General features: G+C 70.8%; 179 protein-coding genes, 2 pseudogenes and 1 riboswitch. Of the genes and pseudogenes, 103 read left to right on the top strand and 78 right to left on the bottom strand.

Going from position 1 to position 196,443, the window contains the following annotated elements; genetic code table 11:
• Nucleotides 1–154: 154 nt before the first annotated feature.
• The 4 genes from fdhA to ACP4J3_RS17285 form a co-directional block, all read right to left on the bottom strand.
• Nucleotides 155–1,381, bottom strand: a complete 1,227-nt coding sequence (gene fdhA / locus ACP4J3_RS17270) for a formaldehyde dehydrogenase, glutathione-independent (protein WP_426535226.1) — start codon at nucleotides 1,379–1,381, stop codon at nucleotides 155–157.
• A 163-nt stretch (nucleotides 1,382–1,544) separates the two neighbouring features.
• A complete protein-coding gene (locus ACP4J3_RS17275; protein WP_426535228.1) occupies nucleotides 1,545–2,831 on the bottom strand; it encodes an MFS transporter in 1,287 nt (428 codons plus the stop codon).
• A gap of 151 nt (nucleotides 2,832–2,982) precedes the next feature.
• The gene (locus ACP4J3_RS17280) at nucleotides 2,983–3,537 is read right to left on the bottom strand and encodes a methylated-DNA--[protein]-cysteine S-methyltransferase (protein ID WP_426535230.1); all 555 of its coding nucleotides are present in this window, start codon (nucleotides 3,535–3,537) and stop codon (nucleotides 2,983–2,985) included.
• Between the two features lie 57 nt (nucleotides 3,538–3,594).
• Entirely contained in the window at nucleotides 3,595–4,464 is an 870-nt protein-coding gene (locus ACP4J3_RS17285) for a glycerophosphodiester phosphodiesterase (RefSeq protein ID WP_426535232.1), read from the bottom strand.
• A gap of 279 nt (nucleotides 4,465–4,743) precedes the next feature.
• On the opposite strand from ACP4J3_RS17285, the gene ACP4J3_RS17290 reads away from it, so the two are divergent.
• From ACP4J3_RS17290 to ACP4J3_RS17310, 5 genes are all read left to right on the top strand, one after another.
• Nucleotides 4,744–5,610 (top strand): MHYT domain-containing protein, encoded by an 867-nt coding sequence (locus ACP4J3_RS17290; protein ID WP_426535234.1) that lies wholly within the window; start codon nucleotides 4,744–4,746, stop codon nucleotides 5,608–5,610.
• A gap of 40 nt (nucleotides 5,611–5,650) precedes the next feature.
• Entirely contained in the window at nucleotides 5,651–7,798 is a 2,148-nt protein-coding gene (uvrB, locus tag ACP4J3_RS17295; RefSeq protein WP_426535236.1) for an excinuclease ABC subunit UvrB, read from the top strand.
• 134 nt (nucleotides 7,799–7,932) lie between these two features.
• Nucleotides 7,933–8,511, top strand: coding sequence for a TerD family protein (locus tag ACP4J3_RS17300; protein WP_426535238.1), 579 nt, complete (start codon nucleotides 7,933–7,935; stop codon nucleotides 8,509–8,511).
• A 62-nt stretch (nucleotides 8,512–8,573) separates the two neighbouring features.
• The gene (locus ACP4J3_RS17305) at nucleotides 8,574–10,646 is read left to right on the top strand and encodes a TerD family protein (RefSeq protein ID WP_426535240.1); all 2,073 of its coding nucleotides are present in this window, start codon (nucleotides 8,574–8,576) and stop codon (nucleotides 10,644–10,646) included.
• Between the two features lie 222 nt (nucleotides 10,647–10,868).
• Nucleotides 10,869–11,870, top strand: a complete 1,002-nt coding sequence (locus ACP4J3_RS17310) for a TerC family protein (protein WP_426535242.1) — start codon at nucleotides 10,869–10,871, stop codon at nucleotides 11,868–11,870.
• A 453-nt stretch (nucleotides 11,871–12,323) separates the two neighbouring features.
• On the opposite strand, the gene ACP4J3_RS17315 is transcribed toward ACP4J3_RS17310, so the two are convergent.
• A complete protein-coding gene (locus tag ACP4J3_RS17315) occupies nucleotides 12,324–13,595 on the bottom strand; it encodes an MFS transporter (RefSeq protein ID WP_426535244.1) in 1,272 nt (423 codons plus the stop codon).
• A 98-nt stretch (nucleotides 13,596–13,693) separates the two neighbouring features.
• Nucleotides 13,694–14,740, bottom strand: coding sequence for a S66 family peptidase (locus ACP4J3_RS17320; protein WP_426535246.1), 1,047 nt, complete (start codon nucleotides 14,738–14,740; stop codon nucleotides 13,694–13,696).
• Between the two features lie 103 nt (nucleotides 14,741–14,843).
• On the opposite strand from ACP4J3_RS17320, the gene aroQ reads away from it, so the two are divergent.
• Entirely contained in the window at nucleotides 14,844–15,317 is a 474-nt protein-coding gene (gene aroQ, locus ACP4J3_RS17325) for a type II 3-dehydroquinate dehydratase (RefSeq protein ID WP_426535248.1), read from the top strand.
• Between the two features lie 65 nt (nucleotides 15,318–15,382).
• On the opposite strand, the gene ACP4J3_RS17330 is transcribed toward aroQ, so the two are convergent.
• From ACP4J3_RS17330 to ACP4J3_RS17350, 5 genes are all read right to left on the bottom strand, one after another.
• On the bottom strand, nucleotides 15,383–16,114 hold the full coding sequence (locus ACP4J3_RS17330) for an amino acid ABC transporter ATP-binding protein (RefSeq protein ID WP_426535559.1): 732 nt from the start codon (nucleotides 16,112–16,114) through the stop codon (nucleotides 15,383–15,385).
• Between the two features lie 38 nt (nucleotides 16,115–16,152).
• Nucleotides 16,153–17,073: an amino acid ABC transporter permease gene (locus ACP4J3_RS17335; protein ID WP_426535250.1), complete on the bottom strand. Its 921-nt coding sequence runs from the start codon at nucleotides 17,071–17,073 to the stop codon at nucleotides 16,153–16,155.
• Nucleotides 17,070–17,954 carry an ABC transporter substrate-binding protein gene (locus ACP4J3_RS17340; protein WP_426535252.1) on the bottom strand — a complete coding sequence of 295 codons (885 nt, stop codon included), beginning with the start codon at nucleotides 17,952–17,954 and terminating at the stop codon, nucleotides 17,070–17,072. Before ACP4J3_RS17340 ends, ACP4J3_RS17335 begins: the two co-directional genes overlap by 4 nt.
• A gap of 326 nt (nucleotides 17,955–18,280) precedes the next feature.
• Entirely contained in the window at nucleotides 18,281–18,937 is a 657-nt protein-coding gene (locus ACP4J3_RS17345) for an MBL fold metallo-hydrolase (RefSeq protein ID WP_426535254.1), read from the bottom strand.
• Nucleotides 18,938–19,093: 156 nt separating this feature from the next.
• Nucleotides 19,094–19,780, bottom strand: coding sequence for a maleylpyruvate isomerase family mycothiol-dependent enzyme (locus ACP4J3_RS17350; protein ID WP_426535256.1), 687 nt, complete (start codon nucleotides 19,778–19,780; stop codon nucleotides 19,094–19,096).
• A gap of 250 nt (nucleotides 19,781–20,030) precedes the next feature.
• Between ACP4J3_RS17350 and uvrA the strand changes: the two genes are divergently transcribed.
• Nucleotides 20,031–23,087, top strand: coding sequence for an excinuclease ABC subunit UvrA (gene uvrA / locus ACP4J3_RS17355; protein WP_426535258.1), 3,057 nt, complete (start codon nucleotides 20,031–20,033; stop codon nucleotides 23,085–23,087).
• 171 nt (nucleotides 23,088–23,258) lie between these two features.
• Here the strand turns inward: uvrA and ACP4J3_RS17360 are convergent, their stop codons facing one another.
• The 3 genes from ACP4J3_RS17360 to ACP4J3_RS17370 all read right to left on the bottom strand — a co-directional run bounded on the left by ACP4J3_RS17360 (nucleotide 23,259) and on the right by ACP4J3_RS17370 (nucleotide 26,485).
• Nucleotides 23,259–24,170 carry a carbohydrate kinase family protein gene (locus ACP4J3_RS17360; protein WP_426535260.1) on the bottom strand — a complete coding sequence of 304 codons (912 nt, stop codon included), beginning with the start codon at nucleotides 24,168–24,170 and terminating at the stop codon, nucleotides 23,259–23,261.
• Nucleotides 24,167–25,315, bottom strand: coding sequence for a LacI family DNA-binding transcriptional regulator (locus ACP4J3_RS17365; protein ID WP_426535262.1), 1,149 nt, complete (start codon nucleotides 25,313–25,315; stop codon nucleotides 24,167–24,169). Before ACP4J3_RS17365 ends, ACP4J3_RS17360 begins: the two co-directional genes overlap by 4 nt.
• Before the next feature lie 213 nt (nucleotides 25,316–25,528).
• On the bottom strand, nucleotides 25,529–26,485 hold the full coding sequence (locus tag ACP4J3_RS17370; RefSeq protein WP_426535264.1) for a hypothetical protein: 957 nt from the start codon (nucleotides 26,483–26,485) through the stop codon (nucleotides 25,529–25,531).
• A gap of 557 nt (nucleotides 26,486–27,042) precedes the next feature.
• On the opposite strand from ACP4J3_RS17370, the gene uvrC reads away from it, so the two are divergent.
• The 12 genes and pseudogenes from uvrC (at nucleotide 27,043) to pgi (ending at nucleotide 42,018) form a co-directional block, all read left to right on the top strand.
• Complete coding sequence (gene uvrC / locus ACP4J3_RS17375) at nucleotides 27,043–29,184, top strand: excinuclease ABC subunit UvrC (RefSeq protein ID WP_426535266.1); 2,142 nt, start codon at nucleotides 27,043–27,045, stop codon at nucleotides 29,182–29,184.
• Nucleotides 29,181–30,140, top strand: coding sequence for an RNase adapter RapZ (gene rapZ / locus ACP4J3_RS17380; RefSeq protein ID WP_426535268.1), 960 nt, complete (start codon nucleotides 29,181–29,183; stop codon nucleotides 30,138–30,140). Before uvrC ends, rapZ begins: the two co-directional genes overlap by 4 nt.
• A complete protein-coding gene (locus tag ACP4J3_RS17385) occupies nucleotides 30,137–31,204 on the top strand; it encodes a gluconeogenesis factor YvcK family protein (RefSeq protein WP_426535270.1) in 1,068 nt (355 codons plus the stop codon). Before rapZ ends, ACP4J3_RS17385 begins: the two co-directional genes overlap by 4 nt.
• Nucleotides 31,195–32,184, top strand: a complete 990-nt coding sequence (gene whiA / locus ACP4J3_RS17390; protein ID WP_194047518.1) for a DNA-binding protein WhiA — start codon at nucleotides 31,195–31,197, stop codon at nucleotides 32,182–32,184. The genes ACP4J3_RS17385 and whiA overlap by 10 nt, the downstream gene beginning before the upstream one ends.
• Nucleotides 32,185–32,345: 161 nt before the next feature.
• Nucleotides 32,346–35,300 carry a M14 family zinc carboxypeptidase gene (locus tag ACP4J3_RS17395; protein WP_426535273.1) on the top strand — a complete coding sequence of 985 codons (2,955 nt, stop codon included), beginning with the start codon at nucleotides 32,346–32,348 and terminating at the stop codon, nucleotides 35,298–35,300.
• A 228-nt stretch (nucleotides 35,301–35,528) separates the two neighbouring features.
• Nucleotides 35,529–36,536, top strand: coding sequence for a type I glyceraldehyde-3-phosphate dehydrogenase (gene gap, locus ACP4J3_RS17400; RefSeq protein ID WP_426535275.1), 1,008 nt, complete (start codon nucleotides 35,529–35,531; stop codon nucleotides 36,534–36,536).
• 146 nt (nucleotides 36,537–36,682) lie between these two features.
• Nucleotides 36,683–37,894, top strand: a complete 1,212-nt coding sequence (locus ACP4J3_RS17405; RefSeq protein ID WP_426535277.1) for a phosphoglycerate kinase — start codon at nucleotides 36,683–36,685, stop codon at nucleotides 37,892–37,894.
• A 42-nt stretch (nucleotides 37,895–37,936) separates the two neighbouring features.
• Nucleotides 37,937–38,692: a triose-phosphate isomerase gene (tpiA, locus tag ACP4J3_RS17410; protein WP_426535561.1), complete on the top strand. Its 756-nt coding sequence runs from the start codon at nucleotides 37,937–37,939 to the stop codon at nucleotides 38,690–38,692.
• A 102-nt stretch (nucleotides 38,693–38,794) separates the two neighbouring features.
• Nucleotides 38,795–39,025: a preprotein translocase subunit SecG gene (gene secG / locus ACP4J3_RS17415; protein ID WP_004002137.1), complete on the top strand. Its 231-nt coding sequence runs from the start codon at nucleotides 38,795–38,797 to the stop codon at nucleotides 39,023–39,025.
• A gap of 201 nt (nucleotides 39,026–39,226) precedes the next feature.
• Nucleotides 39,227–39,562 carry an RNA polymerase-binding protein RbpA gene (locus tag ACP4J3_RS17420; protein WP_003976875.1) on the top strand — a complete coding sequence of 112 codons (336 nt, stop codon included), beginning with the start codon at nucleotides 39,227–39,229 and terminating at the stop codon, nucleotides 39,560–39,562.
• A 226-nt stretch (nucleotides 39,563–39,788) separates the two neighbouring features.
• A pseudogene (locus ACP4J3_RS17425) lies at nucleotides 39,789–40,310 on the top strand (MFS transporter); the annotation flags it as partial.
• Between the two features lie 52 nt (nucleotides 40,311–40,362).
• Nucleotides 40,363–42,018 carry a glucose-6-phosphate isomerase gene (pgi, locus tag ACP4J3_RS17430; protein WP_426535279.1) on the top strand — a complete coding sequence of 552 codons (1,656 nt, stop codon included), beginning with the start codon at nucleotides 40,363–40,365 and terminating at the stop codon, nucleotides 42,016–42,018.
• A gap of 6 nt (nucleotides 42,019–42,024) precedes the next feature.
• On the opposite strand, the gene ACP4J3_RS17435 is transcribed toward pgi, so the two are convergent.
• The 3 genes from ACP4J3_RS17435 to ACP4J3_RS17445 are packed head-to-tail and all read right to left on the bottom strand — an operon-like array spanning nucleotide 42,025 to nucleotide 45,662.
• Nucleotides 42,025–44,304, bottom strand: a complete 2,280-nt coding sequence (locus ACP4J3_RS17435) for an ABC transporter permease (RefSeq protein ID WP_426535281.1) — start codon at nucleotides 44,302–44,304, stop codon at nucleotides 42,025–42,027.
• Nucleotides 44,305–44,355: 51 nt separating this feature from the next.
• Nucleotides 44,356–45,150, bottom strand: a complete 795-nt coding sequence (locus tag ACP4J3_RS17440) for an ABC transporter ATP-binding protein (protein WP_426535283.1) — start codon at nucleotides 45,148–45,150, stop codon at nucleotides 44,356–44,358.
• Entirely contained in the window at nucleotides 45,147–45,662 is a 516-nt protein-coding gene (locus ACP4J3_RS17445; protein ID WP_426535285.1) for a PadR family transcriptional regulator, read from the bottom strand. Before ACP4J3_RS17445 ends, ACP4J3_RS17440 begins: the two co-directional genes overlap by 4 nt.
• A gap of 125 nt (nucleotides 45,663–45,787) precedes the next feature.
• Here ACP4J3_RS17445 and ACP4J3_RS17450 point away from each other — a divergent pair, with 125 nt between their 5' ends.
• The 5 genes from ACP4J3_RS17450 to ACP4J3_RS17470 all read left to right on the top strand — a co-directional run bounded on the left by ACP4J3_RS17450 (nucleotide 45,788) and on the right by ACP4J3_RS17470 (nucleotide 52,433).
• A complete protein-coding gene (locus tag ACP4J3_RS17450; protein WP_426535287.1) occupies nucleotides 45,788–47,056 on the top strand; it encodes an ABC transporter substrate-binding protein in 1,269 nt (422 codons plus the stop codon).
• Between the two features lie 156 nt (nucleotides 47,057–47,212).
• On the top strand, nucleotides 47,213–48,838 hold the full coding sequence (locus ACP4J3_RS17455; protein ID WP_426535289.1) for a glycoside hydrolase family 13 protein: 1,626 nt from the start codon (nucleotides 47,213–47,215) through the stop codon (nucleotides 48,836–48,838).
• A gap of 50 nt (nucleotides 48,839–48,888) precedes the next feature.
• Nucleotides 48,889–50,226, top strand: a complete 1,338-nt coding sequence (locus ACP4J3_RS17460) for an ABC transporter substrate-binding protein (RefSeq protein ID WP_426535291.1) — start codon at nucleotides 48,889–48,891, stop codon at nucleotides 50,224–50,226.
• A gap of 6 nt (nucleotides 50,227–50,232) precedes the next feature.
• Nucleotides 50,233–51,597 (top strand): carbohydrate ABC transporter permease, encoded by a 1,365-nt coding sequence (locus tag ACP4J3_RS17465; RefSeq protein WP_426535293.1) that lies wholly within the window; start codon nucleotides 50,233–50,235, stop codon nucleotides 51,595–51,597.
• On the top strand, nucleotides 51,594–52,433 hold the full coding sequence (locus ACP4J3_RS17470) for a carbohydrate ABC transporter permease (RefSeq protein WP_426535295.1): 840 nt from the start codon (nucleotides 51,594–51,596) through the stop codon (nucleotides 52,431–52,433). The genes ACP4J3_RS17465 and ACP4J3_RS17470 overlap by 4 nt, the downstream gene beginning before the upstream one ends.
• Nucleotides 52,434–52,498: 65 nt before the next feature.
• Here ACP4J3_RS17470 and pgl read toward each other — a convergent pair whose 3' ends face one another.
• The 5 genes from pgl to tkt are packed head-to-tail and all read right to left on the bottom strand — an operon-like array spanning nucleotide 52,499 to nucleotide 59,209.
• Nucleotides 52,499–53,281, bottom strand: coding sequence for a 6-phosphogluconolactonase (pgl, locus tag ACP4J3_RS17475; RefSeq protein ID WP_426535297.1), 783 nt, complete (start codon nucleotides 53,279–53,281; stop codon nucleotides 52,499–52,501).
• Nucleotides 53,278–54,429: a glucose-6-phosphate dehydrogenase assembly protein OpcA gene (opcA, locus tag ACP4J3_RS17480; RefSeq protein WP_426535299.1), complete on the bottom strand. Its 1,152-nt coding sequence runs from the start codon at nucleotides 54,427–54,429 to the stop codon at nucleotides 53,278–53,280. Before opcA ends, pgl begins: the two co-directional genes overlap by 4 nt.
• On the bottom strand, nucleotides 54,426–55,964 hold the full coding sequence (gene zwf / locus ACP4J3_RS17485; protein ID WP_426535301.1) for a glucose-6-phosphate dehydrogenase: 1,539 nt from the start codon (nucleotides 55,962–55,964) through the stop codon (nucleotides 54,426–54,428). The genes opcA and zwf overlap by 4 nt, the downstream gene beginning before the upstream one ends.
• A 4-nt stretch (nucleotides 55,965–55,968) precedes the next feature.
• Nucleotides 55,969–57,087 (bottom strand): transaldolase, encoded by a 1,119-nt coding sequence (tal, locus tag ACP4J3_RS17490; RefSeq protein ID WP_426535303.1) that lies wholly within the window; start codon nucleotides 57,085–57,087, stop codon nucleotides 55,969–55,971.
• A gap of 34 nt (nucleotides 57,088–57,121) precedes the next feature.
• Nucleotides 57,122–59,209 (bottom strand): transketolase, encoded by a 2,088-nt coding sequence (gene tkt / locus ACP4J3_RS17495; protein WP_426535305.1) that lies wholly within the window; start codon nucleotides 59,207–59,209, stop codon nucleotides 57,122–57,124.
• Nucleotides 59,210–59,598: 389 nt separating this feature from the next.
• Between tkt and ACP4J3_RS17500 the strand changes: the two genes are divergently transcribed.
• The 4 genes from ACP4J3_RS17500 to ACP4J3_RS17515 all read left to right on the top strand — a co-directional run bounded on the left by ACP4J3_RS17500 (nucleotide 59,599) and on the right by ACP4J3_RS17515 (nucleotide 62,848).
• Entirely contained in the window at nucleotides 59,599–60,516 is a 918-nt protein-coding gene (locus ACP4J3_RS17500; RefSeq protein WP_426535307.1) for a heme o synthase, read from the top strand.
• A gap of 58 nt (nucleotides 60,517–60,574) precedes the next feature.
• Complete coding sequence (locus tag ACP4J3_RS17505) at nucleotides 60,575–60,865, top strand: hypothetical protein (protein ID WP_426535309.1); 291 nt, start codon at nucleotides 60,575–60,577, stop codon at nucleotides 60,863–60,865.
• Nucleotides 60,866–60,982: 117 nt separating this feature from the next.
• Nucleotides 60,983–62,089: an amidohydrolase family protein gene (locus ACP4J3_RS17510; protein ID WP_426535311.1), complete on the top strand. Its 1,107-nt coding sequence runs from the start codon at nucleotides 60,983–60,985 to the stop codon at nucleotides 62,087–62,089.
• An 18-nt stretch (nucleotides 62,090–62,107) separates the two neighbouring features.
• Nucleotides 62,108–62,848 (top strand): nucleotidyltransferase, encoded by a 741-nt coding sequence (locus ACP4J3_RS17515; protein ID WP_426535313.1) that lies wholly within the window; start codon nucleotides 62,108–62,110, stop codon nucleotides 62,846–62,848.
• On the opposite strand, the gene ACP4J3_RS17520 is transcribed toward ACP4J3_RS17515, so the two are convergent.
• From ACP4J3_RS17520 to ACP4J3_RS17535, 4 genes and pseudogenes are all read right to left on the bottom strand, one after another.
• On the bottom strand, nucleotides 62,803–63,816 hold the full coding sequence (locus ACP4J3_RS17520; protein WP_426535315.1) for a COX15/CtaA family protein: 1,014 nt from the start codon (nucleotides 63,814–63,816) through the stop codon (nucleotides 62,803–62,805). The genes ACP4J3_RS17515 and ACP4J3_RS17520 overlap by 46 nt on opposite strands.
• A 64-nt stretch (nucleotides 63,817–63,880) precedes the next feature.
• Nucleotides 63,881–64,597, bottom strand: coding sequence for an ABC transporter permease (locus ACP4J3_RS17525; protein ID WP_426535317.1), 717 nt, complete (start codon nucleotides 64,595–64,597; stop codon nucleotides 63,881–63,883).
• Nucleotides 64,598–64,665: 68 nt separating this feature from the next.
• A complete protein-coding gene (locus tag ACP4J3_RS17530; RefSeq protein ID WP_426535319.1) occupies nucleotides 64,666–65,589 on the bottom strand; it encodes an ABC transporter ATP-binding protein in 924 nt (307 codons plus the stop codon).
• A 45-nt stretch (nucleotides 65,590–65,634) separates the two neighbouring features.
• A pseudogene (locus ACP4J3_RS17535) lies at nucleotides 65,635–66,367 on the bottom strand (AAC(3) family N-acetyltransferase).
• A 161-nt stretch (nucleotides 66,368–66,528) separates the two neighbouring features.
• On the opposite strand from ACP4J3_RS17535, the gene ACP4J3_RS17540 reads away from it, so the two are divergent.
• The 8 genes from ACP4J3_RS17540 to ACP4J3_RS17575 all read left to right on the top strand — a co-directional run bounded on the left by ACP4J3_RS17540 (nucleotide 66,529) and on the right by ACP4J3_RS17575 (nucleotide 73,108).
• The gene (locus ACP4J3_RS17540; protein WP_426535321.1) at nucleotides 66,529–67,281 is read left to right on the top strand and encodes a helix-turn-helix transcriptional regulator; all 753 of its coding nucleotides are present in this window, start codon (nucleotides 66,529–66,531) and stop codon (nucleotides 67,279–67,281) included.
• Nucleotides 67,278–68,702, top strand: a complete 1,425-nt coding sequence (gene sufB / locus ACP4J3_RS17545; protein WP_399105973.1) for a Fe-S cluster assembly protein SufB — start codon at nucleotides 67,278–67,280, stop codon at nucleotides 68,700–68,702. Before ACP4J3_RS17540 ends, sufB begins: the two co-directional genes overlap by 4 nt.
• Before the next feature lie 65 nt (nucleotides 68,703–68,767).
• Nucleotides 68,768–69,952 (top strand): Fe-S cluster assembly protein SufD, encoded by a 1,185-nt coding sequence (gene sufD / locus ACP4J3_RS17550; RefSeq protein WP_426535324.1) that lies wholly within the window; start codon nucleotides 68,768–68,770, stop codon nucleotides 69,950–69,952.
• Nucleotides 69,949–70,266: a non-heme iron oxygenase ferredoxin subunit gene (locus ACP4J3_RS17555; protein WP_194047575.1), complete on the top strand. Its 318-nt coding sequence runs from the start codon at nucleotides 69,949–69,951 to the stop codon at nucleotides 70,264–70,266. Before sufD ends, ACP4J3_RS17555 begins: the two co-directional genes overlap by 4 nt.
• A 7-nt stretch (nucleotides 70,267–70,273) precedes the next feature.
• Nucleotides 70,274–71,038 (top strand): Fe-S cluster assembly ATPase SufC, encoded by a 765-nt coding sequence (gene sufC / locus ACP4J3_RS17560; RefSeq protein WP_426535326.1) that lies wholly within the window; start codon nucleotides 70,274–70,276, stop codon nucleotides 71,036–71,038.
• Entirely contained in the window at nucleotides 71,035–72,291 is a 1,257-nt protein-coding gene (locus ACP4J3_RS17565; protein WP_426535328.1) for a cysteine desulfurase, read from the top strand. Before sufC ends, ACP4J3_RS17565 begins: the two co-directional genes overlap by 4 nt.
• 20 nt (nucleotides 72,292–72,311) lie before the next feature.
• Nucleotides 72,312–72,779 carry a Fe-S cluster assembly sulfur transfer protein SufU gene (sufU, locus tag ACP4J3_RS17570; RefSeq protein ID WP_062719207.1) on the top strand — a complete coding sequence of 156 codons (468 nt, stop codon included), beginning with the start codon at nucleotides 72,312–72,314 and terminating at the stop codon, nucleotides 72,777–72,779.
• Nucleotides 72,776–73,108 carry a metal-sulfur cluster assembly factor gene (locus ACP4J3_RS17575; RefSeq protein ID WP_053655099.1) on the top strand — a complete coding sequence of 111 codons (333 nt, stop codon included), beginning with the start codon at nucleotides 72,776–72,778 and terminating at the stop codon, nucleotides 73,106–73,108. Before sufU ends, ACP4J3_RS17575 begins: the two co-directional genes overlap by 4 nt.
• A gap of 66 nt (nucleotides 73,109–73,174) precedes the next feature.
• Here ACP4J3_RS17575 and ACP4J3_RS17580 read toward each other — a convergent pair whose 3' ends face one another.
• Nucleotides 73,175–74,008 (bottom strand): AbfB domain-containing protein, encoded by an 834-nt coding sequence (locus ACP4J3_RS17580; protein WP_426535331.1) that lies wholly within the window; start codon nucleotides 74,006–74,008, stop codon nucleotides 73,175–73,177.
• Nucleotides 74,009–74,224: 216 nt separating this feature from the next.
• On the opposite strand from ACP4J3_RS17580, the gene ACP4J3_RS17585 reads away from it, so the two are divergent.
• Nucleotides 74,225–75,139 carry an endo alpha-1,4 polygalactosaminidase gene (locus tag ACP4J3_RS17585; protein WP_426535333.1) on the top strand — a complete coding sequence of 305 codons (915 nt, stop codon included), beginning with the start codon at nucleotides 74,225–74,227 and terminating at the stop codon, nucleotides 75,137–75,139.
• 4 nt (nucleotides 75,140–75,143) lie between these two features.
• Here the strand turns inward: ACP4J3_RS17585 and ACP4J3_RS17590 are convergent, their stop codons facing one another.
• Nucleotides 75,144–75,551 carry a RidA family protein gene (locus ACP4J3_RS17590; protein ID WP_426535335.1) on the bottom strand — a complete coding sequence of 136 codons (408 nt, stop codon included), beginning with the start codon at nucleotides 75,549–75,551 and terminating at the stop codon, nucleotides 75,144–75,146.
• Nucleotides 75,552–75,651: 100 nt separating this feature from the next.
• Here ACP4J3_RS17590 and ACP4J3_RS17595 point away from each other — a divergent pair, with 100 nt between their 5' ends.
• The 5 genes from ACP4J3_RS17595 (at nucleotide 75,652) to ACP4J3_RS17615 (ending at nucleotide 78,801) form a co-directional block, all read left to right on the top strand.
• Entirely contained in the window at nucleotides 75,652–76,041 is a 390-nt protein-coding gene (locus ACP4J3_RS17595; RefSeq protein ID WP_426535337.1) for a winged helix-turn-helix transcriptional regulator, read from the top strand.
• Between the two features lie 67 nt (nucleotides 76,042–76,108).
• On the top strand, nucleotides 76,109–76,429 hold the full coding sequence (locus ACP4J3_RS17600) for a DMT family transporter (RefSeq protein WP_426535339.1): 321 nt from the start codon (nucleotides 76,109–76,111) through the stop codon (nucleotides 76,427–76,429).
• Nucleotides 76,429–76,965 carry a TetR/AcrR family transcriptional regulator gene (locus ACP4J3_RS17605; RefSeq protein ID WP_426535341.1) on the top strand — a complete coding sequence of 179 codons (537 nt, stop codon included), beginning with the start codon at nucleotides 76,429–76,431 and terminating at the stop codon, nucleotides 76,963–76,965. Before ACP4J3_RS17600 ends, ACP4J3_RS17605 begins: the two co-directional genes overlap by 1 nt.
• A 382-nt stretch (nucleotides 76,966–77,347) precedes the next feature.
• Nucleotides 77,348–78,337, top strand: a complete 990-nt coding sequence (dapD, locus tag ACP4J3_RS17610; protein WP_426535343.1) for a 2,3,4,5-tetrahydropyridine-2,6-dicarboxylate N-succinyltransferase — start codon at nucleotides 77,348–77,350, stop codon at nucleotides 78,335–78,337.
• Nucleotides 78,338–78,561: 224 nt separating this feature from the next.
• Complete coding sequence (locus ACP4J3_RS17615) at nucleotides 78,562–78,801, top strand: hypothetical protein (protein WP_426535345.1); 240 nt, start codon at nucleotides 78,562–78,564, stop codon at nucleotides 78,799–78,801.
• Nucleotides 78,802–78,827: 26 nt separating this feature from the next.
• Here ACP4J3_RS17615 and dapA read toward each other — a convergent pair whose 3' ends face one another.
• The gene (dapA, locus tag ACP4J3_RS17620) at nucleotides 78,828–79,730 is read right to left on the bottom strand and encodes a 4-hydroxy-tetrahydrodipicolinate synthase (RefSeq protein ID WP_426535347.1); all 903 of its coding nucleotides are present in this window, start codon (nucleotides 79,728–79,730) and stop codon (nucleotides 78,828–78,830) included.
• A 174-nt stretch (nucleotides 79,731–79,904) separates the two neighbouring features.
• Between dapA and ACP4J3_RS17625 the strand changes: the two genes are divergently transcribed.
• The 7 genes from ACP4J3_RS17625 (at nucleotide 79,905) to ACP4J3_RS17655 (ending at nucleotide 84,212) form a co-directional block, all read left to right on the top strand.
• Nucleotides 79,905–80,039 (top strand): hypothetical protein, encoded by a 135-nt coding sequence (locus tag ACP4J3_RS17625; protein ID WP_426535349.1) that lies wholly within the window; start codon nucleotides 79,905–79,907, stop codon nucleotides 80,037–80,039.
• Entirely contained in the window at nucleotides 80,036–80,731 is a 696-nt protein-coding gene (locus ACP4J3_RS17630) for a hypothetical protein (protein WP_426535351.1), read from the top strand. The genes ACP4J3_RS17625 and ACP4J3_RS17630 overlap by 4 nt, the downstream gene beginning before the upstream one ends.
• Nucleotides 80,732–80,785: 54 nt before the next feature.
• Nucleotides 80,786–81,223, top strand: a complete 438-nt coding sequence (locus tag ACP4J3_RS17635; protein ID WP_426535353.1) for a phage holin family protein — start codon at nucleotides 80,786–80,788, stop codon at nucleotides 81,221–81,223.
• Complete coding sequence (locus ACP4J3_RS17640) at nucleotides 81,220–81,774, top strand: DUF3618 domain-containing protein (RefSeq protein ID WP_426535355.1); 555 nt, start codon at nucleotides 81,220–81,222, stop codon at nucleotides 81,772–81,774. The genes ACP4J3_RS17635 and ACP4J3_RS17640 overlap by 4 nt, the downstream gene beginning before the upstream one ends.
• Nucleotides 81,775–82,044: 270 nt before the next feature.
• Nucleotides 82,045–82,746, top strand: coding sequence for an antibiotic biosynthesis monooxygenase (locus tag ACP4J3_RS17645; protein WP_426535564.1), 702 nt, complete (start codon nucleotides 82,045–82,047; stop codon nucleotides 82,744–82,746).
• An 85-nt stretch (nucleotides 82,747–82,831) separates the two neighbouring features.
• Complete coding sequence (locus ACP4J3_RS17650) at nucleotides 82,832–83,464, top strand: ArsR/SmtB family transcription factor (protein WP_426535357.1); 633 nt, start codon at nucleotides 82,832–82,834, stop codon at nucleotides 83,462–83,464.
• Between the two features lie 13 nt (nucleotides 83,465–83,477).
• Nucleotides 83,478–84,212: an SRPBCC family protein gene (locus tag ACP4J3_RS17655; RefSeq protein ID WP_426535359.1), complete on the top strand. Its 735-nt coding sequence runs from the start codon at nucleotides 83,478–83,480 to the stop codon at nucleotides 84,210–84,212.
• Between the two features lie 12 nt (nucleotides 84,213–84,224).
• Here the strand turns inward: ACP4J3_RS17655 and ACP4J3_RS17660 are convergent, their stop codons facing one another.
• Nucleotides 84,225–86,054, bottom strand: coding sequence for an endonuclease/exonuclease/phosphatase family protein (locus ACP4J3_RS17660; RefSeq protein WP_426535361.1), 1,830 nt, complete (start codon nucleotides 86,052–86,054; stop codon nucleotides 84,225–84,227).
• Between the two features lie 306 nt (nucleotides 86,055–86,360).
• Between ACP4J3_RS17660 and ACP4J3_RS17665 the strand changes: the two genes are divergently transcribed.
• From ACP4J3_RS17665 to ACP4J3_RS17690, 6 genes are all read left to right on the top strand, one after another.
• Nucleotides 86,361–87,794 (top strand): hypothetical protein, encoded by a 1,434-nt coding sequence (locus tag ACP4J3_RS17665; protein WP_426535363.1) that lies wholly within the window; start codon nucleotides 86,361–86,363, stop codon nucleotides 87,792–87,794.
• A gap of 152 nt (nucleotides 87,795–87,946) precedes the next feature.
• The gene (locus ACP4J3_RS17670; RefSeq protein ID WP_426535365.1) at nucleotides 87,947–89,386 is read left to right on the top strand and encodes an alkaline phosphatase PhoX; all 1,440 of its coding nucleotides are present in this window, start codon (nucleotides 87,947–87,949) and stop codon (nucleotides 89,384–89,386) included.
• A 509-nt stretch (nucleotides 89,387–89,895) separates the two neighbouring features.
• Complete coding sequence (locus tag ACP4J3_RS17675) at nucleotides 89,896–91,479, top strand: TROVE domain-containing protein (RefSeq protein WP_426535367.1); 1,584 nt, start codon at nucleotides 89,896–89,898, stop codon at nucleotides 91,477–91,479.
• 108 nt (nucleotides 91,480–91,587) lie between these two features.
• The gene (locus ACP4J3_RS17680; protein WP_426535369.1) at nucleotides 91,588–92,244 is read left to right on the top strand and encodes a GntR family transcriptional regulator; all 657 of its coding nucleotides are present in this window, start codon (nucleotides 91,588–91,590) and stop codon (nucleotides 92,242–92,244) included.
• Between the two features lie 13 nt (nucleotides 92,245–92,257).
• Entirely contained in the window at nucleotides 92,258–93,274 is a 1,017-nt protein-coding gene (locus tag ACP4J3_RS17685) for a 1-aminocyclopropane-1-carboxylate deaminase (protein WP_426535371.1), read from the top strand.
• A 220-nt stretch (nucleotides 93,275–93,494) separates the two neighbouring features.
• Nucleotides 93,495–94,541 (top strand): LacI family DNA-binding transcriptional regulator, encoded by a 1,047-nt coding sequence (locus ACP4J3_RS17690; protein WP_426535373.1) that lies wholly within the window; start codon nucleotides 93,495–93,497, stop codon nucleotides 94,539–94,541.
• Nucleotides 94,542–94,612: 71 nt separating this feature from the next.
• Here ACP4J3_RS17690 and ACP4J3_RS17695 read toward each other — a convergent pair whose 3' ends face one another.
• From ACP4J3_RS17695 to ACP4J3_RS17725, 7 genes are all read right to left on the bottom strand, one after another.
• Entirely contained in the window at nucleotides 94,613–95,818 is a 1,206-nt protein-coding gene (locus ACP4J3_RS17695; protein ID WP_426535566.1) for a TerD family protein, read from the bottom strand.
• An 80-nt stretch (nucleotides 95,819–95,898) separates the two neighbouring features.
• Nucleotides 95,899–96,888, bottom strand: coding sequence for a zinc-dependent alcohol dehydrogenase family protein (locus tag ACP4J3_RS17700; RefSeq protein WP_426535375.1), 990 nt, complete (start codon nucleotides 96,886–96,888; stop codon nucleotides 95,899–95,901).
• Complete coding sequence (locus ACP4J3_RS17705) at nucleotides 96,885–97,754, bottom strand: carbohydrate ABC transporter permease (RefSeq protein ID WP_426535377.1); 870 nt, start codon at nucleotides 97,752–97,754, stop codon at nucleotides 96,885–96,887. Before ACP4J3_RS17705 ends, ACP4J3_RS17700 begins: the two co-directional genes overlap by 4 nt.
• Nucleotides 97,754–98,701, bottom strand: coding sequence for a carbohydrate ABC transporter permease (locus ACP4J3_RS17710; RefSeq protein ID WP_426535379.1), 948 nt, complete (start codon nucleotides 98,699–98,701; stop codon nucleotides 97,754–97,756). Before ACP4J3_RS17710 ends, ACP4J3_RS17705 begins: the two co-directional genes overlap by 1 nt.
• Nucleotides 98,702–98,703: 2 nt before the next feature.
• A complete protein-coding gene (locus ACP4J3_RS17715; RefSeq protein WP_426535381.1) occupies nucleotides 98,704–100,065 on the bottom strand; it encodes an ABC transporter substrate-binding protein in 1,362 nt (453 codons plus the stop codon).
• Between the two features lie 124 nt (nucleotides 100,066–100,189).
• Nucleotides 100,190–100,972, bottom strand: a complete 783-nt coding sequence (locus tag ACP4J3_RS17720; RefSeq protein WP_426535383.1) for a DeoR/GlpR family DNA-binding transcription regulator — start codon at nucleotides 100,970–100,972, stop codon at nucleotides 100,190–100,192.
• A 300-nt stretch (nucleotides 100,973–101,272) separates the two neighbouring features.
• A complete protein-coding gene (locus ACP4J3_RS17725; protein WP_426535385.1) occupies nucleotides 101,273–102,082 on the bottom strand; it encodes an NAD-dependent epimerase/dehydratase family protein in 810 nt (269 codons plus the stop codon).
• Nucleotides 102,083–102,278: 196 nt separating this feature from the next.
• Here ACP4J3_RS17725 and ACP4J3_RS17730 point away from each other — a divergent pair, with 196 nt between their 5' ends.
• Together ACP4J3_RS17730 and ACP4J3_RS17735 are read left to right on the top strand one after the other, a co-directional pair.
• The gene (locus ACP4J3_RS17730; protein WP_426535387.1) at nucleotides 102,279–103,232 is read left to right on the top strand and encodes a 5-dehydro-4-deoxyglucarate dehydratase; all 954 of its coding nucleotides are present in this window, start codon (nucleotides 102,279–102,281) and stop codon (nucleotides 103,230–103,232) included.
• The gene (locus tag ACP4J3_RS17735) at nucleotides 103,229–104,392 is read left to right on the top strand and encodes a hypothetical protein (RefSeq protein ID WP_426535389.1); all 1,164 of its coding nucleotides are present in this window, start codon (nucleotides 103,229–103,231) and stop codon (nucleotides 104,390–104,392) included. Before ACP4J3_RS17730 ends, ACP4J3_RS17735 begins: the two co-directional genes overlap by 4 nt.
• Here the strand turns inward: ACP4J3_RS17735 and ACP4J3_RS17740 are convergent.
• Nucleotides 104,329–105,567, bottom strand: a complete 1,239-nt coding sequence (locus ACP4J3_RS17740) for an MFS transporter (RefSeq protein ID WP_426535391.1) — start codon at nucleotides 105,565–105,567, stop codon at nucleotides 104,329–104,331. The genes ACP4J3_RS17735 and ACP4J3_RS17740 overlap by 64 nt on opposite strands.
• Before the next feature lie 132 nt (nucleotides 105,568–105,699).
• Between ACP4J3_RS17740 and ACP4J3_RS17745 the strand changes: the two genes are divergently transcribed.
• From ACP4J3_RS17745 to ACP4J3_RS17825, 17 genes are all read left to right on the top strand, one after another.
• On the top strand, nucleotides 105,700–106,287 hold the full coding sequence (locus ACP4J3_RS17745) for a TIGR03086 family metal-binding protein (protein WP_426535393.1): 588 nt from the start codon (nucleotides 105,700–105,702) through the stop codon (nucleotides 106,285–106,287).
• A gap of 93 nt (nucleotides 106,288–106,380) precedes the next feature.
• Nucleotides 106,381–107,028 (top strand): dihydrofolate reductase family protein, encoded by a 648-nt coding sequence (locus tag ACP4J3_RS17750; protein WP_426535395.1) that lies wholly within the window; start codon nucleotides 106,381–106,383, stop codon nucleotides 107,026–107,028.
• A gap of 176 nt (nucleotides 107,029–107,204) precedes the next feature.
• The gene (locus ACP4J3_RS17755) at nucleotides 107,205–107,873 is read left to right on the top strand and encodes a GntR family transcriptional regulator (RefSeq protein WP_426535397.1); all 669 of its coding nucleotides are present in this window, start codon (nucleotides 107,205–107,207) and stop codon (nucleotides 107,871–107,873) included.
• A complete protein-coding gene (locus ACP4J3_RS17760) occupies nucleotides 107,870–108,778 on the top strand; it encodes a dihydrodipicolinate synthase family protein (protein ID WP_426535399.1) in 909 nt (302 codons plus the stop codon). Before ACP4J3_RS17755 ends, ACP4J3_RS17760 begins: the two co-directional genes overlap by 4 nt.
• Nucleotides 108,775–110,511 (top strand): L-arabinonate dehydratase, encoded by a 1,737-nt coding sequence (gene araD / locus ACP4J3_RS17765; protein WP_426535401.1) that lies wholly within the window; start codon nucleotides 108,775–108,777, stop codon nucleotides 110,509–110,511. Before ACP4J3_RS17760 ends, araD begins: the two co-directional genes overlap by 4 nt.
• Nucleotides 110,512–110,692: 181 nt before the next feature.
• The gene (locus ACP4J3_RS17770; RefSeq protein WP_426535403.1) at nucleotides 110,693–111,628 is read left to right on the top strand and encodes a carbohydrate ABC transporter permease; all 936 of its coding nucleotides are present in this window, start codon (nucleotides 110,693–110,695) and stop codon (nucleotides 111,626–111,628) included.
• An 8-nt stretch (nucleotides 111,629–111,636) separates the two neighbouring features.
• Entirely contained in the window at nucleotides 111,637–112,524 is an 888-nt protein-coding gene (locus tag ACP4J3_RS17775) for a carbohydrate ABC transporter permease (protein WP_426535568.1), read from the top strand.
• Nucleotides 112,521–113,816: a pectate lyase family protein gene (locus ACP4J3_RS17780; protein ID WP_426535405.1), complete on the top strand. Its 1,296-nt coding sequence runs from the start codon at nucleotides 112,521–112,523 to the stop codon at nucleotides 113,814–113,816. The genes ACP4J3_RS17775 and ACP4J3_RS17780 overlap by 4 nt, the downstream gene beginning before the upstream one ends.
• Nucleotides 113,813–114,982 carry a Gfo/Idh/MocA family protein gene (locus ACP4J3_RS17785; protein WP_426535407.1) on the top strand — a complete coding sequence of 390 codons (1,170 nt, stop codon included), beginning with the start codon at nucleotides 113,813–113,815 and terminating at the stop codon, nucleotides 114,980–114,982. Before ACP4J3_RS17780 ends, ACP4J3_RS17785 begins: the two co-directional genes overlap by 4 nt.
• Entirely contained in the window at nucleotides 114,982–115,827 is an 846-nt protein-coding gene (locus ACP4J3_RS17790; RefSeq protein ID WP_426535409.1) for a PmoA family protein, read from the top strand. Before ACP4J3_RS17785 ends, ACP4J3_RS17790 begins: the two co-directional genes overlap by 1 nt.
• Nucleotides 115,824–117,332: a family 43 glycosylhydrolase gene (locus ACP4J3_RS17795; RefSeq protein ID WP_426535411.1), complete on the top strand. Its 1,509-nt coding sequence runs from the start codon at nucleotides 115,824–115,826 to the stop codon at nucleotides 117,330–117,332. The genes ACP4J3_RS17790 and ACP4J3_RS17795 overlap by 4 nt, the downstream gene beginning before the upstream one ends.
• A 36-nt stretch (nucleotides 117,333–117,368) precedes the next feature.
• Entirely contained in the window at nucleotides 117,369–119,354 is a 1,986-nt protein-coding gene (locus tag ACP4J3_RS17800) for a pectinesterase family protein (RefSeq protein ID WP_426535413.1), read from the top strand.
• A 50-nt stretch (nucleotides 119,355–119,404) separates the two neighbouring features.
• Entirely contained in the window at nucleotides 119,405–120,745 is a 1,341-nt protein-coding gene (locus ACP4J3_RS17805; RefSeq protein WP_426535415.1) for an ABC transporter substrate-binding protein, read from the top strand.
• A gap of 146 nt (nucleotides 120,746–120,891) precedes the next feature.
• Nucleotides 120,892–121,698: a rhamnogalacturonan acetylesterase gene (locus ACP4J3_RS17810; RefSeq protein ID WP_426535417.1), complete on the top strand. Its 807-nt coding sequence runs from the start codon at nucleotides 120,892–120,894 to the stop codon at nucleotides 121,696–121,698.
• Between the two features lie 34 nt (nucleotides 121,699–121,732).
• Nucleotides 121,733–123,046 carry a pectate lyase family protein gene (locus tag ACP4J3_RS17815; protein WP_426535419.1) on the top strand — a complete coding sequence of 438 codons (1,314 nt, stop codon included), beginning with the start codon at nucleotides 121,733–121,735 and terminating at the stop codon, nucleotides 123,044–123,046.
• A 116-nt stretch (nucleotides 123,047–123,162) separates the two neighbouring features.
• Entirely contained in the window at nucleotides 123,163–124,293 is a 1,131-nt protein-coding gene (locus tag ACP4J3_RS17820; RefSeq protein WP_426535421.1) for a pectinesterase family protein, read from the top strand.
• 154 nt (nucleotides 124,294–124,447) lie between these two features.
• A complete protein-coding gene (locus ACP4J3_RS17825) occupies nucleotides 124,448–125,560 on the top strand; it encodes a right-handed parallel beta-helix repeat-containing protein (protein ID WP_426535423.1) in 1,113 nt (370 codons plus the stop codon).
• Between the two features lie 7 nt (nucleotides 125,561–125,567).
• Here ACP4J3_RS17825 and ACP4J3_RS17830 read toward each other — a convergent pair whose 3' ends face one another.
• Nucleotides 125,568–127,766 carry a family 43 glycosylhydrolase gene (locus ACP4J3_RS17830; RefSeq protein WP_426535425.1) on the bottom strand — a complete coding sequence of 733 codons (2,199 nt, stop codon included), beginning with the start codon at nucleotides 127,764–127,766 and terminating at the stop codon, nucleotides 125,568–125,570.
• 201 nt (nucleotides 127,767–127,967) lie between these two features.
• Here ACP4J3_RS17830 and ACP4J3_RS17835 point away from each other — a divergent pair, with 201 nt between their 5' ends.
• Nucleotides 127,968–129,122: a right-handed parallel beta-helix repeat-containing protein gene (locus tag ACP4J3_RS17835; RefSeq protein WP_426535427.1), complete on the top strand. Its 1,155-nt coding sequence runs from the start codon at nucleotides 127,968–127,970 to the stop codon at nucleotides 129,120–129,122.
• A 231-nt stretch (nucleotides 129,123–129,353) separates the two neighbouring features.
• Here the strand turns inward: ACP4J3_RS17835 and ACP4J3_RS17840 are convergent, their stop codons facing one another.
• Entirely contained in the window at nucleotides 129,354–130,199 is an 846-nt protein-coding gene (locus ACP4J3_RS17840) for a hypothetical protein (protein ID WP_426535429.1), read from the bottom strand.
• Complete coding sequence (locus ACP4J3_RS17845; protein ID WP_426535431.1) at nucleotides 130,196–130,765, bottom strand: SigE family RNA polymerase sigma factor; 570 nt, start codon at nucleotides 130,763–130,765, stop codon at nucleotides 130,196–130,198. The genes ACP4J3_RS17840 and ACP4J3_RS17845 overlap by 4 nt, the downstream gene beginning before the upstream one ends.
• Nucleotides 130,766–131,015: 250 nt before the next feature.
• On the opposite strand from ACP4J3_RS17845, the gene ACP4J3_RS17850 reads away from it, so the two are divergent.
• A complete protein-coding gene (locus ACP4J3_RS17850; protein WP_426535433.1) occupies nucleotides 131,016–132,467 on the top strand; it encodes an NCS2 family permease in 1,452 nt (483 codons plus the stop codon).
• Nucleotides 132,468–132,482: 15 nt separating this feature from the next.
• Here the strand turns inward: ACP4J3_RS17850 and ACP4J3_RS17855 are convergent, their stop codons facing one another.
• The 6 genes from ACP4J3_RS17855 to ACP4J3_RS17880 form a co-directional block, all read right to left on the bottom strand.
• Entirely contained in the window at nucleotides 132,483–133,928 is a 1,446-nt protein-coding gene (locus ACP4J3_RS17855) for a peptidoglycan D,D-transpeptidase FtsI family protein (protein WP_426535435.1), read from the bottom strand.
• Between the two features lie 54 nt (nucleotides 133,929–133,982).
• Nucleotides 133,983–134,645 carry a response regulator gene (locus ACP4J3_RS17860; RefSeq protein ID WP_426535437.1) on the bottom strand — a complete coding sequence of 221 codons (663 nt, stop codon included), beginning with the start codon at nucleotides 134,643–134,645 and terminating at the stop codon, nucleotides 133,983–133,985.
• A complete protein-coding gene (locus ACP4J3_RS17865) occupies nucleotides 134,642–135,898 on the bottom strand; it encodes a sensor histidine kinase (RefSeq protein ID WP_426535439.1) in 1,257 nt (418 codons plus the stop codon). The genes ACP4J3_RS17860 and ACP4J3_RS17865 overlap by 4 nt, the downstream gene beginning before the upstream one ends.
• Nucleotides 135,895–136,893: a hypothetical protein gene (locus tag ACP4J3_RS17870; protein ID WP_426535441.1), complete on the bottom strand. Its 999-nt coding sequence runs from the start codon at nucleotides 136,891–136,893 to the stop codon at nucleotides 135,895–135,897. Before ACP4J3_RS17870 ends, ACP4J3_RS17865 begins: the two co-directional genes overlap by 4 nt.
• An 80-nt stretch (nucleotides 136,894–136,973) precedes the next feature.
• A complete protein-coding gene (locus tag ACP4J3_RS17875; protein WP_426535443.1) occupies nucleotides 136,974–137,444 on the bottom strand; it encodes a GNAT family N-acetyltransferase in 471 nt (156 codons plus the stop codon).
• Between the two features lie 4 nt (nucleotides 137,445–137,448).
• The gene (locus tag ACP4J3_RS17880) at nucleotides 137,449–138,222 is read right to left on the bottom strand and encodes an IclR family transcriptional regulator (RefSeq protein ID WP_004002235.1); all 774 of its coding nucleotides are present in this window, start codon (nucleotides 138,220–138,222) and stop codon (nucleotides 137,449–137,451) included.
• Between the two features lie 132 nt (nucleotides 138,223–138,354).
• On the opposite strand from ACP4J3_RS17880, the gene ACP4J3_RS17885 reads away from it, so the two are divergent.
• From ACP4J3_RS17885 to ACP4J3_RS17910, 6 genes are all read left to right on the top strand, one after another.
• Nucleotides 138,355–139,884 carry an aldehyde dehydrogenase (NADP(+)) gene (locus ACP4J3_RS17885; RefSeq protein ID WP_426535446.1) on the top strand — a complete coding sequence of 510 codons (1,530 nt, stop codon included), beginning with the start codon at nucleotides 138,355–138,357 and terminating at the stop codon, nucleotides 139,882–139,884.
• A gap of 118 nt (nucleotides 139,885–140,002) precedes the next feature.
• Nucleotides 140,003–140,611 (top strand): DUF1349 domain-containing protein, encoded by a 609-nt coding sequence (locus tag ACP4J3_RS17890; protein ID WP_426535448.1) that lies wholly within the window; start codon nucleotides 140,003–140,005, stop codon nucleotides 140,609–140,611.
• Between the two features lie 103 nt (nucleotides 140,612–140,714).
• Nucleotides 140,715–141,431 carry a DsbA family oxidoreductase gene (locus tag ACP4J3_RS17895; RefSeq protein WP_426535450.1) on the top strand — a complete coding sequence of 239 codons (717 nt, stop codon included), beginning with the start codon at nucleotides 140,715–140,717 and terminating at the stop codon, nucleotides 141,429–141,431.
• Between the two features lie 107 nt (nucleotides 141,432–141,538).
• Nucleotides 141,539–142,591: an aminotransferase class V-fold PLP-dependent enzyme gene (locus ACP4J3_RS17900; protein ID WP_426535452.1), complete on the top strand. Its 1,053-nt coding sequence runs from the start codon at nucleotides 141,539–141,541 to the stop codon at nucleotides 142,589–142,591.
• Nucleotides 142,592–142,777: 186 nt separating this feature from the next.
• Complete coding sequence (locus ACP4J3_RS17905) at nucleotides 142,778–143,602, top strand: sigma factor (protein ID WP_426535454.1); 825 nt, start codon at nucleotides 142,778–142,780, stop codon at nucleotides 143,600–143,602.
• Between the two features lie 66 nt (nucleotides 143,603–143,668).
• Nucleotides 143,669–144,670 carry a maleylpyruvate isomerase family mycothiol-dependent enzyme gene (locus ACP4J3_RS17910; protein ID WP_426535456.1) on the top strand — a complete coding sequence of 334 codons (1,002 nt, stop codon included), beginning with the start codon at nucleotides 143,669–143,671 and terminating at the stop codon, nucleotides 144,668–144,670.
• A gap of 102 nt (nucleotides 144,671–144,772) precedes the next feature.
• Here the strand turns inward: ACP4J3_RS17910 and thpD are convergent, their stop codons facing one another.
• From thpD to ACP4J3_RS17940, 6 genes are all read right to left on the bottom strand, one after another.
• Nucleotides 144,773–145,669, bottom strand: a complete 897-nt coding sequence (gene thpD / locus ACP4J3_RS17915) for an ectoine hydroxylase (RefSeq protein WP_426535458.1) — start codon at nucleotides 145,667–145,669, stop codon at nucleotides 144,773–144,775.
• Between the two features lie 7 nt (nucleotides 145,670–145,676).
• Nucleotides 145,677–146,081, bottom strand: coding sequence for an ectoine synthase (locus ACP4J3_RS17920; RefSeq protein WP_194047715.1), 405 nt, complete (start codon nucleotides 146,079–146,081; stop codon nucleotides 145,677–145,679).
• A gap of 40 nt (nucleotides 146,082–146,121) precedes the next feature.
• A complete protein-coding gene (gene ectB, locus ACP4J3_RS17925; RefSeq protein ID WP_426535460.1) occupies nucleotides 146,122–147,393 on the bottom strand; it encodes a diaminobutyrate--2-oxoglutarate transaminase in 1,272 nt (423 codons plus the stop codon).
• Nucleotides 147,394–147,422: 29 nt separating this feature from the next.
• Nucleotides 147,423–147,929, bottom strand: coding sequence for a diaminobutyrate acetyltransferase (gene ectA, locus ACP4J3_RS17930; RefSeq protein WP_426535462.1), 507 nt, complete (start codon nucleotides 147,927–147,929; stop codon nucleotides 147,423–147,425).
• A gap of 306 nt (nucleotides 147,930–148,235) precedes the next feature.
• On the bottom strand, nucleotides 148,236–148,769 hold the full coding sequence (locus ACP4J3_RS17935) for a DinB family protein (protein ID WP_426535464.1): 534 nt from the start codon (nucleotides 148,767–148,769) through the stop codon (nucleotides 148,236–148,238).
• Nucleotides 148,770–148,964: 195 nt separating this feature from the next.
• Entirely contained in the window at nucleotides 148,965–150,065 is a 1,101-nt protein-coding gene (locus ACP4J3_RS17940) for a pyridoxal-phosphate-dependent aminotransferase family protein (protein WP_426535466.1), read from the bottom strand.
• A gap of 176 nt (nucleotides 150,066–150,241) precedes the next feature.
• Between ACP4J3_RS17940 and ACP4J3_RS17945 the strand changes: the two genes are divergently transcribed.
• The 4 genes from ACP4J3_RS17945 to ACP4J3_RS17960 are packed head-to-tail and all read left to right on the top strand — an operon-like array spanning nucleotide 150,242 to nucleotide 153,818.
• Nucleotides 150,242–151,087 carry a transporter substrate-binding domain-containing protein gene (locus ACP4J3_RS17945; protein WP_426535468.1) on the top strand — a complete coding sequence of 282 codons (846 nt, stop codon included), beginning with the start codon at nucleotides 150,242–150,244 and terminating at the stop codon, nucleotides 151,085–151,087.
• Entirely contained in the window at nucleotides 151,084–151,917 is an 834-nt protein-coding gene (locus ACP4J3_RS17950) for an amino acid ABC transporter permease (protein WP_426535470.1), read from the top strand. The genes ACP4J3_RS17945 and ACP4J3_RS17950 overlap by 4 nt, the downstream gene beginning before the upstream one ends.
• Complete coding sequence (locus tag ACP4J3_RS17955) at nucleotides 151,914–152,705, top strand: amino acid ABC transporter ATP-binding protein (RefSeq protein WP_426535472.1); 792 nt, start codon at nucleotides 151,914–151,916, stop codon at nucleotides 152,703–152,705. Before ACP4J3_RS17950 ends, ACP4J3_RS17955 begins: the two co-directional genes overlap by 4 nt.
• Before the next feature lie 21 nt (nucleotides 152,706–152,726).
• The gene (locus ACP4J3_RS17960; RefSeq protein ID WP_426535474.1) at nucleotides 152,727–153,818 is read left to right on the top strand and encodes an amidohydrolase family protein; all 1,092 of its coding nucleotides are present in this window, start codon (nucleotides 152,727–152,729) and stop codon (nucleotides 153,816–153,818) included.
• A 10-nt stretch (nucleotides 153,819–153,828) separates the two neighbouring features.
• Here the strand turns inward: ACP4J3_RS17960 and ACP4J3_RS17965 are convergent, their stop codons facing one another.
• Nucleotides 153,829–154,320: an SUKH-4 family immunity protein gene (locus ACP4J3_RS17965; RefSeq protein ID WP_426535476.1), complete on the bottom strand. Its 492-nt coding sequence runs from the start codon at nucleotides 154,318–154,320 to the stop codon at nucleotides 153,829–153,831.
• Between the two features lie 274 nt (nucleotides 154,321–154,594).
• Between ACP4J3_RS17965 and ACP4J3_RS17970 the strand changes: the two genes are divergently transcribed.
• A complete protein-coding gene (locus tag ACP4J3_RS17970) occupies nucleotides 154,595–155,503 on the top strand; it encodes an SCO1860 family LAETG-anchored protein (protein ID WP_426535478.1) in 909 nt (302 codons plus the stop codon).
• Nucleotides 155,504–155,507: 4 nt separating this feature from the next.
• Here the strand turns inward: ACP4J3_RS17970 and ACP4J3_RS17975 are convergent, their stop codons facing one another.
• On the bottom strand, nucleotides 155,508–155,933 hold the full coding sequence (locus ACP4J3_RS17975; RefSeq protein ID WP_426535480.1) for an ATP-binding protein: 426 nt from the start codon (nucleotides 155,931–155,933) through the stop codon (nucleotides 155,508–155,510).
• Nucleotides 155,934–156,081: 148 nt separating this feature from the next.
• Here ACP4J3_RS17975 and ACP4J3_RS17980 point away from each other — a divergent pair, with 148 nt between their 5' ends.
• Genes ACP4J3_RS17980 through ACP4J3_RS17990 form a run of 3 tightly spaced genes read left to right on the top strand, consistent with a single transcriptional unit; the run spans nucleotide 156,082 to nucleotide 157,344 of the window.
• A complete protein-coding gene (locus ACP4J3_RS17980) occupies nucleotides 156,082–156,930 on the top strand; it encodes a helix-turn-helix domain-containing protein (protein WP_426535482.1) in 849 nt (282 codons plus the stop codon).
• Nucleotides 156,927–157,115, top strand: coding sequence for a DUF397 domain-containing protein (locus ACP4J3_RS17985; protein ID WP_426535484.1), 189 nt, complete (start codon nucleotides 156,927–156,929; stop codon nucleotides 157,113–157,115). The genes ACP4J3_RS17980 and ACP4J3_RS17985 overlap by 4 nt, the downstream gene beginning before the upstream one ends.
• Before the next feature lie 22 nt (nucleotides 157,116–157,137).
• Entirely contained in the window at nucleotides 157,138–157,344 is a 207-nt protein-coding gene (locus ACP4J3_RS17990; protein ID WP_426535486.1) for a DUF397 domain-containing protein, read from the top strand.
• Here ACP4J3_RS17990 and cobC read toward each other — a convergent pair.
• The 16 genes from cobC to ACP4J3_RS18070 form a co-directional block, all read right to left on the bottom strand.
• Nucleotides 157,302–158,369: an Rv2231c family pyridoxal phosphate-dependent protein CobC gene (gene cobC / locus ACP4J3_RS17995; protein WP_426535488.1), complete on the bottom strand. Its 1,068-nt coding sequence runs from the start codon at nucleotides 158,367–158,369 to the stop codon at nucleotides 157,302–157,304. The two genes, ACP4J3_RS17990 and cobC, sit on opposite strands and share 43 nt — an antisense overlap.
• Nucleotides 158,359–159,282, bottom strand: coding sequence for a sirohydrochlorin chelatase (locus tag ACP4J3_RS18000; protein ID WP_426535490.1), 924 nt, complete (start codon nucleotides 159,280–159,282; stop codon nucleotides 158,359–158,361). The genes cobC and ACP4J3_RS18000 overlap by 11 nt, the downstream gene beginning before the upstream one ends.
• Nucleotides 159,279–159,893 carry a precorrin-8X methylmutase gene (locus tag ACP4J3_RS18005; protein WP_426535492.1) on the bottom strand — a complete coding sequence of 205 codons (615 nt, stop codon included), beginning with the start codon at nucleotides 159,891–159,893 and terminating at the stop codon, nucleotides 159,279–159,281. Before ACP4J3_RS18005 ends, ACP4J3_RS18000 begins: the two co-directional genes overlap by 4 nt.
• Nucleotides 159,890–161,575 carry a precorrin-3B C(17)-methyltransferase gene (cobJ, locus tag ACP4J3_RS18010; protein WP_426535494.1) on the bottom strand — a complete coding sequence of 562 codons (1,686 nt, stop codon included), beginning with the start codon at nucleotides 161,573–161,575 and terminating at the stop codon, nucleotides 159,890–159,892. The genes ACP4J3_RS18005 and cobJ overlap by 4 nt, the downstream gene beginning before the upstream one ends.
• A complete protein-coding gene (gene cbiE / locus ACP4J3_RS18015) occupies nucleotides 161,572–162,810 on the bottom strand; it encodes a precorrin-6y C5,15-methyltransferase (decarboxylating) subunit CbiE (protein WP_426535496.1) in 1,239 nt (412 codons plus the stop codon). The genes cobJ and cbiE overlap by 4 nt, the downstream gene beginning before the upstream one ends.
• A complete protein-coding gene (gene cobM / locus ACP4J3_RS18020) occupies nucleotides 162,807–163,625 on the bottom strand; it encodes a precorrin-4 C(11)-methyltransferase (RefSeq protein ID WP_426535498.1) in 819 nt (272 codons plus the stop codon). The genes cbiE and cobM overlap by 4 nt, the downstream gene beginning before the upstream one ends.
• A 62-nt stretch (nucleotides 163,626–163,687) precedes the next feature.
• On the bottom strand, nucleotides 163,688–164,434 hold the full coding sequence (cobI, locus tag ACP4J3_RS18025) for a precorrin-2 C(20)-methyltransferase (RefSeq protein WP_426535500.1): 747 nt from the start codon (nucleotides 164,432–164,434) through the stop codon (nucleotides 163,688–163,690).
• Entirely contained in the window at nucleotides 164,419–165,921 is a 1,503-nt protein-coding gene (locus ACP4J3_RS18030) for a cobyrinate a,c-diamide synthase (protein WP_426535502.1), read from the bottom strand. The genes cobI and ACP4J3_RS18030 overlap by 16 nt, the downstream gene beginning before the upstream one ends.
• 7 nt (nucleotides 165,922–165,928) lie before the next feature.
• Nucleotides 165,929–166,528 carry a cob(I)yrinic acid a,c-diamide adenosyltransferase gene (gene cobO / locus ACP4J3_RS18035; protein ID WP_426535504.1) on the bottom strand — a complete coding sequence of 200 codons (600 nt, stop codon included), beginning with the start codon at nucleotides 166,526–166,528 and terminating at the stop codon, nucleotides 165,929–165,931.
• The gene (locus ACP4J3_RS18040) at nucleotides 166,528–168,531 is read right to left on the bottom strand and encodes a putative cobaltochelatase (protein ID WP_426535506.1); all 2,004 of its coding nucleotides are present in this window, start codon (nucleotides 168,529–168,531) and stop codon (nucleotides 166,528–166,530) included. The genes cobO and ACP4J3_RS18040 overlap by 1 nt, the downstream gene beginning before the upstream one ends.
• Nucleotides 168,528–172,184: a cobaltochelatase subunit CobN gene (cobN, locus tag ACP4J3_RS18045; protein WP_426535508.1), complete on the bottom strand. Its 3,657-nt coding sequence runs from the start codon at nucleotides 172,182–172,184 to the stop codon at nucleotides 168,528–168,530. Before cobN ends, ACP4J3_RS18040 begins: the two co-directional genes overlap by 4 nt.
• Entirely contained in the window at nucleotides 172,181–173,692 is a 1,512-nt protein-coding gene (locus tag ACP4J3_RS18050) for a cobyric acid synthase (RefSeq protein WP_426535510.1), read from the bottom strand. The genes cobN and ACP4J3_RS18050 overlap by 4 nt, the downstream gene beginning before the upstream one ends.
• A complete protein-coding gene (locus ACP4J3_RS18055) occupies nucleotides 173,689–174,630 on the bottom strand; it encodes a cobalamin biosynthesis protein (protein WP_426535512.1) in 942 nt (313 codons plus the stop codon). The genes ACP4J3_RS18050 and ACP4J3_RS18055 overlap by 4 nt, the downstream gene beginning before the upstream one ends.
• Before the next feature lie 102 nt (nucleotides 174,631–174,732).
• A riboswitch (cobalamin riboswitch) is annotated at nucleotides 174,733–174,872 on the bottom strand.
• Between the two features lie 118 nt (nucleotides 174,873–174,990).
• Complete coding sequence (locus ACP4J3_RS18060) at nucleotides 174,991–175,212, bottom strand: hypothetical protein (RefSeq protein WP_426535514.1); 222 nt, start codon at nucleotides 175,210–175,212, stop codon at nucleotides 174,991–174,993.
• A gap of 58 nt (nucleotides 175,213–175,270) precedes the next feature.
• A complete protein-coding gene (locus ACP4J3_RS18065; RefSeq protein ID WP_426535516.1) occupies nucleotides 175,271–176,515 on the bottom strand; it encodes an anion permease in 1,245 nt (414 codons plus the stop codon).
• Nucleotides 176,516–176,668: 153 nt separating this feature from the next.
• The gene (locus tag ACP4J3_RS18070) at nucleotides 176,669–177,427 is read right to left on the bottom strand and encodes a lysozyme (RefSeq protein WP_426535518.1); all 759 of its coding nucleotides are present in this window, start codon (nucleotides 177,425–177,427) and stop codon (nucleotides 176,669–176,671) included.
• Nucleotides 177,428–177,634: 207 nt separating this feature from the next.
• On the opposite strand from ACP4J3_RS18070, the gene ACP4J3_RS18075 reads away from it, so the two are divergent.
• The 3 genes from ACP4J3_RS18075 to ACP4J3_RS18085 all read left to right on the top strand — a co-directional run bounded on the left by ACP4J3_RS18075 (nucleotide 177,635) and on the right by ACP4J3_RS18085 (nucleotide 181,250).
• On the top strand, nucleotides 177,635–178,324 hold the full coding sequence (locus tag ACP4J3_RS18075; protein ID WP_426535520.1) for a class II aldolase/adducin family protein: 690 nt from the start codon (nucleotides 177,635–177,637) through the stop codon (nucleotides 178,322–178,324).
• 225 nt (nucleotides 178,325–178,549) lie between these two features.
• Nucleotides 178,550–179,677 (top strand): alpha/beta hydrolase, encoded by a 1,128-nt coding sequence (locus ACP4J3_RS18080; RefSeq protein WP_426535522.1) that lies wholly within the window; start codon nucleotides 178,550–178,552, stop codon nucleotides 179,675–179,677.
• Nucleotides 179,678–179,846: 169 nt separating this feature from the next.
• Nucleotides 179,847–181,250, top strand: a complete 1,404-nt coding sequence (locus ACP4J3_RS18085; RefSeq protein ID WP_426535524.1) for a hypothetical protein — start codon at nucleotides 179,847–179,849, stop codon at nucleotides 181,248–181,250.
• Nucleotides 181,251–181,263: 13 nt separating this feature from the next.
• Here ACP4J3_RS18085 and ACP4J3_RS18090 read toward each other — a convergent pair whose 3' ends face one another.
• Nucleotides 181,264–181,677 (bottom strand): VOC family protein, encoded by a 414-nt coding sequence (locus ACP4J3_RS18090; protein WP_426535526.1) that lies wholly within the window; start codon nucleotides 181,675–181,677, stop codon nucleotides 181,264–181,266.
• Between the two features lie 576 nt (nucleotides 181,678–182,253).
• On the opposite strand from ACP4J3_RS18090, the gene ACP4J3_RS18095 reads away from it, so the two are divergent.
• From ACP4J3_RS18095 to ACP4J3_RS18105, 3 genes are all read left to right on the top strand, one after another.
• Nucleotides 182,254–183,852: an ABC-F family ATP-binding cassette domain-containing protein gene (locus ACP4J3_RS18095; protein WP_426535528.1), complete on the top strand. Its 1,599-nt coding sequence runs from the start codon at nucleotides 182,254–182,256 to the stop codon at nucleotides 183,850–183,852.
• A gap of 335 nt (nucleotides 183,853–184,187) precedes the next feature.
• Nucleotides 184,188–184,409, top strand: coding sequence for a helix-turn-helix domain-containing protein (locus ACP4J3_RS18100; RefSeq protein WP_004002281.1), 222 nt, complete (start codon nucleotides 184,188–184,190; stop codon nucleotides 184,407–184,409).
• Between the two features lie 130 nt (nucleotides 184,410–184,539).
• Nucleotides 184,540–185,343, top strand: coding sequence for an enoyl-CoA hydratase/isomerase family protein (locus ACP4J3_RS18105; RefSeq protein WP_426535531.1), 804 nt, complete (start codon nucleotides 184,540–184,542; stop codon nucleotides 185,341–185,343).
• Between the two features lie 31 nt (nucleotides 185,344–185,374).
• Here ACP4J3_RS18105 and ACP4J3_RS18110 read toward each other — a convergent pair whose 3' ends face one another.
• Nucleotides 185,375–186,112, bottom strand: coding sequence for a nucleopolyhedrovirus P10 family protein (locus ACP4J3_RS18110; protein ID WP_426535533.1), 738 nt, complete (start codon nucleotides 186,110–186,112; stop codon nucleotides 185,375–185,377).
• Nucleotides 186,113–186,201: 89 nt separating this feature from the next.
• Between ACP4J3_RS18110 and ACP4J3_RS18115 the strand changes: the two genes are divergently transcribed.
• From ACP4J3_RS18115 to amaP, 5 genes are read left to right on the top strand one after another with little or no spacing between them, the layout of a single operon-like run.
• Nucleotides 186,202–186,690 carry an Asp23/Gls24 family envelope stress response protein gene (locus ACP4J3_RS18115; RefSeq protein ID WP_426535535.1) on the top strand — a complete coding sequence of 163 codons (489 nt, stop codon included), beginning with the start codon at nucleotides 186,202–186,204 and terminating at the stop codon, nucleotides 186,688–186,690.
• Nucleotides 186,691–186,740: 50 nt separating this feature from the next.
• Nucleotides 186,741–186,932 (top strand): hypothetical protein, encoded by a 192-nt coding sequence (locus ACP4J3_RS18120; protein WP_426535537.1) that lies wholly within the window; start codon nucleotides 186,741–186,743, stop codon nucleotides 186,930–186,932.
• The gene (locus tag ACP4J3_RS18125) at nucleotides 186,929–187,339 is read left to right on the top strand and encodes an Asp23/Gls24 family envelope stress response protein (protein WP_426535539.1); all 411 of its coding nucleotides are present in this window, start codon (nucleotides 186,929–186,931) and stop codon (nucleotides 187,337–187,339) included. Before ACP4J3_RS18120 ends, ACP4J3_RS18125 begins: the two co-directional genes overlap by 4 nt.
• The gene (locus ACP4J3_RS18130) at nucleotides 187,336–188,028 is read left to right on the top strand and encodes a DUF6286 domain-containing protein (protein WP_426535541.1); all 693 of its coding nucleotides are present in this window, start codon (nucleotides 187,336–187,338) and stop codon (nucleotides 188,026–188,028) included. The genes ACP4J3_RS18125 and ACP4J3_RS18130 overlap by 4 nt, the downstream gene beginning before the upstream one ends.
• Complete coding sequence (amaP, locus tag ACP4J3_RS18135; protein ID WP_426535543.1) at nucleotides 188,025–188,612, top strand: alkaline shock response membrane anchor protein AmaP; 588 nt, start codon at nucleotides 188,025–188,027, stop codon at nucleotides 188,610–188,612. Before ACP4J3_RS18130 ends, amaP begins: the two co-directional genes overlap by 4 nt.
• Nucleotides 188,613–188,631: 19 nt before the next feature.
• Here amaP and ACP4J3_RS18140 read toward each other — a convergent pair whose 3' ends face one another.
• From ACP4J3_RS18140 to ACP4J3_RS18160, 5 genes are read right to left on the bottom strand one after another with little or no spacing between them, the layout of a single operon-like run.
• Nucleotides 188,632–189,387 (bottom strand): SDR family oxidoreductase, encoded by a 756-nt coding sequence (locus ACP4J3_RS18140; protein ID WP_426535545.1) that lies wholly within the window; start codon nucleotides 189,385–189,387, stop codon nucleotides 188,632–188,634.
• Between the two features lie 5 nt (nucleotides 189,388–189,392).
• Nucleotides 189,393–191,180 (bottom strand): glycoside hydrolase family 15 protein, encoded by a 1,788-nt coding sequence (locus tag ACP4J3_RS18145; protein WP_426535547.1) that lies wholly within the window; start codon nucleotides 191,178–191,180, stop codon nucleotides 189,393–189,395.
• Between the two features lie 34 nt (nucleotides 191,181–191,214).
• Complete coding sequence (locus ACP4J3_RS18150) at nucleotides 191,215–191,502, bottom strand: hypothetical protein (protein ID WP_426535549.1); 288 nt, start codon at nucleotides 191,500–191,502, stop codon at nucleotides 191,215–191,217.
• Nucleotides 191,499–192,074 (bottom strand): sigma-70 family RNA polymerase sigma factor, encoded by a 576-nt coding sequence (locus tag ACP4J3_RS18155; protein ID WP_426535551.1) that lies wholly within the window; start codon nucleotides 192,072–192,074, stop codon nucleotides 191,499–191,501. Before ACP4J3_RS18155 ends, ACP4J3_RS18150 begins: the two co-directional genes overlap by 4 nt.
• On the bottom strand, nucleotides 192,071–193,609 hold the full coding sequence (locus ACP4J3_RS18160; protein WP_426535553.1) for a sodium:solute symporter family protein: 1,539 nt from the start codon (nucleotides 193,607–193,609) through the stop codon (nucleotides 192,071–192,073). The genes ACP4J3_RS18155 and ACP4J3_RS18160 overlap by 4 nt, the downstream gene beginning before the upstream one ends.
• A gap of 168 nt (nucleotides 193,610–193,777) precedes the next feature.
• On the opposite strand from ACP4J3_RS18160, the gene ACP4J3_RS18165 reads away from it, so the two are divergent.
• A complete protein-coding gene (locus ACP4J3_RS18165) occupies nucleotides 193,778–194,014 on the top strand; it encodes a DUF3311 domain-containing protein (RefSeq protein WP_426535555.1) in 237 nt (78 codons plus the stop codon).
• 47 nt (nucleotides 194,015–194,061) lie between these two features.
• Entirely contained in the window at nucleotides 194,062–196,215 is a 2,154-nt protein-coding gene (locus ACP4J3_RS18170; RefSeq protein WP_426535557.1) for a carbon starvation CstA family protein, read from the top strand.
• Nucleotides 196,216–196,443 lie beyond the last annotated feature (228 nt).

Below are 196,443 nucleotides of genomic sequence, written 5' to 3' on the forward strand. Positions count from 1 at the left end.
CCCCCGCCCCCGCCGGCCCCGGGCCCACCCCACGCCGAGGCTACTACGCCCCCCCCCCCCCGGCAACCGCGCCCCCGCCCCCCCCCCCCCGGGGGGGGGCGGGGGGGGGGGGCCCGGCGGGGGTGCCCCCCCACCGGAGCGGCCCCGGTGACCGTCAGACCGGCTGCAAACCGTCCAGGACCCCGTGCGGATTGAGCACGTACTTGCGGCTGGCGCCCTGGTCGAACTCGGCGTAGCCGCGCGGTGCGTCCTCGATCCCGATCACGGTCGCGTTGACCGCCTTGGCGATGTGCACCCGCTCGTGCAGGATCGCCATCATCAGGCCCCGGTGGTACCGCATGACCGGGCACTGCCCGGTCGTGAAGCGGTGGCTCTTGGCCCAGCCGAGGCCGAGCCGCACCTTCAGCGTCCCGGACTTCGCGTCCTCGTCGATCCCGCCGGGGTCGTCCGTGACGTACAGCCCGGGGATGCCGAGGGCACCGCCCGCGCGCGTGAGGCCCATCAGCGAGTTCAGGACCGTCGCGGGCGCCTCCTGGGCGTCCGGGCCGTGGCCCCGCGCCTCGAAGCCCACCGCGTCGACCGCGGCGTCCACCTCGGGCTCACCAAGGATCTGCGCGATCTGCTCGCCCACGTCGCCACGCGAGACATCGACCGTCTCGCAGCCGAAGCTACGCGCCTGGGCGAGGCGCTCGGCGTTCAGATCGCCGACGATGACCACCGCGGCCCCCAGCAGGTGCGCCGACGCGGCCGCCGCGAGCCCGACCGGACCCGCCCCGGCGACGTACACCGTCGATCCGACGCCCGCACCCGAGCTGACCACACCGTGGAAGCCGGTCGGGAAGATGTCCGACAGCATGGTCAGATCGAGCAGCTTCTCGCGCGCCTGGTCCCGGTCGGGGAACTTCAGCAGGTTGAAGTCCGCGTACGGGATCATGGCGAACTCGGCCTGCCCGCCGACCCAGCCGCCCATGTCGACATAGCCGTACGCCGCTCCCGGCCGGGCCGGGTTGACGTTCAGGCAGATGCCGGTCTTGCGCTCCTTGCAGTTGCGGCACCGCCCGCAGGCGATGTTGAACGGTACGGAGACGATGTCGCCGACGTCGATGGTCTCGACGTCCGGCCCCCGTTCGACGACCTCTCCGGTGATCTCGTGCCCGAGGACCAGCCCTTCCGGCGCGGTCGTGCGCCCGCGCACCATGTGCTGGTCGCTTCCACAGATGTTGCTGGCCAGGACCCTGAGGATCACCCCGTGCCGGCACTTGCGGCCGACGTTCTCGGAGGCGACCCCCGGTCCGTCCTGGAGCTCGAGCGTCGGATAGTCGATGGTCCTGACCTCGACCGCGCCCGGCTTGAGATACGCCACTGCCCTGTTTCCGCTCATGCGTGATCGCCGTCCCTTCGGCTCCGTGTCTTCCGGATGCCAGTCGGATGCCAGCGGCTGTGCGCACGGTGGAGTCTGCTACCGGCGCCCCGGTCCGGCCAGCCCTCGCGTGGCCACCGCAGAACACCGCCTCCGGCTTCCCACGGAGCAGCCGGGCGTAACGTCAGTCGCCCGCCGGGACGTCGTGCACCCGACTGCCTCGCGTGAACAGCGCCAGCGCCGCCAGCGGCAGCAGCAGGCACGCGGCGGCGAGATTCAGCCAGCCGTAGCTCGCCTGGGCGACCACGAGCCCCGCGGCCGCCCCGCCGACACCCGCGGACGCGTTCATGACGAGGTCCGAGAGTCCCTGCGCGGCGGCCCGCGCGGGCTGCGGCACGGAGTCCGTGAGCAGTGCGGAACCGGAGACCAGCCCCGCCGACCAGCCGAGCCCCAGCACGAAGAGCCCCACGGCCGTCTGCCCGTGACTGCCGCCCGCCGTGCCGGCCAGGAACACCGCGCATGCCAGCAGTCCCACCGAGAGCCCGATCCCGGAGAACCGGCCCAGCCGGTCCGACACCCGACCCATCAGCGGTGCGAACGCGTACATGCCCGCGATGTGTCCGCTGATGACCAGCCCGATCAGATCGATGCCCGCGCCGTGGTGCGCGAGGTCGACCGGCGTCATCGACATCACCGAGACCATCGCCGAGTGCGCCGCGGCGACCGTCACCACCGCGAGCCGCGCCCGCGGCGAGGCGGCCACGGCGGCCATTCCGGCGCGCAGCGAACGGGCCGCGGGCGACCGCTCCTCGGCCGGCGCGAGCGCCCGCGCCGTCAGCAGCGGGTCGGGCCGCAGCAGTACGGCCACCACGACGGCGGATATCAGGAAGATCCCGGCCGCCCACAGGAACGGCCCCGCCGTCGCCGGTATCCCGAGTCCCGTGACGCTGCGGCCGGCGGGCGCGGCTATGTTCGGGCCGAGGACCGCGCCGATGGTGGTCGCCCACACGACGAGCGAGATCGCCCGGGCCCGTCGCTCCGGCTCGGCCAGATCCGCGGCCGCGAACCGTGCCTGAAGATTCGCCGACGAGGCCGCTCCGAACGCCGCCATCCCGCACAACAGCAGCGGAAAGCTCCCGATGCGGGCCGCGACCACCGTGACAGCGGCGCCCAGCGCCCCGATGAGATACGCCAGGACGAGCCCGGGACGGCGGCCCCGGGCGGTCATCAGCGCTGCGAGCGGCATCGACAGCACCGCCGTACCGGCGACGGTGGCGGTGGGCGCGAGCCCGGACAGCGACTCGGTGCCGCTCACCTCCTTGGCCAGCACGGCAGCGAGCGCGATGCCGGTGGCGACGCCCAGCCCGCCCAGGATCTGCGTGGTGACCAGCACCGCCGAGATCCGCCGCCGCAGGGCCGGCAGCCGTTCGGGCGTGATGGAAACGGTGACCTGCCGCTCGACGGCGGTCATGACGTGCACCCGGCCATACGGCCCCGCCCGCTGTCCGGCGGGGGACAACACACCGGACCGGCCGCATGCATGTGGGTGAAAGGTGTCGTCACAGGCGCAGTCTCCCCCCTCTTCCCTCTCCTGCCCATCCCTGCGAAAGCCCGGGAAGCCCTCAGAACAGCGGCTCCGGCAGCACCCCTTCCAGCGCGAGCAGCTTCCGCTTGGTCTCCAGCCCGCCGCCGAACCCACCGATGCCGCCGTCGCTCTCCACGACCCGGTGACAGGGCACGACGACCGGCAGCGGATTGGCACCCATCGCCATGCCCACCGCCTGGGCCGCCCCCGGCTGCCCGACCCGACCGGCCAGATCGCCGTACCCGACGACCGAGCCGTACGGCACACCGGACGCCAGCTCGCGCAGCACCTGCCGGTTGAAGCCGGAGATCAGCGACCAGTCCAGCGGCAGCTCGAAGTCGTGCCGCGCACCCGCGAAGTACTGCTCCATCTGACGTATCGCCTCGGCCAGCAGGGGAGAGTCGGGCGCCTCGACCGGCTCGGCACCCAGCCGCGAGGCGAGGCGCTCCAGCGCCTTCTCACGCACCTGCCGGGTGGCGTGGAACACGACGCTGACCAGGCCGTCGCGGGTCGCGGCCAGCATCAGCGGACCGATGTCGGTGCCGACGACCGTCCACACGACCTGCTGTTCGTACTGCCCATGGCTGTTCATGCGCCCACCGTACGACCCGCCACTGACAACGCCCTGTGGCTCGGACGCCGTCGGTCCTCACTGCGGCGGCAGGGCGTCCCGCACCACGTCGGGGGTGTTCGTGATGATGCCGTCGACGCCGTACCCCACGACCAGCCGGGCGGTGTTCGCGTCGTTCACGGTCCAGACGAACACCTCCAGCGGCCTGCCGTGCGGCCCCTCGACCGCGTGGACGGAGGCGACGTAGCTCGTGGAGACGGAGCCGTACGAGGGGTTGATCTGGTCGGCGAAGGCCGCGTACCGGGGCAGGTCCGACACGGGCGGCGTCCCCAGGAAACCGGTCTTCACAGCCGGCTTCAGCTCGTGAACGGTGCGCACACTGTCCGCACTGAAGCTCTGCACGATCAGCCGGCTCGCCAGGTGCGGCTGGTCGAGCCACCCCTCGTTGCCCAGGAGCTTGAGGGTCTGCTGCTCGATACCCGGGTACAGCTCGGGATTCTTGATCTCCAGCAGCAGCTTCTGGTGGTGGAGCTCCACGCGGTCCACGTACTGCTTCAACGTCGGCACGCGCGCGTCGGCGTACGCGGAGTCGAACCAGCTGCCCGCGTCCAGCCGGGCGATCTCGGCGGCCGTGAAGTCCTTCACCTTCCACGGCGCGCGATCGGGGAAGACCTCCTCGGCGTCGGTCGTGCGCTTGAGGTTGTCGTCGTGCAGGACGACCAGCTCGCCGTCCTTGGTGCGCTGGACGTCGTTCTCGACCCAGTGGATGCCCAGCTCGGCGGCCTTGTCGACGGCGGCCAGCGTGTTCTCGGGGGCGTAGGCGGAGGCCCCGCGGTGGGCGATCACCGTGGGCTGCTCGGCGCCGGCCAGGGCGGCGGGCGCGGGGATGAGCAGAGCGGCGGCTCCCAGGAGTGCGGTCGCCGTGGCGGCTACAGCGCGCGCATGCATGCGTACTCCTCGCGTCGGACGATCACCAACAGCTCAACTGTGACAGCAGAGGGTCAACGGTGGAGGAGTACAGAATGGCCACAGAATGAATGGAGTTGCCTGGGCCCGCTCACCCGCGCGGCACAACTGGGGCAAGCCCGTGTTTCTTTGCCGGAAAATCGTTCGACCATTCCGGTGGGGGTTACCCTCTGCCTCAACCCCGACCGCTCCGGGCGGTCCTGGGAGGGGGCGCATTTCACGGAGTTCCGGGACGTAAGAGGGCGGGAAGGGCAGCCGCGTATGCAGGGCACGATCGACGGATTCAGCTACGGAATCGTCACACCGCTGGTGGCTTACCTGGCGGCCTGCCTCGGCGGAGCGCTCGGCCTGCGCTGCACCACCAGATCGATGCTCGACTCGCAGTCCTGGCGCCCCGGCTGGCTCGCCCTGGGCTCGGCGGCCATCGGCTCCGGCATATGGACGATGCACTTCGTCGCCATGATGGGGTTCACCGTCAAAGAGACGCCGATCCACTACGACAAGGCGATGACATTCGCGAGCCTGGCCGTCGCCATCGTCATGGTGGGTGTCGGGATCTTCATAGTCGGCTACCGAGGCGCCCGCGGAGCGGCCCTGTTCACCGGCGGCACCATCACCGGTCTCGGCATCGCCTCAATGCACTACCTGGGCATGGCCGGCATGCAGCTCAACGGCAAGCTGGATTACAACACGTTCACCGTGGCCGTCTCCGTCGTCATAGCCATGGGCGCCGCCACCGCCGCCCTGTGGGCCGCCGGACAGGTCCGAGGGCTCCTGTGGAGCCTGGGCGCCAGCCTCGTCATGGGCCTCGCCGTCAGCGGCATGCACTACACCGGCATGGCCGCCCTCAGCGTCCACCTCCACGGCACGGGCTCCCCCGCCACGGGTGACTCGCCCGCCGCCCTGCTCGCGCCGATGCTGGTCGGCCCGCTCGTCTTCCTGCTTCTCGCGGGCGCCGTCGTCCTGTTCGACCCGAAGATGATCATGGGACGGCCCGCCGGGGCCCCCGTCGAGCAGAAGCCGGGCGTCCCCGCCCACGCCACCGTCCCGCACCCGGCCCGCCGACCGCCGCTGCGCCCCCGTCGCACGGCCGGAACCCGCAGCTCCCGCACCCCGCAGAACCACTGACCGGACCGCGTTGTCAGTGGGGGGTCGTACGGTGGATTCCATGCGGCCCGTTTCCAGCATCGAACGCACGGTGGCGCCTTTCGAGGTCGTCAGCCCCTACCAGCCCAGCGGCGACCAGCCACAGGCCATCGCCGAGCTCGCCCGGCGCATCGGCGGTGGTGAGAAGGACGTCGTCCTGCTCGGCGCGACCGGCACAGGCAAGTCCGCCACCACCGCCTGGATGATCGAGAAGCTCCAGCGCCCCACCTTGGTGATGGCCCCGAACAAGACGCTGGCCGCCCAGTTGGCGAACGAATTCCGCGAGCTCCTGCCGAACAACGCCGTCGAGTACTTCGTCTCGTACTACGACTACTACCAGCCCGAGGCCTACGTCCCGCAGTCGGACACCTACATCGAGAAGGACTCCTCGATCAACGAGGAGGTCGAGCGACTGCGCCACTCCGCGACCAATTCGCTGCTCACCCGCCGCGACGTCGTCGTGGTCGCCTCGGTCTCCTGCATCTACGGCCTCGGCACGCCGCAGGAGTACGTGGACCGCATGGTCCCCCTCAAGGTCGGCGACGAGATCGACCGGGACCAGCTCCTGCGCCGTTTCGTGGACATCCAGTACACGCGCAACGACCTGGCCTTCACCCGCGGCACCTTCCGGGTGCGCGGCGACACCATCGAGATCTTCCCGGTCTACGAGGAGCTCGCCGTCCGCATCGAGATGTTCGGCGACGAGATCGAGGCGCTGTCCACGCTGCACCCGCTCACCGGCGAGATCATCAGCGACGACCAGCAGCTCTACGTCTTCCCGGCCTCCCACTACGTCGCCGGCCCCGAGCGCATGGAGCGGGCCGTGAACGACATCGAGAAGGAGCTGGGCGAGCGCCTCGCCGAACTGGAGAAGCAGGGCAAGCTCCTGGAGGCGCAGCGCCTGCGGATGCGGACGACCTACGACCTGGAGATGCTCCGTCAGATCGGTAGCTGCTCCGGCGTCGAGAACTACTCGATGCACTTCGACGGCCGCTCGCCCGGCTCCCCGCCGAACACCCTGCTGGACTACTTCCCGGACGACTTCCTGCTCGTCATCGACGAGTCCCATGTCACCGTGCCGCAGATCGGAGCCATGTACGAGGGCGACGCTTCCCGCAAGCGCACCCTCGTCGACCACGGCTTCCGCCTGCCCTCCGCCCTCGACAACCGCCCTCTGAAGTGGGAGGAGTTCCAGGAGCGCATCGGGCAGACCGTCTACCTGTCGGCGACCCCGGGCACCTACGAGCTCTCCCGCTCGGACGGCCAGGTCGAGCAGATCATCCGCCCCACCGGCCTTGTCGACCCGGAGGTCGTCGTCAAGCCCACCGAGGGCCAGATCGACGACCTGGTGCACGAGATCCGGGGACGCGTCGAGAAGGACGAGCGGGTCCTGGTCACCACCCTCACCAAGAAGATGGCCGAGGACCTCACCGACTACTTCCTGGAGCTCGGCATCCAGGTCCGCTACCTGCACAGTGACGTCGACACCCTGCGCCGGGTCGAACTGCTGCGGGAGCTGCGCGCCGGTGAGTTCGACGTCCTCGTCGGCATCAACCTGCTGCGCGAGGGCCTCGACCTGCCCGAGGTGTCTCTGGTGGCGATCCTCGACGCCGACAAGGAGGGCTTCCTGCGCTCCGGCACCTCCCTCATCCAGACCATCGGCCGCGCGGCGCGCAATGTCTCCGGTCAGGTCCATATGTACGCCGACAAGATCACCCCGGCGATGGAGAAGGCCATCGACGAGACCAACCGCCGCCGGGAGAAGCAGATCGCGTACAACACGGCGAACGGCATCGACCCCCAGCCGCTGCGCAAGAAGATCAACGACATCGTCGCGCAGATCGCCCGCGAGGACGTCGACACCGAACAGTTGCTCGGCACCGGCTACCGCGCGAAGAAGGACGGCCGCGGCACCAAGGCCCCCGTGCCCTCCCTCGGCGACAAGGCGGCCAAGGGCGCCAAGGCGGGCAAGGCCGCCAAGGGCAAGGCGAAGGAGACGGTGCCCACCGACCGGCCGGCGGCCGATCTCGCCGAGCAGATCGAGGAGCTGACGGAGCGTATGCGCGCCGCCGCCGCGGATCTCCAGTTCGAGATCGCGGCCCGGCTGCGTGACGAAGTGGCCGAGATGAAGAAGGAACTGCGGCAGATGAAGGAAGCCGGCCTGGCCTGACGGGCACGCGCTGTGTTGCAAGACCGACACAAAGTTTGGACCGGGGTACGTCACTGTCAGTGCCCCTGCGTAGGGTTTTGGTCATCCGCGGGCTCCGCGGCCAACAGGGGACAGCTCGAGAGGGGAATCAGCACGTGACCGTCAACATGACCAAGGGTCAGGCCATCAGTCTGCAGAAGAACGACGGCGGCAGCCTGACCGCGGTGCGCATGGGTCTCGGCTGGCAGGCGGCTCCCCGGCGCGGCCTGTTCGGTTCGCGCACGCGGGAGGTCGACCTCGACGCCTCGGCCGTCCTGTTCGCGGACAAGCAGCCCGTCGACGTCGTCTTCTTCCGCCACCTGGTGAGCGACGACGGCTCGGTGCGCCACACCGGTGACAACCTCGTCGGCGGTGTCGGCCAGGGCGGCGACGACGAGGCCATCCTCGTCGACCTCGCGCGCATCCCGGTCCACATCGACCAGATCGTCTTCACCGTGAACTCCTTCACGGGCCAGACCTTCCAGGAGGTGCAGAACGCGTTCTGCCGCCTGGTCGACGAGACCAACGGCCAGGAGCTCGCCCGCTACACGCTCGCCGGCGGTGGCGCCTACACCGCCCAGATCATGGCGAAGGTGCACCGCTCGGGCCCGGGCTGGACGATGACGGCCCTGGGCACCCCGGCCAACGGACGCACCTTCCAGGACCTGATGCCTGCGATCCTGCCGCATCTGTAGGACACGTAAGCCGGCCCGGCGGGCGCACACGACACAACACGGCGACACAGGGGGACGAAGGCATGACGGCCGAGCTGGTGCGGGGGCAGAACCACCCGCTCTCCCAGGCCCGTCTGGAGATCCGGGTCTCGGCCGGCACACCGATCGTGGCCGCAGCCACGCTCGGCGACGAGCAGGGCAAGATCCACGGCGTCGAATGGGTGGTCCATCCCGGCTCCCCCACCCTGCCCGGCCTCGAGGTCTCCAAGCAGGCGGCCGCCGACCACCGCCTCGCGGTGGACCTGGACGCCATGCCGGAGGCCGTCCACCGCGTCAGTGTGCTGCTCGCCCTGCCGGCCGGGGGCGGCCCGACCCGCTTCGGCGCCGTCCCCACCCCGTTCGTCGCCGTCACCGGCCTCGACGGCACCGAGATCGCCAGCTACACCATCGCCGGCCTGGAGGCCGAGTCGGCCGTGGTCGCCCTGGAGCTCTACCGCCGCCAGGGCGCCTGGAAGGTGCGCGCCATCGGCCAGGGCTACGCCGGTGGCCTCGCCGAGCTGTTCACCGACCAGGGCCTGGCCCAGGCCCACCAACTCGCCGGTGGCATCAACGAAGCGGTGGCCCAGGGCATGGCCCGCTCGATCCCGGCGCCCCCGCAGCGAACGGACGGTGACCGTTCCCGGCAGGCCCCGGCTCCGGCGCGCGGCCCGGACCAGGGCGGCCCCGCATCGCAGGGCGCCGCCGACCCCGTACCACCACAGACATCGCCCTACGGCACCCGGACACCCGACGCGCCCGGCCAGCCGGCACAGCCGCCGAACTCCGCGTACGGCAGCCAGGCGGGCATGCCGGGCCAGGCCGGGCCGCAGCAGCCGTACCAGGGCGGAGCCGACGCCACCGACCCCGCCGCCCAGTCGTCCGCTTCGACATCCGGCGGCCCGATCAACTACAGCCACCCGCGCCGGCAGAACGCGGCTCCGCCACCGCCCCCGCTCACCGCGCCCCCGGCCCAGCCCGGACAGCCCGCGCAGCCCGTCGCAGGCGACGCCACCGGCTGGTCCATGGACGAGCGGCTCTACAACCAGGTGTGGGGCATGTTCGAGGACCTGGCCCGCACGACCGCCGCGTACCGCAGTGCGGTCGACTTCGCCGACTCGCGCATGGAGAAGGAGCTGGACCAGGTCCTGTCCGATCCGCGCAGCAGGATCGGCGGACAGGGCGACGCCGCGCGCGAGGCGGCCCAGGCCAAGCACGCGCAACTCGTCAACCAGGCCAGGGAGACCCTCGACCGGGACATCTCCCAGCTCACGGCCGAGTCCGAGGTCGTCGAGCCCGCGCTGCCGCCGGCGTACGCGCGCTGGGACAACCCGGTCTGGCATGGCTACCGCGTGCCGATGGAGATCCCCATGGCCCTGCGCCTGGGCGATCTCCACCTCCCGGAGAGCGACCGGCTGCGCATCCCGATGCTGGTCCGGCTGCCGCTGGAGCGCGGCCTGTGGATCGACAGCGGGCGCGGCGCCTCACTCGACGGCTCGTTCACCGACTCCCACGACCTGCGACGCCTCGCGATGGAGTCGGCCGTGGCACACGCGGCCCGGCTGCTCGCCGTCCATCCGGTCGGCGAGTTCACCGTGCACGTCATCGATCCGGCCGGCTCGGGCGCGCAGGCTCTCGTCCCGCTGGTGCAGACCGGCGTACTGGCGACCCCGCCCGCCGTGGGCGCGGCCGGCGTCGCGGACGTCCTCACGCGGCTCACGCAGCGCGTCGACCTGGTGCAGATGGCGCTGCGCGGTGGTGCGCCCGACTCCCTGCCGCCCGGCTTCGACACCTCCCAGCAGTTGCTGATCGTCAACGACTTCCCGCACGGCTTCGACGACCGGGCGGTGAACCAGCTGCGCTACCTGGCGGACGAGGGTCCCTCCGTCGGCGTCCATCTGATGATGGTCGCGGACCGTGAGGAGGCCTCCGGTTATGGCCCCCTGCTCGACCCGCTGTGGCGTGCGCTGCTGCGCCTGACGCCGGTGCCGGACGACCACCTCGCCGACCCGTGGGTGGGGCATGCCTGGACCTACGAGCCCTCGCTCGTGCCGCCCGGCAGCCAGGTCCTCCAGCAGGTGCTGTCACAGGTCGCGACGGCCCGCGCCAATTACCGGTAAAGAGTCTCTGACCTGCACACTTGGCGCTTCCTTTGCCAAGGTCTTTACCTTTCCTTGGCGATTCGGGTACTCTTCTTTGCACGGAGGGGAGTACTCCCTGTCTGCTGCGGCGTACCCGTCAATACGGATCCGGCCAGATCCCGGGGCGTCGGCCCATCGTGGGTGGAAGAGACCTCCGGCGCGCGACGACTGACATCTGCCGTTACGAATGCCGGAGGCGCAGTGGAAGTTTCCACGACCCTGTGGGTCTTGACCATCGTGGGCCTGGCCGCCCTGATCGCGGTCGATTTCTTCATAGGCCGCAAGCCACACGACGTTTCGATCAAGGAAGCCGGAATCTGGACCGTCGTCTGGATCGCCCTGGCCGGCCTCTTCGGGATCGGCCTGCTGATCTTCGGCGGCGGACAGCCGGCCGGTGAGTTCTTCGCCGGCTTCATCACCGAGAAGTCGCTGAGCGTCGACAACCTGTTCGTCTTCGTCCTGATCATGGCGAAGTTCGCGGTGCCGTCCCAGTACCAGCAGCGCGTGCTGCTGATCGGTGTCCTCATAGCCCTGGTGCTGCGGGCGATCTTCATCGCCGCGGGCGCCGCCATCATCGCCAACTTCTCCTGGGTGTTCTACCTCTTCGGCGCCTTCCTGATCTGGACCGCCTGGAAGCTCATCCAGGAGGCCCGGGCCGACGAGGATGACGAGGAGTACGAGGAGAACAAGCTGCTCAAGGCCGCCGAGCGCAAGTTCGGTGTCGCCGACCGCTATCACGGCACCAAGCTGTGGATCCAGCAGAACGGCAAGCGGGTCATGACCCCGATGCTGGTCGTGATGCTGGCGATCGGCACCACCGACGTGCTCTTCGCCCTCGACTCCATCCCGGCGATCTTCGGCCTGACGCAGGACCCGTACATCGTGTTCACGGCCAACGCCTTCGCACTGATGGGGCTGAGGCAGTTGTACTTCCTCATCGGCGGTCTGCTGGAGAAGCTGGTCCATCTCAGCTACGGCCTGTCGGTCATCCTCGGCTTCATCGGCGTGAAGCTGGTGCTGCACGCGCTGCACGAGTCCGGGGTCCACGTCCCCGAGATCAGCATCCCGGTCTCGCTCGGCGTGATCTGCTCGGTCCTGATCGTCACCACGATCACCAGCCTCAGGGCCTCCAGGAAGCAGGCGGCGGCCGAGGCGGCGCGGAAGCGGAGCGAAAGCGCTCCGAAGGACAGCATCGACGTCTGACCACGTCGGACGTAGAAAGAACCAGCACCCGGGGTGGTGCCCGGCGAATTGCCGGGCACCGCTCCCGGTGCTTCTTTGGGTGCTGGGTGTCCCCGGCCGGGGACACCACGGCCGGGGGTGGAGGCACCTGTGGACGCACCCATGAAGTTCGTGCAGATCATCGACTTCGAGACAGAGCGCATCGACGAGATGAGGGAGCTGGCCCACGAGACCCAAGAGCGTCTGGCGGGCCGCAGCGGCGGTCCCACGCGCCGTCTCGTCCTCAAGGACAGGGGACAGGCCAACCGCGCATGCGCAACAGCGACGACCCCGAGACGACCAAGTTCGCGGAGCAGATGGCCGCACTGTGCACCAGGCCGCCGTCCTTCACGGACTGCGACGTACAGGAGACGACCGAGTTCGCATAGGTTCCAGGCACCCGTTGTGCCATGGACGCGTTCCGGGCGGAGCCCGTCACCCGGTGGCTGGCTCCGCCGCCACGGCAGCCACCGGACGGGTCTCGGGCAGCAGCGCGAAGCATCCGAGGCTGAGCAGCGCGACCCCCGTCAGATACGCCCCCACGCCCCAGGGCACCCGGCCGCCCTGCTCGGCCAGCGCCGTCGCCGCGATCGGGGTGAGCGCGCCTCCCAGGACACCGCCGAGGTTGTAGCCCACCGCGGCGCCCGTGCAGCGCACCCGGGGCTCGTACAACTCCGGCAGATACGCGGCGATCACGGCGAACATCGTGATGAACGCGATCATCGCCCCGAGGAAGCCGAGGAACATCAGCAGCGGCTCCGCCGTGGCGAGGAGCGCGATCATCGGGAACATCCACAGGGCGGAGGCGGTGCAGCCGATCAGGCACAGGGGCCGCCGCCCGTACCGGTCACCGAGGATCGCCAGCACTGGCGTGAGCGAGCCCTTGACGACCACCGCGCACATGATGCAGGTCAGCATGACGCCGCGGTTCACCCCGAGCCGTTCCGTGGCGTAGGCGAGAGACCAGGTCGTCACCGTGTAGAAGATCGCGTATCCGATCGACAGCGCCCCGGCGGTCAGCAGCACCAGCCGCCAGTGGCCGCGTACGACCTCGGCGAGCGGCACGCGCGCGTGGTCGTCGAGTTCGAGGAACCGGGGACTCTCGGCGAGCGACGACCGCAGCCACAGCCCCACCATTGCGAGCACACCCGCCGCCCAGAACGGCACCCGCCATCCCCACGCGGCGAACTGCGCGTCGGACAGCGTCGCCGACAGCCCCAGCACCACCCCGTTGGCGAGCAGGAAGCCCAGCGCGGGCCCGACCTGCGGAAAGCTCGACCACAGTCCGCGCCGCCCGGCGGGCGCGTGCTCCACGGTCAGCAGCACGGCCCCGCCCCACTCGCCGCCGAGCCCCAGCCCCTGAAGAAAGCGCAGCACGAGCAGCAGCAGGGGAGCGGCCACACCGATCGTCCCGTACGTCGGTACGCAGCCGACCGCGACCGTGGAGGCGCCGGTCAGCAGCAGCGAGGCGACGAGGACCGGCCGGCGTCCATGCCGGTCCCCGATGTGCCCGAACAGCACCGACCCCAAAGGCCGCGCCACGAAACCCACCCCGAACGTCGCGAAGGCGGCCAGGGTCCCCGCCATCGGCGAGAACGTCGGGAAGAACAGCGGCCCCAGAACCAGCGCGGCCGCCGTCCCGTAGACGAAGAAGTCGTAGAACTCGATGGCCGTCCCGGCGAGCGAGGCGACCGCGAGCCGCAGCATGGACGGCGGCGCCTTTACTGTGCGTACATCGTGCATGCTGCGTCAACTACCCACGGTGATCACGGGTTACGGGGGCGCACGGGCGCGCCGGGGTCCGGTCAGTACGTGACGGTAATGCGCCGGGCAGGTCCGTCGACGCGGACGGTGCCGCCGTAGGGGATCACGAGTTGGGGATCGGTGTGGCCGAAGTCCACGTCGAAGACGATCGGGGTGTCGGGGGCGTAGGCGCGCATGGCCCGCAGCACGGCCTCGCGCTGCTCGGCGGCGTAACGCGCGGCCTCTTCGGGGCTGTTGGGGCGTACGAGGGACCACGTCCTCGCTCGGCCCATCAGCAGCGCGGAGAAGCGCTGCAGCAGCCCACGCTCGCCCATGTTCCGCAGGGTCCTGAAGACCTCGTCGGCGCTCGGCATATCCTCCGACGTCTCCAGCAACAGCACCCCGCCGTCGTACTCCGAGAGGTCGCGCGCGATCTCCCGGTCGGCCATGAGCAGCCAGCCGACGATCTCCAGACAGCCGCCCCAACTACGGCCCTCCACCACCCGGTCGGCGTTCAGCCACGTCCACCCGTCGGCCGGACGCATCTCCGGCTCCGCGTCGAAGGTCGCCGGGTCGGCCCAGTCGCCGTTGATGTCGTTCCAGCGCTCGGCGGGCCTCAGCTCGTACTCGCCCGAGGTGAACAGCGCAGCCCGCAGCGAATCGGCCGTCTGCCGGTTCATGGCTCCGGGGCGGCCCAGCTCGCACATCACGCTCACGCCGTGATAGCCGACGATGCCCGTGTTGCGCAGGAACATCAGCAGGTTCGTGTTGTCGCTCATCCCGAAGAACGGCTTCGGGTTCGCCCGGATCAACTCCCGGTCCAGCAGTGGCAGCACGGTGATCTGGTCGTCCCCGCCGATGGACGCGATGACCGCCTTGATGTCGGGATCGGCGAAGGCGGCGTGGATGTCGTCGGCGCGCTCCCGCGGCGTCGAGCCCATTTTGCGAGTCGCCGGATACTCGACCGGTTCCAGTTCGAAGTCCTTCCGCAGCCGCTCCAGCCCCAGCTCGTAGGGGTGTGGGAAGAGCCCGGGCAGGCCCGCCCCGGGCGAGATGACGGCGACACGGTCGCCCTGGGAGGGCTTCGGAGGGTACGAGATCGTGGTCATGACCGGAGGGTACGGAGGATCGCATGGCTCATGCACCGTGATAAACCGGGGTCTGAGCAGCGGTCATCGACGGACCGCCCACCCCGAACGGACCGGAGGAACCGTGCCTCGCACCCTGGCCAACGCCCCGATCATGATCCTCAACGGCCCCAACCTGAATCTGCTCGGCCAGCGCCAGCCGGAGATCTACGGCTCCGAGACCCTGGCCGACGTCGAGACCCTGTGCGCCAAGGCGGCGGCCGCGCACGGCGGCACGGTCGACTTCCGGCAGTCCAATCACGAGGGCGAGTTGGTCGACTGGATCCACGAGGCGCGGCTGAACCACTGCGGAATCGTGATCAACCCCGGTGCCTACTCGCATACCTCCGTGGCGATCCTGGATGCGCTCAACACCTGTGACGGCCTTCCGGTGTTGGAGGTCCACATCTCCAACATCCACAAGCGTGAGTCGTTCCGGCACCACTCGTACGTCTCGCTGCGCGCCGACGGTGTCATCGCGGGGTGCGGGGTGCAGGGGTACGCGTTCGGGGTGGAGCGGGTCGCGGCGCTGGCAGGGGCAGGGCAGGCGGACGCTTGACGTGGCTGGGGCGAGCAGGTGAGAGGGCGGCGATGTAAGGACCGCCCTCCCTTGCGGAGCGGTCCTTACAGCCGCCCCGACTCCACGATCCGCCGCAGGAAGCGCCGCGTACGCTCCTGCTGCGGATCGCCGAAGATCTGCTCGGCCGTGCCGCGCTCCAGCACCACGCCTGAGTCCAGAAAGCAAACCTGGTCGGCGACCTCGCGGGCGAACCCCATCTCGTGCGTGGCCAGCACCATCGTCATCCCGTCCGTCTTCAAGTCACGGACGACGGCGAGGACTTCGCCCACCAGTTCCGGGTCGAGGGCGGCGGTGATCTCGTCCAACAGCAGCAGCCGGGGACGTACGGCCAGGGCGCGGACGATCGCGACCCGCTGCTGCTGACCGCCGCTCAGCCGGTCGGGGTACTCGCCGGCCTTCTCGGCCAGCCCGAGCCGCTCCAGCAGCTCACGCGCGCGTGCCTCGGCCTCGTCGCGGGACAGCCCGTGCACCCGGCGCGGGGCGAGGGTGATGTTCTCCAGGACCGTCATGTGCGGGAAGAGGTTGTACGCCTGGAACACCACGCCGATACGGCGGCGTACGGCGTCCTGGTCGACGCGCGGATCGGTGATCTCCTCGCCGTCCAGCCAGATGGCGCCGTCGTCGATCTCCTCCAGCAGGTTCGCGCACCGCAGCAGCGTGGACTTGCCGGAGCCGGAGGCACCGATCAGCGCGGTCACCGTGTGCGGAGCGACCTCCAGGTCGACGTCCCGCAGCACCACCGAGCCGCCGCCGAAGGTCTTGCGGACGGACTCCATGCGCAGCACGGGTGCGTCGCTCACAGAGCTTGCGTCGCTCACAGGGCTCCTCCTTGGGCGCGCCGACGGTCCATCCGGGCCGTCACCCAGTCCGTGAAGCGGGTCATCGGGATGGTCAGCGCCACGAAGACCAGGCCCGCGACGATGTACGGCGTGTAGTTGAGGCTGCGCCCCACGATGATGTCCGCGGCCCGTACGGCGTCCACCGCGCCGCCGATCGAGACAAGGCCGGTGTCCTTCTGCAACGACACCAGGTCGTTCAGCAGGGGCGGCACCTGACGGCGTACCGCCTGGGGCAGGACGACGTGCCGCAGCGCCTGCCGGTTGGTGAGGCCGAGCGAGCGGGCCGCCGCGCGCTGCGAGGGGTGGACGGACTCGATGCCGGCCCGGAACACCTCGGCCACGTACGCCGAGTACGTCAGCGTGAGGGCCGTACCGCCCAGCAGCACCGGATCGACGGTCACGCCCTGGAGCCGCAGCGCGGGGACGCCGAGGACGACGATCATGAGGTTAATGATGAGCGGAAGGCCGCGGAAGAAGTCCGTGTACGCGGCCGCCAGCACCCGCAGCGGGAAGAACACGGGGCCGCGCAGGGTGCGGGCGACGGCGATGAGCATTCCGAGGACCAGCACGCAGACACCGCAGACCAGCAGCAGCCGGATGTTGAGCCAGAGCCCTTCGAGGACCTTGGGGAACGCCTCGCGCGCGTACTCGCCGTCGAAGAACGTCTCCTTGGTGCGCGGCCAGCCCGGCGCGTTGACCACGACCAGGTAGAGGACGACGCCGGTGACCAGCGTGGAGAGAGCGGCTACGGCAGTGGCGCGGCGGGCGCGGGCACGCTTGTGGCGCTCGCGGTCCAGACGCCGCTGCGAGGGGACGTAACCGTCGTCGCCCGCGCCGGACATGCCGCCGTTGTCGTCCGCGCCCTCCTGCCCGGACTCCTCCTTCGTGACCGTCACTTGAGCACCGGGGCGTCGACGGCGTCGGACAGCCACTGCTGCTCGAGCCTGTCCAGGGTGCCGTCCTCGCGCAGGGCGTCCACGGCGTCCGTCACGCACGAGGTGAGCGCGCTGCCCTTGTCGAGCACGAGCCCGAACTGCTCCGGAGTACCGCCCTGGTTCTCGAACTGGCCGACGATCGTCGCGTCCGTCACCTCGGCCGCGGTGATGTAGAAGGCGGTCGGCAGGTCGACCACGATGGCGTCGACCTGGCCGTTCTTCAGCGCGGACTTGGCCTGGTCGTTCTTGGCGTACGCGGCGGGCTCCTGGGCCGGCTTCACCAGGTCGTCGATGTAGTCGAGGCTGGTCGTGCCGACCTGTGCGCCCAGCTTGAGGCCCTTCAGGTCCGCGACGGTCTTCGCCTTGGCGGCCTTGGTGTCCTTCAGCGCGATGACGGTTTGGCGGACGTCGTAGTAGCCGGAGGAGAAGTCCACGGCCTTCTTGCGCTCGTCACTGATCGACACCTGGTTGACGTCGAAGTCGAAGGTCTTCTCACCGGGCGCGAAAGCCTTGTTGAACGGGACGCTCTGCCAGACGACGGCGCTCTTGTCATAGCCGAGCTGCCGCGCCACGGCGTAGGCGACGGCCGACTCGAAGCCCTCGCCGGTGGCCGGGTTGTCGTCCTTGAACCAGGGTTCGTACGCCGGCTCGTCGGTGGCGATCGTCAGCTTGCCGGAGGTCTTCGTGGCCAACTTGCCCTTGACGCAGGTGTTCCCGGCTGCCCCGGACGGCTCGTCGGCGGCCTTCTCCTCCGGCTGCGGGGCGCAGCCGAGGGCGGTGGCGAGCAGGGCTGTGGTGGTGACGGCGACGGCGCGGCGCAGCGCGCGCTGGGCAGGGTGCATGGCGCGAGATTGACAGTACATCGTCGTGTTTGTCGAGGTCACGACGGCGAAAGTCCGCATAGTGGGAACGGGTGTTGCATTCCTGTGAACCCGGCCCGCAGGTGATCGCCGGGGCCGCCGGTCGAGGGCGGGGATTGAGGGACCGGCGGCCCATTCCGCCCAGGAGCCGTCATCCTGTGCGGGGCTGCTTCCAGTTGACTGCGCAACAACGCGCGCCGGGAGCGCGCGCATGGCACCAGCGCGTGTGAATGATTCACACGGGGCGCGTGCGCGGGGCGCGCGCTGTCATCAACAGCCCCGCGCGCGCTGTGATCACCAGCCCCGGCCTACCAGCCCCGCGCGCGCCACTCCGGCAGTTGCGGCCGCTCGGCGCCCAGCGTCGTGTCGTTGCCGTGCCCCGGGTAGACCCAGGTCTCGTCCGGCAGTACGTCGAAGATCTTCGTCTCGACGTCGTGGATCAGGCTGGCGAACGCCTTCGGATCCTTACGGGTGTTGCCCACACCGCCCGGGAACAGGCAGTCCCCGGTGAAGACATGGGGATGCCCGTGCGGGTCGTCGTAGACGAGGGCGATCGAACCCGGAGTGTGCCCGACCAGGTGGCGCGCGGTGAGTTCCACGCGCCCCACCCGGATCGTGTCGCCGTCGTCGACCATGACGTCGGTCGGCACCGGAATGCCGTCGGCGTCGTCACGGCCGGCATACGTGCGCGCGCCGGTGGCCTCGACGACCGCGGCGAGCGCCTGCCAGTGGTCGCCGTGCTGGTGCGTGGTGACGACGGACGCGATGCCGTCGTCACCGATCATGCCGAGCAGCGTGTCCGCGTCGTTGGCGGCGTCGATCAGGAGCTGCTCGTCCGTGGCCCGGCAGCGCAGCAGATAGGCGTTGTTGTCCATCGGGCCGACCGCGATCTTGCTGATCATCAGGTCCTTGAGCTCGTGCACGTCGGCGGGGCCACCGACGGTCACCTGTCCGCTGTACGTCATGGCGGCAGCCTATAGCGGAGGAGCGGTGCCCGGGCCGTTCAGGCCCCGCGGTGGCCGGGCGGTCCTGTGACCGTTCAGGTGCTGCGACGGATGGGTGGTCCCGCGACAGTCCAGGCGCTGCGACGGAAGGGCGGCCCTCTTGGGGCCGCCCCAGGGCTACAGCGGGGGCAGTGCCGGCAGTGTGCCGCCCTCCACGGTCAGCCCGGACCCGTCGCGGCGTCCGGCGAGCCAGCCGAGCAGATCGGGTGCGCTGCCGCGGACGGTGATCTCGGGGGCGCCCGCCTCCCGGCCCGTGCTCCACGCGCGCGTGCCGTCCGTGAGACGGGTGGGCGGCACATCGGCGTGCCCCGTGAACCGCTCGGCGAGGAACTCGATCTCCCGCTCCACGAACTCGGCCGGCAGATCCTCCAGCTCGTACCCGATTCCGAGATCCACGTGGTGCAGCTCCACCTCGACCCACCGCCGGAACGGCACCCGGGCCGCGGCGTCGGTGACCCCGTTGCGCAGTTCCACCGTGCGCGCCCAGTCCGCGGGCGTGGCCCCGGTCTCCTGGAAGCGGGCGGCGCTCTCCCGCACGTCGGTGAGCTGGACGTCGAGGGGGCGCGGGGCGTCCCGCTCGATGTCGGCGTCCCGGGCGGTGCCGGAGACGTACATGGGGCGCCCTTCGAGGACGTTCACGAGAGCGTCCGCGTTGCGCGCGATGTGTGCGAGAACATGGCCGCGGCTCCAGCCGGGGAGCCGTGACGGCTCGGCCGTGGAGGCGTTGTCCAGCTTGGCCGCTGCGGTGAGCAGCCGGTCGGTCGCTTCACGTACAGACACCAGGTCACGAGCGTGATCAATCATGGTGCTGACACTAGCCCCGCCACACCTTTGGGTGAAGGTGGTGAACAGGTGCCGTAAATCGAATGCGCGTGCTATAGGGTCGGTCGTGATGTCGGGCATGCTGGATGCCCCGGGTTTGTTGTCGCATCCGGGAATCCGTCCGGCGTTGTCAGTGGCTCCCCCTAGTCTGAACAACACGGGGGCCTCGAAGCCGAGAACACACGGGGGCCTCGCCCCCTTGTCACTTCTCTCAAGAAAGGTGCGGACCGGCGTGGCCGACCGTCTCATCGTCCGTGGCGCGCGCGAGCACAACCTCAAGAATGTCTCGCTCGACCTGCCACGCGACTCGCTCATCGTCTTCACGGGCCTGTCGGGGTCGGGCAAGTCCTCGCTGGCCTTCGACACCATCTTCGCCGAGGGGCAGCGGCGCTACGTGGAGTCGCTGTCGTCGTACGCCCGGCAGTTCCTCGGCCAGATGGACAAGCCGGACGTCGACTTCATCGAGGGACTGTCCCCGGCGGTCTCCATCGACCAGAAGTCGACCTCGCGCAATCCGCGCTCGACGGTCGGCACCATCACCGAGGTCTACGACTACCTGCGTCTGCTCTTCGCGCGCATCGGCAAGCCGCACTGTCCCGAGTGCGGCCGCCCCATCTCGCGCCAGTCGCCGCAGGCCATCGTCGACAAGGTCCTGGAGCTGCCGGAGGGGAGCCGCTTCCAGGTGCTGTCGCCGCTGGTGCGCGAGCGCAAGGGCGAGTTCGTCGATCTCTTCGCGGACCTGCAGACCAAGGGCTACTCCCGCGCGCGCGTGGACGGCGAGACCATCCAGCTCTCCAACCCGCCCACGCTGAAGAAGCAGGAGAAGCACACCATCGAGGTGGTCGTCGACCGCCTCACGGTGAAGGACTCCGCCAAGCGCCGCCTCACCGACTCCGTGGAGACCGCCCTCGGCCTCTCCGGCGGCATGGTCGTGCTCGACTTCGTCGACCTCCCCGAGGACGACCCCGAGCGCGAGCGCATGTACTCGGAGCACCTGTACTGCGCGTACGACGACCTCTCGTTCGAGGAGCTGGAGCCCCGCTCCTTCTCCTTCAACTCGCCGTTCGGCGCCTGCCCCGAGTGCACCGGTATCGGCACGCGCATGGAGGTCGACCCCGAGCTGATCGTCCCGGACGAGGACAAGACCCTCGACGAGGGCGCCATCCACCCCTGGTCGCACGGCCACACCAAGGACTACTTCGGCCGTCTGATCGGCGCCCTCGCGGACGCGCTGGGATTCCGCACGGACATCCCCTTCGCGGGACTGCCGCAGCGCGCCAAGAAGGCCCTGCTCCACGGCCACAAGACGCAGATCGAGGTCCGCTACCGCAACCGGTACGGCCGCGAGCGCGTGTACACGACGCCCTTCGAGGGCGCCGTCCCCTTCGTCAAGCGCCGGCACAGCGAAGCCGAGAGCGACGCCAGCCGCGAGCGCTTCGAGGGCTATATGCGCGAGGTGCCCTGCCCCACCTGTGAGGGCACCCGCCTGAAGCCGATCGTCCTCGCGGTCACGATCATGGAGAAGTCGATCGCCGAGGTCTCCGCGATGTCCATCAGCGACTGCGCGGACTTCCTGGGCGAGCTGAAGCTGAACGCCCGCGACAAGAAGATCGCCGAGCGCGTGCTGAAGGAGGTCAACGAGCGGCTGCGGTTCCTGGTCGACGTCGGCCTGGACTACCTCTCGCTCAACCGCGCGGCCGGCACCCTCTCCGGTGGCGAGGCCCAGCGCATCCGGCTGGCCACCCAGATCGGCTCCGGACTCGTCGGCGTGCTCTATGTCCTCGACGAGCCGTCCATCGGCCTGCACCAGCGCGACAACCACCGGCTGATCGAGACCCTCGTCCGGCTGCGCGACATGGGCAACACCCTCATCGTCGTCGAGCACGACGAGGACACCATCAAGACCGCCGACTGGGTCGTCGACATCGGCCCCGGCGCCGGTGAGCACGGCGGCAAGGTCGTGCACAGCGGCTCCCTGAAGGAACTGCTCACCAACGCCGAGTCGCAGACCGGTCAGTACCTGGCCGGCAAGAAGGCGATCCCGCTGCCCGACATCCGTCGTCCGCACGACCCGTCCCGACAGCTCACGGTGCACGGCGCCCGGGAGAACAACCTCCAGGACATCGACGTCTCGTTCCCGCTCGGCGTGTTCACCGCGGTCACGGGCGTGTCCGGATCCGGCAAGTCGACGCTGGTCAACGACATCCTGTACACGCACCTGGCCCGCGAGCTAAACGGCGCCCGCAACGTCCCCGGGCGGCACACCCGCGTGGACGGCGACGACCTCGTCGACAAGGTCGTGCACGTCGACCAGTCGCCCATCGGCCGCACCCCGCGCTCGAACCCGGCGACGTACACCGGCGTCTTCGACCACATCCGCAAGCTGTTCGCCGAGACCACCGAGGCGAAGGTCCGCGGCTACATGCCCGGCCGCTTCTCCTTCAACGTCAAGGGCGGCCGCTGCGAGAACTGCGCGGGCGACGGCACGATCAAGATCGAGATGAACTTCCTCCCGGACGTGTACGTCCCGTGCGAGGTCTGCCACGGGGCCCGGTACAACCGGGAGACCCTGGAGGTCCACTACAAGGGCAAGTCCATCTCCGAGGTCCTGAACATGCCGATCGAGGAGGCCACGGACTTCTTCGAGGCCGTCCCGGCGATCAACCGCCACCTCAAGACACTCAACGACGTCGGCCTCGGCTACGTCCGGCTCGGCCAGTCCGCGACCACCCTGTCCGGCGGTGAGGCCCAGCGGGTGAAGCTCGCCAGCGAGCTGCAGAAGCGCTCCACCGGCCGCACGGTCTACGTCCTGGACGAGCCGACCACCGGTCTGCACTTCGAGGACATCAGCAAGCTGCTGAAGGTCCTCTCCGGCCTGGTCGACAAGGGCAACACGGTCATCGTCATCGAGCACAACCTCGACGTGATCAAGACCGCCGACTGGGTCGTGGACATGGGTCCCGAGGGCGGCGCCGGCGGTGGCCTCGTCATCGCCGAGGGCACGCCCGAGGCGGTCGCGGCGGTCCCCGCCAGCCACACCGGCAAGTTCCTGCGCGAGATCCTCGGCGCCGACCGGATCAGCGACGCGGCCTCGGTGAAGGCACCGCGCAGGGCGGCGGCCAAGAAGACGGTCGCGGCGGGGTCGACGGCGAAGAAGACGGCGACGGCCAGGACCACCAGGACGGTCAACAACAAGGCCACCGACAAGGCGGCCGGAGCCACGAAGAAGGCGGCTGCCGCGAAGAAGGCGACGCCCGCGAAGAAGACGACGAGGGCCCCCAAGGCCTGAGGCCGGCGGGCGACGAGTCCGAACAAATTCCGAAAAAGTACGGCGCCCCGCGGGAACTCCCCACGGGGCGCCGTCCGTTGCATGATCAGCCGCCCGATCCAGGCGGCCATGACGGACCTTGACTCCTCAACAGTGGAAGAGACAAGGGGAACGCCTCCTGGAAGTCCCCTCCTAGAAGTCCCCCAGTTCGGAGGCGTACGGCGGTTCCGCCCCCGCCCGGGAGCAGGTGATCGCGGCAGCCCGCGCCGCGAACCGCAACAGCCTTGTCCAGCCGTCGGCGCCGAGTCCCACGAGCGCCTCGGCGGACAGGGCGTCCTGGGCGGCGAGGCCGTGCAACAGGGCCGCGTTCACGGTGTCGCCCGCACCGATCGTGTCCACGACGTCGACCTCTTCACCCGGCACGGAGTGCACCGCGCCGTCCCGGGTGAAGGCGGTCAGCCCGTCACCGCCCTGAGTGATCACCACGGCCGCAGGTCCCGCGGCCAGCCACTCACGCGGCGTGCCGCCCAGCCACAGCGCGTCCTCCTCGGACAGCTTGAGCAGCGACACCGACGGCAGCCAGCTCTTGAACCGGGCCCGGTAGCCGTCCGGGTCGGGGATCAGCCCGGCCCTGATGTTCGGATCGAGCGCGGTGAACACCCCTCGCGCGGCCGCGCTCCGCATCAGCTCCTCATACGCGCTCGCCCCCGGTTCCAGGACGAGCGAACAGGTACCGAAGGAGACCGCGCGCGCCCGCGCGGGCAGCTCCCCAGGCGCCGTGAAGAGCCGGTCGGCGGTGCCCTCGACATAGAAGGAGTAGGCGGCCGAGCCCTTCGCGTCGATGGTGGCCACCGCGAGCGTGGTCGGCTCCATACCGCGCTGCACAGCCGATACGTCCACCCCCGCCTCCCGCAGCCCGTCGAGCAGGGCCTCGCCGAACGCGTCGTAGGAGGTCCGGGAGCAGAAGGCGGTGGGGGAGCCGAGGCGGCCGAGGGCCACGGCGGTGTTGTAGGGGCCGCCGCCGAGCGCCGGCTTCAGGCCCGCGAGGGCGCCCGTGCCCTGCGGTACCAGGTCGATCAGGGCCTCACCGGCGACGACGATCACGAGACGGTTCCTTTCACGGACGTCAGGGGGTGTTCGGGGCTGTGGGATGTCGAGGGCCCGGCCGTGCCCTCGGGCTGCTCGGACCTCGGGGGCGCCGAGCGCGCGGCGGACCTCCCCGGCCGCGTCGGCTGTTCGGCGCAGCCGCACGAGGTGCGATGCACGAAGGCGCAGGGCAGACGCACGGTGCGGGCGGGCCGGTCCGGCGAGGCGAGACGGTCCAGGAGCACCCGGACGGCCTGTGCGCCGATGTCCCTGCTGGGCTGGGCTATCGCGGTGAGCCGGGGCGAGAACAGATCGGCCCAGGCGAAGTCGTCGAAGCAGCACAGCGCGATGTCGTCGGGCACGGACAGGCCGTGGTCACCCAGGCTGCGCAGGGCGCCCATGGTCATCGCGTTGTTGGCGGTGACCAGCGCGGTGGGCGGCGAGGCGAGTGACAGCAGCGCGGCGGTGGCCTGCTCGGCGCCGGCCGACTCGGAGTCGCCGTGCACGACGAGGCCGTCGTCGTGGGTGAGCCCGGCGGCCGCCAGGCCGTCCCGGTATCCGGTGAGCCGCTCGCTGGTGGTGCTGAGCCCGGACAGACCGGCAACCAGGCCGATCCGCCGGTGACCGAGGCCGGCGAGATGGGTGACCAGCCGGGCCATGGGCTCGGCGCTGTCGGCGCAGACCTGGTCGAACCGCGTCGCGCCGACCGCCGGGGTGTCCACCACGCGGTCGAGGAGGACGGTCGGCACCTTGTGGCGCCCGAGGTAGGCCAGCAGCTCGCGCGGATCGGCGGAGGGCGCGACGATCATGCCGTCCACACGGCGCTCGTGCAGAAGCTGAACGACCTTGCGCTCATGCCCCGGATCGTCGTGCGGGTCGGCGATGAGCAGGCTGTAGCCGTGCTCCAGGGCGGCGGCCTCGACGCCCTGGAGGATCTCCGTGAAGTACGGGTTGCTGATCGCCGACACCGCCAGCCCGATGGAGCGGGTGCGGGAGGTCACCAGGGAGCGGGCCAGGGTGTTGGGCGTGTAGCCGAGTTCCTCCATGGCGTCCAGCACCGCCTGACGGGTGTGGGGCAGCACGGGCCGGGTCCCGTTCAGTACATGCGAGACGGTCGCCACGGACACACCGGCGCTCCGTGCGACGTCGGCCATGGTCGCCATCGCGATCTCCTCCCTGTGCAGCGCCCCGTCTCGGTCCGTCGCGGCTCTTCTGGCCGGGAAGGTATCCCATCCGGAGCCAGACGTAAACGCTTGCGCAAGCGTTTACGTCGCGCACCGATCCGAGGACGGGAGTGTCAGGGCGTATCGGGATCAAGCAACGGGATCAGCCGGCGGCGACCGGCGGGGCAGGCCGATGGCAACTGGAGGGCCGACTCACTCCCACTCCCATCCGATGCCCACGATCCCCGTCCGCACCCGTGGCTCGACAAGGTGGACGGAGTGGTGCAGCCCGCTCAGCGCCAGTCCCTGGCGACCGCTGCGGGGTGCGGCCGCGGAGTGCTGGGCGAACCGGTGGCAGCGGGCCGGGAGGGCGTTCGCGGCGAAGCGGACCTGCAGGGCGTACTGGCCGCCCGCGAGCGGGAAGCCACGGGCGTACTCGCGGGACACATCGGCTGTGCCGTCCTCGACGCCGTAGCGGAAGAGATAGGTGTCACCGGTCCGCAGGCGCGTGCCGAAGAGCAGCTCGGCGACGAGGACGCCGGTGTCGTGGTGCCAACGGACCCGTCCCGTACGGCAGTTCTCCAGCGCGTGCACCGTCATGCGCTCCGGCACGCACCCAGGGTCGCCGTGGTGGACGGCGACGAATCGGTCCACGCCGTCCTTGTGGGCACGCACGATGTGGTGCGACTCGCGGCCCGCCAGCTCGCGGCGCGCCCCGATCCGCACCTGTTCGTGGTGGGCGAGGGTGTGCAGGCCGCCGTCGACCGGGAAGTCCAGTTCGGCCAGCAGTCGCTCCAGCACACCCGAGGCCTCCACCAGGGAGCGGTAGGAGCGGGCGGCGGGCTGCTGGAGCGTGGAGTGGTCGTCCGCCTCGGAGAGCAGCCGGATCAGGGACTCCTCCGGCAGTTGGAGTATCTCCTCCAGCGCCCGCACCGCACGCAGTGACTCAGGCCGCTGCGGTCGGCGGGCGCCTTGCTGCCAGTAGCTCAGGCTCGTGACGCCGACCTTCACACCGCGCCGGGACAGATGGTGCTGCACGCGCTGCAGCGGCAGCCCCCGGGCGGCTATCGCGGCGCGCAGGGCGACGTGGAAGGGTCCGCCTCGCAGGGCCGTGTCCAGTTCCGCGGAGGCGACGGCGGCGATGTCCGCGTGCTGTGTGGCGTGCGGCATGCAGGGGCCTTTCTGTGGTTGTTCACAACGGTTGGTCAGACCGGTCGCGCGGCTGATCGGGTCCACCCCCGTGGAGCGCCGGCGGGTCTTCACATCCGTACGCCGTCGCTCAGGTCCCCGAGTTCCTCCGCATTGAAGCGTGTTGACCAAGTCCGGACAACACCTGATACCCAACAGCCGCGCACTCCGGCCGAGTCGCGATGCGTCCTCATCAAGCCGACATGTCGTCCCGGGGGTGCGGAGCGCCACCCGATGACCCTCACGGACAGGGCCGGCTGAGGCAGGAAGCCGCGCGTGGGGCTGTCGGTGACGAGTTCGATGGAAGCCCTCCGGAGGCTGCGCGGAGATCCGGATGATCACGCCTGGAGAGGCGGTCGGCGGCTGCGCGTAGCCGAGGGCGTGGCGACATCCCGGGCAAGCTCCGGCTCCCGGCGGACGGCGACGGCGGATCACCGCCGTGGGCTGGCGGTTCTCACGTTCCGGGGGTCCCGCCGACTGCCACGATGGTTGTCCACAGCCTCGTCGGACTGTCACCGGGCGCCAGTAGGGTGTGAGACATGGCCGACCCTTCCAGCTACCGCCCCAAGCCGGGACAGATCCCGGACTCTCCCGGGGTGTACAGGTTCCGTGACGAGCACCGCCGGGTGATCTACGTCGGGAAGGCGAAGAGCCTGCGCCAGCGCCTGGCGAACTACTTCCAGGACCTGGCGGGCCTCCACCCACGCACCCGCACGATGGTGACCACGGCCGCGTCCGTGGAGTGGACAGTGGTGTCCACGGAGGTCGAGGCCCTTCAGCTCGAGTACTCCTGGATCAAGGAGTACGACCCCAGGTTCAACGTCAAGTACCGCGACGACAAGAGCTACCCGTATCTCGCGGTGACGATGAACGAGGAGTTCCCGCGCGTGCAGGTGATGCGCGGTCACAAGAAGAAGGGCGTCAGGTATTTCGGGCCGTACGCGCACGCGTGGGCGATCCGGGACACCGTCGACCTCCTCCTGCGGGTCTTCCCGGTCCGCACCTGCTCGGCCGGCGTGTTCAAGAACGCCGCCCGCACCGGCCGCCCCTGTCTGCTCGGCTACATCGGCAAGTGCTCCGCCCCCTGTGTGGACCGCGTCTCCGCCGAGGACCACCGTGAACTCGCCGAGGAGTTCTGCGACTTCATGACCGGCCGCACGGGCACCTATCTGCGCCGCCTGGAGAAGCAGATGATGGAGGCGGCCGACGAGATGGAGTACGAGCGGGCCGCCCGCCTGCGCGACGACATCGAGGCCCTGAAGAAGGCCATGGAGAAGAACGCGGTCGTGCTCGCCGACGCGACCGACGCCGACCTTATCGCCGTCGCCGAGGACGAGCTGGAGGCGGCCGTGCAGATCTTCCACGTGCGCGGCGGACGCGTGCGCGGCCAGCGCGGCTGGGTCACCGACAAGGTCGAGGAGATCACCACCGGCGCCCTCGTCGAGCATGCCCTCCAGCAGCTCTACGGCGAGGAGAGCGGCGACGCGGTGCCCAAGGAGGTCCTCGTCCCGGCCCTGCCCGACCCGCTGGAGCCCGTCCAGGAGTGGCTGTCGGGCCGGCGCGGCTCCAACGTCTCGCTGCGCATCCCTCAGCGCGGCGACAAGCGCGCCCTCATGGAGACCGTCGAGCGCAACGCCCAGCAGGCGCTCGTCCTGCACAAGACCAAGCGCGCCTCCGACCTGACCACCCGCTCGCGCGCGCTGGAGGAGATCGCCGACGCCCTCGACCTCGACAGCGCCCCGCTCAGGATCGAGTGCTACGACATCTCGCATCTCCAGGGCGACGACGTGGTGGCCTCCATGGTCGTCTTCGAGGACGGCCTGGCCCGCAAGAGCGAGTACCGCCGCTTCCAGATCAAGGGTCGTGTCGGAGACACGCAAATCTGGCACGGCGAGGGCCAGGACGACGTCCGCTCCATGCACGAGGTGATCACCCGCCGCTTCAAGCGCTACCTCGCCGAGAAGGAGCGCACGGGCGAGTGGGCCGACGGCGAGAACACCCTGACCGACACGTCGTCCGAGACCCCCGCCGACGGCACGTCCGTCCCCCTCACCACCACGTCCCCCGATGCCCTCGGCAACGGCCTCAAGGACGACGAGGGCCGCCCCAAGCGGTTCGCCTACCCGCCCCAGCTCGTGGTCGTCGACGGCGGGCAGCCGCAGGTCGCGGCCGCCCAGCGGGCCCTGGACGAGCTCGGCATCGACGACGTCGCCGTGTGCGGCCTCGCCAAGCGCCTGGAGGAGGTCTGGCTGCCCGGCGACGACGACCCGGTCGTCCTGCCCCGCACCAGCGAAGGCCTCTACCTGCTGCAGCGCGTCCGCGACGAGGCGCACCGCTTCGCGATCACCTATCAGCGCACGAAGCGGGGCAAGCGTTTCCGGGCGAGTCCGCTGGACGAGGTGCCGGGGCTCGGGGACACGCGCAAGCAGGCGCTGCTGAAGCATTTCGGTTCGCTCAAGAAACTTCGATCCGCCACCATCGACCAGATCTGCGAGGTGCCCGGCATAGGCCGCAAGACGGCCGAGACGATCGCCGCGGCCCTGGCCCGGGCGGCACCGGCCGCACCCGCCGTGAACACGGCGACTGGAGAGATCATGGAGGAGGAACCCGCCACCATGGGTTCCAACGGGGAGCCCGTGCGGACGGGCACCCCGGACGAGCGACGGGGGCAGGAGACATGAATGTGAACAGGCACGACGGGCAACAAGGCCAAGGTGGAGACGGAGCACAGGTGAGTACCGGCACGAACGGCGACACGGCCGGACCTCCCGACGCGGCCATCCCCGAACTGGTGATCATCTCCGGCATGTCCGGGGCGGGCCGCTCCACGGCGGCCAAGTGTCTGGAGGACCTCGGCTGGTTCGTCGTCGACAACCTGCCGCCCGCGCTGATCCCCACCATGGTGGAGCTCGGCGCCCGCTCCCAGGGCAACGTGGCGCGGATCGCGGTGGTCGTCGACGTCCGCGGCCGCCGCTTCTTCGACAACCTCCGCGAGTCCCTCTCCGACCTCGACACCCGGGGCGTGACCCGCCGGATCGTCTTCCTGGAGTCCTCCGACGACGCCCTGGTACGCCGCTTCGAGTCGGTGCGCCGACCGCACCCGCTCCAGGGCGACGGCCGGATCGTCGACGGCATCGCCGCCGAGCGCGAGCTGCTGCGCGAGCTGCGCGGCGACGCCGACCTGGTGATCGACACCTCCAGCCTCAACGTGCACGAGCTGCGGGCCAAGATGGACGCCCAGTTCGCCGGCGAGGAGGAGCCCGAGCTGCGGGCCACGGTGATGTCGTTCGGCTTCAAGTACGGCCTCCCGGTCGACGCCGACCTGGTCGTGGACATGCGGTTCCTGCCCAATCCGCACTGGGTCCCGGAGCTGCGCCCCTACACCGGCCTCAACGAGGAGGTGTCGGCGTACGTCTTCAACCAGCCCGGCGCGAAGGAGTTCATCGACCGCTACTCCGAACTGCTCCAGCTCATCGCGGCCGGATACCGTCGCGAGGGCAAGCGGTACGTGACGATCGCGGTCGGCTGCACCGGCGGCAAGCACCGCTCGGTCGCCACATCGGAGAAGCTCGCGGCGCGCCTTGCCTCCCAGGGCGTGGAGACGGTGGTCGTGCACCGGGACATGGGACGCGAATGACAGGACGTACTCCCCGGCTGAGCCGGCTGCGCCGCGCGATGCCCGAGTCGCGCGCCGGCCGGCCCGCCGAGGCCCGCGGTGCCAGGCCGCGCCGTCGGGGCGCCCAGCCCAAGGTCGTCGCCCTCGGCGGCGGCATGGGCCTGTCCGCCTCGCTCGCCGCGCTGCGCCGGATCACCGGCGACCTCACCGCCGTCGTCACCGTGGCCGACGACGGCGGCTCCAGCGGTCGCCTGCGCGACGAGCTCGGCGTGCTGCCGCCCGGCGACCTGCGCAAGGCGCTGGCCGCGCTGTGCGGCGACGACGACTGGGGCCAGACCTGGGCCCGGGTCATCCAGCACCGCTTCCACTCCCAGGGCGATCTGCACGACCACGCGGTCGGCAATCTGCTGATCGTCGCCCTGTGGGAGCAGCTCGGCGACCACGTCCAGGCCCTCGACCTGGTCGGGAAGCTGCTCGGCGCGCACGGGCGGGTGCTGCCCATGTCGGCGGTGCCGCTGGAGCTCCAGGCCCTGGTCAAGGGCCACGACCCGGACCGGCCCGAGGACGTCGACACTGTCCGCGGCCAGGCGAACGTCGCCCTCACCCCCGGTGAGGTGCAGTCGGTGCACGTCGTGCCGCACGACCCGCCGGCCGTCCCGGAGGCTGTCGCCGCCGTCCGGGACGCCGACTGGGTGGTGCTCGGCCCCGGATCCTGGTTCTCCTCGGTCATCCCGCACCTGCTCGTGCCGGAACTCCTGGACGCGCTCACCGAGACGAAGGCGCGCCGGGTACTCTCCCTGAACCTCGCGCCGCAACCGGGAGAAACCGACGGCTTCTCCCCGCAGCGTCATTTGGAGGTTTTGGGACGACACGCCCCTAAACTCGCCCTGGACGTGGTGCTGGCCGACGAGGCCGCCGTGCCCGATCGCGAAGTGCTCACCGAGGCCGCCAAGCGGCTCGGCGCCGCGGTCGAGCTGGCCCCGGTGGCCCGGACGGACGGGACGCCCCGGCACGACCCGGAGCTCCTCGCCGCCGCGTACGACCGTATTTTTCGGATGCATGGAAGGATCGGCCCATGGCGATGACGCCAGCGGTGAAGGACGAGATCTCCCGGCTCCCCGTCACCCGGACCTGCTGCAGAAAGGCGGAGGTCTCCGCCATCCTGCGGTTCGCCGGCGGCCTTCACCTGGTCAGCGGGCGCATCGTGATCGAGGCGGAGCTGGACACCGCGATGGCGGCGCGCCGCCTGAAGCGGGACATCCTGGAGATCTTCGGCCACAGCTCCGAGCTGATCGTGATGGCGCCGGGCGGGCTGCGGCGCGGTTCGCGCTACGTCGTCCGGGTGGTCGCGGGCGGTGACCAGCTGGCCCGGCAGACGGGTCTGGTCGACGGACGGGGCCGCCCGATCCGCGGCCTGCCCCCGCAGGTGGTCTCGGGGGCCACCTGCGACGCCGAGGCCGCCTGGCGCGGTGCGTTCCTGGCGCACGGCTCGCTGACCGAGCCCGGCCGCTCCTCCTCCCTGGAGGTGACCTGCCCGGGCCCCGAAGCCGCGCTGGCCCTGGTCGGCGCCGCCCGCCGGCTGTCGATCGCCGCCAAGGCCCGCGAGGTGCGCGGCGTGGACCGTGTGGTCGTCCGGGACGGCGACGCCATCGGCGCCCTGCTCACCCGCCTCGGCGCGCACGAGTCCGTGCTCGCCTGGGAGGAGCGCCGGATGCGCCGCGAGGTCCGCGCCACGGCGAACCGGCTCGCCAACTTCGACGACGCCAACCTCCGCCGCTCCGCGCGCGCCGCCGTCGCCGCCGGTGCCCGGGTCCAGCGTGCCCTGGAGATCCTCGGCGAGGAGGTCCCCGAGCACCTCGCGGCCGCCGGCCGACTGCGCATGGAGCACAAGCAGGCATCCCTGGAGGAACTGGGCGCGCTCGCCGACCCCCCGCTGACCAAGGACGCCGTCGCCGGCCGTATCCGCCGTCTGCTGGCCATGGCCGACAAGCGGGCCCAGGACCTCGGCATCCCGGGCACGGAGGCCAACCTCTCCGAGGAGCTGGCGGACAACCTCGCGGGGTGACCCAGCGCGATGTGAAACATCGTCAACAAGCCGGTGCCGATGCCCACTTGGGGCATCGGCACCGGTATTTGTCGGCCTTTGCCGCACTCTTGACGGAACCGTGAAGTGGCATGAGCCTGGCAGTCATTCGTCGCTGTGACGAACCACTGCTAGGGGGGTTCATGAGACCCAGAGCGAGATCGATCCTCGCTGCCGGTGCGCTCCTGATAGGCGGAGCGAGCATCGCACCCATCGCCCAGGCACAGCCGGGAAGTTCACAAGACACCGACCCGAGCGAAGTCAAGGTCTTCCACGCCGAAGTCACCCGGAAGCAGATACCCCTGCTGCTGGCGGCCGGCCAGGACGGCCATGAACTCAGTGAGCAGGCGCCCGCGAAGGGCACGGCCACCGTCGAGGTCTATCTCACCGACGACCAGGCCGGGAAGCTGGAGAAACAGGGCGTCGAGCTCACCGAGCACGAGCTGTCCGCCAAGGCCGAGGCGCGTACCGAGAAGGCCTCCGAGGGGGTGTACCGCCCGTACGGCGGAAGCGGGGGCCTCAAGGAGGAGATCGTCCGGACCGGGCAGAAGAACCCCGGCCTCACCAAGGTCGTCTCCATCGGCAAGACGATCAACGGCCAGGACATCCTGGCACTCAAGCTCACCAAGAACGCGAAGAAGACGAAGGACGGCTCCAAGCCCTCCGTCCTCTACCTCTCCAACCAGCACGCGCGCGAGTGGATCACGCCGGAGATGACCCGGCGTCTGATGCACCACTACCTGGACAACTACAAGACGGACAAGCGGGTCAGGAAGATCGTCGACTCGACCGAGCTGTGGTTCGTCATCTCGGCCAACCCCGACGGCTACGACTACACCCACCAGGACTCCAGCACCCGCCTGTGGCGCAAGAACCTGCGGGACATCAACGGCGACGGCGCCATCAGCACCGGCGACGGCGTCGACCTCAACCGCAACTTCGCCTACAAGTGGGGCTACGACGACGAGGGTTCGTCCCCGAACCCCACCAGCGAGACCTACCGCGGCGCGTCCCCGGCCTCCGAGCCCGAGACCCGGGCCCTGGACGCCTTCCAGCGCCGTATCGGCTTCGACTACGGCATCAACTACCACTCCGCGGCCGAGCTCATCCTCTACGGCGTCGGCTGGCAGGTGGCCACCGACAGCCCGGACGACGTCCTCTACAAGGCGCTCGCCGGCACGCCGGACAACCCCGCGGTCCCCGGCTACCACCCGCAGGTCTCCTCGGAGCTGTACACCACCAACGGCGAGACCGACGGCCACGCCTCGAACATCAACGGCACGGCGATGTTCACGCCCGAGATGTCGACGTGTCAGACCGCGTCGGGCATCGACCCGAACGACCAGTGGAACGCGGCCGACTGCCAGTCGGTGTTCAACTTCCCGGACGACGAGAAGCTCATCCAGCAGGAGTTCGCCAAGAACATCCCGTTCGCGCTCTCCGTGGCCGAGTCCGCCGCCCATCCCGACCAGCCGTCCTCCGCGGTCGGTCTGAAGGCCGCCGACTTCACCCCGGCGCCGTTCACCACGTCGTACTCCCGCGGCGCCGACCAGGAGGTCTCCGTCGTCGTACGCAAGTCCGTGCGCGACAAGGAGCTCAAGTACCGCGTCAACGGCGGCCGCACGCAGGACACGCGGCTCAAGCGGTGGAAGGGCGGCGAGACGTACGGCGGTGAGGACAACCTCCACTTCGACGAGTACCGCGCCGAGGTGGCCGACGGCGACCCGGGCGACAAGGTCGAGGTGTGGTTCACCGGCAAGACCAAGAGGGGAAAGAAGGTCTCCAGCGAGCGCTTCACCTACACCGTGGCCGAACGGCCGCGCGGCGACGTCCTCGTACTCGCCGAGGAAGGCGGCGCCGCCACGCACGCCCAGAAGTACGTCGACGCGCTCAAGGCCAACGGCCACCGGGCGGTCGTCTGGGACGTCGCGGCACAGGGCGCACCCGACGCGCTCGGCGTGCTCAGCCACTTCGACACCGTCGTCCACTACACCGGCGCGAACGTCCCCGGCAACGCCACCCAGCTCGAGCTGCGCGCCTACCTCAACGAGGGCGGCAAGCTGCTGGAGGCGGGCGAGCAGGCCGGCGGCTTCGTCGACCTCGGCGGCGGCACCCTGTCGAACGACTTCAGCCAGTACTACCTGGGCGCCTACTCCCGTACGGCACTCCCCGGGGCCACCGGCTTCAACGGCTCCGGCAGGCTCGGCGGCTTCACCGGAGCGCTCGGCGACGCCACCGGCAACCCGCTGGACAAGGCCGGCAGTTACAGCGTCACCTCGGACGAGCTGCCCGCCGACGAGTACCCGCAGTTCGCCAGCGCGGGAGCGGGCCGGTTCGCCGGCACCGTCAATCCGTACGGGCCGTACGCGGGTTCCTACATGGCGGCCGCCGTCCACACCGACGACGCCTACAAGCGGCTCACCAGGACCGTCGACCTCACCGCAGTGAGCGCGGCGGACAAGCCCACGCTGCGCACCCAGCTCATGTGGGACGTCGAGCCCGGCTACGACAACGTCCTGGTCGAGGCGCACACCACCGGCGCCGAGGACTGGACGACGCTCCCCGACACGGGCGGCGCCACCAGCAGCGCCGTGCCGGCGGACTGCGAGGCCGGGTTCTACGTGGACGAGCACCCGTGGCTGGCCCACTACCTGACCGTGTCCGGCGGCGGCTGCACCGCGAGCGGCAGCAGTGGCGCGTGGCACGCGTTCACCGGCGCCTCCGGGGGCTGGAAGCAGGTCGAGTTCGACCTGAGCGCGTACGCCGGCAAGTCGGTCGAGCTCTCGATCGGCTACGTCAGCGACCCGGCCTTCGGCGGCCGCGGCGTCCTCGCCGACGACGCCTCCCTGGTCGTCGGCGGCACGGCCACCGAGACCGAGGGCTTCGAGACCTCGCTCGGCGCCTGGAGCGTGACCGGACCGCCCGCGGGCAGCCCGGCCGTACTCAAGGACTGGGCGCGCACCGGGACGCTGTTCCAGACGTATGGAGCGGTCACCACGGACGACACCGTGCTGCTGGGCTTCGGCCTGGAGCACATCACCGCGGCGGCCGACCGAAAGGCGCTCATCGGAAAGGCTCTGGACTCACTTGACGACTGACACGCCGAGGTCAACCGGGCACCACGCGAGGTGACCGAAACGAGTGATCCGGCTTCCTGGCGGGGCGGTCCGTACCCCTACTGGCGGGTACGGGCCGCCGTGCCGTGTATGAGGCGTCTGGATGTCACCACGGCGCCGTCAGGGAGGTAGGGTCGTAGGCGGTCGGGGACATCCCAAACAGAGCTCGCCGGCACCGCATGGCCGGCGTACCAACGAGGAGATCGGTTCGTGACGATCCGCGTAGGCATCAACGGCTTCGGCCGCATCGGTCGTAACTACTTCCGCGCGCTGCTGGAGCAGGGTGCAGACATCGAGATCGTGGCTGTCAACGACCTGGGTGACACCGCGACCACCGCTCACCTGCTGAAGTACGACACCATCCTGGGCCGCCTCAAGCAGGAGGTCTCCCACACCGCCGACACCATCACCGTCGGCGACAAGACCATCAAGGTCCTCTCCGAGCGCAACCCCGCCGACATCCCGTGGGGCGAGCTGGGCGTCGACATCGTCATCGAGTCGACCGGCATCTTCACCAAGAAGGACGACGCCGCCAAGCACCTCGCCGGTGGCGCCAAGAAGGTCCTCATCTCGGCTCCGGCCAAGGACGAGGACATCACCATCGTCATGGGCGTCAACCACGACAAGTACGACCCGGCGAACCACCACGTCATCTCCAACGCCTCCTGCACCACCAACTGTGTGGCGCCGATGGCGAAGGTCCTCGACGAGAACTTCGGCATCGTCAAGGGTCTGATGACCACGGTGCACGCGTACACCAACGACCAGCGCATCCTGGACTTCCCGCACAAGGACCTGCGCCGCGCCCGCGCCGCCGCCGAGAACATCATCCCGACCACCACGGGCGCCGCGAAGGCCACCGCGCTGGTCCTGCCGCAGCTCAAGGGCAAGCTGGACGGCATCGCCATGCGCGTCCCGGTCCCCACCGGCTCGGTCACCGACCTCGTCCTGGAGCTCGGCCGCGAGGTCACCAAGGAAGAGATCAACGCCGTCTTCCAGAAGGCCGCCGAGGGTGAGCTCAAGGGCATCCTCGAGTACACCGAGGACCCGATCGTCTCCTCCGACATCGTCAACGCCCCGGCGTCCTGCACCTTCGACTCCTCCCTGACCATGGTCCAGGAGGGCAAGAACGTGAAGGTCATCGGCTGGTACGACAACGAGTGGGGCTACTCCAACCGCCTCGTCGACCTCACGGTCTTCGTCGGCAACCAGCTCTGATATCCAGAGCAGGCACCTTGATGTGAGTCAGGGCTCGGGCGGCGCAGGGACGCGTCGCCCGAGCCCTGACTCGCGTGCAGATCCAACGTGTTGGATCACGAGCGTTTCCGAGCGATCACGAGCCCTCCGCAACAGGAGTCCCCTTCATGAAGACGATCGACGAACTTCTCTCCGAAGGCGTCGCCGGCAAGCGGGTCTTCGTCCGCGCCGACCTGAACGTGCCGCTGGACGGCACCACCATCACCGACGACGGCCGTATCCGCGCCGTGCTGCCCACCGTCAAGGCGCTGGCCGAGGCGGGCGCCCGTGTGGTCGTCGCCTCGCACCTGGGCCGCCCCAAGGGCGCCCCGGACCCCGCCTTCTCCCTGGCGCCCGCTGCCGCGCGCCTCGGTGAACTCCTCGGCGCCGACGTGGCCTTCGCGACGGACACGGTCGGCGAGTCCGCTCAGGCCACGGTCGCCGGCCTCACCGACGGCCAGGTCGCGGTCGTCGAGAACCTCCGCTTCAACGCCGGCGAGACCAGCAAGGACGACGCCGAGCGCGGCGCCTTCGCCGACCGGCTCGCCGCCCTCGCCGACGTGTACGTCGGTGACGGCTTCGGCGCGGTGCACCGTAAGCACGCGTCCGTGTACGACCTCCCGGCGCGCCTGCCGCACTACGCCGGCTACCTCATCGCGAACGAGGTCGGCGTCCTGAAGAAGCTCACCGAGGACGTCAAGCGCCCGTACGTCGTCGCGCTCGGCGGCGCCAAGGTGTCCGACAAGCTCGCCGTCATCGACCAGCTCCTCGGCAAGGCCGACCGCCTCCTCATCGGCGGCGGCATGGCCTACACCTTCCTCAAGGCCAAGGGCTACGAGGTCGGCATCTCCCTCCTCCAGGAGGACCAGATCCCGGCCGTCACCGAGTACATCGAGCGCGCGGAGAAGAGCGGCGTCGAGCTGGTCCTCCCCGTCGACGTCCTCGTCTCGACCGAGTTCCCGGACCTGAAGACCAAGGCCCCGGCCGACTACGAGAACGTCGACGCGGACAAGATCCCCGCGGACAAGGAAGGCCTGGACATCGGTCCCAAGTCCCGCGAGCTGTTCGCCTCCAAGATCACCGACGCCGAAACCGTCTTCTGGAACGGCCCCATGGGCGTCTTCGAGCACCCCGACTACGCCGGAGGCACGACCGCTCTCGCGCAGGCCCTGCTCGACAGCAAGGGCTTCACCGTGGTCGGCGGTGGCGATTCCGCCGCCGCCGTCCGCACCCTGGGCTTCGACGAGTCGAAGTTCGGCCACATCTCGACCGGTGGCGGCGCCTCCCTCGAATACCTCGAGGGCAAGACGCTCCCCGGCCTCGCCGCACTGGAGGACTGACCCTTTATGGCTGCTTCTAATTTTTCTGGGCGCACGCCGCTGATGGCGGGCAACTGGAAGATGAACCTCAACCACCTCGAGGCCATCGCCCACGTCCAGAAGCTCGCCTTCGCCCTGGCCGACAAGGACTACGAGGCCGTCGAGGTCGCCGTCCTGCCGCCCTTCACCGACCTGCGCTCCGTGCAGACCCTGGTCGACGGCGACAAGCTGAAGATCAAGTACGGCGCCCAGGACATCTCGGCGCAGGACTCCGGCGCCTACACGGGCGAGATCTCCGGCCCGATGCTGGCCAAGCTGAAGTGCACGTACGTGGCGATCGGCCACTCCGAGCGCCGCCAGTACCACGCCGAGACCGACGAGATCGTCAACGCCAAGGTCAAGGCCGCGTACAAGCACGGCCTGACCCCGATCATGTGCGTCGGCGAGGAACTGGACGTCCGTGAGGCCGGCAACGCCGTCCCGCACACCCTCGCCCAGGTCGAGGGCGGTCTGAAGGACCTCCCGGCCGAGCAGGCCGAGACCATCGTGATCGCCTACGAGCCCGTCTGGGCCATCGGCACCGGCAAGGTCTGCGGCGCCGAGGACGCCCAGGAGGTCTGCGCCGCCATCCGCGGCAAGATCGCCGAGCTGTACTCGCAGGACGTGGCCGACAAGGTCCGCATCCAGTACGGCGGCTCCGTGAAGTCCGGCAACGTCGCCGAGATCATGGCGCAGGCCGACATCGACGGCGCCCTGGTCGGCGGCGCCTCGCTCGACGCCGACGAGTTCGTCAAGATCGTGCGCTTCCGCGACCAGTGAGTATGCGGTAACGGCGATCCGTCGTACCCTTGCGGGGCATAGTGGCTAGCCACTATGCCCCGTCGTCCATCAGAATCCGAGGAAGTTGGTCCAGCCGTGGTTATGGGGTTCTCGATCGCCCTGATCGTCTTCAGCCTGCTGCTGATGCTGCTGGTGCTGATGCACAAGGGGAAGGGCGGCGGCCTCTCCGACATGTTCGGTGGCGGCATGCAGTCGTCCGTCGGCGGCTCCTCGGTCGCCGAGCGCAACCTCGACCGGATCACCGTGGTGGTCGGTCTGCTGTGGTTCGCGTGCATTGTCGTACTCGGGATCCTGATGAAGGTCACCAACTGACCCGCACGCACAATCCACACGTAAGGCCCCATGTTCGGTACGCGCCGCTGAGCGCGGCCTATCATGGGGCTTGCGTCTTGGTGTGAGGGCTATGTAACTCCAATCACTGGACGCGCGTTGGGCCTTACGTAGACTGAGGCGCTCGCAGCGAAGCGAAACGCCGACTCGCTTTGTGGCACCATCACGCAGGGAGTTACGACCGTGGCAAGTGGCAACGCGATCCGAGGAAGCCGGGTCGGGGCGGGGCCGATGGGCGAGGCCGAGCGGGGCGAGTCCGCGCCCCGGCTGCGCATCTCCTTCTGGTGCTCCAACGGGCACGAGACGCAGCCCAGCTTCGCCAGCGACGCGCAGGTTCCCGAAACCTGGGACTGCCCGCGCTGCGGCTTTCCCGCCGGACAGGACCGGGACAACCCGCCGGACCCGCCGCGCACCGAGCCCTACAAGACGCATCTGGCGTATGTACGGGAGCGGCGCAGCGACGCGGACGGCGAGGCGATCCTCGCCGAGGCGCTCGCCAAACTGCGGGGCGAGATCTAGGAGTTGAGGCCGGCCGGGTACCAGTGGGTGCCTGGCCGGACCTGTTCGTACCACCGGCGGACTCCCGCTCCGGGCCGATCGCTCCGGGCCGATTGTCAGTGGCGCCCTCTACGGTTTGTGTATCGATCTTCCGCATCGATGAGACCGAGGGGGAGCTGTGACGACGGCCGGGACGGCGGCAGTGTGTGCGCCCGCGTGGCGCGGCGAGGAGCGGCGGGGCGGGCCGGTCGTCCTGGTGACCGGGCGGCTGGACGCCGGGCCGGCGGGGTATGCGGCGGCGGGCGCCGCGTTCACCGTCGGCGGCCTGGCCGGGGGAGTGGTGAACGGCAGGATCGTGCGCCGGCTGGGCGAGATCCGGGCCGTGCTGCTCGCCGGCGCGGCGCAGACCGCGGCACTCGTCGTCATGGGCACCGTGCGCAGCCTGGCCGTGCTGGTGGCCGCCCTGGTCGTCTTCGGGCTCATGGGCATGGTGTGGAACGTCAACACGACGACGCTCATGCAGCAGCGCAGCCCCGTCGAGCTGCTGGGCCGGGTGGCCTCGGCCTTCCGGACCCTGGCCTTCGCCGGGGTGCCGCTCGGCGCCCTGCTGGGCGGTGCCGTCGCCACCGCCTGGGGCCTGAACACCCCGCCCCTGCTCACGGCCGCCTTCTTCGTGCTCGCCCTCACCGCGCTGATACCCGTGGGCAAGCCGGACGTACCTGTTGTTGCGCGGGGCGACGACGCGACGACCATTCATGCCCGGCGCTGATCAATTAGGTTGGACCCGCTGGGACAGGCACGAAAGAAGGCTGAAGTCGGACATGAACGCAGACGGCCGTACCAGGCTCAACCAGATGCCCGAGTGGACCGCGCTGGCCAAGCACCGCGAGGAGCTCGGCGAGGCGCGGCTGCGGGAGCTGTTCGCCGCCGACCCGGGCCGCGGATCGGAGTACACCCTGCAGGTCGGCGACCTGCACATCGACTACTCCAAGCACCTGGTCACCGACGAAACACTGCGGCTGCTGCGCGAGCTGGCCGCCGCGACGGACGTGTTCGGGCTGCGGGACGCCATGTTCCGCGGCGAGAAGATCAACACCACCGAGGACCGCGCCGTGCTGCACACCGCGCTGCGCGCACCGCGTGAGGCGGTGGTCGAGGTCGACGGGGAGAACGTCGTCCCGGGTGTGCACGCCGTCCTCGACAAGATGGCCGACTTCGCCGAGCGGGTCCGCTCCGGCGCCTGGACCGGCCACACCGGCAAGCGGATCAAGAACGTCGTCAACGTCGGCATCGGCGGCTCCGACCTCGGCCCGGCGATGGCCTACGAGGTGCTGCGCAGCTTCACCGACCGCGACCTCACCGTCCGCTTCGTGTCGAACGTCGACGGCGCCGACCTGCACGAGGCCACGCGTGACCTGGACGCGGCCGAGACGCTGTTCATCATCGCGTCCAAGACGTTCACCACGATCGAGACGATCACCAACGCCACGTCCGCGCGAAACTGGCTGCTGGGCGAGCTGGAGGCGGGGCCGGAGGCCGTCGCCAAGCACTTCGTCGCGCTGTCGACGAATGGCGAGAAGGTCGCCGACTTCGGTATCGACACGGCGAACATGTTCGAGTTCTGGGACTGGGTCGGCGGGCGCTACTCCTACGACTCGGCGATCGGCCTGTCGCTGATGATCGCCATCGGGCCGGACCGCTTCCGGGAGATGCTCGACGGTTTCCGGATCGTCGACGAGCACTTCCGCACCGCGCCCGCCGAGGCCAACGGGCCGCTGCTACTGGGCCTGTTGGGCATCTGGTACGGCAACTTCCACGACGCCCAGTCGCACGCGGTGCTGCCATACAGCCACTACCTGTCGAAGTTCACGGCGTATCTGCAGCAGCTCGACATGGAGTCCAACGGCAAGTACGTCGACCGGGAAGGGCGGGAGGTCGACTGGCAGACCGGGCCGGTGGTGTGGGGCACGCCGGGCACCAACGGGCAGCACGCCTACTACCAGTTGATCCACCAGGGCACCAAGCTGATCCCGGCGGACTTCATCGGCTTCGCCGAGCCGGTCGCCGAGATGAGCAACGAACTCAAGGCGCAGCACGACCTGTTGATGGCGAACTTCTTCGCGCAGACGCAGGCGCTGGCCTTCGGCAAGACGCCTGAGGAGGTGCGCGCGGAGGGGGTGCCGGAGGAACTGGTGACCCACAAGACGTTCAAGGGCGACCACCCGACGACCACGATCCTCGCGCGCGAGCTGACTCCGTCGGTGCTGGGGCAGTTGATCGCGCTGTACGAGCACAAGGTGTTCGTGCAGGGCGCGGTGTGGAACATCGACTCCTTCGACCAGTGGGGCGTCGAGCTCGGCAAGGTCCTCGCCAAGCGCGTCGAGCCCGCGCTGACCGAGGGCGCGGACGTGCCGGGGCTGGACGCGTCGACGCGGGCACTCGTCGCCAAGTACCGGGAGCTGCGCGGCCGGCAGTGACGCCGCTCAGGCGACCGCGCTCAACGTGTCCGCCAGGCGTCGCCGTGCCGCACGGGACGCCGGGACCGCGGCGAGCGCGGCCGCTCCCGTGACCGCCGCCGCGCCGAGCAGCAGCACCAGCGCGGCGGACGGACCCTGTGCGATCCCGGCGCCGATGCCGCTCGAACTGCCCTGGTGGTCGATCAGCCAGTGCGCGAGGGGGGTGCCCAGGGCCGTGCCGAGGACGACGGCGGCCAGGGCGGTGCAGGCGGTGGAGGTGACGGTGATCGCGGTGATCTGGCGTGGGGACAGGCCGATGGCCTTCAGGGCCAGCAGATCGCGCTCGCCCTCGCGGACCGTGCCGCCGATCGCGGTCAGCAGTTCGATGAGCCCGATGAGGGCCAGGACGGCGATCAGACCGACGACGACTCCGCGCAGGGGTGAGAGGCCGTCGGCGGGGTTCGGTACGGGGTGTACGTCCAGCCTTCCGTGCCCCGCCTCGGTCAGGCGGTCGGCGACCTCGGCGTGGTCCGCGCCGGGGCGCAGCCGCAGTTCGTAGAGGGTGGGGCCGAGGCCGGGGTCGTTCTCGCGGAGGGTGTCGAGGGAGGTGGAGATGACGCGGCCGGCGTTCTCCGGCTCGATGCTGCGGCCCACGATGTGCAGGATCTGCGGCTGGTCGCCGACGGTCATCCGCACCCAGTCGCCGACCTTCACATCCAGCAGGTCCAGCAGCCCCTGCCCGGCCACCGCCTCGTCGCGGGCCTGCGCGACGCGGCCCTCGGCCAGGGCGTATGGGTAGGGGTCCGCACGGGTGCCGAGCCCGCGCAGGGCGATCGTGGCCGTCTGGCCCGGGACCAGCGCGGCCACCTCGACGCCCGGGTAGGCGGCGGCGACCTGCGGGTCGCGTTCCAGCAGCGCGCGGGCGTCCCGGTCGGCCAGGCCGGAGGCATGCACCGTGAGGGTCGTGGGCAGGCCGACCTGCTCGGGTCCGCTGTCGAAGCGCTCGATGGTGGTCCACGCGCTCATCGCCACCACGATCAGCAGCAGCGGCAGCGCGAGCCGTGCGACGGTGGCCAGCGACCGCAGGCGACGGGTGAACGCCCGGTGCCAGCCCAGCACCAGCGCGGGCGGCAGCCGTAGTCCGAGCGCCCGGCGCGCCACCCCCGACAGTCGCCCGCCGAGCGGAGCCGCGCGCCGCGGCACCGGCACCGGTGGTACCCGCCCCGCCCGCCACGCCGCGAGCCCGGTGGTCGCGCCGATGAACAGCACCGCCCCCACCGGCACCGTGAACAGCGCCACGGTGTGGCCGGGCAGTCCCTGCCACACCCCGACCGCGTCCCCGAGCCGCCCCGGGATGCGGTTGCCCAGGCCCTGGATGACGGCAGCGGCGGCCACGGCGCCCAGCAGGGCGTAGGCGAGGTGCTGGAGCAGGAAGACGCGGACCACCTGGCCGGGTGTGAAGCCGATCGCCTTCAGCACCGAGATGTCCCGCAGATGGCCGCGGATCCGGGTGCCGATCGCCCCGTGCACGGCGAGCCCGGCGGCGACCAGCGCGCCCAGCCCGAACAGCCCCAGCACCTGCCCGAGCAGCCGGTTGTCGCCCTGCGCCTCGGCGCGGGCCTGCTTCCAGGTGGAGACCTCGCTGACCGCGCCGGCGCCCAGCGCGGTCACGGCGCGCTGCACGGCGTAGTCGGTGTCGTCGGGGTTCGTCAGGCGCAGCCCGATCACCTGGCCGCCCGGGTTGCGCACGGCGGACGGCGGCGCCCAGACCAGGCCCGGCTGCTCGCCCGCCCGGTAGCGCGGCTCGGCGCTGTCGGCGATGCCGAGGACGGTCAGGGTCCGGCCGGTCCCGGGCAGGGTGAGGGTGTCGCCGGGCGTGGCCAGCAGGGCCCGGGCCAGGCGGGTCTCCAGGACCACGCCGTCGGGGTCGGCGGGGTCCAGCCAGTGCCCGGAGGTCACGAGCGGGCGGCCGACCGAGGGGCGCTCGGGCGTGCCGCGCAGTTCGACGGAGGCGCGGGTGCCCTGGGACGCCAGGGTGGTGGACGCGGTGGGGTAGGGACCTGCGACGGACTCGACGTCGCCGATGCCGCTCAGCTTCCCGGTGTCCGCCGAGGCGCCGGTGTGCAGCCAGACGTGCGCTCCGTGCGCCTGGGTGAAGACGCGCTGCCAGGGGTTGGTGGCGTAGCCGAAGAGCGCCGTGGCCAGCAGCAGCGAGACGACGATCCCGGCCGTGGCCAGCACGAGGAACAGCGCCTCGCCGCGGTGTGTGCGCAGATCGGAGTGCGCCCAGCGCAGGGTGGCTCGCATCGGCCTCAGCCCCTGGGCCCGGACGCGGGGCGGCGGTCGTACACCGGCATGTCAGTCCTTGAGCTCCAGCACACCCGAGGCCCCGGACCGGCGCGGCGGTGGGCCGCCGTCCAGTTCGGCGTCGTCGGCGATTCGGCCGTCGAAGAAGCTGATCACCCGGTCCGCGGCGCTCGCGAGCCGGGCGTCATGGGTGACCAGCACGATCGTCTGGCCGCGCTGGTGGAAACGGGACAGCAGCCGCATCACCTCGCGGGTGCCCTTGCTGTCCAGGCTGCCGGCGGGTTCGTCGGCCAGCAGCAGGGGCGGCCGGTTCACCAGCGCCCGGGCCAGCGCGACCCGCTGCTGCTCGCCGCCGGACAGTTCGCCCGGCATGCTCCGCTCCTTGCCCGCGAGACCCAGCTCGGCCAGCAGCTCCGACCGCTCGGCGCGGGCTCGCTTCGGCGGGGCGCCGGCCAGCAGGGCGGGCAGCTCGACGTTGTCGGCGACGGACAGGTTGGAGACCAGGTTGAAGAACTGGAAGACGATCCCGATGCGCTTTCTGCGCTCCACCGACCAGCGGGCCTCGCTCCAGCGGTCCGCGCACTCGCCGTCCAGCCAGATGCTTCCGCCGTCCGGGCGCTGCAGCCCGCCCAGCAGATGCAGCAGGGTCGACTTGCCGGCACCGGACGGGCCGGTGACGGCCACGAACTCGCCGCGCCGGACGGAGAGATCCACACCGCGCACGGCATGCGCCGGGGCGCCCTCGCCGTAATGCGTCTTGACCAGGCCCTCGGCACGCAGCACAGGGCTCTCGGCACGCGGCACAGGGCTCTCGGTACGCGGCACAGGAGTGGAATCGTCGCTCACTCCAGCTCCTCCAGCTCTTCCTGGCACCGCTCCAGCCAGTCGAGGTCGGCCTGAAGGTGCAGCATCGCGCCCTCGATCAGCAGGTGCGCGATGCGGTTGTCCCGGTCTTCGGCGGCGGCCAGCTTCGACAGTTGACGCATGGTGTTCAGGTACTGGCGCCGTTGCTTGTTGATGAGGGCGATCTGGTCGGCGAGGCCGGTCTGCGGGGCGAGGGCCAGTTTCATGAAGAACTCGTCCCGTACCCGAGGCTCGTCCTCGGTCTCCTCGAACCAGACGCGCAGCGCCTCACGCCCGGCTTCGGTGAGGTGGTAGACCTTCTTGTTGGGCCGGCTTGACTGCTCGACGTCCTCGCCCTCTATCAGCCCCGATTTCTCGAGACGGCCGAGGGTCACATAGATCTGGCCGACGTTCGGCTGAGGGTACGCGGAGCCCAGCAGTTGCTCAAGGTCCTGCTTCAGCTCGTAGCCGTGCGCCGGGCCGCGCGCCAGCAGGGCCAGGAGGGACAGCCGCACTCGTGCTCTCCTCCCGCATCCCGAGTAATGTGCCGCAGGCCCTAGTATCGCTCATACCTAACAGGTATACATGGCCTCTGACTCCGGGCAAGGGTGCCCGGTGCCAGGTGTACAGGGAGGAACCTATGCGGTGGATCCACGCCGCCGGTAGGGGCCTTCTCGTCCTCGTCGTGATCCTGACCGGCTATGTCGCCGCCGGTGCCCGTGCCGACGAGGGTCCGGCGGACGGCAGGGGGCCCTTGACCCTCGCCACCGCCGGGGACCTCACGGGCTATCTCGGCTCCGTCCTGGAGGGTTGGAACCGCACCCATCCCGACGAGCGGGTCACCCTCGTCGAGCTGCCCGACTCCGCCGACGAGACCCACGCGCAGATGACCACCGACCTGCGCGGCGGCGACCGCAGCCGCTTCGACATCCTCAATATCGACGTGAGCTGGACCTCTCAGTTCGCGGCGCAGGGCTGGATCCGCCCGCTCGCGCGCGACCGCTTCCCGCTGGACACCTTCCTGCCGCCGGTCGTGGACACGGCGACCTACGACGGACGGCTGTACGCGGTCCCGTACGTCACCAACGCCGGCCTGCTGCTCTACCGCAAGGACATCCTCGCCAAGGAGGGCGTCGACCCGCCGCGCACCTGGGCCGAGCTGGAGAAACAGGCCAGGACCATCGCCCCGCGGTACGGCCTCGACGGTTATGCCGGCCAGTTCCTGCCGTACGAGGGCCTCACCGTCAACGCGGCTGAGGCCGTCTACTCGGCGGGCGGCTCGATCCTCGGCGGCGAGGGCGAGCGCGTCACCGTGAACTCCACGGCGGCCCGCGACGGCATCGGCTTCCTCGCCCGGGGTGTGCGCGAGGGCTGGATCCCGAAGCGGGCGCTGACCTACAAGGAGGAGGAGTCCAAGCAGGCCTTCCAGGACGGCCGCCTGCTCTTCCTCCGCAACTGGCCGTACGCCTATGTCGTCGCGTCGGCCGAGGGCTCGCCGGTCGCCGGCAAGATCGGCGCCGTACCGCTGCCGGGGCCGGACGGGCCCGGGACGAGTGTGCTGGGCGGCTCCAATCTGGCCGTCAGCAGCTACACCGAGCACCCCGACTCCGCCGCGCGGCTGCTCGCCTATCTGACCAGCGAGCGCGTCCAGCGCCAGGTGCTCACGCGCGGCGCGCTGCCGCCCGTACGGGCCGACCTGTACCAGGATCCGGCACTGATCCGGCGGTTCCCGTATCTGCCGACCCTGCGCGAGAGCGTGCTCACGGCCGCGCCGCGGCCCAAGAGCCCGCGGTACGACCAGGTGAGCCTGGTGGTGCAGGCGGTCGTGCACGACGCGATGACCGGGCGTGAGACGCCCGAGGCGGCGGTGCGGCGGCTGGCGCGCGAGCTCGACGCCATCGCGCGCTGAGTAGCTACCCGGACCGAGTAGTTACCTGTTAAGTAACGCCAGCGTCTCATCCTCCCGCATTCTGTCGAACTATGTCCGGATTTGCCAGGTCAACTGTTCGGTAGCTTGCGCCCAGTTCATTGACACCCTCCTGAAACGGCTACTTAACATGCATGCATGCTGAGTAAGTACCACTGGTGGCGTGACGCGGTGATCTACCAGGTCTACGTCCGCAGCTTCCTCGACAGCACCGGCGACGGCGTCGGCGATCTCGCTGGGGTCCGGGCGGGGCTGCCGTATCTGAAGAAGCTCGGGGTCGACGGGATCTGGCTGAGCCCCTTCTACCCCTCGCCGCAGCACGACCACGGCTACGACGTCGCCGACTACTGCGACGTGGACCGGCTCTTCGGCGACCTCGCCGAGTTCGACCTGCTGGTCGCGGCGGCCCGGCGGCTCGGGATCAAGGTGCTGCTCGACATCGTCCCCAACCACTGCTCCAGCGAGCACCCTTGGTTCGAGGAGGCGCTGGCCGCCGAGCCCGGCAGCGCGGCCCGCGCCCGCTTCCACTTCGCCGACGGCCGAGGCGCCGACGGCGAGGAGCCGCCCAACAACTGGCACTCCATGTTCGGCGGCCCGGCCTGGAGCCGGGTCACCGAGGCGGACGGGCGGTCCGGCCAGTGGTACCTGCACATGTTCGCGCCCGAGCAGCCCGACTGGAACTGGCGCAACCCCGAGATCGCCGCCGAGTTCGACCGCATCCTGCGCTTCTGGCTGGACCGGGGCATCGACGGCTTCCGCATCGACGTCGCCGCCGGCCTCTTCAAGCACCCTCAGCTGCCCGACTCCGACGACCCGGAGGCCGACGCCCGCACCCGCGACTCGGTCAACCCGCTCGCCTGGAACCAGCCCGAGGTGCACGAGGTGTGGCGCCGGTGGCGCTCCATATGCGAGGAGTACACCGCCCGCGACGGCCATGAGCGCCTCCTGGTCGGCGAGGTGTCCGTGCCGACCGCCCGCGAGCACGCGCGGTACGTCCGCTCCGACGAACTCCACCAGGCCTTCTTCTTCGACCTGCTCAGCGCCCCCTGGGAGGCCGACGCCTTCCGCAAGGTCATCTCCGAGGCCATGCAGGACATAGCCGGCACGGGTTCGACGGTCACCTGGGTCCTCAACAACCACGACCAGGTCCGCACCGTCACCCGCTACGGCGAACCCGCCCTCGAGGGCAGCGGCCTCGGCGCCGCCCGCGCCCGCGCCGCCGCGCTGCTGATGCTGGCGCTGCCCGGCGCCGCGTACATCTACCAGGGCGAGGAGCTGGGCCTGCCCGAGGTCGTCGACCTGCCCGACGACGTGCTCACCGACCCGATCTTCCGCCGCACCGGAAGCCGCGCCCGCATCCGTGACGGCTGCCGGGTGCCGCTGCCCTGGTCCGGACAGGCCTCCCCCTTCGGCTTCACCTCCGGCGCCGAGAGCGCCAAGCCGTGGCTGCCGCAGCCCGAGTACTTCGCCGAGTACGCCACCGACCGGGCGCTGGCCGACACCCGCTCCTTCTGGCACCTGTACCGAGACGGCCTCCAACTGCGCGCCGCCCTGCCCCAGTTGGGCGAAGGCACGCTGACCTGGCTGGACAGCGCGCCCGGCGTCCTGGCCTTCGTCCGCGGCGACGGCCTCGTCTGCGCCGTCAACTTCGGTACGGCGCCCACCCCCGCACCCGTCTCCGGCACCCCGCTGCTGTCCAGCGGCCCCTGCCCGGCCGGGGTGCTGCCCGGTTCGACCGCCGCCTGGTGGATCAACGACCGCTGAATCCCCCGATCCGACCACCGTCAACTCCCCATCCCGAAGGGACATCAACGATGATGCGACGACGCACGACCCTGCTCACAGGCTGCACCGCCCTCGTCCTGGCACTCGGCGCGACCGCCTGCGGCGGCGGACCCGTCTCCGCGGGCGGCGGCGACAAGGCGCTCAGCGGCCAGACCGTCACCGTGGCCGGCGTCTGGTCCGGCAGCGAGCAGAAGAACTTCCAGAAGGTGCTGGACGCGTTCACCGAGAAGACCGGCGCCAGGACCCAGTTCGTCTCCACCGGGGACAACGTCTCCACCGTCGTCGGCAGCAAGATCGAGGGCGGCAACGCACCCGACGTGGTGATGGTCCCGCAGGTCGGCGTCCTGAAGCAGTTCGCGGAGAGCGGCTGGCTGAAGCCGCTTTCCGGTGCGGCCCAGAAGTCCGTCGACGCCAACTTCGCGCCCGTCTGGAAGAACTACGGCAGCGTCGACGGCACCCTTTACGGCCTCTACTTCAAGGCCGCCCACAAGTCGACCGTCTGGTACAGCCCCGACGCCCTCGCCCAGGCCGGGGTCGAGCCGCCGAAGACGTACGACGCCATGCTGAAGGCCGGACGGACCGTCTCCGACTCGGGGCTGGCCGCGTTCGCCGTGGCCGGGCAGGACGGCTGGACGCTGACCGACTGGTTCGAGAACGTCTATCTCTCCCAGGCCGGGCCCGAGAAGTACGACGCGCTCGCCGCGCACAAGCTGAAGTGGACCGACGCCTCCGTCGTCGAGGCGCTCACCACTCTCGGCAAGCTGTTCAAGGACAAGCAGCTCATCGCGGGCGGCCAGAAGGGCGCCCTGAACACCGACTTCCCCGGCTCGGTGGAGAAGGTGTTCGGGCCGAAGCCCGAGGCGGGCATGGTCTACGAGGGCGACTTCGTCGCCGGCGTCGCCAAGGACCAGTTCGGCAAGAAGATCGGTGCGGACGCGAACTTCTTCCCCTTCCCGGCGGTCGGCGCCGGCAAGGCGCCCGTGGTCAGCGGCGGAGACGCGGCCGTCGTCCTGAAGGACGGCAAGAACCAGAAGGCCGGCATGGCGCTCCTCGAGTACCTGGCGACGCCGGAGGCCGCGGCGGTCTGGGCGGAGGCCGGCGGCTTCCTGTCCCCGAACAAGAACGTCGACCTCGCCTCGTACGGCGACGAAGTCACCCGCGAGACCGCCAAGTCCCTTGTCACGGCCGGTGATTCGGATTCGGTCCGCTTCGACATGTCCGACCAGGCCCCGGCCGCGTTCGGCGGCACCAAGGGCGCCGGCGAGTGGAAGCTGCTCCAGGACTTCCTGCGCGACCCGTCGGACGCGAAGGGGACCGCGGCGAGGCTCGAGGCCGCGGCGGCCAAGGCGTACCAGGGCCAGGGCTGACCCGATATGACCGCCACTCTCCTGAAAGAGGCGAGCCCGGGGGCCGCCGTGGGCGCCGGCAGGCAACGTGCCCGGCGTTCGCGGCGGCGCGCGCGGATCGTCGCCCTGCTCTTCGTGTTCCCCGCGCTGCTCCTGCTGGGCGCGCTCGTCGTCTACCCCGTCCTGTTCTCGATCGGACGGAGCTTCTTCGACGCCTCCGGCACCCGTTTCGTGGGCGGCGGGAACTACGCCGAGATGTTCCGCGACCCGGCCACCCTCAAGGCCATCCGCAACACCACGATCTGGGTCGTCGTGGCCCCGGCCCTGCTCACCGGCCTCGGCCTGATCCTGGCCGTGCTGGTGGAGAAGGTCCGCTGGGCGACAGCCTTCAAGCTGCTGCTGTTCATGCCGATGGCGGTGTCCTTCCTCGCCGCCGGCATCATCTTCCGCCTCGCCTATGACGAGGACCCCGACAAGGGCGTGCTGAACGCCGCCGTCGTCTCCGTGCACGACGCCTTCAAGGGCCCGTCGACCTACCCGACGGCCCGGGCGCGCGACGGGCAGGGACTGACGCAGGACGAGGACGGCTCGTACCGCACGAGCGCGAACGTGTCGCCGGGACACGCGCTCACGCTGGGCCTGGTCGGCGTCCTGCCCGCGGATCTGCCCGACGGCGCCGAGCCGGCGTACCGGGCGGCCGGGCAGCAGGCCGGCCCCGGCGAGCTGCGCGGGGTCGTGTACCTCGACTTCACGCCCGGCGGGGGAGGGGAGCAGGGCAAGGTCGACCGGCCGGAGAGCGGGCTGCCCGAGATGCAGGTGGAGGCGGTGCGGGCCGGGAAGACGGTCGCCACGGCGACCACGGCCGCCGACGGGTCCTTCCGCTTCGAGCACCTGGCCGACGGCCCGTACACGGTGAAGCTGCCCGCCTCGAACTTCGCCGCCCCCTACGAGGGCGTCTCCTGGCTCGGACCCACGCTCGTCACACCGGCGATCATCGGGGCGTACCTGTGGATCTGGACGGGCTTCGCGATGGTCCTGATCGGCGCGGGCCTGTCGACCCTGCCGCGGGACGCGCTGGAGGCGGCGCGGATGGACGGCGCGAACGAGTGGCAGATCTTCCGGCGGATCACCGTGCCGCTGCTGGCACCGGTCCTCACGGTCGTCTTCATCACCCTCGTCATCAATGTGATGAAGGTCTTCGACCTCGTCTACATCATCGCGCCCGGACCGGTGCAACAGGACGCGACCGTGCTCGCGACACAGATGTGGCTGGTGTCGTTCGGCGGCGGCAACAACCAGGGCCTGGGCAGTGCGCTGGGCGTGCTGCTCCTGCTGCTCGTGATCCCCGCCATGGTCTTCAACGTCCGCCGCTTCCGAAGGAGTCAGCGATGAACGCGGTCAGGCGGGGCCTGGGCAACACCCTGGTCCAGGCGTTTCTGGTGGTGATCGGACTGGTCTGGCTGACGCCGCTCGCCGGGCTGTTCCTGTCGTCGCTGCGGTCCGCCGAGGACACGGCGAACGGCGGCTGGTGGACGGTGTTCACCAGCCCCGGCCAGCTCTCCTTCGACAACTACTCGGCGCTGCTGGGCAACGCCGGGATCACCCAGGCCTTCTGGAACACCGTGCTGATCTCGGTGCCGGCGACCGGACTGGTGGTCGTCCTCGCCGCGCTCGCCGGGTACGCCTTCGCATGGCTGGACTTCCCCGGACGCGAGGCGATCTTCCTGGTCGTCGTGGCGCTGCTCGTGGTGCCCGTCCAGATCGGACTGCTCCCGGTCGCCAAACTCTTCGGCCAACTGGGCCTGTTCGGCACGATCCCCGGCGTCGTCCTCTTCCACGTGGCCTACGGCCTGCCGTTCGCGGTGTTCCTGCTGCGCAACTACTTCGCCGAGATGCCCAAGGAGATGCTGGAGGCGGCCCGCATGGACGGGGGGAGCGAATGGCGGATCTTCACGCGGCTGGTGCTTCCGGTGGGGCGGCCCGCGATCGCCTCCCTGGCCATCTTCCAGTTCCTGTGGGTGTGGAACGACATGCTGGTCGCCCTGCTGTTCGCCGACAGCGCCTCGCAGCCGCTGACGGTGGAACTCCAGTCGCAGATCCGGCAGTTCGGCAGCAACATCGACGTACTGGCACCCGGGGCGTTCGTGTCGCTGGTCGTACCCGTGGTGGTGTTCTTCGCGTTCCAGCGGCACTTCGTGCAGGGCGTGATGGCCGGGTCGGTGAAGTAGCTCAGGTGAACCAGCGCCGCGATTCGGGCCCCTGCTTCTCCGAGAAGCGGGGGCCCGAAGGGCGTTCAGGCGGACGCCGGCGGATACAGCGACCGCGGCAACTGCGACGCCGCCGCCGCGTCCAGGAGCCACAGGGTTCTGGAGCGGCCGTACGCCCCCGCCGCCGGGGCCTGGATCTCGCCCGCGCCGGACAGGGCGATCGCCGCGGCCTGGGCCTTGTCCTCGCCCGCCGCCAGCAGCCACACCTCACGCGCCGCCCGGATCGCGGGCAGTGTGAGGGTGACGCGGGTCGGGGGCGGCTTCGGGGCGCCGTGCACTCCGACGACCGTGCGCTGGGTCTCCCGTACCGCGGGGTGCTCCGGGAACAGGGAGGCGACGTGGGTGTCGGGGCCCACGCCCAGCATCAGGACGTCGAAGGTGGGGACCGCGCCGTGGTTCTCGGGGCCGGCCGCCCTCGCCAGCTCCTCCGCGTACGCGGCGGCGGCCGCCTCCACGTCCGCGCCGAACGGGCCGTCCGATGCGGGCATGGCGTGCACCCGCTTCGGATCCAGCGGCACCGAGTCCAGCAGGGCCTCGCGGGCCTGCGTCACATTGCGGTCGGGGTCGCCCTCGGCGAGGAAGCGCTCGTCGCCCCACCACAGGTCCAGCCGGCCCCAGTCGATCGCGTCCCGCGCGGGGGCGGCCGCCAGCGCGGCCAGCAGGCCGTTGCCGTTGCGGCCGCCGGTGAGGACCACGGACGCCGAGCCCCGGGAGGCCTGCGCGTCCACGATCTTCGTGATCAGCCGCGCCGCCGCGGCCTGCGCCATCAGCTCCTTGTCGCGGTGCACGACGAGCTGCGGAGTACTCACTTCGCCGCCGCCTTCTTCAACGGTTCCTGCGCCTGCGCTTCCTGCGCATCGGCTTCGCCGGGAGACTCGGCCGCCGCTCCTTTGGCCGGGGAATCCGGGCGGCTGGCGGATTCTCCTTTGGCCGGCGACTCCTCTGCCCCGGCCACGGCGGCCTCCGCCAGCGCCACGGCCTGCACGGTCTTGGCCACGGCGGCCTCCGCGCCGCGAACCGACACGGCCGACGCCGGGTTCAGCCGCTCCACGCCGAACCGCAGCGCCGAGGCGTAGGTGTCGTCCGGATCGAGCCGGCGCAGCTCCTCCGCGATCAGCTCGGCCGTCTCCCGCCGCTTGAGCGCCACCGCGCGGTCCGGCTGGCCCTGGATGGAGAGGGTCGCCAGGGAGCCGTCCGCCCGGTCGAGCGCTATCGGGCCGCAGTCGGTGTCCATCCGGACCGCCGTCAGACCCGGGCCCGACGACAGCGACCGCTTCACGGGGACGTCCAGCCGGTCCGCGAGCCACATCGCCAGCAGCTCACAGCTCGGGTTGAACTCCTCGCCCTCCACCTCGACGGCCCGCACCTCGCAGACCACCTGGTCCAGAGCCGCCGCGAGCATCGAGCGCCACGGCGTGATCCGGGTCCAGGACAGATCCGTGTCGCCCGGCGTGTAGGTGTCGGCGCGGGACGACAGCTCCCGCACCGGCTGCTCGGCGGCGTAGGTGTCGGTCACCCGGCGCTGGGCCAGCGCGCCCAGCGGGTCGTTCGCCGGGTCGAGCGGCGCGTTCACCGGCCACCACACCACCACCGGGGCGTCCGGCAGGAGGAGGGGGAGGACGACGGACTGCGCGTGGTCGGACACCTCGCCGTACAGCCGCAGGACGACCGTCTCGCCGGTGCCCGCGTCCGCGCCCACCAGCACCTCGGCGTCCAGCCGGGACTGGGTACGGTCACGGGGCGAGCGCGAGACGCGCTTGATGACGACCAGCGTGCGCGAGGGGTGCTCGTGCGAGGCGTCGCTCGCGGCCTTGAGGGCGTCGTACGCGTTCTCCTCGTCCGTGACGATGACCAGCGTGAGCACCATGCCGACGGCCGGCGTGCCGATGGCCCGGCGGCCCTGCACCAGCGCCTTGTTGATCTTGCTGGCCGTGGTGTCCGTGAGGTCTATCTTCATGGCCGGCGCCAGCTCCGTCCCTCTCGTGCGAGCATTTCGTCCGCCTCGACGGGGCCCCACGTACCGGCCGGGTACTGCGCCGGCTTGCCGTGTGTGTCCCAGTACTCCTCGATCGGGTCGAGGATCTTCCAGGACAGCTCGACCTCCTCGGTGCGCGGGAAGAGGTTGGAGTCGCCGAGCAGGACGTCGAGGATCAGCCGCTCGTACGCCTCGGGCGAGGACTCCGTGAAGGACTCGCCGTAGGCGAAGTCCATCGACACGTCCCGGATCTCCATCGAGGTGCCCGGCACCTTGGAGCCGAAGCGGACCGTGACGCCCTCGTCGGGCTGGACGCGGATCACGATCGCGTTCTGGCCCAGCTCCTCGGTGGCCGTCGTGTCGAACGGGGAGTGCGGCGCCCGCTGGAAGACGACCGCGATCTCGGTGACCCGGCGGCCCAGGCGCTTGCCGGTGCGCAGATAGAAGGGGACGCCCGCCCAGCGGCGGTTGTCGATCGACAGCTTGATCGCGGCGTACGTGTCGGTCTTCGACTTGGCGTCGATGCCCTCCTCCTGGAGGTATCCGACCGCCTTCTCGCCGCCCTGCCAGCCGGCCGCGTACTGCCCGAACACCGTGTCGCGGCCCAGGTCCTTGGGCAGCCTGACCGCCCCGAGCACCTTGGTCTTCTCCGCCGCGAGCGCGTCGGCGTCGAAGGAGGCGGGCTCCTCCATGGCCGTCAGGGCCATGAGCTGCAGGAGGTGGTTCTGGATGACGTCACGGGCGGCGCCGATGCCGTCGTAGTAGCCGGCCCGGCCGCCGATGCCGATGTCCTCGGCCATGGTGATCTGCACATGGTCCACGAAGGACCGGTTCCAGATCGGCTCGAACATGGTGTTGGCGAACCTGAGCGCCAGGATGTTCTGGACGGTCTCCTTGCCCAGGTAGTGGTCGATGCGGAAGACCTGGTCCGGGGCGAAGACCTCGTGCACGACCTTGTTGAGCTCCTCGGCGGAGGTCAGGTCGTGGCCGAACGGCTTCTCGATGACCGCGCGGCGCCAGGAGCTGCTCGTCTGGTCGGCGAGGCCGTGCTTCTTGAGCTGCTGGATGACCACCGGGAAGGAGCGCGGCGGCACCGAGAGGTAGAAGGCGAAGTTGCCGCCCGTGCCCTGGGCCTTGTCCAGCTCCTCGATGGTGGCGCGCAGCCGCTCGAAGGCATCGTCGTCGTCGAAGGTGCCCTGCACGAAGCGCATGCCCTGGATGAGCTGCTGCCAGACCTCCTCGCGGAAGGGCGTGCGGGCGTGGGCCTTGACCGCGTCGTGGACCTCCTGCGCGAAGTCCTCGTGGGCCCACTCGCGGCGGGCGAAGCCGACCAGCGAGAAGCCCGGCGGCAGCAGGCCCCGGTTGGCGAGGTCGTAAACGGCCGGCATCAGCTTCTTACGTGACAAATCGCCCGTAACGCCGAAGATCACCAGGCCCGACGGCCCCGCGATACGCGGGAGCCGTCGGTCGGCGGCGTCACGAAGCGGGTTCGCTTCAGTGACGGTAAAGGGTGGCAAGGGATCAGCCCTCCGAGGGGGCGAGGCGCTCCAGCTCCGCCTCGGTCGACTTCAGCAGGTCGTTCCAGGACGCCTCGAACTTCTCGACGCCCTCGTCCTCCAGCAACTGCACCACGTCGTTGTACGAGATCCCGAGCTTCTCGACCGCGTCGAGGTCGGCGCGGGCCTGCTCGTAGGTGCCGGCGACGGAGTTGCCGGTGATCTCGCCCTTCTCCTCCGTGGCCTGGAGGGTGGCCTCGGGCATGGTGTTGACCGTGTTCGGCGCCACCAGGTCGTCGACGTACAGGGTCGGCTTGTACGCCGGGTCCTTCACGCCGGTCGAGGCCCACAGCGGACGCTGCTTGTTGGCGCCCGCGTTCTCCAGCGCGCTCCAGCGGTCGGAGGCGAAGACCTCCTCGTACGCCTGGTAGGCCAGACGCGCGTTGGCCACGCCCGCCTTGCCGCGCGCGGCCTTGGCCTCGTCGGTGCCCAGCGCGTCGATGCGCTTGTCGATCTCGGTGTCCACGCGGGAGACGAAGAAGGACGCCACGGAGTGGATGAGCGACAGGTCGAGCCCGCGCTCCTTGGCCTTCTCCAGACCGGCCAGGTAGGCGTCCATGACCTCGCGGTAGCGCTCCAGCGAGAAGATCAGCGTGACGTTGACGCTGATGCCGAGGCCGATGACCTCGGTGATCGCCGGGAGGCCCGCCTTGGTGGCCGGGATCTTGATCAGGGTGTTGGGACGGTCGACCAGCCAGGCGAGCTGCTTGGCCTCGGCGACGGTCGCGCGGGTGTTGTGCGCGAGCCGCGGGTCGACCTCGATGGAGACCCGGCCGTCCTGCCCGCCGGTGGCGTCGAAGACCGGGCGCAGGATGTCGGCGGCGTCCCGGACGTCCGCCGTGGTGATCATGCGTACGGCCTCTTCGACGGTGACCTTGCGGGCGGCGAGGTCGGCGACCTGCTGCTGGTAGCCGTCACCGCTGCTGATCGCCTTCTGGAAGATCGTCGGGTTGGTGGTGACACCGACGACGTGCTGCTGGTCGATCAGCTCGGCGAGGTTGCCGGACGTGATGCGCTGGCGCGACAGGTCGTCCAGCCAGATCGCGACGCCTTCCTCGGAGAGGCGCTTCAGAGCGTCTGTCATGGAAAATCAAACTCCTACGTCTTGTATGTGAGCGTCAGCGCTGGGCGGCGGCGAGGGATTCCCGCGCGACGGCAGCCACGTTCTCGGCAGTGAAGCCGTACTCCCGGAAAAGGACCTTGCCGTCGGCGGAAGCACCGAAGTGCTCCAGGGAAACGATGCGACCCGCGTCCCCGACGTACTTGTGCCAGGTGAGGCCGATGCCCGCCTCCACCGCGACCCGCGCCTTGACGGCCGGCGGCAGAACGCTGTCCCGGTACCCCTGGTCCTGCTCCTCGAACCACTCCACCGACGGCATCGACACCACCCGCGTCGGCACGCCCGAGGCCTGCAGCTGCTCGCGCGCCTCGACGGCGACATGCACCTCGGAACCGGTCGCGATGAGCACGACCTGCGGCTCGCCACCGTCGGCCTCGAACATCACGTAACCGCCGCGCGCGGCGTCCTCGTTGGGCTCGTACGTCGGCACACCCTGACGGGTCAGCGCCAGCCCGTGCGGCTGCCCCTTGCCGAACTCCTTGGTGTAGCGCTTGAGGATCTCGCGCCAGGCGATCGCGGTCTCGTTGGCGTCGGCCGGGCGGACCACGTTCAGACCCGGAATCGCCCGCAGCGAGGCAAGGTGCTCGACCGGCTGGTGGGTGGGGCCGTCCTCACCGAGGCCGATGGAGTCGTGCGTCCACACGTACGTCACCGGCAGGTGCATCAGCGCCGACAGCCGCACCGCGTTGCGCATGTAGTCGGAGAACACCAGGAAGGTGCCGCCGTAGATACGGGTGTTGCCGTGCAGCGCGATGCCGTTCATCTCCGCGGCCATGGAGTGCTCGCGGATGCCGAAGTGGATGGTGCGGCCGTACGGCTGTGCCTCGGGCAGCGGGTTGTCCGCCGGGAGGAACGACGACGTCTTGTCGATCGTCGTGTTGTTGGAGCCGGCCAGGTCGGCCGAGCCGCCCCACAGCTCCGGGATGACGGCACCGAGCGCCTGGAGGATCTTGCCGGACGCGGCACGCGTCGCGACGCCCTTGCCGGGCTCGAAGACCGGGAGCTTCTCCTCCCAGCCGGTGGGCAGCTCGCCCTTGCTGATCCGGTCGAACTCGGCGGCGCGCTCGGGGTTGTTGTCCCGCCAGAGCTGGAAGGACTTCTCCCACTCGGCCTTCGCCTCGGCGCCGCGCTCCAGGGCCTTGCGGGTGTGGCCGATGACCTCGTCGGTGACCTCGAAGGACCGCTCCGGGTCGAAGCCGAGGACGCGCTTGGTGGCCGCGACCTCCTCGGCGCCGAGCGCCGAGCCGTGGGCGGCCTCGGTGTTCTGCGCGTTCGGGGCCGGCCAGGCGATGATCGAGCGCATCGCGATGAAGGACGGCTTGTCCGTCACCTTCTTCGCCGCCTCGACGGCGTTGTAGATGGCGTGCGGGTCCAGGTCGCCGTCCGGCTTCGGGGCGATGCGCTGCACGTGCCAGCCGTACGCCTCGTAGCGCTTGCAGACGTCCTCGGAGACGGCCGTCTCGGTGTCGCCCTCGATCGAGATGTGGTTGTCGTCCCACAGCAGGACCAGGTTGCCGAGCTTCTGGTGGCCGGCCAGCGAGGACGCCTCGGCGGAGATGCCCTCCTGGAGGCAGCCGTCACCGGCGATGACGTAGACGAAGTGGTCGAAGGGGGAGGTGCCCTCGGCGGCCTCCGGGTCGAACAGACCGCGCTCGTAGCGGGCGGCCATCGCCATGCCGACGGCGTTGGCGACACCCTGGCCCAGCGGACCGGTCGTCGTCTCCACGCCCACGGTGTGGCCGTACTCCGGGTGACCGGGGGTCTTCGAACCCCAGGTCCGAAACGCCTTCAGATCGTCCAGCTCCAGGCCGAAGCCGGCCAGGTAGAGCTGGGTGTAGAGGGTCAGGGACGAGTGGCCGGCGGACAGCACGAAGCGGTCGCGCCCGACCCATTCGGCGTCCGCCGGGTCGTGCCGCATCACCTTCTGGAAGAGGGTGTACGCGGCGGGCGCCAGGCTCATCGCCGTACCCGGATGGCCGTTTCCGACCTTCTGTACGGCGTCGGCGGCCAGGACGCGGGCGGTGTCCACGGCCCGCTGGTCCAACTCGGTCCACTCGAGGTCTGTGGTGGTCGGCTTGGTGCTCACCCTGGGTCAGGGCTCCTCTCCACATGTCACGCATGTCGAATGCCGGTGCACGGGGCGCCCCGGCCGTGGTCGAGCCTACCCCCGTAGGTACGTGCGTCTTTTCGAGTCATTCCAGACTGCCGGGACTCCCACGGATCCGCCTCCCCGCTGGGCCGGATCGCATTCGGCAACTGAATACGCACCCGCTCGTCCGAGTGCTCAACACAGGGGCGGCCGGCTCTTCCGACGTGCCGCTCAACACGACCCGACCCCCGCGAATGTCCGGGTCTGGGCAACGTCTACAGTGGCGTGGTACGCGCGAGCCTTTACCGGGACTTCACACGGTCGGGCTTGCTGGGATGTCTCTGTCAGGGGTGTGCGTGACGGCCGTTGAATCCCGTCCAGCGGGGATGATCGGGACGAGCCAGAGCCCGAGCCGGCGGCCGATCGGGGCCCGGGTCAAGGGGTTCGTGGCGCTGACCAAGCCGCGGATCATCGAGCTGCTGCTCATCACCACCGTTCCGGTGATGTTCCTCGCCGAGCAGGGCGTGCCCGACCTCGGCCTGGTGCTGCTCACCTGCATCGGCGGCTACCTCTCCGCCGGCGGCGCCAACGCGCTCAACATGTACATCGACCGTGACATCGACGCGCTCATGGACCGCACCTCGCAGCGCCCGCTGGTCACCGGGATGGTCAGCCCGCGCGAGTGCCTGGCCTTCGGCATCACGCTGGCGATCGCCTCCACGCTGCTGTTCGGCCTCACCGTCAACTGGCTGAGCGCCTGGCTCTCCCTCGGCGCGCTCCTCTTCTACGTCGTCGTCTACACGATGATCCTCAAGCGCCGTACCTCGCAGAACATCGTGTGGGGCGGCATCGCGGGCTGCATGCCGGTGCTGATCGGCTGGACGGCCGTCACGAACTCCCTCACCTGGGCGCCGCTCATCCTCTTCATGGTGATCTTCTTCTGGACGCCGCCGCACTACTGGCCGCTGTCGATGAAGGTGAAGGACGACTACGCGCGCGTGGGCGTGCCGATGCTCCCGGTCATCGCGTCCAACAAGGTCGTCGCCAAGCAGATCGTCGTCTACAGCTGGGTGATGGTCGCGGTCTCGCTGCTGCTGACGCCGCTCGGCTACACGGGCTGGTTCTACACCGCGGTCGCGCTGGGCGCGGGCGGCTGGTGGCTGTGGGAGGCGCACGCGCTGCAAAGCCGCGCGAAGGCGGAGGTGACGGGCGCGAAGCTGAAGGAGATGCGCCTGTTCCACTGGTCGATCACCTACGTCTCGCTGCTGTTCGTCGCCGTCGCGGTGGACCCGTTCCTGCGCTGACGTACGTCACAGCGCCCTGCTCTCGCCAGTCGATCTACTCGCGAGTAGCATCCTGGCCATGGCAGACAAGGTGGCCAAGCTGGCCAAGCAGATCAGCACCTTCGCGAAGTCCCACGGCGGCGCCGAGGCCCAGGTCGCGTACCTCGGACAGCGCGGCGCCCGCATCGTGCTCGTCGGCGAGGACGGCGGCTGGGGCGACCTGGTGGCGCCGACGTACGAGATCGCGGAGCAGGCGGTGGCGAAGTCCGGGGTGACGGCCCACGAGTCCTTCGACGGCGAGTTCGCGGCGAAGGTGAAGACGGGGCCGTACGAGTGGAAGAGGATGGCCGGCATCCAGATCGGCGGCTGAACGGCCCGCCTTCCTTTCCGCCGACATTCCTCTACGCCAACCTCCTCTTTCGCAACACCAACTCGCCGGTTCACCCGTTAGGACGTGTAAGAGGCGTCCACACACGGGGAGAACCGGATGATCGACACGCCGTCCCTCGTGGACCAGTACTGCCACGGCGTACTGAGAACGGAGCTGGGCCTCGGCACCTTCGAGGCCCAGTTGGCCCGCACCGAGGGCCCACCCGCACCGGGGACGACGCTCTTCGACACCCAGACCGGCTTCGCCGTACGACGGTGGTGCCCGCCGTTACTCGGCCTGGAACCGCACTGTCCCCCCGCCCGCTATCTCGCCCGCCGTCGTGAACTGGGCGTACTGGAAGCGGGCCGCCGGCTGCTGCGCGGCAGCGGCATCACGACGTATCTGGTCGACACGGGCCTGCCCGGCGACCTCACCGGCCCTTCCGAGATGGCCTCCACGGGCGAGGCCGACGCCCGCGAGATCGTGCGGCTCGAACTCCTCGCCGAACAGGTCGCCGACACCTCCGGCACCGTCGAGTCCTTCCTGGCCAACCTCGCCGAGTCGGTGCACGGCGCGGCCGGGAACGCGGTGGCCTTCACCTCGGTCGCGGGCGTACGGCACGGCCTGGCACTGGCGCCCGAGCCGCCGGGGCCGGGGGAGGTGCGGGGCGCGGCGGGGCGCTGGCTGGCGGCGCGCGGCGTCGGCGGGGAGCTGAGCGACCCGGTGCTGCTGCGGCACCTGCTGTGGATCGCGGTGGCGTCCGGACTGCCGCTGCAACTGCACGCGGGGCTGGGCGCCCCGGGCCTGCGCGTCGATCGCACCGACCCGGTGCTGCTCACGGACTTCGTCCGCGCGACGGCCGGCCTCGGCACCGACCTGATCCTGCTGCACGGCTATCCGTACCACCGCCACGCCGCCCACCTGGCCGGCGTCTTCCCGCACGTCTACGCCGACTCCGGCGCCGCCCTCATCCGCACCGGCGCCCGCGCGGCCACGATCCTCGCCGAGATCCTGGAACTGGCTCCCTTCGGCAAGATCCTCTTCTCCAGCGGGGCACAGGGCCTGCCCGAACTGCATGTCGTGGGCGCCCGGCTGTTCCGCGAGGCCCTTGCCAGGGTGCTCGGCGGCTGGGTCGCGGAGGGGGCGTGGTCGTCGGTGGACGCCCAGCGGGTGGCGGCGATGGTGGCGTCGGGGAACGCGCGGCGGGTGTACGGGCTGGGCTGAGCTGTACAAGCTGGGCGCATGAACCGTACCGACGCCTTACTCGACCGCTTCCTGTCCCTTCTCTCCGAGCTGGAGCCGCTCGCCGTCTGGGCGCACGGCTCGCTCGGCGGGGGCGACTACCAGGAGGGGCGCAGCGACCTGGACCTGGTCGCGGTACTGAAGGAGCCGATCGGCCCGCGGACCGCCTGGCGGGTGGCCCGGGTGCACGCGCGGCTGCGTGACGCGCCGCTCGCCGGGCTGCTGCACTGCAGCTATCTGACGCCCGCCACGGCGAACGGCGCGGACCGGCGGCACCTCACCTGGGCACACGAGGAGCTGTTCAAGCGGCCGGTCAGCCCGGTCACCCGGCGCGAACTGCACGCCTTCGGAGGCGTGCTGCACGGCAAGGCGCCCGCGGACCTGCTGGCGCCGGTCCCGGACCGGGAGCTCGGCGACTACGTCGTACGCGACCAGCGGGACTTCTGGCGCCCGGCCGTCGACAACGCCCGGCTGTGGACCCGGGACGTGTGGGTCGCCCTGGGGCTGATCACCTTCGCCCGGGCGAGCGTCACCGCGCGCGAGGGCCGGCTGATCACCAAGCGCGAGGCCCTGGACCTGCTGCCCGGACTCGGGGCGCCCGCCGAGGTCGTCGAGGACATCCGCGCCCGCCGCTACGACGGCGCGGCGCCGCCCACCGAGGAGTGGGCGGCGCGCAGAGCCGAGCTGACGCGGGACTACCTGGGACCGGCGATCGACGCGCTCGTGGCCTCGTACGGCTGAACGGGCAGGTCGGGCATCGCCACCTCGGGCCGCTCCCGCAGGGCGAGCAGGACCCGGAGGGTGGCGATCCACACCAGGGCCGAGCCGAACATGTGCAGGCCGACCAGGAGTTCCGGCAGGTCCGTGAAGTACTGGACGTAGCCGATGACGCCCTGGGCGAGCAGGAGCAGGAAGAGGTCGCGGGTGCGGTTCAGCGGGCCCTTCGGGGCGTCGACGGCCTTGAGGACGAACCACAGGGCGAACGTCAGCGTGACCACGATCCAGGCGAGCACGGCGTGCAGCTTGGTGACGTTCTCCCAGTCGAGCGGCATCCGCTCGACCTCGCTGGAGTCGCCCGCGTGCGGGCCCGCGCCGGTGACCACCGTGCCGACCAGGATCAGCAGCGCCGAGGCCGCGACCAGGAACCACACGAGTTGCTGGACGGCCCTGCCGACCAGCGGACGCGGCGCCGCGTCGCCCTCCCGGGTGCGCTGCCACATCACCGTGGCGACCGCGATGAGCGCGGAGGTCGCCACGAAGTGGGCGGCGACCGTGTACGGGTTGAGGCCGACCAGCACGACGATGCCGCCGAGCACCGCGTTGCTCATCACGATCCAGAACTGGGCCCAGCCCAGTCGGGTCAGGCCGCGCCGGTACGGCTTCTCGGAGCGTGCCGCGATGATCGCCCAGCCGACGGCGGCGCACAGGACGTACGTCAGCATGCGGTTGCCGAACTCGATGGCGCCGTGGACCCCCATCGCGCTGGTGGCGGTCAGCGAGTCGTCGGTGCACTTGGGCCAGGTCGGGCAGCCGAGCCCGGATCCGGTGAGGCGTACCGCGCCGCCGGTGACCACGATGACCACCGACATCACGAGCGCGGAGAGAGCCGCCCGTCGGACCGTCCTCGGGGTCGGGGTCCAGCGTGCGGCGATGAAGGCGAGCGGGTTGCGCACGGCCGCCACGGCGTCGGCGCGGGTCACGTTTGGCACGCGCCCTATCGTAGGCGGCCGCTTGTGCACGCTTTCACGAGGGTCCGCACCGGGTCCTGGAGACCTACTCCCAGCGGAAGAACTTCCCGGCCGCCGCCAGCCCGAGGACCGCCCATACGGCCAGCACGCCCAGGTCGCTCCAGGGCATCCCGGCGCCGTGCTGGAGCACGTCCCGCAGGCCGTCCGACAGCGCCGAGATCGGCAGCAGACCGAGCACGTCCTGGGCGGCGTCCGGGAACTTCTCCAGCGGCACGATCACCCCGCCGCCCACGAGCAGCAGCAGGAAGACCAGGTTGGCGGCGGCCAGCGTCGCCTCCGCCTTGAGGGTGCCGGCCATCAGCAGGCCGAGGCCGGAGAAGGCCGCGGTGCCCAGGACGAGCAGGAGCAGGACGGCAAGTGGGTTGCCGTGCGGGGACCAGCCCAGCGCGAACGCGATCACCGTCAGCAGGACGATCTGCAGCACCTCGGTGACCAGCACCGACGCCGTCTTCGCCGTCATCAGGGCCCAGCGCGGCAGCGGCGAGGAGGCCAGCCGCTTCAGCACGCCGTACCGGCGCTCGAAGCCCGTGGCGATGGCCTGACCCGTGAACGCCGTCGACATCACGGCGAGCGCGAGGATGCCGGGGGCGAGGAAGTCGACGGCCTCGCCGGCGCCGGTGTCGACGATGTCCACCGAGCTGAACAGGACCAGCAGCAGGGTGGGGATCACCACGGTCAGCAGGAGCTGCTCGCCGTTGCGGAGCAGCATCTTCGTCTCCAGGGCCGCCTGGGCCGCGATCATGCGGGGGAGGGGGGCGGCCCCGGGTTTCGGGGTGTACGTACCCGCACCCGTACCTGTACCTGCGGAGGTCACGAGCGCAGCTCCTTACCGGTGAGCTCCAAGAAGACGTCCTCCAGGGTGTGCCGTTCCACCGAGATCCGGTCCGGCATCACCCCGTGCTGGGCGCACCACGACGTCACCGTCGCGAGCAGTTGGGGGTCGACCTTGCCGACGACCCGGTACGAGCCCGGCGTCAGCTCCGCGGCCGAGCAGTCGGCGGGCAGGGCCTTGAGCAGGGAGCCCACGTCGAGGCCGGGGCGGCCGGTGAAGCGCAGGGTGTTCTCGGCGCCGCCCCGGCACAGCTCCTCCGGGGTGCCCTGGGCGATGACCCGGCCCGCGTCGATGATCGCGACGGCGTCGGCGAGCTGCTCGGCCTCGTCCATGTAGTGGGTGGTGAGGATCACCGAGACGCCGTCGGCGCGCAGGTCACGAACCAGGTCCCAGGTGGCCCGGCGGGCCTGCGGGTCGAGTCCGGCGGTCGGTTCGTCCAGGAACACCAGCTCGGGGCGGCCGACCACGGCCATGGCGAGCGCGAGCCGCTGCTGCTGGCCGCCGGAGAGCCGGCGGTAGCCGGTCCGGCCGCAACTGCCGAGGCCGAGCCGCTCGATGAGGGCGTCGACGTCCAGCGGATGCGCGTGCAGCCTGGCGACATGGCGCAGCATCTCGTCCGCCCGCGCGCCTGAGTAGACGCCGCCGGACTGGAGCATCACGCCGATGCGGGGCCGCAGCTCACCGGACTGTCTCACGGGGTCGAGCCCCAGGACGCGCACCGTGCCGGAGTCCGGCCTGCGGTATCCCTCACAGGTCTCGACGGTCGTCGTCTTGCCCGCGCCGTTGGGTCCGAGTACGGCGGTGACGCCCGCCTGGGCCACCAGGTCGAGACCGTTCACCGCGGTTTTGTCGCCGTACCGCTTCACCAGGGCCTGGACCTGGAGCACGGGCTCAGTTCGCATGGCTCCAGAGTCTAGGTAGGCCGATGGTCCCCCGAACGGCCGGGTTCACATCTCCTGCGCGCGAGGCCGATGGATCTCCAGCCACCGCACCGCGTACGCCACCGCGTCCGCCACCGGAAACAGCCGTACGTCGGCCGCGCCCGCCTTCCCGCGTACGACGGGCCGGTCCCGCTCGAAGTCATGGCCGAGCTCGTCGAAGGTCCGAGGTGATCGACACATCAGTGACCACCTCCCAGCCCGCGGGTCCCGGCCGCCCCACCTTCACGCGGGGTGACGGGATCCGGTATTCGGCCAGGTGGAAGCTGGTGCCAGGGAGCTGCGCCGCTGAGCCGGACGGTGCTGGCCCGCGCTGTCAGCCGGCCTCGGCAACGGTACCCAGGTCGGTCGCGGAGCCCGGCGCTGGTGGGTGCCGCTGCGCCCACCCGTGCCGCCCCAGCGGCACGACTGCCCGCAGCTACGCCAGTGGCGGTGCTCGGCGGGTGTCGGCGCCGGTCAGCGAAATCCAGCCCGTCCGGCGTTTGAGGACGAGGCCGTTCAGGCCGAAGCGGGGTCTGGGGGCGCAGCCCCCAGAGGGTGCGCCCGGCTCCGGGGTCGCGCGGGGAGGGGTGCGCCTGTCGCCGATCGGCTCAGCCGCCGGAGGCCTCCGCAGACCCAGCCGAGGGAGCTGAGTGAGGAGTGCACGAGGAGGGTCTCACCGGTTTGGACGCCCAGGTGCGCGAAGTTCTGCGGCGAGGGTGTCCCGAGTGACAAGAGGGCCGGTCGGAGGGGGTATGGGCATGCTTCGGGAGTGTTCCGGACGTCGGCCTCGCGGCGCACCGGTTTGATCGATCAAAGATCGTTTCCGCAGGTCAGATTAGGTATGCCTAAGTGACGCAGCGCACCGTCGAGGCGCCCGGACGCCGCTTGCCCGGCCCTGAGGAATTACGCAACAATGGCGTTGTGAAAAACGTCGGCGAGGCTCGGGAGGCCCTCATGGGAACCCCTCAGGAGGAGCTCGCGACCGGGGAGCGGTCCACGCGCAACCGTGTCGCGCGATCCATCCTGGACCACGGCCCGTCGACCGTCGCCGAGCTCGCCGGACGGCTGGGGCTCACCCAGGCCGCCGTGCGCAGGCACCTGGACGCGCTGGTCGCCGACGACGTCGTGGAGGCCCGGGAGCAGCGGGTGTACGGCACGCGCACGCGTGGCCGTCCCGCCAAGGTCTTCGCGCTCACCGACTGCGGCCGTGACGCCTTCGACCAGTCGTACGACAAGCTCGCCGCGGACGCGCTGAAGTGGATCGCCGAGCGCGAGGGCGGGCAGGAGGCGGTCGCCGCCTTCGCCCGCGCCCGGATCACCGCCCAGGCGCGCGCGTACCGCAAGGCGATCGAGGCCGTCAGCCCGGACAAGCGGGCCGAAGCCCTGGCCAAGGCCCTGAGCGCAGACGGGTACGCTGCAACGGCGCGCAGCGCACCCCTCCCTCAAAAAGGCGAGCAGCTCTGCCAGCACCACTGCCCGGTCGCCCATGTCGCGGAGCAGTTCCCCCAGCTCTGCGAGGCGGAGACGGAGATCTTCGCCGAGCTGCTCGGAACGCACGTCCAGCGACTGGCGACCATCGCGCACGGCGACGGCGTCTGCACGACGTTCATCCCGAAGATTTCCCACACCACCCATAACGCATCTGCAAGCACGGCCGGGAGGAACCCCGCATGACTCTCCCCATCGAGGAGACTGCCCACCCTGAGCTCGAAGGCCTGGGCAAGTACGAATACGGCTGGGCGGACTCCGACGAGGCCGGTGCCGCTGCGAAGCGCGGTCTGAGCGAGGCTGTGGTCCGCGACATCTCCGACAAGAAGTCGGAGCCGGAGTGGATGACCAAGCTGCGCCTCAAGGGCCTGAAGCTCTTCGAGAAGAAGCCCATGCCGAACTGGGGCTCGGACCTGTCGGGCATCGACTTCGACAACATCAAGTACTTCGTGCGCTCCACGGAGAAGCAGGCGGAGTCCTGGGAGGACCTGCCCGAGGACATCAAGAACACCTACGACAAGCTGGGCATCCCGGAGGCGGAGAAGCAGCGCCTGGTCGCCGGTGTCGCCGCCCAGTACGAGTCGGAGGTCGTCTACCACCAGATCCGCGAGGACCTGGAGGAGCAGGGCGTCATCTTCCTCGACACCGACACCGCGCTGAAGGAGCACCCGGAGCTCTTCAAGGAGTACTTCGGGACCGTCATCCCGGCCGGTGACAACAAGTTCGCCGCGCTGAACACCGCCGTGTGGTCGGGTGGCTCCTTCATCTACGTGCCGAAGGGCGTGCACGTCGAGATCCCGCTGCAGGCCTACTTCCGGATCAACACCGAGAACATGGGCCAGTTCGAGCGGACCCTGATCATCGTCGACGAGGGTGCCTACGTGCACTACGTCGAGGGCTGCACCGCCCCGATCTACAAGTCGGACTCGCTGCACTCCGCGGTCGTCGAGATCATCGTCAAGAAGAACGCCCGCTGCCGCTACACGACCATCCAGAACTGGTCGAACAACGTCTACAACCTGGTCACCAAGCGCGCCGTCGCCTACGAGGGCGCGACCATGGAGTGGATCGACGGCAACATCGGCTCCAAGGTGACGATGAAGTACCCGGCCGTCTACCTGATGGGCGAGCACGCCAAGGGCGAGACCCTGTCCATCGCCTTCGCGGGCGAGGGCCAGCACCAGGACGCCGGCGCGAAGATGGTCCACATGGCGCCGAACACGTCGTCCAACATCGTCTCGAAGTCCGTGGCGCGCGGCGGCGGCCGCACCTCCTACCGCGGTCTGATCGAGATCGGCGAGGGCGCTCCGGGTGCGAAGTCCAACGTCCTCTGTGACGCTCTGCTCGTCGACACCATCTCCCGGTCGGACACCTACCCGTACGTCGACGTCCGCGAGGACGACGTCTCCATGGGTCACGAGGCGACCGTCTCCAAGGTCTCCGAGGACCAGCTCTTCTACCTGATGAGCCGCGGTCTGAGCGAGGACGAGGCGATGGCGATGATCGTGCGCGGCTTCGTCGAGCCGATCGCCAAGGAACTGCCCATGGAGTACGCCCTTGAGCTCAACCGGCTGATCGAGCTGCAGATGGAGGGCGCGGTCGGTTAACAGCCGGCCCGCGGTCCCCGTCAAGCCAGCCCCTTACGCAACGGAAAGCGAGCATTACGACAGCCATGGCTGAGGCTCAGAACATCCCGGTGGGATCCACCACCGCCGGCTCGATCGCGGTCGCCGCCGAGTCGACCGTCGTCTCGCGCATGAGCGCGCCCCCGTCCTTCGACGTCGCGGACTTCCCGGTCCCGCACGGCCGTGAGGAGGAGTGGCGGTTCACCCCGCTGGAGCGCCTGCGCGGGCTGCACGACGGCACCGCCGTCGCCACCGGCGAGGGCCTGAAGGTCGAGGTGCAGGCCCCCGAGGGCGTCACCGTCGAGACCGTCGGCCGCGACGACGCCCGGCTCGGCAGGGCGGGCACCCCGGTGGACCGCATCGCCGCCCAGGCGTACTCGGCGTTCGAGAAGGCCGGCGTGGTCTCCGTCCCCAAGGAGACGGTCCTCGCCGAGCCGATCCGCATCGCCGTGCACGGCGAGGGCGGCACCGCCTTCGCCCACCAGGTCATCGAGCTGGGCGCCTTCGCCGAGGCCGTCGTCGTCATCGACCACACCGGTGACGCCGTGCTCGCGGCCAACGTCGACTACATCCTGGGCGACGGCGCCAAGCTGACCGTCGTCTCCGTCCAGGACTGGGACGACAAGGCCGTGCACGTGGCCCAGCACAACGCCCTCATCGGCCGGGACGCGTCCTTCAAGTCGGTCGTCGTCACCTTCGGCGGTGACGTCGTACGGCTGCACCCGCGCGTCACCTACGCCGGCACCGGCGGCGAGGCCGAGCTGTACGGCCTGTACTTCACCGACGCCGGGCAGCACCAGGAGCACCGCCTGCTGGTCACCCACAACACCCCGCACTGCAAGTCGAACGTCGCCTACAAGGGCGCGCTCCAGGGCGACGACGCGCACGCCGTGTGGATCGGCGACGTGCTGATCGAGGCCAAGGCCGAGGGCACGGACACCTACGAGATGAACCGCAACCTGGTTCTGACCGACGGCGCCCGCGTCGACTCCGTGCCGAACCTGGAGATCGAGACCGGCGAGATCGTCGGCGCCGGCCACGCCTCCGCGACCGGCCGCTTCGACGACGAGCAGCTCTTCTACCTGATGGCCCGCGGCATCCCGGAGCACGAGGCCCGCCGTCTCGTCGTCCGCGGCTTCTTCGCCGAGCTGGTCCAGCAGATCGGTGTCGAGGACATCGAGGAGCGCCTGATCGCCAAGATCGAAGAGGAGCTGGAGGCCTCCGTCGCATGACGTACGTACGCGCCTGTGGGCTGAGCGAGCTGGAGGAGGACACCCCGAAGCGGGTGGAACTCGACGGCACGCCGGTCTCGGTCGTGCAGACCGAGGGCGAGGTGTTCGCGATCTACGACATCTGCTCCCACGCGAACGTCTCGCTCTCCGAGGGCGAGGTGGAGGACTGCCAGATCGAGTGCTGGCTGCACGGCTCCAGCTTCGACCTCCGCACCGGCAAGCCGTCCGGCCTCCCCGCGACGCGCCCCGTCCCCGTATACCCCGTAAAGATCGAAGGGGACGACGTGCTCGTCTCCCTCACCCAGGAGTCCTGAGGCACCCATGGCAACGCTTGAAATCCGAGACCTGCACGTCACCGTCGAGGCCGACAACGCCACGAAGGAGATCCTCAAGGGCGTCGACCTCACCGTGAAGCAGGGCGAGACGCACGCCATCATGGGCCCCAACGGCTCGGGCAAGTCGACCCTCGCCTACTCCCTCGCGGGTCACCCCAAGTACACGATCACCTCGGGCACCGTCACCCTCGACGGCGAGGACGTCCTGGAGATGTCCGTCGACGAGCGCGCCCGCGCCGGCCTGTTCCTGGCGATGCAGTACCCGGTCGAGGTCCCGGGTGTCTCCGTGTCGAACTTCCTGCGGACCTCCGCCACCGCCATCCGCGGCGAGGCCCCCAAGCTGCGCACCTGGGTGAAGGAGGTCAAGGAGGCCATGGAGCGTCTCAACATGGACCCGTCCTTCGCCGAGCGCAACGTCAACGAGGGCTTCTCCGGCGGTGAGAAGAAGCGCCACGAGATCCTTCAGCTCGAGCTGCTCAAGCCGAAGGTCGCGATCCTCGACGAGACCGACTCCGGCCTGGACGTCGACGCCCTGCGCGTCGTGTCCGAGGGCGTGAACCGGGTCCGCGAGAGCGGCGAGGTCGGCACCCTGCTGATCACCCACTACACGCGCATCCTGCGCTACATCAAGCCCGACCACGTCCACGTGTTCGCGGCCGGCCGCATCGCCGAGTCCGGCGGCCCCGAGCTCGCCGACAAGCTGGAGGCCGAGGGCTACGAGGCCTACACGAAGGGTGGCGCATCCGAGTGACACAGCTGCCGGGCCTCCTCGACACCGAGGCGCTCCGCAAGGACTTCCCGATCCTGGACCGCGTCGTCCACGACGGCAAGAAGCTCGTGTACCTGGACAACGCGGCGACCTCGCAGACGCCGCGCCAGGTCCTCGACGTGCTCTCCGAGTACTACGAGCAGCACAACGCCAACGTCCACCGTGGCGTGCACGTCCTCGCCGAGGAGGCCACGGCACTGTACGAGGGCGCGCGCGACAAGGTCGCGGAGTTCATCAACGCGCCTTCGCGTGACGAGGTGATCTTCACCAAGAACGCCTCCGAGTCGCTCAACCTCGTGGCCAACATGCTCGGCTGGGCCGACGAGCCCTACCGGGTGGACCACGAGACCGAGATCGTCATCACGGAGATGGAGCACCACTCCAACATCGTCCCGTGGCAGCTGCTCGCGCAGCGCACGGGCGCGAAGCTGAAGTGGTTCGGCCTCACCGACGACGGCCGCCTCGACCTGTCCGACATCGACGAGATCATCACCGAGAAGACGAAGATCGTCTCCTTCGTGCTGGTGTCGAACATCCTGGGCACCCTCAACCCGGTCGAGGCGATAGTGCGCCGCGCACAGGAGGTCGGCGCGCTGGTCTGCATCGACGCCTCGCAGGCGGCGCCCCACATGCCGCTGGACGTGCAGGCGCTGCAGGCCGACTTCGTGGCCTTCACCGGCCACAAGATGTGCGGCCCGACCGGCATCGGCGTCCTGTGGGGCCGTCAGGAGCTCCTGGAGGACCTGCCCCCGTTCCTGGGCGGCGGCGAGATGATCGAGACGGTGTCGATGCACTCGTCGACGTACGCTCCCGCCCCGCACAAGTTCGAGGCGGGCACGCCCCCGATCTCGCAGGCGATCGGCCTGGGCGCGGCGATCGACTATCTCAACTCGATCGGCATGGACAAGATCCTCGCCCATGAGCACGCGCTCACCGAGTACGCGGTCAAGCGCCTGGCGGAGGTCCCCGACCTCAGGATCATCGGCCCCACCACGGCCGAGGACCGCGGCGCCGCGATCTCCTTCACGCTCGGCGACATCCACCCGCACGACGTGGGCCAGGTCCTCGACGAGCAGGGCATCGCGGTCCGGGTCGGGCACCACTGCGCGCGCCCCGTCTGCCTGCGCTACGGAATTCCTGCGACCACGCGAGCGTCGTTCTATCTGTACTCCACGCCGGCCGAGATCGACGCTCTGGTGGACGGCCTGGAGCACGTACGGAACTTCTTCGGCTGACGGGACGGGACGAGCGACGCATGAAGCTGGATTCGATGTACCAGGAAGTCATCCTGGACCACTACAAGAACCCACACGGGCGTGGTCTGAGGGATGGCGACGCCGAGGTGCACCATGTGAACCCGACGTGCGGCGACGAGATCACCCTGCGCGTGAAGTACGACGGTACGAAGATCGAGGACGTCTCGTACGAGGGCCAGGGCTGTTCCATCAGCCAGGCTTCGGCGTCCGTCCTGAACGAACTGCTGGTCGGCAAGGAACTGGCGGACGCGCAGAAGATCCAGGAGACCTTCCTGGAGCTGATGCAGTCCAAGGGGAAGATCGAGCCCGACGACGCCATGGAGGAGGTCCTGGAGGACGCGGTCGCGTTCGCCGGTGTCTCCAAGTACCCGGCCCGGGTCAAGTGCGCTCTCCTGAGCTGGATGGCGTGGAAGGACGCGACGGCCCAGGTGCTGGGCGGAGCCGACGCCGAAAGGAAGACGGCATGAGTGACACCGTGGAGATGAAGCCGGCCTCGGAGGAGGAGCTCCGTGAGGCCCTGATGGACGTCGTCGACCCCGAGTTGGGCATCGACGTCGTCAACCTCGGCCTGATCTACGGCATCCACGTCGACGAGTCCAACATCGCGACCGTCGACATGACCCTCACCTCGGCGGCCTGCCCGCTGACGGACGTCATCGAGGACCAGGCCAAGTCCGCCACGGACGGCCTCGTCAACGAGCTGCGCATCAACTGGGTCTGGATGCCGCCGTGGGGGCCGGACAAGATCACGGACGACGGCCGCGAGCAGCTTCGGGCGCTCGGGTTCAACGTCTGAGACTTCCCGTGCTTGTAAAAGCGGCGGTGCCCTGCCGGGTACCGCCGCTTTTCCGTTCATCCGTGCTCAGGCCAGCCCGTCCACCAATCGGAAGGCCGAATCCGCCTGGTACAGGGAGCTGTGTTCGTAGCGCTCGAGGCGGACGACGAAGTTCTTGTGCCGCAGGAAGTAGCCCGGGTAGTTGACCGACTCCAGCATGGCGGCGCCGGAGTGGTAGGAGCCGCGGGGGCAGAACGTGGCGTCCTGGGCGAACACGGCGGAGCCGTCGTTGCGTTCGGCGCGCAGGACGAAGTTGCGGTGGCGCAGGTACCGGCCGTCGTCCGTGGCGAAGGAGAGACAGGAGCCGTTGGCCAGGCCCTTGACCTGTTTGAACGTGGAGTCCTGGCGGGACTCGGAGCCGCCGACCCGGTCCAGGGCCACATAGCCGTCGCTCACATGCCAGTAGCGGTCGGGGTAGTTGACCGAGCGTATGGAGCGCCAGGTGTCGGCGGCCGGGGGCTTCGGGGTCGCCGTCGGTGAACCCGCCTCGCCGGCAGGCGGTTTGGACGGTTCCGGCTCCGGCGTGGGCTTGGGGGGTGCGGCGTCCGGCCGACCGGGCGTCTTCGTCGGCCGCTCGGTCGACAGGCCGCTCTTGCCCTTCGGGGGAGTCGTCTGCGACGGGGTGGCGAAGGAGATCAGGCCCGGGACGGTCGCGTCGTCGGCGACGGTCCGGGTCTGACCTGACTTGCCGTCAGAAGCCCTTTCGGTTACGGCGATCGCCGTGATGCACGCGATGATCGTCGCCAGCGCCATCCCGCCCGCCAGCCACAGCCGGCGCGTCCCCGGTGCCCGCGAGGTGTCCGGGGCCCAGCCGTTCTCCCAGGGCTGCTCCTGCGGCGGCTGGGACTTGTCTTCAGGCATGCGGTGTTCCTCCAGCGGCGTCACGAGACGACAGCCGCGGCTGCGAAGGCCCGGTATGTGAACGGTGAAACACTAGTGGACCCAGTGGCTCCTGAGCAGCCGTTTGGAACGAGCCGTATCCGTATCGGTGTGCGCAGCAGGGCATCATGGCAGGCAGCACCACAGATCACCCGTCAGATCACCGTCGGATCACCCGTCGACAGGAGCCCCTGAACCATGGCGCACCGCGTCCACCGCGTCCTCCTTGCCCGACGGCGAGCGCACGCGGCCGCGGTTCTGTGCGGTGCGCTCGCCGTGGCTATGGCCGTGGGCGGATGCGCGGCGTCCGGCGGCGAGGACGCGGCCGGGCCGGGGCGTTCCACCCCTCCTTTGCATTCCTCCTCTCCTTCGGATTCCTCGAACGGACCGGGGAAGGTGGCGCTGCCCGATCCGGGTGCCGCCTTCGACTACCAGATCGGCGGCGCCTATCCGCCGGCGGCCGGTGTGCGCGTCGTCTCCCGGGACCGCACCGCGAAGCCGGCGCCGGGCGTCTACAGCATCTGCTACGTCAACGCCTTCCAGGCCCAGCCCGACACCGAGGACTGGTGGCAGGACCACCACCCCGACCTGCTGCTCCGCGACGACGACGGCGCGCTGGTCGTCGACCGGGACTGGGACGAGGCCCTGTTGGACATCTCGACGGACGCCAAGCGCGCACGGCTCGCCGGGATCGTGGGCCGGTGGATCGACGGCTGCGCGGCGTCCGGATTCCAGGCGGTCGAGGCCGACAACCTCGACTCGCACGAGCGGTCCGACGGGCTGCTGACCGCCGCGGACAACGTGGCCTTCGGCAAGCTGCTCGCCGCCCGGGCCCATGCCGCCGGCCTGGCGATCGGCCAGAAGAACGCCGCCGGTCTGGCACGGCAGGGACGCGCCCTCGGCTTCGACTTCGCGGTCGCCGAGGAGTGCGGACAGTACGACGAGTGCGGTGCCTACGCGGACGCCTACGACGACCGGGTCCTCGTCATCGAGTACCGCGCGGACGGCCTCGCCGACGCCTGCGCCGAGTGGGGCGACACGCTGTCGGTGGTCCTGCGCGACCTGGACGTCGTACCGGAAGGGGAGGCCGGGTACCGGCGCCGTACCTGCTGACGCCTCAGTCGAGTACGGCCGTGGCCTCGATCTCGACCAGGTGCTCGGGCACGTCGAGCGCCGCGACGCCCAGCAGCGTGGCCGGCGGTACGGGAGTGACCCCCAGCCTGGCGGTGGCCCGGGTGATGCCCTCCATCAGCAAGGGCATCTTGTCGGGGGTCCAGTCGACGACATGGAGGTTCAGCTTCGCCACGTCCTCGAAGGAGGCGCCGGCCGCGGCCAGGGCGGTACCGACGTTGACGTAGCACTGTTCGACCTGTGCGGCGAGGTCGTCCACGCCGACCGTGACACCGTCCGCGTCCCAGGCGACCTGTCCGGCGACGAAGACCAACTTCGAGCCGCCGGCGATCGCCACCTGCCGGTAGGCGTCGACCTCCACGAGTCCGGCCGGGTTCATCAGGGTGATGGCCATGCTGCCGTTCCTCTTTCGTAGTCACTTGTGGTTACTCGGAAACCGTAGGAGAGTGAGCGCTGACATGGAAGAACGCACTTTTGAGTGACTGGGGAACCTCATGGGTACCAAGCAGGTCAGTGGCTCGGTCGACCAGGCGGACGTGACGCGCGCCGATTCCCTGGCCCGGGAGATCTTCACGGACATCGCCAACAAATGGGCACTGCTGATCATCGAGGCGATCGGCGAACGCACCCTGCGGTTCAGCGAGTTGCGCGGCGAGGTCGACGGCATCAGCCACAAGATGCTCACCCAGAACCTGCGCATGCTGGAGCGCAACGGCCTGATCGAACGCACCGTGCACCCCACGGTGCCGCCGCGCGTCGAGTACAACCTGACCGAGCCGGGCCAGGCCCTGCGGGTCGCCATCGACGCCATGTGCGTCTGGACCCACCGGTACCTCGGGCACATCGAGGAGTCCCGCGACCGCTTCGGGGCCGGGAGGCCCTAGCGCCGTCGTCGTCGGTTCACCGACTGCTTGTGTACGGTCGTACGCAACGTTGTGTACGCTCGTACATATGGGATACCTACTGCTGGCCGGAGCGATAGCGGCCGAGGTGGCCGCCACGACGGCCATGAAGTACAGCGACGGCTTCAGCAGGCTGCTGCCGTCGGTCCTGACCGCCCTCGGCTACGTCGTCTCCTTCGCGCTGCTCGCCCAGACGCTGAAGACGGTGGCGGTGGGCACGGCCTACGCGATCTGGGCCGGCGTCGGCACCGCGACCATCGCCACCATCGGGATCGTGTTCCTGGGGGAGGGGATGACGGCCGCCAAAGCCGTCGGCATCGCGCTGATCATCGTCGGCGTGGTGGTGCTGAACCTGGGCGGTGCGCACTGATGGCCCGGCGCTACGACCCCGAGCGGCGGCAGCGGATCATCGACGCGGCGATCCGGGTGGTCGGGGCGAAGGGCATCGCCGGTCTGAGCCATCGCACCGTCGCCGCCGAGGCGGATGTGCCGCTCGGCTCGACGACGTACCACTTCAAGACCCTCGACGACCTGCTCGTCGCCGCGCTGCGCCAGGCGAACGAGGGCTTCGCCAAGGTGGTCGTCTCCCGCGGTGGCCTGGAGGACCCGGAGACCGACCTGGCCACCGAGCTCGCGGGCTGGATGAGCGAGTGGCTCGCGGGCGACCGCACCGGGGTCGAGCTGGAGTGCGAGCTCTATCTCGCCGCCCTGCGCCGCCCCGCGCTGCGCCCGGTCGCCGCCGAGTGGGCACAGGACCTCGCCGAACGACTGTCACACCGCACGGACCCGCTCACCGCGCGGGCGCTGGTGGCCGTGCTGGACGGGATCTGTCTGCAGGTGCTGCTGACGGAGGCGCCGTATGACGAGGAGTACGCGCGGGAGGTGTTTGCGCGGATCATTCCGTGATGGGGGGCGGTTGGGTGGTGGGGGGCGCGATGGCCCAGCTGCGGTACTGCACGGCGGGAGTCGCGGGATCGGTCGGCCGGATCTGCGGCACGACTCGGCGTGTGCAGCAGTACCGCATGGTGGGAGCCGCAGTACCCACGGTCGGGGGCCGTGGGACCGCTCGGCCAGGTCTGCGGAACCGCACGGGCTCAGAGTCACGGCACCATTTGGCCAGGGCCGCAGTACCGCTCGGTCGGGTCTGCGGAACCGCACGGGCCAAGAGACGCGTCACCGCTTGGCCAGAGCCGCAGTACCGCGCGGTCGGAGGCGTCGTACCGCCCGGCACGTGAGACGTACCCCTGCCGGTTCGCTCCCGCGGTGGGGGGCACGTTAGGTTGCCCTTATGACCGACACGACTGCTCCTCGCACCACCGGCGCCGTGGCCGCCGGCCTTGCCACGATCGCCGCTGACGGCACTGTTCTCGACACCTGGTTCCCCGCGCCCGAGCTCGTCGACGAGCCCGGCCCCTCCGGCAGCGAGCGGCTGTCCGCCGAGAAGGCAGTGGAGCTGCTCGGCGACGGCGCCGCGAAGGCGATCGGCCCGGACGCCCGGCGCGGTGTCGAGGTCGTCGCGGTCCGCACGGTCATCGCCTCGATCGACGAGAAGCCGGTCGACGCGCACGACGTCTACCTGCGCCTGCACCTGCTCTCCCACCGCCTGGTCAAGCCGCACGGCCTGAGCCTGGAGGGCCAGTTCGGCTTCCTCGCGAACGTCGCCTGGACCTCGCTGGGCCCGGTCGCGGTCGACGACGTCGAGAAGGTCCGTCTCAACGCCCGCGCCGAGGGCCTGCACCTCCAGGTGACCTCGATCGACAAGTTCCCGCGTATGACGGACTACGTCGCGCCGAAGGGCGTCCGGATCGCCGACGCCGACCGCGTCCGCCTGGGCGCGCACCTCGCCGAGGGCACCACGGTCATGCACGAGGGCTTCGTCAACTTCAACGCCGGCACGCTCGGCACCTCCATGGTCGAGGGCCGTATCTCCGCGGGCGTCGTGATCGGCGACGGCTCCGACATCGGTGGCGGCGCGTCGACGATGGGCACCCTGTCCGGCGGCGGCAACGTGATCATCTCCATCGGCGAGCGCTGCCTGATCGGCGCCGAGGCGGGCGTGGGCATCGCACTGGGCGACGAGTGCGTGGTCGAGGCGGGCCTGTACGTCACGGCAGGCACCCGGGTGACGATGCCCGACGGCCAGATCGTCAAGGCCCGCGAACTCTCCGGCGCCTCCAACATCCTCTTCCGCCGCAACTCGGTCACCGGCACGGTGGAGGCCCGCCCGAACAACGCGGTGTGGGGCGGGCTGAACGAGATCCTGCACAGCCACAACTGACCAGAGGTCGGCCAGCGGCCGACGTCGGTCATCGCCGAGCGCCCTTCCATGGCCCGAACACGGCCGGGGAGGGCGCTCGAACGAGCGAGGGCTGTTCGGCGACAGGCTCGGCGCAGTCTCACGTACGGGTTACTCACCGTGACCTCGGCGGGGTCCAGGCAGATGAACGGGTGGACGCAGTTTCCGATCACATGCCGAACCGACGAGATGAGGGCCGAGGGCTGATGACGGGTCGAGTGAAGATGAGCAAGCGGGGCCGGGTCGTGCTGCGGCTGGTGGTCGGGGCGCTGGGGGTGGGGGCGGTGTGCTGGTTGCCGGCCGGGAACGCCTACGCCGACGAGACCAACACCGGATCGCACAACGGACCCCGGATCGGGCTCATCAACGTGGGGCAGGTGGATGATCCGATGGAGGATGTGCTGGAGCACTTCCTGCTCCTCGGCGACGGGTACAAGTGGGGCTGAGGTCGGCCCCGGCCTCGTTCCGGTGATCAGCCGGTGGTGAGCGTCTCGTACGTCGCCAGCAGCCCGTCGACCGCCTCGCGGCCGGCGGGCCGCAGCGGGGCGCGGAGCGGGCCAGCGGGCAGGCCGAGTTCGTTGAGTACGGCCTTGGCGGTGACCGCGCCGGGCAGGCCCGCCGACATCATCAACTCGATGAGTGGCGTGGCGCGTTGCTGGAGGCGGGCGGCCTCGGGGGTGTCGCCCGCGTCGAACGCGTCCAGCACCGCACGCAGGTGACGGGGGATCACATTGGCGACGGTGCTGACGTATCCCGCCCCGCCCACCGCGTACAGCGCCAGATTGTGCTCGTCGCAGCCCGCGTAGTACGCCAACCCCGTGCGGGCGAGCACCTTCTGGGTGCCCAGGAAGTCGTAGGAGCAGTCCTTCACCGCGACGATCCGGGGGTGCTCGGCGAGCCGGATCATCGTCTCCGGCTCGATGCGGGTGCCGGTGCGGCCCGGGATGTCGTAGAGCGCCAGGGGCAGTCCGGCCGCGTCGGCGATCTCGCGGAAGTGGGCCTCCACGGCGTCCTGCGGGGGCTTGCTGTAGTAGGGCGAGACCACCAACAGGCCGTCGGCGCCCGCCTTTTCGGCCGCCAGGGCCAGTTCGACGGTGTGCCGGGTGTCGGAGGTGCCCACGCCCGCGACGATCGACGCCCGCTCGCCCACCGCCTCCCGGACCGCCCTGACCAGCTCCGACTTCTCCGCATCGGTCGTGGTCGGCGACTCACCCGTCGTACCGGACAGCACCAGACCGTCACAGCCCTCGGCCACCAGCCGCTCCGCGAGCCGCTGCGCACCGTCGAGATCGAGCGATCCCGCCTCCGTGAAGGGCGTGATCATGGCGCACAGGGCGCGACCGAAGGGCGGGGCGGGAGCGGCGGCAGTCGTCATATGAGTAGTGTCGGCAGCACTATCGCGTAGCTCCACTTAATTCTGCTACGAGGTGTTGATAAGCATCGCTGAGAGGTGGAGGGCTTCGGGGTGTCGTAGGCCCTATGTCCAAAGCCCGGCGTCATGGGTCACCATGGCCGGGACGGTCAACGACCCCTGGTCATGGGAGGCGTCATGAAGCTCGGCAAGGCACTGGCCACCGGAGTCGCGGAAGAGCGGCCGCAGGAGCGCGACGCGGAAGCCGAACTCGCCGAGGAACTCCAGGACATCGAGGCGTCCGCGCCCGAAGAGGCCCCGGCCGCACGATGAGGCTGCGGCTTCCGGAGGAACGTCCGACGGAGCCGCCGACCGGATACAAGATCGCCCACCCGATGCTGTCCTACGACGGCACCCGGGCCGGGTTCACCGGTGTGTCGCTCGGCGGCGCGCTGCCGTACGGGGTCCTGGCCGACGCGTCCTGTGTCTACGGCCTGCGGCACCGGGCACCGAGCCGCCGCTGCGACTGCGGCTTCCACTGTGTGCACGAGCGCGCGACGGCCGAGGCGCTGCTGTGCACGGCCGAGCACCGGACCGCCGTGCTGCTCGAGGTCGGCGTGCTGGGCCGCTACATCCGCTTCGAGCGCGGCTTCCGGTACGCCCGTCAGCGCGTGCGCGTCGCCACGGTCGGCCCGTGTGCCTGCGGCGCGGTCGCCGGCGCCCTGGCCGACGCAGGCTGGGGCCGCCCCGGCTGGCGGGCCCTCGCCCCTCGCTGCGCGGGCTGCCTGCGCGGCCGTACGTCCGTCTCGCTCGCGGGGTTCGCCCGGCTGGCGGGGGAGGGGCTGCGGGTGGTGGCCGGGAAGGGGGCGTCGTCCGTGGCGGTCGCCGGCCTCGGGGGCGCCGAGGATCTGGGTGTGCCCGAACTCGCCGCCGAGGCGACGTTGTTGCAGGCCCGCCTCGACTGGTTCCAGGTCCAGCTCGCCAAGCTGGGCGAGCGGGGGCCGGGCGGGGGAGGGAAGGGGTAGCGGGGGCCGGTCCGGGTACTCGGGGAGTTCCGAACCGAGAGGAGGCGGAACACCGTGACCAGGACCGGGACCGAGGCCGGGTCCACGGCCCCCGAGGCGGTGCGCGACGGGCATCGGCCGGTGGGTGAACTCGTGGCGCAGGCCGGCGAACAGCTCTCCCTGCTGGTACGGCAGGAAGTGGCCCTCGCCAAGGAGGAACTGGCCGTGAAGGGCCGGCGCGCCGGGCGTGGCGGCGGCCTGCTGGGCGCGGCGGGCGCCGTCGCCTACGCCGGGCTGCTCTTCCTGGCCGCGGCCGCGACCGCCGCGCTCTCGCTGACGCTGGCCCTGTGGGCCGCGGCGCTGATCGTGACAGGAGTGCTGTTCGCGGTCGCCGGCCTGCTGGCGGTGACCGGCCGCGCCCAGTTGCGCCGCGCCGCACCCCCCACCCCCGAGCGGGCTCTCGACAGCGTCAGGACCGACGTCGAGGAGATCAAGGGAAAGGCACACCGATGACGGACAGGGCAGCGGGGGAGACGGGCGGCGCCGCCCGGAAGGCGGCCGGTGGGGCCAAGGGGCCCGAGGAACTGCGTGACCAGATCGAGCACACCAGGCACCAACTCGGCGACACCGTGGCCGAGTTGATGGAAAGGGCGGACGTGAAGGGCCGGGCCGTGGCCCGCGCCGCCGACCTCAGGGACAAGGCGGGCGCGATGACCGTGCAACTGCGCAGCAGCGCCGCCCAGGCGGGCCACGCGGTGCAGGACCGGGCGACCCGTGCCGGGCACGTCGTACAGGACCGGGCCACCCAAGCCGGTCATCTCGTACAGGACCGGGCCACCCAGGCCGGTCATGTCGTACAGGACCGGGCGAGCCGAGCCGGGCACACCGTCCACGACAAGGCGACGCACGCGGGCCACACGGTGGAGCACGGCGTGCCGCGCCCCGTCCGCACGGTCGTCCAGAGCGGGCTGCGGCATCCGCGTCCGGTGCTGGTGGTCGGCGCGGCGGCGGGGGCGCTGATCGCGGCCGGCATGCTGCGCCGACGGCGCACCGGGCACCGTTGAGACGCCGGCAACCGCTGAGGTTCCGGTCCCGCCGAGACACCGGCACCACTGAGACGCCCGTCCCGCCGAGACACCGGCACCACTGAGGCGCCGGTCACGCTGACGCGCCGGCAACCGCTGAGACACAGGCCCCGCCGAGGCGCTCGGCCCCGCCGAGACACCAGCCGCGCCCCTCCCCTCCACGGCTCACTTGACCTCAAGTCCACTTGAGGTCGAAAGGTGATCGGTGCACGCATCGACCACCGAGCCCTGGAGGCCCTCATGGCCGTCATGACCCGTCGCACCGACGCCCACCCCGACCTCACCCACCCCGACACCGGCGCCCCCTTCTTCAGCACCTGGCGGGTGGGCACCCCGGCGCGGCAGCGGCAGACCGTCGAGGCCATCGCCCGCACCTGGGAGCGCCGTCCCTGGCCGAGCGGCGATCTGCTCGGTTACCACGTCTACACCGGGCACGACGGCACCACCCTCCTCCACCACTCGCAGTGGCGGAGCGAGCCGGCCTACGAGGCGTTCGTGGAGAGCCACCGCCAGGAGCGCGTCGACGAGATCGACACCGCCGTACCGGGCATCGAGCGCCTGTGGCTCGGCCGCTACCGGCGCTACCGCAGCGCCGGCCGCGAGGGCGACACGCGCGTCCCCGGCTGCATCGTGATCGTCGACGTCGAGTTCGAGGGACCCGACCCCGACCGGCAGCGCGCCTGGGTCGACGCCGTCCTCGAGGCGCTGGCGAGCGAGCCGAACGCCCACCCCGGCGGCATCTCCGCCCACTTCCATCTGAGCACCGACGGCACCCGTGTCCTCAACTACGCCGAGTGGGAGAGCGCGCAGGCCCATATCGACGCCCTCGCAGCCCCGGGCGACGGCGTCGGCTCGGCGACGGAGCTGTGGCACCGGGTGCAGAACTGGCCGGGCCTGAAGAGCGGCACGGTGGAGCGGTACGACCACGCCCTCGGGCTCATTCCGGGCTGAGCCCGGCTGTCGGGAAGAGGGAAGAGCTCCCACCGAACACTCCAATCGTCTGGACAAAAAAAGTTTTCGGTGAGACGGTGGACCCATGCTGGACGTCACCGTGATCGAGGACCCCGAGGCCGCAGCCGTCTCCCTGGACCCCATAAGGGCCCGGCTGCTCGCCGAGCTGGCGGCCGGGCCCGCGTCGGCCGCCATGCTGGCCGGCAAGGTCGGGCTGCCCCGGCAGAAGGTGAACTACCACCTCAAGGCCCTGGAGCGGCACGGCCTGGTCGAGCTGGCCGGTGAGCGCCGCAAGGGCAACGTCACCGAGCGGCTGATGCGGGCGACCGCCGCGTCGTACGTGATCTCACCGCTCGCGCTCGCCTCCGTGCAGCCCGACCCGGACCGCTTCCGCGACCAGCTCTCGGCCCGTTGGCTGCTCGCCCTCGGCGCCCGCCTCGTGCGGGACGTCGGCTCGCTGATCACCGGCGCGGCCAAGGCCCGCAAGCGGCTCGCGACCTACGCGCTGGACGGCGAGGTCCGCTTCGCCTCGGCCGCCGAACGGGCCGCGTTCATCCAGGAGTTGACGGCCGGCGTGAGCGCGCTGATCCGCAAGTACGACGCGCCGGACGCCGAGGGCGGCCGGGATCACCGCATCGTCGTGGCCGTACATCCCACGCTCAAGCCTCAGAACCAGAGCCCGAACCAGAGTCAGAACCCTGAACTCGAAAGTCAGTGAGCAGGAGCCCACCATGTCCAAGGAATTCGAGATCGCCCGCGAGTTCGAGGTCGATGCCACGCCCGAGCAGGTCTGGGAGGCGGTCACCTCCGGTACCGGCGGCTGGCTGTGGCCGATGGAGCCGCCGGAGCCGCGCGAGGGCGGCAAGGGCCCCTTCGGATCGACGGTCACCGCCTGGGACCCGCCGCACCACTACACCAACCGCGTCGAGGACGTCGAGGGCATCTCCGAGCAGACCCTCAACCAGCTTGACTACACCATCGAGCCGCGCGACGAGGGCCGCCGTGCCTGGGTGCGGTACGTGCACAGCGGGATCTTCGTCGACGACTGGGACAACCAGTACGACGGCGCCGCCAAGCACACCGACTTCTATCTGCACACGCTGCGCCAGTACCTGACGCACTTCGACGGCCGGACCGCCGCCTTCGCCACCTTCGACGGACCCGAGGCGTCGAAGGCCGCGGACGCGCTCGCCGTCGTCGGGCGGGCGCTCGGGGTCGGGGAGGACGTGACCGAGGGCACGCGGGTGACGGTCCACGGGCCCGACGAGTTCGACGCCGTGGTCGACTTCCGCAACCCGTACTTCATCGGGCTGCGCACGGACCGGGGCCTCACCCGTGTCTTCGGGCGCAACCACTGGGGTTACCCGGTCGGCATCTCCCTGCACGACTTCACGCCGGGCGCCGACATCAAGGAGTGCGAAGCCGCCTGGCAGGGCTGGCTGAACGGGGTGTTCAGCCGGCCCTGAGCCCGAGCGGAGTTACGGGCGGAACCGCAGCACCTGCGGGTCGTGGTCGCTGATCTGGTCGTTGAACTCCGAGTTGATGTGCACGCTGTCGTACTCGAAGTCGCACCAGCGCCGGATCGACGGGCTGACCAGGATCTGGTCCAGCGTCTGGGCGTTGCCCTGGTAGACGTAGGAGTAACGCTCGCTCCTCGGCAGCGACTTGATGGCCGACCACAGTGCGCCGCCGTCCTCCAGCAGCTCGGTCGTACCGGAGAACTCGAAGTCGTTGATGTCGCCGAGGGCGACGACGTCCGCGCTCTTCTGGACGGCCAGGATGTCCTTGACGAAGGCGTTCACCGACTTCGCCTGGAGGTGGCGCTGGGTCTCCGAGCTGCGGGACGGCGGCTGGTACTGGGAGTGCAGTGCCTGGTCGCCGCCCTTGGAGGCGAAGTGGTTGGCGATCACGAAGACCGTCTTGCCACGGAAGACGAACTCGCCGACCAGCGGCTTGCGGCTGTCCTCCCAGGCCTCGTTCGCCGGGTCGATACGGCCCGGGGAGACGGTCAGCGCGGCCCGGCCGTACTTCTTGGTGACCGCGGTGGCCGTCGTGGCGTCGCCGCCCGCGCGGTCCGTGAAGGTGACCCGCTCGGGGTTGAACAGGAACACGTTGCGGATGTTGCCGCCGGGCTGGCCCCCGTCCGTCTTGTCGACCGGGTCGATGGAGCGCCAGTCGTACGTCGGTCCGCCCGCGGCGACGATCGCGTCGATCAGCTTCCGCACCGTCTGGTCGGCGGCGACCGTGCCGTCGTCCGTCGTGCCGTTGTTGTCCTGGATCTCCTCCAGGGACAGGATGTCGGGCGACTTCAGGTTGTTCACGATCGCGGAGGCGTGCTCGGCGAAGCTGTTGTCGGAGGGGTCGAGGTTCTCGACGTTGTACGTCGCCACCGCGAGCTCGCCGCTCCACTGCTTGCGAGTCGTCTCCCGCTTCAGGCCACCGCTCTTGAGCGTGCCGAGCTCGCTCGCGACGAGGGTGTAGCCGCCGAACTCGTTGTAGTCCAGGGGGCCTGAGGTGGTGCCAGTGAGCGTGTCACCGACGTTCGCGACCGGGAAGTCGGCCACCGCGCCCAGCGACTGGATCTTCAGCCGGCCGGTGTTCTGCGAGTCGTACGAGCCGTACACGGTGCCGCCGCGGCGATTGCGGTGCTCCCACGGCTTGACCGTCACCCACAGCTCGGTGAACCGGTTGCTGGCGGTGACCACCCGAGCGTCGGCGACCTGGACGTTCATGCCCTCCAGGGACTCGTAGAGGTCCAGGGCGTACGCCGACGGCTTGAGCGTCAGGCCGTTGACCGAGCCGTTCGCGCCGCTGTCGCCGGCCGGGGTGTACGCGGCCGGGACCGACTTCGCGTCGATGACGGTGGCGGCCGGGACGGCGTTGCCGCTGGAGACGACGGTGATCGTCGGCTTGGTCAGCTGGGTCACCGACTGGTTGCCGGAGGAGGTGCCGCCCGGGACGTACTCGGAGACCGTGCCCGAGACCAGGACCGAGTCGCCGACGGCGACCCCCTGCGGGGTGGAGCCCGTGAAGACGAAGACGCCCTCGCTGGTGGCCGGATTGTCGTCCGCCTGCGGATCCTGGATCCAGAAGCCCTTGGACTTGCCGTAGGTGCGTATGCCGGTGACGATTCCGGCCACATCCGCGACCTGCTTGCCGGCGTACGGCGATATTCGGGTGCTGCCCTGAATGTCATGGATGCGCACGGAGTCCGCGTGCGCGGGGGAAGTCAGGACGACGGTGGACGCCGCGGAGCAGACGGCGGCGACGGTGAGCGCGGCGAGACGCGCGGACTTCTTGCTCGGCAACGGGATCCCTCCGGGGACATGCAGGAGTGCCGGGACGAGGGTGGAACGTGAAGCGTGTGACGAGGGTGAAACCTGTGAGGTGCGGCCGGTGGGGCGGCAACGCGCGTAGAAAATACAGTGAACAGATGTCCGCCAAATTTCTACGCGCGTAATCTCGTGCCTGGTCACGCCAGTTGTCAAGGTTTCGGCCATGTACACCGCCCGACGGGGAGATGAACCGGGCGGCATGGGTGGAAATCCGTCTAGGCTGAGCGGCTGAGCCGTGATGCGTACGGCCGTGCAGAGCGCCCCTAGGAGAACCATCCGATGCCAGACAGCTCCCCCCTGCCACCGGTACGGCTGCACCCCGAAGCGGAGCTGGCGCGGGACGCGCTGTCCACGCCGTTGCTCTCCCGAGCCGCGCGGCTGGCCCGCTGGGCCGGCCCCGACACCCGGGTCGACGCCAGCGGCGGACTCGTCGACGAGCAGTTGCCGGCCGCCGCCGAGGAACTCGCGCTGAGCGGCGACGACGCCGCCGCGTACGCCAGTGAGGCCTGGCGGGTGGCCGTCGACACCGGACTCGTCGAGATCGTCGACGAGGAGGCGGGCACTGTCGCGCCCGGCGCCGACCTCGCCCTGCTGACCGGCGGATCACCGCACGACGTGCTCGCGGTGTGGCTGGGCGCCCTGGAGACGGTGCTCGCCGACGCGAGCGTGCCCGACCTCGATGACCTGGTCGACGCGATGGACGCCGGGGGCGAGGTCGACCTCTCCTCGCTGGACTGGGACCCCGAGGCCGAGGCGGAGTTCCTCGACGGCGTGCTCGGCAACCTGTATCTGCTGACGGTCGGCGAGGACGGGCCGGGCGAGGACCCCGTGCCGCTGCCGGCCCTCGCCGCGTCGATGATCGTGCCCAGCGACATGGGCGAGCCCACCAACGACGTGCTGGAGCAGGTCTCCGACGCCATGATGCGCCTGGACGACCAGTTCCGGCTGCTGGCGCCGGTCGGCCTTGTGGAGTACCAGCCGGTGGACGAGGCGCTGATGGCGGAGGCCGAGAGCGCCGAGGCCCCGTCGGCCGTCGTCGACGACATCGACGTGTCGCGCTACGGCATGGTCCGGCTGACCCCGCTCGGCCTGTACGGGATGCGGGCGCGGCTGCTGGAGGCCGGGTTCGAGGCGCCCGCGGTCGGCGAACTCGTGGACAAGGGCGCCGACGCGCTGCTCGACGGCACGGCCACGTTTCCGCAGGCCGCGGCGCAGACCGAGACCGAGCAGTGGCTGACCCGGCGTGAACCTCTCGCCGCGGCACGGGAGTTGCTGGCGGCGGCACGGGGCGCCGACGCCGGGGCGCCACTGCGCAGGCTGCGCTGTCAGCAGGCGCTGTCGCTGGTGGGCGCGGAGGCCGAGCCGGCGCTGCGGGAGGTCCTCGACGATCCGGAGCTGGGCGGGTTGGCCCGGGTCTGGCTGACCGAGGCGGGGTTCTCGGACGTGCCCGCGCCGTCCCAGGACCTGGTGTTCTGGCTGACCATCGACACGCTCGCCGCGCAGCTGGCGGCCGAGGGGAATTCCGACGAGCTGAGGGCGCTGGTGGAGGGGCTGGCCGCGCAGCACAGCGGGTTCTTCGCGGCGGTCTGGCGGGTGGATCATCCGGCCACCGCGGATGTGCTGGAGGCGATGGGGCGGTTGCATCCGGACAAGAGGGTGGCGAAGGAGGCGCGGAAGGCTGCGTTTAAGGCGCGGTCGCAGCAGGGGGGTTGATGCCGGATCGCGGGTGCGGGTGGAGTGTGGCTGGTCGCGCAGTTCCCCGCGCCCCTTAGGGCGTTGTTCAACTGGTGTTCAGATGCGGGCGGGACTGTGGCGCCGATCGGAGTCCGCCACCTCCCACGGCACCCTCTGTCACAGGAGACACCATGTCGCTCACCCGCAGGGACTTCGCCAGAGCATCTGCCGTCACCGGTGTCGCGCTGGCGGGCAGTGCCGGTGTCTTGGCCACCGCGCCCAACGCGCTCGCGTCCACCGACACCGAGAGCGTGGGTGAGGACGCGGCGGCGTGCGGCGGTGTCGGGTACGGGCCGCTGATTCCGGATCCCGAGGGCATCGTCGCGCTGCCCGCCGGCTTCAAGTACCGCGTCCTCACCCACAGCGGCAGGACCAAGCTGGAGTCGGGTGAGTTCACCCCCTCCAACCACGACGGCACGGCCGCCTTCGCCGGGCCGCGCGGCACCACCCTCCTCGTCAACAACCACGAGCTGAAGGGCCCGCGCGCCAACTGGACGCACCCGGTCCCGCTCACCGAGGGCCTCGTCTACGACCCCGCCGCGTCCGGTGGCTGCACGGTCGTCGAGGTCCGCCCCGACGGACAGGTCGCCGAGTGGGTCGGCATCGCCGGCACCTCCACCAACTGCGCGGGCGGCAGCACCCCTTGGGGTACCTGGCTCACCTGCGAGGAGAACTCCGACCGGGCCGGCACCAACGGCATGACCAAGGACCACGGCTACGTCTTCGAGGTCGACCCCGTCGACCGGCGCGCCAACCAGGCCCCCAAGCCGCTGAAGTTCTTCGGGCGCTACGACCACGAAGCCGTCGTCATCGACCCCAGGCGCGGCCACGCCTACCTCACCGAGGACGCGTCCTCGCCCAACGGACTGTTCTTCCGCTGGACCCCGCCGAAGGGCTTCGAGTACGGCCGCGGCCGGTTCCGCACCTTGGCCGACGACGCGGGCGCCCTCCAGGCCCCCAAGTGCTTCGACTCCGGCGGCAAGTTCGTCGACGACCTGTCCCGCGCCACCAGGATCGGCACGGTGTACGGGGTGGACTGGGTGGACGTACCCGACCGCGACGCGAAGACCGTCGCCGTGCGCAAGCAGTTCGGCGCCGGTGAGGTCACCCGGGCCCGCAAGCTGGAGGGCATGTGGTGGGGCGACGGCGGCGCCTACATCGTCTCCTCCTACGCCCGCGCGGAGAGCCCCGGCGCCGCGCACGACGGCCAGGTCTGGTTCTACGACCCCAAGCGCCGCACCCTGACCCTGAAGGTCCTGCTCGGCGTCAACCCCGACCCCTCCGAGGACGGCGCCTTCGACGGCCCCGACAACATCACCGTCTCCCCGTACGGCGGCCTGATCCTCGCCGAGGACGGCGAGGGTGTCCAGCACCTCTTCGGCGCCACCGACAGCGGCCGCACCTACCCCATCGCCCGCAACGAGCTGAACGTCGGCACCGAAGAGGAGCCCGAGTACAGCGAGTTCGCCGGCGTCACCTTCTCACCCGACGGCCGGACCCTCTACGCCAACATCCAGAACCCGGGCATCCTGCTCGCCATCACCGGGCCCTGGAAGCGCCAGCGGCGGTGAGCGACAACTCCGGAATTTAATTCGCTCGCCCGGCCCGCGGCACGCTCCTACAGTTATGAACGTCCAGGTGCGAAGGCAGGACCTACTTCCACTCATAATGGGGCGGCCGCGGGTTCGAGTCCCGCCACCGGTACAACGCGCCGGTGTAGCTCAGGGGTTAGAGCACCTACGTCGGTTCCGCCGACCTCGATCTCTGGACACCACAACTTCATGCACCTTCCGGTGCGATGGCCGCGGCTACTTCTTCTCTTCCAAGAATCCCAGCCGCAGCCGACTTGATCTCGGGAGGCGCAGCTCATGGTGGGTGCCCGGTGCGCAGGCAGCGGATACTTCGGGAACTGGTGGGGAATTTTCCTCGTGCGGGTTCGAATCCCGTCATCGACTCGGGGTCGATGTGGCGGAACGGCAGACGCGCCAGTTTATAAGCACCGCGGCCGACTTCGATCTCGGGCGCCCTCCTCTTGCTGTGCCTCCCTCCGAAAACACGAATGAATTCGGGGGAATTCACCATGGCGCGATTCAACACCCGGGCCGCCAGGCCGCAGCCCACTTCCCGGGTGACCTCGACGGGACGGGTGCTGCGCACCTACGAGGGCGGCCGCGGCCGTGAGCGCGACGCGCGCTCCGAGCTCTTCCTGCTCGCCGTCTCCAATTTCGTCTCCCAGCGGACTTTCTACGAGACCGGCGCCGACCGCGACGACCGGTTCGCGCGGCTCGTGCGCGAGCTCGCCGTCACCGATCCCGAGTGGACGGCCGGCCTGCTCGGCTGGCTGCGCGGCCAGGGCAACCTCCGTACGGCCTCGGTCGTGGGCGCCGCCGAGTACGTCAGGGCACGCCTGGACGCCGGGGCCACCGACGGCCCATCGAACCGGCAGGTCATCGCCTCCGTCCTGCAGCGCCCGGACGAGCCCGGCGAGCTGCTCGCGTACTGGACGGCGCTGTACGGCCGTAACGTCCCCAAGCCCGTCAAGCGCGGCGTCGCCGACGCCGTACGGCGGCTCTACCACGGCACGTCGCTGCTGAAGTACGACACCGCGTCCAAGGGCTACCGCTTCGGCGACATCCTCAACCTGGTGCACGCGGCCCCGGACCCGGACAAGCCGTGGCAGGGCGACCTCTTCCGGTACGCCCTCGACCGCCGGCACAACCCGGACACCGCGGTACCGCCCGCGTCGAGCACCGTCCTCACCGCACACCGCGAGCTGATGGCGCTGCCCGTCGAGGAGCGGCGGGCCGTCGTCACCTCGGCGGACGGCGCCGAGCGGCTGGCCGCGGCCGGGATGACGTGGGAGGCGCTGGCGGGCTGGCTCCAGGGGCCGATGGACAAGGCGGCCTGGGAGGCCGTGATTCCGTCGATGGGCGCCATGGCGCTGGTACGGAACCTGCGGAACTTCGACGAGGCCGGTGTCTCCGACGAGGTGGCGGCCCGGGTCGCCGCCCGGATCAGCGACCCGGCGGAGGTCGTACGGTCGCGGCAGTTCCCCTTCCGGTACCTCGCCGCGTACCAGCACGCGCCCTCGCTGCGCTGGGCGTACCCGCTGGAGCAGGCGCTCGGCCACTCGCTGGCCAATGTGCCGGCGCTGCCCGGCCGGACGCTGGTGCTCGTCGACCGCTCGGGCTCGATGTTCTGGTCGCGGCTGTCCGACCGCTCGCAGCTCAACCGGGCCGACGCGGCGGCGATCTTCGGCACGGCGCTCGCGCTGCGGGCGGCGGACGCGGACCTGGTGCAGTTCGGATCGGACAGCCACCGGATCTCCTTCCGCCGTGGCGAGTCGGTGCTGAAGGTGCTGGAGCGCTTCGGTGACCTCGGCGGCACGAGCACCACCGAGGCGGTGCGCCGGCACTACCGGGGGCACGACCGGGTGCTGATCGTCACCGACGAGCAGTACGCGCCCAGCCACCACGGCGACCCGACCGAGCAGGTCCCGGCCCATGTGCCGGTCTACACCTGGAACCTCGCCGGGTACCGGGCGGGCCACGGCCCGTCGGGCCAGGGCAACAGGCACGCCTTCGGCGGTCTGTCGGACGCGGCCTTCCGGATGGTGCCCCTGCTGGAGGCCGCCCGGGACGCCGACTGGCCCTGGGCGGCCTGAGGCGGGAGCGCCCAGGAGAAGAGTGGCCCGCACCGCGTGGGGAGTGCGGGCCACTCTGCTGCCCGGACTCTTGCCTGCCCCGGAAACTGACATCTAACATTTCAGTTCATGGAGGCGATACGGCCCGTGGCCCGGACCCTGCTCAGGGACCAGGCCTACGCGGCGATCCGGGACGCCATCGTGGCCGGGGAGATCGAGCCCGGCGCGGCGGTGCGGGACGCCGACCTCGCCGAGCGGCTGGGGCTGTCCCGGGCGCCGGTGCGCGAGGCGTTCTCGCGGCTCGTGGACGAGGGGCTGCTGGAGAGCAAGCCGCAGAGCTACACCCGGGTCACACCGGTCGTGGCCGCCGAGGTGCGGGACGCGGCCGCCGTGGTCGGCGCCATGCACGAGCTGGTCACCCGGGTCGCCGTGCCCCGGCTCACGGCCGCCGACGTGGAGATCATGCGCGCCGCCAACGAGCGCTTCGCCACCGCCGTCGCGGCCGGCGAGGTGGACCTCGCCCTGCGGGCCGACGACGAGCTGCACGACGTACTGGTCCGGGTGAGCGGCAACCGCGCGGCCGCCGCCACCGTCGCCCGCTACACCCCGCTCATCCGCCGGCTGGAGCGCCGCCGCTTCGGAGAGGGCGGCAACTGCCGTTCGGCCGGACTGCACGAGCGGCTCATCGACGCCTGTGCGTCCGGGGACACGGCCACGGCGGTCCGCGTCACCGCGGAGATCTGGCGAAGCCTCGCCGACCTCGTGGACCTGGCCGACGACGACTGACCCGGGAGGACCCATGTCCCTTTCCTCGTACGACCGCTACCCCCTGCTCTTCGGCCCCTCGCCGGTCCATCCGCTGGAGCGCCTCACCGCCCACCTCGGCGGCGCCTCGCTCTGGGCGAAGCGCGAGGACTGCAACTCCGGTGTCGCCTACGGCGGCAACAAGACGCGCAAGCTGGAGTACCTGGTCGCCGACGCGCTCGCGAAGGGCTGCGACACCCTCGTCTCGATCGGCGGTGTGCAGTCCAACCACACCCGCCAGGTCGCCGCCGTGGCCGCCCGCGCCGGTCTCAAGTGCGTGCTGATCCAGGAGAGCTGGGTGGACTGGCCCGACTCCGTCTACGACAAGGTCGGCAACATCCTCGTCAGCCGCCTCGCCGGAGCCGATGTCCGCCTGGTGCGGGCCGGGTTCGGGATCGGCTTCAAGGAGAGCTGGGAGCAGGCGCTGCGGGAGGTGGAGGATTCCGGTGGCAAGCCGTACGCCATCCCGGCCGGCGCCTCCGACCATCCGCTGGGCGGCCTCGGGTTCGCCGGGTGGGCGTACGAAGTCGCCGAGCAGGAGCGGGAGTCGGGGGTCTTCTTCGACACGGTGGTCGTGTGCTCGGTGACCGGCTCGACCCAGGCGGGCATGGTCGCCGGTTTCGCCGCCCTCGAGGAGGCGGGCGGCCGTCCGCGCCGGGTCCTGGGCATCGACGCCTCGGCCAAGCCCGCCTCCACCCGTGAGCAGATCGCCCGGATCGCCCGGAACACCGGCCGGCTCATTGGCGTCGAGCGCGAGCTGACCGAGGCCGACGTCGAGCTCGACGAGCGGTACCACGCGGGCGTCTACGGCATCCCGGACGAGACCACCCTGGAGGCGATGCGGCTGGCGGCGCGGACCGAGGGCATGGTCACCGACCCCGTCTACGAGGGCAAGTCGATGGCCGGGATGATCGACCTGGTCTCACGCGGGGAGATCGAGCGGGAGTCGACGGTGCTGTACGCCCACCTCGGCGGGCAGCCGGCGCTGAACGCGTACAGCGCGCTGTTCTAGGCGGCTCGGCTGAAATCCGCTGCGGTTCGGTAGCGCCTCAAAGGGGCGCGGGGCCGTGTCGATCTGCGGCTACCGCCGCGTGGGCGCGACCAGCCACGACGGCGCCGCAGCCGATCGACGATCCATCGCCGCAATTCCAGCGGAGCGCTTAGGCGGCCACCCGGCCCTTCCAGCCGTTCCGCCTGTGGGGCCTGCCGTCGTGCCCACCTGGCCGGATACAGTGCACAGCGTGTTGGCGGACGATCAGCAGCGGGAGCCGAGAGTCGACCAGCCCGACGGCACCCGCCGCCGGGCCACGATCCATGACGTCGCACGGCTGGCCGGAGTGTCCCGCCAGACGGTCTCCCGCGCGGTCAACGACAAGGGCGAGATCGGCCCGGCCACCAAGGAGCGGGTGCTGGAGGCGGCTCGGCTGCTGGACTACCGCCCAAGCCGTTTCGCGCGCGGCCTCGTGCAGAAGGGGACCGTGGCGGTGGGACTGGTGATCCCGGATCTGATGAATCCGTTCTTCCCCGAGGTCGCCGCCGGAGTGCTGGAGGCGGCCGAGCAGCGCGGGTGGCATGTCGTGGTGTGGGATTCCCGCATCGACGAGAGCAGGGAGCGCGAGGCGCTCGACGTGCTCTCCCACCAGGCGGACGCGGTCGTGGGCTATTTCAGGAGCCCGGACGACGTGCTCGCCCGCCACCTCGGTGGTGTGCCGCTGGTGCTGCTGGAGCGCGGCCCGCAGCAGACCCGCTTCGCGGCCGTGGGGATCGACGCCGCCGCAGGGCTCGAACAGGCTATGGCGCACCTGGTCGGGGCGGGGCACCGGGCGATCGGCATGCTGGACGGCGTGCATGGCCCCGGTCCGCGCCGGCAGGCCTTCCTGGAGCAGGCCCGGCGGCACGGTCTGCCCGTGGACGAAGGCTGGACGGAGCTGTGCGACGAGCACAGCGTGGCCGGGGGTGAGGCCGGCATCGGGCGACTGCTCGACCGACGGCCCGAGATCACCGCGGTGTTCGGCTTCAACGACCTCATCGCTGTCGGCGCGATGCGCGCCGCCCGGCGCCGGGGGCGGCGGATCCCGGACGACCTGGCCGTCCTGGGCTTCGACGGACTGTCGCTGGGCGAGCTGGTGGAGCCCGCCCTGACCACCCTGCACCTCGACAAGCGGCGGCTCGGCCGGCTGGCCGTCGAGCAGGTGGCCCGGCTGAGGGCGGGCGAGGAGCCGATGAGCGGCGCGGATGCCTGGGTCATTCCCGAGCTGGTCGTGCGGGCCTCTGCCTGAGACTGCCTGACGGCCTCTGTGACCACCGGGCGCCCCCTTCGCCGAGGGCGCCCTGGGCGTCGTACGACTGCCTACAGCGCCTGTGCCGAGGGCTTCACCATGCCCCGTACGGTCCGGGACTTCACGAAGTCGCCCATGGCCGTCATCTCCCACTCACCGGAGAACTGCCTGATCAGCTTGGCCATCATCACGCCCGTCTGCGCCTCGGCGTTGGTGAGGTCGAAGCGGACCAGCTCCTCGCCGGTGCCCGCGTCGAGGAGGCGGCAGTAGGCCTTGGCGACCTCGGTGAACTTCTGGCCGGAGAACGAGTTGACCGTGAAGACCAGGCCGGTGACCTCCTGGGGCAGGCGTCCGAGGTCGACGGTGATGACCTCGTCGTCCCCGCCGCCCTCACCCGTGAGGTTGTCGCCGGAGTGGCGGATCGCGCCGTGCAGGATCTGGAGCTTGCCGAAGTAGCAACTGTCGATGTGGTTGCGCTGCGGGCCGTAGGCGATGACCGAGGCGTCCAGGTCGATGTCCTTGCCGCGGTACGCAGGCTCCCAGCCGAGGCCCATCTTGACCTGGGAGAGCAGGGGGCGGCCGCCCTTGACGAGGGAGACGGTCTGGTTCTTCTGGAGGCTGACGCGGCCCTTGTCGAGGTTGATCTTCCCGGCGCCCGGCGCGGGCGGGGCGGGCGGCGCCGCGGGGGCCGGGGGAGCGGCCGGGGTGGTCATGGGCGGGGCCGGCGGGGTGACCGGGGGCTGCATGGTCGGCTGCGGCGGGGCCACGGGGGCGGCCGGGGCCGGTTCCTCGACCGTGACGCCGAAGTCGGTGGCGATGCCGGCCAGGCCGTTGGCGTAGCCCTGGCCGACCGCGCGGGCCTTCCAGGCGCCGCCCCGCAGATAGACCTCGACGATCACCAGTGCCGTCTCGGTGCCGAGCTGCGGGGGCGTGAACGTGGCCAGGACGCTGTTGTCGTCCGCGTTGCGGATGGTGGCCGTCGGTTCGATGCCCTGGAAGGTCTGGCCGGCGGCGTCCGGGCTGGCGGTGACGACGATCTTCTCGATGCCCGGGGGTACGGCCGTCGTGTCGACCGTGATCGCGTCGGGGCTGGTGCCGCCGCCCGAGCGGTACGTCACGCCCGGGCCGCTGGGCTGGTTGTAGAAGATGAAGTCGTCGTCGGAGCGCACCTTGCCGTCGGCGGTGAGCAGCAGGCCCGATACGTCGAGCCGCACCGGGGCGGCGACGTCCACCGTCACACGCGCGGCGGAGAGAGGGATGTTCGAGCCGGGGGTCATAGCTGTCATGCCCGGTGAACGAGCGGAGGCGCTTTACCGTTCCCTTACCTGGCAAACGGGTGCAGCGCCTCCGCCCTGACCTACGGCACCACCACGATCTTGCGCCCCACCCCGGACGCGAACTGCTCCAGTGCCTGCGGGTAGCGGTCCAGCGGGATGCGGTCGCTGATGAAGATCTCCGGGTCGAGGACGCCGCCGGCGAACAGCTCCGCCGCGCGCTCGAAGCTGTGGAGCACCGCCATGGAGCCGGTGATGGTGATCTCCTGGTTGTAGATGCGGTACGGGTCGATCGTCACGCGCGTCGCGTAGTCCGCCACCCCGAACTGCAGGAAGGTGCCCGCCTTGGCGACCCGGTCCAGTCCGTCCTGGATCGCCGCCGCGTTGCCCGTGGCGTCCACGACCAGGTCCCAGCCCTGCGGGCGGTCCAGCTCGTCGGGGTTCGCGGCGGACGCCGAGACGCCGAGCCTGCGTGCGGTCTCCAGGCGGGCCGGGTTCACGTCCACCATGTCCACGCTGGCCGCGCCGGTCCGCTTGGCCAGCTCCAGCATCATCAGGCCCATCGTGCCCGAGCCGTAGATGAGGACGTGCGCGCCGAGGCGGGACTGCAGGACGTCGTAGCCGCGTACCGCGCACGACAGCGGTTCCACGAGCGCCGCGTCCTGCGTGCGCACGTGTTCCGGCAGCTTCACGCAGTTCGCCACGGGGGCCACCGCGTACCGCGCCGCGCCGCCGGCCGTCGTGACGCCGATCGCCGCCCAGCGCTCGCACAGGTTGTTGTGGCCGGTACGGCAGTAGCGGCACTCGTAGCAGTACAGCGACGGGTCGACCGCGACCCGGTCGCCCGCCGACAGCTCCGTGACCTGGGTGCCCACCGCGACGACCTCGCCCGCGAACTCGTGTCCGGGCACGATCGGCAGCTTCGGGGCGAACTCGCCTTGGAGGATGTGCAGATCGGTTCCGCACAGGCCGCACGCCGCGACCTCGACCACGACGTCGCGCGGTCCTGGCGTCGGGTCCGGGACCTCGGCGACGACGGCCTTGCCCACGGACTCGATGACGGCGGCCTTCATTTCACGGCTCCCAACGACAGGCCCTGGACCAGCTTGTCCTGGGCGGCGAACCCCGCGGCGAGCACCGGCAGGGAGATGACGAGCGACGCGGCGCACACCTTGGCCAGGAACAGGCCCTGGCTGGTGATGAAGCCGGTCAGGAAGACGGGGGCGGTCTCCGCCACCACGCCGGTCAGCACGCGGGCGAACAGCAGCTCGTTCCAGCTGAAGATGAAGCAGATCAGGGACGTCGCCGCGATGCCCGGCAGGGCGATGGGGGCGACCACGCGCCACAGGATCGTCGGCAGCCGCGCGCCGTCGATCTGCGCCGCCTCGATGATCGCGACCGGCACCTCGGAGAGGAAGGACTGCATCATCCACACCGCGATCGGCAGGTTCATGGCCGTGTAGAGGATGACCAGCGCCCAGATGTTGTCGAGCAGGCCGGTGTTCTTCGCGAAGAGATAGATCGGCAGCAGGCCCGCCACCAGCGGCAGCATCTTGGTGGAGAGGAAGAAGAACAGGACGTCCGTCCACTTCTTCACCGGGCGGATCGACAGCGCGTAGGCGGCAGGTAGCGCGAGGCACAGCGTCAGCAGCGTCGAGGCCACCGAGGCCGTCGCCGAGTTGATCAGCGAGGGCCAGGGGCTGGCGCCGCCGCCCGCGCCGAAGAACTCGCGATAGCCGTCGAGGGTGAGCGAGGCGGCGACGGAGGGCGGGTTGGTCGCCGCGTCCGCCTCGGAGTGGAAGGACGTCAGGACCATCCAGAGGATGGGCAGGACGAAGAGGATGCCGGCCAGCCAGGCGGCGATTCCCAGGGCCGCGCCCTGGAGCCGGGCGCGGGGCCGTGTCGGGCGCGGGCCGGCGGTGGTGAGCGTGGCGGTCATCAGCGGGACACCTCCGCGCGGAACAGGGACGACACCACGCGCAGGGCGAAGGTCGCGAGGATGATCGAGCCGATGACGACGATGACGCCGGCCGCCGAGGCGAGTCCGTTCTCGTGCGCCTGGTAGAAGGTCTGGTAGATGGTGTACGGCAGGTTCGCGGTGCCCAGGCCGCCGGAGGTGATGGTGTACACCGCGTCGAAGTTCTGCACGATGTAGATCGAGCCGAGCAGCACGCTCAGTTCGATGTAGCGGCGGATGTGCGGCAGCGTCATATGGACGAACACCTGCCAGTCGTTCGCGCCGTCCACCCGGGCCGCCTCCAGCAGTTGCGGGTCGCGGCTCTGCAGTCCGGCGAGCAGGATCAGCGTCATGAACGGCGTCCACTGCCAGATCAGCGAGGCCTCGACCGCGATCAGCGGCATCTCGGAGATCCAGTCCGGCTGCACCGCCCCGTCGCCCCCGATCCAGTGCAGGATGCCGTTGAACAGGCCGTACTCGGGGTTGAAGAGCACGTGCTTCCACAGCAGCGCGGCCGCGATCGGCACCAGCAGGAACGGGGCGATGAGCATGGTCCGCACCGCTGCCCGGCCGCGGAACTTCCGGTCCAGCAACAGGGCCAGGACCAGGCCGAGCACCAGGCTGACGAGTACGACCGTCGCGGTCAGCAGGATCGTCGTCCACACCGACTTGCGCAGTTCGGGCGTGCTGAGCACTTCCGAGTAGTTGGCGAAGCCGGCGAAGTGGCGGTCGTCCGGGTAGAGGGCGTTCCAGTCGAAGAACGAGATGACCAGGGTGGCCACGAAGGGGAGCTGCGTCACGACGATCATGAAGATCAGCGCGGGCAGCAGCGGGGCCCGGGTGGCCCAGGCGCGCATGCGGTTCGGCCGGCGGGCCGCCGGCCGCTCGGGAGCGGCGGCGACCCGGGTGGGGGGAGTCGTGACGGTCATGGCTACTGGTACTTCTTTCCGACGGCCTCGGCGAGCTTCTGCGACTTGCTCAGGGCGCTGTCCACGGACTGACGGCCGGCGATCGCGGCGCTGATCTCCTGGGAGACCTTGGTGCCCAGGTCGGTGAACTCGGGGATGCCGACGAACTGGATGCCGGGCGCGGGCCGGGGCTGCACGCCCGGGTCCTCGGGCTTGGCGTTCGCGATGGCGTCCCGGGTGACGTCCGCGAAGGCGGCCGCGTCCTTGCGGTACTCCGGGATGTCGTAGGTCGACGCCCGCTTGCCGCCGGGCACGTTGGCCCAGCCGATCTTCTCGCCGACGAGCTTCTCGTAGTCCTTGCCGGAGGCCCAGGAGATGAACTTCCAGGCGTTCTCGGCGTTCTTGGACGCCTTCTGGACGCCCCACGCCCAGGTGTAGAGCCAGCCGGAGCTGTCGGTCTTCTCGACCGGCGCGGGGACGTAGCCGATCTTGCCCTTGACCGGGGAGCCGGAGGCCTCCAGGGAGCCGGCGCCGGCGGTGGCGTCGTACCACATGGCCGTCTTGCCCTGGGTCATGTTGTTCAGGCACTCGGCGTAGCCGGACTGCGCGGCGCCGGACTCGCCGTGCTTGCGGACCAGGTCGACGTAGAACCGGGTGGCCTCCTTGGTCTCCTTGGAGTCGAGCCGGGCGTTCCAGTCCTTGTCGAACCAGGTGCCGCCGTAGGTGTTGATGACCGTGGTCAGCGGTGCCATGACCTCGCCCCAGCCGGGCAGGCCGCGCAGGCAGATGCCCTTCATGCCGGACTCGGCCGCGTCCACCTTGGCGGCGATGTCGGCGACCTGCTGCCACGTGGGCTTGGCGGGCATGGTCAGGCCCGCCTTCTGAAGGACGTCCTTGCGGTACATCAGGAAGGAGGACTCGCCGTAGAAGGGCTCACCGTAGAGCTTGCCGTCCTCGGCGGTGAGGGCCTGTGTCATCGGCTTGAGGATGTCGTCCTGGTCGAAGGCGGTGTCGCCCTTGACGTACTCGTCCAGGGAGTGGAGCCACCCGTTCTTGGCGTAGATCGGGATCTCGTAGTTGCTCAGGGTGGCGACGTCGTACTGGCCCGCCTGGTTGGCGAAGTCCTGGCTGATCTTGTCGCGGACGTCGTTCTCGGGCAGGACGGTGAAGTTCACCTTGATCCCGGTGTCCTTGGTGAAGTTGTCGGCGGTGAGCTTCTGCAACTCGACCATCTGCGGGTTGTTCACCATCAGGACGTTGATGGACTTGCCGTCGGAGGATCCGGACCCGCCGGCGCCCGCGCAGGCGGCGAGCGGAGTGATCAGCGTCCCTACGGCTGCCACGAGAAGGATGGATCGTGGCGCGCGTCGGCTCTGGGTTCGCATGCTGGTGCTCCTGGACATTTAGCGACAAAGGGGACGGTTGTGGGTATGGGGGTGCCCTAGGGGGTGGGTCGGTTGGATTTCTGGATCTTCGGTTGGGGGGGTGCTTGGGGTGGTGGCGCGGACGTCAGACGCGGATGACCTGTGGTCCCAGCAGCGAGTAGCGGTGGGCCTCGGCCGCGGGGAGCAGGGTGCTCGTCACGATCGCCTCCAGCGCGCCGACCTCGGCGAACCGGCAGAAGCTGACCGCTCCGAACTTGGTGTGCACCCCGGCGAAGATCGTGCGCCGCGCGGACCGGATCGCCTGCGACTTGACCTCGCTGACCGCCGGGTCGGGCGTGGTCAGGCCGTGGTCGCGGGAGATGCCGTTGGCGCCGATGAACGCCAGGTCGATGACGAAGCCGGACAGCATCTTCGTCGTCCAGTGATCGACGGTGGCCAGCGTGCCGGAGCGCACCCGGCCGCCGAGCAGCAGTACGGAGACCTTCTCGGCCTCGGCGAGGGCGCCCGCGACCGGCAGGGACGCGGTGACCACGGTCAGCGGCCGGTCCGTGGGCAGGGACTCGGCGACGAGCTGCGGGGTGAAGCCCTCGTCGACGAAGACCGTCTCGGCGTCCCCGAGCAGCCCGGCGGCCGCGGCCGCGATCCGGCGCTTCTCGGGCACATGGCTGGTGGCGCGGAAGGCGAGCGTCGTCTCGAAGCCGGCGCTCTCCACGGGGTAGGCGCCGCCGTGGGTGCGGCGGAGCAGGCCGTGGTCCTCCAGGACGCGCAGGTCCCGGCGCACGGTCTCCTTGGCGACACCGAGTTCCGTGGCGAGCGCGGTGACGTCGACCGAGCCGGTGGCCCGTGCGAGGCGCACGATCTCACGCTGGCGTTCCTCGGCGGTCTTCGCCGTATTCGCCGTCGTCATCGTCGACACCCGCTTCCGTGCTGTGCTGCCTGACTCGGTCGCCTCGGGGGTGACCGGGCCGTGTTGCCCGTTCGGGCCCGGTGGGGCCCATGGGGGAAGTTCTACAGCGGCAAAGCGGGACTGAACAGGCCTGTTGCCGGGCCGATGCTGCCCGTTTGTGCCCGTTCGACTCGGCGCGTGACCGTCTCGGACCTGGGTGGCCGTAGATCGCGACGTGAGATCGGGCAGCGCGGATGCCCGAATGCGGAAGCGGACGGGCCCGTTCGGTGCCCGTCCGCCTCTTCCGCACGCCCGTTTCGGTCAGTACGGCCAGACGGGCGGGTCGCTCACGAAGTGACCGCCCAGGTAGGCGTGCGCGACGTTCTCCGGGTCGAGCTCGCCCTGCTCGGCGATCAGCTTCTCGGCGTAGGGCTCGGAGTCGTCCCGCGGCTCGTAGCCGAGGGCGCGGGCGGTGGTCAGGTCCCACCACAGGCGGGTGTTCGCCGAGGAGCCGTAGACGACCGTGTGCTCGACGTTCTCGGCGGTCAGGGTCGCGTGGAAGAGGCGGGCGCCGTCGGCGGGGCTCATCCACACCGAGAGCATGCGGACGCTGGTCGGCTCGGGGAAGCAGGAGCCGATGCGCACGGACACCGTCTCCAGGCCGTGCTTGTCCCAGTAGAACTGGGCGAGGTCCTCGCCGAAGGACTTGGACAGGCCGTAGAAGGTGTCGGGGCGGTGCGGGGTGTCGACGGGGATCAAGGGGTCGTCGCCCTGCGGGCGGGGCGTGAAGCCCACCGCGTGGTTGGAGGAGGCGAACACGATCCGCCCGACGCCCTCCTCGCGCGCGGCTTCGTACAGGTTGTACGTCCCCTCGATGTTCGCCTTGAGGATCTTCTCGAACGGGGCTTCCAGGGAGATGCCCGCGAGGTGGATGATCGCGTCGACGCCGCGTACGGCCTCGCGCAGCGCGTCCCGGTCGGCCAGATCGGCGACGATCGTGTCCGGCTCGCCCTCGATCGGGCGCAGGTCCAGCAGCCGCAGCTCGTAGCCGTACGCCGGGAGCAGGTCCCGCATCAGGGTGCCGAGTCCGCCGGCGGCGCCGGTGAGCAGAACGGTGCGGGGCGCTGGCATCCTCGGTTCTCCTTCGATCGGCGGCCGTATGGGTGCCCGGTATTCACATGCGTGGACTAGTTAAGGATCATCGTCCTTTCTCGTCAAGGGTGGTGCGACATGTGTTCATAAACATAAACTCTGATCAGGATGCTGCATCACCTGTGCCGCTGCACCGCCTCCTGCTTCTCACCCGTCCTCGTCCTAGGGAGAGCCCGTGACGCCTGCCCCCCTCGCCGCACGACTGAGCATTCCCACCGGGCCCCTGTTCTTCCCCGTCACGGCGTACGGCCCCGACGGCGCCGTCGCCCTCGACACCTACCGCACCCATGTGCGCCGCGGCGTCGAGGCCGGGGCCGCCGCCGTCTTCGCCTGCTGTGGCACCGGGGAGTTCCACGCGCTCACGCCCGAGGAGTACGAGGTGTGCGTACGGGCCGCCGTCGAGGCCACGGACGGACGCGTGCCGGTCGTCGCGGGCGCCGGGTACGGCACCGCCCTCGCCGTGCGGTACGCGCACCTCGCCGAGGGCGCCGGCGCGGACGGGCTGCTCGCCCTGCCGCCGTATCTCGTCGTCGCCGGGCAGGAGGGGCTGCTGCGGCACTACAGGGAGATCGCCGCGGCGAGTGCGCTGCCCGTCATCGTCTACCAGCGCGACAACGCCGTGTTCACCCCGGACACCGTCGTGGAGCTGGCCCGCACGGACGGCGTCATCGGCCTCAAGGACGGCCTCGGCGACCTGGACCTCATGCAGCGGATCGTCAGCGCCGTACGCACGGCAGTCCCCGGCGACTTCCTCTACTTCAACGGCCTGCCGACCGCCGAGCAGACCCAGCTCGCCTACCGGGCGATCGGCGTCACGCTCTACTCCTCCGCCGTGTTCTGCTTCGCCCCCGAGATCGCGCTCGCCTTCCACGGCGCGCTGGAGAGGGGCGACGACACGACCGCGGGCCGCCTCCTGGACGGCTTCTACCGCCCCTTCGTCGAGCTGCGCGCCCAGGGCCGCGGATACGCCGTCGCCCTCGTCAAGGCGGGCGTACGGCTGCGCGGACTGGACGTGGGGGAGGTCCGCCCGCCGCTGCACGAGCCGAGCGAGGATCATGTCAAGCAACTCGCGCAGGTGATCGAACGCGGCTACGCGCTGCTGGAGAAGGAGCCGGAGGACACCAAGTGAAGGCGTCGACATTCGTCTACCCCTGGGACGTCAACGCAGACCCGGAGGCACCCGGCAGGATCGCCGCCCTCGGCGTGCGACAGGTGACACTCGCCGCCGCCTACCACTCCACCCGCGCCCTCACCCCCCGCCACCCGCGCCACCGCATCGTCACCGCCGAGCACGCGGCCGTGCTCTACCCGACGGACGACCGGTGGCAGGGCCGTGAGCTGCGCCCGTACCCGGCCGGCGACTGGGCGCCCGGCGACGCCTTCGGCGAGGCCGCCGCCGCGCTCGCGGACGCCGGTGTGGAGGTGCACACCTGGGTGGTCCTCGCGCACAACTCCCGCCTGGGCGCCGAGCATCCGCACACCTCGGTCGTCAACGCCTACGGCGACCGCTACCCCTGGGCCCCGTGCATCGCACAGCCCGCCACGCGCGCGTACCTCGTCGACCTCGCCGCCGAGGCCGCCGTACGGCCCGGGGCGCGCGGCACCGAACTGGAGTCCCTGGGCTGGTACGGGCTGCAGCACCTGCACGCCCACGACAAGACCGGCGGGGTCCCGCTCGGCGACGCCGGGATGTACCTGATGGCGCTGTGCTTCTGCCCCACCTGCCGGGAGGGCTACGGCGCCCAGGGCCTGGACGCCGACGAGCTGGCGGCCGCCGTACGCGCCGCGCTCGAACCGCTGTGGCAGGGGGAGCCGGACGACGGGGGCTGGACCGGGGTCGAGAAGCTGCTCGGCTCAAAGACGGCGGCGGCCACGCGCGCGTGGCGCGACGAAACCGCCCGTACGCTCCAGGAGGCGGCCATCCGGGCGGTCCGCCGGGCCGCTCCCGACGGCTTCCAGGTGCTGCTGCACGCCGACCCGGTGACGTACCACGTCGGCGCGAACCCCGGCGTGGACCCCGCGCACATCCTGTCCGTCGCGGACGGCGTGGTCGTGCCCTGCGCGGGCGGACCCGGTCTGCTGACGCCCTTCGCCGAGCAGGGCCGCGAAGGCGCCGTCATCGCCGCCAACCTCGGTGTGGTCTCCGGGATGGGCGGCAGCCCGGGCACGCTCGCGGCGGACGCCGCACGCGCGCGTGAGCTGGGCGCCACTGAAATCCGGCTCTATCACGCGGGGTTGGCGTCGGACGGCGACCTGGTGGCGGTACGCGAGGGGCTCGCCGCGCTCTGAAACAGCGGCAGGGCCGTCATCAGCCACACCAGGCCCAGTACGGCCGACAGCAGCCGCACGTCGAGCAGTTCGACCAGGACCGCCCCGGCCGCCAGCCCGAGCACGTTCGGCGTGAACACGAGCGTGTTGGCCGTGGCGGCGGTACGGCCGAGCAGCGCGTCCGGGGTCTCGCGCTGCACGGCGGTGAGCGCGGCGATCAGCACACAGGGCAGCCCGGCGCCGATCGCCGCGCTGCACGCCAGGGCCAACGGGTCGGACGGGATCGCGCGCAGGCCCGCGGCGACGGCCGTGAGGGCGATGCCGTACGCGGCGAATCGGCGTTCGCCGAGCCGCCGCAGCGCCGGGCCGGAAAGCAGCCCGATCGCCACCGAACCGGCGCCCTGGACGGCGTACAGCACACCGGCGTACGCGGGGACGTGCCCGAGGCCGTCGATGACGGCGTAGATCAGCGCGCCGTTGAGACCGGCGAACAGCATGGTGGTGCCGCCGGCCAGGACGAGCGGCCGCAGCCGGGGATGCGTCCACAGGTGGCGGGCGCCCTCCATGGTCTGCGCCCGCCAGCCGCCGGCCGGTGGCTCGGGCCTGCTCTCGCGCACGCGCAGGCACGCGTACAGGCCGGTCGCGAGCACGAAGGTGACGGCGTCGAGCAGGGCGACGTGCGCGCCGCCGTACGCCGCGTAGAGGCCGGCGCCGGCCAGCGGGGCGAGGAGTTTCATGCCCTCGTTGGCAGTCATGCGCAGCCCGTTGAAGTCGCCGAGCAGGGAGGCCGGGACGGCGTTCGCGACGAGGGCGGACTCGGCGGCGTCGTGGACGACGCCCGCGGCGCCGTAGCCGAACAGGACCGCGAACACCAGCCAGACCCGGTCCGCCGAATCGACGGCGAACAGGGTCGGCAGCAGCGCGGCCAGGAGCAGGTTCAGGCCGATCAGCAAGGGCTTGCGGCGGACGCGGTCGGCGAGCGTGCCGAGCAGCGGGCCGGCCAGGGTGGGCGCCCACATGGCGAGCAGGCACAGCGCGGCCAGACCGTCGGAGCCGGTGAGGTCCTTCACCCATACGCCGGAGGCCAGCCACAGCGCCGAGGTACCGAAGCCGGAGACCACGACTCCGGCGAGATACAGGCCCGCGTCGCGGTGGCGCAGGACGCGCGGGAGCGCGCAGGTGGTGGTGGTCGTCATGCCTGGCCACTGTGCGGCTAAGGCGGGGGTGCGGGGATCGGGAAAGTGCCCGAGATTCGTCCTGTACCGGCGATGAGTTTCGCCCCCGCCGCCGGTCAACCTCTCAGGAACAGACCGATGAGGAGCCGGCCCATGACTGACAGCACCCTCGACCTCGAACCACAGACCCGCGTCATCGCCCGCCTCGCGGACGGCGTCCGTGACGACCAGTTCACGGACCGCACTCCGTGCCCGGAGTACACGGTGCGCAACCTGCTGGGGCACCTGCTCGGGCTGACCGTCGCCTTCCGTGACGCGGGCCGCAAGGATCTGGGCCCCACGACGGACACCAGCCCGGAGGCCGCACTACCGGACATCGGGCCGGGCTGGCGCGAGGAGCTGCCCAAGGTCCTCGCGGAACTGGCCGAGGTATGGCGTGACCCGGCCGCCTGGACCGGCGAGACCCGTGCGGGCGGCGTGCCGCTGACGGGCGAGGAGGCGGGCGTCGTCGTCACGGACGAGCTGGTGATCCACGGCTGGGACCTGGCGCGGGCGACCGGCCAGCCGTACGCCCCCGACCCGGCCGCCCTGCAGCTCTCCTACGGCATGCTGCTCGCGGCCGCCGACGCCCCGAGCCGCGGCGGCGGCATCTTCGGCCCGGTCGTTCCCGTCCCGGACGACGCGGCGCTGCTCGACCGGGCGGTGGGGTTGAGCGGGCGGGATCCGCAGTGGCGGGCGTAGCCGACCAGGACCTGTCTTACCAGCCGTGATCAGCAGAAAGAGCTGTGACCGGCAGAAAGAGCCGTGACCAGCAGAAAGAAGGGAACCGCCGTCATGTCACTCGTCCGTGTCCAAAACTTCTCCATCTCGCTCGACGGCTTCGGCACCGGTGAGGGCCTGAGCCGGGACGAGCCGTTCGGTCACGCCGGCGAAAGGCTGCACGAGTGGATGTTCGCCACCCGGTGGTGGAACGAGGTGACCGGCGGGTCCGGCGGGTCGGGCGGTATCGACGACGCCTTCGCGCGGCAGTTCGCGCCCGGGATCGGCGCCGAGATCATGGGCGCCGGGAAGTTCGGCTACCCCGGATGGCACGAGGACCCGGAGTGGAAGGGGTGGTGGGGACCCAACCCGCCGTTCCACACACCGACCTTCATCCTCACCCACCACCCGCGCCCGTCGATCGAGATGGAGGGCGGCACGACGTTCCACTTCCTCGACACCTCGCCCGCCGAGGCGCTCAAGACGGCCCGCGAGGCCGCGGACGGCAAGGACGTACGCATCGGCGGGGGGCCCACCGTGGTCCGCGACTTCTTCGCCGCCGGGCTCATCGACCACATGCACGTCGTGGTGGCCCCGATCCTGCTCGGCCGCGGCGTACGCCTCTGGGACGAACTGGAGGGCCAGGAGAAGGACTACGAGGTCGAGGCCACCTCCGCACCCAGCGGAGTCACCCATCTGACGTTCACGCGCAGGGGTCTGTGACCTCCTGATCCTCTCGTCCGGACGAGGCGACCTCAACTTCCTTTGTCAGAAGCATTGACGAAACATGCGTGCCCTCCTACCTTCATCGCGTCGTACTTCGTACGTCATATATGAGACGCGATACGTGAGATCCCATACGCGAGATCAGAGATCCCGCGAAGATCCGAGAGGCGCGCATGACCTCTGTGCCCACGCCGATCCCCTCGCGCACGCAGTTCGTGCTGGAGGAGATCAAACGCCGCATCCTCACCGGGCAGTTGACGCCTGGTCAGGCTCTGGTCGAGACCGAGCTCGCCACGCAGTTCGGGGTGTCGAAGACCCCGGTGCGCGAGGCGCTGAAGACGCTCGCCGGGACAGGCCTGGTCGTGATGAGCCAATACAAGGGCGTCACGGTGCGCATGGTGGACGCGGACATGGCGCGCGAGGTCTACGACGTGCGGCTGCTCCTCGAACCCGAGGCGCTCAAGCGGGCCGTGCGGCGCGGAGCCTCCCTCGACGCCGCCCGTGACGCGCTGACCCGCGCCGACGCCGCCACCGACACCGCCGAACGCTCCCTCGCCAACCGGGAGTTCCACCGCGCCCTGTATCTGCCCTGCGGCAACCCGCTGCTCGGCCGGATGCTCGACGAGGTCCGCGACCAGGCCGCCCTCGTCTCGGCCGTCGCCTGGGCCGCCTCGCCCTCCTGGGAGCGGGAGGCTGGCGAGCATCGGGAGATCCTGCGGCTGGCGCTCGAAGGGGACGCGGACGGCGCCGGGCGCGCCCTGCACGCCCACATCGCGTCGTTCGTGCGACGGGCCTTCCCGGACGCGGGGGTCGAGGCCCAGGGAGAGGACGGTCCGGCATGACAACGACGTTCGAGTCCCAGCGGACGGCCCTGGCCGACGTGGTGGCGATCCCGGTGACCCCGTTCGCCGAGGACGGACGCGTGGACCAGGACGCCCACCGGGCCCTGCTGCGTCGTCTGCTCGACGGGGGCGTCACCACGCTCACCCCCAACGGCAACACCGGCGAGTTCTACGCCCTCGCCCCCGAAGAGCGCCGCCTCGTCACCGAGATGACCATCGACGAGGCCGGCGACCGGTCCGTGATCATCGTCGGCGTCGGGCACGACATCCCCACCGCCATCGCCTCCGCCCGGCACGCCCGTGAGCTCGGCGCCCAGATGGTGATGGTCCACCAGCCCGTCCACCCGTACGTCGCCCAGCGCGGCTGGGTCGACTACCACCGCGCCATCGCCGAGTCCGTGCCCGAGCTCGGCGTCGTGCCCTACATCCGCAACGCCCAGCTCACCGGCGCGCGCCTGGCCGAACTCGCCGACCACTGCCCGAACGTCATCGGCGTGAAGTACGCCGTCCCGGACGCCGCCAAGTTCGCCGCGTTCGCCCGCGACGCCGGACTGGAGCGGTTCGTGTGGGTCGCCGGGCTGGCCGAGCCGTACGCGCCCTCGTACTTCTCCGCCGGCGCCACCGGCTTCACCTCGGGCCTGGTGAACGTCGCCCCGGCCGTCTCGCTGAACATGATCGAGGCGCTTCGATCCGGGGACTACCCGGGCGCGATGAAGGTCTGGGAGCAGATCCGCCGCTTCGAGGAGCTGCGCGCCGCGAACGGCTCCGCCGACAACGTCACCGTCGTCAAGGAGGCCCTCGCCTCCCTCGGCCTGTGCCGCCGCGACGTCCGCCCGCCGAGCAGGGAGCTGCCCGAGGACGAGCGCGCCGAGGTCGCCGCGATAGCCGCCGGGTGGTCGATATGACCGGCTCAGAGCGCATGCGCCCGGAGGAACTGCGCAGCCATCAGTGGTACGGCACCGAGGGCCAGTTGCGCACCTGGTCGCACAACGCCCGCATGCGCCAGCTCGGCTACGAGGCGGAGGAGTACCGGGGCCGCCCGGTGATCGCCGTCCTCAACACCTGGTCCGACATCAACCCCTGCCACGTCCATCTGCGCGAGCGCGCCGAGGCCGTCAAGCGGGGGGTGTGGCAGGCCGGGGGCTTCCCGCTCGAGTTCCCGGTCTCCACGCTCTCGGAGACGTACCAGAAGCCCACCCCGATGCTCTACCGCAACCTGCTCGCGATGGAGACGGAGGAGCTGCTGCGGTCGTATCCGATCGACGCGGCGGTGCTGCTCGGCGGCTGTGACAAGTCGACACCGGCGCTGCTGATGGGCGCGGCCTCCGCCGACGTACCGTCGATCTTCGTGCCCGCGGGACCGATGCTGCCGGGGCACTGGCGTGGTGAGACCCTCGGGTCCGGCACCGACATGTGGAAGTACTGGGACGAGCACCGCGCGGGCAACCTGACCGACTGCGAACTGCGGGAACTCCAGGGCGGGTTGGCGCGCTCGCCGGGGCACTGCATGACCATGGGCACCGCCTCCACGATGACCGCGGCGGCCGAAGCCCTCGGCATGACCCTGCCGGGCGCCTCCTCGATCCCGGCCGTCGACTCCGGGCACGAGCGGATGGCCGCCGCCTCCGGGCGCCGCGCCGTGGAACTCGCCTGGACCGCCCTCAAGCCCTCCGAGATCCTCACCCGCGAGGCCTTCGAGGACGCCGTCACCACGGTGCTCGGGCTCGGCGGCTCCACCAACGCGGTCATCCACCTGATCGCCATGGCGGGACGGGCCGGCATCGAGCTCGCTCTCGACGACTTCGACCGCATCGCCCGCACCGTCCCGGTACTGGCCAACGTGCGGCCCGGCGGACAGACGTACCTCATGGAGGACTTCTACTTCGCCGGCGGTCTGCCCGCCTTCCTCTCGCGGATCACCGACCTGCTCCACCTGGACCGGCCGACCGTGACCGGCACCCTGGGCGAGCGGATCGAGGGCGCCGTCGTCCACGACGACGACGTCATCCGCACCCGCGACAACCCGGTCGCCGGCGAGGGCGGCGTCGCCGTACTACGGGGCAACCTCTGCCCGGACGGCGCCGTCATCAAGCACATCGCCGCCGAGCGGCACCTGCTCAAGCACACCGGTCCGGCCGTCGTCTTCGACGACTACAAGACCATGCAGCGCACCATCAACGACCCGTCGCTCGGCATCACCGCCGACAGCGTGCTGGTGCTGCGCAACGCCGGTCCCAAGGGTGGGCCGGGCATGCCCGAGTACGGCATGCTGCCGATCCCCGACCACCTGCTGAAGCAGGGCGTACGGGACATGGTGCGGATCTCCGACGCCCGGATGAGCGGCACGAGCTACGGCGCCTGCGCGCTGCACATCGCGCCCGAGTCGTACGTCGGCGGACCGCTGGCACTGGTGCGGACCGGCGATCTGATCACCCTGGACGTCGAGGCGCGCACCCTCCAACTCGACGTGGACGACGAGGAGTTGGAGCGCCGCCGGGCCGAGTGGACACCGCCGCCCGCGCGCTACGAGCGCGGCTACGGCGCGCTCTACAACGAACAGATCACCCAGGCCGACACCGGCTGCGACTTCGAGTTCTTGGCCCGCCCGGGCAAGTCCCCAGCCCCATACGCAGGCTGACAACAACGCCGTAAAGAGGCGCGGGGAACTGCGCGACCAGCCCCAACGCACCCGCAGCCGCCACACAACCACAAGAGGCATCCCGTACCGCGAAACCGGGACCGACCTCCGCATATCGAGAAAGCGCTTCCTGCACCACAAGCAAGCCGCACGCACGACGTACCGAGAACGGAGACCAGTCATGGCCCAAGCCGCAGCCGTGGCGAAACCGCCCGCGCCACCGAGGCGGCGCCGTGCCTCCGCCACGCCGCGCAGGCTCCCGTATCTGCTGATCGCCCCGGCGGCCCTGCTCATGCTGGGCTTCATCGCCTACCCGGTCATCAGCGTCTTCTACTACAGCCTGCAGGAGTACAACCCCACCAAACCGTGGCGGAACGGCTTCGTGGGCTTCGACAACTTCGTCCACGCCTTCACCGAGGACCCGCTGTTCTGGGACACGCTGACCTTCAGCGCCAAGTGGGTGTTCGTCGAGGTCGGTCTGCAGCTCCTGTTCGGGCTCGCGCTCGCGCTGATCGTCAACCAGACCTTCGTGGGCCGGGCGCTGGGCCGCGCCATGGTCTTCTCCCCGTGGGCCGTCTCCGGCGTGCTGACCTCCGCGATCTGGGTGCTGCTCTACAACTCCCAGACCGGCATCACCCGTTACCTCGCCGACGCGGGCATCGGCTCCTACGGCACGAGCTGGCTGTCGGACACCGGCACCGTGTTCTGGGCCGCGATCGTCGCCGACCTGTGGCGCGGCGTGCCCTTCTTCGCGATCCTCATCCTCGCCGACCTCCAGTCCGTCTCGAAGGACCTGTACGAGGCCGCCGAGGTCGACGGGGCCAGCCGGATCAAGCAGTTCTGGCACATCACCCTGCCCCACCTGAAGGACGCGATCATCCTCTCCACACTGCTGCGCGCGGTGTGGGAGTTCAACAACGTCGACCTGCTCTACACCCTCACCGGCGGCGGGCCCGCGGGCGTGACCACGACGCTGCCGCTGTACGTCGCCAACACCTCCGTCGACGCCCACAACTTCGGCTACGCGTCCGCCCTGACCACCGTCGCGTTCGTGATCCTGCTCTTCTGCTCGATCGTCTATCTGCGGCTGAGCAAGTTCGGAGGCGACAACAAGTGAGCACCGAGATGGCCACCAAGGCCGCGCCCGCCCCCGCGCCCGCCGCCCCCGAACCGCCGCGGCCGGCGACGAAGCGGCGCCGCGCCTGGGACGAGGCCCCACGCTGGCAGATCTACCTGCCGCTGGGCATCTACCTCGTCTTCACCCTGATCCCGTTCTACTGGATCCTGCTCTTCTCCCTGCGCCCGGCCGGCTCCACCTCGCTGGTGCCCTGGCCGATGACCTTCGACCACTTCGAGAAGGTCTGGACGGAGCGGAGCTTCGGCACCTACTTCCAGAACAGCGTGCTGGTCGGCGTCGTCACCCTGCTGATGACGACCCTGGTCGCGCTGGCCGGCGGCTACGCCCTCGCCCGGTTCGACTTCAAGGTCAAGCAGGCCTTCATGCTGGCCCTGCTGTGCTCGCAGTTCGTGCCCGGCGCGCTGCTCCTGGTCCCGCTGTTCGAGATCTTCGCCGAGCTGCAGATGATCAACTCCCTCGGCAGCGTCATCATCGCCGAGACGGTCTTCCAACTGCCGCTGTCGATCATCCTGATCAGCAACTTCATCAAGAACGTGCCGTACTCCCTGGAGGAGGCCGCCTGGGTCGACGGCTGCGGCCGGATGAAGGCCTTCCGGATCGTCGTCCTGCCGCTGCTGCGGCCCGGTCTGATCGCCGTCGGCTCCTTCGCCTTCGTGCACTCCTGGAACCACTTCCTGTTCGCCCTGATGTTCCTCAACAACCAGGAGAAGCAGACCATCCCGGTCGGCCTCAACACCCTGATGGGCGCCGACAGCGTCGACCTGGGCGCGCTCGCCGCGGGCGGCATCATCGCCGCCGTACCCGTGGTGATCGTGTTCGCCTTCATCCAGAAGTGGCTCATCACGGGCTTCAGCGCCGGGGCGGTGAAGGGATGAGACTCCGTCACGTCATCGCCGCCACGGCCCTGCTGGGACTGCTCGGCGTCCCGGCCCACGCCGACGAGGGCCGTGACATCAGCCGCGACACCCTGCCCGCGAACGACGGCTGGGCGGCGGCCGACGGTGGTACCACAGGGGGTTCCACCGCCGACGACGCCCACGTCTTCACCGTACGCAACCGCAGTGAGCTGGTCCGGGCGCTCGACGGCGGCAGCGCCACACCGAAGATCATCAAGATCGCCGGGACCATCGACGCCAACACCGACGACGACGGCGACCACCTGGACTGCGCCGACTACGCCACCGACGGCTACAGCGTGAAGAAGCACCTGGCCGCCTACGACCCCCGCACCTGGGGCTCCGCCAAGCCCAGCGGCCCCATGGAGGAGGCCCGTCGGGCGTCGGCCGCCAGGCAGGCCGAGCGGGTCCAGCTCGCCGTCGGTTCGAACACCACCATCGTCGGACTCGGTGACGACGCCGTCCTCAAGGGGGGCAGCCTCCAGGTCAAGAACGCGGACAACGTCATCATCCGCAACCTCGAACTCCGCGACGCCTACGACTGCTTCCCCGTCTGGCAGCCCAACACCGGCGGCCTCGGCGACTGGAAGACGGCGTACGACAACCTCTGGCTGCGCGGCGCCACCCATGTGTGGATCGACCATGTGACCGTCAGCGACAAGGGCCACCCGGACGAGAAGGAACCCACCTACTTCGGCCGCAACTACCTCCGCCACGACGGCCTGCTGGACATCACCAACGCCTCCGACCTGGTCACCGTCTCCTGGAGCCGGTTCGCCGACCACGACAAGGCGATGCTCATCGGCAACGGCGACACGGCGACAGGGGATCGCGGCAAGCTCCGCGTCACCCTGCACCACAACGAGTTCGAGTCCCTCGTCCAGCGCGCCCCGCGCGTCCGCTTCGGGCAGGTGCACCTCTACAACAACCGGTACGTCGTCCCGGCCGACGCCCACGACTACCGCTACTCCCTCGGCGTCGGCACCGAGTCGGCCCTCTACGCCGAGAACAACGCCTTCCACACCCCCGGCCACATCGAGGTCGCCGACCTGGTCAAGAGCTGGAACGGCACCGCCCTGCACCAGTCCGGCACCCTCTTCAACGGCTTCCCGGTCGACCTGCTCGCGATCTACAACGCCTACAACTCCGCCAGCGAGCGCGACCTCACGGCCGACGTCGGCTGGACACCTACCCTGCACACAAAGATCGACAGCGCCGAGGCGGCCGACCGAGCGGTGGCCCGTGGCGCGGGCGCAGGGAGGATCCCATGAGCACTGCCGTACCCATCGTCCTCGCGGGCGCGCGCGGCCACGGCCGCTGGCACCTCGACAACATCCGCCGGCTCCAGGACAAGGGGATCGTGCGGCTGGCGGGGATCTGCGAGCTGACCCCGCTGAGCGCGGAGGAGTTCCCCGAGGGGCTCGTCCTGCCCTCGGGTGCGCCTGAGCAGTCCGCCGACTTCGGCGCCCTCCTCGACTCCACCGGCGCCCGGATCGCGGTGATCTGCACGCCGATCCCGACCCACACCGACCTGGCGCTGACGGCCGCGCGCAAGGGCGTGCACATCCTGCTGGAGAAGCCGCCCGCGCCGTCGTATGCGCAGTTCAAGCGCATGGCCGACGGGGTCGCCGAGTCCGGTGTCGCCTGCCAGATCGGCTTCCAGTCGCTCGGCTCGCACGCCGTGCCCGCGATCCGGACACTGATGGCCGACGGCGCGATCGGCGAGATCGTCGGGATCGGCGGCGCCGGTGCCTGGGCGCGGGCCGAGGCGTACTACCGGCGGGCGCCCTGGGCGGGCAAGCGCAGGCTGAACGGCGTGGACGTCATCGACGGGGTGCTCACCAACCCCCTCGCGCACGCCGTCGCCACCGCGCTCGCGCTGGGCGGCACGACGGCCGCCGAGGACGTCACCGGCATCGAGACCGAGCTGCTGCGCGCCAACGATATCGAGTCCGACGACACCTCCTGCGTCCGCGTCACCACCACTCAGGACCGCCCGGTCGTCGTCGCCGCCACGCTGTGCGCCGAGGACCCCGGCGAGCCGTACGTCGTCGTCCACGGCGAACGCGGCCGGATCACCTTCTGGTACAAGCAGGACCGCGTCCTGCTCCAGCGCGCGGGCCACGGCCCCGAGGAGTTCGAGTACGACCGCACGGACCTGCTGGAGAACCTCGTCGAGCACCTCACCGACGGGGCCGACCTGCTGGTCACGCCCGAGGCGACCGGCGCCTTCATGCGGGTCGTTGAGGCGATTCGACAGGCCCCCGATCCGGCCGCGCTGCCCGATGGGGCCTGGCGGCTGCTCCCCGACGAGCAGCGCCGGGTCGTGCTCGGTGTCGACGGCCTCGTCGCGGCCGCCGCCGACACCCTCGCCCTCTACTCCGAGCTGGGCGCCCCCTGGGCCGGCCCGGCGCGAACGAAAGAGGTGAGCACCTGATGACCCCCCACGACACCCCGGTGCTGCGCGTCGCGGGCCGGCCGGTCGGCCGGTACGTCACCCGGCCGGAGCTGCCCGCCCGGCTCTCCCCGCGCCCGTATCTGCACCCCGTCACCACCCTGGCCGGCACGGCGGTCACCGAGCTGAGCCCCGCCGACCACATACACCACCTCGGCGTCGGTGTCGCCGTTCCCGACGTCGAGGGGTCCAACTTCTGGGGCGGGCGCACCTTCGTCCGCGACCAGGGCCCGACCGAGCTGGACAACCACGGCGCCCAACGGCACTCCGCCTTCCAGCTCCGCGACCCCGACGGCTTCGTCGAGGAACTGCGCTGGGTGGCGTCCGGCGCCGAGCTGCTGCGCGAGCGCCGCACGGTCGCCGCCACCGAACTCACCGAGTTCGCCTGGGCGCTGGACTTCACCTTCTCCCTGACCAACGTCACCTCCGGCCCGCTGTCCATCGGCAGCCCCGCCACCAACGGCCGCCCCGGCGCCGCGTACGGCGGCTTCTTCTGGCGGGCCCGCAAGGAGGCGTCGGCGCCGGAGGTGTTCACCGTCGACCGCGAAGGCGAACAGGAGATCCACGGCACCCGCGCCCCCTGGGTGGCGCTCGCGGGCTCCACCTGGACCCTGGTCTTCGCCGGCGCCACCGAACAGACCCGCCGGGACCCGTGGTTCGTGCGCGCCGAGGAGTACCCCGGCGTCGGATCCTCCCTCGCCGCCGACGAGCGCCTGCCGATCCCGCCCGGCGAGACCGCCGTACGCCGGATCGTCACGGTCGTCGCCGACGGCCGTATCAGCAAGCTGGAGGCGGCGTCCCTGGTCCGCAAGGCGGTGAGCCCGTGACGACCGAGGTGTACCGCAACCCGATCCTGAACGCCGACTGGTCCGACCCGGACGTCCTCCGCGTCGGCGACGACTTCTACCTCACCGCCTCCAGCTTCGGCCGCGCCCCGGGCCTGCCCCTGCTGCACTCCCGCGACCTGGTCAACTGGACCCTGGTCGGCCACGCCGTCGACCGCCTGGAGCCGGCGGCTCAGTTCGCGGCCCCGCGCCACGACTGCGGAGTGTGGGCCCCCTCCCTCCGTCACCACCACGACCGCTTCTGGATCTTCTGGGGCGACCCCGACCAGGGGATCTTCCAGGTCAACGCCCCCGAGATCCGCGGCCCCTGGACCAAGCCGCACCTGGTGAAGGCGGGCAAGGGCCTGATCGACCCCTGCCCCCTGTGGGACGACGAGACCGGCGAGGCCTACCTCGTGCACGCCTGGGCCAAGTCCCGGTCAGGGGTGAAGAACCGGCTCACCGGCCACCGTATGCACCCCGACGGCACCGAACTCCTCGACGAGGGCAAGGTGATCATCGACGGCGACCGGATCCCCGGCTGGTTCACCCTCGAAGGGCCCAAGCTCTACAAGCACGACGGCTGGTTCTGGATCCTGGCCCCCGCCGGGGGAGTGGAGACCGGCTGGCAGGGCGCCTTCCGCTCGCGCGGGTTCTTCGGGCCGTACGAGGAGAGGATCGTCCTCGAACAGAAGGACACCGACGTCAACGGACCCCACCAGGGCGGCTGGGTGCGCACCCCGTCCGGTGCGGACTGGTTCCTGCACTTCCAGCAGCGCGGCGCCTATGGCCGTGTGGTCCATCTCCAGCCGATGCGCTGGGGCCCCGACGGCTGGCCGGTGCTCGGCGACGACGGCGCCCCCGTCGCCGTACACCCCAAACCCGACCTGCCGGCGCAGCCGGCCGCCGCGCCCGCCACCGACGACGACTTCCCCGGCGGACGCTTCGGCCGCCAGTGGTCCTGGACCGCCAACCCGCGGGACGGCTGGGCCACCCAGCACTCGGGCGACGGGCTGAGACTGACCTGCGTCCGCTCGGCCGACGCGCACGACCTGCGCAAGCTGCCCCACATCCTCACCCAGCGGCTACCGGGCACGCCCTGTGCGGTGGAGGTGGAGCTGCGGCTGGACAGCGCGGAGCCGGGGGCGCGGGCGGGGCTCGCGGTGCTCGGGGACGCGTTCGGCTGGATCGGGCTCCAGCGGGGCGCGGACGGGGCGGTGCATGTCGCGCATCGATTCGCGGAGGCGGTCGCGGACCGGGAAAGGGACGCCGATCACGCTCGGCTCGCGCCCGAGGGGCGGGTGCGGCTGCGGATCGAGATCGGGGCGGGGGCGCGTTGTCGGTTCTTCTACGACGCCGGTGACGGGCTCCGTCCGTCCGGGCCGGTGTTCGCCGCCACCCCCTGGCGCTGGGTCGGCGCCTTACTCGGGTTGTTCGGTCTCGCGCCCGCCGGTCAGGGCCATGCCGGCGCGGCGACCTTCACGCAGTTCAGGATCAGCACCTTGTAACGCACCCCTTCACTCGCACCGCTTTTGGGAGCCGCAATGACGCACCTCGATAGCAAGCGCTTGCCGGGAGCCGGCAGAACCGTGGCCGCCGTGATGGGCCTGGTGGCAGCCCTGGGCCTCGGGGCGATCGGCGAGGCACAGGGCGCCGCCCCGGTGTCGCCCACCACGACGACGGCCGCCCCATGGTCCGACCGGGCCCACGGCTTCGCCTCCCTCGCCGGCGGCACCACCGGCGGCGCGGGCGGCAAGGTCGTCACCGTCACCGACCAGGCCTCGCTGGCCAGGTACGCGGCGGCCGAGGAGCCGTACATCATCCGCGTGGCCGGATCGATCGAGGTCGCGCCCTTCGGCTCGGACATCGTCGTCGGGTCGGACAAGACCATCGTCGGCGTCGGCGACACCGGCGAGATCGTCCACGGCGAGCTGCACCTCAACCCGGGCACCAGCAACGTCATCATCCGCAACCTGACGATCCGCGACTCCTACGTCGAGGGCGACTGGGACGGCAAGACCACCGACTTCGACGCCATCCAGATGGACACCGTCGACCACGTCTGGATCGACCACAACCGCTTCACGCACATGGGCGACGGGCTGCTCGACATCCGCAAGGACAGCCAGTACATCACCGTCTCCCACAACCAGTTCACGAACCACAACAAGGCGTTCGGCATCGGCTGGACGTCCAACGCGCTGACGCAGATCACCGTCGACCACAACTGGTTCAAGGGCACGAAACAGCGCAACCCGTCGGCCGACAACTGTGCCTACGCCCACCTGTACAACAACTACTTCACGGACCAGGTGCGCGACGACGACCCGGTGTGGACGTACGGCAGTTGGGCGCGCGGCCGGACCAAGATGGTCCTGGAGAACAGCTATTACGACGGTGTACGGCATCCCTACCAGGCCGACGCGACGGCCGAACTGGTCGAGCGCGGGTCGATCCTGAAGAACACCAGCGGGCGGCACGACGAGTGGGGCGACGCCTTCGATCCGCGCGAGTTCTACCGGTACCGGCTGGACCCGGCCGCTGCCGTGCCGGCACTCGTCTCGCGGTTCTCCGGGCCGCAGGAGCGGATCGGCGACTCGGTGACGCTGCACGTCCCCGGCGATTATCCGACCGTGCAGGCCGCCGTGGACGCCGTGCCCCGCGGCAACGCGAGCACGGTGGTGATCGCGGTCGCGCCGGGCACCTACCGGGAGAAGGTCCACATCCCCTCGAACAAGCCGAACATCGTGCTGCAGGGGACTGGACAAGATCGGTCCGACACCGTCATCGTCTACGACACGCCCGCCGAGTACGGCGGTTCCACCGGAAGCGCCACCGTGCGGATCGACGCGAACGACGTCACCGCGCGCAACCTCACCTTCAGCAACGACTTCGACGAGGCCGCACACGAGCTGAGGGGCGAGCAGGCGCTCGCGATGAAGACGAACGGCGACCGGATCGTCTTCGAGAACACCGGCTTCCTGGGCAACCAGGACACGCTGATGACCAACAGCCCCTCGCTGACCACCGTCAGCCGGGTCTACATCCGCGACTCGTACATCGAGGGCGACGTCGACTTCATCTACGGCCGCGCGACCACCGTCATCGAGCGCTCCGTGATCCGCGCACTCAACCGCGGCTCGACCACCAACAACGGCTGGGTCACCGCGGCCTCGACCTGGAAGGACAACCCCTACGGCTTCCTGATCACCGACTCGAAGATCGTGAGCGACGCGCCGGACGGCTCCTTCCACCTGGGACGGCCGTGGCACCCCGGCGGTGAACCCGACGCGATCGCCCAGGTGCTGATCCGGAACACCGAACTGCCGGCCGCGATCAAGTCCTCGCCGTGGACCGACATGAGCGGGTTCTCGTGGAAGGACGCGCGGTTCAGCGAGTACCGGAACTACGGACCGGGCGCGGCCGTAACCGCGGACCGGCCGCAGATGAGCGAGGACGCCGCGCGGGACCACACCGTCGCCGACTACCTCCAGGGCACGGACAACTGGGCGCCGTACGCCCGTCACTGACCCCCACAACTTCATATCTCCGCTGGATCCAGAACGAAGAGAGCCGACCAATGAAAATCAGCATCCGTAGAAGCAGGCGCGCTGCCACGGCCGTCGCCCTCGGATCCGTCCTCGCCCTGACCGCCACCGCCTGCGGCGACGACGGCAGCGGCGCGAGCGGTGAAGAGGGCAGCGGCAAGGGAAAGATCGTCTTCTGGGACAACAACGGCGGTGTCCGCACCGACATCTGGAAGGAGATCATCGCCGACTTCGAGAAGGCGAACCCGGACATCGACGTCGAGTACGTCGGCATCCCCTCCACCGACGTGCAGTCCAAGTACGACACCGCCATCCAGGGCGGCGGCCTGCCGGACGTCGGCGGCGTCGGCGCGGCCATGCTCGCCGCGATCGCCGCCCAGGACGCCCTGGAGCCGCTGGAGGACCGCCTCGCCAAGTCCTCCCTCAACGGCAAGCTGAACGAGGGCATGGTCGAGTCGGTGAAGGTCGCCGGCGGCTCGGACGAGCACATGTACACGGTCCCGACCTCCGCGAACAACGGCACGCTCTACTACCGCACCGACCTGTTCCAGAAGGCGGGCCTGGACGAGCCGTCGACCTGGGAGAAGTTCTACGAGGCCGCGGACAAGCTCACCAATGCCAAGAAGAACGAGTTCGGTTACACCATCCGCGGCGGCGCGGGCTCCATCGCCCAGGCCCTGGACGCGATGTACGGGCAGTCCGGCATCACGTCCTTCTGGGACTCCAGTGGTGAGAAGACCACGGTCAACGACGCGAAGAACGTCGAGGCGCTGGAGAAGTACACCGCCCTCTACAAGAAGGTCACCCCGGCGGCCGACCTGAACAACGACTTCACCAAGATGGTCGCCCAGTGGGACTCCGGCACCATCGGCATGCTGAACCACAACCTGGGCTCCTACCAGGACCACGTGAAGGCCCTCACCACCGAGAAGTTCCGGGGCATCCCGCAGCCCACCGGGCCGGGCGGCAAGCGGGTCCAGGTCTCCAACCCGGTCGACGGACTGGGCCTGTTCAAGAGCTCCAAGAACAAGGAGGCCGCCTGGAAGTTCATCGAGTTCGCCGTCTCCCACGAGTCGAACTCCAAGTGGAACGAGTCGGCCGGCGCGATTCCGTCCAACAAGGAGGCCGCGCAGGACGCGTGGATCTCCGAGGCCGAGCCGACGAAGCTCGCCGCTGCCGCGTTGAATGACGGTTCCACGTCGATTGTCCAGCTGCCGTACTACCTGCCGGACTGGAACACCATCTCCAAGGCCGACAACGAGCCCAACTTCCAGAAGGTGCTGAACGGTGACATGAGCGCCAAGGACTTCCTGGACACGATGGCCGGGCAGTTGAACGAGGCGCAGGCCGAGTGGAAGCAGCAGAAGGGCTAAGAGCTCGGTCGGTTCGGTTGTTGGCCGGCTGCGGATTTTGTTGTGGCTGGTCGCGCAGTTCCCCGCGCCCCTCTGGGGCGCGGGCCACCCCCCACGTGTGAAAGGCACCGATATCCAGTAACACCCTTGAGAAAGGCACCCCTCTCGTGTCCCTCACCCGTAGACAGGTCACCACCATGGCCGCCCTCGCCGCCGTCCCCCTCTCCCTCGCGGCCACGGGAACCGCTCAGGCCGCCGCCGGCCGTCACCGCACCCGCACCCTCTACATCGCCGGTGACTCCACCGCCGCCCAGAAGTACGCCGACGCCGCCCCCGAGACCGGCTGGGGTATGGCTCTGCCCTTCTTCCTGCACAAGGACCGGCCCGTCGCCAACCACGCCGTGAACGGGCGTAGTTCGAAGAGCTTTGTCGACGAAGGCCGGCTCGATGTCATCCTCGGGCGGATTCGCCCCGGTGACCTTCTGATCATCCAGTTCGGGCACAACGACTCGAAGGCCACCGACCCCGCCCGCTACACCGAGCCCTGGTCGACGTACCAGGACTACCTGCGCCTCTACATCGACGGCGCCCGCTCCCGCGGCGCGCGGCCCGTGCTCGCGACCTCCGTGGAGCGCAGGAGGTTCGACTCGGCGGGCAACGCCAGGCCGTCCCACGGCGACTACCCGGCGGCGATGCGCGCGCTCGCCGAGCAGGAGCGCGTGGCGCTGCTCGACATCCAGGCTCTCTCCCTCGCGCTGTGGCAGGAGCTCGGCGTCGAGGAGACGAAGAAGTACTTCAACTGGACCGAGACCGAGCAGGACAACACGCACTTCAACCCGCCGGGCGCCATCGCCGTGGCGCGTCTGGTGGCCCAGGAGCTGCTGCGCACGCGCACGCTGGCCCCGCAGGACCTGCACCGGCTCGACGAGGCGATCCCGGAGTCCTGGATCACCTGGCCCGAAGCCGCCGCGTAACCACCTCACCGACCGCAGAGAAGAGAGCCGCACCATGAACCGACAGTCATGGCATGGGCATGCCATGAGAAGTGCCGTCGTCCTCGCCGGCTGCACCGCCCTCGTCCTCGCCGTCACCGGCACCGGGTCGGCCCAGGCCGGCTCCCGTGACCTCGGGCGCGAGGTCCTCGCCGCGAACGACGGCTGGGCCTCCGAGGGCGCCGGCACGACCGGTGGCTCGGCCGCCGACGCCGAGCACGTCTACACCGTGACCACCTGGGAGGAGTTCAGGGCCGCCCTGCAGGCGGGCGGCGATGCTCCGAAGATCATCCAGGTCAAGGGCATGATCGACGCCGTCTCGGAGGGCTGTGACGCCTTCGAGGCCGAGGGCTACGACTTCCAGCGGTACCTCGCCGACTACGACCCCGCCGTGTGGGGGAACGACACCCCGGTCAGCGGCGAGCAGGAGGACCTGCGGGACGCGTCCTCGAAGAACCAGGAGCGGGCCATCAAGGCGAACGTCCCCTCCAACACCACCATCGTCGGCGTCGGCAAGGACTCCGGGATCCTCGGCGGCAGCCTCCAGATCAAGGGCGTCGACAACGTCATCCTGCGCAACCTGACCATCGAGGCCCCGATCGACTGCTTCCCGCAGTGGGACCCGACCGACGACAACAACACCGGCGCCTGGAACTCCGAGTACGACGGCGTCGTCGTCTACGGCTCCACCCACGTCTGGGTCGACCACAACACGCTCACCGACGGCCGCTACCCCGACAGCTCCCTGCCGTCCTACTTCGGCAAGGTCTACCAGCAGCACGACGGCCTGCTCGACATCGTGCGCGGCGCCGACCACGTCACCGTGTCGTGGAACTCCTTCGAGGAGCACGACAAGACCATGCTGATCGGCAACAGCGACAGCGCCGCGGCGACCGACAGCGGCAAGCTCAACGTCACGCTCCACCACAACCGCTTCGAGGGCATCGTGGAGCGGGCGCCGCGCGTGCGGTTCGGGCAGGTCGACTCCTACAACAACCACTTCGTGGTGACCAAGGGCCAGAAGTTCGGCTACGTCTTCGGCATCGGCATCTCCTCGCAGCTGTACGCCACGCACAACGCCTTCACGCTGGCCCCCGGCGTCAGCGTCGGCAAGGTGCTGAAGAAGTGGAAGGAGTCGCCGCTCACCGCCGAGAACAACTACGTCAACGGCAGGCTCACCGACCTGATCGCCGTGCACAACGCGGAGATCCCCGAGGAGACCCTCCAGTCCGGCGCCGGCTGGACACCGACCCTGCGCACCCAGGTCCACCCGCCGCAGTCGATCCCGTGGCTGGTCGACCACCGCGCGGGCGCCGGCCGCGTGTGCTGACGTAACCGCACCACCCGGGCCGGGGCGGACCTCCGCCGCCCCGGCCCCGCACCCCCCACGGCGAGGAACTACCTCCGATTCCCCCAGAACGCCCCGCACTGCGAAGGAGCACCCGCATGACCTCGCCCCGCCCCCGACTCCCCCTGTCCAGAAGGGGCTTCCTGCTCGCGACCGCCGGTACCGGCGCCGCCCTCGGCCTCGCGGCGACCCCCGCGCGAGCCGCCGTCTCCTCCCGCCCGTTCGGCCGCTACGGCTCCCCGGCCGCGCGCCTCGACGAGCGGACCCTGTACGTCGACCCGCACGGCCGGGGCGACTTCACCTCCGTCCAGGACGCGGTGACCGCGGCGAGCGGCAGCGGCTGGACCCTGGTCATCGCGCCGGGCGTCTACCGGGAGACGGTCATGGCCGACCGCTCCCGCACCGATATGACCTGGCTCGGCGCCGGGGACGGCCCGCGCGACGTCGTCATCGTCTACGACAACGCGGCCGGTACTCCGAAGCCCGACGGCTCCGGCAATTACGGCACCACCGGCTCGGCCACCACCACCGTGCGAGGGGACGGCTTCACCGCCCACCGGATCACCTTCGCCAACGACTTCCTGCGCGAAGAGCACCCCGAGATCAAAGGCACCCAGGCCGTCGCCATCAAGGTGCAGGGCGACCGCTCGGCCTTCCACCACTGTCGCTTCCTCGGCCACCAGGACACCCTGTACGCCGACTCCAATGCCTCCACTCTCTTCGCCCGCCAGTACTTCTCCCACTGCTACGTCGAGGGCGACGTCGACTTCGTCTTCGGTCGGGCCACGGCAGTCTTCGAGCACTGCCACTTCCGCACGCTCAACCGCACGGACCGCTCCTCCGCCCCCTACGGCTTCGTCTTCGCCCCCTCCACGGAGGGCACCAACCCGCACGGCTACCTCGCCCTGCGCAGCCGCGTGACGAGCGAGGCCCCCGACGCCCACTACAAGGTGGCCCGGCCCTGGGTGCCCAGCTCCAGCGCCACGGCCCGTCCCATGCTCACCGTCCGGGAGACCTGGCTGGGCCCCGGCATCGACGCGGTCGCGCCCTACGCCGACATGCGCGCCGAGCACCCCTGGCAGGACCAGCGCTTCGCCGAGTACGGCAACTTCGGCCCCGGCGCCGAGATCACCGTCCCCGAGAACCGGCCCCAGCTGACGGACGAGGAGGCCGCGGCGCACACCCGCGAGACCTACCTCGGCGACTGGGCGCCGTGGAAGGACTGCTGAGACACGGCGGCGCACGCTGCTCGCCGGAATGACCGGCATCGCCGGTGGAGGGTGGTGAAAGTCCCGGCGGAGAAGACGGGGGTGACCCTGCGCGGCGTCACCCGCGACCTGCGAGACACCACCCCTCACCCGCACGAGAAAGGACCCGCACTCCATGTCTCGTCGTACCGCTCTCGCCGCCCTGGCGGCCCTGACCCTGGGCGCCGGCCTCGCCGTACTCCCCACCCAGGCCCAGGCCGCGACCGTGGTCGTCAGCAACTCGACCGATCTGTCCAATGCCGTCAGGAACGCCACCCCCGGCACCGTCATCCAGGTCCGCGGCGGCACCTACTACCCGACGGCCACCCTGCAGTCCACGGCCAACGGCACCTCCTCGTCGCCCATCACGCTCACCGCGTACGGCTCGGAGACCGTCAAGGTCGACGGGTCGTCGCTGCCCTCCGGCTCCTGGATCTTCAAGCTGACCGCCGACTACTGGAACGTCTCCAACATCACCTTCCAGAACTCCCCGGACAGCGCGGTCGTCTGCCAGTCCTGCACCGGAACGGTCTGGAACAACATCAAGACCATCAACGGCGGTGACTCCGGCTTCACACTCACCGGAGACGGCACCGTCAACAACACCGTGAAGAACATCGACTCCTACGGCCACTACGACCCCGCCAACCACGGCGAGAACGCGGACGGCATCGCCGTGAAGTACGGCTCCGGCACCGGCAACCTGATCACCGGAGCCCGCCTCTACAACAATTCGGACGACGGGTTGGACTTCTGGTCCTTCTCCTCCCCGGTCACCGTCGAGCACACCTGGGCCTTCGGCAACGGCAAGAACCGCTGGGGCGACTCCGCCTTCGCGGGCGACGGCAACGGCTACAAGCTGGGCGGCGACGGGGAGACCGTGGCGCATGTCGTGAACAACTCCGCGGCCTGGGACAACACCGGCAACGGCATCACCGAGAACAGCAACAGGGGCGCCATCGTCATCAACCGGACGACGGCGTACGCCAACGGCAAGTGGGGCTACTACTTCGCCACGGGTGCGGCCAGGCTCGGCAAGAACCTCGCCGTGGGCAATGGCAGCGGCCTGGTCAACAAGGGCTCATCGGTCGTCTCGCAGGGCAACAACTGGGACTCCGGCGTCTCCACCCCGGCCTTCCGCTCCACGGACGCGACGACGGTCTACAACGCCCGCCAGTCCGACGGCTCGCTGCCCGTGACCACGTTCCTGACCACGGGCAGCACCACCATCGGCGCGACGATGGACTGAGGCGCTCCTAGCGCCGCACGGGCTTGATGCCCTCCAGTGTCGGGACCACCGGCACAATCGAGCCGTCGGGCGCGAACTCCAGGCGGTCGATGGTGGTCTCCCGGTGCATGCCGTCGCCGCCCGGCCTGCCGGGGCCGTTCAGGGCGAAGCGGTGGTAGACGGCGTACCAGTCGTCGGTGCCGGGGGTGTTCACCACGGAGTGGTGGCCCGTGGCGAGGATCCCGTACTCGGGACGCTTGGACAGGATCGTCCCCTTCTTGGTCCAAGGGCCGAGCGGGGACGGTCCCGTCGCATAGGCGACGTGGTAGTTCTCGCTGCGGGTGTCGTCCTCGGACCACATGAAGTAGTACGTGCCCTTGCGCTTGATCACGAAGGCGCCCTCGCGGAAGTTGTCCGGGGTGATGTCCCGCACCTTCGACGCGTCGAACGACACCATGTCGTCGTTCAGCGGGACGACATAGCCGTGTCCGTTGCCCCAGTAGAGGTACGACGTCCCGTCGTCGTCCGTGAACACCGCCGGGTCGATCATCTGGCCCTGGAGCGAACCGCCCTTCGCCACCAGCGGCTTGCCCAGGGCGTCCTTGAACGGGCCGGCGGGGGAGTCGGCCACCGCCACGCCGATCTGCTGCTCGGCGCAGAAGTAGAAGTAGTACTTGCCGTCGCGCTCGGCGATCGCGGGCGCCCAGGCGTACTTGTCGGCCCAGGAGACGTCCGGACCGAGATCCAGGATGACCCCGTGGTCCTTCCAGTGGACCAGGTCCTTGGACGAGTACGCCTTGAACCGCGTCCCGCTCCAGCCCTGGAAGCCGTCGGTCGTCGGGTAGATCCAGTACTCGCCGTTCAGATAGTGCACATCCGGGTCGGCGTTGAGGCCGGGCAGCATCGGGCTGCGGGTGCGCACGGCCTCGACCGTCCAGGTGCGCTTCGTCCCGTCCGCCGCCGTCACCGTGTACTTCTGCGGCTTGCGGAAGTCGCGGCGGGTGCCGGAGCGCGGGCTGAGGGTCGCGCCCTCACCGGCCCACAGCCTCGGGGCCAGGCGCGCGAGGTCGGCGCCGGGCTGCATGGGCAGTACGACCTTGGAGGCGCTCTCGGTGACGATCGCGTACCCCTTCTGGTCCTTCGCCGTCGCGTCCACGACCGAGGCGGGGCTCGCGGGGTACGCGGCCAGCAGCCGGTCGTACTCCTCCTGCGTCACCGGGATCACCGTGCCGTGCCGGGGGCTGGCGGGCAGTTGGTAGTCGGTCGACGGGGTCCACTGGCCCGAGTCGAGGTCGGTCGTCTCGAAGGGGACGTAACCGCGGCCGCCGTACTCGTCGATGAACAGGTACCACTTGTCCTCGGTGTTGGACTTGAAGACCGTCGGCCCCTCACCGCGCTCCATCGCCCCGCTGCCGATGCAGTCCGCGACGAAGTCGTACGACGTGTCGGTCAGGCTCGTCGACTTCTCCGCGGTGATGAACTTCGAGCACGGGTTGGCGGAGCCGGGGTCCCGCTCGTCCTTGGTGTAGCGGTAGTAGGTGTCCTCGTGCTTGACCACCGTCGAGTCGATGACCGAGTAGCCGGGGTCGTTCCAGACCTTCGGCTCGCTGAAGGTGCGGAAGTCCTTCGTCGTCGCGTACAGCATCTTGTTGTACGTCGATCCGGTGTGGTCGGGATCGTCGGCGGCGTACAGCTTCGACGCCCAGAAGACGACGTACTCACCGCGCGAGTCGTCCCAGTAGGCCTCCGGCGCCCAGGTGTTGCCCGCGTTGTCCGGGGCGACCTTCACCAGGCGCTGGTCGGTCCAGTGGACCAGGTCGGTGGACTCCCAGACCATGATCGACTTGCTGCCGTGCCGCTGGACCTCGTCCCAACTGCCGCTGCTGTTCTGGTACATGCGCAGATCGGTGGCGATCAGATAGAACTTGTCGCCCTTCGGGGAGCGGATCACGAACGGGTCGCGCAGCCCCTTCTCGCCGATGGTGGAGGTGAGCACCGGCTTGCCCTGGTTCAGCTCCCGCCAGTGCAGCGGGTCGTTGCCGCGGCTGAGGGCGTAGCGGATCTGCTCGCCGTCGGCGGTGCCCTCGCCGGTGAAGTAGGCGAAGAGATAGCCGGCGTACCTGGGCTGTTTCACGGGTGGTGCTCCTGAGTGGGCGGCACCGGGCGGGGCGGTGACCAGGGCCAGCAGTAGCGAGAGACAGGCGACGAGGAGGATTCGTGTGCGCATGTCACTCCTGTGTGAGTGTGGGGGTTTCTGTTGGGTGGTGTGCGCGCCATCGGAGTGTCACCAGTGGGAAACCGCACGTCAATCGGTGAGCGAGCGATGCGGGGCAGCGAAAGTTTCGCTCGCTTTCGTCGAGGCGCGGCAACCTCGCCCGGCCACGGCGACGACTCCAGGGCGTCACGTCCCCAAGGAAAGGAACGCCCCGTGCGTCACAGCACCGGACGCCACCGCCGGGCCCGCACCCTCTCCCTCGCCGCGGCGATCGCCGTCGCCTCCGGGGCGGGCGGCGTCTACCTGGGCCTGTCCGACGGCGGCGCCGAGGCGGCCTCGGCGACGGTCACCGTGTCCAGCACCGCCCAGCTCGAGTCGGCCGTGGCGGGCGCGACCGCCGGTACGACCATCCAGATCCGCGGCGGTACGTACACCCCCTCGTCGACCCTCAAGTCCACGGCCGACGGCACGAGTTCGGCCCGGATCACGCTCCAGGCGTACGATGGCGAGAAGGTGCGGATCGACGGGTCCGAGCTGCCCGACGGCTCCTGGCTGGCCGGGATCCACGGCGACTACTGGACCGTGCAGAACCTCACCTTCGTCAACTCCCCGGCCCAGGGCTTCGTCGCCACGTCCTCCGTGGGCGGCGTCTTCCGGAACCTGGTCACCGCGAACAACGGCGACTCCGGGTTCACGCTGCGCGGCGACGGCACGACGGACAACCTGGTGCAGAACCTGGACAGTTACGGCAACTACGACCCGGCCGGGCACGGTCAGAACGCCGACGGGATCGCCGTGAAGTTCGGCTCCGGGACCGGCAACAGGATCACCGGGGCACGCCTGTACAACAATGCGGATGACGGGATCGACCTCTGGCAGTTCTCCTCCCCGGTCACCATCGAGCACACCTGGGCCTTCGGCAACGGCGAGAACCGCTGGGACGACCCGTCCTTCGAGGGCAACGGCAACGGGTTCGAGTTCGGCGGCGGGGGCGCCTCGGTGGCCCATGTCGTCAACGACAACGCCGCCTGGGGCAACGCCCTGCACGGCTTCACCGAGAACTCCAACACCGGCGCCATCGCCCTCAACCGCAACACCGCCTACGCCAACGCCGAGACCGGGTTCTACTTCGCCACCGGCAAGGCGCGACTGGGCCGGAATCTGGCGGTGGGCAACAAGAAGGGGCCCGCGAAGCCGGGAGCGTCGACCGTCTCGTCCGCGAACAACTGGGACGCCGGGGTGGCCACCCCGCCCTTCAGGTCGGCCGACGCGGCCACGGCGTATGCCTCCCGGCAAGCGAACGGGGCGCTGCCGTCGACCAGGTTCTTGGCGACAGGGTCGGAGACGATCGGGTCGACGATGAACTGATTGCCGCGACGGCCAATTTGATTCAGCCCCGCGCCCCCCAGTGCGCGAACGCCCCCGCCAGTCGTCACTGGCGGGGGCGTCGCACTGCCGGTCGAGGGGGGCTCGGGCCGGCAGGTCCGCTACCAGCGTACTCACTGGTACGAGATGTCAGATGACGAGAAGTTGCAGGAGGTTCCATGGGGGCCGGTGCCGATTTCCTTGAAGGATGGGTTGCCGCGCCTTCGGGATTTTTTACGAATCCCCTTCGTCTGTGCCGGAGTCGTCGAGGCCCGCGAAGTCGCCCGCCACGGAGAGCTGTTCGCCGCCCGCGGTCGCCGTCATCGCGTAGCTGTCGTCCTTGGCGTCCCGGCCGCCGCGCTCATGGTCGTACTGCCCCGCGAACACCCACTCGCCCGCGCGGACCGTACGGCCCTCCTTGAGCACCCAGGTGTAGACGACGAAGCCGTCCTTCTCCTCGACCGTGAGGGCGAAGTCGTCCTCCGGCAGGGAGCGCCAGGCGCCGGTCGAGGTGACCCCGCCGGTCTGGGCGACCTTCAGCCGCACGGTGAGCGCGGTGAGTTCCTCGCTCGTCCTCAGCGTCAGATTGCTCTGCGCCCAGAAGTCGTTGCTGTGCGGGTCCACCGAGCCGTCCGACCACAGCGGGCCGTCCTCCTGGCCCTCGGCGGCGGGCGGCACGCTCGGCTGCGGCGCCGGCGGCTTCGTGGTCCGCCCGGACTCCGGGGTCCGCTCCGGCGTCGGATCCGCCGGCGGGGCGGGCGGCACCGGCGCGCGGCTCGTCGCGTCCGGCGACGGCGTGGGCGTCGGCGAGGTGGTCACCGACTGCTGCGGGGTGTCCTCCTTCACGGCGGACGCCACCGCGTAGCCGCCGACCGCGAGCACGCCGGCCACCGCGGCCGTGGCGGTCGCCACCCGGAACCAGCCGTACGCCGGCGGCCGCGTCGCCCGGTGGTCGGGGCGGGTCTGTTCGGCCATGCCGCGCTCCACGCGGGCCAGGATCCGCGCGCGGTCGGGCTCGTGCGCCTCGGCCGCCTCGTGCAGCTTGGCGCGCAGTTCGTCGTGCACGTCCCGCCGCATCATCGGTTCCTTCCTTCGGCGTGCCCGGTGCGCGCCATCGCCGTGGCGTGCACCTTGAGCGGCGCCTGCTGGGTGCCGAGCAGCCGTTGCAGCTCGGCCATCCCCTTCGATGTCTGGCTCTTCACCGTACCGACCGAGATGCCCAGGGCGAGCGCGGTGTCCTTCTCGGACAGGTCGAAGGCGTGCCGCAGCACCACACAGGCGCGTTTGCGGAACGGAAGTCTACGCAACGCCGCCTGGACGTCGACGACACCCGCCACATCCGGGTTCTCGGTCTTCTCCTCGCGCTGCGACCAGAACAGGGCGACCCGCCGCCGCTCCCGGACCGCGCTGCGGATCTTCGTGCGGGCCAGGTTGGCCACGACCCCGCGGGCGTACGCCACCGGATGGTCGGCCGCGCGCACCCGGTCCCAGCGGTGCCACAGCGCCAGCAGCGCGTCCGCGGCCAGATCGTCGGCGGCGTCCGCCTCGCCCGTCAGCAGATGGGCCAGGCGCGAGAGTTCGGCGTAGTGGCGCTCGAAGAAGGCGTGGAACTCCACGGAGGAGGCGTCATCGACGACTCTGCCCACGGGCGACCTCTCCAGCCTGGTGAGTGGCGTGTGAATGACATGTGATCGTCCGGAGATCGTCCGGTCGAGATCCGGAAGCGTAGCAGTGATCGATTACGTGTTTCGTACGGGGCTTCGAACGCTGTGTGGCGGACCGTACGTTGAGGGGCGCTGATTCCGTAACACGGAGAAAACCTGAAACGCGTTCAACGTGGGAACAATCCAGCCAGCATCCGCACACCGATCCATCAGGCACCAAGGAGCTACCGCCATGTCCGAATCCCAGAAGACGGCCGACCGGTCAACCGCCCCACCACCGGGCGTGAACAGCGTCGACCGGTACTTCAAGATCTCGGAGCGGGGCTCCACCTTCGCCCGTGAGATACGGGGCGGTTTCGCCACGTTCTTCACGATGGCCTACATCCTTGTCCTGAATCCCATCATCCTCGGCAGCGCGAAGGACAAGTTCGGCCATCAGCTCGACGCCGTCCAACTCACCACCGCCACCGCCCTGGTGGCCGCGGTCATGACGATCATCATGGGCGTCGGCGGCAACCTCCCGCTCGCGCTCGCCGCCGGCCTCGGCCTCAACGCCGTCGTCGCCTTCCAGATCGCCCCGCTCATGTCGTGGGACGACGCGATGGGCCTGATCGTCCTCGACGGCCTGCTGATCTGTGTGCTGGTGGTGACCGGGCTGCGCGAGGCCGTCATGCACGCCATCCCGCAACCGCTCAAGCAGGCCATCAGCGTCGGCATCGGCCTGTTCATCGCCTTCATCGGCTTTGTGGACGCCGGGTTCGTCAGCCGGATCCCGGACGCCGCGAACACCACCGTGCCGGTTCAGATGGGCGGCACCGGGCAGCTCACCGGGTGGCCGATCCTCGTGTTCTGCCTCGGAGTCCTGCTGACGATCGCGCTGCTCGCCCGCAAGGTGAAGGGTGCGATCCTGATCAGCATCGTGGCCATGACGATCGCGGCGATGATCATCAACTCGATCGCCGACATCAAGGTCTGGGGCCTGACCACACCCGCCTGGCCCGACAAGATCGTCGACACCCCCGACTTCGGACTCCTCGGCGACTTCAGCCTGTTCGGCGCGTTCGGCCAGACCACGGCCATCACCGTCGTCCTGCTGATCTTCACGCTCGTGCTGTCCGACTTCTTCGACACCATGGGCACGGTCGTCGGCATCAGCGCGGAGGCCGGCCTGCTCGACGAGCGGGGCAAGGTACCCAACCTCGGCCGGGTGCTGCTGATCGACGGCGCGGCGGCGGTCGCGGGCGGTGCGGCCTCGTCGTCCTCCGCGACCTCCTACATCGAGTCGGCGGCCGGCGTCGGCGAGGGCTCGCGCACCGGCTTCTCCAACCTGATCACCGGCGGCCTCTTCGCCCTGGCCCTGTTCCTGACCCCGCTGCTCACCATCGTCCCACTCCAGGCGGCCGCCCCCGCCCTGGTCGCCGTCGGGTTCCTGATGATGACCCAGGTCAAGCACATCGACTGGGACAAGTACGAGATAGCCATCCCGGCGTTCCTCACCATCGCCGTCATGCCCTTCACCTACTCGATCACCAACGGCATCGGCGCGGGCTTCGTCGCCTACGTCGTGATCAAGCTGGTGCTGGGCAAGGCGAAGGACATCCACTGGCTGCTGTGGGGGACGTCGGCCCTGTTCCTGGTGTACTTCGCCATCGACCCGATCGAGCAGATCCTGGGAGTCAAGTAAGCAGTCGTCAGGCAACTAGTCCTTGAGCGCCGCCTCCATCACCTTCTTGGCGACGGGGGCGGCCAGCCCGTTGCCGCTGACCTCCGACCGTGCCGCGTCCGACTGCTCGACGAGCACCGCCACCGCGACCTCCTTGCCGTCGGCCTTGCCGTAGGAGGTGAACCAGGCGTACGGGGTCTTGCTGTTGTTCTCGCCGTGCTGGGCCGTGCCGGTCTTGCCGCCGACCGTCGCACCGGAGATCCGTGCGTTCGTGCCGGTGCCGTCGTCCACGACCGTCCGCATCGCCGACTGGAGCTGCTCGGCCGTGCCGGAGCTGACGATCTCCTTCGTGTCGGCCTGGTCGTCGTAGTTCTCCAACACATCCCCACCGCTGTCGGTGATCTGGGACACCATGTGCGGCGAGACCAGCTTGCCGCCGTTGGCTATGGCGGCGGACACCATGGCCATCTGCAACGGGGTCGCGGTGACGTCGAACTGGCCGATGCCGGACAGGGCGGTCTGCGCCTCGTCCATGTCGGAGGGGTACACGCTGGGGTACGCCCGCACCGGCACGTCCTGCGCGTCGTCGTTGAAGCCGAACTTCTCCGCCATCGCCCTGACCTTGTCCTGGCCCAGGTCGACGGCCATCTTCCCGAAGACGTTGTTGCACGAGTACTGGAGCGCGACCCGGATCGAGGCGTTCTCACAGGGGGCGGACGGGTTCTCGTTGCCCAGGGTGTCGCTCGACTGCGGCAGCGGGTACGGGTCCGGGCTCTTCGTCCGCTGGTCCACCGACGAGTACAGCCCGTCCTCCAGCGCGGCCGCCGCCACGACCAGCTTGAACGTCGAACCCGGCGGCAGCGGCTGGCGCAGCGCACGGTTCGTCATCGGCTTGTCGGCGTCCTTGGTCAGCTCCTTCCAGGCCGCCGAGTCACCCGTGGTGATCCGCGACGGGTCGTACGACGGCGTGGAGACCACCGCCAGGATCCTCCCGGTCGTGGGGTCGATCGCGACGGCGGCGCCCTTCTTCTCCCCGAGCGCGTCGTACGCGGCCTTCTGCACATCCGGGACGATCGTCGTGATCACATTGCCCGGATCGGCCCGCTTGTTGGTGACCGTGTCCAGCACGCTCTTCAGGCGGTCGTCGGTCCCGTCGAGCAGATCCTGGTAGACGCCCTCCAACTGGGTGGCCCCGAACGCCTGCGAGCTGTAGCCGGTCACGGCCGCGTACAGCGAGCCGTCCGTGTACGTCCGCTTGTAGGCGAGGTCACCGCTCGTCGTGCGCGCGGAGCCGGTCACCGACCTGCCGCCCACGACGATGTTGCCGAGCGGCTCGCTGTACAGCGCGATCGTGTTCCGCCGGTTGTCCTTGTCGTCCGCGAGCGCCTGGCCGTCGTAGAACTGCACCCAGGTCGCCCTGATCAGCAGAGCGAACACCAGCAGCAGCGTGAAGACGGACGCCCGCCTGATCGTCTTGTTCATCCCACTCGTCAGGACGATCAGGATGGGGGCAGACGTTCCCTTGCGCCCGTTTTCTCATCGGGCGTTCATGAAGCCCGCCTCGTAAGCGGCGATCACCGCCTGGGTGCGGTCCCGGGTGCCCGTCTTCGCCAGCACCGCCGCCACATGCGACTTCACGGTGGCCGGACCGACGTCCATCCGCCGTGCGATCTCCGCGTTGGTCAGCCCCTGCGCCATCAGCCGCAGCACGTCGCTCTCGCGGGCCGTCAGCCGCGCCACCCAGGGCGGCGGCACGACGTGCGCACGCGCGTGCTCGGCGGCGAGGGCGCGCACGGCCGACGGGAACAGCAGGGTGTCGGTGTGCGACACCAGCCGTACGGCCTGGACCAGCGCGTCCGCGTCCGCCCGCTTCAGCAGGAACCCCGTGGCCCCGGCGCGCAGGGCGTCGTACACATAGGAGTCGTTCTCGAAGGTGGTGACGACGACGATGCGGGGCGGGTCGGCGAGCGTGGCGAGGATCTGCTCGGTGGCCCGGATGCCGTCGATCTGAGGCATGCGTACGTCCATCAGGACCACGTCGGGCCGCAGCTCCCGCACCACCGACACGGCCTGCGCTCCCGTCGCCGCCTCGCCGACCACCTCCAGGTCCGGCTCGGCGGAGAGGATGGCGCGCAGCGCGGTGCGCACCATGCGCTCGTCGTCGGCGAGGACGATCCGGACGGGCTGCTGGGTCGTCATGCGGGTCCCTTCATGGGCAGTCGTACGTGTAGCCGCCACACCCCCTGCGCGGCGCCGGCCCGTACCGTCCCGCCCAGCAGCCGCGCCCGGTCGGCGATGCCGCGCAGGCCGTGGCCGCCGCCGGGGCGGCAGGCGGGAGTGTGCTCCAGGGGGTTCTCGACGGTGATCTCCAGGTGCCCGTCGACGATCTGGATCCGCAGCGCCGCGTTCGTCCGGTCCCCGGCGTGCTTGAGGACGTTGCTCAGCCCCTCCTGCACGATGCGGTAGGCCTCGCGGGACAGGACGGGCGGCAGGGCCTCGGGGTCGGCGTCGACGGTGGCGGTCACCCGCAAGCCGCAGGCGCGGGTGCGGCGCAGCAGGCCGGCGAGGTCGCCGCAGAGGGTGGGCGCGGGGGTCGTACCGGGGGCGTCACCGTCCCTCAACACGCCGAGCACGGCGTCGAGTTCACCCACCGTGCGCCGGGTCGTGTCCTCGATCGCGGCGAGCGCCTCGCGGACGAACTCCGGGTCGGTGTCCAGGACCCGGCGGGCCGCGCTCGCCTGGAGGGTGACGGCGCTGAGGGCGTGGCCCACGGAGTCGTGCAGCTCGCGCGCGAGCCGGTTGCGCACGGCGAGGTCGGCGGCGCGCGCCTCGGCCGCCGCGAGCCGGTCCTCCGGCGTCGGCCCGAGCAGCGCGGGCGCCCAGCGGGCCAGGAGCGAGCCGGAGACGGCCGCACAGCCCGCCAGCGCCACCAGTGTCGCCAGGCCGGCGACCGGCGCGAGCGCCAGCACCCAGGCGTGGTCGAGGGACCCGGGGAGTCCGACGAGATCCGCCCCGCCCAGCCACACCAACAGCGGCAGCGCGGCCAGGAACCCGGCGAACGGCGGCACCGCCAGCGACATCCCCGAGATGATCCCGCCGAACCCCAGATGCAGCGTGAACCAGGCCGCCGTCCGCCCCTTCGCCGCCCGCGACCGGGCCGGCCCGTGAGCGAGCAGACCCGCGTCCACCCCGCACAGCGACCGCACCGCACCCGCCTCCAGGGACCGGGTCAGCGGGAACAGCGCGGCGGTCAGGGCGGCCAGGGGCAGACCGACGGCGAAGGAGAGGAGTTGCAGCGGCAGGTCGTTGAAGACGTACCGGGAGTCGGTGGCCGGGCCGACGACGAGCTGGCCGACGAAGACGTACGGCATGGCGAGCGCGCCGCCGAGGATCAGATGGATCCAGCGCCGGCGCGCCCGCCGCCCGAAGAGAAGACGGCCGAACTCGCTCACGCCGTACGACGCTTCCCGCTCGCGGAGCGCTCCGCGAGGAAGTGGACGCCGAGGCAGGCGACGAGGGTGCCGACGATCATCTGGCCAGCGTAGGCGAGGTTCATCGCCGGCGTCGGGCCGTCGGCCAGGCCGGTGAGCGGCGCCAGCGACAGCCAGCCCGCCCAGCAGACCACCGCGGCCGAGCCGACCCAGGCGAGCGCGAGGGGCAGCTTGACGGGCAGGGTCCGGCCGCGCCGGAAGGCCAGCAGGACACCGCCGGTGACCGCCATGGCGAGGAAGACGGCCGACAGGGCCGCCATGATGTGGAAGCCGCTCGTCCGGTCGGCGACGAGCGCCTCGTCGAGCCCGGCGGTGGAGCCGCACGCCCACAGCACCTGAGCGGTCAGGGGCGGCACGGCGAGGACCGCCGCCGCGGCCGCCACCGTGCGCTGCGCCGCCCCGATGGCACCGACCGGAAGCTCCCAGACCCGCCCCCGCCACAACCGCCCCCAGCGGTCGCGGGCGTACAGCGCGAACAGGGCGCCGAGGGTGACTCCCTGCACGATGAACCCCGTGTAGACGACCCCGAAGACCCAGGCGTCGAGGAACGGCTCCCCGTCACCGCCCGCGGTGTCGGCCGTCCCACCGAGCGCGGTGGCGAGGAGCTGGAGCGGAAACCCGGCCATGATCGGCGCGAGCAGCCCGGTGGCCACCCATGCGGGGAGGCCGAGCAGCCACGCGGGCACGCGCAGTCCCCACGGCCGGGTCAGCACCAGCGCGAGCACGATCACCGCGCCGTCCATCAGGACCGTCACACTGTTGGCGACGGCCATGCTTCCCCGGTGCTCCAGCAGCGTGCTGCCCTGCGGGATCCCGAGGTGACTCCCGGCGATCCAGGCGGTCTTGAGCGCCAGATACGGCACACAGGAGGCGATCGCGACGGCGCGCAGCAGCCGACGGGACCGCCCGGCGGCGACAGCGGGGGCCACCTGCGGGGGAGCGAGTGTCTGCGTCATGCCTCCACGCTCCCGCGCGAGAGCGGGCGCCCACCTCCTGCGCGACGGTGATCCGTCTCCGCCGTACGGGGGAGACCCGCTCAGCCCTCCAGCGCCAGGACCAGCTCGTCGATCTCCTCGCCCCGCGCGTTGGCGAAGCCCCTGGCCTGGGCGGTCACCCGGAACCCGCACTTGTGCAACACCCGCAGCGAGCCCTCGTTGTCCGCCGCCGCCCGGGCGTACAGCGGGCGCTCGGGCACCTCGGCGAGCAGTCCCCGCAGGGCGGCCGTGGCGACACCGCGCCCCCAGTAGGCGCGGTCGATCCAGTAGGTGACCTCCCGCTCATCCGGCTCTCCGTACACGGCCGCGCTGCCCACCACGTCACCGTCGGCCAGGACCGTGCGCAGGACGTCCGAGGAGGACCGGATCCGCTTCCAGTGCGCGTCGAACGCGTCCCGGTCGGCCGGGTCCTTGGGGGCGAAGGCCGCCATGTGCAGGGCCTCCGGGTCGTTGAACTGTCGGAAGAAGACGTGCAGATCGCTGTCGTGCACCTCGCGGAGTTCCACATCCATGGCGTCAGAGCCTACGAGTGGCCAGCGTCAGCCGGTCCCGGGCGTCGAACAGGGCGTCCTTCACCATCTGCTCGTGGGCCGGGGTCAGCCGGGCCACCGGGACCGAGCAACTGATCGCGTCGCGGGCCGGGGTGCGGTACGGGATCGCCACGCCGAAGCAGCGCAGGCCGAGGGTGTTCTCCTCGCGGTCCACGGCGAAGCCCTGCTCACGGACCTGGTGGAGCTCCTCGATGAGCTTCTCGCGGTCGGTGATGGTGTTCTCGGTCAGCGCGGGCAGGGTCTCCGGCAGCATCTTGCGGACCTGCTCGTCCGTGTACGTGCTCAGCAGCGCCTTGCCGAGGGACGTCGAGTGCGCGGGCAGACGGCGGCCGACCCGGGTGAAGGGGCGCAGATAGTGCTGGGACTGGCGGGTGGCGAGGTAGACGACGTTCGTGCCGTCGAGGCGGGCCAGGTGGATCGTCTCGGTCGTGTCGTCCGAGAGGCGGTCCAGGGTCGGCCGGGCCGCCGCGACCACCTCGTCGCCGTCGATGTACGACGTGCCGACCAGCAGCGCCCGTACGCCGATGCCGTACCGCGTGCCCGTGGCGTCCGTCTCCACCCAGCCCAGTTCGACGAGGGTGCGCAGCAGCATGTAGAGGCTGGACTTGGGGTAGCCGACGGCCTCCTGGACCGACGCGAGGGAGTGCATACCGGGGCGCCCGGCGAAGTATTCGAGCAGTTCAACCGTCCGTACCGCGGACTTGACCTGCGCCCCGCCGCCCGTCTCGCCAGCCGACATCGCCCTTGACCCCTTCGTTCGACGGGAAATAGTCTCCACAGCATATTCACCATCAGAGACGGCGTTCAGTATATCGAACGAGCCTGGTGAGTGACCCCGTACTGCGGCATTACATATGTGGAGGGACCCGCGGTGGCAGCAGCACCAGTCTGGAGTGTCGACCCCCGAACCGGGAAGCAGCGTGAACAGGTTGCGGTGGAGGCCACAGCCCAGGAGGTGGACGCCGCCGTCCGCGCCGCGCACGACGTGCGCGCCTCGCTCACCGACCGCACGGTCCGCGCGGCCTTCCTGCGCACCGCCGCCGACCGGCTCCAGGGCGCCAAGGACCAGCTCGTCGAGGCCGCCGACGCCGAGACCGCGCTCGGCCCGGTCCGCCTCACCGGCGAACTCGCCCGCACCTCCTACCAGCTCAGGGCCTTCGCCGACATCGTCGACGAGGGCGCCTTCCTGGACGTCGTCATCAACCACCCCGACGACACGGCCACCCCGCCGATCCCGGACCTGCGCCGCTACAAGGTGCCGCTCGGCGTCGTCGCCGTCTACTCGGCGTCCAACTTCCCCTTCGCCTTCTCCGTCGCCGGCGGCGACACCGCGAGCGCGCTGGCCGCGGGCTGCCCGGTCGTCGTCAAGGCGCACCCCGACCACCCCGCCCTGTCGGAGCTGGTCGCCAAGGTCCTGCGCACCGCCGCCGCCGAGCACGGCATCCCCGAGGGCGTGGTGGGGCTCGTGCACGGCTTCGAGGCCGGCATCGAGCTGATCAAGCACCCGCTGGTGGCCGCCGCGGGCTTCACCGGGTCGGTCCGGGGTGGCCGTGCCCTGTTCGACGCCGCCGCCGCCCGCCCGGTCCCGATCCCCTTCCATGGCGAGCTGGGCTCCCTGAACCCCGTCGTGATCACCGAGGCCGCGGCCACCGAGCGCGGCGAGGCGATCGGTACGGGGCTCGCGGGCTCGATGACGCTGGGCGTCGGGCAGTTCTGTGTGAAGCCGGGGCTGGTGCTGGTGCCGTCCGGTGCGGCGGGCGACGGCCTGGTCAAGTCGCTGACCGACGCCGTGAGCGACACCGACGCGGGGGTGCTGCTCGACCACCGCATGCGGGACAACTTCATCGCCGGGGTCGCCGAGCGTGCGCAGCTTCCCGACGTGGAGACGCCGGTGACGCCGGGTGCGGGCGGTGAGCACACGGTCAGCGCCGGGTTCCTGACGGTCGCCGCCGACAAGCTGGCCGGTGAGGGGGAGTACGACCTGCTCCTGGAGGAGTGCTTCGGGCCGGTGACGGTGCTCGTCCGCTACGACGACGACGAGCAGGCGCGGGCCGTGCTGTCCCGGCTGCCGGGCAACCTCACCGCGACGGTTCATCTGTCGACCGCGGAGGCGGCGGGCGAGGGCCGGGGCGGGGAGATCCTCGCGGAGCTGACGCCGCTGGCCGGGCGTGTGCTGGTCAATGGGTGGCCGACGGGAGTCGCCGTCGCGCCGGCCCAGCATCACGGTGGGCCCTACCCGGCGACGACCTCGACGTCCACGTCGGTGGGCGGTACGGCGATCGAGCGGTGGATGCGGCCGGTTGCGTATCAGGGGGCGCCGGAGGCTTTGCTGCCGGTGGAGTTGCGGGATGAGAATCCGTTGGGGCTGCCTCGGCGGTTCAACGGGCGGCTGGAGAGGTAGCGCTCCGCGGGATTCGCCGTAGGGGTGCGGGTGCGCTGGCGACTGCCGGTTGTGTGTGGTTGATCGCGCAGTTCCCCGCGCCCCTTGGTTGGCACACTTCAACTGAGACACTGTGGCGATGGACGTCGAGCTTCCCGAACTGCCTTTCCTGCTCCGCACGTACGGTCCCGACGGGCACTGGGCCTACGAAGACGGCATGCTCTCCGGGTGGGCCGGGCCCCGGCAGGATCGTTTTGTGCCGCCTACCGATGAGGGGCTCGATCCCGCCTCCGACGCGCCGCGGCTCCTGGGGTCCCCCGAGGGTGACTTCCAGCTCATCGCCCGGGTCACCGTCGGGTTCGCCGCCGCCTTCGACGCCGGGGTGCTCTACGTCCATGTCGGGGAGCGGGCCTGGGCCAAACTGTGTCTGGAGTACTCGCCGGACGTGCCGACCGTGTGCACCGTGGTCACCCGGGGGCATTCCGACGACGCCAACTCCTTCACCGTGGAGGGCAGTTCGGTCTGGCTGCGGGTGAGCCGGACCGGGCGGGCCTTCGCCTTCCACGCCTCCCGGGACGGTGAGCGCTGGACCTTCGTCCGGCTGTTCACGCTGGGGGAGGAGAAGGAGGCGGACACGGCCCTGGTCGGCTTCATGACGCAGTCGCCGATGGGGGAGGGGTGCGTGGTGACCTACGACCACATCGAGTTCCGGCCGAGCTGGCCGAAGGACCTGCGGGACGGGAGCTGAGCGCGGTTCCGCGGTCCCGGGGAATGAATCTCGCTGGTTGAATGTTCACGCATTAAGCGGAGGGAGTCTCCGAACCCGTACGACTGGAGAGAAGGCCACAGACATGCGCGTCGAGATCTGGAGCGACATCGCCTGCCCCTGGTGCTACGTGGGCAAGGCCCGCTTCGAGAAGGCGCTCGAGGCCTTCCCGCACCGCGAGCAGGTCGAGGTGGTGCACCGCTCCTTCGAGCTGGACCCCGGGCGCGCCAAGGGCGACATCCAGCCCGTGATCACCATGCTCACCAAGAAGTACGGCATGAGCGCCGCGCAGGCCCAGGCCGGTGAGGAGAACCTCGGCGCGCAGGCCGCCGCGGAGGGCCTGGAGTACCGCACCCAGGGCCGCGACCACGGCAACACCTTCGACCTGCACCGCCTGCTGCACCTGGCCAAGGAGCAGGGCAGGCAGGACGAGCTGATCCAGATCCTGTACCGGGCGAACTTCGCCGAGGAGCGGTCCCTGTTCACCGAGGGCGACGAGCGGCTGGTGGAGCTGGCCGTCGAGGCCGGGCTCGACGCGGACGACGTGCGCAAGGTCCTCGCCGACCCCGACGCCTATGCCGACGACGTCCGCGCCGACGAGCGCGAGGCCGCCCAGCTCGGCGCCAACGGCGTGCCGTTCTTCGTCCTCGACCGCAAGTACGGCGTCTCCGGCGCCCAGCCCGCCGAGGTCTTCGAGCAGGCGCTGACGCAGGCCTGGGGCGAGCGGTCGCCGCTTCGGATCGTCGACCAGGGGGACGCGGAGGCCTGCGGTCCCGACGGGTGCGCGGTGCCGCAGCGCTGAGCCGACGGGCGAACGCGCAGGTCGGGGCCGATCTATAAGCGTTCCTTAGTGAAGTCACGTAAAAAATCGCAATGGACCGATAGGTGTTCAGGGCCCACAGTGGAGCCATGGAGACCTTCGAGAGCCTCGTCCGTACCGAGTTCGCCCCGAAGAACGTCTATCTCAACACCGCGAGCAACGGCCTGCTGCCGGCCCGCACCGTCACCGCCCTGGACCGGGCCGTGCGGATGCGGGCCGAGGGCGTCCCGCTCGGCCCGCTGTACGAGGACGTGGAGGCCGTCCGCGCCGCCTTCGCCCGACTGGCCGGCGTGCCCGTCGAGCGGGTCGCGACCGGGGCCTCGGTCGCCGAGTACAGCGGACTGATCGCCGCCTCCCTGCCCGCCGGAGCCGAAGTCCTCACCGCCGAGGCCGACTTCTCCTCCCTCGTGAACCCCTTCCACATGCGCGGCGACCTCAAGGTCCGCGCCGTCCCGCTGGACCGCCTCGCCGAGTCCGTCCGCCCGGACACCGCCCTCGTCGCCGTCAGCGCCGCCCAGTCCGCCGACGGCCGGATCGCCGACCTGCCCGCCGTGCGCGCCGCCGCGCTGGAGCACGGGGCGCGCACCTACGTCGACGCCTCCCAGTCGGCCGGCTGGCTGCCGCTGGAGGCCGACGCGTACGACTTCGTCGCCACCGTCGGCTTCAAGTGGCTCCTGGGCCCGCACGGGGCCGCCTTCTGCGTCGTCCCGCAGGACTTCGGCGGGCTGACGCCGCTGCTCGCCGGCTGGGTCTCCGGGGAGATCCCCTGGGACAGCTGCTACGGCCCCGTCGAACAACTCGCCGACTCCGCCCGCCGCTTCGACATCAGCCCCGCCCTCTTCACCTTCGCCGGGCTGCGCGCCTCCCTGGAGCTGATCGAGGAACTCGGGATCTCCGCCATCCAGGCCCACGACCTCGCCCTCGCCGACCGCTTCCGCGCCGGACTCGCCACCCTCGGCCACGAACCGGTGCCCTCGCCCGGCTCGGCCATCGTCTCCGTGCCCGGCCTGGGCGAGCGCCAGCCCGAGCTGAGCGCCGCCGGAATCGAGGTCTCCAACCGCGCGGGCAACCTGCGCGCCGCCTTCCACCTCTACAACACCCCGGAGGACGTCGACCGGCTGCTGAACGCCCTGTCTGCCTGAAACCACTGGCGCGGGCCCGCCCAGGGCGCTAAGCAGGTCCTGGGAAGTTCAGGCACGCCCCCGGCGCCGCCCGGGCACGCCAAGAGCACGCACCGGCCGTGACACAAGCCGCTGCCGCGGCGGGCGCGGGAACGCACCCGCACTTCCCAGGACCTGCTCAGGAAGGGCATCAGGGGGGTGGTACCGGTGGAGTCCACGGGCGATACGTCCGTCGAGCCGCCCGCCGATGCGGAGGTGCACCGTCGGCTGGTGTACGGCGACGAGTCCGCGCTGGCCGAGGTGTACGCGGCGTACGGCGGGCTGGTGCGGCGGGTCGCCGTGTGCGTCACCCGTTCCGCGGCCGCCGCCGAGGGCGTGGCGCAGGAGGTCTTCGCCCACCTGTGGAGCAGGCCGTACAGCTTCGACGCGGGCCGTGGCTCGCTGCGCACCTGGCTCTCCCTGCTCGCCCACCGGCGGGCCGTGGACTGGGTGCGCAGCGAGACCCGGCACCGCAAGGCCGCCGCCGACGACTCGGCGCTCCAGGCCATCCCGGACGCCGCACCCGGCCCCGACGAGACCGTCGTCGACCGGGAGCTCCCTCCTGCTGCACTCCGCGCTCGCCGAACTCCCGCAGCCCCAGCGCGAGGTCGTACACCTCGCCTACTTCGCCGGCCGCACCTACCGGCAGGCCGCCGCGGAGCCAAGCGGGTCCGGGGAAGTGCGGGCACGCCCCCACGCCGCCCGGCACGCACTCTCGCCGCACCGGCCAAAGGCCCTGGTAGCTCCTCCCCCACTCTCGGCTTCGCTCGAGCGGGGGGACCCCATCGAGGACCTTCGTCCGGCACGCCGAGAGCACGCACCGGCTGTGACACAAGCCGCTGCCGCGGCGGGCGCGGGAACGCACCCGCACTTCCCCGGACCCGCTCAGGGATCCCCGAGGGCACCGCCAAGACCCGGCTGCGCAGCGCTCTGCGCGCCTTGGCGGAGACTTTGGCCGACCCGCCGGACCCGGCGCTCGAAAGGGGCGCATGATGGCGAGAGGGGTACAGCGGCGTACCGGGGTACTCGCACGGCAATCGGCCAGGGAGGAGGCGAGCGGTGAGCGACGAGCACGAGGCCGTACGTGATCTGCTGGCCGCCTGGGCCTTCGGCGCCCTCGACCCGGCCGAGGAGGAGACGGTCCTGACGCACCTGGCCGGGTGCGAGAGCTGCGCGGCGGAAGGGGCACGGCTGCGGGAGACCGTACGCCTGCTGGACGGGCCGCCGCCGACGGCTCCCGCGGGCCGGAACAACGGCGCGCTGTCCCTCGCCCCGCGCACCCGCCCCGCCGTCCCCCGCGTCGCCGGGCACGCCGCCCCCTACGCCGCCGCCGTCGCCGGGCTCAGGGCGCTGCTGCCCGAGCTGGCGGGCCACTGGGCCACGCCGGTCGTGCACGACTGGGACGTGCACGCCACCGTCGCCCACCTGCTCGCCGCCGACGAGCCCCTGGCCGGCCTGCTCGGCGTCGACGCGCGCGTGCCGCCCTCGCCCGTCGAGGAGGGCACGCCCTGGGAGGACGCCTGGAACCGCCGTACCGCCGATGTCATCGCCCATGAGCACGGCCGTACGCCCGAGGAGACCGTGGCCGACTGGGGCGCGCAGGCGGACGCGCTGCTCGGCACGCCCGAGGCCAGGGACGCCGAACTCGCCGCGCGGGCCGTGCTGCTGATGGGGATGCGGCTGCCCATCGCCGACCACTTCCTGGTGCGCGCCTTCGAGACCTGGATCCACACCGACGACATCGGCCGCGCCCTCGGCCTCGCCGTCCCCCCGCCGCCCGATGAGCACCTGGGGCAGCTCGTCCGCCTCGCCGTCCGCGTCCTCGGCCTGGCCCTCGGACCCACCGCGCCCCCGGTGCTGTTCTCGGTCACCGGGGGCGAGGAGTGGGTGCTGGGCTCCGGGGACGAGCCCGTACAGGCCGAACTGGCCCTGGAGCCGGTCGACTTCTGCCGACTGGTCGGCGGGCGGTACGCCCCTCAGACCGTGCCCCGCGGACAGAACGGCGACGCGGCCGCCGTACGGAACGTACTGGAGCGGGCCGCGTCGCTGTCGTGGCTGTGAGGGTCACCTCACCGCAGTGGGGTCACTTCACCGGCGTGAAGTCCCTCGCGCCGATGCTGCATTCTCCGGGGGACAACCCCCGGACCCCCGACCGGGCTCGGCTTACCGGACGGGAGTGAAATCCCTTGCTCCGATGAACGTCGGCCGCCGTACCGGAGCCGCGAAGGGCTCCACGGCCGCGTTCTCCACGCTGTTGAACACGATGAACACATTGCTGCGCGGGAACGGCGTGATGTTGTCGCCGGAGCCGTGCATGCAGTTGCAGTCGAACCAGGTCGCCGAACCGGCCTTGCCCGTGAAGAGCTTGATGCCGTACTCGGAGGCCATCTTGGTCAGCGCCTCGTCCGACGGCGTGCCCGCGTCCTGCATCTGGAGGGACTTCTTGTAGTTGTCCTTCGGCGTGGCCCCCGCACACCCGAGGAAGGTCTTGTGCGAGCCGGGCATGATCATGAGCCCGCCGTTGGTGTCGTAGTTCTCGGTCAGCGCGATCGAGACGGACACCGTCCGCATGTTCGGCAGACCGTCCTCGGCGTGCCAGGTCTCGAAGTCGGAGTGCCAGTAGAAGCCACTCGCCCCGAAGCCGGGCTTGACGTTGATCCGCGACTGGTGGACGTACACGTCCGAGCCGAGGATCTGCCGCGCCCGGCCGACCACCCGCTCGTCACGCACCAGAGCGGCGAACACCTCGCTGATCCGGTGCACTTCGAAGACGGACCGGATCTCCTTGGACTTCGGCTCGATGATCGAGCGCTCGTCCGCGCGGATCGCCGGGTCGGTGACCAGCCGCTCCAGCTCCTGCGCGTAGACCGTGACCTCGTCGTCGGTGATGAGCTGGTCGATGGCGAGGAAGCCGTCGCGCTCGAAGGACTGCAGATCACCGGTCGCGATCGGGCCCGGCGTGTCGGGGGAGCCCCACACGACGGGGTCCTGGCGCGGGGTCGACACCTCGGTGGCGCCACGGCTGGGGTAGAGATCGGTGGCGTTGGACGTGGTCGTCATGGGTTTCTCACACCTCCTCGGGCTCGGTGAGCAGCGGGTACACACCGTTCTCGTCGTGGTCCTCCCGGCCGGTCACGGGCGGGTTGAAGACACACAGGCAGCGGAAGTCCTCCTTGATCCGCAGCGTGTGCCTCTCGTGACCGTCCAGGAGGTACATGGTCCCGGGCGTGATCGCGTACGTCCGCCCGGTCTCGTGGTCGGTCAGCTCGGCCTCGCCCTCGACGCAGACGACGGCCTCGATGTGGTTCGCGTACCACATCGACGTCTCCGTACCCGCGTACAGGACCGTCTCGTGCAGGGAGAAGCCGACCTTCTCCTTCGCGAGGACGATGCGCTTGCTCTCCCAGGTGCCGGACGCCGATTTCACATGGCGCTCGGTGCCTTCGATGTCCTTGAACGAACGGACGATCACGGTGCTGCGATGCCTCCTAGGTGGTGGTTTTCCTGTTCGGTCAGGCGGTCTCGGTGACGGCGCGGGCGAGGATACGGAGCCCCTCGTCCAGCTCGTCGGGGGTGATGGTCAGGGCGGGGAGCAGCTTGAGGACCTCGCTCTCCGGGCCGGACGTCTCCACCAGCAGCCCGAGCTCGAAGGCGCGCTGCGCGACCCGGCCGGCGCGGTCCTTGTCGTGGAACTCCAGGCCCCACACCAGGCCGCGGCCCCGGTACTCCTTGACGTCGGCGAGGTTCTCCTCGCAGATGGCGATCAGGCCCTGCTCGACCTGCTCACCGCGCTTGCGGGTCTGCTTCTCCATCGCGCTGCCGTCGGCCCAGTACGTCTCCAGGGCGGCGGTGGCGGTGACGAAGGCGGGGTTGTTGCCGCGGAAGGTGCCGTTGTGCTCGCCCGGCTCCCAGACGTCCAGCTCGGGCTTGAACAGGCACAGCGACATGGGCAGTCCGTAGCCGCTGATGGACTTGGACACGGTGACGATGTCCGGGGTGATGCCCGCCTCCTCGAAGGAGAAGAAGGCACCGGTACGACCGCACCCCATCTGGATGTCGTCGACGATCAGCAGCATGTCCTGCCGCTCGCACAGCTCGGCCAGCGCGCGCAGCCACTCCGGGCGCGCCACGTTGATGCCGCCCTCGCCCTGCACGCTCTCGACGATCACGGCGGCGGGCTTGTTGAGCCCGGAGCCCTGGTCCTCCAGGATCCGCTCGAACCACAGGAAGTCCGGGACCGTGCCGTCGAAGTAGTTGTCGAACGGCATGGGCGTGCCGTGCACCAGCGGGATCCCGGCGCCGGCGCGCTTGAAGGCGTTGCCGGTGACGGCGAGGGAGCCCAGCGACATGCCGTGGAAGGCGTTGGTGAACGAGACGATGGCCTCGCGCCCCTTCACCTTCCGGGCGAGCTTGAGGGCGGACTCGACGGCGTTGGTGCCGGTCGGGCCCGGGAACATGACCTTGTACGGCAGGTCGCGCGGGCGCAGCACCAGGTCCTGGAAGGTCTGCAGGAAGGCCCGCTTGGCGCTGGTGGACATGTCGAGCCCGTGCGTGACGCCGTCGCGCTCCAGGTAGTCGATCAGCGCCCGTTTCAGGACGGGGTTGTTGTGGCCGTAGTTCAGTGAGCCGGCGCCGGCGAAGAAGTCCAGGTACTCGTGGCCGTCCTCGTCGTACATGCGGCTGCCACGCGCACGGTCGAAGACGGTGGGCCAGCCGCGGCAGTAGCTGCGCACCTCGGACTCCAGGGTCTCGAAGACGCTGAGGTCGGGCTGGGTGATGGTCACGACGAATCGCTCCTCGATGCGTGGGGAGTTCAGAGAGAGAGGGGGCCGATGCGGTACAGGACTTCGGGGTCGTGCGGTCCGTCCGGGAACAGGCCGGCGGGGAAGAGCACCTCGCGCTCCAGGGCGGCGCCGTGCCGCTCGGCGAAGGAGCCGAACAGCCGCTCGGAGGCGGTGTTGCCGGGCGTGATGGTGGTCTCGACGCCGGTGACGCCGTACTCGCCGCGGACCCGTGCGACGAGCCCGTCGAGCAGCGCGGCGGCGATGCCGCGGCCGCGGTGGCCGTCGTCCACGGCGACCTGCCAGACGAGGAGGGTGCGCGGGCGGTCCGGCCGTACGTACCCGGTGACGAAGCCGACCGGCTCCCCGCGCTCGTCGCGGGCGACGGCCGATGTGCCGGCGAAGTCGCGGCACCACAGCAGATAGCTGTACGACGAGTTGAGGTCGAGGGCTTCGGAGTCTCTGGCTATCCGCCACAGCGCGGCCCCGTCGGCCACCGCCGGACGGTCGATTTGCAGGTCTGCTTGTGCGGCAGTCATGCGAATTGAATTTACCGAGGGAAAATTGAAATTGCATGGCCGTGAGGGGTTACGCGTGAGGGCCGGATGTGTTATCACGCGGGCGTGAGAGGCGCCGCCCGGGGCCTGCGAAACGCCCCTTTTGCCCCCTTAATACCGCACAAATCAGACACGATGTGGAACGCGTCACAGCAATGTAACTCTTACGAGACCTGCCCGAATTGATCCGGTTGGCGTTCGCGGAATCTTTGTGTTTAGGTTCGGGGAAAGCGGGCAGAAGACTAGGGGAAGCTGCCCTCTATAAAGAATTCCAGAATTACCTTGAATTCAGGCTCCGGTAACACCGTCGATGCGCTCTCGAAGAATGTCGGCGTGGCCGTTGTGCCGGGCGTACTCCTCGATCATATGAATCAACACCCACCGCAGGCTGACCTCGACACCGGCCATCGGCCCGTCCACGATCCGCCCCACCCCCTCCACCGCCCGCCCGGCACAGACCTCCCGCCCCCGGGCGACCTCCCGCCGCCACACGTCGAGCGCCTCGCGGATCCCCCGCCCGCCGTCAAGCCGGTACCCGCTCTCGTTCCCGGCGCCGTACACGGGCGGCACGTCGAGCCCGCCCACCACCCGCTGGAACCAGTTCCGCTCACACTCCGCGAGATGCTGCACCAGCCCGAGCAGGGTCAACTCCGACGGCTCGGCGGAGGCCCGCCGCACCTGCGCGTCGTCCAGTCCCGCGCACTTCAGCTCCAGGGTGGCGCGGTGGAAGTCGAGCCAGCTCTCGAGCATGGAGCGCTCGTCACCGGTCAGGAGGGGGATGGGGCGGCCGTCGGGGAGGGTTTGGGGGGTGTTGGTGGTCATAGGGGGAGCGTGGCACGCGGGAGCGGAGCGCCGCGCACCATTAAGCGCCGGCCGGTTGCATTTCAGCCCGTCCGGCGTTTGAGGACGAGGCCGTTCAGGCCGACGGGGGTCCAGGGGGCGCAGCCCCCTGGCGGGGCCGAAGGGGCAGAGCCCCTTCAGGATGGGACGGGTAAGGGCGGCGGGGGCGAGAAACCCCTACTGCCACCCCGCGTCCACCGCGTCCACCGCCCCCGCCACATCCACACCCAGCCCCATCTCCGCCAGCACCGCGCCCAGCGCCGCCACGCACCCCCGCACGGCCCCCACCGTCGCATCCGACCCGTAATGATTGACCCGGATCATCTCCTTGGCCAACGCCCCACCCCCGGCGGCCAGCGGCAACGCCGGGTCGCTCGCCAGCGCCCGGGCCACCACCTCCGACGCCGTCACCCCGGCCGGCACCCTCAGCGTCGTGGCGACCGGCGCCGCCTCCCGGGCGTCGTACACATACGGCTCCAGCCCTCCGCCCAGCGCCACCGCACCGGCCCGAGCCGACAGCGCCGCGGCCCGGTGGCGGGCCATCACCGTCTCCAGCCCGTCCCCCTCGATCCGCTCCACGCACGCCTCCAGCGCCAGCATCTCGAGCTGCGCCGGCGCGTGCAGCAGCGCCGTGCGCCCGCCGTCGATCCACCGCTCCTTCCAGTCGAGCAGCGACAGATACGACCGCCGCGGCGCCCCCGGATTCGCCGCCATCCGCGCCCACGCCCGCTCGCTCACCGACACCGCCGACACCCCGGCCGGCCCGCCCATCGCCTTCTGCGCCCCGATCACGCACAGGTCCACACCCCACGCGTCCGGCAGCACCGGCTCGGCCCCGATCGACGCCACCGCGTCCAGGTGGAACAGCGCCCCGTGCGCCCGCACCACCTCGCCGATCTCCGCGACGGGATTGGTGTTGCCGGTCGCCGCTTCCGCGTGCACCAGGGACACGAAGTCGATCCCGGGGTGCTCGGCGAAGGCGTCCCGGATCCGGTCCGCCGTGACCGCCGTGTGGAACGGGACCGTCAGATCGATCACCGTCGCGCCGCAGTCCCGCAGCCAGTTGCCGAAGGTCTGCCCGTACGGACCGGTGATCACGTTCAGCGCGGTCGTACCGGGCCCGGCCGTCCCCCGGATCGCCCCCTCCAGCGGCAGCAGCGCCTCACCCTGCATGATCACGACGTCCTGCTCGGTCCCGAGCAACCGCGCCACCCGGTCCTCGATCGCGGCGAAACGGGCGGCGCTCAGCGGGGCCAGGTCCAGGAAGGGATGGGTCACGGCAGGACTCTCTCTTTGCTTGCGGGCTCAACGAAAACGAGGGTAACCGCCGCCCCAACTCTCCATCCGTCTCATGACTTCTTAGGTGTGATGGCCCTGTGACCATCGGTTTGGTTTGAGGAGCCCAAACATCTCCTTATAATCGGAACCCACAGTTCCCTGACAGGAGGCTCCCCGTGAAGACGACCCTCGGGCGCCGGACCCGCGTTCTGGCCGCCATCACCGCGACGGCCGGGCTGGTGCTCGTGGCCGGCTGCTCCTCCGACGGCGACGGCGGCGGTGGTACGAAGACCGCGGCCGGCGGCGTCGAGCTCGTCAAGGCGGGCCAGCTCACCACCTGCACCCACCTGCCCTACCCGCCGTTCCAGTCGGAGATCGACGGCAAGGTGCAGGGCTTCGACGTCTCCCTCATCGACCTGGTCGCGGACGACCTGGGCGTGAAGCAGGCGATCGTCGACCAGCCCTTCGAGAACTTCAAGACCGGTGGGTCCCTCAACGCCGGCCAGTGCGACCTCGCCGCCGCCGGCATGACCATCACCGACGAGCGCAAGAAGAACGTCGACTTCTCGGACCCGTACTTCGAGGCCACCCAGGCCGTCCTGGCCGGCAAGAAGAGCGGCATCTCCTCCTTCGCGGACCTCAAGGGCAAGAAGGTCGGCGCCCAGGCGCAGACGACCGGCGAGGACTACGCCAAGAGCAAGGGCCTGAACCCGGTCTCCTTCGAGTCCTCCGACGCCGTCCTCAACGGCCTGCGCACCGGCCAGGTCCAGGCCGTCGTCATCGACTACCCGGTGGTCCAGGGCTGGCTGAAGACCAAGGCCAACGCCGACGCCTTCCAGGTGGCCGAGCAGGTCAACACCGGCGAGCAGTACGGCGTCACCGTCAAGAAGGGCAACGACAAGCTGCGCGAGGCCATCAACAAGGCGCTCGCGGACGCGAAGGCCGACGGCACGTACAAGAAGCTGTACGAGCAGTGGATCGGCCCGTACGACGAGTCGGCCGCGTCGCCCGCCGCCTCATGACCGACACGGACGTAGCAGTCCAGCCGAAGAAGAAGGGCCTGACCCGGCGCCAGAAGCGCAGCCTGTCGCGCGGCATCCAGTACGTCGTCTTCGTCGCGGCCGTGATCGCCTTCGCGGTCGCGGCCGACTGGGACCGGCTGCAGAACCAGTTCGCGCAGAAGGCCATCGCGGAACAGATGTTCCCCGAGGTCATCACGCTCGCGCTGAAGAACACCGTGCTGTACACCGTGTCCGGCTTCGCCGTCGGGCTGGCGCTCGGCATGCTGATCGCGCTGATGCGGCTGTCGTCCGTCGGGCCCTACCGCTGGCTCGCCGGCGTCTACATCGAGATCTTCCGCGGGCTGCCCGCCCTGCTGATCTTCATCTTCATCGGCGTCGCCGTACCGCTGGCCTTCCCGGGGACAGAGATACCCGGCGGCACCTACGGCAAGGTCGCGCTCGCGCTCGGCCTGGTCGCCGCCGCGTACATGGCCGAGACCATCCGCGCGGGCATCCAGGCGGTGCCCAAGGGACAGATGGAGGCGGCGCGCTCGCTCGGCTTCTCGCCCGCCCGCGCCATGATCTCGATCATCATCCCGCAGGCGTTCCGGATCATCCTCCCGCCGCTGACCAACGAACTCGTCCTCCTCTTCAAGGACTCCTCGCTGGTGCTGTTCCTCGGTGTCACGCTGGAGGAGCGCGAACTGTCCAAGTTCGGCCGTGACCTGGCCAGCCAGACCGCCAACTCCACGCCGATCCTGGTCGCAGGCCTGTGCTACCTGCTGATCACGATCCCGCTCGGCTTCGTCGTACGCCGTATGGAGGCCAAGGCCCAGGAGGCCGTGAAATGACCCGACCGGAGATCGAAGTCCGGGGCCTGCACAAGTCCTTCGGCGACAACCAGGTGCTGCGCGGCATCGACCTGGAGATCGGCCAGGGCGAGGTGGTGTGCGTCATCGGCCCCTCGGGGTCCGGCAAGTCGACGCTCCTTCGCTGCGTGAACCTGCTCGAGGAGCCCACCAAGGGCCAGGTCTTCGTCGGCGGCACCGAGCTCACCGACCCGGACGTCGACATCGACGCCGTACGCCGCCGTATCGGCATGGTCTTCCAGCAGTTCAACCTGTTCCCGCACCTCACGGTGACCGAGAACCTTACCTTGCCGCAGCGCCGGGTCCTGGGGCGGGACAAGGCCGCGGCCGCGAAGGTCGCCGCCGAGAACCTGGAGCGGGTCGGCCTCGCGGAGAAGGCGTCGGCGTACCCCGCCTCCCTCTCCGGCGGCCAGCAGCAGCGCGTCGCCATCGCCCGTGCGCTCGCCATGGGGCCCGCGGTGATGCTCTTCGACGAGCCGACGTCGGCGCTGGACCCCGAACTGGTGGGTGATGTCCTGGCCGTCATGCGCATGCTCGCGAACGAGGGCATGACGATGATGGTCGTCACCCACGAGATGACCTTCGCGCGCGAGGTCGCCGACCGGGTCGTCTTCATGGACGGCGGAGTGATCGTCGAGGACGGCACCCCCGACCAGGTCATCGCAAACCCCCGGCACGAACGCACCCGCCACTTCCTCTCCCGCCTCCTCGACCCGGCGATGGCTGAGGTGGAGGAGGAAACCTCGGACCAGGTGGGCAAGGGCGACTAGCCGGTCATTAAGGTGCGGTACATGAGCGAACGCGCGGTGCTGCACGTGAAGGGCCGGGTCCTCGTCGGTCCGGACGACGTCCGGGACGAGCTGTGGGTCGTCGACGGCCGGATCTCGTACGACCGTCCCGTCGGCGCCCGCGACGTCCGTACCGTCGAGGGGTGGGCCCTGCCCGGTCTCGTCGACGCGCACTGCCATGTGGGCCTCGGCCCGCACGGTCCGGTCGACGACGGCACCGCGGAGAAGCAGGCGCTGACCGACCGCGACGCGGGCGCCCTGCTGATCCGTGACGCCGGATCGCCCTCCGACACCCGCTGGGTCGACGACCGCGAGGACCTGCCGAAGATCATCAGGGCAGGGCGGCACATCGCCCGCACCCGCCGCTACATCCGCGGCTACGCCCACGAGATCGAACCGGAGGACCTCGTCGCCTACGTCGCCCAGGAGGTCCGGCGCGGCGACGGCTGGGTCAAGCTGGTCGGCGACTGGATCGACCGCGACCTCGGGGACCTCGCTCCCAGCTGGCCACGGGACGCGGTCGAGGCGGCCATCGCTCAGGCGCACCGCCTGGGCGCCCGCGTCACCGCGCACTGCTTCGCCGAGAACTCCCTCCAGGACCTGGTCGAGGCGGGCATCGACTGCATCGAACACGCGACGGGCCTGACGGAGGACCTGATCCCGCTCTTCGCCTCGCGCGGCGTGGCGATCGTGCCGACCCTGGTCAACATCGCGACCTTCCCGAAGCTGGCCGACGGCGGTGAGTCCAGGTACCCACGCTGGTCGGCCCATATGCGCCGCCTCCACGAACGCCGCTACGACACGGTCCGCTCCGCCTACGACGCCGGCATCCCGGTCTTCGTCGGCACGGACGCGGGCGGTCACCTGCCCCACGGCCTGGTGGCGGCCGAGGTGGCGGAACTGGTCACCGCCGGCATCCCCGCCGTCGAGGCCCTCGCGGCGACGAGCTGGGCGGCCCGGGCATGGCTGGGGCGCCCGGGCCTGGAGGAGGGCGCCGCGGCCGATCTCGTGGTGTACGAGTCCGACCCGCGCGCGGACGTACGCGTCCTGGCGGCGCCTCGGCGGATCGTGCTGAACGGGCGCGTCGTCGGCTGAGCCGGGACCCTCAGTCCGCCGTGTAATCGCCGACCCCCACGGCGTAGACCACATCGGCCCAGAAGGAGTCCTGGGAGAACGCCGAGTAGTCGATGGCCGCCAGCGCGTCCCTGAGGCGCTGCGCCGCGTCGTCGAGTTCTTCCGGGTCGGTGTCCACGGTGCCGTAGGGAAGTCCGGCGGCGAACTCCTGGAGGCATGCCAGGAATGCTGCCGGTGACGCGTTGACGTGGAGGACTTCGCCATCCATTCCGTGGAGCAGGACGACTCTGCCGCGCTTGACCTCGACGCAGAAGGGCTCGTCAAGGTACCAGCGGTCACGCGCGGCTCCGACGACGACGAGACGTATCTCGAAACCGTGGTTCTCAGCGGTGACGAGAGCCGGATCGTCGGGGGCGAAGAGCATGTGTTCGCGAGGCAGCCCGACCTCCGTCAGGAAGCGACGGACGGCCATATTCCGTATGGGCGAGACGGCGCCCGCCTCGTAGCGATGGAGGGAAGTCACGACGGCCACGATGCCACGACGACCGTGTTGACGGAGCGTTACCGTCTGCCGCACATCATCGGCGCGCACCACCTCGCATGCGACCGGCGCTCGACGCGAGCGCTCGCGCACAAGGGGGAACGGAGGTGACGTTGAGGAACACCCATGCCGCACTATTCGAAAAAGTTCACGGAAACCCCACGTAGGAGTGAAGTCCTGGCGGATTGCTGACTGTTCACTCTCGGTACGCAATTCTTGCCGGGTCCCTAGCAAGTCTCCTCTGGGGGTCCCCACCTTGAACGGCAAGAACTTCCGCCTGCCCGCACGCCGTCTCGCCACCGTCGCGACGGCCACCGCCCTGACCGCCGGTCCCGCGGTCCTGGCCGCCGCGGGCACCGCACACGCGACCGGTGACGAGGGCCGCGCGAGCGCCGCCGTGCTGCGCACCGGGCTCGACGTCTCCCTGCTCAACAAGACCGTGAACGTCCCGCTCGCGGTCTCCCTCAACGAAGTGCAGGCGCCGCAGAGCGCCGAGAAGGCCACGCTGACGGCCCGGTTGAACGGTGTCGACGGCGGCCGGCCCTTCAGCGTGCTGAACGCCGAGGTCGCATCGTCGAAGGCCACGGCCGAGGACGGCAAGGCCGAGGGGTACACCAACCTCGCCCACGCCAAGGTCCACGTCCCCGGCCTGCCGCTGCTCTCGCTCATCGAGGTCGGCCAGGTCACCTCCAAGGCCACCTGCGAGGCCGGCAGGACGCCGACCGCGTCCTCCAACCTGCTTGGCGACGTCACCGTGCTGGGCAAGAAGGTCACACTGACCGCCGGCGGCACCACGAACGTCGAGGTGCCGGGCGTGGGCGACGTGCGGCTGGACTACTCCAAGACGGAGCAGACCTCGCGTACGGCCGCTGCCACCGCCCTCGAACTCAAGGTCTCCGTCAACCCGCTGAAGCTGAACGTCGCCGAGGTCGAGGGCACCCTGACCCTGGCGAAGGCGACCTGCGAGACCCCGGCCGCGCCCGCCCAGCAGGCCGACCCGAGCGCCGACCCGGCGGGTGATGTGCAGCCCCAGGGCAAGGCCGCCGACGACGGCCTCGCCGAGACCGGCGGCAGCTCCATGACGCCGTACATCGCGGGCGGCGCGGTCGCGCTCCTCGTCGCTGGCGGGGGAGCGGTGGCGCTGGCGCGCCGGGGGAAGAGCTGACCGATCAGAGGTCGATCTCGGCCCAGACCGTCTTGCTCGGGCCCGGCTCGGTGTCGACGCCCCAGCGCGTGGCGAGGGCGTCGACCAGGAGGAGGCCACGGCCGGTGTCGGCTTCGGCGGCGGGCGCCGAGACACGCGGGAGGCGCTCGCCGCGGGCGTCGGCCACCTCGACGCGGACCGTGTCCGGCCCGTAGCTCAGACGCAGGGCGATGTCACGGCCGGGCACGCGCGCGTGCAGTACGGCGTTGACGGCCAGCTCGGTGACGATCAGCGCGGCGGCGTCGGAGACATCGGAGCCGTACGGGAATCCCCATGCGTCGAGTTGCTGCGTCGTGAACCGCCGGGCGAGTCGCGCGCCACGGCGGGTGGCGCTGAGGCGCTGGCTGAACACACGTACGGTGACGGGGGATTGGGTGCGTGGTGCGGTCATGCGGCCAGCGTTCCGTCAGAACGCGCGGCGCAGCCAGGCACGACGCTGGTACAAGCGCGTTGTACTGGTTCGTTCGATGGACAGGGTGTGTAACGCCCCGTGACCATGGGCGGGTTGGCGTGTGCGATGCGTACGGGAGGTGCCAGGCGTGGTGGACGTCGAGGACGCGGGAGCCGGAGGCGGGGGCAGTGAACCAGAAGTGTCGGACAGCCTCAAGACGTTCGGCGCGGTGCACAAGGCACTGCGGGAGACGGCGGGGCTCACGCAGGAGGAGTACGCCGACGTCGTCGGCTACTCGGTGCATGCCGTGGCCAAGCTGGAGCAGGGCAGGCGGTTCCCGCAGCCGAAGTACATCCAGCGGGCGGGTGAGGTGCTGGAGGCGCCGAGGGTGCTGCGGGCGGCGGCACGGAATCTGACGCGGAAGCAAGGGCTGGCGTCGTGGTTCCAGCAGTGGGCGGGGATCGAGGAGGAGGCGATCTCGCTCTACGCTTACGAATGCCGGGCGATTCCGGGGTTGTTGCAGCCGGAGCCGTATGTGCGGGCGGTTTTCCGCAGCAGCCTGCCGCCGCTGACCGACGACCAGTTGGAGCGACAGGTAGAGGCGCGGCTGGAGCGACAGCGGTTGCTGACGGGAAAGCAGAACGTGGCGTTCAGCTTCATCATCGAGCAGGCCGTCGTCGAGCGGCGAACGGGCGGAGACGACGTCACGCGCATCTTGATCGACCACCTGCTTCAGTGCAGCGAGCTTCGCAACGTTCAGCTCCAGATCATGCCCTTGCGACAGCCGGATCACGCAGGTCTCGACGGCCCCATGTATCTCGCCGAAACTCCTGACCATCAGTGGTTCGGCTACTTCGAGGGCCAGCAGGGAAGCGCCCTGATCAGCGACCCGAAAGACACCAGCGCCCTTCTCCAGCGCTATGGCAAGATGCGCTCGCAGGCTCTCAGCGATGAGGCGACCGTGAGCCTGCTGAAGCAGATGCGAGGAGCGCTATGAGCACCACCGAGTTGGCGTGGTTCAAGAGCAGCTATAGCGGCACACAGGGAGACAACTGTGTCGAAGTCGCCGTGGACCAGGCCATCCACGTGCGCGACTCGAAGCAGCCCGAAGAGGGATGGCTAGCCCTGTCCCGCACCACTTGGTCGGCGTTCGTCGCGTATGCAGGCGGCACCCAAGGCTGACGCCGCGTTCGGAGGAGCGCCCATGAGCACAACCGAACCGGCATGGTTCAAGAGCAGCTACAGCGGCAGTTCCGGAGACAACTGCATCGAAGTCGCCGTGGACCAAGCCATCCACGTGCGCGACTCGAAGCAGCCGGCCGGAGGACAGCTCGCCCTGTCCCCCACCACCTGGTCGGCGTTCGTCACCTACGCGTCCGATGCCCGTGTCATCGCCCGGCCCAGCGCCTGAAGGAAGGAGCCGGCCGTAGCCCGGTCCCGTACCGCCAGCCGCAGCCATTCCTCGCCAAGGCCGGGGAAGGTGTCCCCGCGCCGCACGGCGAACCCCAGGCCGCGCAGGTGCCGTCGGACCGCGGTGGCCCTCGGCAGCCGTACGAGGACGAAGGGGCCCTCGGCGGGTTCCACGACCCGGAGCCCGTCCGAGGCGAACTCGGTGAGTCCCGTGACCAGATGGGCGCGGTCGGCGGCGATGCGGTGGGCCGCGTGGGCCGCCTCGGCCAGGGCCCGGGGGGACACGCAGGCCTCGGCGGCGGTGAGCGCGGGGGTGGAGACCGGCCACAGGGGCTGGGCGCGCTCCAGGTCGGCGACGGTCTCCGGGGCGGCGAGGACGTAGCCGATCCGCAGGCCGGCCAGGCCCCAGGTCTTGGTCAGGCTGCGCAGCACCACCAGGCCGGGCACGTCCGTGCGGCCCGCCAGCGCCTCCCGCTCACCCGGCACCGCGTCCATGAACGCCTCGTCCACCACCAACGTCCGCCCGGGGCGGGCGAGTTCCGTGATGGAGGCGGCCGGGTGCAGCACCGAGGTCGGGTTCGTCGGGTTGCCGATCACCACCAGGTCGGCGTCCTCGGGGACGGCCGCCGGGTCGAGGCGGAAGCCGTCCGCCTCGCGCAGCAGTACGCGGTCGACCGTGTGGCCCGCGTCCCGCAGTGCCGCCTCCGGCTCCGTGAACTGCGGGTGCACGACCACCGGCCGGTGCACCTTCAGCGCCCGCGCCAGCAGCACGAACGCCTCCGCCGCCCCCGCCGTCAGCAGCACCCGCTCCACCGGGAGGCCATGGCGGGCCGCCACCGCCGCCCGCGCGGGCCGCCCGTCCGGGTAGGCCGCCAGGGAACCCAGCGACCCGGCGACGCGCTCGCGCAGCCACGCGGGCGGGGTGTCCGCGCGGACGTTCACGGCGAGGTCGACGAGCGCCGAGCCGTCGTCACGGACCTCGGCGTCGCCGTGGTGGCGCAGGTCGTGCCCGCCCTCAGTGCGCATGCGCGTGTCCGCCGTGCTGATGATGGTGGTGGTGGCCGTCGTCGTCCGGGTGGAAGTGCGGCTGCTGCGGCAGGCCCACCTTGTCCTCGAAGCCGGGCAGCGCGATGCGGTACACGCACGAGTCGCAGTTCATCCGCAGGTCGCCCTCTACGGCCTCCTTGTACCGCTCCATCACCAGGTCCAGCAGCTCCGGCTCCGGACCGATCACGTCCGCCGAACGCACCTCGACCTCCGGGTGCGCGTCCGCCCAGCCCTCCGTCTGCAGCCGCACCCGGTCCGGCAGGATGCCGGTGAACAGGAAGTACGGCAGCACGACGATCCGCTTCGCCCCCAGCCGCACACAGCGGTCCAGGCCGCTCGGCACGTCCGGCGCCGCCAGCGACACGAACGCCGTCTCCACGCCCGCGTAACCGCGCCCCTCCCACAGCAGCCGCGCCGCCTTGTGCACCTCGGCGTTGGCGTCCGGGTCGGTCGAGCCGCGCCCGACCAGCAGCACGGTCACGTCGGCCCGGTCGCCGGGCGTGCGGCTGCCCTCGGTGCCCAGCGCCGTGTCGAGGCGGCGCTCCAGGACGGACAGCAGCGCCGGGTGCGGGCCCAGCGGGCGGCCGTAGCTGTACGAGATCCCGGGGTGCCGCTCCTTCTCGCGGGCCAGCGCGGCCGGGATGTCGCCCTTGGCGTGCCCGGCCGACACCAGCATCAGCGGTACGGCGGCGAACCGGCGTACGCCTCGCTCCACCAGCTCCGTCACCGCTTCGCCCAGCGGCGGCGGGGACAGCTCGATGAAGCCGCCCGCGACGGGCAGCTCGGGGTGGCGGCGCCCCAGCTCCCGTACGAAGTCGCGGAACGCCTCGGCTCCGGCATCGTCCCGGGTGCCATGACCGGCGATGAGCAGGGCGGGCGGCGGGGTGGTCACAGGTTCTCCTCGGGACGGGAATCGGGACGGGAATCGGGATGGGAAGCGGGGTGGTACAGCAGGGCGTTGAGCGCGGCCGAGGCGACCGCCGAACCGCCCTTCTCGGACACGTTGCTCACGGCGGGCAGCCCGCTCTCGCGCAACGCCGCCTTGGACTCGACCGCGCCGACGAAGCCGACGGGCAGGCCGATGACGAGGGCGGGGGCGGCGTCCAGGGTGAGCAGTTCCTCCAGGGCGGTCGGCGCGTTGCCGATCACCCACAGGGCGCCCGGGCCGACCTGCTCGTGAGCGAGCCGGATGGCGTGCGCCGAGCGGGTCAGCCCGGGGCCGGCCACGGCGTCCCGCAGCCGGCAGACGGTCTCGCGGCGCGTGATGCCCGCCGCCACCATCTCCACGTCCACGACCACGGGCGCGCCGGAGTGCAGCGCGGCATGCGCCTTTTCGAGGGAATCCTCGTCCATGACGAGATCGGTCGCGTAGTCGAGGTCGGCGGCCGAGTGGATGACCCGCTCCACCACCGCCCGGGTCAGCGGCGGGAAGTGCGAGGTGTCGAGGCGGGCGCGCAGCCGCCGGTAGGACTCCTCCTCGATGGGGTGGACGACGCGCCTCACCTCTGCCCCTCCTGCCAGCGGTAGCCGCGCGGCGTCACCATGCGCCCCGCGATGTCCCGGGTCGCGGTGTTGCCCACGGTCACGACCGTCATCATGTCGACCGACGCCGGGTCCAGGGCGCCCAGCGTCGTGAGCGAGCTGGACTCGTCCGGCCGCGACGCGTTGCGTACGACGCCGACCGGCGTCGTCGGCGTGCGGTGCCCGGCGAGGATCGCGAGCGCCTTGGGAAGCTGCCAGTCGCGGCCGCGTGAACGAGGGTTGTAGAAGGTGACCACGATGTCCGCCTCGGCCGCCGCGCGCACCCGGCGCTCGATGACCTCCCAGGGGGTGTGGAGGTCGGAGAGGCTGATGGACACGTGGTCGTGGCCGAGCGGGGCGCCGAGGATCGCGGCGGCCGCGAGGGCGGCGGTCACGCCCGGCACGCCGATCACGTCGATGTCGTCGGACGCCTCGGCGAGCGCCGGGGAGGCCATGGCGTACACGCCCGCGTCCCCGCTGCCGATCAGCGCGACGGCCCGCCCCTTGCGGGCCTCCTCGACCGCCGTGCGCGCCCGCTCCTCCTCGGCGCCGAGCCCGGACTGAAGGATCCGGGTGCCGGGCCGCAGCAGATCGCGGATCTGGTCGACGTACTGGTCGAGCCCGACGAGCACCGAGGCCCGCCGCAGCTCCGCCTTCGCGCGCGGCGTCAGCAGGTCACGGGCGCCGGGCCCGAGCCCGACGACCGCGAGCCGCCCGCGCCCGGGCCGCCGTACGACGGCACAGGTCGCCATGGCGGGGCTCGCCGTGGACTTGCGCTTGGGGACGAGGAGTTCACCGCCGCGCGCCAGGGCGGCGGCCTCGGCGACCGAGGGGGTGCCGACGGCGGCCAGCGGCGCGTCGGAGGGGTTGGGGACCGCCACGGCGGCCAGCTCGTCGGCCGGGTGGGTGACGAGGGGGACGCCCAGGCGGGCCGCCGCCTCGACGATGCCGGGTTCGCCGGCCTTGGCGTCGACGGTGGCGAGTTCGGCGAGGCAGGCGGGGGAGAGCCCGGCGTCGCCGAGCGCGCTCTCGATCAGCCCGAGGATCTCCTCGACGGGGGCGCCCTTGGAGGCGCCGACACCGACGACGAGCGACGGCGGACGCAGCACGACCTCGCGCTCGGCGGGCCGCTCGACCAGCTGATCCGTCAGCCGGATCGTGTACGACCCCGCGCTGCCGACCTGGAGCGGCGGCAGCGGCCAGTCGACCTCCGCCCGCAGCGCCACCGGCTCCCCGTCCAGCAGCGCCCGCGAGACCCCGGCGACATCGCCCTCGACCGGGAGGCCGAGGGTGTCGAGGCCGGGCACGTCCACGGCGTCGGTCGCCGTCGTCACCACGGGCTCGGCGCCCAGCAACTCGCCGACCTCCCGGGCCAGTTCATTGGCGCCGCCGCCGTGCCCGCCGACCAGCGACACGGCGAACCGCCCGCCCTCGTCGACACACACCACACCCGGGTCCCTCGCCTTGTCGCCCAGCAGCGGGGCGATCAGCCGGACGACCGCCCCCGTCGCCAGAAAGCACACGAGCTGCTCGCACTCCGCGAACGCCCGCCGCACGGCGTCCCCGACGGGCCCGTCGTAGGCCCGCACCCGGTCCGGCCACGCCACGGCCAGCCGGTCCCGAGCCGCCGCCCCCGCCGAGGTGGCGGAAATGAGGCCGATCACTGGGCAACTCCCTCTCGATCCACGGGGTTTCTGACGCCCCACAACAGGAAAACCGGATTGGTCGCCGCCAGCCGGGTCACTTCCCCCGGCAGCGGCGCCAGCCGGGACGACTGCAACAGCACCCCGTCGCAGTCGAACCCGGCGCCGGTCAGCGCCTCGCGCGTGGCCGGGACCCGGTCCAGCGCCGCCATGGCGACGACGACCGCGCGCCGGGCGCGCCGCGCGCACGCGGTGACGATGGCGGGCAGCTCGCGCCCCCCGCCCCCGACGAACACGGCGTCCGGATCGTCGAGGTCGGACAGCACGGTGGGCGCCGCCCCGTGCACGACCTGGACGTCGACGTCATGCGCGACGGCGTTGGCACGGATCCGCTCCACGCCGTCCCGGGTCTTCTCGACCGCGGTGACGGCGGCACCGAGCCGCGCGCACTCCACGGCCACCGAGCCGGAGCCCGCGCCGACGTCCCAGAGCAGGTCGCCCAGGCGGGGCCCGAGGCGGGCCAGCGCCAGCGCCCGTACCTCGAACTTGGTGATCATCGAGTCGCGGTGCGCGAACTCGCCCTCGTCCAGCGCCCACGCGGTGGGCCCGACGCCCGCCCCGGCGACCGTACGCACACCGCCCGACGCCCGTGCCGGGTCCAGGCACAGCACGACGCTGACCGACGCGCCCCAGTCCCGGGCGGCGGCCTCCGCGGGCGTCACCCGCTCCACGCGCTCGCCGGCGGAGCCCAGCGCGGAGGCGACCACGAGCACCCGTGACTCGGCCCTGCGGACCAGCGCGGCCCCCAGCTCGGCGGGCCCGGCACCCGGACCGGTCAGCACGGCCACCTTCGGACGCGCCCGGCACACGTTCACAGCCGTCCGCAGATCCCGCCCGTGCGCGCTGACGACGACCGCGTCGTCCCAGGTCAACCCGATCCGCGCGAACGCGGCGGCGACGGAGGACACCCCCGGCCGCACATCCAGCCGCTCCGCCCCGAACCGCTCGGCCAACACCCGCACGATCCCGAAGAACCCCGGGTCACCGGAGGCCAGCACGACCACGCGCCGATCCTTCTCCACGTACTCCGCTATGACATCGAGGGCGGGAGCCAGCGCCCCCAGCACAACCCGCTCCACCCCATCAGTCGGCCGTACGGCATCCAGATGCCGCCGCCCGCCGACGACCAGTTCGGCCCCGCCGAGCACGTCCTCGTCGAGCGGCGCCCCCGTCCCCGTACCGACGACGGTGATCACGTACTGGCCCCCTTCTCGCGCAGCGCCCGGCGGGCCTCCGGGTCGGCCTTGCGGTACCCGTGGAAGTGGCCGGGGTGGTAGAGGTGCGAGCGCGTGCCGTGCGCGTCGAGGGCGGGGCCGACCAGGAACAGGGTGTGCTTCCAGAGCTTGTGCTCCTTGACGGTCTCCTCCAGGGTGCCGACCGTGCACCGCACGATCAGCTCCTCCGGCCAGGTCGCCTGATAGGCGACGACGACCGGCGTGGAGGTCGGATAGCCGCCCTCCAGCAGCTCCCGCACCAACTGTCCGCTGCGGGCAGCCGACAGGAAGACCGCCATCGTGGTGCCGTGCTTGGCGAACTCCCTGACCTCCTCCCCGGGCGGCATCGGGGTCTTGCCGCCCCCGAGCCGGGTGAGCACGACGGACTGCGCGACCTCGGGGATGGTCAGCTCCCGCCGGGCGAGCGCGGCGACGGCGGAGAAGGCGGAGACCCCGGGCACGACCTCGGTGGCGACACCGAGCGCGGCACACCGGTCCAGCTGCTCCTGGGTGCCGCCCCACAGGGCCGGGTCGCCGGAGTGAATGCGGGCGACGCTCAGGCCCTCCGCCCGGGCCCGCTCGTACACGGCGACGACGTCCTCGAGCGACATGGTGGCCGAGTCGAGGATCTCGGCGTCCTCGCGGGCGTGCTGGAGGACCTCCGCCTGGACCAGGCTGGCCGCCCAGATCACGATGTCGGCCTCGGCGATGGCACGCGCGGCACGGAACGTCAGCAGATCGGCGGCGCCGGGGCCGGCACCGACGAAGGTCACTTTGCCGGTGGGGGCATCGGCCATGGGGGATCGGTCCTCTCCTACAGGGGTCAGCGGGGTGGATGTCCGGGCGTGCCGGGCGGGCGTCAGAGCTTGCCGCCGCGTCCGCCGTCACGCCGGGCGGGTGCGATGAGCGTCGACAGGTAGGGGAGAGGGGCGTCGTCGAGCTCGGCGGCCGGCCGAATCGACTCCTCCGCCAGCCCCAGCGCCGACCCCCACACCGCGTCGTCGATCCGCCCGGTCTGCCGCAGTGCCTCGGCGACCTCGGCCGCCTGCCGCCCGAACTTGTAGGCGACGACGGTCCCGGGCCCGGCGAGCGCCTCCTTCAGCACCGTCGCCCCCGCCGTGACGGGCACGAGCGTCAGCGGCTCGGTGCCCTCGGTGAGCACCGCACCCGACCGTGCGGCGAGGTCCTGCATGGCGGTGATACCGGGCACGGTCTCGACGGCGGTGCCGGGGGCCAGCTCGCCGATGGTCTGGGCGAGGTAGGTGAAGGTGGAGTACACGTTGGGGTCGCCGATGGTGGCGAAGGCGACGACGCGATGCTCGGCGAGCAGCCGGGCGACACGCTCACCGGCCGCGTCCCAGGCGGCCTCGCGCCGCGCCCGGTCGGTCCGCTCGTTGAGCGCGAACACCACGCGCACGACCTTCTCCTCGGGCACGTAGTGCAGCACGGTCGCCTCGGCCCGCCCCCGCTCCCCCGTGTCCATGACTGGCACGACGACGACATCGGCGGCACGCAGCGCATTGACCCCCTTGACGGTCACCAGCTCCGGATCCCCGGGACCGACCCCCACCCCGACCAACCTGCTGCTGCTCATGACGTCCGGCACCTCTCCACGAACCGACGGGCGACACCGGGCTGCGCGGCCCAGTGCGTGTGCAGATAACTCGCGTGCACGCCCTGCTGTACGAAACCTTCGACACGCCGCCGCGGGCTGCGCATCCCCCAGGCCGGGGCGGCACCCGAGCCGGGCTCGACGACCGTCCGGTGAAACTCGTGCCCCCGCATCCGCGTCCCGGCGACGGCGAGGGAACTGTCGCTGACGGCGACCGCGTCCCGATACCCGAGGGTGAGCCGCTCACTCATCCGCGCATGCGCGTCCAGCACCCCGCACATGGGCTGCCCGTCCAGCTCACGGCACAGATAGAGCAGCCCCGCACACTCGGCGGCGACGGGAGCACCGGCCGCCACGAGATCGGCGACGGCCTTGCGCAGTGCCTCGTTGGCGGACAACTCAGCGACGTACACCTCGGGAAACCCGCCGCCGATGACCAAGCCGCGTGTGCCGTCGGGAAGTTGCTCGTCCCGCAGCGGATCGAAGGGGACGACTTCGGCACCGGCGGCGGTGAGAAGTTCAGCGTGCTCGGCGTAGGAGAACGTGAACGCAGATCCACCGGCAACCGCGATCACCGCCTCGTCCGGAGCCCCGAAGGAGGCCGCACTTCTCGACGCCGGTCCGGCAATCTCAGCCCGTCCGGCGTTTGAGGACGAGGCCCGTTCAGGGCCGAAGCGGGGGTCTGGGGGCGCAGCCCCCAGGGTCGGGACGGGAAGGGGCGGCGGGGGCGAGGAAGCCAAGGCCTCAGCCGCATCCCACGCCGCACACGACAACGCACCCGCCCCCCGAGCCAGCCCCAGCAACCCCTCCAGATCACACCCTCGCTCAACCTGCGCCGCCATCGCCGCCACAGCCTCCACCGCATCGGCATGCCGTTCCGCGACCGGCACCAACCCCAGATGCCGCGAAGGCGTATCCACCTGAGCCACCCGCCGCAGCACCCCCAGCACAGGCACCCCGACCGAGTCCAACGCCTCCCGCAGCAGCTCCTCATGCCGATCCGACGCGACCTTGTTGAGGATCACGCCCCCGACCCGCACCTGAGGATCCCAGGACGCAAACCCATGCACGAGCGCCGCAACGGACCGCGACTGCGACGAGGCGTCCACCACCAGCACCACCGGCGCCCGCAGCAACTTCGCCACCTGCGCGGTGGACGCCAGCTCACCTTCCCCCGCCGCCCCGTCGTACAGCCCCATCACGCCCTCGACAACGGCGATGTCACACCCGCGCGCCCCATGCAGGAACAACGGCCCGATCAACTCCGGCCCGCAGAGATACGCGTCGAGATTCCGCCCCACCCGCCCGCTCGCGAGCGCGTGATACCCGGGATCGATGTAGTCCGGCCCGACCTTGTGCGCAGACACGGCGAGCCCCCGCGCGGCGAACGCGGCCATCAACCCCGTGGCGACGGTGGTCTTCCCACTGCCGGAGGCCGGCGCGGCGATGACCAGCCGAGGGACGGAGGACCGAGGGATCATCCCGACATCACCACTCGATGCCTCGCTGGCCCTTCTGGCCCGCGTCCATCGGATGCTTGACCTTGGACATGTCGGTCACGAGATCGGCGAAGTCGACCAGCTTCTCGGGCGCGTTCCGCCCGGTGATCACGACATGCTGGGCACCCGGCCGACTGCGAAGCACGTCGATCACCTCATCGGTGTCGACCCACCCCCAGTGCATCGGGTACGCGAACTCGTCCAGCACATACAGCTTGTACGTCTCGGCGGCGAGGTCCCGCTTGACCTGCTCCCAGCCCTCCCGGGCCTTCTCCTCGTTGTCCATCTGCTGGTCCCGCTGAACCCAGGACCACCCCTCGCCCATCTTGTGCCAGTCGACGGACCCGCCCTCCCCGGACGCCCCCAGCACCCGCAGCGCGTTCTCCTCGCCGACCTTCCACTTGGCCGACTTCACGAACTGGAACACCCCGATCGGCCACCCCTGGTTCCAGGCCCGCAGCGCGAGCCCGAAAGCGGCGGTGGACTTCCCCTTGCCCACCCCTGTATGCACGACGACCAGCGGCCGATTGCGCCGCTGCCGCGTCGTCAGCCCGTCATCCGGTACGACACTCGGCTGTCCCTTGGGCATTACGCGGCCCTCCTCTGTACGTCCTTCACCAGCCCGGCGATCGACTCCGCCCGCAGCTCGTCCAGCGTCACGGCCGTACCCCCCAGCTCACCGGCCAACTGCCCGGCCAGCCCCAGCCGCACGGGCCCCGACTCACAGTCGACGACCACGGACGCGACGCCTTCCGCAGCGAACAGCCGAGCCGACCGCCCCGCCAGCGCCACCGGCTCCGGACCACCCGTCGCCCGCCCGTCGGTCACGACCACGACCAGCGCCCGCCGAGCCGGATCCCGCAGCCGCTCCACCCGCAGCACCTCATGGGCGCGCAGCAACCCCGCCGCGAGCGGCGTCCGCCCACCCGTCGGCAGCGACTCCAGCCGAGCCGCCGCCGCGTCCACGGACGAGGTCGGCGGCAACGCCACATCGGCGGCCGACCCCCGGAACGTCACCAGCCCCACCTTGTCCCGCCGCTGATACGCGTCCAGCAACAACGACAGCACGGCCCCCTTCACCGCGCTCATCCGCTGCCGGGCCGCCATCGACCCGGAGGCGTCCACGACGAACAGCACGAGATTGCCCTCGCGCCCCTCCCGGACCGCCTGCCGCAGATCGTCCCGGCGCACCACCAGCCCACGCCCCGACCGCCCCCGGGCCCGCTGATGCGGCGCCGCCGCCTGCACGGTGGCCGCCAAGTGCAGCTTGGTCAGCGCCCCCTGGGGCCGCCGGGCCCCCGTGGTCCGCCCGTGCTCGGTCCGCGCCCGCGAACGCCGCCCGGCGGCACCCTCACCGATGCCCGGCACGCTCAGCACCTTGGTACGGAAGGGTTCCGACGCCCGTACGGGAGTCTGCTCACCGGCCCCGGAGGCCTGCGGCTCCCCGTCCTCGCCGGCCTCGGGACGGGCGCCGGAGCCGCCATCGCTCTGCGGCCCCTCGGCGGGCGGCTGCCCACCACCCCCACCGGGCCCATCCGGATCAGGATCAGAATCCGGATCCGGATCCTCGTCCTCGGAGCCCCCGAACTCCTCCAGGGTCTCGTCCAGCTTGTCCTCGTCGAGGCCGGGCGCGTCGAAGGGATTGCGCCGCCTGCGGTGCGGCAGCGCGAGCAGCGCCGCCTGCCGGACGTCCTCGGCGAGCACATCGGTCCGCCCGGCCCACGCCGCCAGCGCGGTGGCCGTACGCGCCATCACGATGTCGGCCCGCATCCCGTCCACCTCGAACGCGGCACAGGTCGCCGCGATCTGCCGCAGCGCCCCGTCCCCCAGCCGCACCGACGGCAGCAACTCCCGTGCGGCGACGATGCGTTGACGTACGGTGGCCTCCTCGTCCGCCCACCGCGTGGCGAAGGCGTCGGGATCGTCGTCGTAGGCCAGCCGCCGCCGTACGACCTCCACCCGCTGGTCCGGCTCCCGCGAGGCCGCGACCTCGACGGTCAGCCCGAACCGGTCGAGCAACTGCGGGCGCAGCTCGCCCTCCTCGGGGTTCATGGTGCCGACGAGGAGGAAACGGGCGGCGTGCCGGACCGAGACGCCCTCGCGCTCGACGTACGACGCGCCCATCGCCGCCGCGTCCAGCAGCAGGTCGACCAGATGGTCGTGGAGGAGGTTGACCTCGTCCACGTACAGGATTCCGCGGTGGGCGTCGGCGAGCAGCCCCGGCTCGAAGGCCTTGACGCCCTCGGCCAGCGCCCGCTCGATGTCCAGCGCGCCGACCAGCCGGTCCTCCGAGGCGCCGACGGGGAGTTCGACCATGCGGGCGGGGCGGCGGGTGCCGGGGCCCGTCTGCGCGTGCGGTCCGTCGGGGCACGCGGGGTCGGGGGCGGCGGGGTCGCACGAGAAACGGCACCCCGGGAGCACCGGCACCTGCGGCATCAGCGCCGACAGCGCCCGTACGGCGGTCGACTTGGCGGTGCCCTTCTCGCCGCGCACCAGCACACCGCCGACCGCCGGGGACACGGCGTTCAGCAGCAGCGCGAGCCGCAGGTCGTCCTGGCCGACAACGGCCGTAAAGGGGAAGGGGGTGGTCACTTCTCGTCGCCCTCCAGGTCGCCTTCCAGCTCCAGGTAGGTGGCGCGCAGCCGCTCCAGCGTGTCGGCGTCCGGCTCGGCCCACAGCCCGCGGTCGGCGGCCTCAAGAAGCCGCTCGGTGATGCCGCGCAGCGCCCACGGGTTGGACTTCTTCATGAAGTCCCGGTTCTCGGCGTCGAAGACGTACTCCGCGCTGAGCTTCTCGTACATCCAGTCGTCGACCACGCCCGCGGTGGCGTCGTACCCGAAGAGGTAGTCCACGGTCGCCGCCATCTCGAAGGCGCCCTTGTAGCCGTGCCGGCGCATGGCCGCCATCCAGCGCGGGTTGACCACGCGGGCGCGGAAGACACGGTGGGTCTCCTCGCCGAGCGTCCGCGTCTTCACCTGGTCGGGAGTGGCGCTGTCACCGACGTACGCCTCCGGGTTGGCGCCCGTCAGATGCCGCACCATGGCGACCATGCCGCCGTGGTACTGGAAGTAGTCGTCGGCGTCGACCAGGTCGTGCTCACGGGTGTCGACGTTCTTCGCGGCGACCGCGATCCGCTTGAACGCGGTCTCCATGTCCCCGCGCGCCGCCCGCCCGTCGAGCCCGCGCCCGTAGGCGTAGCCGCCCCAGACCGCGTACACCTCGGCCAGGTCGGCGTCCGAGCGCCAGTTGCGGGCGTCGATCAGCGGCAGCAGACCGGCGCCGTACGCCCCCGGCTTCGACCCGAAGATACGAGCCGTGGCCCTGCGCCGGTCGCCGTGCCCGGCGGTGTCCTCGTCGGCGTGCGCCTTCACGAAGTTGCTCTCGGCCGGTTCGTCCAACTCGGCGACCTTGCGCACGGCGTCGTCGATCAGGCCCACGACGTGCGGGAACGCGTCCCGGAAGAACCCGGAGATGCGGACGGTGACGTCGATGCGCGGGCGTCCCAGCTCCGCCAGGCCGATCACCTCGAAGCCGGTCACCCGGCGCGAGGCGTCGTCCCACACCGGACGGCAGCCCAGCAGCGCCAGGATCTCGGCGATGTCGTCGCCCTGGGTGCGCATCGCGGACGTACCCCACACCGTCAGGCCGACGGACTTCGGGTACTCGCCGGTGTCCTGGAGGTATCGCTGGACGAGGGAGTCGGCGAGCGACTGCCCGACCTCCCAGCTCAGCCTGGACGGGATCGCCTTGGGGTCGACGGAGTAGAAGTTCCGGCCGGTGGGCAGGACGTTGACCAGTCCGCGCGTCGGGGAGCCGGACGGGCCCGCCGGGACATAACCGCCGTCGAGCGCCTTGAGGATGTGGCCGATCTCGTCGGTGGTACGGGCGAGGCGGGGCACGACCTCGGTGCAGGCGAACTCCAGCACGGCCACCGCGTCCGGGAGTTCGGTGCCGAGGACGTCACGGACGAGGACGGGGGCCCGAGACACCGCCCAGTCGTTGGACTCCATTCCCTCCGCGATCCGCCGGCACAGTTGCTCCAGCAGATCGATGGTGTCGGCGGCCGTGCGGGACGGACCCTCGACCAGATCCGTCAGCTCCACCGGCACCTTCACCGGAGCTCCCGGCTCGGCCAGCAATTCCTTCTCCACCAGCCCGAAATGAGCGGCCAGCGCCGCCCGCAGCCCCGGCAGCGCGTTCGCCTGCCCGCCCCACACCTGCGAGGCGCGCAGCACGGCGAGCACCAGGTTCACGCGGGGCTCGCCGACCGGACCGCCACCCAGAATGTGCAGACCATCCCGGATCTGCACGTCCTTGATCTCGCACAGATAACCGTCGATGTGCATGACGAACTCGTCGAACTCGTCGTCCTCCGGCTGCTCGTCCACATGCAAGTCGTGGTGCAGTTCGGCGGCCTTGACCAGCGTCCAGATCTGGGCGCGCACGGCCGGCGCCTTCGTCGGGTCCAGGTCGGAGACGAGCGCGTACTCGTCGAGCAGCTGCTCCAGCTTGGCCAGGTCGCCGTAGGTGTCGGCGCGTGCCATCGGCGGCACCAGGTGGTCGACGACGGTGGCGTGGCCGCGGCGCTTGGCCTGGGTGCCCTCGCCGGGGTCGTTGACGATGAACGGGTAGATCAGCGGCAGATCACCGAGGACGGCGTCCGGGGCGCACCCTCCGCTGAGCCCGAGGCCCTTGCCCGGCAGCCACTCCATCGTGCCGTGCTTGCCCATGTGCACGATCGCGTCGGCGCCGAAGCTGTTCTCCAGCCACCGGTACGCCGCCATGTAGTGGTGCGACGGCGGCATGTCCGGGTCGTGGTAGATCGCGATCGGGTTCTCGCCGAAGCCGCGCGGCGGCTGGATCATCACGACGACGTTCCCGAACCGGAGGGAGGCCAGGACGATGTCGTCCCCGTCGACGTACAGCGAACCCGGCGGCTCGCCCCAGGCCTCGGTCATGGCGTCCTTCAGCTCCGGGTCGAGCTTGTCGAACCACGCCCGATAGTCGGCCAGCGGCACGCGCGCGGGCGCCGCGGCCAACTGCTCCTCGGTCAGCCACTCGACGTCGTGACCGCCCGCCTCGATGAGCCGGTGGATCAGCTCGTCGCCGCCCGCCGGGTACTCGGTGAGGCCGTAACCGGCGTCCCTGAGCGCGTCCAGCACCCGCACGGCCGACGCGGGCGTGTCGAGGCCGACGGCGTTGCCGACACGCGAGTGCTTGGTCGGGTAGGCGGTGAAGACGAGCGCCAGCTTCTTGTCGGCGTTCGGCTTGTGCCTCAACCGCGCATGCCGTACGGCGATCCCGGCGACGCGCCCGGCCCGCTCGGGGTCGGCGACATACACGGGAACGTCGTCGGGGCCCTGCTCCTTGAAGGAGAAGGGGACGGTGATGAGGCGGCCGTCGAACTCGGGGATCGCGACCTGCATCGCCGCGTCCATGGGGGAGAGGGCGGCGTCGGACTCGTCCCAGACCGCCCGGGACGACGTGAGGCAGAGCCCCTGCAGCACCGGCACGTCGAGGTCGGCCAGCGCCCCGATGTCCCACGCCTCCTCGTCGCCGCCCGCAGAGGCCTGCGAGGCGTGCGTGCCGCCGGCGGCGAGGACGGTGGCGACCAGGGCGTCGGCCTTGGCGAGGATCTCGTAGAGCCCCTCGTCCGCGCCGCGCAGCGAACCGCAGTACACGGGAAGGGCGTTGGCGCCGTGTGCCTCGACGGCGTCGCACAGGGTGTCCACGAAGGCGGTGTTGCCGCTGAGCTCATGGGCCCGGTAGAAGAGCACACCGACGGTCGGGCGGCCCTCGACGAAGGGACGCTCGCCGTGGACGCCGTACTCCGGCATCTTCCGCGGCTCGACGAACCCCTCGCCCGTCAGCAGCACGGTGTCGGAGAGGAACCGGGCGAGCTCGGTGAGGTTGGCGGGCCCGCCCTCCACGAGGTACTTCAGCGCCTCGGCCACCACACCGGCCGGGACGGACGACTCGGCCATCAACTCCGCGTCCGGCACGGCCTCGCCGCCCAGCAGCACGGTCGGGACGCCCGACGCCTTGAGCGCCGCGAGCCCGTCCTCCCAGGCCCGCTTGCCGCCCAGCAGCCGTACGACGGCGATGTCCGCGCCGTCGAGCAGAGCCGGCAGCTCGGTCTCGGTGTCCACGCGGGTCGGGTTGCCGATCCGGTAGTCGGCACCGGAGGCGGCGCGGGCCGCCAGCAGATCCGTGTCGGCGGTCGACAACAACAACACAGTGCTCATACGGGCGCTCCCGGTGGAATGAAAGGCAGTCCTTGCGGCGCGCCCGACTCGATGAGCCGCCAGAGCGCGTCCGTGTCCGCGTGCTGTTCGATCAGATCGCCGAGCCGGTCCAGCTGCTCCTCGCGCAGCGCGGCGAACGAGGTGTCGGGGGCCGGCACGAAGCGGCGGCCCGCGGCGGCGGCCACCTCGCGCAGGAAGGCCCGCCGGAAGCCGTCCGACTCCAGCGAGCCGTGCCAGTGGGTGCCCCAGGTCTGGCCGACCCGGCAGCCGTCCAGGAAGGGATCGCCGCCCGATATCTCGGCGACTCCGTGATGGATCTCGTATCCCTCGACCGCCTCACCCAGGGCCTTGCCCACCGGCCGCGTGAGGGTCTTCTCCCGGGCGAACCGCACCCGCACGGGCAGCACCCCGAGCCCTTCCACGTGCCCCCGCCGGCTCTCGACCTCGTCCTCGATGTGCTTCCCGAGGACCTGGAAGCCACCACAGATCCCGAGGACCGGTCGCTGCTCGGCGGCCCTGCGGACCAGGGCCTCGGCCAGCCCGCGCTCGCGCAGCCACTCCAGTGCGCGGACGGTCCCCCGGGTGCCGGGCACGACCACCAGGTCCGCGTCGGCCAGCTCCTCCGGCCGGTCCACGAACCGCACGACGACGCCCGGTTCGGCGGCGAGGGCGTCCACGTCGGTGAAGTTGGACATCAGGGGGACGGCACAGACGGCGACCCGCAGTACGTCCTCGCCGACGGGCGGGGCGAGGTTCGACTCCCGGACCGTCCCGCGCAAAGAAACGCGCAGCCCGTCCTCCTCGTCGATCCCGAGCCCGTGCCGGAAGGGCAGGACGCCGTAGGTGTGCCGTCCGGTGAGCCCGTGGAGCATGTCGAGGCCGGGTTCGAGCAGCGAGACGTCGCCGCGGAACTTGTTGACGAGGAACCCGGCGATCAGCCTCTGGTCCTCTTCCGACAGCAGCGCGACGGTCCCGAAGAAGGAGGCGAAGACACCGCCGCGGTCGATGTCGCCCACGACCAGCACGGGCAGCCCGGCATTGCGGGCGATCCCCATGTTCACGATGTCGGTGCGCCGCAGATTGATCTCGGCCGGACTCCCCGCCCCCTCACAGATCACCGCGTCATACGTGCCCCGGAGTTCGGCAAGACAGTCGAGCACGGTGCCGAGCAGCTTCTGCTGCCGCCCGCCGTGGTACCCGCGCGCGCTCAGCTCACCGACCGGCTTGCCGAGCAGCACGACCTGGCTGCTCTGCTCGCCACCGGGCTTGAGCAGCACGGGATTCATGAGTGCGGTCGGCTCGACGCGGCAGGCCTGCGCCTGCATGGCCTGCGCCCGCCCGATCTCGGCACCCTCTTGGGTGACGAACGAGTTGAGGGACATGTTCTGCGCCTTGAACGGCGCGACCTTCACGCCCTGCCGCACCAGCCACCGGCAGATCCCGGCCGTGACGACGCTCTTGCCGGCGTCGGAGGTGGTCCCGGCGACCAGCAGCCCACCGCCCGTCATGACGTACGCCCCTTCGCGACACGGCGCGCGGCGACACAGACGCCGAGCGCCAGCCAGCCGACGCGCTGCGACAGCCGTACGGCACGTTCGATGTCGGCCGTGCCGACGCTCCGCCCGGATGCGTTGAGCACGGGCCGGTGCTCGACCCGCCCGCCGTAGGACAGCGTCCCGCCGAGCCGGACCCCGAGCGCCCCGGCGAACGAGGCCTCGACGGGCCCGGCGTTGGGGCTCGGGTGCTTGGCGGCATCGGTACGCCAGGCCCGTACCGCTCCACGGGGATCACTTCCGGCGACGGCGGCGAGTACGGCGGTCAGCCGTGCCCCCGGCCAGCCGGCCAGGTCGTCGAGCCGGGCCGAAGCCCAGCCGTAGCGCCGGTACTTGGGCGACTTGTGCCCGACCATGGCGTCGAGCGTGTTCACGGCCCGGAACCCGAGGAGTCCCGGCACCCCGCCGACGGCCCCCCACACGAGCGCCCCCACCACCGCGTCGGAGGTGTTCTCGGCCACGGACTCCACGACCGCGCGCGCGATCCCGTCCGCGTCCAGCGCCTGCGGATCCCGCCCGCACAGATGCGGCAGCCGCGCCCGCGCCGCCTCGACGTCCCCCGCCTCCAGGGCCCGTCCGATGACCCGCGCCTCCCGGGCGAGTGAAGTCCCGCCGACGACGGCCCAGGTGGCGGCGCCGGTCAGCGCGACGGCAGCGGCGGGAGACGTACGTACGACACGCGCGGCGAGCGCCCCGGCGGCGACGGCGCCACCGGCGCACACGGCGGTGTGCATCACACCCCACGCGCGGTCGTCGCGCCACAACACCTTCTCGACGGCACCGGCGGCCCGGCCGAACGCGGCGACCGGATGCCCCCGGCGTGGATCGCCGAGCAGCAGATCGCCGAGGAGCCCGGCGGCGGCGCCGTACGCGAAAACGCGATCGGCTCGCATCGGGGTCAGCCGACCGTGAGGTCAGACGTGGGTCCGCAGTTGCGTGTCGAGCGGCAGGCGAGCATCGCGTTGTGTCCTCACTCAGGGTGTCCACGCCCTGGTTCGACGAGACCGGCGGTGAGAGTTCCTGGCTCCCGGGGCTTACTACCCCGGTGACAGTGGCGGGACCGCGCCGGATTCTCACCGGCTTCCTCTCCTGCCGCCGTACTTGGCCCCGGAAGTCCACCACGGCGTTGGAACGGGCGTCAACTTGCCGTTGACCTGCGACGGGAGAGTGTGCGAAGGCCCACACAGCAGTGAGGTGCGGGACGGTTGTCCGTCCCGCACCTCGGGTGCTTCAGGTGGTGCGTGTGGTGTGGTTCAGGCCACGATCAGATAGATCCCGTACGCCACCGCCGCCGCGCACGCCGCGAAGCACGTGTACGCGCCGGTGACCGCGAGGGCGGCCGAGCCGCCCTGGGCCGAGGCCTTCTCCTGGCGGGACAGGCCCGCGATGCCGAGGGTGAACAGGCCCACCAGGGCCACCGTGACCACGAGGCTGACGCCGAAGACGGAGCCGAGGGCCGCCCAGTCGATCTTCATGGTTCTTCTTTCCTGAGTAAGTCCGAGTGAGCCTGAGTGAGGGGAGTGACCGGGCGGGTCAGACCGTGGCCTGGGACGGCGCCGACTCGGTGGTCGACGCGGCCGGGATCGTGGTCGCCAGTTCCTCGGCCGCCGCGTTCGCGGGGACCGCCGGGGGCGGGGTCACGGCGGCGATGGCGGTGGTGACCACGCCGGGCGACTCCTCGCTCTCGTTGACGTTGGTGTGGTCGACGACCTCGCGGCGGGAGACCTTCCAGATCGCGGCGCTGGAGGCGATCAGGAAGACGGCGACCACGGCCGTGCCCCAGCTTCCGAGGCCCGTCACGTACTCCGCGAGCGCGGCGACCAGGGCGGCGGCCGGGAGGGTCAGGCCCCAGGCGACGAACATCCGGGTGGCCGTGGACCAGCGGACGACGCCGCCCTTGCGGCCGAGGCCGGCGCCCATCACCGAACCGGAGACGGAGTGCGTGGTGGACAGGGAGAAGCCGAGGTGGGAGGAGGCCAGGATGACCGTGGCGGCGCTGGTCTGGGCGGCGAAGCCCTGCTGCGGCTGGAGGTCGGTCAGGCCCTTGCCCATGGTGCGGATGATGCGCCAGCCGCCGAGGTAGGTGCCGAGCGCGATGGCCAGGCCCGCGGAGAGGATGACCCACATGGGCGGGTCGGAGTCGGGGGCGACGGCGCCGCCGGCGACCAGGGCGAGGGTGATGACGCCCATCGTCTTCTGCGCGTCGTTGGTGCCGTGCGCGAGGGACACCAGGCCGGCGGAGGCGATCTGGCCGCTGCGGTAGCCCTTGGCGGCGGCCTTGCCGTCGGCCTTCTTGCCGAAGGTGTACGTCAGGCGCGTGGCGAGCAGCGCGGCGATGCCCGCGACCAGCGGGGCGGCGATCGCCGGGATCAGCACCTTGGTGACCAGCACGTCGCCGTGGACCGCGCCGATGCCGGCCGAGGCGATGGTGGCGCCGATCAGACCGCCCATCAGGGCGTGCGAGGAACTGGAGGGCAGGCCCACCAGCCAGGTGAGCAGATTCCAGAGGATCGCACCGACCAACGCGGCGAAGATGACCTCGGGACGGATGCCGGTCTCGTCGACGAGACCTTTGGAGATCGTGTTGGCGACCTCCACGGAGAGGAAGGCGCCGACAAGGTTCAGTACGGCGGACATGGCCACCGCGACCTTGGGCTTGAGCGCACCGGTCGAGATGGTGGTGGCCATCGCGTTGGCGGTGTCGTGGAAACCGTTCGTGAAATCGAACGCGAGTGCGGTCACGACCACAATCGCGAGGATCAGCGAGAAGTTTTCCATTTACCCAGGCAATCGTTCGAGGTCATTGGCCGGACGAACGTAGGTAACCTGGGTGAACGAAAGGTGAACTGAGGGGGGCCGCACGGTGTCCTGGGGTGCCGGAAGGGGAGACCTTCGGTCCGCCGGTCGGTGTACGGCCCAAGCGTCGCCCGGCTAGTAGCCCCGGGCGAACTTCCTCAACTGGGCCATGGAGCCGTTGAAGAGATTTTGGTCACCCGGCAGGCTGCCGCCGTTGTCGTACTGCCAGAAGGTCCAGAACCGCCATCCGGCCGGCATCGTGCCCGCGGTCGAGGAGTTGTAGCGGGCTATCCACAGGGCGTGGTTGGAGGCGAAGGCGCGGCTGGTGCCGGTGCAGGTGTTCCACCAGTGGGTGGTGGTGTAGATCACCGGGCGGCGGCCGGTCAGTCGTTTCACCTCGTCGCTGAAGGACTGGATCCAGTTGACCATCTTCGCCTTGCTCAGCCCGTAGCACTTGTGCTTGCTGTACGGGTTGTACTCGATGTCGAGGGCGGGCGGCAGGGTCCAGCCGTCCGACCGCCAGCCGCCGCCGTTGCGTACGAAGAACGCGGCCTGGGTCCTGCCCGACGACTTGTTCGGCACGGCGAAGTGGTACGCGCCGCGGACCAGGCCCGCGTTGCGGGAGCCGTTGTACTGCCGGCCGAAGTAAGGGTTGCGGTAGGTGTGGGACTCGGTCGCCTTGACGTAGACGAACTTGGCGCCCTTCGCCTTCGAGCTCTGCCAGTTGACGTCCTTCTGGTGCGAGGAGACGTCGTGGCCCTTGGGCTTGCTCGCGGCCGCGGCCGGGATCTCGGCGAGGGCGGTTCCGCTGAGGGTGAGGGCCGCCACGGATATCGCTACGAGGCGGGAGCGGTGACGGGAGCGGTGACGGGACGGTTTGCGATCACGAGCCATATTTCCCCCCGGAATGGCGACGTGCACGACAAATCTCCCAGAGAGTACTGGAAGATCGTTGAATGCCGATCGTTCTCAGGCCAAGGGTGGGGCGAGGGTGATATGTCCCTGTGTGTGCCCTTCCGGACGCCGGTCTTCCCCTCTAAAGTGCGCCGCCCCGGCGGTGACTTGACGCGGTGTCCGGGGCCTGGCTGGCAGGATCGCCGCATGGGTGAGCAGCAGCGGGATCAGCGGGGCGTACGGCCCGAGGAGGCGGAGGCGTGGGAGACGCTGGTGGCGACAGCGCGGCGGACGGTGGCGGACGGGCTGGTCGTCGGGACGTCGGGCAATGTGTCGGTGCGGGTCGGGGAGACGGTGCTGGTCACGCCGTCGGGAGTGCCGTACGACCGGTTGTCGGCGGAGGATGTGACCGGGGTCGATCTGGACGGGCGGCAGGTGCTGGGGGCGCTGGTGCCGACCAGCGAACTGCCGATGCATCTGGCGATCTACCGCGCCACGGACGCGGGTGCGGTGGTCCACACCCATGCGGTGCATGCGACGGCCGTCTCGACGCTGGTGACCGAGCTTCCGTTGATCCACTACATGGCCGCGGCGCTGGGGGGACCGGTTCGTGTGGCTCCCTATGCGACGTACGGCACCCAGGAGTTGGCCGAGAACATGCTCCGGGCCCTCACCGACCGCACCGCCTGCCTCCTGCAGAACCACGGCACGATGGCCTGCGGCGCGACGCTGGACCAGGCGTATGACCGTACGGCCCAACTGGAATGGATGTGCCGGGTGTGGCTGACGGCCTCGTCGGTTCCGGGGCTGGCGCCGTCGTTGTTGTCGGAGGGGCAGGTGGCCGAGGTGGGGGAGCGGTTGCGGGGGTATGGGCAGCGGGGGCCCTCCGGGGGTTGAGCCGGGGATGCCTGCGGCGGCCTGTGCGGGGTGTGTGTGGGGGGGGCGTGGCGTCTGCGGGTGCGTTGTGGGTCGGGGCCGCGCGGAGGGTCCCGGGCGCGCATCTTTCAGTCCGTCCGGCGGGGCGCGTCGGAGCTGCAAACCGGCGGTGGGGGTGGGCTGCGTGCCTCACTCCAAGTCGGGCTCCCACTGGCCCCTCCCCGCCTCCGCCCGGACACTGGGTTCGTGCGCACTGTCAAAGCGACGGCCGCTGCCGTCACCGTGGCTCTGGCCGCCGGCGCTGCCAGCGTCGCCGCCGGGCGGTTCGCCAGTGGGGCCGCGCTGACGGCGCCCCCGGGCAGGCCCCTGCCCACCGAACCCCGGCTGACCGTGCACGCCACGGCCGCCGGGCAGGTCGCGCTCACCCGCGACCTCGCCTCGCTGCGCCCCGGCACGTACGGGCTGTCCGGCGACGGCTCGCACGCCGTCGTCGGCCCCGTGCTCGCCGCGGCGAAGCACTCCGCCGACACCGTCGTACGGCGGCTCGAACGCGTCACCCACGGCACCCTGCAGCCCGGCGACAGCGTCTGGCTCACCCCGAACGTCCACGTCGGCGACCCGAGCGCAGCCCTCGGCCTCGACCACGCCGACGTCGACGTCCCGGGCGAACTCGGCTCCCTGCCCGCGTGGTTCGTACCCGGTGCGCGGGACACCTGGGTCATCGCGGTGCACGGGCTCGGCACCACCCGCGAACAGGCCATGAACGTCATGGAGTTCCTCAGCGGCCGGCACTTCCCGGTCCTCGCCCTGGCCTATCGCGGCGACCTCGGCGCGCCCCGCCCGCCGGACGGGCTGAACCATCTCGGCGAGACCGAGTGGCGGGACCTGGACGCGGCGATGCGCTACGCCGTGCGCCACGGCGCCGGGCAGCTCGTTCTGCTCGGCTGGTCCACCGGCGCGACGATGGCGCTGCGTGCCGCCGCGCGCTCGGGGCTGCGGGACCGCGTCTCCGGACTCGTCCTCGACTCCCCGGTCCTCAGTTGGGAGACCACCCTGCGCGCCCTCGCCTCGGCCCGGCACACGCCGAGCGCGCTGCTGCCGCTCGCGGTCCGCGCGGCACAGGGCCGCACCGGGCTGAGCGCAGATCGTGCCGCCGACGGCGACGCCGTGGACCAGCTCGCGGTGCCGACCCTGATCTTCCACGGGCCCGAGGACAGGGTCGCCCCATGGCACCTGTCGCGCCGCCTGGCCGACGCCCACCCCCACCTGGTGACCCTCCAGACGGTCGAGAACGCCCCTCACGCGGCCATGTGGAACGCCGACCCCGCCTCCTATGAAGAATCCCTGCGGCGCTTCATGACTCCGCTCATGTGACCCCGGCGGCACCCCCGCACGGACCGGTCCCACAGATTCCGTTTAAGGCCGTACCACTGGCCTGTTATCGGCCCCCAGCCGCTCGCAGAACCCCGTGCGTTGGCCATCCCCGTCGCCCCTCGTGACATTCCGTTTGGGTTTTCGGACCGTCAACCGGAAGACTGCACCCGTGACGTCCCGTATCCCGCGCGACTCCAGGCTTCGACTCGTCCGCCCGCGACCCCTGGCCGCCGCCCCCAGAGCTGTGAATCAGCGGCGCCCGCGCCCCGCCGCGCCCCGCCCCCCGGAAGGCACACCCGCCCAGGCGGAGCTGGCCAGAATGGCTCGCTCCGGTCTGGCCGCCGCGGCCCGTGTCGCCCACTGGGCCGACGCCGCGCTGCGCCCCGGCCGCGACGGCTCGAACCCCGACGGCAAAGGCACCCTCTCCGACGCGACCGCCGAACGGGCGGCGAACGACCTGGGCCTGACCGTGGCTCAGGTGCGCGCCGACTGGGACACCGCCCGGCTCGCCGGTCTCGTCGAGGTGCACGGCGACACCGCCCGGCCCGGCTGGCGGCTGCGCGCCTGGGACCGCGACGACAGCGCCGTGCTGCGCGGCTGGGTCGCCCTCTTCGACGCCTGGTCCCTCGTCCACCCGGAACCCGAGCAGCATGAGCACGGTGCCGTGGCGGACGTCGTCTCGGCCCTGCCCCAAGTGCTCTCCTTCCTCCAGCTCTCCGCCGGACCCGTCCCCGTCGAGCAGCTACTCGACCTGCTGGAGCAGCGCGTCACCGAACTGCGCACCGAGAGGTGCGAGATCCCCTACGGGCCCCGGCCCGAGCCGGTCGCCGTCCCGGCCGCCACCGAGGACGCCTCCCTCGCCCCGCTCCTCGACTGGGCCCTGCGCGCCCTCGCCTCCGTCGGCGCCCTCACCTGCGGCGACGGACAGGCCACGCTGACCCCGCTCGGCAGTTGGGCGGTCTGGGTCAAGCTGGAGCAGATCTGCGTCGCCGCCCAGAGCCCCGCCGGGAACATCGAGCAGGCGGCCGAGGACATGCTCCGCGGCTGCGCCCAGCTCCGCCCCAACGCCGCCCGCGCCGAGTACCGCGCCTGGCTCGCCGCCCGCCCCGTCGGCAGCGCCGTCACCGAGCTCCTCGGCGCCGCCCGCGGGGAGGACGCCCTGCTGCGCGGACTCGCCTTCGAGGCGCTGCGGGTCGTCGGCGCCCCCGCCGAGCCGGACGTGCGCGCCGTCGTCGACGAGCCGACCCTGCGGCCCTACGCCCTGCTGTGGCTGGCCGAGCACGACGGCGTCGACCCCGAGGACGCCCACGAGGTGCTCACCCGGGAAGAGGCCACCTGGCTGTGGGTCGACACCGCCGCCGCGGTCGCCGACCACGGCGAGGCCCCGATGCTCGTACGGCACCTGGAGTCCGCGCTGCAGCCGACCGTCCCCGCGCTCCTCGACGAGGTGCGCGCCGTCGGCCATCCCCGCACCGTGCAGGTCCTCGTCGCGCTGGCCGCCGCGCACCCCGACCCCGCCCTCGCGAAGGCCGTGCGCCGCGCCGCCTTCCAGGTGCACACCGGGGGGAGCTGAGCCCGAGCGGCGCTCAGCCCTTGATCTCGGGGGCGTAGGTGCCGAAGCTCCAGACGTTGCCCTCTATGTCCCGGGCCATGTAGTCCCGGGAGCCGTAGTCCTGGTCCGTCGGGGGCATCAGGATCTCCGCGCCGTGCTCCACGGCCCGCCGGTGGTGTGCGTCGACGTCCTCCACGACGACGTACACCCCGGTCGTGCCCGCGTCCTTCATCACCTTGTCGAATGCGCTGCCGGTGCCCTTCGAGCCGAGCATCACCGCGCCGTTGCCCTGCGCCAGCTCGGCGTGCGCCACTTTGCCGTCCTCGCCCTCGTACACCGCCAGCTCCGTGAACCCGAAGGCCTCCGTGAGCTGTTCGACCGCCGCCTTCGCGTCCGCGTACAGCAGCGTCGGGTAGATGCTCGGGCGCCCACTGCTCGTGCCTGCCATGCCGATCACCCCTCGGTGAGCCATGTGATCAATTGCCGCTGTCGGCCGGGAATCCCAGCCGATGTCCAGTCTTGCAGCGACCACTGACAACGGCCGGGCGTGCGGTGGGCAGGGGGCCGAACGGCCGATGTCCAGTCTTGCAGCGACCACTGACAACGGCCGGGCGTGCGGTGGGCAGGGGGCCGAACGGGGGACAGGACAGCACAGAACCTCGCCCGTCCGTGCCGCAGGTCCTGCCGGGCCGGCACCCGGGGCAATGCCCCGCGGTCCCGCGTGCCGTATATCACGCCAAGACGCCACGCCCAGGCGCTCATCGTCGCCCGGCCCTGCCCCACGCGGCGTGGACCGCCCAGCTCATCGCCGTCGACGGGCTGGGGCGGATCACCCTGCTCCGCCGACCGCTCGGCAGCGAAGTCCGCCGGGAGGGCGGCAGGACCCGGCCCGAACACCCGATCCCAGAAAAAGTGGTTGCACCGCCCCGTTAGACTGGCCCCATGGCCATTCTCCTCGCGCATTAGACGGCGGGTACGTCCTCAGCCGCCCATCCCGCCACCCATCCCGCCCTGGAGTCTGTCCGTGATCTCCGCCTCCGGTATCGAGCTGCGCGCCGGTGCCCGCGTCCTCATCGAATCCGCGACCTTCCGTGTCGCCAAGGGCGACCGCATCGGCCTCGTCGGCCGCAACGGCGCCGGCAAGACCACCCTCACCAAGTGCCTCGCCGGCGAGGGCATCCCCGCCGGCGGCACCATCACCCGCTCCGGCGAGGTCGGCTACCTCCCGCAGGACCCCCGCACCGGCGACCTCGACGTCCTCGCCCGCGACCGCGTCCTGTCCGCGCGCGGCCTCGACGTACTGATCCGCAAGATGCGCGAGAACGAACAGCGCATCGCAGGCGGCAAGGGCGCCACCCGCGAGAAGGCACTGAGGCAGTACGAGCGCCAGGAGACGGAGTTCCTCACCAAGGGCGGGTACGCCGCCGAGGCCGAGGCCGCCACCATCGCCGCCGCGCTCAACCTGCCCGACCGGGTGCTCGGCCAGCCGCTGCACACCCTCTCCGGCGGTCAGCGCCGCCGTATCGAGCTCGCCCGCATCCTGTTCTCGGATGCCGACACGCTGCTGCTCGACGAGCCGACCAACCACCTCGACGCCGACTCGATCGTCTGGCTGCGGGACTACCTGAAGACCTACCGCGGCGGCTTCATCGTGATCTCCCACGACGCCGGCCTGGTCGAGACGGTCGTCAACAAGGTGTTCTACCTGGACGCCAACCGCGCCCAGATCGACATCTACAACATGGGCTGGAAGCTCTACCAGCAGCAGCGCGAGGCCGACGAGAAGCGCCGCAAGCGCGAGCGGCAGAACGCCGAGAAGAAGGCCGCCGCGCTCAACGCCCAGGCCGACAAGATGCGCGCCAAGGCCACCAAGACGGTCGCCGCGCAGAACATGGCCCGGCGGGCCGAGCGGCTGCTGTCGGGGCTTGAGGAGGTCCGGCAGTCCGACAAGGTCGCCAAGCTGCGGTTCCCCGAGCCCGCGCCCTGTGGCAAGACCCCGCTGACCGCCGAGGGGCTGTCGAAGTCGTACGGCTCCCTGGAGATCTTCACCGACGTCGACACGGCCATCGACAAGGGGTCGAGGGTGGTCATCCTCGGGCTGAACGGTGCCGGTAAGACGACCCTGCTCAGGCTTCTCGCGGGCGTCGAGCAGCCCGACACCGGCGCGGTCATCCCCGGCCACGGGCTCAAGATCGGCTACTACGCCCAGGAGCACGAGACCCTGGACGCCGACCGCACCGTCCTGGAGAACATGCGCTCCGCAGCCCCGGACATGGACCTCGTCGAGGTCCGCAAGGTGCTCGGCTCGTTCCTGTTCTCCGGCGACGACGTCGACAAGCCGGCCGGTGTCCTCTCCGGCGGTGAGAAGACCCGTCTCGCACTCGCCACCCTGGTCGTGTCGTCGGCGAACGTCCTGCTGCTCGACGAGCCCACCAACAACCTCGACCCGGCCAGCCGCGAGGAGATCCTCGGCGCGCTGCGCACCTACAAGGGCGCCGTCGTCCTCGTCACCCACGACGAGGGTGCCGTCGAGGCGCTCCAGCCGGAGCGGATCATTCTGCTGCCCGACGGTGTCGAGGATCTGTGGGGCGCCGATTACGCGGATCTCGTCGCCCTCGCTTGATCGAATGCGTGATCAACAGCGTAGGGATCATTCGGCCCATCCGTGATCCATCATCTGTGTGAGATCTCCTCATACCGAGGTGTGTGCTACATCGAATTCGCGGCCGAGTCCTCTATCGACAAGGGCTCGGCCGTCGTGCTGCTCTGACCTGGGGCTTCGCAAAAGAACCCGTTCGGGTGTACGGACACGACTCATCGGAATTCCAGATTCCGCATGTGGGGATGTGCTCCTGTCGTCAAAACCTTGTCTCACGGACCTTGCCGAATGGGTGGCCATGAAGGCCCGGAGGGGTGATCATGAGGAGACCAGAGCGCACTTCCCATGAGGAGGCACGGGTGGCCGAGACTCTGAAGAAGGGCAGCCGGGTAACCGGCGCCGCGCGCGACAAGCTCGCGGCAGACCTGAAGAAGAAGTACGACTCCGGTGCGAGCATTCGGGCGCTGGCCGAGGAAACCGGCCGCTCGTATGGCTTCGTACACCGGATGCTCAGCGAATCGGGCGTCACGCTCCGTGGGCGTGGCGGGGCGACGCGGGGCAAGAAGGCCGCATCGTCCTGAGCCCGGGCGGCCCATCGCTTCGATGGTGGCCACCCGGTCGGTCGGCTGACTGGCCGGGTGGTTACTGTGCAGTCACTTAGGGGGTGCCCTCCGGGCATCCCGAGATGACCGCACTCATCGGAGGCGCCCCATGGCTTCGCCCGAGAAGGACCTTGCTCCCCTGCTCGACAAGAACGGCGTACGGCTCACCGTCGACGGCGCGATCGCCACGGTGACCCTGGCCAACCCGGCCAAGCGTAATGCGCAGAGCCCCGCCCTGTGGCGGACGCTCGCCGAGGCCGGGCGGGTCCTGCCGGGCCATGTGCGGGTCGTTGTGCTGCGCGGTGAGGGCAAGTCCTTCTCCGCCGGACTCGACCGGCAGATGTTCACGCCCGAGGGGATCGAGGGCGAGCCCTCGTTCATCGACCTCGCGCGCAGCAGCGACGGCGAACTCGACGCTGCCATCGCCGAGTTCCAGGAGGGCTTCACCTGGTGGCGGCGCAACGACATCGTGTCGATCGCCGCCGTGCAGGGGCATGCCATCGGGGCGGGCTTCCAGCTCGCGCTCGCCTGTGACGTGCGCGTCGTCGCCGACGACGTGCAGTTCGCCATGCGCGAGACCAGCCTCGGGCTGGTGCCGGACCTGACGGGCACGCATCCGCTCGTCGGCCTGGTCGGATACGGCCGTGCGCTGGAGATCTGCGTGACGGGCCGCTTCGTGTCCGCCGAGGAGGCCGTGAGCAGCGGCCTCGCCAACCTCGCGGTGCCCGGCGACCAGCTCGACGACGCCGTACGGGACCTGGCGGGGGCGATCGTGGCCGCGCCGCGCGATGCGGTCATCGAGACCAAGGCACTGATCCGTGGTGCCGTGGACCGCACCTACGACGAGCAGCGCGGCGCCGAGCGGGCCGCGCAGGCGCGACGGCTGCGGGACCTGGCCGGCCTCGGCGAATAGGCCGGATAGGCCGAAGTGGACCATGCGTCGATCAGCCGACGGCCGTCACCAGCACCGCCACCGTCGGACGATCCGCCACTGCCTCGCGCACCTTCCGGCGGACCTCCCGGGCCACATCCAGGGCCCGATGGTCCGCGCTCACCGCGATCTCCACGCGCACGTGCCGGTGCGCCAGGGCGGTCGCGGTCTGCCGCTGCTCGAAGTGCACCGCATGCCCCAGCCCGCCCAGGACGCCCGTCAGCCGGGTGACCCCCGGCACCGCCACAGCGGCGGCCGCGACGCGCTCCTCGTCCGGGTCGCCGGGCTCAGCGGCCCGGGCCGGCTCCGGCTGCCGTACCGGAGCGGGCTCGGCGGCCTCGTCGTCGGCCTCGCCCTCGTCGAGCAGGGCCGTCACCCGTAGGTCCACCTCGGTCACCGTCAGGCCGAGGCGGTCCGCCGCCGTGCCGGCCAGCAGCGCGCGCAGCCGGTCGGCCGTCGTCGGCAACGGCTCGGTCGCCCACGCCGCGAAGTCGGCCGAGACCCGCAGCGGGCCCGGTTGCAGGGCGCTCGGCGGGGGCGGTACGGCCGCCTCGTGCGCCTCCTCCGGGTCGGTGAGCGCGATCCGCAGCGCCCCCAGCCGCACCCCGCGCATGTCCTGGGCCGCGCGCCGCAGCACTGCCTGGGCCGCCCTCTCGGAGATCCACGCGCCGTCTCGCGCACCGCCCAGCGGCAGCAGCCGGCCCAGGCCCACCTGGTCCCGAACCACCCGCGTCCAGTCAGCCGTCGTCATTCCTCCAGCCTGCCGCATCCCCGGGGCGCGGTGGGCCAACCGCACTTACGGTGGTCGAAGGAACGACAGACCGAAAGGGACGTACGGCGATGACCGACATCGAGCAGAACCGGACGCAGAGCCCTGAGGAGACGGCACCCCCCGTGGCGCCGACGCCGCGCAAGGCCACCAAGCGGGGCGGCGGGGACCCGGCGAGTCGCGGCCGGACCACCATCGCCGACGGCGTCGTCGAGAAGATCGCCGGAATGGCGGCGCGCGACGTGGTCGGCGTGCACGCGATGGGCAGCGGGATCAGCCGCACCTTCGGTGCCGTACGGGAACGGGTGCCCGGCGCGACGAAATCCGTGACGCGCGGCGTGAAGGCCGAGGTCGGTGAGGTGCAGACCGCGCTCGACCTGGAGATCGTCGTCGACTACGGCGTGTCCATCGCCGACGTGGCCCGGGCCGTGCGGGAGAACGTGATCGCCGCCGTCGAGCGGATGACCGGCCTGGAAGTCGTCGAAGTCAACATCGCGGTGAGTGATGTGAAGCTTCCCGAGGAAGAAGAAGAGGAGCCGGAACAGCCCCGGATCCAGTGACGCCGACGCGGTGAGGCACCGGCGGCACCGGCAACGGAACGGAGGGCACCATGAGCATGGCCGTGGTCGGCATGATCGCCGGCATGGCGCTGGGCTTCGCCGGCTACTTCGGCGGGTTCGGCGCCTTCCTGCTGGTGGCGGCGCTGGGCGCCGTCGGGTTCGTCGTCGGCAGGTTCCTGGAGGGGGACTACGAGCTCGGCGACTTCTTCCGTCAGCGTGACGGCCGACGCGACCGGCGGTGACGTCCGTGAGCGCTCAGGCCGCGGAACTCGGCGGACCACCGGCCGTCGTCGTCCCGCCCGGTGAGCGCGGGGCGACCCGGATCGCCGACCGGGTCGTCACGAAGATCGCCTCACAGGCGGCCCGCGAGGCGTTGGGGCGGCTGCCCAAGGACGCCGCACGGCCCTACGCCCATGTCGTCGTGCGCCCCCAGTCCGCCGAGGGCACCACCGTCGACGCCGCCCGGGTCCGCGTCCATGTCGAGCTCGACTACCCGTGCGACATCGGATCCCGGTGCGCGGCCGTGCGTCGGCATGTCGTGGAGCGGGTAGGCGCGTTGGTGGGCATGGAGGTGCCGGAGGTCGCCGTGCACGTGGAACGGCTGCACCCGGCGCCCGGACAGGGCGCGGCACAGGGGAGGACCCGATGAGCGAGTCCCAGTCTTCCGAGGGCACTTCCGAGGGCACCACACAACGACTCCCGGTCCTGGAGAAGGAACCCGGACCCGAACCCCTCGACCAGTCGGCGTCAGCGGCGGACTACGATCCCCCGGCCGCGCTCGACGGCGAGGGCGGCCGCGAGGGCCGCTTCTGGTCGGCACGCCGGGTCCCGGCCTCGATCACGGCACTCCTGCTGATGGTCGTCGCGGGCTTCTTCCTGTACGACATCGCCGCCGTGCGCGCCGACCGGCCGGCCATGCGCTGGCGCCGGGAACTGGCCCAGCAACTCGCCGCGCGCCCCCTCGACGACGTCTGGGTGCTCGTCGGCGCGGGCGTCGCCGCCGCCCTCGGCCTGTGGCTGCTCGTCCTGGCCGGCACGCCCGGCCTGCGCCGGGTGCTGCCGATGCGGCGCACCCACACCGACGTACGCGCCGGACTCCACCGCGACCTGGCCGCCCTGGTCCTGCGCGACCGGGCCATGGAGATCTCCGGCGTCCAGTCGGTACGGGTACGGGTGGGCCGGTCCCGGGCCGATGTCCGCGCCATCTCCCACTTCCGCGAACTGGACGACGTACGCGCCGACCTGGACGCCGCGCTCGCCGACGCGATCAGGGGCCTGGGGCTGGCCCGCCCGCCCGCGCTGTCGGTGCGGGTACGGCGGCCCGGACGGAAGGGGTGAGGGCCGTGCTCAGAGTGGTCAACCGGGTGCTGATCGGGCTCGTCGGACTGGTCCTGCTCGTCATCGGCGGCTCGGCGCTCGCCGTGGGCCTGGGGGCGCCGGCGCCCTCCTGGTGGATCCACGACGACCGACACGACGTCCTGCTCAGCGACGCCGAGCGGACCCGCTGGCAGGACGACGGCTGGTGGTGGCCGACGGTCATCGCGGTCCTGGCCGTCCTGCTGCTGCTCGCCCTGTGGTGGCTGACCGCGAACCTCCGCCGACGCCGCCTCGCCGAGGTCCTGGTGGACACGGGAGACGGCGAGGGCGCACTGCTGCGCGGCCGGGCCCTGGAGACCGTACTGGCGGACGAGGCGGCGACACTGGACGGCGTCCACCGCGCCCACGTCCACCTGACGGGCAGGCGCAGTACCCCCGAGACCCGGGTACGGCTCCTCCTGCAGCCGCACGTGGACCCCGGGACGGCGCTGAACGACCTCACCACTCAGGCCCTGGCCCACGCCCGCAACTCGGCGGGCCTGGCGTCACTGCCGGCGGAGGTCCGCCTCAGGGGCGTCAAGCACGGTGCCGAAAGGGTCAGTTGAGGGGTCGGTCGACCAACTCTCAGAATCCGTGCCGCATTCCGCCGTCCACCGGCAACATGATCCCCGTCAGATAGGACGCGGCGGGCGACAGCAGGAACGCCGCCGCACGCCCGAACTCCTCCGGAGTCCCGTAACGCCGCAGCGGAATACGCGCCTCATGCCCCGCCCGGGTCGCCTCCGGGTCCGCGGACAGGCCGTCCAGCTCGCGCACGCGGTCGGTGTCGATCCGGGACGGCAGCAGCCCCACGACCCGGATTCCCCGCGGCCCCAGCTCGTCCGCGAGGGACTTCGCGAACCCGGCGAGCCCCGGCCGCAGCCCGTTGGAGATGGTCAGCGCCGGAATCGGCTCGTGCACCGACGCCGACAGCACGAACCCGATGACCCCGCCCTCGTCGAGCTCCGCCGCTGCCGCCCGCGCGAGCCGGACCGCACCCAGGAACACCGACTCGAACGCGGCCTGCCACTGCTCGTCCGTGTTGTCCGCGACGAACCCGGCCGGCGGCCCCCCGACGCTCACCAGGATGCCGTCGAAGCCCCCGAACGACTCGCGCGCGGCGGCGATCAGCCGTGCCGGCGCCTGGGCGTCGGCGTTGTCGACGGCGACCCCGACCGCGTTCGGCCCCAACTCGGCCGCGGCCGCGGCGGCCCGCTTCTCGTCCCTGCCGGTCACCACCACCTTCGCCCCGTCGGCCAGCAGCTCACGCGCCGCCGCGTTGCCCAGCCCACGGGTGGCACCCGTGACGACGTACACCCGGTCCTTCAGCCCAAGATCCATGGCCCCTATCCTGCCCCGTCGCCCCCGAACAGGGCGAGGGCGGTGTTCACCAGGCCGATGTGGCTGAAGGCCTGCGGGAAGTTGCCGAGCAGCCGGCCGGAGACCGGGTCGTACTCCTCCGACAGCAGCCCCACGTCGTTGGTGAGCCCCACCAGCTGGTCGAACAACTCCCGCGCCTCCTGGGCACGGCCTGTCATGTGCAGTGCCTCCGCGAGCCAGAACGAGCAGGCCAGGAACGTGCCCTCGTCGCCGGGCAGCCCGTCGACGGTGGTGCCCTCGGTGCTGTAGCGGCGCAGGAAGCCGTCATGGCTGAGCTCGGCGCGGATCGCGTCGATGGTGCCGACGACGCGCGGGTCGTCGGGCGGCAGGAAGCCGACGCGTGGGATGAGCAGCAGCGCGGCGTCCAGCTCACGGGAGCCGTAGAACTGCGTGAAGGTGTTGCGCTCGGCGTCGTAGCCCTTCTCGCACACCTCGCGGTGCACCTCGTCGCGCATCTCCCGCCAGCCGTCGAGGTCGCCCTTCAGCTTCGGGTTCTTCTCCAGTGCGCGCACGGCACGGTCCGCGGCCACCCACACCATCACCTTCGAGTGCACGAAGTGACGGCGGCCGCCGCGCACCTCCCACAGCCCCTCGTCGGGCTGCCGCCACGCCGAGCGCAGCCACTCGACGAGGGCGGCCTGGATCGCCCACATGTGCGGCCTGGCGGGCAGTCCCGCGTCCCGGGCCAGCGCGAGGGTGTCCATGACCTCGCCGTACACGTCCAACTGGAGCTGGTCCACGGCCTGGTTGCCGATGCGCACGGGGGAGGAGCCGGCGAAGCCGGACAGCCAGGGCACCTCCCACTCGGGCAGCCGGCGCTCGCCCGCCAGGCCGTACATGATCTGCAGATCGGCCGGGTCACCGGCGACCGCGCGCACCAGCCAGTCGCGCCAGGCCTCGGCCTCCTTGCGGTAGCCCGCCGACAGGCCGACGTTGAGAGTGAGGGTGGAGTCGCGCAGCCAGCAGTAGCGGTAGTCCCAGTTGCGGACGCCGCCCAGCTCCTCGGGGAGCGAGGTGGTGGGGGCGGCGACGATGCCGCCGGTCGGCCGGTAGGTGAGGGCCTTGAGGGTGATCAGGGAGCGCACGACGGCGTCGCGGTACGGGCCGTCGTAGGGGCAGTTGCCCACCCACGTGTGCCAGTCCCGGATGCTGCTGTGCAGCGACTTGTACGGGTCGACGAGCGGCGGGCGCGGCTCGTGCGAGGGGTGCCAGGTGAGGACGAACGCGACCTTCTCGCCCTTGTCGACGGTGAACTCCGAGTGCGTACCGAAGTCCTCGCCCCAGGTGTGCACCGCGGGTTCGCTGCGCAGCCAGACCGAGTCGGGGCCGGCGACGGCGACCCGGTGGCCGCGCGAATTGCGCACCCAGGGCACGATCGAGCCGTGGTCGAAGCGGATTCGCAGGGTGGAGCGCACGGTGACGCGGCCGTGCAGTCCCTCGACGATGCGCACCAGGTCGGGGGCGCGGTCGCGTTGGGGCATCAGGTCGGTGACGCGGATCGCGCCGTCGTCGGTCTCCCACTCGGTGTCCAGGACCAGGGTGTCCGGGCGGTAGGCGCGGCGCGTGCAGGGGCCCTCGGCGTGCTTGGGGGCGATGCGCCAGTGGCCGTTGTCGTCGTCGCCGAGCAGCTTGGCGAAGCAGGCCGGCGAGTCGAACCGGGGCAGGCACAGCCAGTCGACGGAGCCGTCCCTGCCGATGAGGGCAGCCGTCTGCTCGTCACTGATCAGGGCGTAGTCCTCGATGCGCTGCTGCACGCAATGGCGGGTTCCCCCGGGGCCGGTGGGCCAATCAGGGCTGGGGCCGGGGGAGTGACGCGCTCGCCGCGGACCCGGTGCCGGAGAAGATGACCCCGGGATCCGCCGGGGCCTGGTTGAGGACCCACAGCCCGATCAGCGTGGCCAGGGCGAACACGACCGCGACCAGGACGGCGAGGACGAGCCGGCGCCGGCGCTCCCGGCGCAGCCACTCGCCGCGCGCCGTGCGATAGGCGTCGGGCGGGGCCTGCACCCCGTCGGCGAGCGCGGCGAGCGCCTCGCGCAGCTCCCGCTCGGTGCGGCCTGAAGTGGTCTCGTTCATCGCCGGGCCTCCATGGCCTGGGTCAGGGCGGCGAGGCCGCGTGCCGTATGGGTCTTGACGGATCCGCAGGAGATCCCCATCGCCGCGGCGATCTCACTCTCCTTCAGCCCGAGCCAGTGCCGCAGCACCAGCGCCTCGCGCTGCCGGGCCGGCAGTTGCTGGAGCGCGTCGATCAGGACGCGCTGGTCGTCACGCAGGAGCGCGGTGCTCTCGGCGGAGGCGACGAGCTCGTCCGGCGCGGGCTTCTCCACGTGCTTGCGGGCCACTTGGAGATGCCGTATCCGCATCCGTGTCAGATTGCACACGGTGGAGCGCAGATACGCCTCCGCCGCCTCGGTGTCCCTCAGCCTCCGCCACTTCCGGTAGATCTGGTAGTAGGCCTCGGCGACCACGTTCTCCGGGTCGTCGGCGCCGAGCAGGACGGCGAGGCGCAGCATCGAGGAGTAGTGCAGCTCGAACAGGCGGGCCAGGCCCGCCTCGCGCTCCAGGTCCGCCGGGTCGCTCACCGCGGGGGTGAGCGGAACGGCCGGTACCGCCGCAGCTCCGCTCTCGCGTCTCAGGTGCTGTCTCACGGGTTGTTCGCTCCCGTCTCGGGGCGCCGCCCGACGCTCAGGCGCGACGGCAGGCCGGTCAGATCGGCGCCGCGCGGGACGCCCAGGCGTTCGAGCACCGCGGTCCCGGCCACGGCAACGGTCAGGTTGAGGAGCAGGGCGGCGATCCCGGCGTAGATCTCCGGGCCGGAGCCGATCGGCACGATCGACGAGAAGCCCTCCCGTACGACCATGAAGGTCCCGGCGACCATGCCCACGCCCCACCCCGCGAGCAGCGCCCGCGGATGCAGCCGCCCGGTGAACAGCCCGACCGCGACGGCCGGGAAGATCTGCAGGATCCAGACCCCGCCGAGCAACTGGAGGTTGATGGCGTCCTGGTCGCGCAGCCCGAACACGAACGCCACCGCGCCCACCTTCGCGGTCAGCGACACCGCCTTGGCGATGCGCACCTGCCGCTTGGGCGTGGCCGTCGGATGGACGTACTCGACGTACACATTGCGCACGAAACTGGTGGCGGCCGCGATCGACATCACCGCCGCCGGCACCAGCGCCGCCACGGTGATCGCCCCGAACACCAGCCCGGCCAGCGGCCCCGGCATCAGCCGGTCCACCAGCATCGGTACGGCCGCCTCGGCGCCGCCCTCAGGGGCGCGCACGCCGGTCGCGAGCGCCGCGATGCCGAGGAAGCCGAAGAGGGCGAGCAGCCCGGTCCAGGCGGGCAGCGCGACGGACACCTTGCGCAGGGTCCGCGGGCCGTCGGCGGCGAACCCGGCGGTGAGGACGTGCGGGTACATCAGCAGGGCCAGCGCGGAGCCGAGGGCGAGGGTGGCGTAGGCGGGCTGCTGCTCGGGGCTGAGGAGCAGCGCCGGGCCGCCGAGCCGCTCGGCCGCACCGTCGAAGACGGCGCCCGGGCCGCCGAGCCGGTTCAGGACCAGCCAGGTCACCGCGGTCAGCGACACGAAGACGGCCACGGCCTTGAGCGCGGAGATCACGGTGGGGGCGCGCAGCCCGTGCCGGTAGGTGGCGACGGCGAGCCCCGCGAACAGCGCCACCATCACCAGATCGCCGGCCGCGCCCCGCGGATACACGCCCCCGGCCGCGAGCACCGCCCGTATGCCGAGCAGTTGCAGCGCGAGATACGGCATCGTCGCGAGGATCCCGGTCAGCGCGACCACCAGGGCCAGCGGCGGCGAGCCGTACCGGCCGCGCACGAAGTCGGCCGCCGTGACATAGCCGTGCGCGCGGGCCACGGACCACAGGCGGCTCAGCAGCACGAAGGCGATCGGGCAGACGATCACCGTGTACGGCACCGCGAAGAAGGCGGGCGCCCCGTTGCCGTACGCGAGTCCCGGTATGGCGGCGAAGGTGTACGCGGTGAAGATCGTGCCGCCGAGCAGCAGCCAGGTCCACACCGGGCCGAGACTGCGGTCGGCCAGCGCCCAGCCCTCCAGGGACGGCAGCCGCTCGCTCGGACGCAGGCGCCGCGCGGTGACGGCGAGCAGCGACGCCCCGCCGATCACGGCGAGAAACGTCGCGGTCATGGCGCCGTCGGCCATGGGTCACCGTCCTTGGTGTGCCTGTGCCCTCGCGGGAGAGTTGCGCGAGCGGCCGGAGAGGATGACACGGAACCGGCGGGAAATTTCCTGGAAATTCGCTGTCAACCGGATCCTGCGGGTGGGCAACTCTTGCACGAACCCACAGCGAGCGGGAGAGGAGGGCAGGTCATGGCACGGACCGGTCATCACCGGCTACGGCGGGTCGCGATCGCCGTACTGCTTCTCGCGCCCGCCGCCGGTCTGCTGTGGGTTCCCTGGTACGCCGGTGCCGAGCCGCGACTGGCCGGGACGCCGTTCTTCTACTGGTACCAGCTCGCCTGGGTGCCGGGGTGCGGCCTCTGCCTGCTCGCCGCGTACGCGCTGACGGACCGGCATCGAGATCGACGTCGACATCGACATCGCTGAGCCGCACGTCCCGTTCTGTCGCACGCCTGTTCAGGTCAGGAGCCGCCATGCCTACATCAGCCATGCCCGAAAACGGCCGTAGCACGCCCGAGAAATCACGAATGTCGCCGAAGTCGGTGGCGATATGGACCGCCGTGGCCCTGGTCGGCGCCCTCGGCTGGGCCGTGCTCGCCCTGTCCCGGGGCGAGGAGATCTCGGCCGTCTGGCTGGTCGTGGCCGCCCTCGGCTCGTATGCGATCGCCTACCGCTTCTACTCCCGCTTCATCGCCCGGCGCGTCCTGCGGGTCGACGACACCCGCGCCACCCCCGCCGAGCGCCTCGAGGACGGTGTCGACTATCACCCCACCGACAAGCGGGTGCTGTTCGGCCACCACTTCGCGGCGATCGCCGGCGCCGGCCCCCTGGTCGGCCCGGTCCTGGCCGCGCAGATGGGCTATCTGCCGGGCACGGTCTGGATCATCGTGGGCGTGATCTTCGCCGGCGCGGTGCAGGACATGATCGTCCTGTTCCTCTCCATGCGCCGCGACGGCAAGAGCCTCGGCCAGATGGCCCGCGACGAGATCGGCAGGGTCGGCGGTGCCGCCGCGCTGATCGGCGTCTTCGCCATCATGATCATCCTGCTCGCGGTCCTCGCGATGGTCGTCGTCAACGCACTGGCGGAGTCCGCGTGGGGCACCTTCTCGGTCTCCATGACCATCCCCATCGCCCTCTTCATGGGCTTCTACCTGCGCTGTCTGCGGCCGGGACAGGTAGTGGAGACCAGCCTCATCGGCGTCGCCCTGCTCCTGCTCGCGATCCTCGGCGGCGGCTGGATCCAGGACTCCTCACTCGCCGAGTACTTCGTCTGGAGCCCCGAGACCCTGGTCTTCTGCCTGATCGGCTACGGCTTCATCGCCTCGGTGCTCCCGGTGTGGATGCTGCTGGCCCCGCGTGACTACCTCTCCACCTTCATGAAGGTCGGCACCATCGCCCTGATGGCCGTCGGCGTACTGATCGCCGCCCCGAACCTCAAGGCCGAGCCGGTGACGGAGTTCGCCTCGACCGGCGCCGGCCCGGTGTTCGCCGGATCCCTCTTCCCCTTCCTCTTCATCACCATCGCCTGCGGCGCCCTGTCCGGCTTCCACGCCCTGGTCTCCTCCGGTACGACCCCGAAGCTGATCCAGAAGGAGTCCCAGGTCCGGCTGATCGGCTACGGCTCCATGCTCACGGAGTCCTTCGTCGCCGTCATGGCCCTGATCGCCGCCTGCGTGCTGGAGCCGGGCCTGTTCTACGCGATGAACTCCCCGGGCGCACTGCTCGGCCCGACCGTGGAGACCGCCTCCGAGGCCGTGAAGAACCTCGGCTTCACCATCACCCCGGACCAGCTCACAGCCGCGGCGCACGCCGTCGAGGAGGAGACGCTGGTCGGCCGCTCCGGCGGTGCGCCCACCTTGGCCGTCGGCATGTCCGAGATCTTCGCCGGGGTGCTCGGCGGCGCCGGGATGAAGGCCTTCTGGTACCACTTCGCGATCATGTTCGAGGCGCTGTTCATCCTCACCACGGTCGACGCGGGCACGCGGGTCGGCCGCTTCATGCTCCAGGACATGCTCGGCAACGTCTGGAAGCCGATCGGCCGCGTCACCTGGAAGCCCGGCATCTGGATCACCAGCGCCCTGGTCGTCGGCGCCTGGGGCTACTTCCTCTACGCCGGTGTCACCGACCCGCTCGGCGGCATCAAGCAGCTCTTCCCGCTGTTCGGCATCGCCAACCAGCTCCTGGCCGCCGTCGCCCTGGCCGTCACCACCACTGTGCTGATCAAGTCCGGCAGGCTGCGCTGGGCCTGGGTCACCGGCATCCCGCTCGCCTGGGACGTGGCCGTCACCTTCACCGCCGGCTGGCAGAAGATCTTCTCGGACAACCCGGCGATCGGCTTCTTCGCCCTGCGCGACAAGTACGCGCAGGCCATCGACGACGGTCAGCTCCTGCCCGGCGCCGCGAACATGGACGATATGCACACCATCGTGCTCAACAACACGGTAGACGGCGTGATCATGGCCATCTTCCTCCTGCTGGTCCTCACAGTCCTGGCCAACTGCGCCGTGGTCTGCGTCCGCGCCGTCCGCGCCGCCGAGCCACTGCCGACGACCGAGGTGCCGTACGTCGAGTCCCGCATCGACGTGCCGGAGCGGGAGGGCGAGGAGCTGGCGGGGGTGCGGTCATGAGGGCGGCGCGGTGGGTGCGGTGGTACGTGCGTGAGCTGATGGACGTAGTGAGCCTGCGGCACCGGGAGGACCGGCCGGAGGGCCGCTGCTGCTGATGCCGGGGGGCGGCTGCGGGTCGTCTGTGGCTGGTCGCGCAGTTCCCCGCGCCCCTTAAGACGTCATCTCATTTGGTGAGTCGGCGGTAGCAGATGAGGGTGCAGGCGATGCTGGTGAAGGCCAGGAAGTGCT

It is taken from the genome of Streptomyces sp. UG1 (assembly GCF_049974585.1).
Taxonomy (GTDB): Bacteria; Actinomycetota; Actinomycetes; order Streptomycetales; family Streptomycetaceae; genus Streptomyces.

Excerpts from the sequence above, each read along its gene's own strand:
- fdhA (WP_426535226.1), bottom strand. The coding sequence starts at position 1,381 with ATGAGCGGAAACAGGGCAGTGGCGTATCTCAAGCCGGGCGCGGTCGAG.
- ACP4J3_RS17275 (WP_426535228.1), bottom strand. The coding sequence starts at position 2,831 with ATGACCGCCGTCGAGCGGCAGGTCACCGTTTCCATCACGCCCGAACGG.
- ACP4J3_RS17280 (WP_426535230.1), bottom strand. The coding sequence starts at position 3,537 with ATGAACAGCCATGGGCAGTACGAACAGCAGGTCGTGTGGACGGTCGTC.
- ACP4J3_RS17285 (WP_426535232.1), bottom strand. The coding sequence starts at position 4,464 with ATGCATGCGCGCGCTGTAGCCGCCACGGCGACCGCACTCCTGGGAGCC.
- ACP4J3_RS17290 (WP_426535234.1), top strand. The coding sequence starts at position 4,744 with ATGCAGGGCACGATCGACGGATTCAGCTACGGAATCGTCACACCGCTG.
- uvrB (WP_426535236.1), top strand. The coding sequence starts at position 5,651 with ATGCGGCCCGTTTCCAGCATCGAACGCACGGTGGCGCCTTTCGAGGTC.
- ACP4J3_RS17305 (WP_426535240.1), top strand. The coding sequence starts at position 8,574 with ATGACGGCCGAGCTGGTGCGGGGGCAGAACCACCCGCTCTCCCAGGCC.
- ACP4J3_RS17315 (WP_426535244.1), bottom strand. The coding sequence starts at position 13,595 with ATGCTGCGGCTCGCGGTCGCCTCGCTCGCCGGGACGGCCATCGAGTTC.
- ACP4J3_RS17320 (WP_426535246.1), bottom strand. The coding sequence starts at position 14,740 with ATGACCACGATCTCGTACCCTCCGAAGCCCTCCCAGGGCGACCGTGTC.
- ACP4J3_RS17330 (WP_426535559.1), bottom strand. The coding sequence starts at position 16,114 with ATGGAGTCCGTCCGCAAGACCTTCGGCGGCGGCTCGGTGGTGCTGCGG.
- ACP4J3_RS17340 (WP_426535252.1), bottom strand. The coding sequence starts at position 17,954 with ATGCACCCTGCCCAGCGCGCGCTGCGCCGCGCCGTCGCCGTCACCACC.
- ACP4J3_RS17345 (WP_426535254.1), bottom strand. The coding sequence starts at position 18,937 with ATGACGTACAGCGGACAGGTGACCGTCGGTGGCCCCGCCGACGTGCAC.
- ACP4J3_RS17350 (WP_426535256.1), bottom strand. The coding sequence starts at position 19,780 with ATGATTGATCACGCTCGTGACCTGGTGTCTGTACGTGAAGCGACCGAC.
- ACP4J3_RS17365 (WP_426535262.1), bottom strand. The coding sequence starts at position 25,315 with ATGGCGACCATGGCCGACGTCGCACGGAGCGCCGGTGTGTCCGTGGCG.
- ACP4J3_RS17370 (WP_426535264.1), bottom strand. The coding sequence starts at position 26,485 with ATGCCGCACGCCACACAGCACGCGGACATCGCCGCCGTCGCCTCCGCG.
- uvrC (WP_426535266.1), top strand. The coding sequence starts at position 27,043 with ATGGCCGACCCTTCCAGCTACCGCCCCAAGCCGGGACAGATCCCGGAC.
- rapZ (WP_426535268.1), top strand. The coding sequence starts at position 29,181 with ATGAATGTGAACAGGCACGACGGGCAACAAGGCCAAGGTGGAGACGGA.
- ACP4J3_RS17385 (WP_426535270.1), top strand. The coding sequence starts at position 30,137 with ATGACAGGACGTACTCCCCGGCTGAGCCGGCTGCGCCGCGCGATGCCC.
- whiA (WP_194047518.1), top strand. The coding sequence starts at position 31,195 with ATGGCGATGACGCCAGCGGTGAAGGACGAGATCTCCCGGCTCCCCGTC.
- ACP4J3_RS17395 (WP_426535273.1), top strand. The coding sequence starts at position 32,346 with ATGAGACCCAGAGCGAGATCGATCCTCGCTGCCGGTGCGCTCCTGATA.
- ACP4J3_RS17405 (WP_426535277.1), top strand. The coding sequence starts at position 36,683 with ATGAAGACGATCGACGAACTTCTCTCCGAAGGCGTCGCCGGCAAGCGG.
- tpiA (WP_426535561.1), top strand. The coding sequence starts at position 37,937 with ATGGCGGGCAACTGGAAGATGAACCTCAACCACCTCGAGGCCATCGCC.
- secG (WP_004002137.1), top strand. The coding sequence starts at position 38,795 with ATGGGGTTCTCGATCGCCCTGATCGTCTTCAGCCTGCTGCTGATGCTG.
- pgi (WP_426535279.1), top strand. The coding sequence starts at position 40,363 with ATGAACGCAGACGGCCGTACCAGGCTCAACCAGATGCCCGAGTGGACC.
- ACP4J3_RS17435 (WP_426535281.1), bottom strand. The coding sequence starts at position 44,304 with ATGCGAGCCACCCTGCGCTGGGCGCACTCCGATCTGCGCACACACCGC.
- ACP4J3_RS17450 (WP_426535287.1), top strand. The coding sequence starts at position 45,788 with ATGCGGTGGATCCACGCCGCCGGTAGGGGCCTTCTCGTCCTCGTCGTG.
- ACP4J3_RS17455 (WP_426535289.1), top strand. The coding sequence starts at position 47,213 with ATGCTGAGTAAGTACCACTGGTGGCGTGACGCGGTGATCTACCAGGTC.
- ACP4J3_RS17460 (WP_426535291.1), top strand. The coding sequence starts at position 48,889 with ATGATGCGACGACGCACGACCCTGCTCACAGGCTGCACCGCCCTCGTC.
- ACP4J3_RS17465 (WP_426535293.1), top strand. The coding sequence starts at position 50,233 with ATGACCGCCACTCTCCTGAAAGAGGCGAGCCCGGGGGCCGCCGTGGGC.
- ACP4J3_RS17470 (WP_426535295.1), top strand. The coding sequence starts at position 51,594 with ATGAACGCGGTCAGGCGGGGCCTGGGCAACACCCTGGTCCAGGCGTTT.
- opcA (WP_426535299.1), bottom strand. The coding sequence starts at position 54,429 with ATGAAGATAGACCTCACGGACACCACGGCCAGCAAGATCAACAAGGCG.
- tal (WP_426535303.1), bottom strand. The coding sequence starts at position 57,087 with ATGACAGACGCTCTGAAGCGCCTCTCCGAGGAAGGCGTCGCGATCTGG.
- ACP4J3_RS17500 (WP_426535307.1), top strand. The coding sequence starts at position 59,599 with ATGATCGGGACGAGCCAGAGCCCGAGCCGGCGGCCGATCGGGGCCCGG.
- ACP4J3_RS17505 (WP_426535309.1), top strand. The coding sequence starts at position 60,575 with ATGGCAGACAAGGTGGCCAAGCTGGCCAAGCAGATCAGCACCTTCGCG.
- ACP4J3_RS17510 (WP_426535311.1), top strand. The coding sequence starts at position 60,983 with ATGATCGACACGCCGTCCCTCGTGGACCAGTACTGCCACGGCGTACTG.
- ACP4J3_RS17515 (WP_426535313.1), top strand. The coding sequence starts at position 62,108 with ATGAACCGTACCGACGCCTTACTCGACCGCTTCCTGTCCCTTCTCTCC.
- ACP4J3_RS17525 (WP_426535317.1), bottom strand. The coding sequence starts at position 64,597 with ATGATCGCGGCCCAGGCGGCCCTGGAGACGAAGATGCTGCTCCGCAAC.
- ACP4J3_RS17530 (WP_426535319.1), bottom strand. The coding sequence starts at position 65,589 with ATGCGAACTGAGCCCGTGCTCCAGGTCCAGGCCCTGGTGAAGCGGTAC.
- sufB (WP_399105973.1), top strand. The coding sequence starts at position 67,278 with ATGACTCTCCCCATCGAGGAGACTGCCCACCCTGAGCTCGAAGGCCTG.
- sufD (WP_426535324.1), top strand. The coding sequence starts at position 68,768 with ATGGCTGAGGCTCAGAACATCCCGGTGGGATCCACCACCGCCGGCTCG.
- ACP4J3_RS17555 (WP_194047575.1), top strand. The coding sequence starts at position 69,949 with ATGACGTACGTACGCGCCTGTGGGCTGAGCGAGCTGGAGGAGGACACC.
- sufC (WP_426535326.1), top strand. The coding sequence starts at position 70,274 with ATGGCAACGCTTGAAATCCGAGACCTGCACGTCACCGTCGAGGCCGAC.
- sufU (WP_062719207.1), top strand. The coding sequence starts at position 72,312 with ATGAAGCTGGATTCGATGTACCAGGAAGTCATCCTGGACCACTACAAG.
- ACP4J3_RS17575 (WP_053655099.1), top strand. The coding sequence starts at position 72,776 with ATGAGTGACACCGTGGAGATGAAGCCGGCCTCGGAGGAGGAGCTCCGT.
- ACP4J3_RS17580 (WP_426535331.1), bottom strand. The coding sequence starts at position 74,008 with ATGCCTGAAGACAAGTCCCAGCCGCCGCAGGAGCAGCCCTGGGAGAAC.
- ACP4J3_RS17585 (WP_426535333.1), top strand. The coding sequence starts at position 74,225 with ATGGCGCACCGCGTCCACCGCGTCCTCCTTGCCCGACGGCGAGCGCAC.
- ACP4J3_RS17590 (WP_426535335.1), bottom strand. The coding sequence starts at position 75,551 with ATGGCCATCACCCTGATGAACCCGGCCGGACTCGTGGAGGTCGACGCC.
- ACP4J3_RS17595 (WP_426535337.1), top strand. The coding sequence starts at position 75,652 with ATGGGTACCAAGCAGGTCAGTGGCTCGGTCGACCAGGCGGACGTGACG.
- ACP4J3_RS17600 (WP_426535339.1), top strand. The coding sequence starts at position 76,109 with ATGGGATACCTACTGCTGGCCGGAGCGATAGCGGCCGAGGTGGCCGCC.
- ACP4J3_RS17605 (WP_426535341.1), top strand. The coding sequence starts at position 76,429 with ATGGCCCGGCGCTACGACCCCGAGCGGCGGCAGCGGATCATCGACGCG.
- dapD (WP_426535343.1), top strand. The coding sequence starts at position 77,348 with ATGACCGACACGACTGCTCCTCGCACCACCGGCGCCGTGGCCGCCGGC.
- ACP4J3_RS17615 (WP_426535345.1), top strand. The coding sequence starts at position 78,562 with ATGACGGGTCGAGTGAAGATGAGCAAGCGGGGCCGGGTCGTGCTGCGG.
- dapA (WP_426535347.1), bottom strand. The coding sequence starts at position 79,730 with ATGACGACTGCCGCCGCTCCCGCCCCGCCCTTCGGTCGCGCCCTGTGC.
- ACP4J3_RS17625 (WP_426535349.1), top strand. The coding sequence starts at position 79,905 with ATGAAGCTCGGCAAGGCACTGGCCACCGGAGTCGCGGAAGAGCGGCCG.
- ACP4J3_RS17630 (WP_426535351.1), top strand. The coding sequence starts at position 80,036 with ATGAGGCTGCGGCTTCCGGAGGAACGTCCGACGGAGCCGCCGACCGGA.
- ACP4J3_RS17640 (WP_426535355.1), top strand. The coding sequence starts at position 81,220 with ATGACGGACAGGGCAGCGGGGGAGACGGGCGGCGCCGCCCGGAAGGCG.
- ACP4J3_RS17645 (WP_426535564.1), top strand. The coding sequence starts at position 82,045 with ATGACCCGTCGCACCGACGCCCACCCCGACCTCACCCACCCCGACACC.
- ACP4J3_RS17650 (WP_426535357.1), top strand. The coding sequence starts at position 82,832 with ATGCTGGACGTCACCGTGATCGAGGACCCCGAGGCCGCAGCCGTCTCC.
- ACP4J3_RS17655 (WP_426535359.1), top strand. The coding sequence starts at position 83,478 with ATGTCCAAGGAATTCGAGATCGCCCGCGAGTTCGAGGTCGATGCCACG.
- ACP4J3_RS17665 (WP_426535363.1), top strand. The coding sequence starts at position 86,361 with ATGCCAGACAGCTCCCCCCTGCCACCGGTACGGCTGCACCCCGAAGCG.
- ACP4J3_RS17670 (WP_426535365.1), top strand. The coding sequence starts at position 87,947 with ATGTCGCTCACCCGCAGGGACTTCGCCAGAGCATCTGCCGTCACCGGT.
- ACP4J3_RS17675 (WP_426535367.1), top strand. The coding sequence starts at position 89,896 with ATGGCGCGATTCAACACCCGGGCCGCCAGGCCGCAGCCCACTTCCCGG.
- ACP4J3_RS17680 (WP_426535369.1), top strand. The coding sequence starts at position 91,588 with ATGGAGGCGATACGGCCCGTGGCCCGGACCCTGCTCAGGGACCAGGCC.
- ACP4J3_RS17685 (WP_426535371.1), top strand. The coding sequence starts at position 92,258 with ATGTCCCTTTCCTCGTACGACCGCTACCCCCTGCTCTTCGGCCCCTCG.
- ACP4J3_RS17695 (WP_426535566.1), bottom strand. The coding sequence starts at position 95,818 with ATGACCCCCGGCTCGAACATCCCTCTCTCCGCCGCGCGTGTGACGGTG.
- ACP4J3_RS17700 (WP_426535375.1), bottom strand. The coding sequence starts at position 96,888 with ATGAAGGCCGCCGTCATCGAGTCCGTGGGCAAGGCCGTCGTCGCCGAG.
- ACP4J3_RS17705 (WP_426535377.1), bottom strand. The coding sequence starts at position 97,754 with ATGACCGCCACGCTCACCACCGCCGGCCCGCGCCCGACACGGCCCCGC.
- ACP4J3_RS17710 (WP_426535379.1), bottom strand. The coding sequence starts at position 98,701 with ATGACCGTCACGACTCCCCCCACCCGGGTCGCCGCCGCTCCCGAGCGG.
- ACP4J3_RS17715 (WP_426535381.1), bottom strand. The coding sequence starts at position 100,065 with ATGCGAACCCAGAGCCGACGCGCGCCACGATCCATCCTTCTCGTGGCA.
- ACP4J3_RS17720 (WP_426535383.1), bottom strand. The coding sequence starts at position 100,972 with ATGACGACGGCGAATACGGCGAAGACCGCCGAGGAACGCCAGCGTGAG.
- ACP4J3_RS17725 (WP_426535385.1), bottom strand. The coding sequence starts at position 102,082 with ATGCCAGCGCCCCGCACCGTTCTGCTCACCGGCGCCGCCGGCGGACTC.
- ACP4J3_RS17740 (WP_426535391.1), bottom strand. The coding sequence starts at position 105,567 with ATGACGACCACCACCACCTGCGCGCTCCCGCGCGTCCTGCGCCACCGC.
- ACP4J3_RS17745 (WP_426535393.1), top strand. The coding sequence starts at position 105,700 with ATGACTGACAGCACCCTCGACCTCGAACCACAGACCCGCGTCATCGCC.
- ACP4J3_RS17750 (WP_426535395.1), top strand. The coding sequence starts at position 106,381 with ATGTCACTCGTCCGTGTCCAAAACTTCTCCATCTCGCTCGACGGCTTC.
- ACP4J3_RS17755 (WP_426535397.1), top strand. The coding sequence starts at position 107,205 with ATGACCTCTGTGCCCACGCCGATCCCCTCGCGCACGCAGTTCGTGCTG.
- ACP4J3_RS17760 (WP_426535399.1), top strand. The coding sequence starts at position 107,870 with ATGACAACGACGTTCGAGTCCCAGCGGACGGCCCTGGCCGACGTGGTG.
- araD (WP_426535401.1), top strand. The coding sequence starts at position 108,775 with ATGACCGGCTCAGAGCGCATGCGCCCGGAGGAACTGCGCAGCCATCAG.
- ACP4J3_RS17770 (WP_426535403.1), top strand. The coding sequence starts at position 110,693 with ATGGCCCAAGCCGCAGCCGTGGCGAAACCGCCCGCGCCACCGAGGCGG.
- ACP4J3_RS17775 (WP_426535568.1), top strand. The coding sequence starts at position 111,637 with ATGGCCACCAAGGCCGCGCCCGCCCCCGCGCCCGCCGCCCCCGAACCG.
- ACP4J3_RS17780 (WP_426535405.1), top strand. The coding sequence starts at position 112,521 with ATGAGACTCCGTCACGTCATCGCCGCCACGGCCCTGCTGGGACTGCTC.
- ACP4J3_RS17785 (WP_426535407.1), top strand. The coding sequence starts at position 113,813 with ATGAGCACTGCCGTACCCATCGTCCTCGCGGGCGCGCGCGGCCACGGC.
- ACP4J3_RS17790 (WP_426535409.1), top strand. The coding sequence starts at position 114,982 with ATGACCCCCCACGACACCCCGGTGCTGCGCGTCGCGGGCCGGCCGGTC.
- ACP4J3_RS17800 (WP_426535413.1), top strand. The coding sequence starts at position 117,369 with ATGACGCACCTCGATAGCAAGCGCTTGCCGGGAGCCGGCAGAACCGTG.
- ACP4J3_RS17805 (WP_426535415.1), top strand. The coding sequence starts at position 119,405 with ATGAAAATCAGCATCCGTAGAAGCAGGCGCGCTGCCACGGCCGTCGCC.
- ACP4J3_RS17815 (WP_426535419.1), top strand. The coding sequence starts at position 121,733 with ATGAACCGACAGTCATGGCATGGGCATGCCATGAGAAGTGCCGTCGTC.
- ACP4J3_RS17820 (WP_426535421.1), top strand. The coding sequence starts at position 123,163 with ATGACCTCGCCCCGCCCCCGACTCCCCCTGTCCAGAAGGGGCTTCCTG.
- ACP4J3_RS17825 (WP_426535423.1), top strand. The coding sequence starts at position 124,448 with ATGTCTCGTCGTACCGCTCTCGCCGCCCTGGCGGCCCTGACCCTGGGC.
- ACP4J3_RS17830 (WP_426535425.1), bottom strand. The coding sequence starts at position 127,766 with ATGCGCACACGAATCCTCCTCGTCGCCTGTCTCTCGCTACTGCTGGCC.
- ACP4J3_RS17840 (WP_426535429.1), bottom strand. The coding sequence starts at position 130,199 with ATGATGCGGCGGGACGTGCACGACGAACTGCGCGCCAAGCTGCACGAG.
- ACP4J3_RS17850 (WP_426535433.1), top strand. The coding sequence starts at position 131,016 with ATGTCCGAATCCCAGAAGACGGCCGACCGGTCAACCGCCCCACCACCG.
- ACP4J3_RS17855 (WP_426535435.1), bottom strand. The coding sequence starts at position 133,928 with ATGAACAAGACGATCAGGCGGGCGTCCGTCTTCACGCTGCTGCTGGTG.
- ACP4J3_RS17860 (WP_426535437.1), bottom strand. The coding sequence starts at position 134,645 with ATGACGACCCAGCAGCCCGTCCGGATCGTCCTCGCCGACGACGAGCGC.
- ACP4J3_RS17870 (WP_426535441.1), bottom strand. The coding sequence starts at position 136,893 with ATGACGCAGACACTCGCTCCCCCGCAGGTGGCCCCCGCTGTCGCCGCC.
- ACP4J3_RS17875 (WP_426535443.1), bottom strand. The coding sequence starts at position 137,444 with ATGGATGTGGAACTCCGCGAGGTGCACGACAGCGATCTGCACGTCTTC.
- ACP4J3_RS17880 (WP_004002235.1), bottom strand. The coding sequence starts at position 138,222 with ATGTCGGCTGGCGAGACGGGCGGCGGGGCGCAGGTCAAGTCCGCGGTA.
- ACP4J3_RS17890 (WP_426535448.1), top strand. The coding sequence starts at position 140,003 with ATGGACGTCGAGCTTCCCGAACTGCCTTTCCTGCTCCGCACGTACGGT.
- ACP4J3_RS17895 (WP_426535450.1), top strand. The coding sequence starts at position 140,715 with ATGCGCGTCGAGATCTGGAGCGACATCGCCTGCCCCTGGTGCTACGTG.
- ACP4J3_RS17900 (WP_426535452.1), top strand. The coding sequence starts at position 141,539 with ATGGAGACCTTCGAGAGCCTCGTCCGTACCGAGTTCGCCCCGAAGAAC.
- thpD (WP_426535458.1), bottom strand. The coding sequence starts at position 145,669 with ATGACGACCACGTCCAACGCCACCGATCTCTACCCCAGCCGTGGCGCC.
- ectA (WP_426535462.1), bottom strand. The coding sequence starts at position 147,929 with ATGACTGCCGCACAAGCAGACCTGCAAATCGACCGTCCGGCGGTGGCC.
- ACP4J3_RS17935 (WP_426535464.1), bottom strand. The coding sequence starts at position 148,769 with ATGACCACCAACACCCCCCAAACCCTCCCCGACGGCCGCCCCATCCCC.
- ACP4J3_RS17950 (WP_426535470.1), top strand. The coding sequence starts at position 151,084 with ATGACCGACACGGACGTAGCAGTCCAGCCGAAGAAGAAGGGCCTGACC.
- ACP4J3_RS17955 (WP_426535472.1), top strand. The coding sequence starts at position 151,914 with ATGACCCGACCGGAGATCGAAGTCCGGGGCCTGCACAAGTCCTTCGGC.
- ACP4J3_RS17960 (WP_426535474.1), top strand. The coding sequence starts at position 152,727 with ATGAGCGAACGCGCGGTGCTGCACGTGAAGGGCCGGGTCCTCGTCGGT.
- ACP4J3_RS17975 (WP_426535480.1), bottom strand. The coding sequence starts at position 155,933 with ATGACCGCACCACGCACCCAATCCCCCGTCACCGTACGTGTGTTCAGC.
- ACP4J3_RS17985 (WP_426535484.1), top strand. The coding sequence starts at position 156,927 with ATGAGCACCACCGAGTTGGCGTGGTTCAAGAGCAGCTATAGCGGCACA.
- ACP4J3_RS17990 (WP_426535486.1), top strand. The coding sequence starts at position 157,138 with ATGAGCACAACCGAACCGGCATGGTTCAAGAGCAGCTACAGCGGCAGT.
- cobC (WP_426535488.1), bottom strand. The coding sequence starts at position 158,369 with ATGCGCACTGAGGGCGGGCACGACCTGCGCCACCACGGCGACGCCGAG.
- cobM (WP_426535498.1), bottom strand. The coding sequence starts at position 163,625 with ATGGCCGATGCCCCCACCGGCAAAGTGACCTTCGTCGGTGCCGGCCCC.
- ACP4J3_RS18030 (WP_426535502.1), bottom strand. The coding sequence starts at position 165,921 with ATGATCCCTCGGTCCTCCGTCCCTCGGCTGGTCATCGCCGCGCCGGCC.
- cobO (WP_426535504.1), bottom strand. The coding sequence starts at position 166,528 with ATGCCCAAGGGACAGCCGAGTGTCGTACCGGATGACGGGCTGACGACG.
- cobN (WP_426535508.1), bottom strand. The coding sequence starts at position 172,184 with ATGAGCACTGTGTTGTTGTTGTCGACCGCCGACACGGATCTGCTGGCG.
- ACP4J3_RS18050 (WP_426535510.1), bottom strand. The coding sequence starts at position 173,692 with ATGACGGGCGGTGGGCTGCTGGTCGCCGGGACCACCTCCGACGCCGGC.
- ACP4J3_RS18055 (WP_426535512.1), bottom strand. The coding sequence starts at position 174,630 with ATGCGAGCCGATCGCGTTTTCGCGTACGGCGCCGCCGCCGGGCTCCTC.
- ACP4J3_RS18060 (WP_426535514.1), bottom strand. The coding sequence starts at position 175,212 with ATGAAGATCGACTGGGCGGCCCTCGGCTCCGTCTTCGGCGTCAGCCTC.
- ACP4J3_RS18065 (WP_426535516.1), bottom strand. The coding sequence starts at position 176,515 with ATGGAAAACTTCTCGCTGATCCTCGCGATTGTGGTCGTGACCGCACTC.
- ACP4J3_RS18070 (WP_426535518.1), bottom strand. The coding sequence starts at position 177,427 with ATGGCTCGTGATCGCAAACCGTCCCGTCACCGCTCCCGTCACCGCTCC.
- ACP4J3_RS18075 (WP_426535520.1), top strand. The coding sequence starts at position 177,635 with ATGGGTGAGCAGCAGCGGGATCAGCGGGGCGTACGGCCCGAGGAGGCG.
- ACP4J3_RS18090 (WP_426535526.1), bottom strand. The coding sequence starts at position 181,677 with ATGGCAGGCACGAGCAGTGGGCGCCCGAGCATCTACCCGACGCTGCTG.
- ACP4J3_RS18105 (WP_426535531.1), top strand. The coding sequence starts at position 184,540 with ATGGCTTCGCCCGAGAAGGACCTTGCTCCCCTGCTCGACAAGAACGGC.
- ACP4J3_RS18110 (WP_426535533.1), bottom strand. The coding sequence starts at position 186,112 with ATGACGACGGCTGACTGGACGCGGGTGGTTCGGGACCAGGTGGGCCTG.
- ACP4J3_RS18115 (WP_426535535.1), top strand. The coding sequence starts at position 186,202 with ATGACCGACATCGAGCAGAACCGGACGCAGAGCCCTGAGGAGACGGCA.
- ACP4J3_RS18120 (WP_426535537.1), top strand. The coding sequence starts at position 186,741 with ATGAGCATGGCCGTGGTCGGCATGATCGCCGGCATGGCGCTGGGCTTC.
- ACP4J3_RS18130 (WP_426535541.1), top strand. The coding sequence starts at position 187,336 with ATGAGCGAGTCCCAGTCTTCCGAGGGCACTTCCGAGGGCACCACACAA.
- ACP4J3_RS18140 (WP_426535545.1), bottom strand. The coding sequence starts at position 189,387 with ATGGATCTTGGGCTGAAGGACCGGGTGTACGTCGTCACGGGTGCCACC.
- ACP4J3_RS18150 (WP_426535549.1), bottom strand. The coding sequence starts at position 191,502 with ATGAACGAGACCACTTCAGGCCGCACCGAGCGGGAGCTGCGCGAGGCG.
- ACP4J3_RS18160 (WP_426535553.1), bottom strand. The coding sequence starts at position 193,609 with ATGGCCGACGGCGCCATGACCGCGACGTTTCTCGCCGTGATCGGCGGG.
- ACP4J3_RS18165 (WP_426535555.1), top strand. The coding sequence starts at position 193,778 with ATGGCACGGACCGGTCATCACCGGCTACGGCGGGTCGCGATCGCCGTA.
- ACP4J3_RS18170 (WP_426535557.1), top strand. The coding sequence starts at position 194,062 with ATGCCTACATCAGCCATGCCCGAAAACGGCCGTAGCACGCCCGAGAAA.